This window comes from Sphingomonas tabacisoli, assembly GCF_042678385.1.
GTDB classification, from domain to species: domain Bacteria; phylum Pseudomonadota; class Alphaproteobacteria; order Sphingomonadales; family Sphingomonadaceae; genus Sphingomonas_B; species Sphingomonas_B tabacisoli.
Map to the genome: position 1 here is coordinate 979,624 of NZ_JBHUDY010000001.1, position 226,152 is coordinate 1,205,775.

Consider the following 226,152-nt stretch of genomic DNA (forward strand, 5'->3'; position numbering starts at 1 on the left):
CCCGTCGCAGACGGCGCCGATGGTGGGCGCCAGCGGCGCAATCTCCGCGACGTTCGGCGCCTATGCGGTGTTCTTCGGCCGCGACCGCACCAAGGGCATTGGCCCGCTCTCCGGCTATGCGGTGCGTATCCTCTGGCTCGCCTCGGCCTGGATCTTCGTCCAGTCGCTGATCGGCTTGGCGGCGTTCGGCGGCGGCAACGTCGCCATCTTCGCGCACATCGGCGGCTTCATCATCGGCCTGGCGCTGGCGCGACCTATGCTGCTTTGGCGGTACCGGAAGGCTTAGAGCTGCCCTTGGGGATAGCTGCCTCTTGAGAGAGGTTTGAGGCGGGCAGCTGCACAGGGTGAGGGATCGCGTGGATTTGAAAAAGACAAATCCCCCCGCCGCTCGCGCTCACGCGCGAGTCGCACACTCCCAATGGAGAGGGGTAAGCCCCCCATCTGGCCGCGCCTAGCGATCGAACTCCAGCACGTCGGTGGGCGCGCCCGGCAGTCTCAGCATCTTGCGCCTCATCGTCAGGTGCTTTCCGTCGGCCGAGACCATCGCCGTGGTCTCCGTCGACGGCTTGCCGTGGAGCTGCGCCTTCGACCTGATCTCGCGGCCGCTCACTGCCGTCAGCGAGATATGATCCGCGTTCGGGTTCCCAACCATCGGGTACCATTTGCCGTCATAGGCTGCGGAGTAGCTAAAATTCATCGCCTTGCCCGACGAGTCCTTGGAGCTGGACTTCATCGTCACCTTGTTGCCGGCAATGTCGAAGGTTCGCGTTTCGCTTTGCTCCTTCGCCGACGAAGCGAATTTCGATTTCGCCGCGTTCAGGTGCCAGGTGCCGTTCCACAGCTTGGCGTCCGGCGCAGCCGCGCTCGCGCTCTGCGGGAAGAGGATCGCGAGACCTGCCAACGCAAACGCAAGATTTGCCCGTCCGTTCATGGCCTTCCTCCATTTCCAGGATCACAGGCCGCCGCCCCCGACTCGAGCGGTGACGGGCGAATATACTCGTGGTGGAGACCGCGATAAACGTGGACGGCTGCCAAGCTCAGCCGGCGGCCAAGGGGTGGGTCATATTCCGACTCAGGTCCCGCCTTGGCGTGAATGGCGAAATTGGGAGCGAACGGCCGCTCAGGCGCCGGGCAGCTCGGGTTCGAGCAGGCGGTGGAGGTGGACGACGACGTATTTCATCTCGGCGTCGTCGACGGTGCGCTGGGCGGCGCTGCGCCAGGCGGTTTCGGCGCTTTTATAGTCGGGGAAGATGCCGACGATATCGATGTTCTTCAGGTCGACGAAGTCGAGGCCGCGCGGATCCTTCACGCGGCCGCCGAATACCAGGTGCATCAAGCTCATGGCCGCGCGCTAGCGAGTGTGCGGAGCAGGGGCAAGGATTCGCTCCACTCGACCGTTCAGGCTGAGCCTGCCGAAGCCCTGCTTTCCCTTTCGGCGCGAAAGAAAGAACAGGCCTTCGACAAGCTCAGGCTGGACGGTATGTGTCCCTAACCGAACTACGCGTCCTGCTTGCCGGTGACCGTCGACGCCGCGGCGCTGCCCGCGGCCGAGCCCGCCGCACTGACCGCGCCCAGCGCCTTGTCGACGATCGCTTCCATCGGCGACTTGTTCTCGGTGAGGATGCCGAGTTCCTGCTTGCCGGCCTCGCGGGCGGCCTTGGCGGCTTCGGCGGCGGCCTGACCGATCTTGCTTCCTACGGGGCCGAGAATCTCGGTCTCGCGCTCGGTGCGCGGGATCAGTGCGCCGGCCACCGCGCCGATCGCAACGCCCGCAGCGATCGCCGCCAGCGGCGCGCCGTCGACGGCGGTGCCAAGCCGATCCCCAACGCCGCCACGGCCATAGCTCTGGGTGTTTTCAGTCGTGCGCGCCATCGTCATGCTCCTTGTTCTGCCGGGGACCTGGTTTTGGCCCGGATGGGTTCGGTCGGAAGCGGGGCAGGGCCGCGCTCCGCTTCATAGGGTTGCAGCGCCGGTTCGGCTTCCTCGCCGCGCCTGAACAGCGCATTCAGCCCGCGCGCGAGCGGCTTGCGGAACAGATAGACGAGGATCGGCACGGTGACTGCGGCGACCGTGGAGGGATGGGTCGCGGCATTCACCACGCCTTCCTTCGCGGCTTCCTTGACCCCGTCGGCCTTTTCCTTCGCCTTTTCCTTGACGTCCTGCGCGATCGTCTTGGGGCTGAGGCGATGCTGCAGCTCGTGCAGCGTGGTCATGAACCGCTCGCGCGCGGCGGTCGCTTCGGCTTCCTTCGCCGTGAGGTCGATCTTCCTCACCGCCGCGCCTCGGCGATCTGCTTGTAGGCGAGATAGCCGAGGCCGCCCGAGATCGCGAAGGTGACGAGGACGACGATCAGCGTCGCCGCGAGCGGGCCGAGTAGCGTCGTCAAGGCGAGGATCAGCCCGACGAGCAGCGCGGTGACGGCCGACAACGCGAGGACGACGGCCGCGCCGCCGTAGATCGCCGCCATCTTCACCGGCTCCGCCTTGTCGGCGGCCTTGGCCTTGTACAGCTCGACCTCGGCGCGCGCGTAGCGTTTGCCGTCATCGACGAGCTGGCTGAACAATTGCCCGATCGGCACGTCCCCGTTCATGCCGTGCTCCTTCAGAAGCCGGCGTTCGACGTGCCGGGATTGCTGGTACCGGTGGTGCCCGTCGAGCCGGTCGACCCAGTGCTGCCGGTCGGGCCTGTCGATCCGGTGCCGCCGGTCGTGCCCGTGCTGCTGCCCGAGGCGCCACGCATGTTCGTGTCCTCATAGCCGGCGCCTGCCTTGGCAAGCCGGGCGAGCACGAAGCCGAGGCCCACCGCCGCGCCGATCGCGACCGCCGGGCTCTTGCGCACGAAGCTGCGCACGTCCTCGACCAGCTCGTCCACGTCCTTGCCGCGAAGCTGGTCCGCAAAGCTCGACACGCTTTCGGCCGCGGAGAAGCCGTAGCGGCCATATTGCGGCCCGACCTTCTCCTCGATCGTGCGCGCCGTGTCCTCCAGGAACTTGGCCGCTTCGTCGAGGGCGCCGGTCGCCTTGGTCACACCCTGGCCGGCATAGTCGCGCGCCTTGTCGCTCGCCTGGCTCTTGAAGCTTTCGAACTGGCTGCGGAATTTGTCGGCAGTCGTGTTGCCGCCGCCGGACGTGCCGCCGCTGCTCGCGTCGCCCTGCCGGGTTTCGCCGTCATTGGCCTGGCTCACATCGGTCATCGCGCATCCCTTTCCGAAAGACTTCAACGTTCGCGACCAGAACAATCGCTCCGGCAACGAGGTTCCACTGTTTCGAGGCCGCCGATTGCCTTCCGGCACACCCGCCGATAGGGGCGGCTCCGATCCCGGAACGATGTAGGAAGACCGTTACATGACCGCAATCATCGACATCCACGCCAGGCAAATTCTCGACAGCCGCGGCAACCCGACGGTGGAGGTCGATGTGAGCCTGGAGGACGGCAGCTTCGGCCGCGCGGCGGTGCCGTCGGGCGCCTCGACCGGCGCGTTCGAGGCGGTCGAGAAACGCGACGGCGACAAGGACCGCTGGCTCGGCAAGGGCGTGGAGCAGGCGGTGCGCGCAGTGAACGGCGAGATCGCGGAGAATATTCTCGGCCTCGATGCCGAGGACCAGGCCGATATCGACGCGCAGATGATCGCGCTCGACGGCACCGAGAACAAGTCGCGGCTGGGCGCGAATGCCATCCTGGGCGTCAGCCTTGCGATCGCGAAGGCGGCGGCGGAAGCGAGCGGGCTGCCGCTCTATCGCTATGTGGGCGGCGTCTCGGCGCATTTGCTGCCGGTGCCGATGATGAACATCGTCAACGGCGGCGCGCATGCCGACAACCCCATCGACTTCCAGGAATTCATGGTGATGCCGGTCGGCGCGGAGAGCCTGGCCGAAGCGGTGCGCTGGGGCTCCGAGATTTTCCATACGCTCAAGAAGAACCTGCACGACAAGGGGCTGGCGACGGCGGTGGGCGACGAAGGCGGCTTTGCGCCCAATCTCGCCTCGCCCGCGGATGCGCTCGACTTCATCATGCGCTCGGTCGAGCAGGCCGGGTACAAGCCCGGCGAGGACGTTGTGCTCGCGCTCGATTGCGCCGCGACGGAGTTCTACAAGGGCGGACAGTATGTGCTGGAAGGCGAGGGGCGGTCATTGTCCCCGGCTGAGATGGTTGACTATCTCGTGGAACTAAGCGGCCGCTACCCGATCCGCTCGTTCGAGGACGGCATGGCCGAGGACGATTATGAAGGATGGAAGTTGTTGACCGAACGGTTGGGCAAGACGGTGCAGCTCGTCGGCGACGACCTATTCGTGACGAATCCGAAACGACTTTCCGACGGCATCAGCCAGGGTCTCGCCAATTCATTGCTGGTCAAGGTCAACCAGATCGGCACCTTGAGCGAGACCTTGGAGGCGGTGTCGATGGCGCAGCGGGCCGGGTACACCGCTGTCATGTCGCACCGTTCGGGCGAAACCGAGGACGCCACCATCGCCGACCTCGCGGTTGCGACAAATTGTGGGCAGATCAAGACGGGCAGCCTTGCCCGTTCGGATCGGCTCGCCAAGTACAACCAGCTCATTCGCATCGAAGAGCAGCTCGGTCCCCAGGCTAAATTTGGGTGTAAGGCGATTTTTCGCGGATAAGCGGTTGATCCCGTGACTCCGCTGTGATTCAACAGGGTTAATGGCGAAGCGGCGGACAGTCTGGGATTTGGTCAAACGGGCGGCGGGACCGGCGGTCGCGCTGCTCGTGATCGGCTTTTTTGGCGGCTACGCGCTTGCCGGCCCCAACGGCGTGATCGCGTGGGGCGATTATCGCCACCAGCTCCAGCAGCGGCAGGGCGAACTGGCCAAGCTCGAGGCCAAGAAGCGGGTGGTCGCGAACCATGTCGCGCTGCTCGATCCGCGCAAGGCCAATCCCGACCTTGCCGACGAGCTGATCCGCGAGCGGCTGGGCTATGCCCATCCCGACGAGATCATCATTCCGATGGACCAGGCCGACCCCGCCAGATAGGATCGTCCCCCTCATCGACAGGGGGGGTGAGGCCCATGACTCTCGACAACGCCAGACCGGTTGCGTTCGTGAACGTTCGCGACCGCGACGAAGGCCGCGCTTTCTACGAAGGCACGCTCGGCCTTCGCCACAAGAGCCGCGACGATTTCGGCGATTTCTATGAATTAGGTGCGGGCCTGCTGCGGATGACGCCGATGCCCGACTTTCAGGCGCACCCGCATCCGGTGCTCGGCTGGGACGTGCCCGACATCGCTGCCGCCGTGCTGGCGCTCAAGGAGAAGGGCATCGCCTTTTCCATCTACGAGGGCATGGGGCAGGACGAGCTCGGCATCTGGACCGCGCCCGACGGCGTTTCGAAAGTCGCCTGGTTCAACGATCCGTTCGGCAATCTGCTCAGTCTTTCGCAGACCTGATCCAGCGCGGTTGCGAACGGCTTCGTCCCGCGCCTATAGGCTGGCGCAATTCTCACTCAAAAGGGGGATAATCCCTTGGCTAGAGCCGCAAAGCCGATCGCGCCGGAGAGCGCACCGCCCGCCACGCCCAATCGCGAACGGCCGCCCGAGCCGCAGCGGTACAAGGCGTCGAAGGACGAGATGCTGGAGCTCTACAGGCAGATGCTCCTCATCCGCCGCTTCGAGGAAAAGGCGGGGCAGCTTTACGGCCTCGGCCTGATCGGCGGCTTCTGCCATCTCTATATCGGCCAGGAAGCGGTCGCGGTCGGCCTGCAATCGGCGCTGAAGCCGGGCCTCGACAGCGTCATCACCGGCTATCGCGATCATGGCCATATGCTCGCCTATGGTATCGACCCCAAGGTGATCATGGCCGAGCTGACCGGGCGCGAGGCTGGCATCAGCCGCGGCAAGGGCGGATCGATGCATATGTTCTCGGTCGACCATCGCTTTTACGGCGGCCACGGGATCGTCGGCGCGCAGGTGAGCCTCGGCACGGGCCTCGCCTTCAAGCACAAATATGCCGAGGATGGCGGGCTGTGCATGGCCTATTTCGGCGACGGCGCCGCGAACCAGGGCCAGGTCTATGAGAGCTTCAACATGGCGGAGCTCTGGAAGCTGCCGATCATCTTCGTGATCGAGAACAACCAATATGCGATGGGCACCAGCGTCAACCGCTCCTCAGCGGAAGACCAGCTTTATCGCCGCGGCGAGAGCTTCCGCATCCCCGGCATCCAGGTCGACGGCATGGACGTGCTGGCCTGCCGCGGCGCCGGCGAGACGGCGGCCAAATGGGTGCGCGCCGGCAAGGGACCCGTCATCCTCGAGATGAAGACCTACCGCTATCGCGGCCACTCGATGTCCGACCCGGCCAAGTATCGCAGCCGCGAGGAAGTCCAGTCGGTCCGCGAAAAGTCCGACCCGATCGACCACGCCGGCAAGGAGCTGGAGGCGATGGGCGTCAGCGAGGCGCAGCTCAAGGACATCGACAAGGACATCCGGCGGATCGTGGGCGAAGCGGCGGACTTCGCCGAAACCTCGCCCGAGCCGGCCGCGAACGAACTCTACACCGACGTGCTGGTGGAAACCTACTGATGGCGATCGAACTGAAAATGCCCGCGCTTTCCCCGACGATGGAGGAAGGCACGCTCGCCAAATGGCTGGTGAAAGTCGGCGACGAGGTGAAGTCCGGCGACATCCTCGCCGAGATCGAGACCGACAAGGCGACGATGGAGTTCGAGGCGGTCGACGAAGGCAAGATCGCGGAGATCGTCGTCCCCGAAGGCACCGACAATGTGAAGGTCGGAACCGTGATCGCGCGGATCGCGGGAGAAGGTGAGGTCAGCAGCCCCTCTCCCGCCAATGCGGGAGAGGGACAGGCGGGCGCAGCCCGCCAGGGTGAGGGCAGTCCCTCACCCTCCCAATCGCCCGATGGCGATCGGGCCCCTCCCTCTCCCGGAACGGGAGAGGGGGTAACGAAGCCGGCCGACCAGCAGACCGAGCCAACGCCCGAGCCCAAGCAGGTCGAAACCGGCGCGCGCAAGCTGTTCGAGGCGGCGACGCATGACGCGACCGTGCGCGAGTCCGAGGTTCCGGAGGGCACCGAGATGGTCCGCCAGACCGTCCGCGAGGCGCTGCGCGACGCGATGGCCGAGGAAATGCGCAAGGACGGCCGCGTCTTCGTGATGGGCGAGGAAGTCGCCGAATATCAGGGTGCGTACAAAGTGACGCAGGGCCTGCTCGACGAGTTCGGGCCGAAGCGCGTCATCGACACGCCCATCACCGAATATGGCTTTGCGGGCGTCGGCACCGGCGCGGCGATGGGCGGCCTGCGCCCGATCATCGAGTTCATGACGTTCAACTTCGCGATGCAGGCGATCGACCACGTCATCAACTCGGCCGCAAAGACCAACTATATGTCGGGCGGCCAGATGCGGTGCCCGATCGTGTTCCGCGGCCCCAACGGCGCAGCCTCGCGCGTCGCGGCGCAGCATTCGCAAAACTATGGGCCTTGGTACGCCAGCGTGCCGGGCCTGGTCGTGATCGCGCCTTATGACGCGGCCGACGCCAAGGGGCTGATGAAGGCGGCGATCCGCAGCGAAGACCCGGTCGTGTTCCTTGAAAACGAGCTGCTCTACGGCCGCAGCTTCGACGTGCCGAAGCTGGACGATTTCGTGCTGCCGATCGGCAAGGCGCGGATCATGCGGCCGGGCAACGACGTGACTCTGGTCAGCTATTCGATCGGCGTCGGCGTCGCGCTGGAAGCGGCGGAGCAGCTTGCCGGCGAGGGCATCGACGCCGAAGTGATCGACCTGCGCACGCTCCGCCCGCTCGACAAGCCGGCGGTGCTGAAGAGCCTTGCCAAGACCAATCGCATCGTCGTCGTCGAGGAAGGCTGGCCGACTTGCTCGATCGCATCCGAGATCGCCGCATTCGTGATGGAGGAAGGCTTCGACGACCTGGACGCGCCGGTGCTGCGCGTGGCGAACGAGGACGTGCCGCTTCCCTATGCCGCGAACCTTGAGAAAGCGGCGCTGATCGACGTGGCGCGGGTCGTCACGGCCGTGAAGAAGGTCTGCTATCGCTGACATCCCGCTTCCGGTCGATCCGGAGCGCGCGCTGTCGCTCGCCTACGCGCCTGCGCCGGCGAGAGCTGCGCTGTCGGCGCTGTGGCGGCTGGACGAGCAGCTCGGCGCGAGCATCGTGCGCACCGAAACGCCGGCCGTCGCGCAGATGCGGCTGGTCTGGTGGCATGACGCGCTGAAGACGCTGTGCACCGACCGGCCGGTCGATCCGATCCTTGTCACGCTTGCGGAGGCGCCCGGGATCGATCCGGAGGCGTTGCTGCCGCTGATCGATGGCTGGGAAGTCCTGCTCGAGCCGCTGCCGCTGTCGGAGGAGGCGCTCGCGACCTATGCCGGCGCGCGGGGCGGGACGCTGTTCGGGGTGGTGGCGACATTGCTTGGCGGTGATGCGGATGCATCGGAGCAGGCTGGGCGGGGCTGGGCCCTGGCCGATCTTGCTTTCCGGATCAGCGACCGCGTGACTGCGGAACGGGCACTCGCGCTGGCCGGGAGCGCGAGCCACGGACGCCTGCCCAAGCCTCTGGCAATCCTCGCCGCGCTGGCGCGTCGGGATGTGCGGCGCGGCCTCAATCGCCCGCGTCGGCAGGGTTCGCCGATGCGCGTCGCACGCGCAATGGTGGCGGGGTTGACGGGGCTCTGACCGCGCCTAAGCTCGCGGAAGAACAGGGGAGTTTCGATATGTGGCGGTTTCTTGCCGGCGTCGCGTCGGCGCTGTTGCTGTGCGGCGCGGGAATGGTGTGGTGGTCGAGCGGCAAGCACAGCTCGCCCCTGCTGTCCGCGATCGCGCCGCCGCTCGCCAGCGCGACCGAAGCGCCCGCCGAAGCTGCGACGCCTCCCGAGGCCGACGAACGCACCCGCGAGCAGAAGCGCTTCGACCGCTACGACAAGGACAAGAACGAGCTGATCTCAAACGACGAGTATTTCGCCAGCCGCCACAAGGCGTTCGCGAAGCTGGATGCGAATGGCGACGGGCGCCTCAGCTTCGAGGAATGGGCGAAAAAGACCATCGACAAATTCGGGGCCGCCGATGCGGACAAGTCGAAGACGCTGACCCGCGCCGAGTTCGCCACGACGAAGGTGGTGCGGAAGAGCCGGCCCAAACCGAACTGCCCGCCGCAGGCGCCGGCGAAGGAAGAGGATGAGGGCTAGAAAACTCCGTTCGTTTCGAGCGAAGTCGAGAAACGGTCAGGCTCGGAGCTCGCGCTTCTCGACTGCGCTCGAAGCAAACGGTTTTCTTCGATCCACCCTTCCAAATCCCTTTTCGCCCGTCCGGTCAGCGCCAGCTTCCGTTCGGCCTTTTTGGGCGCGCCTTCGACGGGCGGGAAAAGGCCGAAATTGACGTTCATCGGCTGATAGCTGTCCGCCTCCGCGCCGCCCGTGATGTGCCCGAGCAGCGCACCTAAGGCAGTCGTCCCAGGCGGCGGGGCAAGCGTCTGACCCGCCAGCTCTGCCGCCGCAAACCGCCCGGCCAGCAGCCCGATCGCGGCGCTTTCGACATAGCCTTCGCAGCCGGTGATCTGGCCGGCGAAGCGGATATGCCGCGCCGATTTCAGCCGCAGCGTGCCGTCCAGCAACTCGGGGGAGCGAATGAAGGTGTTGCGGTGCAGCCCGCCCAGCCGCGCGAAATCCGCATTTTGCAGCCCCGGAATGGTGCGGAACAGCCGCACCTGCTCGGCGTGCTTCAGCTTGGTCTGGAAGCCGACGATGTTCCAGAGCGTGCCCAGCGCATTGTCCTGGCGGAGCTGCACGACGGCGTAGGCGCCTTTGCCGGTGCGCGGGTTGCGCAGGCCGAACGGCTTCATCGGGCCGTGACGCAAGGTTTCCGGCCCGCGCGACGCCATCACTTCGATCGGCATGCAGCCTTCGAAATAGGGGGTGTTGCGCTCCCACTCCTTGAACTCGGTCTTGTCGCCGTCGATCAGCCCCTGGACGAAGGCCTGATACTGCTCCTTGTCGAGCGGGCAGTTGATGTAGTCGTGGCTGTCGCCCTTGTCCCATCTGGACTGGAACCAGGCGACGTCCATATCGATCGACTCGCGGTGCACGATCGGCGCGATCGCGTCGAAAAAGGCGAGGCTGTCGAGGCCTGTTGCCGCGCCGATCGAGCCGGCGAGTTGCGCCGCCGTCAGTGGACCCGTGGCGACGATGACCGGCTCCGACGCGGGCAAGGCATCCACCCGTTCGCGCACGATCTCGATATTCGGATGCCCGGCCAGCGCGGCCGTCACGCCGTCCGAAAAGCCGTCGCGGTCGACCGCCAGCGCCGATCCGGCCGGCACCCGGTGCCGGTCGCCTTCCCGCATGATCAACGAGCCGAGCGCCCGCATTTCGGCATGCAGCAGGCCGACCGCATTGTTGTCGGCATCGTCCGAGCGGAAGCTGTTCGAGCAGACCAGCTCCGCCAGCCCGTCGGTCTGATGCGCCGGCGTGCCCTCGACGCCGCGCATCTCCGACAGCCGCACGCGGAACCCCGCTTCGGCGAGCTGCCACGCCGCTTCGGAGCCCGCGAGCCCGCCGCCGATGATCCAGATGTCGTGTGTTGCCATGATCGGCCGGCGGATTAGGAGTGTCGCAAAGGGGAGGCAAGGTGAACGCGATCTTCGTGGCGGCACTGCTGGCGGGCCTCAGCTACTGGCTGGGCTCGAGACTGGCGCTCGACCCGGTGTTGCTCGCGGCGTGGAAAAGCGCCGGCGTCGCGCTGCTGGCCTTCTGGGCGGCCTCTCGCGCACGGAATACCGACGGATGGCTGCTTGCCGCGGTAATGGCGCTGGGAGCGACTGGCGATGTGCTGATCGAGCTCGCGGGCTTGCAGGCCGGGGCTGCCGCGTTTCTCGCCGGCCATATCGTCGCGATCACGCTCTACCTCCGCAACCGCGATGCCGAGCGTGGCTGGCGGCCGCTGTTTGCGATTCCGATGGTAATCGCCGTAGCAGCGTTGTTGCCGGCCGACCCGGCGGCGATGCCGCCCGTTGCGCTCTACAGCCTCGGCCTCGCGACGATGGCGGCCTGTGCCGCGATGAGCCGCTTTAATATAGCCGCGATCGGCGCCTGGCTGTTCGTGGCGTCGGATTTGCTGATCTTCGCGCGGCTCGGGCCGCTGGCCGGTTCGATCATTCCCGATCTGCTGGTCTGGCCGCTCTATTTCGGCGGTCAGGCAATGATCGCCTGGGACGTCAGCCGGCGAGCCTCCGCACCAGCGCCGCAACCGCGAGCAGAACCGGCAGCAGCACGATCGCCCAGATAAGGACGTTGCACACGCGCACCAGCGCCGGCGACTCGTCGAATCGCGCATCGTCCTCGGCTGTCAGCGGTGCGCGGCGCAGCGAGTCTTCGGCTTCCAGCCTGGCGAGATGGCGTCGGGCGCGGTCGAGCTCGCGCTGAAAGGCTGACGGTCCGGGCGGCTGCACGTCGGCGTCGTTCGCGGCCCGTGGATGCGGCCCCGGATTGGCGGCAGGCACGTTCGCCAAGGCAATCCTCCTTCCCCTGTTCTATATGGATCGTGACATAGCAAAGTTACGCGGAAAAGGGGATTCGAGATGCGCGTGTTCACAATCGGTTACGAGGGCGCGACCGTCGACGAGTTTCTGGCCGCCCTGCGTAGCGCCGGCGTCGAGCAGGTCGCGGACGTGCGGGCTATCGCGGCGTCGCGGCGGCCGGGCTTTGCCAAGACGTCTCTCGCCGCCAATCTGCGCGAGGCCGGGATCGGCTACCGCCACCTGCGCGCGCTAGGAACGCCGAAGCCGGGACGCGATGCCGCGAAGAAAGGCGACCGGGCGACGCTGGAGCGCGTCTATGCGGGCCAGCTCGAACTGCCTGAGGCGCAGGCGGAGGCCGAGGCTTTGAAGGAAATGGTGCGGGAGCGCCCTACGGCCTTGCTCTGTTTCGAGCGCGATCCGGCGATGTGCCATCGCTCGTTGCTGATCGCCGCCGCCATGCCGGATGCGGAAGTGACCGATCTTTTCGCCTAGGAAAACCTGCAAAAACAGCAGACGAGCACTGCCCGGTATAGTTAATGTCCCGTTGCCGGACATTTTGAAATACTAGGGTTAACACGTTCGTAGGAAAGAGATTCTTCGATTATATGTCCCCCTGCATCACATTTTGTGTGTTGAAGGGGTGAGACATGAAAACATCTGTTGCTTTCCTTACCGGGCTGTTCGCGATCGCCGCGGTTCCGGCGTCCGCAGCCACCACTGTTTCGTTCAACGGCGGCGCGGGTGACCTGCCCGCCGGCGTGACGGTCTTCCAGGATTTCGAGTCCTTCGCCGCCGGCTCGCCCGGCGCGGCGATCGGCCCGAACGCTTTCGTCTATGACGGCAGCGTCGGCGGCGAGTCGGCTCGCCCGGCCTATGGCAGCACCGGCAATTTCGGCACCGTGTTGACGGGCGGCAGCTACACCGTGGACTTCGGCGCGACCAACGCCTTCGCGTTCGTGCTAGGCTCGCTCGACACCTACAACACGCTGACGCTGAAGTATGAGGACGGCAGCAGCCAGGCCTATATCGGCGGCCAGATCATCAACGATCTGTCGTTCCCCAGCGGTGACCAGATCAGCGGCGAGACCAATGGCGTCGTCACGTATCGCGTCGTCGACGGCCCGCGTCTGGTTGGCGCGACGTTCACCTCGTCGCAGAACTCTTTCGAGTTCGACAACCTTGCGACGGCGGCGGTTCCCGAGCCGGCGACCTGGGCAATGATGCTCGGCGGCTTCGGCCTGATCGGCGCGGTCTCGCGCCGCCGGGCGCGGGCGACTGTCGCCTACGCCTAAGCTTCACCAGAGGGGGTGAGGGAGCGCCGCCGGCCCTGAACCGGCGGCGCTTTCTATTTGGCTTCGTTCCGTTCGCCGGCGTTCTCGACCAGCTCGCGCCAAAGCAGGATCAGCGCGGCCATCACCGCAGGGCCGATGAACAGGCCGAGCAGGCCGATCGTCTCGACGCCGCCCAGGATGCCGATCAGCACCCACAGGAAGGGGAGCCGCGTCGCGCCGCCGATCAGCACCGGCCGCACGAAATGGTCGGCAACGAAGACGACCACGGCAGCCACGACGACCACGGCCGTGGCGGCGGCCACCGCATCGTGGCTTAGCAGCATCAGCGCGACGGCGCCGATGGGCAGCACGACCGCGAAGGGGATCATCGCCGCGACCGCCGTCAGCGCCGCGAGCAGCACCGGGTGCGGCACGCCCGCAAACACATAGGCGATGCCGATCAGCACGCCTTCGCCGATGCCGACCAGCACCAGCCCGTCGATCGTGCCGCGCACCGATTTGACCATCTGCTCGCCTATGCGCTCGCCGGCCGGGCCGAACAGGCGTTGGCTGGCGTAACGCGCCTGGGCTGCGATCTCGTCCTGGTGGCGCAGCATGAAAAAGAAGGCGAGCAGCGTGAACAGGAACACGATGATCTTTTTGAGCGCGATGCTGCCGATCGCACGGGACTGCGCGATCACGTCCGGATCGCTCAGATGCCCGAACTGACGCCGCGCCGCTTCGGCAGTGCCGAGATTGCCGGCCCACCACTCGTCGATCCATTGGTGCGAGAAGGGCAGGCTGGCGATCCAGCTTGGCTCTGGAATGCCATATGCCTTCGCTGACGCGAGCCATAATGCCAGTTCGCCCGCCTCCCGCGCCGCGCGCAGGATGCCGAGCAAGAGCGGCACGATCACCGCCAGGCCAAGCGCAAGCGTGAACAGCAGCGGGAGCCAAAGGCGCTTGCCGGACGGCCAGCGCTCCTCCGCGCGGTAGTAAACGGGCGCGATCGCGATCGCGAGCACGATCGCCCAGAGCAAAGCCGGCAGGAACGGATGCGCGACCCATAGGCCAAGCAGGGCCAGCGCGACGACGAGCGACACGCGCAGCGTTCGCTGAAGCGCTGGCGAGCCTTCGATCATGCCGCCCGGTTGGCGACCAGATCGTCGACCACGCCGGGATCGGCCAGGGTGCTGGTATCGCCCAGATTGGAGATGTCGCCTTCCGCGATCTTGCGGAGGATGCGGCGCATGATCTTGCCCGACCGCGTCTTGGGCAGGCCGGGCGCGAACTGGATGACGTCGGGGCTGGCGATCGGGCCGATCTCGGTCCGCACCCAGGCGACCAGATCCTTGCGGAGCGCGTCGCTCGGCTCCTCGCCGGAATTCAGCGTCACATAGGCATAGATCCCCTGACCCTTGATGTCGTGGGGCATGCCGACGACCGCGGCTTCGGCGACCTTCGCATGCAGCACCAGCGCGCTTTCGACTTCGGCCGTGCCCATGCGGTGGCCGGAGACGTTCAGCACGTCGTCGACCCGGCCGGTGATCCAGTAATAGCCGTCCTCGTCGCGCCGGGCGCCGTCGCCGGTGAAGTATTTGCCGGGATAGGTGGTGAAATAGGTCTGGAAGAACCGGCCGTGATCGCCCCACACGGTGCGCATCTGGCCCGGCCAGCTCTTGGCGATGACGAGATTGCCCTCGGCCGCGCCCGTCAGCACCTCGCCTTCGGCATCGACGATCTGGGGGTCGACGCCCGGCAGCGGCCTGGTCGCGGAGCCCGGTTTCAGGTCGGTCGCGCCGGGCAGGGGGGCGATCAGCGCGCCGCCGGTTTCGGTCTGCCACCAGGTGTCCACGATCGGGCAACGGCCGCCGCCGACCACGTCGTGATACCAGCGCCACGCCTCCGGGTTGATCGGCTCGCCGACGGTGCCGAGCAGCTTTAGCGAGCCGCGGCTGGTGCGTTTCACATACTCGTCGCCCTCCCGCATCAGCGCGCGGAGCGCGGTCGGCGCGGTATAGAGGATCTCGATGCCGTGCCGGTCGATCACTTCCCAGATGCGGCTGGGCGTCGGCCAGTTCGGCACGCCCTCGAACATGACCGTGGTCGCGCCGTTGGCCAGTGGGCCGTAGAGAATATAGCTGTGGCCGGTCACCCAGCCGATATCGGCCGCGCACCAATAGATCGTGCCGGGCTTGTAATCGAACACCAGCTCATGGGTCAGGCTGACCCAGACGAGATAGCCGCCGGTGGTGTGCAGCACACCCTTGGGTTTCCCCGTCGAGCCCGAGGTATAGAGGATGAACAGCGGGTCCTCGGCGCCCATCGGCTCGGGCGGGCAATCGGCTTCGACGTCGCGCGCCGCCTCGTGATACCAGACGTCGCGGCCGTCCTGCATCGCGACGTCGCCGCCGGTCGCGCGGACGACGATCACTTTCTGCAGGCTGCTGGCATGGGCCGCCGAAGCATCGACATTGGCCTTCAATGGCACGCGTTTGCCGCCGCGCCGGCCTTCGTCGGCGGTGACGATGATCTTCGAATCGCAATCCTGGATGCGGCCCGCCAGCGCTTCCGGCGAGAAGCCGCCGAACACGACCGAATGGATGGCCCCGATCCGCGCGCAGGCGAGGATCGCGAATGCCGCCTCGGGGATCATCGGCATGTAGATGGTGACGCGGTCGCCTTTCTGGACGCCCTGGGCTTTCAGCACATTGGCGAAGCGGCAGACCTCGGCGTGGAGCTGGCGATAGGTAAAGCGCCGCGCTTCTTCGCCGGGTTCGTCCGGCTCCCACAGGATCGCGACCTGGTCGGGCCGGGTCTTCAGATGGCGGTCGATGCAGTTGGCGGATGCATTCAGCCGGCCGTCGACGAACCAGGTGATCCGGAAATCCTCTTCGCGGAACGACCAGTCGCCGGCGATCTCGGGCCGCTTGATCCAGTCGAGTCGGCGCGCCTGCTCCAGCCAGAAGCTGCCCGGATCGGCGAGCGAACGGCCGTAAAGCTGTGTGTATTTCTCGGCGTTCACCCGGGCGCGTTTCGCCCAGTCCTGCGGCACCGGATACAGATCGGCCATGCACTCCCCCTAAGAGCGTTTACCATTCTCTTTCGCGGTGCAGGGCGTGGAAGGCAAGGGGCGGCGGTGCGGCCGCCGCCCCGATATACTTATTCTGCAGGTGCTGCCGCGCCAGTGGGCATCGCGGCCGTGGCCGTGCCCGTGAACCAGCGGGCGAGAACCAGGCCGGCGGCGATGAACATGACCGCGTCGAACGTCGCGACCCACAGCCCATATTTCCAACTGAAGCCCATCCAGACCGGATCGCCCAGGTGCATGAACAGGGATGCGGCAATGCCGAACCACAGCACGGCGCGGCTCTTGCGGGCGAAATCGCCGCCGATCGCCTTCACGGCCAGCCCGATCAGAAAGGCCGTCACCAGCATATGGATGAATCCAGCAACCATCGATTGCGTCACGCTCGGCGAATCCCCGGCGGCGACGAAATTCACCACCGCACTCGGGCCGGCCATCCAGGCGGTCTCGTCCGCCGGGATCATGTAGGTGCCGCTATGGACCAGGCCTCCCCCCAGGGCCGATTGCAACGCCGATTGCGCGTTCGCGTCGAGCGCGTCGAACGCCAGCCCGCTGAAGACGCCGAAGAACAAGAAACCCAACGCATACATCACGACGGCGGCAGCCACGCTGCCAAGTGCCAATGACCGCATCTGGTCCTCCCCTGTCGCCGGCGCGGACCGATGCCGCGCCTTCCCCGCGACAGGCCTTTATACCCGGAAATCCGCCTGCACTCCAAATCAGCCGATGCTGTAGGGCACGACGTCGCGGCGGTCGGGGGCGATGCGGATCGCGCGGTCGGCGGGCGGGAAGGCGCGCTGGTCGCAATCGGGGCGCGGGCAGAGACGGCACGACACGCCGATCGGCGTCGCCCGCGCGCGCTCCACGTCCAGCCCGTCGGCATAGATGAAGTCGCGCGCATGGGCCGCCTCGCACCCCAAGGCGACGGCATAGCGGCGCGGGCTGCGGTCGTAGCGGCCCGACGGCTTCACCAGCCCCTTGGCCATCGAGACGTAACGGACGCCGTCGGGCGTCTCGGCGAGCTGGACGAGCACCCGGTCCGGGATCGCCGCCGCGTCGTGCACCACCCAGAGCGGGCAGGCGCCGCCGAAGCGCGCGAACTGCAGCCGGGTGGCCGAATGACGCTTGGTGATGTTGCCGGCCATGTCGACCCGGCAGAAGAAGAAGGGGATGCCGCGCGCGCCCGGCCGTTGCAGCGTCGAGAGCCGGTGGCAAGCCTGCTCGAAACTGACGCCGAAGTGGCGGGAGAGCCGGTCGATGTCGTGCCGGACCGCCCGTGCCGCGCTGCGGAACCGCTCATAGGGCATCAGCAGCGCGCCCGCCGCATAATTGGTGAGGCCGAGTGCGAGCAGCCGCCGCGCCTCGACGGAGCGCAGCGTGGCATTGTCCGCGATCGCCGCGATCTCGCCCCCCATTTCCAGCGCGACGAGCTGCCAGCCGAGCTGGAAACGCCGGCTTTCGGGCGGCAGCGCGGGGCCCAGCATCAGCACGCGCCGCGCCGCGTCGAAGCGGCGGATCGCCGCGGCCTCGATGTCCGCCAGTTCCTCGACGGCCACGCCGTGCCGGGCCGCCAGCCGCTCGGCCAGCGCGTCCGCCGATCCGCCGACCAGCTCGCCCGAAAGCTCCTCCGCACGCCGGTCGAGCAGATCGATATAGTTGCCCGCCTGGTGGAACCAGTCGCGGATCTCGTCCCAGGGCAGGCGTCCACCCTGGTCCGCGCCGGTGTCGATCGTCTCGTCGAGGATCTGCAGCCGCTCCTCGGCGGCGCGATAGGCGGCGTGGAGCGCGACCAGCCGGTCGGCAAGCTCCGGCTGCTGCTCCGCCAGCCGCGCGACCGCCTGCGCGTCCAGTCGGGCTTCCCCGAACAGCGGGTCGTCGAGCACCGCGCGCGTGGCGGCGAAGCGCCGCGCGCCATCGTCGGCATGCAGGCCTTCCAGGTCGAGCGGGAATTGCCGCCCCAACGCCGCCAGCACCGAGGACGTCAGCGGCCGGTCGTCATTCTCGAGCTGCGAGAGATAGGAGACGGACACTCCCAGCCGCCCCGCCATCGCGCCTTGCCCCAGCCCTTGCCGCAGGCGCAGGGCGCGGAGGCGCTGGCCGGCATAAAGTCTTCGCCCCATTGTGATCTCCGATCATTTGCAAACTCGGTCTTTGCAACTTCGCAACTCCACATTTGCGCAGACCCGCGAAGCCTGCAACAGGGCAACCATGCAGACCATTCTCGATGAACTCGAAAAGCGCCGGGCCGCGGCGCGGCTGGGCGGCGGACAGAAGCGCATCGACGCGCAGCATGCGAAGGGAAAGCTCACCGCCCGCGAGCGACTCGAAGTGCTGCTCGACGAAGGCTCGTTCGAAGAGCTCGATCTCTATGTCGAGCACAACTGCGTCGATTTCGGCATGCAGGATCAGGTGATCCCCGGCGACGGCGTCGTCACCGGATCGGGCACGGTCAACGGCCGCCTCGTCTTCGTGTTCAGCCAGGATTTCACCGTGTTTGGCGGCTCGCTGTCAGAGCGGCACGCGCAGAAAATCTGCAAGATCATGGATATGGCGCTGAAGGTCGGCGCGCCGGTGATCGGCCTCAACGACAGCGGCGGCGCCCGCATCCAGGAAGGCGTCGCCTCGCTCGGCGGCTATGCCGAGGTGTTCCAGCGCAACGTGCTCGCCTCGGGCGTGGTGCCGCAGCTCAGCCTGATCATGGGCCCCTGCGCGGGCGGCGCGGTCTATTCGCCGGCGATGACCGACTTCATCTTCATGGTGAAGGACTCGTCCTACATGTTCGTGACCGGCCCGGACGTGGTGAAGACCGTCACCAACGAGGTCGTGACGCAGGAGGAACTGGGCGGCGCGATCACCCACACCACCAAATCGGGCGTGGCAGACGTCGCGTTCGAGAACGACATCGACGCGCTGCTGGCCGCGCGCGACTTCATCGACTTCCTGCCGCTTTCCAACCGAGAGGATGTGCCGGAGCGGCCAACCACCGATCCTTGGGACCGTGCCGACGAGAGCCTCGACCTGCTGATCCCGGCCAGCGCCAACCAGCCTTACGACATGCACGAGCTGATCCGGAAAGTGCTCGACGAAGGCGACTTCTTCGAGCTGCAGCCGGCGCACGCGGGCAACATCATCATCGGCTTCGGCCGCATCGAGGGGCGCACCGTCGGCATCGTCGCCAACCAGCCGATGGTGCTGGCCGGCGTGCTCGACATCAACTCGGCGAAAAAGGCCGGCCGCTTCGTGCGTTTCTGCGACGCGTTCGACATTCCGATCGTGACCTTCGTCGACGTGCCGGGTTTCCTCCCCGGCGTCGCGCAGGAGCATAACGGCATCATCAAGCACGGCGCGAAATTGCTCTTCGCCTATGCCGAGGCGACCGTGCCCAAGATCACCGTCATCACCCGCAAGGCCTATGGCGGCGCCTATGACGTCATGGCCAGCAAGCATTTGCGCGGAGATTTGAACTACGCCTGGCCCACCGCCGAAATCGCCGTGATGGGCGCGAAGGGCGCGGTCGAGATCATCTTCCGTGGCAAGACACCCGAGGAAATCGCCGAACGCACCCGCGAATACGAAGCCCGCTTCGCCAACCCGTTCGTGGCGGCGAGCAAGGGCTTCATCGACGAAGTCATCATGCCGCACTCGACGCGCCGGCGGATCGCACTGGGGCTAAGGAAGCTGCGCAACAAGCAGCTCGAAAACCCGTGGAAGAAACATGACAATATCCCGCTCTAAGCCTTTTCCCCTCCCGCTCGCGGGAGGGGTAAGGGGAGGGCCTGAGCTGACGAAAATGGTGCTTGCAGGAAAGGCCCTCCCCCGGCCCCTCCCGCAGGCGGGAGGGGAGAAATGAAACTCGGCCGTCTGAACCATGTGGGTGTCGCCACCCCTTCGATCGAAAACTCGATCGCCTTCTACCGCGATGTGATGGGGGCGGAGGTGATCCGTGCGCCGTTCGACCTGCCGGCGCAAGGCGTGAAAGTGTGCTTCGTCGACACGCCGAACAGCCAGATCGAGCTGATCGAGCCCCTGGGCGAAAGCTCGCCGATCCACGGCTTTCTCGCCAAGAACCCGGCGGGCGGGCAGCACCATGTCTGCTATGAAGTGCCCGACATCCACGCCGCCAAGGCCTGGTTCGAGGGCAAGGGCTGCAAGGTGCTCGGCGAGCCGCGCATCGGCGCGCACGGTACGCTTATCTTCTTCGTGCACCCGAAGGACATGGGCGGCGTGCTGACCGAGATCATGGAGACGCCGAAGGAGGGGCAGCACTGATGTCGGGTTTCGAATCCATCCGCACCCGCCGAGAGGGCGATGTTCTCGTCGTTACCCTGAACCGTCCGGAGCGGCTGAACGCCGCACCGCCGGCGATGTTCGACGAAATCCGCGACGCGATCTCCAGCCTCGACGGCGCCCGCGCCGTGCTGATCGCGGGCGAGGGCAGGGCGTTCTGCTCGGGCGCGGATCTCGCATCAAACGCGCTCGCGCCCGGCGCCGATCCAGGCCAAGCCACCTATGAGGCGCTGACCAAACATTACAGCCCCGGGATGCTGGCAGTCGCCGAACTCGACGTGCCGGTCGTCTCCGCCGTGCGCGGGGCGGCCGCCGGTATCGGCTGTTCCCTCGCGCTCGCCGCCGATTTCACGGTGGCGAGCGAGACCGCCTATTTCCTGCAGGCCTTCGTCAATATCGGGCTGGTGCCGGACGGCGGCGCGAGCTGGATGCTGCCGCGCCTGATCGGCCGCGCCCGCGCCGCCGAAATGATGATGCTGGGCGAGCGGGTTCCTGCGGCCAAGGCGTTCGACTGGGGCATGGTCCACAAGGTCGTCGCCGACGATGTGCTCGACGCCGAAGCGCTGGAGCTGGCGCAGCGCCTCGCTGCCGGACCCACCCGCGCGCTCGGTGCCATGCGGCGCAATCTCCACGCGGCGCTGGACGGCTCCTATGTCGACGCACTCCAACGCGAAGCCGACGCTCAGCGCGACATGCGCGGTACGGAGGATTCGGCCGAAGGCGGTCTGGCGTTCCTGGAAAAGCGCAAGCCTGCGTTCAAGGGCCGGTGATCGGGTGATTTATGACTGACAAACCAACCCTCTCCGACTGGTCCGCGCTCGCCGCGAAGGAAGTGAAGGGCCGCGACCTGACTTGGCACACCCCGGAAGGGATCAACGTCAAGCCGCTCTACACGGCCGAGGATGTCGCGGGGTGGGAGCCGGGCCTTCCAGGCTTCGCGCCGTTCACCCGCGGCGTGCGCGCGTCGATGTACGCCGGCCGCCCCTGGACGATCCGCCAATATGCGGGCTTCTCCACCGCCGAGGAATCGAACGCCTTTTATCGCCGCAACCTCGCCGCCGGGCAGAAGGGCCTGTCGGTCGCCTTCGACCTCGCCACGCACCGCGGCTATGACAGCGACCATCCGCGTGTCGTCGGCGACGTCGGCAAGGCGGGAGTGGCGATCGACACGATCGACGACATGAAGATCCTGTTCGACGGCATCCCGCTCGATCAGATGTCGGTTTCGATGACGATGAACGGCGCGGTGATCCCGATCCTCGCCTTCTTCATCGTCGCGGGGGAAGAGCAGGGCGTCGACCGCAAGCTGCTCGACGGAACCATTCAGAACGACATTCTGAAGGAGTTCATGGTCCGCAACACTTACATCTACCCGCCCGAGCCGAGCATGCGGATCATCTCCGACATCTTCGGCTACACCTCGCGGGAGATGCCGAAGTTCAACTCGATCTCGATCTCCGGCTATCACATGCAGGAAGCTGGGGCGACGCAGGTTCAGGAACTGGCCTTCACCATCGCCGACGGCGCCGAATATGTGCGCTACGGCGTCGCCTCCGGCCTGGACATCGACAAGTTCGCCGGCCGCCTGAGCTTCTTCTTCGCGATCGGCATGAACTTTTTCATGGAAGTCGCGAAGCTGCGCGCCGCCCGCGTGCTGTGGTACCGGGTGATGACCAAGCTGGGCGCGCGCGACGAGCGCTCGAAGATGTTGCGCACGCATTGCCAGACCAGCGGCGTGTCGCTGACCGAGCAGGACCCGTACAACAACGTCATCCGCACAACGATCGAGGCGATGGCGGCGATGCTGGGCGGCACCCAGTCGCTGCACACCAACGCACTCGACGAAGCGATCGCGCTGCCCACCGACTTCTCCGCCCGGATCGCGCGCAACACGCAGATCGTGATCCAGGAAGAAACGGGGATGACGAAAGTCGTCGATCCGCTGGGCGGCTCCTATTATGTCGAGGCGCTGACGAAGCAGCTTGTCGATGCCGCGCAGGAAATCATCGACCGGGTCGAGGCGGAAGGCGGCATGGCCAAGGCGGTCGCCGCCGGCTGGCCCAAGGCGATGATCGAGGAAGCCGCCGCCGCGCGCCAGGCGCGGGTCGATCGCGGCGAGGACGTGATCGTAGGGGTGAACAAATACCGGCTCGCCAACGAAGATCTGCTGGAAACGCTGGAAGTCGACAACACCAAGGTGCGCGAGGCGCAGATCGCCCGGATCGAGCGGGTGAAGGCCGGGCGCGACGAAGCGAAATGCCAGGCCGCGCTCGACGCGCTTCGCAAGGGCGCCGCAGGCCCGGCGACGATCGAGAACAACCTGCTCGCACTCGCCGTCGAATGCGCCCGCGCCCGCGCGACACTGGGCGAGATCAGTGCGGCGATGGAGGAAAGCTTCGATCGCTACGGCACTGTGCCGACGCCGGTTAAAGGCGTCTATGCGGCGCCCTATAAGGACGACAGCCGCTGGGATCAGGTGGTGAACGGCGTCAAGGCCGTCGAGCGCCGGCTGGGGCGCAAGCCGAAACTGCTGGTCGCGAAGATGGGACAGGACGGGCACGACCGCGGCGCCAACGTCATCGCGTCCGCATTCGGCGACATGGGCTTCGACATCGTTTCCGGCCCGCTGTTCCAGACGCCCGAGGAGACGGTGGTGCTGGCGCTCGAAAGCGGCGTCGACGTGGTCGGCGCCTCCAGCCTCGCGGCCGGGCACAAGACCTTGATCCCCGAGCTGATCCAGCGGCTGCGCGACAAGGGCCGCAGCGACGTCAAGGTGATCGCCGGCGGCGTCATCCCGCCGCAGGATTACGAATTCCTCCGCAACGCCGGCGTGCAGGGGATTTACGGCCCCGGCTCCAATGTCGTCGAGTGCGCCGCCGACGTGCTGCGGCTGTTGGGGCACAACATGCCGCCGGAGAACTTGGCGGAGGCCGCGGAATGAGTGACGTGGTGACGGAAAATACAAACCCCTCCCCTTCAGGGGAGGGGCAAGGGGTGGGGGCGCGCGTCTGCGCGCCCAAAGGACTCATTGCCAAGTCACAGCCCCACCCCAACCCAGCATCAGGTGAACCGTCCCCCGGACGGTTCAGGTCAGTCCGGGGGACTGACCGACCTGATGCTCCTGAAGGGGAGGGGCTTGTCAGGACGGACTGGACCCGCGAGGAAATCCGCGCCCTTTTCGCGCTCCCGTTCACCGACCTCCTGTTCCGCGCCGCGACCGTCCACCGCCAGCACCACGCGCCGGACCAGATCCAGCTCTGCACTTTGCTGTCGATCAAGACCGGCGGCTGCCCGGAGGATTGCGGCTATTGCTCCCAGTCCGCGCATGCCGAGAGCGGCGTGAAGGCGACCAAGCTGATGGACGTGCGCTCCGTCCTGCAGATGGCGGCGCAGGCGAAAGATGCGGGCTCGCAGCGTTTCTGCATGGGCGCGGCCTGGCGCAACCCTAAGGACAAGGACATGCCCGCCATCGTCGAGATGGTGAAGGGCGTGCGCGACATGGGCCTCGAGACCTGCATGACGCTCGGCATGCTGACGCCCTCCCAGGCGCAGACGCTCGCCGATGCGGGTCTCGATTACTACAACCACAATATCGACAGCAGCCCGGAATATTATGAGCGGGCGATCACCACCCGCACCATGGCGGACCGTCTCGATACGCTCGCGCATGTGCGGGGCGCCGGGATCAATGTCTGCTCGGGCGGCATCGTCGGTATGGGCGAGACCCGCGAGGACCGGGTCGGCTTCATTCACACGCTGGCGACGCTGGAGCGGCATCCGGAAAGCGTGCCGGTCAACGCGCTGGTGCCGGTGAAGGGCACGGTGCTGGGCGACATGCTGGCCGACACGCCGCTCGCCAAGATCGACGACATCGAGTTCGTCCGCACCGTCGCCGTCGCGCGCATCACCATGCCGATGAGCATGGTGCGGCTGAGCGCGGGCCGCGAGAGCATGTCGGAAGCGACGCAAGCGCTCTGCTTCCTCGCCGGCGCGAACAGCATCTTCACCGGCGATAAATTGCTGACCGCCCCGAATGCTGGCGACGACAAGGATGCCGCCCTGCTCGCCAAACTCGGCCTAGCGCCGCTGGAAGGGGGAGAGCCGATGCGGGTGGCTGCTGAGTGAGGAAACATGCGGGGCTCGTCCTGGCGATATTCAGCGCCTTCTGGATCGGCTGGATTGCACTCGAACTGCTGGGCAGTGTGATGGGCGACTGCGACTACGCCGGTAATGCCGATTGCAAAGCGATGAAGGACTATGCCCCAGCACTGATCTTCTGGAGAGGGCTGGCCGTCGAGTTGGCCGCTTCGGTCATCTATCTCACGATACGGAAACGCTAATGTTCAAGAAAATCCTGATCGCCAATCGCGGCGAGATTGCGTGCCGGGTGATCCGGACAGCCAAGAAAATGGGCATCCAGACGGTCGCGGTCTATTCTGACGCCGATGCGCGCGCGCCTCATGTGATGATGGCGGACGAGGCCGTGCGGCTGGGGCCGCCGGCAGCCTCGGAAAGCTATCTGAAAGCCGACCTGATCCTGCTCGCCTGCAAGGAAACCGGCGCGGAGGCGGTGCATCCGGGCTATGGCTTCCTGTCGGAGCGGACCAGCTTCGCGCAGTTGCTGGCGGACAACGGCATCGCCTTCATCGGGCCGCCGCCGAACGCCATCGCGGCGATGGGCGACAAGATCGAGTCGAAGAAGCTTGCGAGCGCAGCCGGCGTCAACGTTGTCCCCGGCTATCTGGGCGAGATCGCCGACACCGACGAGGCGGTGCGGATCGCGTCGGACATCGGCTATCCGGTAATGATGAAGGCGTCGGCCGGCGGCGGCGGCAAGGGCATGCGCCTTGCCTGGTCCGAACAGGACGTGCGCGAAGGTTTCGAGGCGACCAAGCGCGAAGGCCTCGCCAGCTTCGGCGACGACCGCGTGTTCATCGAGAAGTTCATCGAAAGCCCGCGCCACATCGAAATCCAGGTGCTGGGCGACCAGCATGGCAACATCGTCTATCTCAACGAGCGCGAATGCTCGGTGCAGCGCCGCCACCAGAAGGTAGTCGAGGAAGCGCCGTCGCCCTTCGTCACGCCCGAAATGCGCAAGGCGATGGGCGAGCAGGCGGTCGCGCTGGCCCGCGCTGTCGGCTACTACAGCGCCGGCACCGTCGAGCTGATCGTCTCCGGCGCCGACACGACCGGCAAGAGCTTCTACTTCCTTGAGATGAACACGCGCCTGCAGGTCGAGCATCCGGTGACGGAAGCGATCACCGGGCTCGATCTCGTCGAGCAGATGATCCGCATTGCCGCGGGCGAGCCGCTGGGTTTCTCTCAGGCCGAGGTGAAGCTGAACGGCTGGGCGATTGAGAACCGGGTGTATGCGGAGGATCCGTATCGGGGTTTTTTGCCGAGCACCGGGCGGCTGGTGCGGTATCGCCCGCCGGTCATTGCGAGGAGCGAAGCGACGAAGCAATCCAGCGGCTCCGACTCTGGATTGCTTCGCTCCGCTCGCAATGACGAGCCCTACACCCGCGTCGACGATGGCGTGCGCGAGGGTGGCGAAGTCTCGATGTTCTACGACCCGATGATCGCCAAGCTGATCACCTGGGCGCCGACGCGTGAGGAAGCGATCGACGAACAGATCGCCGCGCTCGACCGGTTCGAGATCGATGGCCCCGGCCACAATATCGATTTCCTGTCCGCACTGATGCAGCACCCGCGCTTCCGCTCGGGCGCGCTGACCACCGGCTTCATTGCCGAGGAATATCCGGAAGGATTTACCGGCGCGCCCGCGTCGGACGCGCTTACGGAAGGCCTGGCTGCGATCGCCGCGATGGTCGGGCTCGAGGCCGCGGTGCATGGCGGCGCGATCAACGGGCAGTTGAACGGCGCCCCGGAAGTCGCCGCGGAGCGCGTCGTCCGCATCGGCGGGCGGGACCGGCACGTCAGCTTCGATGAGGACGATGACGGCCTGATCGCTACGATCGACGGCGAGACGACGATCCATCTCGGCGGTGAATGGGAGCCGGGGCAGGCGCTGTTCGAAGGCACGCTGGACGGCCAGCCGATCGCAGTTCGCGTCGCACGCCAAGGCCGCAAGTGGAAGCTCACCACGCGCGGCGCCTCGCATGTCGTCGATGTGTGGCCACCGCACGTTGCCGCGCTCGCGCGACACATGATCGAGAAGGTGCCGCCCGACCTCTCGAAGTTCCTCCTCTGCCCGATGCCGGGCCTGCTCGTCTCGCTGAACGTTGGCGAGGGCGACAAGGTCGAGGCCGGTCAGCCGCTAGCGGTGGTCGAGGCGATGAAAATGGAAAACATCCTCCGCGCCGAAAAATCCGGCACGGTGAAGCGCGTCGACGCCAAGCCGGGTGACAGCCTTGCGGTGGACGCCGTCATTCTGGAAATGGAATAGCCTTTCCGTCACCCCGGCCTTGAGCCGGGGTCCCGCTTTTCCTGAGGGAACAAGCGGGATGCCGGATCAAGTCCGGCATGACGGGGGAGAGGTTAGGCCACAGGCTCCTGCCGCTCCGCGAGCTTCCTTTCCCACGCCAGCGCATCGGCGATGATGGTGTCGAGATTATCGCGCTTCGGCCGCCAGGGCAGGGTGGAGAGGATGCGGCTGTTGTCGGCGACCAGGATCGGCGGATCGCCGGCGCGGCGCGGCTCGATGCGGCGCTCGATCGTCATGTTGGTGACGCGGTCGACGGCGTCGAGCACTTCCAGCACGGTCGATCCGGTGCCGTAGCCGACGTTCATCGTATAGTTGGTGCCGGGATTGGCGATCAGCGCCTCCAGCGTGTCGACATGCGCGGCCGCCAAGTCGCTGACATGGATATAGTCGCGCATGCCGGTGCCGTCGCGCGTGTCGTAATCGGTGCCGAACACGGCGACATGACCGCGCTTGCCCGTCGCCGCTTCCACCGCGACCTTGATCAGATGCGTCGCGCCTTCGGTGGACTGGCCCGATCGTCCCTGCGGGTCGGCGCCGGCGACGTTGAAGTAACGCAGCACGCCGTAGCTGAACGGGTGCGCGGCGGCGACATCGGCCAGCATCAGCTCCGTCATCAGCTTGGACTTGCCGTAGGGGTTGATCGGCTGGAGCGGAAAGTCCTCGCGGATCGGCCAGCGCTCCACGATTCCGTAGAGCGTCGCGGTCGAGGAAAAGATGAAGTTCGGCACGCCGCAAGCCACCGCACTCTCGATCAGCGAGCGCGAGGCGGCGGTGTTGTTCTTGTAATATTTCAGCGGGTTCTCGACCGACTCCGGCACGATGATCGAACCGGCGAAATGCATGATCGCGTGGATATCCTGCTGGCGCAGCGTATCGCGCACGAGCTCGTCGTCGTCGATCGCGCCCTGCACGAACGTCGCGCGGGGATCGACCGCCCAGCGAAAGCCGGTGGTCAGATTGTCGATGACGACAACCGGATAGCCGGCGTCGAGCAGGGCAAGCACGGCATGGCTGCCGATGTAACCGGCGCCGCCGGTCACGAGTATTGTCGGTTTGTTCATGGGTCCCCTTAGGTCGTGCGGTTGACGCAATAAAGCCCGCGCCACATTGCGGGTTCCCGCGCGTTAGGAGATCCGATGACTCGCCTGTTCCACATCAGCGACGTGCATTTCGGGTGCGAGGACCCAGAGGCGCTGGAATGGGTGAAGGAACGGATCGAGGCCGAGAAGCCCGACGCCGTTGCGCTGACCGGCGACCTGACGATGCGGGCGAGGCATCGCGAGTTTCGCGCCGCATGTTCGTGGATCCAATCGCTAGCGGTGCCGGTGACGGTCGAGGTCGGCAATCACGATCTGCCTTATTTCAACCTGATCGAGCGGTTCGTCGCACCGTATCATCGTATTCGCGGGATCGAGCGGCTCGTCGAACGCGAGTTGAACCTGGCCGGAATCGCGATCGTGCCGCTGAAGACGACGGCGCGGGCGCAGTGGCGGCTGAACTGGTCGCTCGGCTATGTCGGCCACCGCGCGCTGGCCCGGACGCTGCAAGGGATTGCGGACCTGCCCGAACGCAAGGTCGTGCTGGTCACTGCGCACCACCCGCTGGTCGAGGCGAACACCCGCGGCAAGGCGCTGACGAGGGGCGGGGAGAGGGCCTTGGCGGCTCTGGCGGGGGCTGGCGTGACGGCCGTGCTCAGCGGCCACGTCCATGACCCGTTCGACCTGATCAAGGAAACGGCGAACGGACCGATCCGGATGATCGGCGCGGGCACGCTATCGCTGCGCATCCGTTCGACACCGCCGAGCTTCAACGAGATCACGATCGCGGACGGCGCGGTGCAGGTGAAGGTCCGCACCTTCGGGGAGAATATCCCGACGCCGGCAATGCAGATCGACGCGGTTCCGCAGAATGCGCAGCCGCGGCCAGGCGAACCGGTCGCGCCTGTGGCGGTAAATGCACCTCTCCCATAGGGAGGTCGAGTCAGCGCTTGCGCTGACCGGGTGAGGGGATCGTGCGCTTCCGGAGAGTTTCGATCCCCTCACCCCGCTCGCGCCGCAAGCGCGAGTCGCCCTCTCCCTATAGGAGAGGGAACTACGCCGCCTCCAGACAACGCATGGCTGTTGGCTCTTCGCATTGGCCGTCCGCGTCGGCGTAGAGCAGGCAATCGACCTCGCACCCACGGGCGACCGCGTGGCGCTTCACCACCTTGCCTGTCGGCCGAAAGCCGAGCTTGCGCAGCACGCGGCCTGATGCGCGGTTGTCGGCGAAATGGCCGGAATGGATGCGCTCGATCCGGAGCGACTCGCGGGCGGCGCGAAGCAGCGCGCTCGCCGCCTCCGTCGCAAAGCCCAAGCCCCAATAGGGCTGCGCCAGCCAATAGCCGATCTCGTGCCCTTCCTCGTCCGGGGACAACGCGACAGCGCCGATCAGCCGCGGCACGCGGGCCGTGCGCGCGAAGATCAGGCAGTTGGGCGCGTGTGCGTCCTTCGCCATGCCGAGATACGCCTCGGCATGCTCCTGCGTGTAGGGCCAGGGAATGCGCGCGGTGTTGCGGGCGACCGGCTCCGTGATAGCGCGGGCCAGCGCCGGCGCATCTTCGATCCAGCCCGGCCGCAACAGCAGCCTGTCGGTACGCACGAACATCTCCGCTCTCCTTTCCGTGCGCCCTGACGGAGTTACGTTACCGCAGGGCGACATGATGCAAGGGAGATGTGAAAAAGGGAGACTGGGGGCTACCCGTCTCCCTCTTAACCTACCGTGGCAGGTCTTCGGGTCGCCCCCAGGGCGACCCGTAAATACGGTCGCCCGTTATTCGGCCGCCTCTGCCATAATCGCATCGACCGACACGTATTTGCGGCCAAGCTTGCCCTCATGGAATCGCACGCGGCCGTCCGCGGTCGCAAAGAGGGTGTGGTCCTTGCCGCAGCCTACATTGCGGCCGGCATAGGTCTTGGTGCCGCGTTGGCGCACGATGATGTTGCCGGCGATCACTTCTTCGCCGCCGAATTTCTTCACGCCGAGGCGACGGCCTGCGGAATCGCGGCCGTTGCGCGAGGAGCCGCCTGCTTTTTTATGCGCCATGACTAATTACTCCCAATCTCTTCTTGCGGCTCAGGCGGCGGCTTCGGCCGGCGCGGCTTCCGGCGTTTCCGCCTTGGCCTTCTTCGCGGTCTTCTTCGGCTGCTCGCCGCCGATCGACAGGATCTTCAGGATCGTGTGCTGCTGGCGATGGCCGTTCTTGCGGCGATAATTGTGGCGGCGACGCTTCTTGAAGACGATGACCTTCTCGCCCTTCGCCTGCGCGACGATCTCGGCCGCGACCGTCAGGCCGGCGGTGGCTTTCAGCTCGCTGCCTTCGCCCGCGAGAAGCACGTCGCCCAGGGTCACCTTAGCTCCGGCTTCACCGTCGAGCTTCTCGACGACGATCTTGTCTCCTGCGGCAACGCGATACTGCTTGCCGCCCGTGCGCACGACTGCGAACATGGCCCTCATCAATCCATCAAAGCTGATCGCCGCGCGAGAACAATCCCCGCACGGGAAGTGGCGCAGCTAAGTGAGACGGGCGCGCTTGTCAACCGCAAGCGCCCTCAGCCGCGCCATTTCCGCATCGCGTCTTTATAGGAGGTGCGCGCCCGTTCGGCTGCGCCAGAGAGTCGGTCGCGCTCCTTGCGCTGGCGCGTTTCTAGCGCCTGCCGCTCCTTGGCAAGCGCCGCCTCGCGCCTGGCGAGTTCGTCCAGCTGCTGCCGATGCTGCGCCTCCAGGTCGGTCAGCGCCTCTTCGGCCTTGTCCAATGTTGCGCGGCTGGGACGCTGCTTCGGTGGTGCCGCTCGCGACGGCGGCGCCTTCGCTTTCGGCTTGTCGCGGGGGAGGGCAGCGAGCTGCTCCTCGGCCGTTCCGCGCAGCTTGCGGATGACTTCGCCGGGACGGGCGAGGGGCTCTGCCGTAAGCGTGGGATCCTCAACCAGCTCCGCGACGCCGCGCGCGAACAGGTTGGCGTCGCTGCCCCAGGCGGCAAGCGCGGCCTTCTGGCTCGGCGCGGCGACATAGGCGTCATGGAAGCCGATCGGCGTTCGATACACTTTCAGTTTCTGCGCGCGTGGCATGGCGAGGCAACGCGCAAACCGGCGTGCCGCTCCAGTGTTGCGGCGCGGCAACAGGATTGCAGAATCGTGACACACTTTGAGCCGGACGCTTTCAACTCGTGCCGGAGTGGGACAGTCTGGTGGCAGGGAACAAGTTGGGGAAAGCGTATGAAACACATTGTTAGCAAGGCGTTGCTTGCCGCAAGCCTGTCGCCGCTCGCGCTCGCCGCCCAGCCGGTCTTCGCGCAAGGCGTCGTCACCGCAGCCGACGACAGCGCGCCGGCGGATGCCGATTCGACGATCATCGTCACCGGCACCCGGCGCGCCGACCGCACCGTCGCCGACAGCCCGGTGCCGGTCGACGTCATCACAGCGGAGAGCCTGACGACGTCCGGCTACACCGAGACGAACCGGCTGCTGAACGAGCAGATTCCGAGCTTCAACTTCCCGCAGCCCTCGATCACCGACGGCACCGACGTGGTCCGCCCGGCGACTTTGCGCGGCCTGAACCCCGATCAGACTCTCGTGCTGCTGAACGGCAAGCGCCGCCACACCTCGGCGCTCTTGAACATCAACGGCTCGGTCGGGCGCGGCACCGCAGCGGTGGACATCAACCTGATCCCGTCGATTGCCCTCGGCCGGGTCGAGGTGCTGCGCGACGGTGCGGCGGCCCAATATGGCTCCGACGCGATCGCCGGCGTCATCAACTTCCAGCTGCGCGATGCGCCCGAAGGCGGCCGCATCACCGCGACCTATGGCGAGTACAACACCAATGTCCGCGGCATCCGCGAGGTGACCAGCGTGCTGACCGGCCCCGGCGGCACGCCTCTCACCAATCCCGACGGCACGCTGCAAGTGGCGCGCGGGGGGCAGGACCGGCACGTGGTCGACGGCCGCACGCTGACGATCGCCGGCACGGTCGGCCTGCCGATCGGCGATGAAGGCGGGCATCTCAACCTGTCGGCCGAATATCAGATGCGCGATCCGACCAACCGCACCGGCCCGGACATTCGCCGCCAGTACAATCTGATCAACGGCGCGCTCGATCCGCGCGAGCTGACCTTCAACCGCATCAGCCATCGCTATGGTGATGCGAAGACGGACGATCTGAAGCTCTTCATGAACTTCGGCGCGCCGATCACCGACGCGGTCGAGCTCTACGGCTATCTGACCTACGGCTATCGTGACGGCGAGAGCGCCGGCTTCTACCGCCTCGCAAGCGACGCGCGGAACGTTCCCGCGATCTATCCGAACGGTTTCCTGCCGCTGATCAACACGGACCTGAACGACTTCGAAGGCGTGCTGGGCATCAAGGGCGAAGTGGCCGGCTGGCGTTACGACCTGTCGGGCAGCTATGGCCGCAACGCGTTCGACTTCTTCATCACCAACACGCTCAATCGCTCGTTCGGCGCTGCGTCGCAGCTCGCTTTCGATTCGGGCGGCCTGCGTTACACCCAGGCGATGGGCAATCTCGACGTCAGCCGCGACATCACGGTCGGCTGGCTGAAAGACCTGACGCTCGCGGGCGGTCTCGAATATCGCCGCGAGACGTTCAAGATTCGCCCCGGCGAGCCGGCCAGCTACGGTAACGGACCCGCAGGCGGCGCGCCAGGCGCGCAGGTCTTCCCGGGCTTCAATCCGATCATTGGCGGCCAGCGCGTCGACCAGCAGCGCTCGCGGCATAACTTCTCGGCCTATGCCGAACTCGACGCCGACGTGAACGACCGCATCAACGTGCAGGGCGCGGTGCGCTACGAGAATTACTCGGACTTCGGATCGAGCTTCAACGGCAAGGTCGCAGGACGGTTCGAGTTTATTGACGGTGTCGCTGTGCGCGGCGCTTTCTCCACCGGCTTCCGCGCCCCCTCGCTGCAGCAGCAATTCTACGCCGCGCAGGCGACCAACAACGTCAACGGCGTGCTGCTCGATACGGTGACGCTGCCGGTCGACAACCCGGTTGCGATCGCGCTGGGGGCGACGCCCCTGAAGCCCGAAAAGTCGCTGTCCTATTCGGCCGGCCTCGTCTTCACCGCGGTGCCACGGCTGAACGTCACGGTCGATCTGTATCAGGTCGACATCGACGACCGCATCGTCGTGACCGACAACCTGACCGCGAGCCGCGATGCCGCCGGCAACCCGAGTGGCGCCAATCCCGGCTTCACGATCGCGCAGATCCTGAACAATGCGGGCTTCCGCACGGTCAGCGCCGCGCGCTTCTTCGTGAACGGCCTCGATTCGCGCACCCGCGGCATCGATGCCGTCGCGACCTATCGCTTCGACCTGGGCGATTGGGGCAGGCTCAGCGCCACGGCCGGGTTCAACTACAACAAGACCACGATCCGCCGCGTGCTCGCAGCGCCGGGACCGCTCGCCAATGTGCCCGGCCTGATCCTGTTCGGACGGCAGGAGCAGGGGCGGCTCGTCCGCGGCCAGCCGCGCACCAAGATCAACCTCGGCCTCGATTACGACTATGACCGTTTGGGCCTGACCTTCCGCGCCAACCGCTACGGCAAGGTCGAAGGCACGGGCGGTGAAATCGGTCCGGCGGGCAGCCTCGTCTTCAACGACAACTTCCTGAAGGCGCAGTGGGTGGCCGACGCCGAGGCGCGCTTCACCTTTGCCCAGCGTTTCGAGATCGCGGTCGGCGCGAACAACGTGTTCGACAGCTACCCGACGCCGGTGCCGACCGGCCAGGCAGGGACGAGCGCGACCAACGGTGCGGCGGTGTTCTTCCCGACCACCAACTATGTCGCGCCCTTCTCGAACTTCTCGCCGAACGGCTTCAACGGGCGCTTCATCTACGCCCGCGCGTCGGTGAAGTTCTGATGGTCGGGCCGGGCGGAGTTCGCTCCGCCCGGCTCCTCGTCAGCCGGCGTAACGCGCAGCGGTCTCGCGGATCAGGGCGATCATGTTCGGGATGCCCTGCGTGCGGTTGGAGCTGAGCTGGTTCTTCAGGTCGAACGGCGCGAGCGCCCCTTCGATGTCGGCGGCCAGGATTTCGGCCGGCGTGCGGTCCTGCACCGTCAGCAGCACAAGCGCGACGATCCCCTTGGTGATGTGCGCGTCGCTGTCGGCAAGGAAGTGCAGCCGTCCGTCGGCCTCGCGCATCGGATAGACCCAGACCTGCGCCGAGCAGCCGCGCACCTTGGTGGCGTCGGTCTTCAGCGCATCCGGCATCGGCTCGAGTGCGCGGCCTAAATCGATCAGCAGCCGATAACGATCATCGGCGTCGAGCAGTTCGTAATCGGAGAAAATGTCGGAAAGATTGGACATGGGAGGCGGATAGTCTCTGCCCTCCCGTTCGTCACCCCGGACTTGATCCGGGGTCCCGCTTCTCTTCATTTCCGTTAACCGGCGGAGGGAAGCGGGATGCCGGATCAAGTCCGGCATGACGGGGATGAGTTACAGATCGACGCCCGCGGCGATTGCTTCGAGCTTGCGGATGCGTTCCTTCAGGTCCGCGATCTCGATCCGCGAGCTCATCGACGGGGCAGGGGCGGCATGATCGGTCGTGCGGGCCTGCAGCTCCAGCCGCTTCAGCTCCAGCCAGCCGCGCCAGCCGCGCAAGGCGCCGGCGGTGAGCAGGCCGATGCCCGCAAGCCCCACCAGACCCATTTCAAGATAGACGCTCGGTTCCATCTTCGTGTCTCCTCAAGCCGTCCCGCTCAGCTATCGCGGGACCGCAAGGCTTCGATTTCACGTTCAAGGGCGCGGGGGCCGGCATCATCCGTCGCCAGCCGTTCCAGCACCGCGATCCGCTCCTTCAGGGTGCGGACCTCCTCGCGGAGCCGCCGGGATTCGGCATCGTCGGCAACGCCCAGGGCCGCATCGCGCCGGCGCCGGCGTCCACCGCCGAACATCGTTTGCAGGACGCGCCCGATCGTGACGACGATCACGATCCCCAGCACCATTTCGAACGGGTTCATGTCATTCTTCTCCCGGAATCTCGTGTCAGTTCAGCGGCTGGTCGCGAAGGCGGTCGATTTCGCCGGCGATATCCGAGCCGCGATCGGTGGCGATCCGCTCAAGCACCCGGACCCGCTGCTCCAACCGCTCGGTATGCGCCGCATATTGGGCGGCCTTTTCGGCGGTGAGGCCGGCCTGGGCTTCGAGCTGCTTCTCCTTATAGTCGAAGAAGCGCTTGGCCATCCCGGCGATGATGAAGGCCACCATGAAGAAGAAGCCCAGCATCATCGAAAAAGCGCCCATGCCCATAGTTACAGCTCCCCAGTCTTGCCTGGCCGCCACCCTCCCGCGGCGGCCAAGCGATTTCGATGAAAGTGTCGTCGGCTTCGATCAGCGCAGCGAGTCGATCTCGTCGGCCAGGCGGCGGTTGCGGCTGGTGTAGAAAAGCTCGACATCGGCAAGGCGGCGGTCGATGTCGCGCAAGCGCCCGCGGACTTCGCGAGTGGTGCGCGCCGGCGACCGGCGGACGCCTTGCCAGAACTGCTCTTCGTCCTTGTCGCTGTAGAGGCCATAGGGTTTCGGCTTGGCGATCCAGGCCGCGGCCCAGTAGGCGAGCAGCGTCCAGGGAAAGGCCCCGGCGAGGGTGATGGCGACCAGCCCGATGCGGACCAGCGTCACGTCCCACCCCATGTAGTCGGCGAGACCCGAACAAACCCCGAGCCACTTCTTGTTCTGCTTGTCGAGGTAGAAGCGGGTGCGGCTTGCGCTCATGGCTTAGTTCTCCCTGATCTGGCGAATATCGGCCCTGGGCAGCTCCGGCGCGGGGCGGCGGGTTTCCAGTTCCGGATGATCGGCGGCGATGATCCGCTCGATCGAATGCAGGCGGTCGTCGAGGCGACGGGCGGTTTCGTAGAGCTCGTCGAGCAGGTTCTCGTCCTCGCGGCTGATGCTCCCCGACTTCTTCCACTGCGTGATGTAGTGGAGGATGATCCAGGGCAGCCCGATGAACAGAATGCCGCAGACGAGCACGGGCACAACGATGTCATCCATGCCTTAACCCTCCCGGTTGGCGAGGCGCGCTTTCAGCGCCTCCAGCTCGGCATCGACCTTATCGCTGGAACGCAGTTCGGAGAACTGGTCCTCGAGCGTCTTGGGCTCGCCCATCGCGGCGGCGTCGGCGCGGCCCTCGGCAAGGTCGACGCGGCGTTCCAGCACTTCGAAGCGGCTGAACGCATCCTCGACCCGCGCGCCGGCATAGGCCTCCCGCAGCTTCATGCGGTTGTGCGCGCTTTCCATGCGGGCGACGATCGCGTTCTGGCGGGCGCGGGCTTCGCGCAGCTTCTGCTGCAGCTTTGCGATGTCGGCCTCGGAGGCCTGAAGGGCGTCGTCGAGCACTTCGATCTCGGCTTTCAACTGCTCGGCCATGTCGGCGGCTTTCTGGCGCTCGATCAGCGCAGCCTTGGCGAGGTCCTCGCGGTCCTTGCTCAGCGCCAGCTCGGCCTTCTCGGTCCAGTTCGACTGGAGGTTTTCGAGCTTGGCGATGTGGCGGCGCATCTCCTTCTGGTCGGCGATCGTGCGCGCGGCGGAGGCGCGGACTTCGACCAGGGTCTCTTCCATCTCCAGGATGATCATGCGGATCATCTTCGCCGGGTCTTCGGCACGATCGAGAAGGTCGGTCATGTTGGCGGCGATGATGTCTCGGGTTCTGGAAAAAATGCCCATCGGGGAAACTCCTGGAGGAAAGGGGATGCCGGGGCGGGCAAGGGGGGAACCCGCCCCGGCCTGAGTCGTCAGGCGCGAACGCTGCTGGCGACCAAGGGACGAACCTCCACCGCGCCTGCCGGGCCGACCGCGCTCAGCACGCAAGTGGCGCTGAACAGGACGGTGCAGACCAGAACGGAGAAGGTCTTTTTGGCTTCGAAGTTAAACATGGCGTGCTCCTCATGGACTTATTCGTGGAAGTAATCGCCGCCTTGCCAGCGGCTTCGTCCTATCTTTTGCAGGGGGTGTGCCAAGTTCGAAAAATGGCAGAAAACTGCGGTTTTTAGGTCTGAAAGGCCGGCGTGGAAACAAGCGCCTTGCCAAGGCTTGGGAAAATCCGCCATGTTCTGGCGATGGAGCGGGAAAGCGTTTTCATCGGCCAGTCGCTGGCCTTTCTGGACTCGGTGGAACGGGCCAGCCGCGCGGCGGCGCTGAACCGCCCCGTGCTGGTGATCGGCGAGCGCGGGACCGGCAAGGAACTGGTCGCCGAACGCCTGCATCGCCTGTCCCCGCGCTGGGACGGCCCCTTAATCGTGATGAACTGCGCGGCGCTGCCCGAGACGCTGATCGAGGCGGAGCTGTTCGGCCACGAAGCCGGCGCCTTCACTGGCGCCACGCGCGCGCGGGCCGGGCGGTTCGAAGAAGCGGACGGCGGAACCCTGTTCCTGGACGAGCTGGGCACGCTTTCGGCGGCGGCGCAGGAGCGGTTGCTGCGCGCGGTCGAATATGGCGAAGTGACCCGTATCGGCGCGTCGCGGCCAGTGAATGTCGACGTCCGCATCGTCGCCGCGACCAACGAGAACCTGCCGGCCCTGGTCGAGCAGAACCGCTTCCGCGCCGACCTGCTGGACCGGCTGAGCTTCGAAGTCATCACGCTCCCGCCCCTTCGCGCGCGCGAAGGAGACGTGCCGGTGCTGGCCGAACATTTCGGACGTCGCATGGCGGCGGAGCTGGGCTGGGAACGCTGGCCGGGCTTTTCGAAAGCGGCGATGGAGACGCTGACCGGCTATGACTGGCCCGGCAATGTGCGCGAGCTGCGCAACGTGATCGAGCGCGCGGTCTATCGCTGGGAGAACGAGGCCCACGCGATCGAGTCGATCGAGTTCGATCCGTTCGCTTCGCCCTGGAAGCCGAAAGGCGAGGCGGCGCGGTCGCTGACGCCCGCCACCGCGTCGGCGCAGCCCGTTCCTGCCGTCGCCGCGAACGACGAACTGGAATGCGCCGACTTCAAGGCTGCCTGCGACGAATATGAGAAGAAGCTGCTGATCGCGGCGCTTAAACGCTGCCGCTTCAACCAGCGCGTGACCGCCAAGGCGTTGGCGCTCACCTACGACCAATTGCGCCATGCGCTGAGGCGCCACGATTTGCTGCAAGCCGGCGGTTCGTGATATTCTTCGGCCCTCTACAGTGGAGGGTCGAATGCGCTTCTCCTCTTGTCTGGCGGCCGGCGCCTTGCTGGTTCCCGGCGCCGCCTCCGCATCCAGCATGGTGATCGGCACGGGCCTTGCACGCATGTGCTATGAAGCGGCCGATACCGACCGGGCAACGGCCGCCACGCTGGACGTCTGCACCCGCGCGCTGACCGATGAGCCGCTGATGCTGGACGATCAGGTCGCCACCTTCGTCAATCGCGGCATCATCCGGACGCGGCTCAACGACTGGAACGGCGCGCTGGCCGATTACAACCAGGCGATCAAGCTGAACCCCGCCACCGCCGAAGCCTATCTGAACAAGGGCTCTCTGGTCCTGAGGCAGATGCACGACTGGCAACAGGCGCGCAGCCTGTTCGACGCGGCGCTGCAGCACCGGACCAGCCATCCGGAGATCGCCTATTACGGTCGCGCCGTTTCAAGCGAGCTGGCCGGCGACTATGCGGGCGCGATGGCCGATTATCAGAAGGCAAGCGAACTGGCGCCGAACTGGGAGCAGCCGAAGAAGGAGCTGGCGCGCTTCTCCGTGCGGAAACGCGGCTGATCGAAGCTTTTCGTCGGCCTGATCAAGAAAGTTTCGCAGCCGGCATCGTCTCCATGCGTTAGGGGCACCGACACCCGTAACGTTGGAGAACCGCCATGGCGTTCGAACTGCCCTCGCTGCCCTATGACACGTCCGCCTTTGGGGAGATCCTTTCGGCCGAGACGTTCGATTTCCATTGGGGCAAGCATCACCGCGCCTATGTGAACAAGACCAACGAACTGGCGCCGAAGGCGGGGCTGGAGGATCGCAAGCTTTCCGAAGTGATCCGCGCCGCGCGGCAGTCGGACAACAAGGGCCTGTTCAACAACTCGGCCCAGCTTTGGAACCACAGCTTCTACTGGCAGTGCCTAAGCCCAGAGCGGCAGCAGCCGACCGGCACGCTGAAGCAGAAGATCGAGGACGCGTTCGGATCGACCGAGGCGCTGATCGACGCGCTCAAGACCGAGTCGGTCAACCACTTCGCCAGCGGCTGGGGCTGGCTGGTGCTGGACGGCGACCGGCTGAAGATCACGTCGCTGCACGACGGGGATTCGCCCGTCGCGTATGACGGCATGAAGCCGCTGCTGACCATCGATGTGTGGGAGCACGCCTATTACATCGACTATCGCAACGAGCGGCCGAAATATGTCGAGGCGCTGCTGAACCGGGCGATCAACTGGGATTTCGTCGCGCAGAACCTGGACGGGCGCGGCGTGGAGCGTGCGGATCAGGAGCCTGTTGGGGCGGTGGTGGCTTAACGAGGGCAAGCCCCTCCCCTTCAGGGGAGGGGTAAGGGGTGGGGATCGGCCGATAGGCCGAGCAAAACTCCGAAGCTGCTCGAAAGCGACTGCCCCACCCCAACCCCTCCCCTGAAGGGGAGGGGCTTAGGTTAGCCCTCCGGCGGGAGGGGAGCTTCTTTTCCGTCCTGCAGGCCGTGCTTCATCAGCATCGGGATGTTCGCGACCGCGAACAGGAGCGTGAGGGGCACCGCGCCCCAGAGCTTGAAGCCGACCCAGAAATCCCAGGTCTGGGTGCGCCAGACGGCTTCGTTCAGCAGCGCCATGAAGGTGAAGAAGCCGACCCAGTTGATGGTGAGCTTGCGCCAGCCGGTCTCGTTCAGGCCGGGATAGGCGGTTTCCAGCAGCATCTTGAGCAGCGGCTTGCCCGTGGCGAGGCCATAGGCGAGGATCACGGCGAACATCGCGTAGACGATCGTCGGCTTCACCTTGATGAACGTGTCGTCGCGGAACCAGATCGTCAGGCTGCCGAAGAACAGCACCAGCGCGCCCGAAATCCACAGCATCGGCGAGATGCGGCCGGCCTTCACCCGGCTGAGGATCATCGCGATGACGGTCGCGATCATGAACGCGGTCGTGGCCATCACGACCTTCACCAGCTTCGGCCCGTGCGCGAGCGCGTTGACGATGAAGAAGGTGGCGAGCGGCCCGAAATCGATCGCCATGCGCAGGCCGGGCGAGAGTTCGCGGGGTTTCTTGTTCAACTCAACCAAGGATATGCTCCTGAAACACCGTTCGGGCTGAGCCTGTCGAAGCCCTGTTCTGTTCGCAGATGCCGTAAAGAAAAACAGGGCTTCGACAAGCTCAGCCCGAACGGAGTGGGGGGCGCAGGCCGCATCTAGTCCGCAATGCCCGTAATCATCCCCGCAACCTCACCGGCATCGAAAGGGCGCAGGTCGTCCATGCCTTCGCCGACGCCGATTGCGTGGATGGGCATGCCGAATTTCTCCGCCGCCGCGACCAGCACGCCGCCGCGGGCGGTGCCGTCGAGCTTGGTCATGACGAGGCCGGTGACGCCGGCGACTTCCTTGAACACCTCGATCTGGCTGAGCGCGTTCTGGCCGGTGGTGGCGTCGAGCACCAGCACCACGTCGTGCGGCGCTTCGGGGTTCAGGCGGCCGAGCACGCGGCGGATTTTCGCCAGCTCGTCCATCAGCTCGCGCTTGTTCTGGAGGCGGCCGGCGGTGTCGACGATCAGCACGTCGATGCCGGTGGCGGTCGCCTGCTTGACCGCATCCCAGACGATCCCGGCGGCGTCGCCGCCTTCGGGGCCGGCCATGATCGGCACGCCGATGCGATCCGCCCAGATGCGGAGCTGTTCGATCGCGGCGGCGCGGAACGTGTCGCCGGCGGCGAGCATCACGCCGTAATCCTGTTCGAGGAACAGCCGCGCGAGCTTGGCGATGGTCGTGGTCTTGCCCGAGCCGTTGACGCCGATGACGAGGATGACCTGCGGACGCGGAAAGGCGTCGACTTCCAGCGGCTCGGCGACGGGGGCGAGCACTTTGGTGATTTCCTCGGCGACGACCTGCTTCACGCCGGCCTCGTCGAGGCCGCGCTCGAACCGGCCTTCGGCGAGGCGCTCGCGGATGCGGCCGGCAGTGGCGGGGCCGAGATCGGAAGCGATCAGCGCGTCCTCGATCTCGTCCAGCGTCTCGCGGTCGAGCGCCGTTTTCGTGAACAGGCCGGTGAGGTTTTCGGACAGCTTGTCCGAGGTGCGCCGGAAGCCGCCCAGCAGTTTTTCGTGCCAGCGCGCGTCGCTCATGCGGGGATTCCGATCAGGGTGTCGTTGTGGCGGGAGAGGATTTGGAGGGGGGTGACATAGCCCCTCCCCTTCAGGAGCATCAGGCCGGTCAGTCCCCCGGACTGACCTGAACCATCCGGGGGATGGTTCACCTGATGCTGGGTTGGGGTGGGGCTGTCCGGCAGGCTCGGAGCAAGTGACTGCCCCACCCCCGTCCCCTCCCCTGAAGGGGAGGGGCTTAGCAGTTCCACTTTCGCGAAATTCTCGGCGTGGCCGGTGCGGCCGTCGAGTTCGATCAGCACCTGCTGCCGCGTCCCGACCAGCCCGTCCAGCCACCGCTCCTGCCGCGCTGCACCGGCCTCGCGTAGCCGTTTGGCGCGGGCGCGGATGACCTCTTTTTCGAGCTGCGGCATGCGGGCGGCGGGGGTGCCGGTGCGGGGCGAATAGGGGAAGATGTGGGCGAACACCACGTCGCATTCGTCCAGGATTTTCAGGCTGCCCGCGAACATCGCCTCGGTTTCCGTGGGGAAGCCGGCTATCAGGTCGGCGCCGATCGCGATCTCCGGGCGGCGGGCCTTGATGCGCTCGACGAGGCGGATGGCGTCGGCGCGGAGGTGGCGGCGCTTCATCCGTTTCAGGATCATGTCGTCGCCGGCTTGGAGCGACAAATGGAGGTGCGGCATCAGCCGTGGCTCGCCGGTGATGAGCGCGAACAGGCGGTCGTCGATCTCGATCGGGTCGAGCGAGGAGAGGCGCAGGCGGGGGAGCGCGGGGACGGCCTTCAGGATGCGCTCGACAAGCAGGCCGAGGCTGTCGCCGGCGAGGTCGCCATAGGATGTGAGGTCGACGCCGGTGAGGACGACTTCCTGCGTGCCTTCATCGACGAGGCGGGCGATGCGGTCGATCACGGCGCCGGCGGGCGTCGAGCGGCTGGGGCCGCGGCCATAGGGGATGATGCAGAAAGTGCAGCGATGGTCGCAGCCGTTTTGGACTTCGACGAAGGCGCGGGCGTGGGTGGGCGCTGGCTCGGTTTCCCGGCGAAGGCCGGGATCCAGCGTGCGTGGGCCCCGGCCTTCGCCGGGGAACGCGTGGGCGTCCAGCTTTCGCAGATTGCTCACCACCCGGCTCACTTCGGGCATGGCGGCGAAGGCGTCGCGGTCGATTTCGGCCGCGCAGCCGGTGACGACGATACGGGCGTCGGGGCGGTCGCGGTGGGCGCGGCGGATGGCGCGGCGGGTCTGGCGGACGGCTTCCTCGGTGACGGCGCAGCTGTTGACGACGATCAGGTCGTCGTCGGGCAGCATCTGCGCGATGGCCTCGCTCTCGGCGATGTTGAGGCGGCAGCCGAGCGTGATGACTTCGCTCATCCGAAGGCCTCGAGCTCGGCCTCGCCGGTGAAGACATGGGTGGCGGGTCCGGTCATGCGGATCGTCTCGCCCGGCGCCCATTCGATGCGCAGGTCGCCGCCGGGGAGCGAGACGGTGACGGGCGAGATCACCAGCCCGCGCCGGATCGCGGCGACCGCGGTCGCGCAGGCGCCGGTGCCGCAAGCCTGGGTGAGGCCGGCGCCGCGCTCCCAGACGCGGAGCTTCAGCGCGGAAGGACCGGTCACTTGGGCGACGTTCACGTTCACGCGTTCGGGGAAGAGCGGATCGTGCTCAATCACCGGGCCGACGCGTTCGAGGTCGATGGCGGCGAGGTCCGGCACGAAGAAGATGACGTGCGGGTTGCCGACGTTGACCGCCGCGCCGTGCTCGAGCGTCTCCCAGCCGACCGGGAGCGATGCCGTGTCGAGGGCGTAGGCGAGGGGGATCGCGTCCCAGTCGAAGCGGGGGGCGCCGATGTCGATGCTAACACCCGCATCGCCCGCCGCCGCTTCGATCAGGCCGCCGGCGGTGTCGATGGTGCGGGCGTTCGTCAGCTGGGCGACGCAGCGCAGCGCATTGCCGCATTGCTCGACCTCGCCGCCGTCGGCGTTGAAGATGCGCATGCCGAGGTCGGCGGTGTCGGACGGCTCGAGCAGGATGAGCTGGTCGCAGCCGACGCCGGTGCGGCGGTCGGCGATCGCGCGGGCGCGGGGGGGCGTGATCTCCAGGGCAAGCGCGCGCGCGTCGATCACGACGAAGTCGTTGCCGAGGCCGTGCATCTTGTGGAAGGCGAAGCGCATCGGGCGCGACTTAGGGGCCGCGCCCGGTCAAGTCCATGTCTGCGGGCGGCTTAGCTCGCCTTGCGCAGTTCCCGGATGCGTTCGCCGGCGGGGGCGGCGAGGCGGCGGACGGGGAGCAGGTTGCGCTCGGCAAGGAGCGCGCGGACCTGGCCGACGTCCATCGGCTTGCCGAAATGCCAACCCTGGCCCTGGAAGCAGCCGAGCGTCTTCAGCTTCGCCTCGATCTCCGGCGTCTCGACGCCTTCGGCGGTGACCGGCAGGCCGAGGCTGTCGCTAAGGCGCGTGATCGCGTTCACGATCGCGGTGCTTTCGGCGTTGCTGCCCATCGAGGTTACGAAGCTGCGGTCGATCTTCACCCGGTCGAACGGCAGCGCGCGCAGGTTCGACAGCGACGAATAGCCGGTGCCGAAATCGTCGAGCGCGAGGCGGATGCCTTGGTTCTTGAGGCTGCCGACCACCGACTGGGCGACGCCGATATTCTCGATCAGCGCGCTTTCGGTGATCTCGATCTCGAGCCGGTTGGCGGGGAAGCCGCTTTCGACCAGCAGCTTGACGATCTTGTGCGCGAACCACGGGTCCTTGAGCTGGCTCGGCGCGATGTTGACCGAGAGCGTCAGCGAGGCGTCCCAATTCTTCGCTTCCTCGAAGGCCTGGCGCATCACGGACATCGACAGGTCCGCGATCATGCCGGTTTCCTCGGCGATCGGGATGAAGATGTCGGGCGGGATCACGCCGCGGGTCGGGTGCTCCCAGCGGGCGAGCATCTCAAAGCCGAGCAGCTTGCCGGTCGCGAGATCGATCTGCTGCTCGTAATAGGGCACGAACTGGCCGAGCGGGATGCCGTCGCGCATGCCGCTTTCGATCGAGTTGCGCATGTTGAGCTCGCGCTCCATCGACTCGTCGAACCAGTGGTAACGGCCGCGGCCCGCATTCTTCGATGCGAACATCGCGATATCGGCGCGGCGGAGCATATGCTCGATCGTCTCGCAGCCGGGCTCGGCCTTGGCGATGCCGATCGACGCGCCGGTGTGGATCGAGGCGCCGGCGACATCGAGCCGCTGGTTGAGGTCCTTGATCAGCTTCTCGGCGATCGCGTCGACCGTGTCCTGCCGGGCCGCCTCGTAGCTGAACAGAATGCCGAACTCGTCGGCGCCAAGCCGCGCGGTAAGCGCTCCTTCGGGCGCCGACGCTTCGACCAGCCCGGCGACGAGCTGCAGCGTCGCGTCGCCGATCGCGTGGCCGTTGACGTCGTTGACCGTCTTGAAGTGATCGAGGTCGAGCAGCAGCAGCACAGCCTTGCGGCCACGCTTCGCAGTCTTGCGGAGATAGGCGACCGCCTCGCTGAGCAGCGTGTGGCGGTTGCGCAGGCCGGTCAGCGCGTCCTTGAGCGTCAGGAAAGCGGCGCGTTCCTCTGCCGCCTTGCGCAGACCGCTTTCGCTGCGCAGGTCGACATAGCGGCGCCAGGCGAACAGAACGAGCGCCACGTTCAGGATCGCGGAGACGGCGAGGAGCTGGTTCGCTTCCCCGCCATACAGCAGCGCCTGGATGTTGGCGGACAGGGCGGGGCCTGCCGTCATCGTCATGAGTGCCGCCGCGGCGATCGTGATCCCGCCCAGCACCAGATCGCGCTTTGCTCTGCCGTCCATGGAGTCCTGCCCTGATATCATCAGGCCTGACTGGCAGCTTGGAATGGAGGATCGGTTAAACCGTTGGCTTAGCGAAACCTTACTCGCCCAATTGTTTGGGAGGTGCCGGCCGGTCGGTGCGGCGGATGACGAGATTTCGAATCTCCGTCATGTCCTCCATCGCAAAGCGTACGCCCTCGCGGCCGAGGCCGGAGTCTTTCACGCCGCCATAGGGCATGTTGTCGACGCGGTAGCTTGGAACGTCGTTAACGACGACGCCGCCGACATCGAGATGGTCCCAGGCGTCGAGCACCTGGAAGATGTCGCGGGTGAAGATGCCGGCCTGCAGCCCGAACTTCGAGTCGTTGACGATCGCGAGCGCTTCGTCCCAGGTCTTGAAGCGTTCGAAAAAGGCGACCGGGCCGAACGCTTCCTCGCGGTTGAGCTTGGTGTTGGTGCCGACATCCTCGAGCAGCGTCGCCTCGAGCATCGCGCCTTCGCGCTTGCCGCCACAAAGCAGTTTCGCGCCGCCGGAGACGGCTTCCTGAATCCAGCGGTCGAGCCGTTCGGCTTCCTTCACGTCGATCATCGGGCCGACAAAGGTGTTGCGGTCGTGCGGGTCGCCGGCGATCAAAGTCTTCGTCTTGGCGACGAGCTTGTCGCGGAAGGCATCATAGACATCGTCGTGGACGACGATGCGCTGCACGCCGATGCAGCTCTGGCCGGACTGGTAGAAGGCGCCGAACACGGTGCGCTCGACGGCGTCGTCGAGATCGGCGTCGCGGTCGATCACCACGGCCGCGTTGCCGCCGAGTTCCAGCACGACTTTCTTCTTGCCCGCCTTTGCCTTCAGGTCCCAGCCGACGCCGGGCGATCCTGTGAAGCTCAGCAGTTTCAGCCGATCGTCCTCGGTGAACATGTCGGCGCCGTCGCGGTGGGCGGGCAGGATCGAGAAGGCGCCCTTGGGCAGGTTCGTTTCCGCCAGCACTTCGCCCATGATGATCGCGCCCAACGGCGTGCGGCTGGCCGGCTTCATCACGAACGGGCAGCCTACCGCGATCGCGGGCGCGATCTTGTGCGCGGCGAGGTTCAGCGGGAAGTTGAAGGGCGAAATGAAGGAGCAGGGGCCGATCGGCACCCGCTTCCAGATGCCCTGATAGCCCTTGGCGCGGGGGCTGATGTCGAGCGGCTGGACTTCGCCCGTCATCCGCACCGATTCCTCGGCGGCGATGCGGAAAGTGTCGATCAGGCGGGTGACTTCGCCCTCGGCGTCCTTGATCGGCTTGCCCGCCTCGACGCACAGTGCATAGGCGAGCTCGTCGAACCGCTCCTTGAAGCGCGCGACGCAGTGATCGAGCACCGCCTGCCGCTCATAGGCCGCCATTCGCGCCATCGGCTCGGCGGCCTTCACCGCGGCGGCGATGCCGGCCTCGATCTGCTCCGGGCGCGCCATTGCCACGCGGAAGGCGACCTTGCCGGTGTATTTGTCCGTCACCTCGAGGTCGGCGTTGCCGGACCAGGCCTGGTTGGCGATGTAGAGCGGGTAGGTGTCGCGGAGTTTGGTCATAGGTTCGTCCTAAGCCCCTCCCCTTTAGGGGAGGGGTTGGGGTGGGGCAGTCGCCACCCGGTTCGGGGTGGGAGCGCTTGGAGAGTCGCTAACGTTACCTGCAGCACACCATCCATGTTCTGCATTACGTCAGTGTTCGTGAACCTGATCGTCTGAAACCCCTGTTGCACCATGAACCCATCACGTCGTGCGTCATAGGGCTGATCGTGCGTGTCACCGTCGATCTCGACGATCAACCCACGCGACGGACAGAAAAAGTCGACGATGAAGAAGCCGATCACCTGCTGACGACGGAACTTGAAGCAGCCGAGGCGAGAGTTGGACACATGGCGCCAGAACCGCTTCTCCGGCTCTGTCGGATTGCGTCGCATCTCTGAGGCGCGGTGCTGGAGTTCGTCTGGTGTCGGCATGGGTTGATACTGCCCCACCCCAACCCCTCCCCTGAAGGGGAGGGGCTTGAGATCACAACGCCTTGCTGAGCTGTTTGATGTCGTTGTTCAGGATCTTGTCGTTTTCGGAATAGTCGACCGGGCAGTCGATCAGGTGGACGCCGGGTGTGTCGAGGCATTCCTTGAGGAGGCCCGGGAGCATTTCGGCCGAGGTAACGCGGTGGCCCTTGGCGCCGTAGCTTTCCGCATACTTCACGAAATCCGGGTTGCCGTAGGTCAGGCCCCAATCCTTGAAGCCCATGTTCGCCTGTTTCCAGCGGATCATGCCGTAGCTGTTGTCGTTGAGGATCAGCACCGTGATGTTGAGGCCCAGACGAACCGCGGTCTCCATTTCCTGGCTGTTCATCATGAACCCGCCGTCGCCGCAGATCGCCATCACCTTGCGATCGGGATAGACCATTGCCGAGGCCATCGCGGAAGGCAGGCCGGCGCCCATCGTCGCCAGCGCATTGTCGAGCAGCACCGTGTTCTGCTGGCGCGCCGGGTAATTGCGGGCGAACCAGATTTTGTAGACGCCGTTATCGAGGCAGATGATGCCGTCGGCCGGCATTGCCTTGCGGATTTCGCGCACCAGGCACGGTGGGAAGATCGGGAAGCGGCCTTCGCCGCTGAGCGATTCGGTGTGCTCCACCTCGGCCTTGCGGAAGCGGAGCATGTCTTCGAAATTCCACCGGCCCGACGGCACGATGTCCTCGTGAATCTGCCAGATGGCATTGCCGATGTCGCCGATCACCTCGATCTGAGGGAAATAGACGGGATCGACTTCGGCCGAGCGAGTCGAGATGTGGATCACCTCGGCGCCGCCACGCTTCATGAAGAAAGGCGGCTTTTCGATCACGTCGTGGCCGATATTGACGATCACGTCCGCCGCTTCGATCGCGCGGTGGACGAAGTCGCCCGCCGACAGCGCCGCGCAGCCGACGAATTTCGGATGCGTCTCGTCGATCACGCCCTTGCCGAGCTGGGTGGTGACGAAGGGAATGCCGGTCTTTTCGACCAGCTTCAGCAGCATGCGGCCCGTTACCTTGCGGTTCGCGCCGGCGCCGATGACGAGGATCGGAGCCTTGGCGTCCTCCAGCTTCTTGACCGCGGCGCGGATCGCTTTCTCCTCGGCAAGCGGGCGGCGCACATAGCTCGGCTTCAGCGGGGTGGAGTCGGTCTGCTCGTCGGCGACGTCCTCAGGGAATTCGAGGTGGGTGGCGCCGGGCTTTTCTTCCTCGGCGAGGCGAATGGCCTCGCGGATGCGGCTGGGGATGTTGTCGGCGCTGGCGAGCTGATGCGTGAACTTCGTGATCGGCCGCATCATGTCGACGACGTCGAGGATCTGGAAGCGGCCCTGCTTCGACTTCTTGATCGGCTTTTGGCCCGTCACCATCAGGATCGGCATGCCGCCAAGCTGCGCATAGGCGGCGGCGGTGACGAAGTTGGTGGCGCCGGGCCCCAGCGTCGCCATGCACACGCCGGTCTTGCCGGTGTGGCGGCCATAGGTGGCGGCCATGAAGCCGGCGCCTTGCTCATGGCGAGTGAGGATCAGCTTGATCTTGGAGGAGCGCGACAGGCTGTCGAGCATGTCGAGATTTTCTTCGCCGGGCACGCCGAAGATATACTCGACGCCCTCTTCCTCCAGGCACTGGATGAAGAGGTCGGATGCCTTGGTCATGATGTCCCCCGTTTGCCGGATGCTTTTGCCATGCGTCCCGCGCGGGCGGTTCCGGCTTTGCCGATTCCCGTTCCGCGCGGATGGCTTATCGTTTCGGGGTGAGCGGCGCTAGCCTTTGCGGGCGGACTGGAGCTGCGACAGGGTGATGCCGGGCGTGAGCTGCTCGACATCGGTTTTCAAGTGGAGGAGCTTGACGCCTTTCTGCTCCAGCGCGCGGACGAGGGCGGGGGTGAAGGCTTCGGTGGTCTCGACCGTCTCCGCCCAGGCGCCGAACGCGCGCGCGAAGGCGGCGAAGTCCGGGTTGAGGAGTTTGGTACCCGAGACGCGGCCGGGATATTCGCGTTCCTGGTGCATGCGGATCGTGCCGTACCAGCCATTGTCGACGACGATGACGAGCAGGTCGCAGCCGTGCGCGACGGCGGTGGCGAGCTCCTGCCCGTTCATCAGAAAATCGCCGTCGCCGGCGACCGCGACGACCTTTTGCTCCGGGCGGCGGAGGGCGGCGGCGACGGCGGCGGGTACGCCATAGCCCATCGCGCCCGCCGTGGGCGCGAGCTGGGTGCCATAACCTTCGTAGCGCCAGTAACGGTGCCACCAGCCGGAGAAATTGCCGGCGCCGTTGCAGATGATCGTGTCGGCGGGCATCGCCTCGCGCATCGCAAGCACGCACTGGCCGAGGTCGAGCGTGGCGCCGTCGCGGGGCTTGGGCGTGGACCATTCGAGCCATTCGGCGTGGGCTTCGGCGCCGGCTGAGAACGCCCGGGGGGGCTCTGGAAGGTTTTCGGCGAAGCTTTGCATGTCCGAACAGATCGCCAGATCGGCCTTGTACACGCTATTCAGCTCGTTGGGGTCCGGGTGCACGTGGATCAACAGCTGGCCAGGATGATCCGGCGTAATCAGCGAGTAGCCATCGGTCGTTGCTTCTCCGAGGCGACAACCGACGACGATCAGCGGGTTCGCGGATCGGATCCGCTCAACAAGCTTTGGATTCGGTCCGTAGCCCAGGTTTCCAGCCCATACCGGCGAACTATTTGGGATGGAGTCCTGTCTCCGGAACGCAGCAGCGACGGGAATACCGGCGCGCTTAGCCCAACCGGCGAACAGCTCGCTCGCTTTTGGATTCCAGTCTGCGCCTCCGATCAAGGCAAGCGGACGACCGCCTTGCCCCATATTGATCGGAATCATCTGCATCGCCTCCCATTCAGGCTCTTGGGGAGGGCGCTTCACCGGGTTCCGATCCACTGCCTCGACTTCGTCGAGCAGCATATCCTCCGGCAGCACCACAACGACCGGGCCCGGTCGTCCCGACACCGCCGTCGCATAGGCGCGGGCGGTGTATTCGGGGATGCGGCGGGCGTCGTCTATGCGCAGGACCTTCTTCGCCAGCGGTGCGAACATCTGGCCGAAATCGACTTCCTGGAACGCCTCGCGGTCGCGGTCGCCGCGGGCGACGTCGCCGACGAACAGGATCATCGGCAGCGAATCCTGCATCGCGACGTGGACGCCGATCGAGGCGTTGGTCGCGCCGGGCCCGCGGGTCACGAAGGCGATGCCGGGGCGGTTGGTGAGCTTGCCATCCGCGCAGGCCATGAAGCCGACGCCGCCTTCCTGCCGGCAGACCACCACCTCGATCTCGGGCGTGTCGTGCAGCGCGTCCAATACGGCGAGGAAGCTTTCGCCCGGCACGGTGAAGATGCGGTCGCAGCCCTGGGCCACGAGATTGTCGACCAGGATGCGGCCGCCGGTTCGTTTCGCTGTCATGCGCCCGACCTAAGGGCAGCAAATAGAGCCGTCCATCCCGAGCGAAGTCGAGGGACGCACTCGATTCTGCGCACACAAGAAAGTGCGTGTCTCGACTTCGCTCGACATGGACGGCTTTGGGTGTTGACCAGCTAAGCCTGGTGGATTGCCTTGACGACCATGTAGCTGTCGAGGCCCTCGGGACCGCCTTCGCTGCCGAAGCCGGAATCCTTGACGCCGCCGAACGGGGTGTCCGCGCCGGAGATGTTGAACGTGTTCAAACCCACCATGCCGGCTTCGATCAGGTCGCCGAGCCGGTTCGCGCGGCGGCCATTCTCGGTGAAGGCGAAGGCGGCGAGGCCGTAGGGGAGGCGGTTGGCCTGCTCGATCGCTTCCTCTTCGGTCGCGAAGGGGCGGGCGACGGCGACGGGGCCGAACGGCTCCTCGTTCATGATGCGGGCTTCGAGCGGCACGTCGGCGAGGAGCGTGGGCTTGTAGAAGAAGCCGTCGCCGAACCGCTCGCCGCCGGCCGCCAGGGTCGCGCCCTTCGCGACGGCGTCGTCGACCAGGGCCGAGATCGCGTCGGGGCGGCGGCGGTTGGCGAGCGGCCCCATCTTTGTCGTCGGCTCGAGGCCGTTGCCGACCGGATAGGCGGCCGTGCGCTCGGCGAAGGTCTTGATGAAGCGATCGTAGATACCCTGCTGCACGTAGAAGCGCGTGGGGGAGACGCAGACCTGGCCGGCGTTCCGGAATTTCTGCGGCACGACCATGTCGAGCGTGCGGTCGAGGTCGCAATCGTCGAAGATCAGCACCGGCGCGTGACCGCCCAGCTCCATCGTGACGCGCTTCAGGCCGTCGGCGGCGAGCTTCATCAGATGGCGGCCGACCGGCACCGAGCCGGTGAAGCTGACCTTGCGGATCACCGGCGAGGCGAGGAGGTGGCGGCTGACCGTGTCCGGCACGCCGAAGACGAGCTGGGCGACGTCGGCGGGGAGGCCGGCGTCCGCGAGCGCCTGCACGATCGCGGAGGTGCTGCCCGGCGTTTCTTCCGGCGGTTTGGCGATCACCGAGCAGCCGGCGGCGAGTGCGGCGGCGAGCTTCTTCGCCATCAGATAGACCGGGAAATTCCAGGGCGTGAACGAAGCGACCGGGCCGACCGGCTGCTTGATGACGATCGAGCGCTGGCCCGTCGGACGGACGAGCACGCGGCCATAGGCGCGCTTCGCTTCCTCGGCATAATAATCGAAGAGCTGCGCGGCGCCGGCGACTTCGCCGCGCGCTTCGCCGAGCGGCTTGCCCTGTTCCATCGTCAGCAGCGTCGCGATGCGGTCGGTGCGCTGGCGGATCAGGTCGGCAGCCTTGTGCAGGATGGCGGCGCGCGCCTCGACATCGGTCGCTTTCCACGTCTTGAAGCCGCGATCGGCGGCGGCGAGCGCTTCGTCGAGATCGGCTGCGGTCGCGAGCGGGACTTCGGCGACGGTGGCGCCTGTTGCGGGGTTGAACACCGGCTGGGCATCGCGGCCCTCGCTGGCGTGCCAAGCGCCGTTCACGAACAGCTTCAGATCGGCATCATAGGTTGCGGTGGCCATCGTCTCGAACTCCGTTGAGTCCCGCCCCATAGCCGGTTCGGGCTGAGCTTGTCGAAGCCCTCCCTTTCCCTTTAGCGTGATCGAAAGAACAAGGGAGGGCTTCGGCCGGGTCCCACGAAAGTAATACTTTCGTGGGTGCCCGACTTGCTCAGCCCAAACCGGGAGAGAGAAACGGTGCCAGAATTGAAAGAGATCGCCAGCGGGCTGCGCTTTCCCGAAGGACCGGTGGCCATGCCGGATGGCAGCGTGATCGTGGTCGAGATCGAGGCGGGGCGGATTACGCGGTGCTGGGGCAAGGGGAAGACGGAGACGGTCGCGACGCCGGGCGGGGGGCCGAATGGGCTGGCGCTGGGGCCGGACGGGATGCTGTATCTCTGCAACAATGGCGGCTTCGAATATCTGGAAACGCAGGGGCTGCTGATCCCGCACGGTGCGGCCAAGAGCTGGAGCGGCGGGTCGATCCAGCGCATCGATCCGGACCGAGGCACGGTCGAGACGCTCTATACCCATGCGGGCGAGGTGCAGCTTCGGGGACCGAACGACATCGTGTTCGACGATGCCGGCGGCTTCTGGTTCACCGATCACGGCAAGACCTTCCAGCGGTCGCGCGACGTGGTCGGCATTTTCTACGCCAGGGCCGACGGCAGCCATATCGAGGAAGCCGCCTTTCCGATGGAGAATCCGAACGGCATCGGCCTCTCGCCCGACGGCAAGCGGCTGTATGTCGCCGAAACCTATACGGCGAAGCTCTGGTATTTCGACGTGACGGCGCCGGGCAAGCTCGACCGGGGCGAGAGCCTGACCGGAACCGGCGCACATTTCGTCTATGGCGCGGGCGGCTATAGCTGGTTCGACAGCCTGGGCGTCGAGGCGAGCGGCAATGTGTGCGTGGCGACGATCGGCAATGGCGGCATTTCGGTCGTCGCGCCGGATGGCAGACTGGTCGAGTTCGTCGAAACCGGCGATCCGTTCACGACCAACATCTGCTGGGGCGGGGCGGACCTGCGCACCGCCTATATCACGCTGTCCGGCACCGGGCGGCTGGTCAGCACGGAATGGGCGCGGCCGGGTCTGGCGCTGCATAATCTGAACCGCTGAATCACGTTCCGTTCAGCCTTTTGGCGCTAGTTTCGGCCTTCACGCGTTGAACGCGTCAAGGGTCGCTTATGTACGCACAGCAGGGCTGGACCAGAGAAAAAGCGACGTCGGTTTTCGGCGTGGCCGTCGTGCATGTGCTGATCGGCTATGCACTGCTGACCGGCTTGCGGCTCGATTTGCCGCGGCGGGTGAGCGACGAGCTGAAGACGATCAACATCCTGCCGCTTCCCGAGCCGCCCAAGCCGAAGACCCAGATCGAGCACAAGGTGAAGTCCGCGCGGCCCGAAGGGGAAGCGTCTCCGCCGAACCTGCGCGCCGAGCCGACGCAAATCGTGCTGCCGCCGCCGCCGATCAAAGTGCCGACGCCCAACCCGCTGCCGGTCGCGCCGATCTCCGGCGTGGGCAATGCCCCCTCTGCCGGATCGGCCGACATTCCAGGGCCGGGCTATGGCGCCGGGGGGTGGGGCAACGGCCGCGGATCGGGCGGCGAAGGGGACGGCGATGGCGGCGGCGGATGGGTCGCGCCGCGCCAGATCAAGGGCAAGATCAGGGATTCCGACTATCCGCGCGCGGCCGGCGAGGAAGGCGTGGGCGGCACCGTCGGCGTCAAATACGAAGTCGAGGCGGACGGCCATGTTTCGCACTGCGACGTGACGCGGTCGAGCGGCGTTCGCGTGCTGGACGACACGACCTGCCGCCTGATCGTCGAGCGGTTCCGCTTCAAGCCGTCGCGCGACCCGGACGGACGGCCGGTCGCCGCAACGATCGTGCAGAACCACACCTGGTCTATTCGAGAGGTTCCGCCGGACGAGCGGGATGACGGCGGGCGCTAGTCTCGTGAGCTGTCAGGGACTGCGCGGGACTTCCCAATAAGGCGGGTCGCCGAAGCTCTTACGCAGACTGTCCGCGAGTGCGCGGATTTTGGCGGAGGCGCTGTGGTCGCGCGGATAGGCGAGGAACAGCTCGGCGCCTTCGGCTTCCGCCCCGACGTCGATCTGGACGAGCCGGCCCTGATCCAGTTCGGAATGGACGAAGAAGCTCGGCAGCAGAGCGATCCCGAGACCCGCGACCGCGGCATCGCGCATTACCAGCCCATTGTTGACCCTGAGTGCGGCGCGGGGGCGGATCGCGGTCCAGCCGCCCGAGACCTGAAAGCGCCAATCGACGTCGCGGTTCGAATAGAGAATCGCGGAATGGCCTTCCAGCTCGGCGAGGGAGCCGGGCGTTCCCCGTTCGGCGAGATAGGCAGGAGACGCGACGAGCAGCCGTCGGCTCGTCGCGAGACGACGCGCGATCAGGCGCGTGTCACCGACGGCGCCGTGCCGGAGCACTGCATCATATCCGTCCGCCGCGGCGTCGACGAAGCGGTCGTCCAGCTCCAGCGTGAGGTCCACGTCGGGATGCGCGGCGAGGAACGTGCAAAGCGCAGGCGCAAGATGCAGGATGCCGAAGCCGACCGGGGCGGACAGCCGGAGCGGACCGGCAAGCGTTCCGCTGCGCTCGGCAAGCTCGGCTGAGGCTTCGCTGGCTTCGCGGAGGATGCGCTGCGCGCGAGGCAGGAATGTCTGGCCGTTCATCGTCAACGAGAGCTTGCGCGTCGTGCGCTGGATAAGGCGCGTGCCGAGAAAGCGTTCGAGCTCCGCGAGCCGTTCGCTGACCACGGACTTGGCGAGGCCCAGCCGGCGTGACGCCGCGCTGATCGATCCCGCCTCGGCGGTGTGGATGAATGCCTCGACCCCTTCGAGCTTCATCATCGTTCGGCATTCCCGAAAGCCGGTTTCGGATTTCGCCGGCCAGTGCGAACGATGCCGCAGGTGCATCTCCCGGTCCACAGCAATCTTCAACGCAAGGGAGTTTCGAGATGGGCGATTTCACCGGAAAGAATGTCCTGGTCCTTGGCGGCAGCCGGGGAATCGGCGCGGCGCTGGTGCGCCGTTTCGCGAGCGGGGGCGGCACGGTCGGCTTTACCTATGCCGGCTCCAAGGATGCGGCGGATGCGCTGGCCGCCGAAACGGGAGCGGAAGCGATCCGCGCCGATAGCGCCGACCGCGACCAACTCGTGGCGACGGTCGGCGGCCGTGGCGCGCTGGACATCATCGTCATCAATGCCGGGACCTTGGTGCTGGGCGATCCGCTTACCTTGGACGCTGATGCGGTCGACCGGATGATCGACGTCAATGTCCGCGCGCCGTATCACGCCGCAGTCGAGGCGGCGCGGCGGATGAACGAGGGCGGCCGCATCATCGTGATCGGTTCGGTCAATGGCGACCGGATGCCATTCGCTGGGGGCGCCGCCTATGCACTGACCAAGTCGGCGATGCAGGGCATGGTGCGGGGACTGGCGCGGGACTTCGGCGGCCGCGGCATCACCGTCAACAGCATCCAGCCGGGGCCGACCGACAGCGACATGAACCCGGCAGACGGCCCGATGGCCGAGCAGATGCACAGCTTCATGGCGATCAAGCGCCACGCCAAGGCCAGCGAGATCGCGGAGCTGGCCGGCTATATCGCCGGCCCGCACGGTTCGATGATCACCGGATCGATGCAGACGATCGACGGCGGCTTCGGCGCCTGAGCTTCGTGTAAGATGCCGCGAGCTTTGCCTGTGCAATGCTATTGGGAATGGCAGTAGAAGGAGCCATTCAGGATGGGGCGGGACAGGAAAGTCGGATGAGCAAGGTTCTTGTCGAGCGCCGCGATCATGTGACGGTGGTGACGATCAACCGCCCCGAGCGGCGCAATGCGGTGGATGCCGAGACGGCCAGCCTGCTTCGCGCTGCGTTCCAAGCGTTCGATGCCGATGACGAGGTGCGTGTGGCGGTGCTGACGGGGGCAGGCGGCACGTTCTGCGCGGGCTATGATCTCCATAGCGTTGCGGCCGCGCCTCCGCCCTACGATGCCGCCGGGCCGGGGCCGATGGGGCCGACCCGGATGCTGCTCTCCAAGCCCGTCGTCGCGGCGGTGGAGGGCCATGCCGTCGCCGGCGGGTTGGAGCTGGCGCTGTGGTGCGACCTCCGGGTCGCTGCGGCGAGCGCTGTTTTCGGCGTGTTCTGCCGGCGATGGGGCGTTCCGCTGATCGACGGCGGCACCGTCAGGCTGCCACGGATCGTGGGGCAGGCGCGCGCGCTCGACATGATCCTGACCGGGCGGCCGGTGGACGCCGAAGAAGCGCTGGCGATGGGGCTTGCGAACCGGGTCGCGCCGGCGGGCGAGGCATTGAACGAAGCGCTGAGGCTTGCCGAGACGATCGCGTCATTCCCACAGATGTGCATGCGCGCGGACCGGCTTTCCGCCTATCGGCAATGGGACAGCGATATCGGCGATGCGCTTCGTGCGGAGGCTGTGGGCGGCGAAGCGCCGCTGCGGGCCGAAGGATTGGCAGGCGCGTCGCGCTTTGCGGACGGGGCAGGGCGCGCGGGGCGGTTCGAAGGCTAGGCTATCAGCCTTTCAATGCCTTGTAGGCGGTCTGCGTTGCGGCGAGCAAAGTAGCCGACGGCGTTTTCGCGCAAGCTTTCCTCACGCTGTCCCAAATGTCGTCGTTCGATTTGCCGGTGCCCACACCGTGGCCGGACTGGACGTTGAGGCCCGTCCAGAAGCCGAGGATCCAGCTCTGGGCCTGCATGACCGAGTCCGGCTTGAATGCCGCTTCGCACTTCACGCTGCCGAAACCGAAGGTCGGAATCATCGGCGGGTGATGCGCAACTGCGGTGAGCAACAAGAAATACAGCATGGAAACGCTCCGCAACTCGGGAGCAGTCTAGCGGCGCATCGCTAACGAGGTCTGTCGCGCCGCCTCCGTTCGGCCCGCTTGCAATGCGGGCTGTCGCTATCCGGTGGAGCTTCCGCCCAGCGCGCGGACCAGCGCGACGGCGGTGCGGACGCGCAGGGTCTGGACGGCGATTTCGGCGCGCTGGGCGTCGAGCGCTGCAGTCTGGGCCGTGACCACGTCCAGGTAATCGGACGCGCCTTCGCGGTAGCGGGTGAAGGCGAGGTCGCTGGTCCGGCGCGCGGCCGCGGCGGCATCGCGCTGGTCGCGGGCCTGGGCGGCGAGCAGGCGCGCGGCGGCGAGCTGGTCTTCGGTCTCGCGGAACGCGGTGAGCACGGCTTCGCGGTAATTGGCCGCCGCCTCGTCATATTCTGCGCGAGAGATGCGGACGCGCGCGCGCCGGCGGCCGCCGTCGAACAAGTCGAGCGCGGCGGTGAGCGGGCCGAGCGCCCAGAAGCTTGCGGGGGAACTGAGCAGCGATCCCTGCGCGGCTTCGAAGCCGGCCGTTCCGCCCAGGGTCAGGCTTGGGAAGAAGGCGGCGCGGGCGACGCCGATGCGGGCATTGGCGGCAGCGATGCGGCGCTCCGCGGCGGCGACGTCAGGGCGGCGCTGCACGAGGCTGGCGGGCGTGTCGATGGGCATCGGTGGCGGCGCGCCGATTCCGGCATCGCTTGGCGGAAGCGACAGCTCCGACGGAAGCAGGCCGACCAGCGCCGCGATCTCATGCTCTGTCGCGGCACGACGATTGGCGACGTCCGAAATCTGTGCGCGCGCGTCGGACAACTGGGTTTGCGCGCGGCTGACGTCGAGCCCCGACGCGGCGCCCCCGTCATGACGCGCCTGTGTGAGTTCCAGCGCGCGACCGAACGCCTCGACCGTCTTGCGCAGCAGCGCCGCTTCCGCATCGAGCCCGCGCAGGCGGAAATAGGCGTCGGCGACGGATGCCTGGAGGCTGAGCCGCACCGATTGAAGGTCTGCCGCACTGGCTTCGGCGCTGGCATCCGCGGCGCGGACCGAATTGCGCACGCGACCCCACAAGTCGATTTCGTAGGCGAGGGAGCCGCCGATCGTCGCGTCGGTGTAGGTGGCCGAGCGCGTCGCGCCGGGGCGCCGGCCGGACGTGCGTTCGCGCACGGCATCGCCGGAGACGCCGACGGTCGGATAGAGATCGGCGGATGCTTCGCCGGCTGACGCGCGGGCGGCGTCGTAGCGCGCGACCGCCGCGGCGAGCGTCGGGCTCGCGCTTTCGATCCGGGCCTCGAGGCCGTCGAGCATCGGATCGCCGAACATGGTCCACCAAGCGCCGCGCGGTGCAGCATCGAGCGGCGTCGCCGTGGTCCAGCCGGCCGGTATTTCCTTGTAGGCGGCGGGGGCTGCGGTGACCGGCGGCGCATAATCGGGCGCGAGTGAGCAGCCCGTGAGCATCAGCGCCGGCAGCAGGCAGAGACTAGCGCTGCGCATGCCCCGCCTCTGTGCGGACCTGGTCGCCGGTCTCGATGGCATCCGGGGGCGTGTCGGCGATTCGTTCGCTGCCGCTGAGGCCGGAGACGATCTCGACTTCCTTGCCCTGATCGCGGCCGAGCTTCACCGGCACCAGGCGGACGCGGCCGTTGCGGTCGACGGTGACGACCGTGGGTCCGCCCTCGCGGAACAGGATCGCGCTGCCCGGCAGGTGAAGCGTGCCGGCCCCCGCGGGGACTGCGAAACTGACCTGGGCATAAGCGCCTGGCTTCAGCGCCAGATCACCATTGTCCGCCTGCAGCTCGACGAGCACGGTGCCGGATTGCGGATCGACTGCGCCTGCCGTCCGCACCAGCGCGGCGTCGAAGCTGCGGCCGGGATATTCGGGAACGCTGAGCTTTGCGTGCTGCCCCGGATGGACCTGCGCCGAAAAGCTTTGCGGCACGCGCACATAGACGCGGATGCGGTGAATGTCCGACACGGTGAAGAGCGGCTGCGAGGCAGCGCTGCCGGACGTGACGAGCGCGCCGATCTGCGCCGAGCGGCTGGTGACGACGCCCGCAAATGGGGCCGTCAGCCGCTCGAAGCCCTGCACGGCCGTCAGCCGGCGGACATTGGCGAGCTGGGCGTTCGCGACCGCGGACTTGGCCGCGAAGTCGCCGGCCTTCTCGTCAAACTCCTGGCGGGAGACGGCGTCCTTCTTCAGCAACGTGTCCCACCGGTCGGCGGTGGTGCGGGCGAGCCGCTGGTTGGCGATCGCGGTCTGGTAATCGGCGCGGGCCTGGGCAAGTTGCTGGTCCACGTCCGGCGCATCGAGGATCGCAAGGACCTGGCCCGCGCGGACGGTATCGCCGATATCGACCAGCCAGCGCCGGACATAGCCGTTGGTGCGCGCAAAAATGGCCGCGCTGTTGAAGGCCTGGATGTTGCCGGGAAGAACCAGATCGGCGTCGCCCTGGCCGCGCTTCGGCTGGACGATCGCAACGGTCGGGATCGACTGGTCCCGAGCGACCTGGGCAAGCTGATGATCGGCGTTGCTGCGCGTGGCGATACCGATCGCGACGATGCCGATCGCAGCGACGCCCGCGATCACGCCGGCACGCTTCAGGCGCGGCGTTTCGATGGATTCAGGCATGGGAGAGTTCAAGCTCCTGGGGCGGCCCCGCCACGCGCCCACGGCGATGGACGAAGCTGAAGACGGTGGGAACGAAGAAGAGCGTGGCGATCGTCGCGCAGACCAGGCCGCCGATCACGGCACGGCCGAGCGGCGCGTTCTGCTCGCCGCCCTCGCCGAAGCCCAGGGCCATCGGCATCATGCCGATGATCATCGCAAGCGCGGTCATCAGCACCGGGCGGAAGCGGACCATGCCGGCTTCGAGCGCTGCCCTGGATGCGTCGCCCAGCTCCGTCAGCCGTTCGCGGGCGAAGCTGACGACCAGGATCGAGTTCGCGGTCGCGACGCCCATGCACATGATCGCGCCGGTGAGTGCCGGGACCGAAAGCGTGGTGCCAGTCGTGAACAGCGTCCACACGATCCCGGCGAGCGCGGCCGGCAAGGCCGTGATGATGACGAACGGGTCGAGCCAGCTCTGAAAGTTCACGACGATCAGCAGATAGATCAGCAGGATCGCGCCGATCAGGCCGAAGCCGAGGCCGGAAAAGGCGGTTTTCATCGTCGCGAATTGGCCGCGGATCGTCACCGTCACGCCTTTGGGTTGCTGCTTTTCCAGCGCCTTGATCGCGCGCTGCACGTCGCCCGCGACTGCGCCGAGGTCGCGGCCCTGCGGCGCCGCATAAATGTCGACCACTGGCTGCACGTCATAATGGCTGACGACCGGCAGCGTGTTGGTACGGCTGACCGCGGCGATACCGCCCAGCGTCTGTGCGGTGGTGCCGTTCGGGCCCGAGATCGGAATCCCCTGCAACTCGGGGAGCGAACCCACCCGATATTCGGGCGCCTGCGCGACGACCGGATAGGAGACGCCGTTTTCGGGATTGAGGTAGAAGACGGGCGCCGTCGTCGACGTGCCGGCGAGCGACGTCGCCAGGCTGGTCGTCACGTCGCGTTCTGTGAGGCCATATTGGCCGATCCGCGAGCGATCGATATCGACGTTGAGCTGCGGGTAGCGCGCGGTCTGGTGGATGCGGACGTCCGCCAGACCCGGGACGGTGCGCAGACGGCGCAGCAGCCTTTCGGCATAGGCGGCATTCTCGTCCGCCTTCCGCCCGCTAATCTGCACGTCGATCGGCGCGGGCGCGCCGAAGTTCAGGATCTGGCTGGTGATGTCGGCCGGCAGGAACGAGAAGGTCGTGCCGGGAAAGCTGCGCGGCAGCTCGCGCCGCAAGGCCGCGACATAGCCCGGCGTCGGCCTGTGATGCTCGTTCAGCGCGATCAGAATGTCGCCATCCTGCGGGCCGATCGTGCCGGAGTTGTTGTAGGTCGTGTTGATGGAGCTGACCGGCAGGCCGATATTGTCGGCGACGGAGCGCAGTTCGCCCGGCGGAATGATCTCGCGGATGCGCCGCTGGATGCGGTCGAACTGGGCGGCAGTGTCCTCGATCCGCGATCCGACGGGCGCGCGGACATGGAGCAGGATCTGGCCCGAGTCTACGTCCGGGAAGAAATTGCTGCCCAGGAACGGCGTCAACAGGAACGAGGCGAGCACGATGCCCAGAAAGCCGATCATGAACGGCTTGCGGCGCTCGAGCGCCCGGGTCAGCAGCGCGCCATAGGATGCGCGCACGCGCTCGAACCGACGCTCGAAGCCGCGCTGGAAACGGATCAGCGGATTGCGCGAGCCGGGGCTGCCGGCCTCGTGAACGTCCTCGCCCGCGTGGTGCGGCTTCAGCAGGTACATGGCCATGGTCGGCACCAGCGTTCGCGACAGGACGAAGGACGCGATCATCGCGAACACGACCGCCATGGCGAGCGGCACGAACAGATAACCGGCGACGCCCGGCAGGAAAAACATCGGCACGAACACGATGCAGATGCAGAGCAGCGACACGAAAGCCGGCGTGACGATCTGCGCGGCGCCGTCCAGGATCGCCTGGATCACGCCCTTGCCCTGTTCCAGATGCCAGTTGATGTTCTCGATGGTGACGGTTGCGTCATCGACGAGAATGCCGACGGCGAGCGCCAGGCCGCCCAACGTCATCACGTTCAAGGTCTGCCCCGTCGCGGCAAGCCCCGCGATCGCCGCAAACACGGCGAGCGGGATCGACAGTGCGATGATCACCGTCGAACGCCACGAACCCAGGAAAAGCAGGATCATCAGCGACGTCAGCGCCGCCGCGATCACGCCTTCGCGGACGACTCCGCTCACCGCCGCGCGCACGAACAGGGACTGGTCGCCGATCGGCTCGATCTTCAGGCTCGGCGGAAGGCCTTCCAGAATCTTCGGAATCCGGTCCTTTACGCCTTGCACGATGGCGAGCGTGGAGGTGGCGCCGTTCTTCAGCACGGTGACCAGAACCGAACGCGCGCCGTTCACGTGCACGATATTGGTCTGCGGCGCGCTGCCGTCCCGGACATGGGCGACGTCGCGCATGTAGATGGTCGCGCCGTTCACGACCTTCACCGGCAAGTCGTTCAGCTCGTCGATCGAGTTCGGCGCGTTGTTGAGCTTGATGCTGTATTGGAAGTCGCCGATCTTGGCGAAGCCGGCCGGGTTGATCTGGTTCTGCGCCGCGATCGCGTTGCCGATATCGGTGGCGGACAATCCCTTGGACTGAAGCGCCACGGGATCGATGTCGATCTGCACCTGGCGCGAGCGGCCGCCCGAGGGGTAGGGGATCGCAGCCCCCGGGACCGTGATAAGCTGGATGCGCGCCTGGTTCTGCGCGATGTCGAAAAGCTGCTGCTCGGACAGGCCACTGCCCGACATCGCAAGCTGGATGATCGGAACGGTCGAGGCGCTGTAGTTCAGGATCAGGGGCGGCGTGACGCCGGGCGGCATCTGCCGCAGCACGGTCTGCGAGACGGAGGTGACCTGCGCGGTCGCGGTGCGGATATCGGCGCCGGGCTGGAAGAACACTTTCACCACGCCGATGCCCTGCAGCGACTGGCTTTCGATATGCTCGACGTCGTTGACGGTCGTGGACAGCGTGCGCTCGAACGGCGTGATGATGCGGCCCGACATTTCCGACGGTGGCAGGCCAGCATATTGCCAGGCGGCGGCGATCACCGGCACACGGATGTTGGGGAAGATATCGACCGGAGTCCGAATGGCCGCGAGCACGCCGACAATCGCGATCAGCATTGCCATCACGATGAAGGTCAAAGGGCGCCGCAAGGCTACGCCGACGATACCGATCATTCACGACTCCGGCCGAACCCGTCCGCCCCAACGAACCGTCCGCTCAGTAAGTGCAACCGAAGCCGGGCACCCCCGCCCGAGTCTTTGATCGCCGGCGCTCTTGCCGCCGCCCTCCGCCAAATTCAATACCGAACCGAATAGAAATACTGGGGGAGCTCGGCGCGTCCGGCCTATTTGAGCTGGCTGTCCTTGCTGCCGCGGCGGTTGATGCCGGTGGCGACGATGCGGCCGTCGCGTTCCGACTGGCATGGCACGCAGGTGCGGACGCCGGGCAGCGCCAGGCGGCGGCGCTCCGGGATTTCCTCGCCGCACTCCTCGCAATGCATGGCACTTTCGCCGGCGGGCATGCGCGCGCGTGCGGCAAGCACCGCATCGGTCACGGTATCGTCGATCTGATCCTGCACCGCGCCATCGCGCGTCCATCCGCCGGCCATGCGGTTTATATGGTGATCGGCGCATATGGTTCCAATTGGCGAAGGCAGCTATGCGGTTCCGGATGAGCAACGACCGTACGATCACCCAGAACCCGGATATCCGCTTTCTCGGCCGGCTGCTCGGCAATGTGATCCGGCATTATGGGGGCGACGCGATCTATCGGCGGACGGAGTATATCCGCTCGGCATCGGTCGACCGGCACCGGGGGCTGGCGGATGCGGAATCGATCGATCCGGGGCTGGATGCGCTGAGCCTGGACGACACGCTGTCGTTCGTGCGTGGGTTCATGCTGTTTTCGATGCTCGCGAACCTGGCCGAGGACCGGCAGGGCGTGGCGGCGGAACCGGGCGCCGATGTCGCGCATGTCGTCGAGCGGCTGCGCGCCGAGGGGATTGGCGACGAGGCCATAACGGCGCTGCTGAAGGACGCGCTGATCGCGCCGGTGCTGACCGCGCACCCGACCGAAGTGCGGCGCAAGAGTATGATCGATCACCGCAACCGCATCGCCGAGCTGATGCGGCTTCGTGACACGGGCGCGACGGAGACGCCCGACGGCGACATGGTCGATCTCGCCATCGAGCGGCAGATCGCGCTGCTGTGGCAGACCCGGGCGCTGCGGCGCGAGCGGCTGTACGTCGCCGACGAAGTCGAGACGGCGCGCGCCTATTTTCAGGATGTTTTCCTGCCGGTGCTGCCGGCGCTTTATGTGCGTTGGGAACGCGCGCTGGGCCACCGTCCGCCGAGCTTTCTGCGGCCGGGCTCATGGATCGGCGGCGATCGCGACGGCAATCCGTTCGTCACGGCCGACTCGCTCAAGCTGGCGCTGTCGCGCGGGGCGGAGACGGCGATCGCGCATTATCTCGACCAGCTTCACGCGCTCGGCGCAGAGCTGTCGGTGTCTTCGACCCTAGCGGAGGTCGATCCCGCGGTGCTTCGTCTCGCGGAGGCGAGCCATGACGACTCCGCGGCCCGGGCGGACGAGCCCTATCGGCGCGCCATTTCCGGCATCTATGCGCGGCTGAGCGGCACCTACGAGGCGCTGACCGGACGTCCGCCGCCGCGGCCGACGCGGATCGCGGCCGAGCCCTATCCGACGCCGGAAGCGCTGGTCGAGGATCTGCGCGTGCTTGGCCGCTCGGTGTCCGGGGCGGGCGGCCCGCTGGCGGGGCCGGGACCGCTCAGCCGGCTGATCCGGGCGGTCGAGACGTTCGGCTTCCATCTCGCGACGCTCGACATGCGGCAGAACAGTGCGGTGCATGAGCGCGTCGTCGCCGAGCTGTTGGCGAAGGCGGGCGTCGAGGCCGATTATATCGCGCTCGACGAAGCGGCGAAGGTCGCGCTGCTGGCCCAGGAGCTCGAAACGCCGCGGCTGCTTGCGAGCCCCTTCGCCGGCTATTCGGACGAGACGCAGAGCGAGCTTGCGATCGTGCGCGCGGCGGCGGAGGCGCATGCACGTTACGGCGCGGCGGCGATCACCACCTACATCGTCTCGATGTGCAAGTCGGTGTCGGACCTGCTCGAAATCCATGTGCTGCTGAAGGAAGCGGGGCTGTACCGGCCGGGCGAACGGCCGGCCGTGATGGCGGTGCCGCTGTTCGAGACCATTGCCGACCTGGAGGCGGCGCCCGGCATCATGCGCGACTGGTTCGCGCTGCCCGGCACGGTCGAATGGGCGCAGGCGCGCGGCCGGCAGGAAGTGATGCTCGGCTATTCGGATTCGAACAAGGATGGCGGGTATCTGACGTCGGTCTGGTCGCTGCACCGGGGCAGCGAGGCGCTGCGCGACGTGTTCGCCGAAAAGGGCGTCGCGATGCAGTTGTTCCACGGCCGCGGCGGCGCGGTCGGGCGGGGCGGCGGCTCATCCTTCGCAGCGATCCAAGGCCAGCCCAAGGGCACCGTCCAGGGCCGCATCCGTATTACCGAGCAAGGCGAAGTGATCGCGGCGAAATACGGCACGCCGGAAAGCGCGGCCGCCAATCTGGAAGCGATCGCGGCGGCGACTCTGCTCGCCAGCCTGGAGCCGGCGAGCCTGTCGAACGTCGATCGCGAACGGTTCGAAGGCGCGATGGCGGAACTCTCACGCAGCGCGTTCGGCGCGTATCGGGCCCTTGTCTATGAGACGGAGGGCTTTCGCACCTTCTTCCGGCAGATGACGCCGATCGCGGAGATCGCGACCTTGAAGATCGGTTCGCGCCCGGCCAGCCGCACCAAGTCCGACGCGATCGAGGATCTGCGCGCGATTCCCTGGGTATTCAGCTGGGCACAGGCGCGGGTGATGCTGCCGGGTTGGTATGGCGCGGGCGACGCGCTTGCCGGGTTCGGGGACAAGGGCCTGCTCAAGGAAATGGCCGAGGCATGGCCGTTCTTCGCGCCGACGCTTGCCAATCTGGAGATGGTGCTCGCCAAGTCCGACATGGGAATCGCCGCGCGCTATGCGGCGCTGGTCGAGGATCGCTCGCGGGCCGACGCGATCTTCGGCCGTATCCGCGACGGCTGGCACCGCACCTATGATGTGCTGCTGGACGTGACCGGCCAGAGCAGGCTGCTCGAAAAGACGCCGGCGCTGGATACATCCATCCGGCTGCGGCTGCCCTATATCGAGCCGCTGAACCTGCTGCAGATCGAACTGCTGAAGCGGCACCGCGCGGGCGAAGACGACGCCCGGATTGCCGAGGGCATCCAGCTTTCGATCAACGCGATCGCGACGGCGCTGCGCAACAGCGGATGATCAGCGCCGAAACGAAAGAGAAGTGCGGCGAAACGTTTAAATCACGTTTGTCATCGCGCTTGCCGCTTCGCGCCGCATTTGTGACGTTGCCAAGGGCGCAACACACGAAGGGGGCTTTGATGTTGTTGATTGCAATAGCTTTGCTGCAGGCTGCCGCGCCTGTACAGTCCGGCACGACACCTGAGCCGGCTGCGACGCCGGCGGCAGCGCAGGACGCGACGGACGCCGCACCGGAAGAGCCGAAGATGAAGCGGGTTTGCCACAAGGAAATGGACCCCCGCGTGCCCACGCTCGCGGGAATGCAGACGGTTTGCAAATACGTCCCGGCCGATAAGGTTAAGACGAAGAAATAGTGCCGGATGGCCAAGCCTGCCCCGGCATGGCAGGCTGAATCGATGACCGATCCGATCCTTGCCGCGCGCGATGGCGCCATCCTGACCGTCACGCTGAACCTGCCCGACAAGCGCAATCCGATTTCCGATCCGGCCGTCATCGACGCGCTTGAGCGGGTGCTGGGCGAGGCGGATTCGGACATTGGCGTGCGCGCGGTGATCCTGACCGGCGCGGGGTCGGCATTTTCGTCAGGCGGAGATCTGAAGGCGATGCGTGCAGGCAAGGGGCTCCGCGCGTCGCTGCCGGCACAGACGCGCCGCAATTACCGCGAAGGAATCCAGCGGCTGCCGCTGCTGTTTCAAGCACTGGAAGTGCCGGTGATCGCAGGTCCGTTGACGGCCGCAATTACCGCGAAGGAATCCAGCGGCTGCCGCTGCTGTTTCAAGCACTGGAAGTGCCGGTGATCGCGGCCGTCAACGGACCTGCGATCGGCGCCGGGCTCGATCTTGCCTGCATGTGCGACGTCCGGATTGCGACGGACAATGCGGTGTTTGCCGAGAGTTTCGTCAAGGTCGGGATCGTGCCGGGCGACGGCGGGGCCTGGCTGCTGCCGCGGATCGTCGGCTTTTCGAAAGCGACGGAACTGGCGCTGACGGGGGAGACGATCGGAGCCGAAGAAGCGCTGCGCATTGGGCTGGTGTCGCGGGTGGTGCCGGGGCCGGACTTGCTCCGCGCTGCGCGCGAAGTCGCCGATAAGATCGCCGCCAACCCGCCGCACGCGGTGCGCATGACCAAGCGTCTGCTGCGCGAAGGACAGACGGCAACGCTCGCCAATATCCTGGAGATGAGCGCGGCGATGCAGTCGCTTGCGCATGCGACGAGGGACAATGACGAAGCGATGGACGCGTTCCTGGAGAAGCGCGCGCCGCGCTTTACGGGCGGCTGACTGGTAATGCACCGATATGAGACAGAGCGTCTCCCGAGAGCGCATTAACCAACTCCTGTGTCCTGCGTCACTTGCCGCAAGAGAAGTGCGAGCGATAATATAGCAGCATTATCGTGATCGGCTTGTGAAACAGGAATAGTGGCAAGCACGACAGAGAGCTGGGGGGTTCTCGGTGCAAAAACTGTATTTAGGCGTAAGCTTGGCATTGGCGTTCGCATCCACGGATGCGCGTGCTGGCTTGCAGACGATTTCCTTCATCGATCTTGCCACCGCCGATCCGTCGGGTGGAGAGAGCGCGCTTTATCGTTTCAGCTTCACCAGCGAGACCGATAAGTTCGTGTTCGGCCGCGTGTATTTCAGCCTGAAGAACGACATTCGCTTCGGCTGCGGGGTGTATGCGGGCGCGCAGTGCACTTTGTCCGTCGCTGGGCAGACGCTGCGTCTGATCGGCCTTGCCAATGGCATTCAGGGCAGCTTTTCCTGGTCCGAAGACCCGCGGATCGACAATCGGCCGACGGAGATCAGCTTCGGCGTTCCCGGATCGCCCGAGGTCGTGGAACGCTACCAGGGCTATATCTCGGTTCCCGAACCGGCGAGCTGGGCGATGATGCTCGCAGGCCTCGGTTTGCTTGGGGCGAGCACCCGCGCTCAGAGATCGAGGCGGCGCGCCGTCAGTAATTGATCATCACCCGCCGGGCCAGGGCAGGGGAAATCTCGCTCACCACCCGCAGCATCTTCGTCGCACCGATATAGGCTTCCGTCTGCCCCGTCTCGATCGCCTTGACGATGTCGGCGGCGCAATCGGCGGCCGGCATTTTCTTGTGCGTGTTCTGCGCGGTCATTTGCGTTTCGACGACGGGCGGCAGCGCCTCTATCACGGTGATGTTCGTTGCCTTTAGCTGATGTCGCAGCGCCTGGGTAAAGCTGCGGAGCCCTGCCTTGGTCGCGCAATAGACGGCGCCATCGGCGCGCGGCGCGATGGCGAGACCCGAGGTTACGTTGACGATCGTAGCTTCCGGACGCTGGCGCAGCGTCGGTAGGAAACCGGCGATCAGATGCATGGGCGCGTTCAGGTTCAGGAAGATGGCGCGGTCGGTTTGATCGAGGTCGAAGCCGTCGAGCAGGGCCGACGGTCCGCCCATGCCGGCATTGTTGACGAGGATGTCGATCGGGACGCCGCTCAGTTCCTCGACGAGCGTGTCGCAGCCGGCCTTGGTGGAAAGATCGGCTTCGATCGCCTGGAAGCCCTGGTCCCGCGCCGAGGCGAGCCGGCCGGTGTTGCGGCCGCACACCGCCACGATCGCGCCGCGTTCCTTCAACTGGCGCGCGATCTCGTAGCCGATCCCGTCGGTGCCGCCGGTGACCAGCGCCGTCTTGCCCGCGATGCGCATCTGCCCCTCCATTGTCGTTGCCGGTCTGTCCGGCAGTGCCTAACTGTGACAGCCCATGTCCCGTCCGCAAAGCCCTGACCGTTTCAATGAGGAGACCGCCACCTATTCGGTGCGCGGCGCCGACGCGCCCGATCTGGAAAAAGGCGTGGCAGCGATCCGCAACGTGCTGAAGACGCTGCCGGTGCGGCCGGGCGTGTACCGGATGCAGGATGCGCGCGGCGACGTGCTGTATGTCGGCAAGGCGCGGGCGCTGCGGAACCGAGTGACCAACTACACGCAGGTCACGCGACTCTCGCGTCGGCTGCAGCGGATGGTCGCGCAGACCCGGTCGATGACGATCGTCACGACCAACAATGAAGCCGAGGCGCTGCTGCTGGAGGCGCAGCTCATCAAGCGCTATCGGCCGCCATACAACGTGCTGCTGCGCGACGACAAAAGCTTCCCGTACATCCTGCTGCGCGCCGACCACGACTTTCCGCGCGTCCAGAAGCATCGCGGGGCGCAAAAGATCAAAGGCAATTACTATGGACCGTTCGCCAGCGCCGGGTCGGTGACGCGGACGCTGAATGCGCTGCAGAAACTGTTCCTGCTGCGGTCGTGCTCGGACAGCTTCTTCGCGAACCGCTCGCGGCCGTGCCTGCTGTATCAGATCAAACGCTGCTCGGCGCCATGCGTGGGGCGGATCGACGCGGCCGGCTATGCCGAGCTGGTCGGCGACGCCAAGGCGTTCCTCGCCGGCAAATCGACGCAGGTGCAGGCGAAGCTGGGCGCCGCGATGCAGGCGGCTGCGGAGAATATGGATTTCGAGCTGGCCGCCGTCTTCCGCGATCGGCTGAAGGCGCTGACCTTTATCCAGGGCAGCCAGGCGATCAATGCGGAAGGCGTGGGCGACGCCGATGTGTTCGCGCTGGCCTGCAAGGCCGGCACGATGTGCATCCAGGGCTTCTTCATCCGCGGCGGCCAGAATTGGGGCCATCGCAGCTTCTTTCCGACCCACACCGAGGATTTGAGCGAAGAGGAAGTGCTCGCGAGCTTCCTGATGCAATTCTACGAGGAAGTGCCGCCGCCGCGGTCGATCCTGCTCGACCGGCCGCTGACCGAGGGCGAACTGATCGCCGAGGCGCTGTGCGAACAAGCCAAGGGCAAGGTCAGCATCACCAACGCCCATCGCGGCGACCGGCGGCGTCTGATCGAGCAGGCCAAGCGCAATGCCGAGGAAGCGCTGGATCGGCGTTTGGCCGAGAGCACGACACAGGCGAGAATTTTGCGCGAGCTCGCCGATCTGTTCGAGCTGGACGGGCCGCCCGACCGTATCGAGGTGTTCGACAACTCGCACATCATGGGCACCAATGCGCTGGGCGCGATGGTGGTCGCGGGGCCGGAAGGCTTCCGCAAGAACAGCTACCGCAAGTTCAACATCAAGCGGCCGGAGACGGCGCCCGGCGACGACTTCGCGATGATGCGCGAGGTGTTCGAGCGGCGCTTCGGGCGCGCGAAGAGCGAGGACCCGGACCGCGAGGGCGGCGACTGGCCCGACCTGGTGCTGATCGACGGCGGGCGCGGGCAGCTCAATGCCGCAATGAACACGCTGGAGGAAATCGGCGTCGAGGATGTCGCGCTGGTCGGCGTCGCCAAGGGACCGCATCACGGTCGTGAGGGGCGCGAGGTGTTCCACCTGATGGATGGGCGTGAGGTGACGCTGCCGCCCAATTCGCCGGTGCTGTTCTACCTTCAGCGGCTTCGCGACGAGGCGCACCGCTTCGCGATCGGCGCGCACCGTCAGAAACGGGCCAAGGCGATCGGCGTCAGCTCGCTTGACGAAGTGCCGGGCATCGGGCCGGCGCGGAAAAAGGCGCTGCTGATGCATTTCGGCACGGCAAAGGCGGTGCGGTCGGCGAGTTTGGAAGATCTGGCCAAGGCGCCGGGCGTGTCGCGGTCGGTGGCGCAGCAGGTGTATGACTTTTACCATGCGCGGTGACGTGCGTGCCTCGACTTCGCTCGGCATGGACGGGACTTTGATTCGACAACCTTCTCCACCGTCCATCCCGAGCGAAGTCGAGGGACGCACCTTTTTTCCACTATGCTGATCACCACGCCAGCGATCGTCGTCGCTGTCCGCGCGCATGGTGAGCATGGCGCGATCGTGCGGGCGTTGACGCCGAATGACGGGCTGCAGGCGGGCTATGTGCGTGGCGGGCGGTCGCGGCGGCTGCGGCCGGTGCTGGTGCCGGGCAATCTGGTGGAGATCGAGTTTCGGGCGCGGGTCGAGGAACAGCTTGCCGCCGCGACGGTGGAACTGACGCACAGCCGGGCGCCTCTGCTGTCCGAGCCGCTGCCGGCAGCGGCGATCGAGTGGGTGACGGCGCTGGTTGCGTCGGCGCTGCCCGAGGGGCTGTCCGTTCCCGCACTCTATGAGGGGCTATCGGGCGTTCTCGATGCGATCGAGCATGCGCCGAGCGCGCGGGGCTGGGCGCTTGCGCTGGCCCGGTTCGAGCGGCTGTTGCTGATCGAGCTCGGCGCCGGCGATGCGCCGAAGGAGGAAGCTTCGGTTCGCGAGATGCTCAGGGAAAACGGCAAGGCCCTGGATCACCGCATTTTCGCGGACCGCCGCGGCGATGTGCTCGCGGCGCGGGAGAGGCTGGTGGAGAGATTGTCAAAACTGGATTCGTCACCCCGGGCTTGACCCGGGGTCCCGCTTCTTTGCACTGCGGCCAAGCAAAGCGGGATCCCGGCTCAAGGCCGGGATGACGAGGGGAATCGGATGCTCATTGCTGTGTTGCCGGGAGACGGGATCGGGCCCGAGGTTGTCGCCGAAGCCGTTCGCGTGCTTGAAGCGCTCGGCCTCGGGCTGCGGTTCGAGGAAGCGCCGGTTGGCGGGGCAGCCTATAAGACCAAAGGCCATCCGCTGCCGCCGGAGACGCTCGCGCTCGCTCGGCGCGCCGACGCGATTCTTTTCGGCGCGGTCGGCGACCCTGACTGCGATGCGCTGGAGCGGTCGCTGCGGCCGGAGCAGGCGATCCTGGGGCTGCGGAAGGAGCTTGGCCTGTTCGCGAACCTGCGTCCGGCCAAGGCCTTTGCCGAACTGGTCGACGAATCGGCGCTGAAGCCGGAGATCGCGCGCAGCATCGACCTGATGATCGTCCGCGAGCTGACCGGCGACGTCTATTTCGGCACGCCGCGCGGCCGCCGCACCACCGATGCGGGGCTGCGCGAAGGCTATGACACGATGCGCTACGACGAGGGCGAAGTGGCGCGGATCGCGCGCACCGGCTTCGAGACCGCGCAGCGCCGCCGCAAGCGGCTGTGCTCGATCGACAAGATGAACGTGCTGGAGACGTCTCAGCTCTGGCGCGACGTGGTCATCGAGGTCTCCGCCGACTATCCCGATGTCGAGCTGACTCACATGCTGGTCGACAATGCCGCGATGCAGCTGGTCCGCAATCCCGGGGCGTTCGATACGATCGTCACCGGCAATCTGTTCGGCGACATCCTGTCCGACCAGGCATCGATGTGCGTCGGCTCGATCGGGCTGCTGCCCTCGGCGGCGCTCGATGCGAACGGCAAGGGGCTGTACGAGCCGATCCACGGTTCAGCGCCGGATATCGCCGGGCAGGGCAAGGCCAATCCGCTCGCGACGATCCTGTCGGCGGCGATGATGCTGCGTTATTCGCTTGGGAACGCCGAAGCGGCGGATCGGATCGAGGCTGCCGTGGCGCGGACGCTGGCGGAGGGCGCGCGGACCGCCGATCTGGGTGGATCGCTCTCCACGCGCGAGATCGGCGACCGGGTCCTCGCTTGCCTGTGAAGCCGCTCGAACTCGCTGTCGTCATTCCGACGTTCAACGAAAGCGGGAATATCGGCGAGCTTGTGCGGCGGCTCGATGCCGCGCTGAAGGGCCGCGAGTGGGAAGCGGTGTTCGTCGACGATGCGAGCCCCGACGGCACGGCGCAGATGCTGCGCGAGATTGCAGTGAAGGACCGCCGCATTCGCGTGATCGAGCGGATCGATCGGCGCGGACTCTCTTCGGCCTGTATCGAGGGGATGATGGCGACGGGCGCGCCGCTGATCGCGGTGATGGACGCCGATCTGCAGCACGATCCGGCAGTGCTGATCCGGCTGGAGAACGCCTTGAAGGCGGACCCCGAACTCGACCTCGCGATCGCGTCGCGTTTCGTCGAGGGCGGTGGAACGGGCGACTGGGAGAGCGAGCGGGTTGCCAAGTCGGAGACGGCGAGCCGTATCGCGCAACTGGTGCTGAAGGCCGAGCTGACCGATCCGCTCAGCGGCTTTTTCATGATCCGGGCGAAGCGGTTCCGTGAGCTGGCGCCGCGGCTGTCCGGCATCGGCTTCAAGATCCTGCTCGACCTGCTCACCACTGCGCGGCGGCCGCTGCGTTTCGCCGAGGTTCCGCTGCAGTTCCACCGGCGCGAGGTCGGCGAATCGAAGCTGGATCATGTCGTCGCGATGGAGTTCCTCGTCGCGCTCTACGACCGCATGTTCGGCCGCATCATTCCGACGCGGTTCGCAATGTTCGCGCTGATCGGGGTGATCGGCGTTGCCGTGCATCTGAGCCTGTTGTGGCTCTTTTTCGGACTGCTCGGCGCCGAGTTCGTGGTGGGACAGATCACCGCAACGATGGGCGCGATGACGTTCAACTTCTTTCTGAACAACGCGCTCACCTATCGCGACCGGCGGCTGCACGGCACCCGGGCGTTGCTCCGCGGCTGGCTGAGCTTTTGCGCGGTGTGCTCGATCGGCGCTGTCGCCAATATCGGCATTGCCGCCTTCTTGTTCGAGGAGCGCTACGCCTATGCGACGGCGTCGGCGCTGGCCGGCGTGCTGGTTGCGGCGGTGTGGAATTATGCGCTGTCGAGCCGCTTCACCTGGGGCCGGTATTAGGGTCTGCCTTCCGCTCCCGCATCGGCGTGACGGGGCGTATTTTGGTCTGTGGGTAGGAGCGAGGAGGAAGCGATGATTATACATCGTGACCGACCGAGCGACGCCCTCCACAGGCCAAAAGACGCCCCGCCGCTTTAGCGGTCGCCCGGAGAGGCGCGCTGATGAGCAGGTGAAACTGTCCCCCGGACAGTTTCAGCCATGTCCGGGGGACATGGCGGCCTGCCTCATCGTCGCTTGCTTGCGCGTAGCTTCTGCTACGCGACTGCGCCGCGCTCCTCGCCAGCGCGCCTCTCCGGGCGATCACGCTCGATGTGGGAGTGGAAGGCAGACCCTTAGGGCCAGGTCGAAAGCCACATCCAATGCTCGAACGCGCGGTCGCTCCAGAGCGGCGCGGCGGAGAGGATCGGGTAGAAATAGGCGAACACGCCAAAGCTCAGCACCATGAACGCGGCCGGAAGCCACCGTTCCTTCGTCCGGTAGCCGTGGTGGAAAGCGGCGGCGAGCAGGAGCGGCAGCACGAGGCTTGGGAAGTAATAGTAATAGTAGAAGCCGATCTTTTTCGGGATGGCGATCCAGATGCCCATCGCGAAGAGATAGAGGCCGGCGAGGAGCAGCAGCGGCCGGCTGCGATCCTTGAGCCCGTCCCACAGGCACGCGGCGAGCGCGACGAGGCCGCCCCACATCACCGCCGGATTGCCGACCAGCAGCACACCGCGCTGAACGCCCTCGACCCGCTCATAGAGATACCAGATCGGCCGCGTGATCAGCGGCCATTGCCAAGGGCTGCTTTGATAGGTGTGATGGGCGAGCGGGCGAGTTTGCAGCTCATACATATGGAGCTGCCAGTCGATGAGCTGGTCGAGCTTGAGGGGGGTGGTCGTGTAGAACAGCGCCGGCGCGAAAGTCGCGAAATAGGCGATCACGGCTGACACGCTGAAAATGATCGCGGCGCGCAGTCGTTCGCCGCGCCATCCGATCAGCACGGCGAGCCCCAGCGGCAACGCGAAGGGTAACGCGCTCCATTTGCAGCCTGTCGCCAGGCCGATGCAGATGCCGGCACCGATCAGCCAAGGCCGCGCGCCGAGGCGACCATAGCCCCACACGAGCAGTGCAATCGCGTCAAACAGGAACGCGCCGGCGAATACGTCCAATGTGGCGATCCGCGCCTGGATGAACAGCATCTGGTTCAACAGCGCGAGTAGCGCCGCCGTCGCGGCGGTGCGGACATCGCCGAACAGGCGCAGCGCGATCGCGTAGACGGCGAGGACGGTCCCCGTCCCGGCGACGCTGCTCAGCACGCGCCAGCCCGCCGAGTTGTCCCCGAAAATCGCGGTCGACAGCCCGATCAGCCATTTGGCGAGGAGCGGATGCTCCTCGTTCGCCGGCTTGATCATGCCGAACACGTCGTGTCCCGCCGGCACGTAATAGATCTCGTCGAACATCAATTTGTGCGGCTGGCCGATCCGCACCGCGAGCAGCAGCTCGGCGACCGCGGCGAGCAGGAGCGCCATCTGGAGGGGGCTAAAGCGCTCCAGCCATGCCACCAAAGATTTCATCTTGCCCCCACGCGGTTGACGCTTTGCCCCCCTAGCTTGCAAAGCGCGCGTGTGAAGAGGCGCACAGGACAAAATCGGGAGATCACCGCGAAGTGGCGGCCGGCCACGCTTGCAGTGCGTGGCGGCACGGCGCGGTCGGAATGGGGAGAGACGTCGGAAGCGCTCTTCCTGACCTCCGGCTATGCCTACGACTGCGCGGGCGACGCCGCGGCGCGGTTCGCGGGCGAGCAGCAGGGCATGACCTATAGCCGGCTGCAGAACCCCACCGTCGAGATGCTGGAACAGCGGATTGCGCTGCTGGAAGGCGCGGAAGCGGCGCGCTGCATGGCAAGCGGCATGGCGGCGATGACGGCGGCATTGCTTTGCCAGCTCTCGGCCGGCGATCACCTGGTCGGCGCGCGGACGATGTTCGGATCGTGCCGCTGGCTGACCGACAATCTGCTGCCGCGCTTCGGCATCGAAACCACGATCGTCGACGGATCGGACACCGCGGGCTGGGAAGCGGCGGTGCGGCCGAACACCAGGGTCTTCTTCTTCGAAACGCCGGCCAATCCGACGCTGGAAGTGGTGGACCTGGAAGCAGTCTGCAGCATCGCGAAGGCGCATGGCATCACCACGGTCGCCGACAATGCGTTCGCGACGTCGGCCTTGCAGAAGCCGATGACGTTCGGCGCGGACGTCGTCGCCTATTCGGCGACCAAGCTGATGGACGGGCAAGGGCGCGTGCTCGCGGGCGCGGTCTGCGGGACGGAGCAGTTCATCAACGACGTGCTGCTGCCGTTCACGCGCAACACGGGACCGACTCTGTCGCCGTTCAATGCCTGGGTGGTGCTGAAAGGCCTGGAGACGCTCGACCTGCGCGTTCAGCGGCAGAGCGACAATGCGCTCGCCGTGGCGCGTTTCCTCGAAGGGCGCGCGCCGCGGGTGCTGTATCCGGCGCTGCCGAGCCACCCGCAGCATAACCTGGCGATGCGGCAGATGGAGCGGGGCGGGACGATCCTGTCCTTCTTCGTGCGCGACCGGGCGCAGGCGCATCGCGTGCTCGACGCGCTGGAGCTGATCGACATCTCCAACAATATCGGCGATTCTCGCTCGCTGATGACGCACCCTTCGTCCACCACCCATAGCGGCCTCTCGGCGGAGGTGCGCGAGTCGATGGGGATCACCGAAGGCATGCTGCGACTGAACGTGGGTCTCGAGGACCCGGCCGACCTGATCGACGATCTCGACCGCGCGCTCGGCGCGGCGGGGCTGTGAAGGCGTTCTTCCCCCATGCCCAGACCACGCGCGGCGTGACCGTGCGCGTGTCGGTCAGTTACCTGCCCGAGCAGTCGGAGCCGGACAAAGGCCGCTGGTTCTGGGCCTATCACATTCGCCTCGAAAATGAGGGTCGGATGGCGGTGCAATTGCTCACGCGCCACTGGATCATCACCGACGGGCGCGGGGCGCGGCACGAAGTGCAGGGCGAAGGCGTGGTCGGCGAGCAGCCGGTGATCGCGCCCGGCGAATCCTATGATTATGTGTCCGGCTGCCCGCTTGCGACGCCGACGGGGCAGATGCGAGGCAGTTACCGGATGATCGGCGAGGACGGATCGCTGTTCGACATCGCCATTCCCCGTTTCCCCTTGGTCGCGCCGGCGGTGCAGGCATGAAGCGCACGCATCTGCCGCTGAACGGCCTGCGCGTGCTCGATGCGGCGGCCCGGCATCTCTCTTTCACGCGCGCCGCCGACGAGCTGGCGGTGACGCCGGCGGCGGTGGGCCAGCAGATCCGCGCGCTGGAGGACACGCTGGGCGTCGTGCTGTTTCGCCGCACGGCCCGTGGGCTCGAGCTGACGCCCGAGGCTGAGGGCGGGCTGGAAGCGCTCCGCCACGGTTTCCTCTGTTTCGAGGACGCCGTGCGGGCGATGCAGGCGGGCCAATCCTCCAAGGTGCTGACGATCGCCGCGCCGCGCGACCTGACCGCGCGCTGGCTGGCCGGGCGATTGGCCGACATCGCGGCCGCCGATCCGGAGCTGCGCTTCCACCTGATCGCGGCCGACGAAGCGATCGACTTCACCGAAGCCAATCTCGATGTGGCGATCCGCCTGATGGTCGACAAAGGCGAGCACGAGGGCGTGCGGATCGGCGGCACAGAATTTTGCCGGGTGGCTGGTGCAGCCGGCGATACGGAACGCTGGATCGCGTGGCCCGGCCATGCCGCGCCAGATCCGATTATACGCGTCTCTGATGCCGGACTCGCCATAGACGCCGCCGTGCGCGGGCTTGGCAGGGCGCTCGTGCCGGAACTTCTGGTGCGCAACGATCTCGAATCCGGCGCCTTGCAGAGTTTGGGCGAGAGCGTCGATCAAGGGCTAGGCTACTGGCTGATCGCGCCGACGCCGCAATGGAGGCAGGCCAAGGTCAAGCGTCTGGTGGAACAGCTCCTGGGCTGAGCGCCGAATGTTTCATTTTGGAACGCGCATCCCGTCCATTAATACTTTCAATCGACCCCTGATTTGGGTTATGTTCCCCCGTCGAAGAAGCCCTTCAAGGGACGTCGTCCAAGTCGCGTAGGCGTGGCGATCGTTGAGAGGGGGTTTCCATGAAGAAATACGCTTTCCTAGCGGCTGCTGTCTTCGCGGCGTTCCCTGCGCAGGCTGCGCAAGTCTTTCCCGGCAACGGGATCGGGGGGCCGGGAGCGACAATCGACTTGTTCGATGCGACGACCCGGGGCACTCTGCTTGCCTATTCCGAAACCAGCGGATCGGCGTTGACCTTTGCTACCAAGTTCCGGTCGGCCGTCTATCGGAACACCGATGGCAGGCTGGACTTTTACTATCAGGTCGAGCGCACCGGGGCCGGCAGCGCCGGAGACAATGCGATCCAATCCTTCACCGCAGCGAATTTCGGCAGCTTTGACGTATTCGCCTTCCGTGACGGTTCGGATTTCGACGGCGCGGGCGGATTCCTGCCCGCTGGCAATCCGGGGACCTTTACGTCCTCGGCCAACCGCTCGTTCGACGGCAATGTGATGGGTGTGAATTTCGGTCCGAACAACCTGGTCGGCACCGAAAACAGCACGACCTACATTTTCCGGACCAATGCGTTCGCCTTCACGGCCGGCACGTTCGGCGTGATCGACGGTTCGACCATCCAGGGTCCGACCTTCGCGCCAAGGGTGCCCGAACCGGCAACCTGGGCGATGATGTTGGCGGGCTTTGGCGCGATGGGAATCGCCATGCGCCGCAGCGGAAAGGTGAAGGCCGTTCTCGCCTAGCGTCTATTCGCTATCCTGCGGACGACATCTTCCGGGGGGCTGGACGGCGTCGCAGACCGGGTATGGATATCTGGTTGACAGCGACGCCGCCTTGGCGCTGCCAGGCGGCCTAGCCTTATCGAGTGGCTCTCGGCTCCCAGAGCGTTTCATTTTGGGAACGTTTACCCCTGATTAACTGCTTTGCGGCGCGCGGAACATCGTTTATTACGGTGGCGCATTAGAAGCCTCGCCAAGAGGACCGACTCGACGTCGCCGAGTTGCTTCGCGACCTAATGTTAGGGGGTTTGTATGAAAAAATTGGCTTTTGCGGTTAGCGCTATACTCGCGACCTCGCCGGCTTTCGCGGCGCAGGTTCTGCCGGGCGATGGCATCGGCGGAAATCCCGGCGCGGCCATTGACAACACGTTCGATGTTTCCACTCGCGGCACGCTGCTCGCATCGAGCTCGGTCTCGGGTACCGCGTTGACCTTCGCGGGTACGTTCAACTCCGCGGTGTATCGCAATACGGATGGCAACATCGACTTTTACTTCCAAGTCGTTCGCACCGGCGCCGGCTCGGCCGGCAACAATGCGATCCAGTCGTTCACCGTCCAGAATTTCGGCGGCTACGACATTTTCGCGTTCCGTGACGGCTCGTTCAATCAGGCCGGTTTTCTGGCGCCGAACAATCCGGGCACCTTCACGTCGGTTGCTACCCGCAGCTTTGACGGCAATGTGGCCGGTGTGAACTTCGGTTCGAACAACCTGGTCGGCACGGAAAACAGCACGACCTACATCCTTCGCACCAACGCGCGCGGCTTCACGGCCGGCACGTTCGGCGTGATCGACGGTTCGACGCTGCAGGGCGTGACTTTCGCCCCCGCGGTTCCCGAACCGGCGACCTGGGCGATGATGGTCGGCGGTTTCGGCATGCTGGGCTTCTCGGTCCGCCGCAGCCGTCGCGCCAAGACGGTTCTCGCCTGAACTCAGGCTCAGAGCTAAAGGGGAAGGGCGGCTTCGGCCGCCCTTTTTCCTTTGGGGGCTCGCACGGACCGAGTCTTTCCGCCGACGAGTTGCGGTGCTGCCCCTTGCCCCGCGCCACGCGCTCCGCCAGAGGAGCGGCATGACCTCAGCGATCGACTTCGCCAGCCTGCTCTGCTCCCGCCTGTGCCATGACCTGCTGAGCCCGGTCGGCGCGCTCAACAACGGCCTGGAACTGCTCGCCGACGAGCATGACCCGGAGATGCGGGCGCGCTGCCTCGACCTGCTGAACGAAAGCGCGCGCGCCTCTGCCAACAAGCTGAAATTCTTCCGACTGGCGTTCGGCGCGGCGGGCGGCTTCGGCGACGAAGTCGACGCGCGCGAGGCGAAAGTTGCGATCGAAGGCATGTTCGGCGAAGGCGGGCGGGTCGAGATCGGCTGGATGGTCGAGCCGGCGACGCTCAGCAAGACCGCGATCAAGGTGCTCTTGAACCTGGCGCTGATCGCCGGCGATGCGCTGGTGCGCGGCGGACGGCTGGACATTGGCGCCGAAAAGACGGCGAACGGAACCGAGATGGTCGTGCGTGCCGAAGGGCCGCGGCTGGTGCTCGATCCCGAGCTGCGCCAGGCGCTGGAAGGCAAGACCGCCGAATCCGAGGTGACGCCCCGCGCGGCCGCCGCGTGGCTGGTCAGCGAGCTGGTGCGTCAGGCGAACGGCCAGGTGCAGGTCTCCGCGCCCGAAGAACCGTTCGTGATGTTCGGCGCGCTACTGAGGGGCTGACGCGACGAACAATTGGGCCATTCGTCCAAACCCGTCCATGCCGAGCGAAGTCGAGGCACGCACTTTTTGACGGACAGCCAGTGACGCCAGTGCGTCCCTCAACTTCGCTCGGGATGGACGATTGGGGGTAAGCGCCAAGTGCGATCCTACGGCTTGCGCCGGATCGGCACCGGCACATTGCAGATGTCGGCGCCGCCCGCGGGCACGATGAAGAAGGCGTCCTTCCGGTTTGCCCGCGCATTGGCATAGGCCGCGAAACTGCCGCTTTCGGTCGAAAGATATTGGAGGTGCGGCCGCTCCGTTTCCGGAAGCTCCGAGGCCAGCCGGATCGAAACGATCGGCACGCGCTGCTCAGGCTTTTCGTAGAAGCCGAGACTACCGGTTCCGCGCGGCAGGCTGGAGAGATTCTCGATTCCCTCCACCACGCGTCCGACGACGGCAATGTTGCGGTCGAGATGCCGCGGCGCATGGCCGATCACGGTGTAGAGTTCGGCGCCGTTGCCGGCATCCGGCGAGAGATTCCGGCCGACGCCGATCATGCCGTAGCAGTGAGTTGGCCAAGCCTGTTCAGCGCCGGCAGCCAACTGCCAGCCTTTCCAATGAAGCGTATGCCCCCCAGCAACGTAAGGGTCGGTCTGTTTTGGCCCTTCGTCGAGACCGGACATCGTCGATAGATCAACGACGCTCGTCCTTAGGCTGCGATCGAGTCTCCAATCGCTGACATAGCCCTTCTCAGACGTCGAGAGCAGCCCCGCCGGCAACGGCTTCTTCTCGGTCGCGTCGCCCCATTGGACGACGTAATTGTCCTGCACGCGGTTGACGCTGGTGCCGTCCCACCAATGCGCTTTTGCCAGCGTGCGGATGTTCGCGATCCAGGGTTGGGAGAAAGGCGGGGCCATGAGCTGGATCGTAACGCGCCGGGGTTGGCCATCGCGGTCGGGCGCGAGCTGCATGACCAGCAGGTCGTCGGGCTTGATATCCACCCAATCGCTGGCCGGCGCCGCGGCGACGATCTCGCCGGGCGACTTGGGCGTGACTGCGGGAGAATGGGCGGCGGTCTGGAGCAGCAGAGCGAAGATCAGCATGGAGACAGACATTGCACGCCGATATCCAAGAGGATAGGGGGCTGCACTTCCAGTGCATGCGGAGCGGTGGCCGAGTGGTCGAAGGCGCTCGCCTGGAAAGTGAGTATACGGCAAAACCGTATCGAGGGTTCGAATCCCTCCCGCTCCGCCACTTCAGGGTCGCCCGAATTCGGCTCCCCTCCGGGCCGCCTTAGGCGTGGCTGGCGCTTGTCACCCTGATCGGGGCGCGGCCGATCTTGCGGGCCAGTTCTGCTGGGTTCGGCAAGTGCAGGCGTCGGCCTCTCCACTCCAGATCGTTGGCGCGGCGCATCGTCTGCACGACGCGATTGACGTGAACCGAGGTCAGCCCAAGCGCATCGGCCAGCAATTCCTGAGTCAGGGGCAAGTCGAAGCCGGTCTCGTCGGCTAGGCCGCAAAGGCTGAGCCGCTCGTGCAACTCCAGCAATAAGTCGCCGATCCGCTCCTGCGCGTTCATGCGGCCGAGCCGCGCGATCTGGCTGAGCAGGCGCGCTTCCTCCAGCGCCTCGCTGATCGCGTAGGCGTCGGCGAGCTGGGGAAATTTCCCGGCCGAGGGCGCGGCGCAAGACGTCAGCGCCGTCACTGCGACCACCGTTGAAACCGCGAGCGGCTCGGGCTGGCGGCACATGCCGACGAGATCGCCGGGCAACAGGAAGCTGAGAAGCTGCCGCCGCCCGTCGGCGAGCAGGCGAACCCGCGCCGCCCATCCGCTGACGATCATCCGGGGCTCCGCGATCTTCCGCCCTTCGCTCAGGAGTTCGCGGCGTGCCGGCGTCTGGCTGCTGCGATCGATGGCCGCGACCACAGCCATCAATTCCTCGCCGCTGAGCGGCGCGAGCCGGGACAGGCGCAGGGCGGCGGGAGGCAGGCTGTTGCTGGCTTGCTGGACCCTAATCATGCTTCGGCCTCCACACCTACAAGCTGTTCCACGCACGCGAGCACGGCGCGCATGGAGAAGGGCTTCGCGACGCGCGGGGCGTCCCGATAGGCATCCGGCAACGCCCAACCGTCATAGCCCGTGAGAAAAACATAAGGGACCGATTGCTCGCCCAGCCTGTCGGCGATCGGATAGGACGTGGTGCCCTCAAGATTTACATCGAGGATCGCAGCGTCGATCGGTGCGCCTCCGAGGAGCGACAGGCCTTTGCCGATATTGCCGGCGGGGCCGACCACGGTCGCGTCCTCCTTTTCGAGCGCGCGCTTCAGGTCGGAGGCGATGAAATACTCGTCCTCCACCACCAGAATGGTCTTGCCGGCGAGCCGGCCGGTCGGGGTCACGCTTCCTTCCATATCGGCACCGCCAGTTCGTCCTGCCCAGGCATGGGCAGGGAGATGGTGCAGCGAACGCCGCCGCCCCGGAATTCCAGCTTGGTCTCGGCCCCTAGCCGATACGGCAATGCCTCTTCGATCAACTCGCTACCGAACCCTCGTCGAGTCGGCTTGACCGCAACCGCGGACACACCCTGTTCCGTCCATATAAGATCGAGTCGTTCAGATTCCCCATAACTCATGTTAGCGGTCCAGCGAATATCGAGCTTTCCCGTAGAATTCCTCAATGCCCCGTATTTCAAGGCGTTGGTCGTGAGTTCGTGGATCGCCAGACCGATCGATTCTGCCTCTTTCGAGGTCAGAGCGACGTCGGGACCACCTATCGTCAGATGGGGCCCGTCGCTCACTCCGACGCTCAAAAGTTCGTCGCGGATGAGGTTCTCGAGGTCGATCAGACCGCCAACGTTTTGCGTCACGACCACCTGCGTTCGGGCGAGGCTGTCCAGCCGTCCTTTGAAGTGATCCGCGACGTCCTCGAGCGTTCCGCCGGCTTCGATCGTGCGGTCGAAGACGGATCGCACGACAGTGAGGATATTGCGCACCCTGTGCTGCAGCTCGGCGACCAGAAACTGCAGCCGGTGCCTGCTCTCCCGCAGTGCCGCTTCGGCGTTTGCACGTTCGACAGCCGCCCAGGTTCGTTCGGCGGTTTCCTCGATCAGACCGATGGCGTCGCTCCAGTCACGTGGCTTGGTGTCGGCGACGATGACGGCTGCGATCAGGTTGCCTTTCTTGACGATCGGCACGGCCGCGATCGAACGCATCCCGATCTTTCCCCAGCGCGCGCGCGCCTTCGCGCTGAACAGCGGGGAATCCGAGATGTCTTCGATCGCGAGGGCGTGACCGGCCTGCAGGCGATCGAGGACGGCCGTGGATTCCACCGGATAGGTGCCGACGATGCCCGGCACGCCGGCGCGCACATGGCTCGCGCGGACCGTCATCAGCTGTTGCGGCGTGCGTGTAAGCTCGCCGTAATAGGTCCAGGCCGCATCCAGGCTGTCGCCGAGGATTCGCGCGGCCTCTCCCTCGATCTCGGTCGCGCCTTCCAGCGGACGCAACGTGTCGCTCAGTCTCAGCAGGAACGCCCGTTGCTCCTCGATCTGCAGGGCCGCCTCGCGATGGGCCGCTGCAAGGTGCCCCGCCGTCGTCTCGAACAGAGTGACGAGCACGCCGGCAACGTCGCGGCCCTCGCGAAGCGGGCTGTAGGTAAGCGTGAACCACGCATTCTCGATCGGGCCGTGGCGCGCGATCGGGAACAGCTTGTCCTCGAACGTCAGCGTCTCGCCGGCCCCGACGCGATCGTAGATCGGCGCATTGATGTCCCAGACTTCGGGCCAGCATTCGCGCGTCGGCTGACCAAGGCCGGCCGGATGCTTGTCGGCCATGATGACGGCATAGCCGTCATTGTAGATCTGGATGAGATCGCGGCCCCACAGCACGATCATCGGAAAGCCGTGATCGAGCATCAGGTCGACGGTGCTGCGCAGTTCCGGCGGCCACGATTCGATGGGGCCGATGGGCGTGGCCGACCAATCATGGTCGCGGATGCGCCGCGCCATTTCGCTTTCACCTGCCGGCCAGTCGCTCGCCATCGGGCCTCAACCTACATCCAAGCGGTTTGGTCCGCTTGCTCTCGATCCCTATGGAGCGCCTTCACACGGATCAAAGCAACAACTCTGCGACGACAGGTTGGACGAAATCGGGCTGCCGTCCCGATTTCTTACGGCATTGACAGTTTGGCGGCTTTTCTTTCGCGCAAAACTGGTCCCTAATCAGGGCGGTGGGGGAGATGGCGATTGGCGACGGTTCGGGGATGACCAAATACGCCGCGTTCATAAGCTATAGCCACTCCGACCAGGCGACTGTCCGCTGGCTGCATCGCGCATTGGAGACCTATCGGCTGCCGCGGGCGCTGATCGGCACCGATTCGCCATTCGGGCCGGTGCCGCGCCGCCTGCCGCCAATCTTTCGCGACCGTGACGAGCTGCCGGCCAGCGGCGACCTGGGCGAGCATCTTCGCGCGGCGCTGGCCGATTCCCGTTTCCAGATCGTGGTGTGCAGCCCGAAGGCGGCCAAGTCGAAATGGGTCAACGAAGAAATCCTGACCTTCAAGCGGCTGCACGGCGAATCGCGCACCCTGGCGCTGATCGCTTCGGGCGAGCCTTACGAAGGCGGGGACAAGGAGTGCTTCCCGGAGGCGCTGCGTTTCCATCTCGGCCCCGACGGCAATCTCTCCGACAGCCCCGCCGAGCCGATTGCCGCCGACATCCGTCCGGGCAAGGACGGCAAGCGGCTTGCGCTGCTCAAGCTCATCGCGGGCATCACGGGGCTGCGGCTGGACCAGCTTGCACGGCGCGATGCGGCGCGTCGGCAGCGGCGGATGATCTGGGTCACCGCCGCCTCGATGGTGATCGCGCTGACCACGATCGGCCTCGCCATCTATGCGGAGAGCCAGCGGCGGGTGGCGGTGCAGCAGCAGCTTCTCGCCAATCGAAGCCTCGACTTCCTGATCGGCACGTTCGCGATCGCGAATCCAGCGACCGATAACCCGCGCACGATCACGGCACTGACCATCCTGAACCGCGCCAGCCGCCGCGCCGGCGTCGAGCTGCGCGCCGAGCCGCAGGTGAGCGCCCGGCTGCTGCGCGCGACGGGCGAAATCTATTTCAATCTCGGTTTGGCTCGCGAAGCCGAGCGCGACCTGCAATCCGCGCTGATGCGCCTGCCCAAGGAAGGGGAGGAGCGGGCGCGCGTGCTGCTGAAGCTCGCGACGGTCGAGAACAAGCGCGGCGACCTCGCGGCGGCTAAGCGGACGATCGACCAGGCGGCTGCGTCCTATTCTAAAAGCGCCTCCTATGCGGCGGAACTCGATGCCGAGGTCCTCGAGCAGCGGGGCATGGCCGAGATTCTGGCCGGACGTTACGCGGATTCGGCGCGGCTGCTCGGCCAGGCGGCGCAGCGCTATAGCGAGCTGCCAGGCGATTACCGCGAGGCGCTGGGACGCGTCTGGATGAACGAGGCGCACTCCCTTGTCCGGCTCAAGCGGTTCGAGGAGGCGGACAAACTGTTCGCCCGCGCCGAGGCGAGCTACACGGCCGCGTTCGGCACCAATCACGTGCGCACCGCGACCGCCTTCCAGAACCGCGCGCTCGCCGATTTCGAGCGCGGCCAGCCCGCTTTGGCGGCGAACCGCATCAAGCAGGCCATTGCGATCTACGACCGCGTGCTGGAAGGCGATCATCCGACGATCGGCGCGGCGCTGATCCTGCAGGGGCGGATCAGGACCGCGCAAGGCGATGTGCCCGGCGCCTTGGCCGCGTTCGATCGGGCACGGGCGCTCTACGTCAGAGCTTATGGGCCGACCAACGCCGCCGTCGGGGACGTCGATTTCTATGCAGCCGAGGCCGAGGAGAAGCGGGGTGCGACAGACGCGGCATTAGCGCGACTGGCGCGGACCAAAGCGATCTACGATGCGAATTACGGAGCGATCGATCCCGATCAGGTCGAGTTGCTGCTGGCGCGATCGCGGGTGCTGGCGGCGGCCGGCCGGGCCGACGACGCCAAGCGGGACTGCGATGCCGCCTCGACGATCCAGCGGAAGCTCGATCCGCCTGGGCCAGCGCTGACGTTCGCGACGGGCGCCTGTGCCCCGGTTCGGGACGCTCGATCCGTCGCATCCACCCTTTAGCAGCGGTCGAAAAAGGGTTAATAAGGCCTCACTGCTGTAAGGGGGAATTCAGTATGCGCACCACCGCGTCCGGTGAGCCGTCTGCCGCTTGCCTCATCCGCACATCCTGCACGCCTGTTCTTCTTGCTCTTCCGCTGATGTGGGCGGCACCTTCCGCTGCCGCGATCGTCACGGAAGTGTCGATCCAGAACACTTATAGCTTCGCGAATGCGAACAAGTCGGTGCCCGTGACGACGGGCGGATCCACCGAAACCTTCTACGAAGGCGCCACGGATCCGGGCCAGGCCGAACTTGGGGTCAATTACACGGCCACTGCGGACAAGGGCGGCTTCTTTTTCCTGCACGACAATTATTGCGTCGGTGCGTGCCAGACCTCAAGCAGCACGGTGATCACCTTCACCGTCACGAACACCGGCGACGGCCCGGTCGATCTGCGGTTCGACTCGCAGATTACGCCGGGGCACATCGCCGAAATCCTTGCTGACGGCAGCCAGCGCGGATCGTTCAACTTCAGAGTGACCCGGAATGTCGTCGGTGCGGAACCTTCGACGCTCTACAGCGCGAACGGCGGCGTCAATTCCGACGGCATCTTCCTGAACACCGGCGGCCTGACGTTCAACAATCTCATTCAGCAGTCCGACCCGGACGGCCGCTGGAAAGTGTTCGACTGGAGCACGACCAATCTGAGCGTGCCCATCGGCCAATTGGCAGGAGGACAGACAGTCGAAGTGTCGTATATCGCAACCTACAACACCACGTCGGACGCCACCTGCACCGACATTTTTGCCTGCCCCGGCCTGCAAGTGGTGTTCGGGGACCCCCGCAACGACGGCGGCGTGACCAACCTCGCTGGCCGCGGGGACGTGGCATTGGACGACAACGCCATCTATCCGGTGATCGGCCGGAACTATGATCCGCATTTCGTCGCCGCGCAGGTCGTGACGTCCGACACGCCGCTCCCGAACGATCCGCCGGGCCTGCCGAAGACCAATTACGGCCCGCTGTTCGACCCGCGCGTGCTCGGCGTCCCCGAGCCTGCGACCTGGGCGATGATGATCGGCGGCTTCGGCATGATCGGCAGCATGGCGCGCCGCAGGAAGGTCCGGCCGGCAGCAATCTGCTGATCGTTCCGCGACTGGCCGGAGGCGCTCAGACGGAGCCGTTGGAGCGCCTTCGCAACGCGTAAAGCGGATACTGCCCGAAACCCTTGGGCAGATCGATCTTGCCGACATAGGTCGCGCTGAATTTGTCCGATGCGGTGTTGGCCAGAACGGCGGCGAGCGGTTCGCTTGCGTAGATGCTGCCGGGGGGCGTCAGCGGCTCGACGCGGGCAGCGCGCGAAATCTCGGTGCCGTAAAAGGCTTCCCGCCCGGCGATCGGATCGCTGCCGTGATAGACCGGGCCGAAATGCATGCTCACGCGCATCTGCGTGGGGCGATCCAGCCCAAGCTCGGTCGGCGCGACGTCTAGCAAGGCCGACTGAAGTGCCAGCCCCGCATCGGCCGCCGCCTCCGCGGTCTTGAACACCGCGAACACGGCGTCGCCCCAGCTATTCGTGAAGTCCAGCGCGGCGCGGTGATCGTCGAGCACCGAGCCGACCGTGGCCATCACGCGCGACCAGAACAGCGGCAGCTTGCCTTCCTTGATCCGCGTGTATCCCGGGAAATCGGCAAAAAGAAACGCCTTGAGGCACCGATTGCCCGGCTCTGGCTCGCTTGCTTCCTGTTTGACCGATCGGTCCAGATCGTCGGCTGGAATGGTCACGGTCATTCCGCCGGTCGAGCGCCATTCACGGACGTCGTGCCCGGTGCCGGCCGGAGCATCGTCATGCATCTTGCCGTCCCAGATCACGAGCTGGATGGCGTGCGTCCCCAAATGCATCGCGCGCAGCCGCGCCATGCCCATGGCCACGGTCGATCCATATCCGAACTGAGCGGGATCGTGCACATATTGCGCAAGAGTGGCGAAGCTGATCCCGGCGGCCTGCTCGCGGACGGCATGATAGCGTTTGAGCCATTGATCGCCAGCAGGCGCCACGGAACTGGCGATGAAATCGTCCTCGCGAAACGGGAAGACGAGGTTCAACGTGCTGCCGCGCGCGAGCAGGCGCTCGGCGATCAGGATGTCGGCGCCGGCGGCGAGGGCGCCATAGCCGAAGCCGACGCTCAACTCGTCGAGGCGCCGGTCGATCTCGGCCGCGATCGCTCCTTCCCTGATCGGGTCGGTCTTGAAGATGTGGCCCGAAAAGAACACGACCGCCGGCGGGATCAGCCGGCTGATGATCGGCCGCATCCGGTCTTCCGCGGCTTGATGCCTCGCCAGCAGCTCGAACTGCCTCAGCGTTGTCGAGCGCGCGCCGAAATTCGCGCCGGGCAGGTTCAACGCCAGCTCGATCGCCTTTGCGGCCTCGGCCTCCTGGCCCAAAATGGCGAGCGCTTCCGCGCGCGTCGCGGCGCCGTAATAGTCGCTGGGCATTGCGACCGACGGCGCCCTCAGCGCGATCTGCGCGAAATACTCGGCCTGCTCGCGGTCGCCGGCCAAGAGGTTCAGCGTCGCCGCGTTGATCGCGGGGAACGGATCGCGCGTACGCCGGTGCGCTTCCGCATAAGCGTCTGCCGCCTGTTTGAGCTCCTCGGCCGCGCCGCCATGCTGGAGCGCCCGATCCTTCAACAATCGCGCGCCCAGGGAGCGGCTGTCGACATCTTCCGCCGCCGCCAGGCCGCTTTGCTCGTACAGCCGCATCGCCTGCTCGGTTTCGCCCATGCGGGCCATCGCCAATGCCGCGAGGTAGGCGAGCTCGAGCGAGCTCGACAGCCCGCTGTTCTGCCGCGACAGGTCATAGGCAGACAGGAGATCGCCGCGCTCGATAGCGGCCTGAGCCCGTTCGATCAGCGAGGCCTGTGCCCAATCGTTCACTTTGGCCTGTCTCTCCTACGCCACCGGAACCTGCATCATGGCGGAATGGCCGCGCAGGTAAAGCCCGAAGCCACAACAATATAGGTCTGCAGTTCACCTTTCGTTCGATCTGATTTACAGCCGATACATGGCTGATGAGACCGAACGATGACCAGGCGCACCGGCAGTGCCGATCTGCCGCTGCATGGCGGGCGCGTGCCGCAATGGCTGGGGCAGCGCATGTCGCGGCTGGGTGCGGTCGTCACCGAGGCGATCGTGCTCGAATATGGGCGCGACGAGTTCCTGCGCCGCATGGCCCATCCGTTCTGGTTCCAGTCGTTCGGGGCGGTGATGGGGATGGACTGGCACTCGTCCGGCATCACGACGAGCGTGCTGGGCGCGCTGAAGCGTGGTCTCGGGCCGCGTGCGTTGGAACTCGGCATCCATGTCTGTGGCGGCCGAGGAAAGCATTCGCGGGCGACGCCGTCCGAGTTGATGACGGTCGGCGAGCGGACAGGGCTGGACGGAAGCGCGCTGGCGCGGACCAGTCGGTTGGTCGCGAAAGTCGACAGCGCCGCGGTGCAGGACGGGTTCGATCTCTATCTGCACGGCTTCATCGTCGCCGATGATGGCCAGTGGGTGGTCGTTCAGCAGGGGATGAGCGATGCGCGGAAACAGGCGCGCCGCTATCACTGGCTGTCCGAAGGGCTGCAGGACTTCCTGGATTCTCCGCACGCCGCCATCGAAGGGCGCGAGCAGGGGACGATCGTCAATCTCGCCGACCGTCGCGCCGCATCGTCGCGGCAGGGCCAGCTCGATTTGCTTGCCAGCGAGGGGCCCGACCGCATTGTGGCGCGGATCGCGGGCGAACGTGAGCCGCCTGCACAGCCGTCGCTTCCGCATCTGAGCCTGCCTGATCGGCATGACGTCCGGCCAGCCGATATCGTCGAGCGCCGGCTGCACGCCACGCTCGCCGCTGCGGCGGATCAGGGGCCGAAGGATTTCGCCGAGCTGCTGCTCGTGCCAGGCGTCGGCGCGCGGACGGTGCGCGCGCTGGCGATGGTTGCCGAGGTCGTGCATGGCGCGCCGTGCCGGTTCAGCGATCCGGCGCGCTTTTCGCTCGCGCATGGCGGCAAGGACCGCCATCCTTATCCGGTGCCGACCAAAGTCTATGACCACACCATCGCCGTCATGAAATCCGCCGTGCACAAAGCGAAGCTCGGCCGTGAGGAAGAGCTGGCCGCGATCCGCCGGCTCGACCAGCAGGCGCGGCGATTGGAGGGACGCGTGGGCGGCCCGTCGGTCGAGGCTGTGCTGGCTGAGGAGCGGATGCGGTCGAACGAATATGGCGGGCGCAGCGTATTTGGGTGGGAGCCGCCGGCTGCCGGGCAGGCCAGCGCATGAGCGCCGCCGGTCCCAGCACGCGCCGCGTGCTCCTCGCCAGCCTCGTCGGCACGTCGGTCGAGTTCTACGACTTTTACATCTACGCGACCGCCACCAGCCTGGTGTTCGGACCGCTCTTCTTTCCCGCGAGCTCGCCGTCGGCGCAGTTGCTCGTGGCCTATGCGAGCTTCGGCCTGGCTTTTCTGGCGCGGCCGGTGGGCGGCATGATCTTCGGCCATTTCGGCGACCGCATCGGGCGCAAGTCGACCTTGGTCGCATCGCTGCTGCTGATGGGCCTGTCGACCGCGTTCATTGCGCTGCTGCCGGCCTATCAGTCGATCGGCTGGTGGGCGCCGTTGTTGCTCTGCCTGTTGCGGCTGGGGCAGGGGATTGGCCTGGGCGGCGAATGGAGCGGCGCGGCACTCCTGGCCGTCGAGAATGCGCCTGAAGGGTGGCGCGGGCGCTTCGGGTCGGTGCCGCAGCTCGGCGCGCCGATCGGCTTCATCGCCGCCAACGGTTTCTTCCTGTTGCTTGGTGTCTGGCTGCCGCCGGATCAGTTCGCGCGATGGGGCTGGCGGCTGCCGTTCCTGGCCAGCGTCAGCCTCGTCGCGCTGGGCCTGTGGGTGCGGCTGCGGCTGACCGAGACGCCGGATTTTCGGCAGGCGATCGAGGAGGCGCCGCCACCGGCGGTGCCGCTCGGCGAAGTGCTGCGCGCGCATCTTGCGGCGACCGTCGCAGGCACCTTCGGCGTCGTCGCCTGTTTCGCGCTTTACTATATCGCGACGGCCTTTGCGCTCGGCTACGGCACCACGGCCCTCGGCTATGCGCGCCAGCCATTCCTCGGCGCCCAGTTGATCGCGATTCTCTTCATGGCCGCCGGCATTGGGCTGTCCGGCTGGGCATCCGATCGATTCAAGCCCGCCGCGGTGCTGCTCTTCGGATGCGCGATGACGGTGTTTGCCGGCATGCTGCTGGCGCCGCTGCTCGGCAGCGGCGTGCTGGACAAGGCGTTCGCCTTCCTGAGCCTCGCCCTGTTCGCGATGGGCTTTGTCTATGGCCCGTTGGGCGCATGGCTTACCGGGCTCTTTCCCGCCCGGGTGCGCTACACGGCGACGTCGCTGGCGTTCAACGTCGGCGGGATCATCGGCGGAGGTCTCACGCCCGCGATCGCGCAGTTGCTCGCGCAGCGCGGCGGACTGTCTCTCGTCGGATTTTACCTTGTCGCGGCGGCGGTGTTGAGCGCGGTCGGCATCGTCAGCGCCGGCATTGCCCGCTCCTCCCGCGAGGAGTATGCTCGCTCTTCCTGATCCTCGGGATGGGGAGTGCGCAATGGCCATCGCTCAATCGGCCGGTTCAGTCGCCGCGCCGTCGTCGTACGAAGTCCGCAAAATCAGTAGCGCAGACGTTCGAGAGTCCCTCGCGCAAGGCTGGGACGATTTCCTGGAACACCGCGGCGATCTGATATTCGTCGGTATCCTCTATCCGCTGATCGGCCTGTTCGCGGCCGTGGTCGCGTTCCAGGGGCCATGGCTGCCCTTGTTCGTGCCGGTGGCGGCGGGCGTCAGCTTGCTCGGGCCGGTCGCGGCGATCGGCTTCTACGAGCTCGCCCGGCGACGGGAAGCGGGACTGGAATCGGACTGGTCGCACTTCTTCGACGTGGCGAAGCGGCCGGCCTGGGAGTCGATCCTGGGTGTGGCAGCCTTGCTGGTCATCATCTTCGCTTTGTGGGTGGTCGCCGCCGGCGCGCTCTACACGGTGCTGATCGGTCCCGCGCCGACATCGGTTCGCGGCTTCCTGTGGACCGTGTTCACGACGCCGCAGGGCTGGGCGCTGATCGTCGTCGGGAATCTGATCGGGCTATGCTTCGCGGCCCTGGTGCTGACGATCAGCGTGGTCTCGATGCCGTTCCTGGTCGATCACGACGTCGATGCCCGCACCGCGATCGAGACATCGGTGAAGGCCGTCATGGCCAACAAGGGCGTCATGATCATGTGGGGCCTGATCGTCGCGACACTGCTGGTGATCGGATCGATCCCGGCGTTCCTGGGGCTGGCCGTCGTGCTGCCGGTGCTGGGCTACGCGACTTGGCATCTTTACATGCACTTGGTCGTTCATTGAGAAATCCGACCTAGGGCGCCGCCGCGATCTTGGTCGCCGGCGGCGCTTCCGTTGCTGCGGGCTGAGGCGCGGGGAAGGGCGGCTTGCTCGCCCCGTTCGACGCCAGGAAGGCGATGACCTGGGCGCGCTCGCGGGGATTGCGGATGCCGCTGAACGTCATCTTGGTGCCGGGGACCGCGCGGCCGGGGCTGGTCAGGAAATGGTCGAGCTCCTGGTAGGTCCATTGCCCGCCAACCCCTTTCAGCGCCGGCGAATAGGCGAAGCCGGGATGCGAGCCGACCGGCCGCCCGACCACGCCCCAGAGATTGGGACCGATGCGGTTGGGGCCGTTCTGGCTCAAGTCGTGACAGGCCATACAGACCTGGGCGGTCCTTCGGCCTTTTTCCGGATCGGCGGAGGCTAGGAGGGTGCCGAGATCGACCGGGGCTTCGCGCGCCACTTCGGGTTCGGTGGAGACCGGGACCACCGCTTTGTCTATTTCGTGGATATATCCGATCAGTTCGGCCTGTTCCATTTTGCTGCCGCCGACGGGCCAATCGCGCTGGACGGAGGCGAGGTCGACGGGGGGTATGCCGGCCACTGCATAGCCGCGGGCTTTCGGGTAATCGGGGGCCATGACGCGGGCGGAGAACCAGCCGGCGCCGCCCATGACAGCGCAGGCCAGACCGATGCCGGCGGCGATCTTGGTTCCTTCCCACCGGTCCATGTCAGCCGCCCCCGCCCAGGAAGATGACGCGCGTCCAGAAAGTGTAGTCGGATTCGATCCACATCAGCAGGATCAGCGTGCCGAGCGCGAGCGGCGGCACCAGGATCGCATAGACGAGTGCGATCCGCTCCCACGCCATGTGCATGAAGATGGAGACGATCAATCCGGCCTTCAGCAGCATGAAAGTGATGATCAGCACCCAGCGCAGCACGCCCTGCACATGGAAGTAATCGACCGAATAGGAGAGGGCGCTCAGCACGAACAGATAACCCCAGACCTGCAGATAGACCTTGATCGGATGCTGCTGCCCGACGTCGTGGACGGCGGCGGGAGGCGGAGCGGCGTGTTCGATATGCGCGGGTGCGTGGTTCATGCCGGCCTCACCACAGGTAGAAGAAAGCGAAGATGAAGACCCAGACGAGGTCGACGAAGTGCCAGTAGAGGCCGGCGATCTCGACCGCGCTATAGTCGCCGCGCCGGTCGTAATGGCCGCGCCAGACCTTCGACGCCACGATCAGCAGCATGATCACGCCGATCGAGACGTGCAGGCCGTGGAAGCCGGTGATCATGAAGAAGCAGGAGCCGAATTGCGCCGCGCCCATCGGATTGCCCCAGGGCCGCACGCCTTCGGTGAAGATCAGCTTCGTCCACTCGAACGCCTGCATGCTGACGAACGTCGCGCCGAACAGGGCGGTTGCGACCATCAGTAAAGCGGTCGCCTTGCGGTTGCCCCGATAGCCATAGTTCACCGCCATCGCCATCGTGCCGGACGAGCTGATCAGCACGAAAGTCATGATCGCGATCAGGATCAGCGGGATGGGCTGGCCGCCGATCTCCAGCGCGAAGACTTCGCTCGGGTTCGGCCAGGGCGCAGTCACCGACGAGCGCATCGTCATGTAGGACACGAGGAAGCTCGAGAAGATGAAGGTGTCGGAGAGGAGGAAGATCCACATCATGGCCTTCCCCCAATGGACGTGGCGGAAGACTTCCTGATCGGCGCCCCAATCGCCCGCGAGCTCGCGCAGGCTTTCGGGAACGCCGCCCGGCTCTGCCTCTACGATCGTCGTGCGTTGGTCCATTGCGATCCCTCGAAAGCTTCAGGTCGACACGAACAGCCCCATCATCAGCGCCCAGACGAGCAACAGGAAATGCCAGTAGCGGGCGCAAAGCTGGACGGAGCGGGCGACCGCGGCGGGCGGCTCGCCGGCAAAGACGTGACGCGCGGTCAGCCCCCAGGCGGCGAGGCCACCCAGGATGTGCAGGCCGTGCAGCGCGGAGATCAGGTAGAAGAAGGCAAGCGCCGGATTGCCGAGGATCGTCTGCGGGAAGGGGAACGTGAAGAGCGGGTCGCCGACCTTGCACAGCCCCGCGCTGAACAGCAGCACATAGCCCCAGTCGCTGAGCTTGCGCCAAAGGATGAACTGACCGGCGAGAAAAGCGAAACCGAGCAGCCCGCCGGCGATCATGCCGCGGCGCATCGCAGGCGCGTCGCCGTGGCGCGCGGCGATGTCCGCGATCAGGAACGCGAAGCTGCTGGCGACCAGGATGCCGGTGTTGATCCAGAGCAAGGGCGGCTCGCGGAGCGTGCGCCAGTCATTGCCTTGCGAGCCCTCCGGCACGCCGTGGCCCATCCGCATCAGATAGGCCATCGTCGCCAGCGCGAAGATCATGGTGACGACGACCAGGAACAGGCCGAGACCGATGCCGCGATCCCAGGGACCGGGCCGCTCGTCGCCCGAAGCTGCGCTCGGGACGCCGGGCGTCAGCCAGGGCTTTTCGGTCAGGGCGGCGAACACGCTCATGTGGGCGCCATGCTGCCGGCTGCTCCCGGCGGCTCGTTCTGCGCGATGAAGTCGCGCGGCGCGCCGGGCACACTGTAGTCATAAGCCCAGCGATAGACGGTCGGCAGCCGCGGCCCCCAATTGCCGTGGGTCGGCGGATTATCAGGCGTCTGCCATTCCAGGCTCGCTCCGCCCCAAGGATTGGGGTCGGCCTTGGGCCCGCGGAAATAGCTCCAGATCATGTTGTAGAAGAACAGGAACTGCGCCGCGAACACCATGCCGGCGGCTATGGTGATGCCCATGTTGGCGTAGTGGACGGATGGCGGAATGAATGCCGTCTCGCCCAGCGCATAATAGCGGCGTGGGACGCCCAGGATGCCGATATAGTGCATCGGCAGGAAGATCGCGTAGGCGCCGAGGAACGTGATCCAGAAATGGGCGCGGGCGAGGCCTTCGTTCCACATCCGCCCGGTGATCTTCGGGTACCAGTGATAGATCGCGCCGAAGATGACGAGGATCGGCGACACCCCCATCACCATGTGGAAATGACCGACGACGAAGAAGGTGTCGCTGAGAGGCACGTCGACGCTGACATTGCCCAGGAACAGGCCGCTGAGGCCGCCGTGGATGAAGGTGAACAGGAAGGCGATCGCGAACAGCATCGGAACGCGCAGATGGATGTCGCCGCGCCAGAGCGTCAGCAGCCAGTTATAGACCTTGATCGCGGTCGGGATCGCGATGATCAGCGTCGAGGTCGCAAAGAAGAACCCGAAATAGGGGTTCATGCCCGACACATACATATGATGCGCCCAGACGAAGAAGCTCAGCGCGCCGATGATGACGATCGCCCAGACCATCATACGATAACCGAAGATGTTCTTGCGGGCGTGGACCGAGATGAGGTCGGAGACGATGCCGAACGCCGGCAGCGCGACGATGTAAACCTCCGGATGGCCGAAGAACCAGAACAGGTGCTGGTAGAGGATCGGCGAGCCGCCGACATGCTGGGTCGGTTTTCCCATCGAGACGATCTGCGGCACGAAGAAGCTGGTGCCCGCGACTGCGTCCAGGATCGTCATCACGGCCGCCACGAACAGCGCCGGGAAAGCGAGCAGCCCCATGATCGAGGCGGTGAAGATGCCCCAAACCGAGCAGGGCATCCGCATCAGCGTCATGCCCTTGGTGCGCGCCTGGAGGACGGTGGTGACGTAATTGAGGCCGCCCATCGTGAAAGCGACGATGAAGATGGCGAGCGACACCATCATCAGGATGATGCCCCAGTTGGAGCCTGGCGTGCCGCCGGTGATCGTCTGCGGCGGATAGAGCGTCCAGCCGCCGCCGGTCGGTCCGCCGGGCACGAAAATGCTCGACAGGAGCACGATGACCGAAAGCAGGTAGAACCAGTAGCTGAGCATATTGACGAACGGGAACACCATGTCCCGCGCACCCACCATCAGCGGGATCAGGTAATTGCCGAAGCCGCCGAGCAGCAGCGCCGTTAGCAGATACACGACCATGATCATGCCGTGCAGCGTGACGAACTGCAGGTAATTCTCCGGCTGGATGAAGTGGAAGCGGCCGGGAAAGCCCAGTTGCAGCCGCATCAGGAACGACAGCACCAGCGCGATGATGCCGACGCCGATCGCGGTGCCCGCATATTGGAGCGCGATGACCTTGTGGTCCTGGCTCCAGACATATTTGCCGACCCATGTCTTCGGATGATGCAGCGGTCTGAGATCGTCTGCGATCGTCGCCATCAGCGCGTCACTCCTTTGACCGGTGCGGCGCTCGCGAGCTGCTTCGCGCCCCCGCCCGAATCCGCCATGATCTGGCCGAACGTCGATTGCTCGCCGAGCCATTTGCGGTAGCTCGCTTCATCCTCGACCACGACGGTGCCGCGCATCTGGCTATGGCCGGTGCCGCACAGCTCTGCGCACAGGATGTCGAAATTGCCTTTCTGCGTCGGCGTCAGCCAGAAATAGGTGACGATGCCCGGCACCAGGTCCATCTTCGCGCGGAACTCCGGCACGTAGAAATCGTGCAGCACGTCCTTCGAGCGCAGCACCATCTTGACCGGCTTGCCCACGACAAGGTGCAGCTCCGAGGATTCGACGACCACGTCGTCGCGGCCATAGGGGTCCTTGGGATTGAGGCCGAAGGCGTTGTCGGCCGTGATCCGCGCCGGCTCGGCGGTGCCGAGCACGCCGTCGCGGCCGGGCAGGCGGAAGCTCCAGCGCCATTGCTCGCCATTCGCCTCCACCACCGCGGCGTCGGCGGGGACGGTCACATACTGGTTCCAGGCGAGCAGGCCGGGCGCGAGCATCCCGGCGATGCCGATCGCGGTCCAGAAGGTCAGCCGCTTTTCGAGGCGCGCATTTTCGGGCTCGTAATGGGCCTTGTTCCCCGGGCGGTGCCGGTAGCGCCAGATCGTCATCGCCATGAACAGATTGAGCGCGACGAAAGCGACCGCGCAGATCCACATGGTGACGATCAGCGCCGTGTCGATCGAATGCCAATTCGACGCAAGCGGGGTCATCCACCACGGGCTCAGCCAGTGGAACAGCAACGATCCAACGACCAGTGCCGCAATTATTACGGCCACGACCATGCTCTTCGCCCCCTGCGAGAAACGCAGACCGGAAGAGCCTGACCTGGTTCAACCGAACTGCACGGGAACCAAAGCAACTATGGGCAACATATCACGATTGTTGGCGGAGGGAAGCCGGGCCGCAAACAGGCGTTTACCGGACAGGCTTGAGCGCTGCCTGGTCGTCTTTGCCGACGGCCGTCAGGCTGTCTGGCGGCTGCCCATGCTCGACCCAGGCGACAAGCGCGGCGCGAACGTCGTAACGCGGGTCCGGGCTGCGCGCCGGGGCATCTGCCGACTGTCCGAAGTCGACGGGCCCGACGCCACCCTGGCAATGCCCCATGCCCGGGATCATGAAGAGACGATAATAATCCGGCGCAGGCTGCGCACGGTGGAAAAAATCAAGCGCCAGTCGCGGCGCGATCAACGAATCCGCCCAGCCGAAATAGGAGATGATCTTGCCGCCCTTCGCGCGGAAGCGGCGGAAATCCGGAGCGACATCGAGCGTGCCGGACCAGCGCTGCGCGGCCTGTCGCGCAGATGCCGCGTCGAAATCAGCGAGCGTCCAGCGCGGGCTGTCTTGCAGCAGATATCGAAACGCCTGCTCGGCGAATGCGATTTGTCCTGCACCGGCGCCCAGGATCCATCGCGCCCAGCCGTCGGGCTGTGCGGCGGATGTGGGCTCATAGCCAGCGTCGATGATCGTCCGAACCGCGGTGATTTCGCTTGGCGCAAGCCCCGCAGTCTCCGGCCGAAAGGAGCACAGGCGCGGATCGGTCGCGACGCCTTTTCGCACTGTGCCGGGCGCGCAGGAGGCGAGGGCCGCCTGCTGGATCGCGGGGAGCTTCGGGATCAGGCTCTGCGCGCCCAGCCCGGCCAGCGCGTGCTGCAGGCTGGCGAAGCGGTAGAGCTGCTCGGTCCACGGATTGGCGGGCGAGCCGGCGAGGATGCCGTCCCAATCGTCCGGGTAACTCTGCGCCGCCGTCAGCGCCTGCCGGCCGCCGTTGGAGCAGCCGACGAAATAGCGCCAGCGCGCGGGCCGCCCATAATAAGCGCGGATCAGGCGGTACGCGGCGTCGGAGGTGGCCTTGATCGAGGTGAAGCCATAGTCGCGGACGGCCTGCGGATTGCCCGCTGCCCAGGCCGCGCTCATGCGGTCGCCCTGGTGTCCGCTGTCGGTCATCGCCGCTGCATTGCCGCGCTGTGCCTCGACCGCGATCGTCTCCGGGAACAGGGTGCCGGCAAAGCCGCCGGTGCCGAGCTGGACATAGCGGCCGGTCCACCCGCTTTCCGGCAGGCGAAGCTCGAAACCGACCCGCGCGCCGGGCAGCGGATACGCGAAGCCGGTGACGCGGCATGTGCCTGCTTCGCTCTCAGCGGAAACGATCTCGAGTGTCGGTGAGCTTTGCGCGCTCAGCGCGGCGCAGCGATCACCGACGCTGGCCGCGGCCAGCGCGACGACGCTAAGCATCGACCCGCGACGCGAACGGTGCGAGGCCGTCCTGCGGCTCGGCCGTCAGGTTCATGACGTGCGTGAAAGACGTTCCGTCCGCGCGGCTCACCTGCTGCCGCAACACGCCGCCGCTCTTGCCGAGCTCAGGATAGGCGCAGCCGGTCACGGGATCGCGCAGCAGCTCGGCGAACAGCGCGCCGCGCTCGGACGAAAGCTCGTCGAGCTTGTCGCTGGTCATCAGCACGCCGCCGGCATAGGCGGCGAAGCGGGCGAGCGTCTCGATCTGCGCGTCGCTCAGCTCATGGAAGCGGCTGCGCAGCAGCACGCAATCGGGGTCCGCCTGCCACAGGATATTGTGGCCGTGATTGCGGGTGACCTGGTCGCGGAGCAGGCTTTCCGCCGAATATTCGCCTTTCCAGGTGACGCCGATGTCGCGCCCGATCCTCACCGCATCGACATAGCCGACCGACGCCCAGAGCGGGCAGCCGCAGCCGAGCCAGAGCGCGTCGCCGATCTCTTCGCGGATCAGCGCCGCCATCTTCCGCCAGATCGCGATGCGGCTGAGGCCCGGCTGGTGCCACACCGCGCGGTCCGGCCCGTGCTCGCTGCCGAACAGCATGAAGTCTGTCTTGAAATAGCCTGCGCCCCAGTCCTGCGCCCAGGTCCGGAACACGCGGCGAATATAGGCTTCGGCATCCGGGTGCGTGATGTCGAGGATGTAATATTCCTCGCTGCGCTTGTGCCACCGGAACTCGCCATAGAATGTCATCTGGGCGAGCGGCTCGCCGGTCTCGCGCTCCCGCACGACCCAGTCGGGATGATCGCGGAACAGCTTGCTCCTGTTGCCGACCATGAACGGCGCGATCCACAGCCCGGGCGTGAAGCCCGCGGCGCGAATGTCGGCGAGCAGCGGCTGCATCCCGCGCGGGAATTGGGGCTTCACGTCCAGCCAGTCGCCCATTTCAGGGGTGAAGCCGTCGTCGATCAGGAAGATGTCGAGTGGGACTTGCTCGCGGTCGCGGAATGTTCGCGCGGCTTCGAGGTGTTCGAGGATGTTCTCCTCGCTGATCGCGGCGTAGAGATTGTACCAACTGCACCAGCCGGTGATCCGCCGCTCCGGCACGCGGGGCCGCAGCGGGCTTTCGGCGGCGACGATCCGCGCCCAATCTCGCAGCGACTCCTCGACCGCGTCGCCGGCGAACAGGACGAGCGGTTCGAGCGTGACCGTGCCGTCGTGCGGCACCCGGTCCCAGAGCGTCTCAATGTCGATCGTCGGCTGCTCCGCCGTGCCGCCGAAGCGGAAGCGGCTCTGGAAGCGGTCGTGGCGGGTGAAGCCGAGCACCACCGCGCCGTCGCCGTCCTTCGGCAGCAGCGCCGTTGCCGCATAGCCGAGCGTCGGGGCTTTCAGCGGCGGACCGTCGCCCGCCGGCGTGCCGGGCTCGACGAAGAAGCTGCCGTCCCAGCTCTGATAGCCGTGGCGGAGATAGCGGCCGACGCTATGCACGTCGGTGAAGCGGATGCCGATGCTGTCGATCTGGCGCGCAGGGTCGAGGCCCGTCGCGCGCACCAGCAGCCGCAGCCGCTCGCCGTCCCGCTCGATGCCAAAAGCGAACTGCGACGTCGCCGGCTCGCCGTCGATCAGCGGGACGATGCCGCCGAGCCGGACGCCTCTGGCCTCGAAGGCCTGCCCGTCAAATCGCATCGGCGGTCCTCAGCTCGCGCCCTTCGTCGGCCGAGCGCACGGCGGCCAGCGCCAGCTTCAGCGTCGCCACCCCCTCCGCAAGCGGCACGCGCGGCGGCCGCTTGTCGCGGATCGCGTCGGCGAGATCGGCCAGTTGGGCGACGAACGGGTCGGTGTCGCCAGCCCAGATGCTTTCTTCCACGTCGGGCGCGGTGCGGGTGAACGCGGCATTGTTCCAGTCGGTGAAGTGCGCCGTCGCCTTCTCAGCGAACAGCGACCAGCGTTTGTCCCATTTGCCCGGCACGGCGATGTTGCTGGCGTTGAGCGTCGCGATCCGCCCGTCGTTCCAGCCGAACACGATCGCGGACACGTCCTCGACATCGTAACCGGGCACGTCGCGGTGGAAGAGGTTCGCCTTGCGCGCATAGACGGTGTCCGGCTCGCCGACGAACACCCGCACCAGGTCGATGATGTGGATGAGCTGTTCGAGGATCTGCCCACCGGACTTGGCGCGCTCGCGCCACCAGGGCGCATGCAGCGCGTTGCAGTGATAGCTGCCGGTCATGAGGCCGACCGGCCCGGTTTCCGCCACTTGCCAGCGCCGAACCGCATCGCCGTGCCGATACATGAAGCCGACCGCCGCCGTTACGCCGGAGGCAGCGCGCACCATTGCGTCGCCGGCTGCCAAATCGAGCGCGATGGGCTTCTCGACCAGCAGGTGCACGCCGGCTTGCGCGGCTCGCTTCGCTTCGCCGCCGCGCGAGAAAGGGGGGGCGGTGTCGATCATCAGATCGATGCCGGCATCGAGCATCGCGTCGAGATCGGTAAAGGGTCGTCCGCCATGCTGCGCAGTGAATGCGCCAACGCGCCCGGCATCGCGCCCGCAGACCGCGACCAGCTCCATCGTCTCCGGCAGCTTGGCGACGGAGGCCGCATGCCGCGCCGCGATGCCGCCATTACCGAGAATGCCGACCCGGAGCTTCGTCACGCGCCGAACTCCAGCACCGCCTGCAGCAATCCGGGCTCACCTCGATCGAGCCGTTCGAACAAGGCCGGCGCGTCCTCGAACGGCGCGGTATGGGTGATCAGCGGCAGCAGGTTCAGCACGCCGCGGTGCTGCAGCTCGACCGCCGTTCGCCACAGTCGCGGCTTGGACCAGCGATGGCTCGCTTCCGGCGCGACGCCCGAAATCTGCGAGCAGATGAGCTGCACGCGGTTGTGGTGGAATTCCTCACCCAGCCGCACACCCGCCAGCTCGCCCTGGAAAAAGCCCATCGCCACCACGCGGGAAGCATAGGCGACGGCGCGGATCGCCTCGCCGAGCGCCGGCGGCGCGCCGGAGACTTCGATGCAGCTATCGGCGCCGCGCCCGCCGGTCATCTCCTTGATCGCATCGGCCGCGCCTTTCGCTTCGATTGCGTGCGCCGCGCCCATCTTCAGCGCCAGCTCGCGCCGGAGCGGATCGGGATCGACGGCGATCACCTGCGCGCCGGACCGCGTTGCGGCCTGCGCGACAATCTGCCCCGGCACGCCGAGGCCGAACACCGCGACCAAATCGCCGATGCGGATGTTCGCATCGTGCACGCCGTTCAGCGCGACCGCACCGATGTGCGAGAAAATGCCGATGCGCGGGTCGGCGCCTTTGGGCATCCGCCGCTCGCGCGCATAGTCCGCGGTCGCGACGAAATGCGTGCGATGGTTCCACGTTCCGAACACGCGCGCGCCGACGGGCAGGTCCGGCACGCGGCTTTCGACGATCTCGCCGACTTCCTCATAGCCCAGGTTGCGCACCGGATAGGGCCAGCTTGGGCTCTCGGCGGGCTGGAACAGCCGCGTCCGCTCGTCGAACCGGCGGTGCATGAACGGGTTGGTGCCGCGATATTGCGACAGCTCCGTACCCGCGCTGATGCCGGAATGGAGCGTGCGGATCAGCACCTCGTTCGCGCCGGGCGAGGGCGTTTCGGACTCCTCGAACGCCAGCTCGCGCGGCGCGTTCAACACCAGCGCTTTCATGCGATCACCGTTGCGTTGGCGGCTACCGCGCGGCGGGTAGAGCCCCGCGTCGCCAGCAGGATCAGCACTGCCAGGGCATAGAGCGCGGCGAGCGAGCCCAGACCAGCCGCCATCCCGAATGTGTCGGAGGCCTTGGCCACGAACAGCGGCGCGATGCCGGCGCCGATAAAGCCGAAGGTCGTCATCATGCCCACTGCCGTCGCGCGGGCGTGTGGCGGCACCACGTCCTGCATCGCGGCATAAATGCAGCCGTCGAACAAGCCCTTGCCGAGCGTCGTCGCGATCAGCACCAAGCCGACCGCCGCGCCCGATTTCGCCCACGCCATCGGCGCCAGCATCGCGGCCGCAATCGCGAGCCCGATCGCCAGCGTGTAGAAGCGCCCGATCGGCGTCCTTTTGGCCAGTGTGTCGGCGAGCAGCCCACCCAGCGGCACCGCGATGAAGCCGGCGACGTTGATGCTGGCCGAGCCGTAGAAAGCGGAGGCCGCGAGGTTCTCGCCGAGCATGTCGTGGACGAAGGTCGGCGCCCACACCGTCACGCCATTGGCAACGCCGTTTGCGAGGAAAAACACCGCAAACAGCATCAGGGCGGGCTTGATCCGGAAGACGATGCGAAACGGCTCTTCATCGGTGCGCTCTTCGGCGGCGGTGTGGCGGATCGGCGCGTCCTTCAGCAGCCGGACGATGAACAGGCACCAGAGCAGCCCGGCGCCCGCGAAGATCAGGAACGGCATGCGCCAGCCGAAATGGTCGGCGATAATTCCCGCCAGAACCGAGCCGAGCCCGGCGCCTGCGAACACCGCGGTCTGGTGCAGCGACAGTGCGCGGCTGCGCATTTCCGGCTTGTGCCAGTCGCCGATCAGCGCGGTTGCGGTCGGATAGTAGGTGGACTCGCCGACCGCCACGACGGCGCGCAGCGCCAGCAGCATCATGAAGCCGGTCGAGAGCGGCACGATCCCGGTAGCGATGCTCCAGAAGGCGAGGCCCCAGATCACGATGCGCGTCCGCCGCGCGCTGTCGCCCAGCCGGCCGGAAAACAGCGCGGCGCCGGCATAGAACCAGAAGAACACGGCGGGCACGAGGGCGAGCTGCGTGGCGGTCAGGCCGAATTCGCTTCGGATCGACGGCATGACGGCGACGATCACCGACCGGTCGGCGGCGTTCAGGAACGAGACGACCCAAAGCAGGGCGATCAGGATCCACGGATAATGGCGCGAGGCGGTGATCGCGTTCATGGCTGCCCCTCGATCAAAACGGCGCGGAAATCGTTGACGTTGGTGCCGGTCGGCCCCGTCATCACCAGATCGCCCAGCGCCTTGAAGAACAGGTACGCGTTGTTTTCCGCCAAGTGCTTCGCCGGATCGAGCCCCAGCGCACGGGCGCGGGCGAGCGTGTCCGGGCCGACCACGGCGCCGGCAGCGTCCTCGGTGCCGTCGATGCCGTCCGTATCGCAAGCGAGCGCCCAGATGCCGGGGGCGCCGTCGAGCGCGATCGCGAGGCCGAGGGCATATTCCATGTTCCGGCCGCCGCGCCCTTTGGGGTTCACGACCGTCACAGTGGTCTCGCCGCCGGACAGAATCAGCCGCTTCTTGCCGTCGCCCGCCAGCCGGCGGGCAAGCGCGGCGTGGCTTGCCCCCAAGTGCCGCGCCTCGGCCTGCAATTGGTCGCCAAGCGATGAGACGGTGAAGCCCAGCTCCGTGCCGCGCGTGGCGACGGCGGAGAGTGCGTCGCGGGCGCGCGCGATCACGCGGATGTCTCCGCCGGCAAGGCCCAGGCTGTCGGCGGCTGGCGTCTCGTTGGCTGGGTCGGCAAGCGCGCGCGTGACCGATTTCGGAGCGTCGATCCGGTATTTGGCGATGATGTCGCGGGCCATTTGCAGGCTGGTCAGATCGGGCACCGTCGGTCCCGAGGAGACGAAGGACGGATCGTCGCCAGGCACGTCGGAAATGATCCAGGTCGTCACTTGCGCCGCCCCGGCGGCGACCGCCAGGCGCCCGCCCTTGATCCGTGACAGATGCTTGCGGACGCAGTTGATCTCGGAAATCGTGGCGCCGGAGCGGAGCAGCAGCTTGGTCGTCGCTTGCTTGTCAGCCAGGCTCAGTCCCTCGACGGGCGCCGCCAGCAGCGCGGAGCCGCCGCCCGACAGCAGCAGCAGCAGATGGTCGCCGGCGTGGAGCGAATGGGCGATCTCCAGCGCGCGCTCGGCGCCGCGCAGGCTGTTTTCGTCGGGATAGGGATGGCCGGCCTCGATCAGCTCGATGCCGGGCCAGTCCAGCCCCTCGGGCGCATGACCATAGCGAGTGACGATCAGCCCATCGACGGGCTTGCGGGCGCGCATGCGGGCGACGCGCATCATGTCGGCCGCGGCCTTGCCGACCGCCACCACCACCAGCCGGCCGTGCGCCGGCTCGGGAAGGATGCGCGGCATTGCCGACTCCGCGGAGACCGACTGCACCGCGCAATCGAACAGCGCGTGCAGCGTGGTCAGCGCCGTGTCGTTGCTCTGCACGATCGTGTCGCCAGTGGTTGCGATGAGTGCCTCCATCCTCCCGGCGGCTCTGCGGGCCGCTCGCTCATGAAGCTGAACGGGACGGCGCGTTCGGGAAAGGGTCGATTTGTGGAACGGGTTGTTGCAGATTGTGGAACCTAGTGAATGTCCCACGATAATGTTGGCCGCAGCTTCTCGACAAGGAAGTCGATCAGCGTCCGTACCCGCACGGGCACGGCCTTGGGATCGGCGAACAGCGCGAAGAAGGTCATGTCGGATGTGCTCCAGCCAGGCAGCACCTCGACCAGTCTTCCTTCCGCAAGGTCGTGCTTGCACAGGAAGGCGGGCAGATTGGCGATGCCCAGGCCCGACAGCGTCGCGTCGCGCAGGAACATCAGGTCGTTGCAGACGAGCTTGGCGGTGAACTCGACCGAAACTTCCTCGGCGTCGCGGTGGAAAGTCCAGCTATGGCGGCGGTCGACAGTCCCACTCGCGAGCAGATCGAAGCGCGGCAGCTCGACATGGTTTTGCGGCGGCCCCTTGCGCTCGACATATTCGGGCGAGGCGAAGGCGCCGCATCCGGTCGTGCCCAGCTTGATCGCGACCAGACCGGAATCGGCGAGCGGACCGACCGCGAGCGCCACGTCGAAGCCGCTCCGGAGCAGCCCGACCGCATCGTCGGTCAGCACGCTGACCAGCCGCACATCGGGATAGAGGTCGAGAAACTCCGGCAGCACCGGACAGACCAGTTCCTGGCCCAGCACATAGGGGATGGCGATCCTGACCACGCCTTGCGGATGCCGCGCCCGGCTCTGCAGCGCCCGCTCACCGTCGCGCAGCACGCCGATCGAGCGCAGGCAATGTTCGAAGAACAGGGCGCCGTCCTCGGTCACCGTCACGGCGCGCGTGCTGCGGTGGAGGAGCTGCACGCCCAGATGATCCTCCAGCCGGCTCATCCGGCGGCTGACGGTCGATTTCGGCAGACCGAGCACACGGCCGGCCTTGGTCAGGCTTTCCGTTTCCACCACTTTGGTGAAGACCATCAGATCCCCGAGATCGAGCACAAGTATTTCCCCGCAAATCGGGTGGAGTGTTCCACCCGCGACAACAGATTGTTGCTGCATCACGGGCTTTCGTTCAAGCGCCGGAAGCATGACCCTTATGTGACAAGGACGGCTGACATCAGGTTGGACCGTCCAGCGGCGCGGGGGCGCCGTGTCTGGGAGGATGAAGATGAACGGCAATACTCGGCTGATCCGCGCGGCGCTGCTGGCGTCGGCGACCCTTCTCGCAACCGCTGCCTGGGCGCAGGATTCGCAGACTCCTCCTGCCGGCCCGAACGCGCCTGCGGCCGGTCCGCAAACCGCTGGAGCGGCCGACGAATCCGACATCGTCGTCACCGGCACCAGCGTCGCGCGCGCCGCGTTCGACACGCCGCTTGCGGTCGAGACGCTCGACGAAGGCACGCTCGCTCGCACCCAGGCCGCAGGCAACGCCGACATCCTGAACACGATCCCGACCATCAAGGCGGACGGCGGCGGCGGCGAAGTCGCGGCCAACGTGTTCGTGCGCGGCCTGCCGTCGGGCGGCCAATACCAATTCACGCCGCTCGAATATGACGGCATTCCGGTGATGAGCACTTTCGGGCTCAACTCCTCGGCGTTCGACGTCTATTGCCGCAACGATCTCGGGATCGAGCGGTTGGAGTTCGTGCGCGGCGGCGTGTCGAACCTGTTTGGGCCCGGCTCGGTGGCAGGCCTGATCAACTTCATCTCGAAGACCGGCACCGACACGCTGGGCGGCGTCGCCCAGTTCGAGGTGGCCGAGCGCGACCGCTACAAGGGCGATGTCGCGATCAGCGGACCACTGGGCGGCAACACCTATTTCGCGCTGTCCGGCTATTACCGCTACGACGAAGGCACGATCCGGACCGGCCTGAAGACCAAGGGCTATCAGCTCCGCGGCAATCTGAAGCAGGAGTTCAGCGACGGCTCCGGCTCGGTCACGCTTTATGGTCAGTGGATCGACGACAAGGTCCAGTTCTTCCTGCCGATCCCCCTGGATGGCACGACCCGCAAGCGGATCCCGGGCAATGACGGCAAGATCGTCAACTCGGTGCAGAACGATTTCGACCCCAATGTGCTCGGCTTCAACCTGCCCGGCGGCGGCCGCTTCGTCAGCGACATCAACGACGGCGTGAAGACCCGCGGCGGCCAGATCGCGCTCGCCTTCGACAAGAAGTTCGGCGACGATTGGGGCATCAACGGCCGCGTCAAATACTCGCAGTACAAGCACAAATTCGGCCTGTGGTCGGACGGCGACGGCATCATCAACGTGCCCGAGACCCAGGCGAGCTTCCTGGCGAACCGGCAGACCAGCGCGATCTTTCCCGAGCTGAAGGGCATCACGACCGCGAACGCCCGCTTCACCTTCGCGGACGGTTCGGTGGTGCCGGCCAACTTCTTGCTGTTCGCCAACCGCTTCACCGACCGCAACCGGCCGATGCACGACGTGACGGCGGAGCTGAACCTCACCAAGACGGTGACGACCGGCGCGCTGGAACATCACTTCACATTGGGCGGCTTCTATGCCGACGCCACGGCGAAGGACATCGACCTCACCACCACCTATTTGGCCGAGTTCAACAATCAGCCGCAGCTCGTCAATCTGGTCGTGACCAACCCGACCACCGGCGTGCAGACCGTCATTTCGCGCAACGGCCTGCTGCGCGGCGGCCTTTCCTACACCAACAATCGGCACGAGGTTGAGCGCACGGCCGGCTATTTCGCCGACCAGATCGAGGCCGATAACTTCTCGTTCGATATCGGCGGCCGCGTCGAGCATCTAAGCGGCGACATCAAGCGCGAGATCGCCGCGAACTTCGTCACCGACACGACCGCCGGCCTGTCGAACGCGATCAAGACCGTGAACTATGGCAGCGGCAACTATCTGACCGGCAAGGTCAAGACGACCGAATGGGCGCTGGCCGCCGGCGCGCTCTACAAGGTGACGCCGACGCTGAACCTGTATCTGAACGCCTCGCGCGGCTTCTTCTTCCCCGAAATCCGCGCCGTCACCTTCAGCCCCGCCGGCAAGCATGCGAGCTACAGCGCCGAGATCATCAAGCAGATCGAAGGCGGCCTGAAGTTCAACAGCGGCCGCTTCCAGGGCACGGTTGCGGGCTTCTACACCAAGCTCGACAATCGCCGGCAGATCCTATTCATCAACGACGGGCAGGGCGGTTTCACCGAGGCGGTGAACCTGGTCGCGACGCGCTCCTACGGCGTCGAGGCGACGGCGAATGTCGAGGTGATCCCGAACCTTCACCTGCAGGGCAACTTCACGCTGCAGAACGCCAAATATACGCAGTTCCAGTCGCTGGTGAACAACGTGCCGACGCCCAATCCGGCGATCATCGGCAACAAGCTCGAGCGCCAGCCCGACTTCCTCTACAATGCGGGCCTCTATTACGACGACGGCGCGCTCGATGCCTCGATCTTCACCAACTATACCGGCGACAATTTCGTCGCTTCGAATAACGCGATCAAGCTGCAGGGCTTCAACATCGTCAACCTCGACGCCGGTTATAAGATCAAGGTCGGCGGGCGGAACACGGTGCGGGTCGGCATCAACGTGTTCAACCTGTTCGACGAAGATGCCGTGACCGAAGGTTCGCCGCGCCAGGACAACAACCAGGTTGCCGGCGGCCAGTATTTCGTCGGCCGTCCAGTGCTGCCGCGCCGGATCACCGGCCGCGTGACGTTCAGCTTCTAAGTCCCCCCTGGGCGCGGGGGACTTCCCTTGGTCCCCCGCGCCATTTCTTTGCCCGATTGAGCCCCTGATGGACCTCGATTCCCGCGCCAAAGCGATCCTCACCGCCAATGATCGCGGCGGCTACACCGTCCCCAACGGCCGCGTTTATCCCTTCCAGTGGAACTGGGACTCGGCCTTCGTCGCCCTGGGTTTCGACGCCTTCGACCGCGAGCGCGCCTGGACCGAGGTCGAGACGCTGTTCAAGGCGCAATGGGACGACGGTTTCCTGCCGCACATCGTCTTTTGGAAAGACGATCCCGGCTATTTTCCGGGCCCCAGCGTCTGGGCGACCGGCCATGACCCGGTCACGTCCGGCATTACCCAGCCGCCGGTCGCGGCCACGGTGGTTCGCAAGCTCTGGGAAAGCGCCCATGCCGCCGGGCAGGGCGACGCCTTCCGCGCGCGCCTCGAAGCGTTGTTTCCCAAGCTCCTCGCCTGGCACCGCTGGTTCCGCGACGTGCGCGATCCTGACAAGCGCGGCGTCGTCGTCGCGATGCACCCCTGGGAGACCGGCCGCGACAATTCCCCGGAATGGGATGCGCCCGGCGAGCCGATCGACGTCTCCAACGTGGGCGATTATGTCCGCCGCGACACCAGCCATCTCGACGCGAAGATGCGCCCCACCAAGCTCGAGTACGACCGTTACCTTGCGCTCGTGCAATGGGGCCGGGCGCGCGGCTGGGATCACGCCGAAATCGCCCGCACCAATCCCTTCCAGGTGGCGGACGTCGGCATGTCGATGATCCTGCTGCGCGCCAATCGCGACCTGCTCTGGCTGGCGGAGGAGCTGGGCCGGGACGCCGACGCCGCCGAGATCGACGCGATCATCGCCACCGCCGAGGCCGGCATCGACTGGCTGTGGGACGAGGACAGGCATTGCTGGTGCTCGCGCGACCGCTTGACGGGCAAGCACTCGGGTTTCGTCACCAGCGCTTCGTTCCTGAGCTTCTATGCGGGCCTGCACGATCCGGCGAAGGACGCCGGCATGCTCACCCATTTCGAGCGGATCGGCGCCCGCGTGCCCTGTCTGATGCCCAGCCTAGATCCCGACGATCCCGGTTTCCAGATGATCCGCTACTGGCGCGGGCCGGTCTGGGCCGTCGTCAACTACATGATCGGCACCGGCCTCACCGAATGCGGCTACGATGCGCAAGGCGAGCGGGTCCGGCGCAACACGGCCGAGCTGATGGAGAAGAACGGCTTCTACGAAGCGTACAGCCCGATCGACGGTACCGGCAGCGGCGGCGACGATTTCTCCTGGACTGCCGCGATCTGGCTCGCCTGGGCGCGAAGCCGATGACAATGATCGCGGCGCTGCTGCTCGGCGCGGCCGGGCAAGCCGCCGCTCCATGCGATCCGCGCCAGTTCGGCGCGGTGGGGGATGGAAAGACCCTGGCGACTGCATCGATCCAGCGCGCCATCGACGCCTGCGCCAGCCGCGGCGGCGGCGTTGTTCTGCTTGCGGGCGGCACTTTCCTGAGCGGCACGCTGGTGTTGAAGGATAACGTGACGCTCCGGATCGCCCCCGGAGCGACTCTGCTGGCATCTTCGCGGATCGAGGATTTCACGCCCTATCCGGCGGAAGACGTGCCAAAGATCGCGATCGACGGCTCCACCCAGAACAAGGGGAACGGCCCCTATCACCTGATCCACGCGGACAACGCCCGCGCGATCGCGATCGACGGCGGCGGCACGATCCGCGGCAACGGCTATGGCTATTGGGATGCAGATCCCGACAAGGTCTATGTGTCGCGCCGCCCGCGGCCGAGCCCGCTGATCGAGTTCGTCGCCAGCCGCGACATCCGGATCGAGAACATCACCATCCGCGACGCACCGGGCTGGACGATCCATCCGCTCGATTCGGAAGATATCGTCATTCGTCGCGTCGGGATCTTCAACGACGGACATGGCCCGAACACCGACGCGATCGATGTGGATTCCAGTCGCAACGTGATCGTCGCCGACAGCCAAATCGAGGCGGGCGACGACTGCGTGGTGCTGAAGACCACCGGCCGCCGCGGTGCGCCGGTCGGCCCGACCGAAAACGTTGTCGTCACCGGCATCCGGTGCTCGTCCGACGATCAGGGCATCAAGATCGGCACCGAAAGCCTGGGCGATTTCCGCAACATCCGCGTGACGGACTCGCTGATCTACCATGCGCCTTCGATCTATCGGTCGCCGACCGCAGCCGTGTCGATGTCGATGGTGGACGGCGCGACGTTCGAGAACGTCGTGGTTTCCAATATCGTGATCCGCGATGCGGCGACGCCGCTCTTCCTACGGCTCGGCAATCGCGGCCGCGGCCAGGCGAGCCCGACGCCCGGTACGCTTCGCAACGTCGTGTTTTCGAACATCGTCGCGACCGGCGGCTCGCTCGCTTCCTCGATCACCGGGCTGCCTGGCCATCCCATACGTAGCGTGACCCTCCGCAACATCGATATCGCGATGAAAGGCGGCGGCGAAGCGACGGCGATCCGGGTGCCCGAGGCCGAGCGCGATTATCCGCACGCGCCGATGTTCGGCCCGCTTCCCGCCCATAGCCTCTATATCCGTCATGTCGCAGGCCTCACGCTGCGGAACGTCAGGCTCCGCACCGAGCGGCCGGACGGACGGCCCGCCATTATCCTCGATGACGTAAGCGGTCTCGACGCCGATCGGGCGTCCGCGCGTTCGCTCCCCAAAGACCAGCAAGGAAAGCCCCGTGACCCGTCCCGGCCTTAGTCCCGAACAGCGCATCTTCTACGACGACAATGGCTATATCCTGCTCAAATCCTTTCTGAGCGCCGGAGAAGCCGCGGCGTTGCGCGCCGAAGTCCATGCGATCGCGGCGCGGCAAGGCCCGACCAACGCGACCTGGAGCAGCGTCGCGGGGCAAGGCACCGCGCTCGAACATTCGCACGACGTGCAGTTCCGCTCCGCCGCCTTCACGCGGCTGCTGGTGGACGAGCGGCTGACCGCCGCGTTCACCAGCCTGATCGGGCCCAACGTGCAGCTTCACCACAACAAGATGTTCATCAAGCCGCCGGAGCGCGGCTCGCCGTTCCCGATGCACCAGGACTGGGGCTATTTCCCGCACAAGGGAAACTCGATGACAGCGGCGATCCTGCACCTGGATGCGGCGCCCGACGAGAAGGGCTGCGTCCGCGTCTATCCGGGGTCGCACAAGCTGGGGCCATTAAAGGCGTTCGGGCAGGATCACCATGTCGATCCCGACGAATTCCCGCTCTCGGCCGCGGTGCCGGTCGAGGCGGACGCGGGCGACCTGCTCATCTTCAACTATCTGCTGGTCCACGGATCGGGCCTGAACGTGTCGAATGAGCCGCGGACGACCTGGCTGGTCCAGGTCCGCGACCCCGAGGACGAGCCGACCTCCGAACAGCACCAGTCCCGGGGGCAGGGCATGATGCTCGCCGGCATCGATCCGCGCGGCAAATCCTTCCAGTTTGCCTGGGAGAGTGCAGCCTCGTCGAGCTGACCCGGTCACGCGTTGCCAAGTTATTGATTTATGGTGAGCCCTGCTGGATTCGAACCAGCGACCTACTGATTAAAAGTCAGTTGCTCTACCGACTGAGCTAAGGGCCCCAAGGCGGTGCTGCCTAGGCGCGCGGGCGGCGGCGGTCAACCGCGTGGAGAAGCTGGCGGATGCTGCGACCGGTCAATGGGTCGCGGAGCGTCGGGGCGATCTCCGCCAGCGGGCCGAGCACGAAGCGGCGGTTGCGGAACTCCGGGTGCGGGATGGTGAGGCCCGCGCCGGACCAGCTTCCGCCCGACCACCAGATGATGTCGAGGTCGAGCACGCGGGCGCCCCAGCGGCGGCCAGCGCGGCGGCCGAAGCGGCGTTCGAGCTGTTTGAGGTGCGCGAGCAGGGCGGGGGGATCGAAGTCGCTCGTCAGCAGGACAGCGGCGTTGGCGAAGCTGCGGCCGGCCGGCCCCAAGGCTGCGGTGCGGTGGATGCGCGAGCGCGCGTCGACAGTGCCGAGCGCCGCCAGCGCGGCGACTGCCGCCCGAACTACGCCGTCAGGGCTGCCGTGGCGGTGATGGGGGCGGTTGGAGCCGATTGCGATGACATAGCTTGAGCCGGGCACAGGATCGTGCCTATCCGCGGCCATGGCCTTCGTCAGCCCCATTCCGGAGACTGAGCCACCGCTCGACTGTCCACGATGCCCCCGGCTGGTGGCGTTTCGCGAGGCGCTGCGGGTCGAACATCCGGACTGGTGGAACGCGCCCGTGCCGGCGTTCGGCGATCGCGAGGCGTGGCTCGCGATCGTCGGCCTCGCGCCTGGCAAGCACGGCGCCAACCGCACGGGACGGCCGTTTACCGGGGACTATGCCGGCGACCTGCTGTTCGAGACGCTCACGAAATTCGGGTTGGCGGAAGGTGAGTATCGCGCCGATCCGGACGACGGCCTGACCTTGCGTGGCGTTATCATCTGCAACTCGGTCAAATGCCTGCCGCCCGAGAACAAGCCGCTGCCGCAGGAGATCGCGAACTGCCGGCCGTTCCTCGCGGCGCAGATCGACACTCTGGCGAACGCGCGGGTGTTCGTGGCGCTGGGGCAGATCGCGCACCAGTCGGCGGTGCGGACGCTGCGCGGCAAGCTGTCGGAGTGCAAATTCGGCCATCTGGCCGAGCATGGGTTCGCGGGCGGCGAAGTGCTCATCGATAGCTATCACTGCTCGCGCTACAACCAGAACACCGGCCGGCTGACACGCGAGATGTTCGAAGCGGTGTTCGCGCGGGCGTTGGAACTGCGCCCATAAGTTCACAATGTTCCAGGGGTGAGACGCCTTTTTCGTGAACTTATCTGGGATTCGCAATGGATAAGAACGGCTTAGGAGAAATATTCCTATGCGGGCCAACGGTGCACCGTAGATATCGACGATGGGAAAGAGCGAGCCGGCACAATGGCACGGCGCGTCCGTTGTAGGACAGGATTTTCCGATTTCGTCGTTTGCGCTACACTGCCAAGCCCAGAGGAGGTTCGCCCATGAGCCTGATCCTTGCCCCATTATCGGCCGCCGCGCTGGCCCAGGCGCCGGGGCCGTTGCCGATCTGCGGGCAGGCGAAACCCACGCCCGCCGAGGCATCCGAAAACGCGAAGCTGAAGCGCCTCGACAAACTGCCGCAGGCGGAAGCCTATCTGACCGTCATGCGCACCGAGAATGGCTGCATTCGCCCGGCGAAAGTGCGCGAGGAACGGGCGAGGGTAAGATAATCCAATCTGGGTTATTTTCGGCTAGACATTCGACTCCGTAACGTTCTACTTTTGATCCGCTGAAGCCCTAATGAATCTCTTTTGCAGTAACTAGCACACCACCGAGATGACCCGAAGAGGCGCGCGGTAGGACGCTCGAACGGAAGGAGACTGACAAAGGCGACAGCACGCAAAGACGAAAAGGAGCAGTCCTATGGAACAGCTTCTTTTCGACGTGCACCAGTGCCCCGACTCCTCGTGGCGCTGGCATGGCTGCGAACTCGGACGGAAGGATCGAATGATCGTTTCTAGGAGGGCGTGGCCGACTAGAGAGGAAGCTTCACGCGCTTTGCGAAGGCTTCTTCAGCTAATCGGCCTTCAGCCGCGTCGTTAAAGGAGGGCGAGAGGATTACATCATCCTCTCGCTTTCCTGACGCTCTACCGATCCTCGACCAGCCGGCCATAAAGCTCCGGCCGGCGATCACGGAAGAAGCCGAAGGCGGCGCGGTGGCGTTTGACCTGGTCGAGATCGAGCGTGGCGGTGAGGACGCCGGTCTCGGTCGCGCCGAACTCCGCCAGCATGTCGCCGCGCTCGTCGCAGATGAAGCTGTGGCCGTAGAAACGCTGGCCATCCTCGGTGCCGATGCGATTGGCGGCGACGACGGGCACGACGTTGGACACGGCATGGCCGATCATCGCGCGACGCCAGAGCCGGCTGGTGTCGAGGTCGGGATCGTGCGGTTCGGAGCCGATCGCGGTCGGGTAGAACAGGATTTCCGCGCCCATCAGCATCATCGCGCGCGCGGTTTCCGGATACCATTGGTCCCAGCACACGCCGACGCCGAGCGTGGCCCCGGGCGTCTTCCAGGTCTTGAAGCCGGTATTGCCGGGGCGGAAGTAGAATTTCTCCTCGTATCCCGGTCCGTCGGGGATGTGGCTCTTGCGGTAGAGGCCCATGATCGCGCCCTTGTCGTCGATCATCGCGAGGCTGTTGTAATGGTGCGGGCCGTCGGCTTCGAAGAAGCTGGTCGGGATATAGACGTTCAGTTCGGCCGCGAGCTTCTGCATCGCGACGACCGACGGGTGGGTTTCGGTGGCGCGGGCGTTCGAGAACAGGCCCTCGTCCTCGACGCGGCAGAAATAGGGGCCCTCGAACAGCTCCGGCGGCAGGATGACCTTGGCGCCTTTCGCCGCCGCCTCGCGGACCAGCTCGGAGACGTGCGCGATGTTCTCGGCCTCAGGGCCGGGCAGGGCGAGTTGCAGGGCGGCGACGGTGATTTCGTTCATCTTGTCTTCCTTCGTCATCCTGAACTCGTTTCAGGATAAGCGGGTCGCTTATGGAGCGGTGGAAAGCTTGTCCCGAAACAAGTTCGGGATGACGGTTATAATGATGGAACCTGTTGGCTGATGCAGTGAAAGCTGCCGCCGCCGGTCAAGATATGATTGGCGCGGAAGCCGACAACCCTGCGCGTGGGGAACAGCGCCTGGATCGCGGCGACGGCGGCATGGTCATTGGGCGCGCCGTAGAGCGGCACCACCACCGCGGCGTTGCCGATGTAGAAGTTCATATAGCTGGCTGGGATGATCTCCCCGTCGCGCAGCACGCGGCCGGGCGAAGGGACGGGGACGACCTCAAGGGCGAAGCCGCGGGCGCGGGCCTGGGCGTCGCGGTAAATTGCGGCGTTGGGGTCATCGTTTCCTGCAGGCTCGGGGATGGCGATGCGGTTCTTGCCGACGAAGCGGGCGAGATTGTCGACATGGCCGTCGGTATGATCGCCCAGCAGGCCGTCGCCGAGCCAGAGGATGCGGTCGAGTCCGAGGTCGCCGCGCAGCCGCGCTTCGATCTCGGCTTTGCTGAGATCGGGATTGCGGTTCGGGTTGAGCAGGCATTGCTCAGTGGTCACGACAAGACCCGTGCCGTCGACGTCGATCGCGCCGCCTTCCAGCACATATTTGCAGCGCCGCGCCTCGCCGAAGCCGCCGGTTTCGGACAGGCGGAGGGCGAGATCGTCGTCGCCTTCCAGCCGGTACTTCTCGCCCCAGCCGTTGAAGACGAATGCGCGGGCGGCGCGGGTGCGGCCGTCGGAGACGATGATCGGGCCGGTGTCGCGCAGCCAGATGTCGCCGAATGGCGCGACGATCATGTCGATGCCGGGCGCGGCGAGCGTGCGCGCGGTTTCGGCGGCTTCGTCATCGGCGGCGACAAGCTGCACGCGCTCGCCCGCGCCATCGGCATGGACGGCGTTCGCGAAGGCGGCGACTTCGGCCTGCGCCGGCGCGAGATCGTCTTCCCACAGATTGGCGTGGCTCGGGAAACCGATCCAGACGCTGTCGTGCGGCGCCCATTCGGGCGGCTGCCGCTCAATGCCTGATTCGGCATTCACCATTGAAATTGCCTCCAAAACCGTGCGGCCCTCTTGCATTCGGGCGGGCGAGGCGCTGCTATAGGGAGGAGAGTTCTAGGGGGAAAGAATGAAGCTTGCCCGTTCGGTTACGCTGGCGCTGTTCGCCGGCGCGTCTTCCATCGCAGTTGCGCAACAGGTCCCGCCGGAAAAGGCGTTTGGGCAGCTTGAAAGCGTGCGTGACATGAGCCTCTCCCCCGACGGCTCGAAGGTCGCTTTCGTTTCGCCCGCCGATGGCCTCAGGACCATTCTCTATACTGTCGATTTGGCGTCAGGAACGCCCCAGGCTGCGCTGGCTGCGGACGGCAAGCCTTCCCGGATCAGCTGGTGCAGTTGGGTGTCGACGCAGCGACTGCTCTGCAGCATCTACGCGGCCCAGAAAGCGTCGGGATACAGGGTCAGCCTTCGCAAGCTCGTTGCCGTCGATGCCGACGGCAAGAACCAGAAGATGATCACGGAGCGGCAAAGCGACGCGGCGCTTTATGTAGCAGCCGACGGAGGGGGCGTTATCGATTGGCTTCCCGATCAGGACGGGGCGGTTCTGATCGCGCGTGAGTTCGTGCCCGAAGCCAAGGTCGGCAGCCTCATCGAAAAGCGCGCGGAGGGGCTTGGCGTAGAGCGTGTCGATACGCGCACCGGCAAGCGCGAATTGGTTGAGTCCGCCAGATTGGACGCGTCTGAATATATAACGGACGGTCACGGCAACGTGCGGATCATGGGGGTCCAGAAGAAGACAGCCGAAGGCTATTCCAAGAGCACGACGGTCTATTATTACCGCGTGCCGGGGTCGCGGGACTGGAAGCCGCTGTCGAGCTACGATTTTCTCAGCCGGGACGGGTTCAACCCCGTCACCGTCGATCGCGACAAGAACGTCGCTTACGGTTTCAAGAAGCTTAGCGGCCGACTTGCGCTCTATACAATGTCGCTCGACGGCAGCCTTGCAGAGACGCTCGTGCTATCGAATCCCGAGGTGGATGTGGACGATTTGCTCCGGATCGGCCGGGATCGTCATGTCGTCGGTGCAAGCTATGCAACCGATCACCGTGTTCCGGTCTATTTCGACACCGCCGTGAAGCCGATCGCTGCGACGCTTGCAAAGGCGCTGCCAAACTTGCCGCAATCCGAAGTGATCGATTCGAGTCTGGATGGCACCAAACTGGTCGTCCATTTGGGCTCCGACAACGATCCCGGTCAGTACTTCCTGTACGATCGCGGGGCGAAGCGGCTGGCCAAGCTCATGTCCGACCGGCCGTTTCTGGACAATGTGAAGCTGGCGACGGTGAAGCCGGTGAGCTTCCGGGCGTCCGACGGGACAATGGTTCCGGGTTATCTGACTCTGCCGCCGGCTTCGGACGGCAAGAAAATCCCGGCGATCGTGATGCCGCATGGCGGCCCCGAAGCGCGCGACGAGTGGAGCTTCGACTGGCTTGCACAATATTATGCCAATCGTGGCTTCGCCGTTCTGCAGCCGAACTTCCGCGGGTCCACCGGCTATGGCGATGCCTGGTTCCAGAAGAATGGCTACAAATCGTGGCGTTTGGCGATCGGCGACGTGGTGGATGCGGGGCGCTGGCTGGTGGAGCAGGGCATTGCCGATCCGGCGAAGCTGGCGATCGTCGGATGGTCGTATGGGGGCTACGCCGCGCTGCAATCCAATGTGGTCGCGCCCGACCTCTACAAAGCTGTGGTAGCCATCGCGCCGGTGACCGACTTCGCCACGAAGGTGGGCGCATCGCGCGACTATTCGAACTTCGCCATCGAACAGGAGCGGTTCGGTTCAGGGGCGCACTTTGAAGAGGGATCGCCCGCCCAGAATGCCGGCGCGTTCAAGGCTCCCGTCCTGATGTTTCATGGCGATCAGGATTTCAACGTGGACCTGCAGCAATCGCAAATGATGGATTCGCGTCTCGCGGCGGCAGGCAAGGCTCACGAGCTCGTCGTTTTTCCCGGCCTCGACCACCAGCTCGCCGATTCCGACGCGCGCTCGCAGATGCTCGGCAAGAGCGACGCGTTCTTGCGGACGACGCTTGGCATCAAATAAAAAAGGGCGGCCGTTTCGGGCCGCCCTTTCGTTTCATCGGTGCGAGCCGCTTAGAAGCGGAAGCCGATCGTGCCGACGACCTGATTGCGGGAAAAGCCGCCTTCGTAGTTCGAGTAGCGATACTCGGCGCCGAGATAAGCCTTGCTGCCCAGCGCATATTGCAGGCCGAGCCCGCCGCGGATGCCATCCGCATTGGCCGACCCGCTGGACGTGGTGCCGCCCGCCGTAATGGAGCCCTTCACGCGGGCATTGGTGTAGCCGGCCTTGGCATAGACGTTCAGCTTGTCCGAAACCGCGGCCGTAACGCGGCCGCCGACATAGAGGTCGCGGCCGATTGCCAGCCGGTAGCGGCCCGTGCCGTCGGTCACGTCGACATCGGTCGTGGCGTCGGTGGCTTCGGCATCGATGCCGAACGACGCGCGGCTGCCGATCCCGAAATCATAGCCGACCCCCAGACCGTAGACGAGGCCGCTGCGGGTCAGGCTGCCCACGCCGGAAACGGAAATGTGCGAGCTGTCCCAGCCCACAACGGCTTCGGCGCGGGGACCGGTGACTCCGGCGAATGCAGGCGCGGAAACGGCGGCCGCGACGGCCGCGGCCAGGACGGTAATCTTACGCATGTTTGAGATGCCCCTTATGCTCTCTTGTTTATGGGTGTGTCTTTCGACACGCGGGGCACTGACTCATCTTGATCCGTATATCAAAGGTTTAGTCGACGAAAACGGCGTTTCTCACGACAATGTTGCCGCGTTGCAACAAGGGTTGTGGCGAATTGCACACAAAAAAGGGCGGGAAAACCCGCCCTTCCTTGCATCGGTGAAGCTCAGCATCAACGCGAATAGAACTCGACCACGAGGTTCGGTTCCATCTTCACCGGGTACGGCACTTCGTCGAGCGTCGGCACGCGGGTGAAGGTCGCCTTGGCGGCGCCGTCGGCGGCGACATAGTCGGGAATGTCGCGCTCGGCGAGGCTCTGCGCTTCCAGCACCAGCGCCATTTCCTGCGCCTTGTTGCCAAGCGTCACTTCGTCGCCGACATAGCAGCGGCGCGACGCGATGTTGCACTTGACGCCGTTGACGCGAACGTGGCCGTGGCTGACGAGCTGGCGGGCGGCCCAGATCGTCGGCGCGAACTTGGCGCGATAGACGATCATGTCGAGGCGGCGCTCGAGCAAGCCGATCAGGTTCTGCGAAGTGTCGCCCTTCATGCGCGACGCCTCTTCATAGGCCTTTTTGAACTGCTTTTCGGTAACGTCGCCGTAATAGCCCTTCAGCTTCTGCTTGGCGCGGAGCTGCAGGCCGAAGTCGGACATCTTGCCCTTGCGGCGCTGGCCGTGCTGGCCGGGACCGTATTCGCGCTTGTTCACCGGGGACTTCGGGCGGCCCCAGATGTTCTCGCCCATCCGGCGGTCGAGCTTGTGCTTGGCGCTATGGCGCTTCGACATTTTGGTTCCTTCAATTGCTATAACGTTGTTTCCGGTCTCGCCTGCTTGTCTCGCGAGGAGAGGCAGGGCCACCGCTTCACCGGAGTGCGGGGCCAATTGCGAAGGGCGGGCGCCTAGCCGAGCAGGCGCGCGGCGTCAAGGATAAGCGGCCAACCCGGGGTCAGTTACCGCCGGGTCGTGCTCGATTCTCGTCAACCATCCTTTGCGCCGCGTCCTGGCTGTCGACCGCGCGCGCATCCCATTGCGCCTTGGTGAGGCAAATCTTTCTGCTGGCGATCAGAGAGCCGACCGGTGTTTCCCGGCGGCAGATCATCTTATCCTTGTCGGCGCCCGGCTGGCTGGTCGTGGTCGAGGGAGTGTCCGCCAGCGCCGGAGCACCCGCTAGCAATGCGATCAGGAGGAAAGTGCGCATAAGACCCTCAATTGCTGGGCGTGGGGTTCTTCGCCATATTGTCCCAAACCTGATGGCGCGCCTCTTCGTTCCCGCGGGTGGCGCGCTCTTCCCACTCGGTTTTGGTCAGACAGATCTTGCGGCTTGCGATCAGCGATCCGATCGGCACCTCGCGCTTGCAGACCACCGGATTGTCCGAGCCGCCGGCGGTGCCGACCTTGGGCTTGCCATCGGACGCGAACGCCGGCGCCGCGAGGACCAGAGCGAGAAGAGCGATCGAACGCATAGAACCCCTGTCGAGCTTGTGTTGCGGCCGCTAAGGTAACGCGAAAACCGACTTGCGAAAAGGACTTCCGGTTGCTCGACCCCTACGATTGCCTGACGATGAAGGATGTGCGCGAAGGCGTGGATGCGGTGGACGAGGCGCTGGTGCGCCTGCTCGCGCGCCGGTTCGGCTATATGGACGCGGCGGCGCGCATCAAGCCGGAGCGCGGGCATGTCCGCGACGAGGCCCGGAAGGCGCAGGTGATCGCCAATGTCAGCCTTCATGCGGCCGCTCAGGGCCTGCCCGAGGACCGGATAGCGCGGCTGTGGGATTGCCTCGTCGAAGAGTCGATCGCTTACGAGTTCGAGGCATTCGACGGCCTAGCGGCGGCCGAGCGCGCTCAGCACGCCTCTTAGGGTGCGGACTTCCAGGCTATTCCAGCCGGGCTTGGTCAGGACGCCGCGCAACGTTCGTTTGGTGGCGGGGATGCGCTCGGGTGGAGCGAAATAGCCCGTCGGCTCCAGCAGGGTTTCGAAATGAGCGATCAGCCCTTCAAGCTCTTCCTGGGGAGCGGGGGGCAGCGCCTCGGTCGCGGGCGGCTGGACCAGATCGGCGCCCTTCGACCATTCATAGGCGAGCAGGATCACCGCCTGGGCCAGGTTCAGCGAACCGAACTCAGGGTTGATCGGCACGGTGACGATCGCGCGGGCGAGCGCGACATCCTCGGTATCCAGCCCCGATCGTTCGGCGCCGAACAGGATCGCCGTGCGCCCCGGCGCGGAACGAATGTCCCGTGCTGCCGCTTCGGGGGTAAGCACCGGCTTGGTCACGCCGCGCTTGCGCACAGTGGTCGCGAACACATGGGCGCAATCGGCGACGGCTTCGGCGGAGGTGTCGAACACCTGCGCGTTTTCCAGAACGACGTCTGCCCCCGAGGCGGCGGGGCCAGCGGAGGGGTTCGGCCAACCGTCGCGCGGGGCGACGAGCCGCATCTCGGTCAGCCCGAAATTGAGCATGGCCCGCGCCGCCTTGCCGATATTTTCTCCGAGCTGCGGGCGGACGAGGACGATGACGGGGGGGGTCAACTTTCCCCCGCCTCCGCCACGGTGCCGGCGAATTCGCGGAAGTCGCGGGCTTCGGCGAAGTCCTTATAGACGCTCGCGAAGCGGATATAGGCGACGCTGTCGAGGCCGCGCAGGCCTTCCATCACCAGCTCGCCGATCTGCTTGGATGCAACTTCGCTTTCGCCGCTGGTTTCGAGCTGGCGCTGGATGCCGCTGATCAGGCGCTCGATGCGGATCGGGTCGATCGGGCGCTTGCGGCAGGCGATGGCGATCGAGCGGGCGAGCTTGTCGCGGTCGAACGGCTCTCGCCGGTCCTCGCTCTTCACGACCGTCAGGTCGCGGAGCTGGATGCGCTCGAACGTCGTGAAGCGGGCGCCGCAGTCCTCGCACTGGCGCCGACGCCGGATCGCGGCGCCGTCGTCCGTCGGGCGGCTGTCCTTGACCTGGCTGTCTTCGTGTCCGCAATAAGGGCAGCGCAATTCAGCCCTGCCGCTTGTGGATACGGTACCAGGCGATGGCCGCTCCGACCAGGCCGCCGGTGAACCAAGTGAGGACGGGAAGGGGCATGCCAACGACCGCACCGATTGCGGCGCCGGTCAGCAGTTCCTTGGCATCGGGCGACATGCTGCCGTCAGGCCGTCGTTGCAGATCCATGGCTCAGAGCTCCGGATAGATGGGGAAACGCTCGCACAGCGCGCGGACCCGCTCGCGGACATTCGCCTCGATCTGGGCGTCGCCCTGCTCGCCATTCTTGCGGAGCCCTTCCAGCACGTCGGCGATCAGGTCGCCGATCTCGCGGAACTCGGCGGGGCCGAAGCCGCGTGTGGTGCCGGCGGGCGAGCCGACGCGGATGCCGCTCGTCTTGACCGGCGGCAGCGGATCGAACGGGATGCCGTTCTTGTTGCAGGTGATGGCCGCGCGCTCCAACGCCTCGTCTGCGTCCTTGCCGGTGACGCCGAGGGGACGAAGGTCGACGAGCGCCAGGTGCGTGTCGGTGCCGCCGGCGACGAGGTCTGCGCCGCGCTCCTTCAAGCGGCTGGCAAGCACCTTCGCATTGTCGACGACCGCGCGGATGTAGCTGCGATAATCGGGCCGCAGCGCTTCGCCGAATGCGACCGCCTTGGCGGCGATCACGTGCATCAGAGGTCCGCCCTGGAGGCCGGGGAACACCGCCGAGTTGATCTTCTTCGCGATATCCTCGTGGTTGGTGAAGACCGCGCCGCCGCGCGGGCCGCGCAGCGTCTTGTGCGTCGTCGTGGTGACGACATGCGCGTGCTCGAACGGAGAGGGGTGGAGGCCCCCCGCGACGATGCCGGCGAAATGCGCCATGTCGACCATGAAATAGGCGCCGACCTCGTCCGCGATCGAACGGAAAGTCGTGAAATCAATGGTGCGCGGATAGGCCGAGCCGCCGGCGATGATGAGCTTAGGCTGATGTTGCTTGGCCAGATCGCGGACCTGGTCGAAGTCGATCAGGTGATCGTCGGGGCGCACGCCGTATTGGATGGCGTTGAACCACTTGCCCGACATCGCGGCCTTGGCGCCGTGGGTCAGGTGGCCGCCGGCATCGAGGCTCATGCCGAGGATGGTGTCGCCCGGCTTGGTCAGCGCCAGCATCACCGCGCCATTAGCCTGCGCGCCGGAATGCGGCTGGACGTTAGCGAAGCCGCAATTGAACAGCTTCTTGGCACGCTCGATCGCCAGCGTCTCGACTTCGTCGGACGGCGCGCAGCCCTGGTAGTAGCGCTTGCCCGGATACCCTTCCGCATATTTGTTCGTGAACACCGAGCCCAACGCCTGCAGCACCGCCTTGGAGACGATGTTCTCCGACGCGATCAGCTCGATCTGATAGCGCTCGCGCTCGATCTCGTGGCGGAGGCCGGCGAAGACCTCGGCGTCGGCGTCGGCGAGGTCGCGCGTGAAGAAGCCTTCGAACTGCTGCTCGTGCAGCGATGCGGGGTTGGTGCTCATGCGGGTTCCTTCACGGGATTGGTGAGCTTCTCGACGCGGCGCTCGTGTCGGCCGCCGAGGAACGCGGTGGCAAGGAAAGTCTCGATGCAGGCCTTGGCCATCTCAATGCCGATAAGGCGCGCGCCCAGCGCGATCACATTGGCGTCGTTATGCGAGCGAGCGAGGCGTGCCGAGAGAGGCTCCGAAACCAATGCGCAGCGGCAGGCGGGGTTGCGGTTGACTGCGATCGCGATCCCGATGCCGGAGCCGCAGAGCGCAATGCCCTTCTCGGCGTCGCCGCTCTCGACGGCGGCAGCGAGACGGTAGCCGAAATCGGGATAGTCGACCGACGCTTCGGTAGCGGTGCCAAGGTCCAGTACGTCATGGCCCAGCTCTATCAGCCAGTCGCGCAAGCTAGTCTTCAGGTCCACGGCGGCATGGTCCGAGGCGATGGCGATGCGTGACATTGCAGGTTTGGCCCTTCGGGAATCGTTGCGCGGTCTTTAGGGATGTGGTGATTGTTTTGCCACTAGCCAGACATGATGATCCACAGAACCGCTCCTGAAATCCGCACCGAACGCCTTCGCCTCCGCCCTCACCGGCGGGAAGATGCCGGCCATGTCGCGACGCTTTGGCAAGACCCTGTCGTTGTCCACCATTTTGGTGGCCAGCCAGTGCCGGCCGAAGACTGCTGGAACCGCCTGCTCCGTTATGTCGGGCACTGGGCCGTCAACGGCTTCGGCCTGTGGGCCGTGGAGGAACTGGAGAGCGGCCAGTTCATCGGCGATGTGGGGCTGTTCGAGGGGCGGCGCGGACTTGGTGAGCGGTTCGACGGCGCCCCCGAGGCCGGCTGGGTGCTGCTGCCGATCGGACACGGCAAGGGCTATGCCCGCGAGGCGATGAACGCAGCGCTGCGCTGGGGCGAGTCGGAGCATGGCTGGAGCCGCACGGTGTGCATGATCGACCCGGACAACGCGCCCTCGATCCGCACGGCCGAAGGGATCGGCTACGCGCTGTTCGACCGGCAGGCCTATCGCGGCAAGGATCTGCTTTTGCTCGAACGCCTTAGCGGCTGAAACGAAAGACATTCTCCGGCGCGTTAACCAGCTTTCAAAAGAATCCCGTCAGCACCTGTCCCGCAAGGTGAGCTTGGCCGCGCTGGTGCGGCCTGCACCTTTTCGGGGATTGGGTCATGGGGATCATTTCAAAGGCATTCGCCGCGGCGACCGCGACTGCGATGCTGGCCGGTTCGGCCAATGCGGCATGCTGGACGCCGGCTGCCTATCAGGCCGCGCAAGTGCGCGAGCTCGACACGATGCTGATGGTCGAGGCGCTGCGCTGCCGCAAGACGTCGGCGAGTTTCCTCGGCGAATATAACCGCTTCGTCCAGGTCAGCCGTCCGGCGCTGATCCAGGCCAATGCGGAGCTGAAGGCCCATTTCGGCGGCCTCAACGCCTATGACAATTACATGACCACGGTCGCCAACCGCTATGGCGCCGGTACCGACGGCATGGATTGCCAAGACGTTGCGCAAGTCGTTCGCGCCGGTCTCGCGGCAAAGGGATCGATGGACGCGCTGTTCCAGGTTGCCGAACGGGCGAATGTCGAACCGTCGGTCGATGGCGGCCGCTGCCGTGCGGTTTCCAAGCCGTCGGCCGCTGCCATCGCGTCGCGCCGTTAAGCTCCTGTTGCCCCGCCCGGGTCCACCCGGGGTGCATATAAAGATATCTTTATATTTGCTTTGAAGCCGCTCCGGCGCTAAAGGCACGTCATCCCGGCCGTCTGCTTTCCTGCGGACGGCCGGTTTGTCATTCTGCCGGAGATTGCCCGTGGCCACTGTTCTCGACGCCAAAGATTATGTCATCCGCGACTTGAGCCTTGCCGATTTCGGCCGCAAGGAAATCGAGATTGCCGAGACCGAAATGCCGGGGCTGATGGCGCTGCGCGAGGAATATGGCGCGGAGCAGCCGCTGAAGGGTGCGCGCATCACCGGATCGCTGCACATGACGATCCAGACCGCGGTGCTGATCGAGACGCTGAAGTATCTGGGCGCCGAACTTCGCTGGGCATCGTGCAACATCTTCTCGACCCAGGATCACGCTGCCGCTGCCATCGCTGCGGCCGGCGTGCCGGTGTTCGCCGTCAAGGGCGAGACGCTGGAGGAATATTGGGACTACGTCGTCCGTATCTTCGACTGGGGCACGGACACGACCTGCAACATGATCCTAGACGATGGCGGCGACGCGACGATGTTCGCGCTGTGGGGCGCGCGCGCCGAGGCCGGCGAGGAGCTGTTCACGCCGACCAACGAGGAAGAGGAAATCTTCGTCGCGACGCTGAAGCGCTTCCTGGCCGAGCGTCCGGGCTATCTGACCAAGACGGTGCAGAACATCCGCGGCGTTTCGGAAGAGACGACCACGGGCGTCCATCGGCTCTACGACCTCGCCAAGAAGGGCAAGCTTCCATTCCCGGCGATCAACGTCAACGACAGCGTCACCAAGTCGAAGTTCGACAATCTGTATGGCTGCAAGGAATCGCTGGTCGACGCGATCCGCCGCGCGACCGACGTGATGCTGGCCGGCAAGGTCGCCTGCGTCGCCGGCTTCGGCGATGTCGGCAAGGGCTCGGCCGCCTCGCTTCGCAACGGCGGCGCGCGCGTGCTGGTGACCGAAGTCGACCCGATCTGCGCGCTGCAGGCGGCGATGGAAGGCTATGAAGTCGTGACGATGGAAGAGGCGACCAAGCGCGCCGACATCTTCGTGACCGCGACCGGCAACGCCGACGTCATCACGCTCGATCACATGCGCGACATGAAGAACATGGCGATCGTCTGCAACATCGGCCACTTCGACAGCGAGATCCAGATCGGCGCGCTCGCCAACATGAAGTGGACCGAGATCAAGCCGCAGGTCGACGAGGTCGAATTCCCGGACGGCAAGAAGATCATCGTGCTGGCCAAGGGCCGGCTGGTGAACCTCGGTTGCGCGACCGGTCACCCGAGCTTCGTCATGTCGTCGAGCTTCACCAATCAGACGATCGCGCAGATCGAGCTGTGGAAGAATCACGAGCAGTACAAGAACGAAGTCTATGTGTTGCCGAAGCACCTCGACGAGAAAGTCGCGATGCTCCACCTCGAAAAGCTCGGCGTGAAGCTGACCAAGCTCACCAAGAAGCAGGCCGACTATATCGGCGTTTCGACCGAAGGCCCGTTCAAGCCGGACCATTATCGCTACTAACCACGAATGGGGGCGGGGCGGGATGAAACCGGTCCGCCCGTTCGTTGTTCTCCTTGAGAAGCAAAAATTCGAGGAGGAATGAATGTCGTTGCTATTGGGGGTTGCCCTGAGCCTTGCCGCGCCGGTGGTGGGCACGCCCGCCGCGCCTGCGGAGGATTGGTGGTGGGTCGCCGGCGATTCGCGCGACGAGGCGGCAGTGTTCGTCGACGGCGGATCGGTGCACCGGACTGGCAAGGATGCCAGCGTCACGGCGATCCGCGTCGCGCGCGACGGCACGCCGAGCGACTTTAGCTGGCGCGGCCGGTGCGGCGACCATCATGCCGACGATGAGATCGCAGCGGTGGCGCGCTTCGCCTGCGGCACGGACGACGATCACATGAAGGACGCCGCGTTGCTTGGCGGATTGAGTCCCGCCGAGGCAGCGCACGCCATCTTCAGCATACGGAACGTGCGGCCTCAGACCTTTTCGCCGGCTTCAGCGCGGACGGTGAGCTGACCTCAACGACGCTCGTCGAAAACCGGCGCCCGCGTCCCTTGTCCGGTCAGCGTGTTCGCCTCTAGAGCATCGTCCCAGAAAAAAAGTCTGGGGATGCTCAAGCACATGATGATTCGACTAACCGCGCTGGTGGCCGGGCTGCTGGCGACGACTTCTTCTCTTGCGCAGGCGCCGACGCCGCCGCAACCGGTCCAGGACACGCAGGCGCCGGAAAATCAGGTGCTGAATCCGGAGCAGAAAGTGACCGGGCCCGCAAAGCCGACCGGCGCCAATGCTCCGGCCGCCTCGCAAGCGACGAAGCCCGAGAAGTGGAACGTCAATGCGCCGCCGGGCATGGTCACGCGCCAGATTCCGATCAATGTCAGCGAAGGGAGCTGGATGAATGTCGACGTGTCGCCCGACGGGCGATGGGTCGCGTTCGATCTGCTGGGCGACATCTACACGATGCCGATCGCGGGCGGGACGCCGACGCGGATTGCCGACGGCCTCGCCTATGAGCAGCAGCCGCGCTTCTCGCCCGACGGCAAGCGCATCGCCTTCGTCTCGGACCGCGGCGGCGGCGACAATATCTGGGTGATGAATGTCGACGGCTCCGACAAAAGGCAGGTCACGAAGGAAGACTTCCGCCTCCTGAACCAGCCGAGCTGGAGCCCGGACGGCCGCTTCATCGTCGCCAAGAAGCATTTCACGACGGGCCGCTCGCTCGGTACAGGCGAGGTTTGGGTCTATCACGTGTCGGGCGGCGGCGGCGTGCCGCTGGTGAAGCGCGCCAGCGAGCAGCTCCAGAAGGAACTCGGCGAGCCCATCTTCGCGCCGGACGGCAAGAGCGTCTATTACACGCGTAACGTCACGCCGGGCCCGGTGTTTGAGTACGCGCAGAATTCGAACACCGACCTGTTCCACATCGAGCGCTACAATCTGGAAACCGGCGAAGTGACCACCGCCGCGTCCGGCGCGGGCGGGTCGGTGCGGCCGACGCCATCGCCCGACGGCAAGAAGATCGCCTTCGTGCGGCGCGAGCGGACCAAGTCGAAGCTGTACGTCCGCGATCTCGCCTCGGGCGAAGAGCGCAAGATCTACGACAATCTGGATCAGGACGTGCAGGAAACCTGGGCGGTCACCGGCGTCTATCCGAACATGGCGTGGACGCCCGACGGCAAATCGGTGGTGTTCTGGGCAGGCGGCAAGATCCGGCGCGTGAACGCCGACGGATCGGGCGGGGCGGAAATCCCCTTCCACGTACAGGACACGCGCGTGGTGATCGACGCCACGCACCCACAGATCGAGGTCGCACCGGACCGGTTCGCGACCAAGATGCCGCGCTGGGCGCGGGTGTCGCCGGACGGCCGGCAGGTCGTGTTCGAGACGCTCGGCAAGCTTTGGGTCAAGCCGATGGCCGGCGGCGCCGCGCGGCGGCTGACTTCGTCCAAGGACGACAGCTTCGAAATGTATCCGACCTGGTCGCGTGACGGGCGGACGATCGCGTTCGTCGACTGGACCGATCAGGGCCTCGGCCGGATCGAGACCGTCTCCGCAAGCGGCGGCAGCGCAAAGCCAGTCACGACGCAGCCGGGCCATTATGCGCGGCCGCAATTCTCGCCGGACGGCAAGACGATCGTGTTCGAGCGCACCGATGGCGGTTTTCTGACCTCCGAGAAATGGACGAGCGACCCTGGCGTGTACAAGGTCGCGTCATCTGGCGGCGCGCCGGTTCGGGTATCGAAGGACGGCGCGGTGCCGCAGTTCGGCGCGAGCAGCGACCGCGTGTTCATGATCGTGTCGGACAAAGGCAAGCGCCAGCTTATCTCCACCGATCTGAGCGGCGAGAGCAAACGCATCCACGCGACCGGCGAACTGGTCAACGACTATGAAGTCTCGCCAGACGGCCAGTTCTTCGCGTTCCGCCAGAACTACGAAGCGTTCGTGATGCCGCTGATGCCCGGCACGCAGGACGTCTCGACCGACCCCAAGGGCGGGCCTATGCCGGTGACGCGGGTAAGCGCCGAGGGCGCCGACTTCATTCATTGGTCGAGCGGCGGGCGGCAGGTTCACTGGAGTATGGGGCCGACCGTGTTCACCGCCGACACCGCCAACCTGTTCGCCTCGGCGCCGGCTGGCGAAAACGCGCCCAAGTTCCAGCCGCCGCGCACCGGAACCGACCTGTCGATGGACGTCGCGGCCGACAAGCCGACCGGCACCGTCGCGCTGACCGGCGCCCGCATCGTGACGATGGCGAACAAGGATGGCGGAATCGTCGACGACGGCGTTATCCTGATCCACGGCGACCGCATCGTGGCGGTCGGTCCCCGCGCATCGACGCCGATCCCGGCAGGCGCGAAAACGATCGACGTCGCTGGAAAGACGGTCATTCCGGGACTGGTCGATGCGCACGCGCACGGTCCGCAGGGCGAGGACGGGCTGGTCCCGCAGCAGAATTGGTCGGACATCGTGAACCTGGCGATGGGCACGACGACGATCCACGATCCGTCGGCGCGCGCGTCCGAGATTTTTGTGGCGTCCGAGCTGCAAAGGACCGGCAAGCTGCTGGCGCCGCGCATCTTCTCGACCGGCGAGATCATCTACGGCGCCAAGGCGCCCGACGTGTATGCCGAGATTAATTCTTACGAAGACGCGCTGGCAGATGTGCGGCGGCTGAAGGCGCAGGGCGCCCACTCGGTCAAGAACTACAACCAGCCGCGGCGCGAGCAGCGGCAGATGATCGTCCGCGCAGCGCAGGCCGAAGGCATGGAGGTCGTGCCGGAGGGCGGGTCGCTCTACAATCTCGACCTGACCCACATCCAGGACGGCAATTCGACGGTCGAGCACAACGTTCCGCTGAACGTTTTCTACGACGACCTTGTGCAATTCTGGACGCAGACCAAGACCAACTACACGCCGACACTCGTCGTGACCTATGGCGGCCCGGCCGGCGATCCCTATTGGCGCTCGCACACCGATGTGTTCCGCCAGCCCGTGCTGATGCGGCACATTCCGCCCGGCATCCTCGCTTCGCAGAACACGCGCCGCGAGATCGCGCCGGAAGAGGATTATGTCGACGCGGCAAGCGCCCGCGAGGCGAAGAAGCTGGCCGACAAGGGCATCCAGGTCTCGATCGGCGCGCACGGCCAGCAGGCTGGGCTCGGGGCGCATTGGGAAATGTGGTCGTTCGTGCGCGGCGGCTGGTCGCCGATCGAGGCGCTGCGAGCCGGCACGATCATGCCCGCGACGTCACTGGGCTATGCGAAGGATGTGGGCTCGCTCGAAGTCGGCAAGCTCGCCGACCTCGTCGTGCTCGATGCCGATCCGACCAAGGACATCCGCAATACGGAGAAGATCAGCCGCGTGATGCTCGGCGGGCGGATGTACGATCCGATGACGATGAACGAGGTCGACACCGGCAACCGCAAGCGCCCCGCCTATTGGTGGGAAGGGTCGGGCAATGCGACCGCGGGCAAAGCCGGCGCCTCGCATAGCGACGGGGATATCTGAACGCGCGCACTGCCGCTAAGACGACCGCGTGCTTCATCTCTCCGCCACCGCCGCCGCAGTCCTGGGCGCCATCCTTGCCTTGTGGCTGGGTGCGGCGGCATGGGCGCTCGCGACGGGGCTGAAGCTCAGGCGTAGCGCCGGCGAGGCCGAGCAACAACGCGCGCGGCTGGAAGCGCTGATCGCGGGGGCTCCGGCGATCGTCGTGCTGGTGCATCACGATGATTCGATCGAGGCCTCTGCGCGCCTTGCCGACTGGCTGGGGCTCGACAGCGCGCCTGAGCGGCTCGGGGGACTGAGCGCCGGGGGCAGGGGCTTGGCGCCGGGCGAATTCGATGCGCTGCAGGAGGATATCCGGCTTGCCCAAAGCACGGGCAAGGCGATCTCACGCACCGTACGGCCGCAGCAATCGAACCGGACGCTGACGGTTCGGGGCGGTCCCGCGCCGCCCGGCGTGACCAGGCCGGGCGCGGCGATCCTGTTTTTCTTCGACTCGACCGAAACGCGCAGCGAGATGGCAAGGCTCGCGGAGGAAGCGAACAGGCTTGCCAAGGCGTTCGATGCGCTGTCCGGCCTTATCGAGGCCTCGCCGATTCCGATGTGGCATCGCGGGCCGGACCTCAGGCTGACCCTGGTCAACAGCGCCTATGTGCAGGCGGTCGAAGCGGAAAACGCCGCGGACGTGATCGGGCGCGGCGTCGAGCTCGTGGAAGCAGCGCCGGGCCGCAATCCGATCGCAGCGGCCGCCGCCGCGCGCGCCACCGGCAAGCCCAGCTCGCGCGTGCTGCCTGCGACCGTGGGCGGAGAACGGCGGAGCCTGATGCTCGTCGACGTGCCGCTCGGCGACGCCGGCGTCGCCGGTTATGCGATTGACGTCGAGGAGCTGGAGCAGGCGCGCGCCGCCTTCAAGCGCTTCGCCGAGGCCCAGCGTGACCTGCTCGACCGGCTGTCGGCAGGCGTCGCGCAATTCGAGGCCGACCGGTCGCTCAGCTTCTACAACCAGGCCTTCATGCGGCTGTTCGCGATGAAGCCGGAATGGCTGTCGGAAGGGCCCGAGTTCGACCGCGTGCTGGAACGCATGCGCGAGACTGGCCGTCTTCCCGAAGCGCGCGACTTCCGTGCATGGCGCGACGAGCGGCGGAGCTGGTTCACCGCTGCCGATGAGGGGCAGGAAGAAGCCTGGATCCTGCCCGGCGGCGATCACCTTCGCGTCGTGGCCCAGCCGCTGCCCGATGGCGGACTGCTGCTGATCTTCGAGGACCGTACCGAGCAGGTTGCGCTTGCCACCGCGCGCGACACGCTGCTGCGGGTTCGGGCTGCGACCTTCGACAATTTGTTCGAGGCGGTGGGCGTGTTCGCGGCGGACGGCCGGCTGCAGCTCTGGAATCAGAAATTCCGCGAGGTCTGGGATCTCGAGGAGACATTCCTCAGCGCCCACCCCCGCGTCGACCAGCTTGCCGAGGCGGCGGGGCGGCAGCTTGCCAATCCCTCCCGCGCCGCGGTCATTCGCGAGCTGGTCCGGGTGGCGACTCAGGAGCGCAAGCAGCGGAACGGCCGCGTGGCGCTGAAGAGCGGCCGGCATTTCGAGTTCGCCGCGGTGCCGTTGCCCGACGGCAACGCGCTGTTCACGATGCTCGACATTTCCGACAGCCGGCGGATCGAAGCTGCGCTGCGCGAGCGCAACGAAGCGCTGGAGGATGCCGACCGGGTCAAGACCGCGTTCGTTGCCAATATGAGCTACGAGCTGCGCACGCCGCTCACCTCGATCGGCGGGTTCGCGGAGATGCTGGCGGGTGGCTATGCCGGCGAGCTCGCGCCGACCGCCGACGAATATGTGCGCGCCATCCTCGATTCGGTCGCGCGGCTGAGCACGCTGATCGACCATGTGCTCGACCTGACGCAGAGCGAGGCGGGGGCGCTGCCGCTCGAGAAGCGCGCGGTCGATATCCGGCGTATTGCGCGCGAGGCCGCGAAGGGCGTTGGCGACGCGATCGCCGAAAAATCGATCGAGCTGGAAGTCACGCTCGAAAAGTCGATGGGGAACATCCACGGCGATGCGCGGCGGCTGCGGCAGGTGCTCGATAATCTGCTGAACAACGCGGTGCGGTTCACGCCCAAGCGCGGGCGCATCCTGCTGCTGGGCGACGGCGACCCGGACAATGTGCGGCTGGTCATTTCCGACAACGGGCCGGGCATGACGCTTAAGGAGCAGGCGCGCGCGTTCGACCGCTTCAGCCGAAGCTCCGCCGAAGGGGGGCGGGGATCGTCGCTGGGTCTCGGCCTGCCGCTCGCGCGGCAGTTCGTCGAGGCGCATGGCGGCTCGCTCAGCCTGTTGTCCGAACCGGGGCAGGGGACCGCCGTCACTGTCGAATTGCCGCGCAAATGATCCTTGCCGACGAAGCGGCGACGCTGGCGCTAGGGGCAAAGCTCGCTGCGCAGGCAGGCGCAGGGGATGTGATTACGCTGTCGGGCGACCTTGGCGCGGGCAAGACGACGCTCGCGCGCGGGGTGCTGGCGGCGCTGGGTCTCGAAGGCGAGGCGCCGAGCCCGACCTTTGCGATCGTGCAGACTTACGCGCTGCCGGAAACGCGGATGCCGGTCGCGCATATCGATCTCTACCGGGTCGAGGATGCTGGCGAAGCCGAGGAACTGGGGCTCGACGATTTGCGCTTCGATCATCTGCTGCTCGTGGAGTGGCCGGAGCGGCTCGGCGCGCAGATGTGGCAGGACGCCTTGCGGCTGCGCATCGAAGCGGCGGGGGAAGGCGGGCGGCGCTTGACAGCCGAAGTCCCGCCGTCATGGGAGGGGCGATGGCCCCCAGCATGACCCCGCCCGACGCGGCCCCCGATTTCCTGAAGCGCGCCGGCTGGACGAATTTCGAGATTCTGCCGCTTGCCGGCGATGCGTCCTTCCGCCGCTATTTCCGCGTGGTGACGCCGGATCGGCGCGCGGTGCTGATGGACGCGCCTGCGCCGCACGAGGACCCGCGGCCGTTCCTGACCGTCGCCGAGCATTTGGTCGGGCTCGGCTTTTCGGCGCCTCGCACGCTGGCCGTTGATCTGGAGCAGGGATTAGTGCTGCTCGAGGATTTCGGCGACGCGCGGATGCGCGAAGTGCTCGATGCCGCGCCGGAAGCGGAGCTGCGCATCTATTCGGATGCGGTCGATCTGCTCGTCCAGCTCCACAAGCATCGCGCCGCCGCCATCCCGCCGTACAGCGAGTCGGAATATCTGCGCGAGGCGTGCCTGCTCACCGAATGGTTTGCGCCCGCGGTTGGGCTGGACGTGGATGCCGAAGGGTATCGCGCGGCCTGGACCGAGGCGCTTGGGCCCTTGCTGCACGACCACTCGGTAACCGTGCTGCGCGACTATCACGCCGAAAACATTATGCTGATCGATGGCCGCGATGGCGTCGACAGCCTGGGGCTGCTCGATTTCCAGGACGCACTGGCGGGGCATCCGGCCTATGACCTCGTCTCGCTGCTGCAGGACGCGCGGCGTGACGTGCCGGAGGCGATCGAGGCCGACATGCTCGCCCGCTATATCGAGGAGGCGAAGCCCGACGCCGGCTTTACAGACGCCTATTGGCTGCTTGGCGCGCAGCGCAACGCGAAGATCGTCGGCATCTTTACGCGGCTGTGGAAGCGCGACGGCAAGCCGCGGTATTTGTCATACCTGCCGCGGGTCTGGGGCTATCTGGAGCGCGATCTTGCGCAGCCGGCGTTGGCGCCCGTCAAAGCCTGGTTCGACGCGAACATTCCCGCCGACCAGCGCGGTTCGGCCACGATCGCGTGAGCCGTTATAAGAAACCGCTCGCGCTTAGGCCGCAGCCGGTCGCGCCGGCGCCCGCTACGGCGATGGTGCTTGCGGCAGGGCTCGGCAAACGCATGCGGCCTCTGACCGCCACGCGTCCCAAGCCGCTGGTCGAAGTCGCAGGCAAGGCGCTGCTCGATCACGCGATCGACAGGCTGAAGGCAGCGGGGGTCAAGAAGGCAGTCGTCAACGCCCATTACCTTGCTGACGCGCTCGAAGCGCATCTGAGGAGGCGTATCCAAGGTATTGACGTTGTTGTCTCGGACGAGCGCGCGCAACTGCTGGAGACAGGCGGTGGGCTGGTCAAGGCGCTGCCGCTGATCGACGCCGATCCATTCTTGGTCGTCAACAGCGACAATCTGTGGGTCGACGGGCCGGCGGACTCGATCCGCGCGCTCGCGGCCCGCTGGGATGATGAGCGAATGGATGCGCTGCTGCTGCTCGTGCCGCTCGCCCGGGCCAATTGCCATCGCGGCAAGGGCGACTTCCATATGGACGGGGCGGGCCGGCTCAGCCGCCGCAAGCCGGGACGGGTGGCGCCGTTCGTGTTCACCGGCGTGCAGATCCTGTCCAAGCGGTTGTTCGAGGGCGCGAAGGCCGAGCCCTTCTCGCTCAACATCCTGTGGGATCGCGCGATCGAGCAGGGCCGCGCCTTCGGGCTGGTCCACAACGGCCTGTGGTTCGATGTCGGCACGCCGCCGGCGGTCAAGCGCACCGAGGCGATGCTGGCGAGCGAGTAGCGCCAAAGCGGAACAAAAGGTGCTCGACTTGGGGGCGCCGCCCGCTAGTGTCGCCGGGTGAGCCGTCCGTCCGTTTACACCATCCCGCCGCACCGCAGCTTTGCCGACGCGCTCGCCGCCGGGTTGATGGCGCGCGAGGGGCGCGACCGGATGACGCTCGCGCGCGGGCTGATCCTGCTGCCGAACAATCGTGCCGTACGCGCGGTGCAAGATGCGTTCGTCCGTCGTGCAGATGGTGGGCTGCTGCTGCCGCGGCTGGTGACGATCGGCGATCCCGAGCTGGACGAGCGGCTGGGCGCGTTCCTCGACCCGATCGACGACGGCGAGCCGATCGCGCCGGCCGTCGATCCGCTGCAGCGCCAGCTCATCCTCGCCCGGCTGATCGAGCAGGGCGGCGGCGCGACTGGCGGCGAAGCGATGCGGCTGGCGTCAGAGCTGGCGCGCACGCTCGATCAGCTTCACGTCGAGAGCGTCGCTCCACGGCGACTGCGCGATATCGATGTCGGCGAGTTGACTGAGCATTGGGCGCGCTCGCTGAAGCTGTTCGAATTGGTGTTGGACCGCTGGCCGAAGGATCTGGAGCGGCTGGGACGGATCGACCTCAGCGACCGGCGCAACCGGCTGCTGGCGCGCCTCTCCCGGCGCTGGCGCGAGACGCCGCCGCCGGGCTTCGTCGTGGCGGCAGGTATTTCGACCGCAGCGCCGGCCGTGGCCGGCCTGCTGCGCACGATTGCTTTCATGACCAACGGCCGGGTCGTGTTCGATGCGCTCGATATCGCCATGCCCGAGGAGCAGTGGCAGGCGCTCGGCCCGCACAAGCCCGATGCGGAGACCGGCTTCGCTGAGCGGCCGGTCGAGACGCATCCGCAATATCATCTGAAGCTGCTGCTGGAGCGGATGGGCATCGGCCGCGGCGAGGTGGAGCGTTGGCGCTGGGGCGGCGGCCATGCCGCGCGCGCGGGGCGCAGCCGGCTGATCTCCAACGCGCTCGCGCCGGCGCGCTTCACGACGGAGTGGACTAACCTGCCGCGCAAGGACCGGGACCGGTCCGGCGTCGAATTGCTCGAAGTCGCGACGCCGGCCGAGGAAGCGCAGGCGATCGCGCTGGCGCTGCGCGAGGCGCTGGAGACGCCGGGGCGCACCGCGGCGCTGGTCACGCCCGACCGCGGGCTGGCGCAACGCGTCTCGACGCACCTGAGGCGCTGGGGCATCGACGCCGACGATTCGGCCGGCGTGGCGCTGTCGGTGACGCCGCCCGGTACCTTGCTTCTGGCGATCGTCGAGGCCGCCGCCGAACGCTTCGCGCCGGTGCCGCTGCTCGCGCTGTTGAAGCACCCGCTGGTGCAGGCGGGCGAGGGGCGCGCGGAATGGCTGGATCAGGTGCGGCGCCTCGACCGCGAGCTGCGTGGCCCGCGCCCCGCGCCGGGCCTCGCGCATTTGCCGGAGACGGTCTGCGCCGAACGGGTGCGAACGCTGCTGGGGCCGCTAGAAGAAAGCTTCTCCATCGTACGGACGTTTGCGGAACTGCTCGCGGCGGTGCGCGAAGCGGCGGAACGGCTCGGCGGTGACGAAGTTTGGGCCAAGCCCGCCGGGCGCGCCGCCGCCGAACTGTTGGCCGGGCTGGAAGAGCATGGCGGCGACGGTCCTGCGCGGATCGATCCGGATGCGCTCGGCGCGGTGCTGACCGAGCTGATGAACAGTGTCGCGGCGCGGCCGCCGCAGGGCGGGCACCCGCGCATCTTTATCTGGGGCTTGATCGAGGCGCGGCTGCAGCAGGCCGATCTGACTATTCTCGGCGGCCTGAACGAAGGCACCTGGCCGGCGCTGCCGTCGCCCGATCCCTGGCTTGCCCCGCGCATCCGCGCCGAGCTCGGCTTGCCGGGGCTGGAGACGCGGATCGGCCTCGCCGCACACAGCTTCGCGGGCGCACTCGGGGCGCCGCAAGTGCTGATCACCCGCGCCCGCCGCGACGCGCGGGGGCCGGCGGTAGCATCGCGCTTCTGGCTGCGGCTGGAGGCCCTGACCGGCGGTCTGCCGCGCGCGGATCGGCTGAAGCATTGGGCGCAGGCGCTCGACGGTGTGGACCGACCTACGCCCGCTTCTCGCCCCGCTCCTGCGCCTCCGGTCGAATCGCGTCCGAAACGGCTCTCCGTCACCGATCTCGACCGGCTGAAGGCGGACCCCTTTGCCTTCTACGCAAAGGCGATGCTGGGCCTTTACCCGATAGACATGGTGGACGCCGACGCGACTGCTGCGTGGCGCGGCACGGCCGTCCATCTGGTGCTCCAGCAATGGGCTGAGCAGGACGATTGCGACCCGGCAAAGCTCCGACCGCGCGCTGAAGCAATGCTTGCCGATCCCGCTGCGCACCCGCTTATGCGGGCGCTTTGGCAGCCGCGCTTGATGGAAGCGATCGACTGGATTGCGGCAGAGATGGCCGCGCGCAAGGCCGAGGGCCACAAGGTCGTCGCGGTGGAGAAGAAGGGCGAGCTTGAAATTTTCGGTGTGACGCTGAAAGGCATTGCCGACCGCATTGATCGGCTGCCTGGCGGCGGCCTGACGATCGTTGACTATAAGACGGGCAGTGCGCCTTCCCACAAGCAAGTCGAGCTTGGGTACGCTCAGCAGCTTGGGCTGATCGGGCTAATGACCGAACGCGGCGCGTTCGAAGGCGTCTCGGGCGCAGCAGCAGCTTTCGAATATTGGTCTCTAGCCCGTAACAAGGACGACGGTTTCGGCAAGATCGTCTCGCCTGTCGATCCGGCGGGGAAGGGCGGCCGCATCTTCACAGATCAATTTGTGGCTCGGGCAGCGAGTAATCTGCAGGGCGCGGTCGAGACCTGGCTGACCGGCTCCGAACCGCTCACCGCCAAGCTGCATCCGGAGCACGCGCCTTATGGCGATTACGACCAGCTGATGCGGCTGGAGGAATGGTACGGGCGGGAGCAGGGGGCGTGAAGCCGCTTCCCCCGCTCCAGCCTGAGCAGCGCGAGGCCTCCGATCCGCGCGCGCAGGTGTGGCTGTCGGCCTCGGCCGGGACCGGCAAGACGCAAGTGCTCGTCGCGCGGGTGCTGCGGCTGCTACTGCGGCCCGGCGCCGATCCGTCCGCGATCCTGTGCCTGACCTTCACCAAGGCCGGCGCGGCGGAAATGGCGAACCGTCTGAGCGAGCGGCTCGCGCATTGGGTGCGCCTCGCTGGACCGGAGCTTGCCGGCGAGCTGAAGGCGCTCGGTGAGGATTTCAGCCCGGATATGCAGGAGCGCGCCCGCGGCCTGTTCGCGCGGGTGCTCGACGCGCGCGGCGGCGGCTTGCGGATTCAGACCATCCACAGCTTCGCGCAGGCGCTGCTGGCGTCCTTTCCGCTGGAGGCAGGGCTGACGCCCGGCATGCGCCCGCTGGAGGGCCGCGAGGAAGCAGCGCTCGCCCGGCGCGTGCTCGCCGATCTGGTAACGCAGGCGGAGCGCGAAGGGCGGCACGGGCTGATCGCCGATCTTCAGGCGCTCAGCCGCCGGCTGGGGGAGGACGGCGCGGAGGCGTTCCTGCGGGATTGCGCGCGCGCGCCGGATGCGATGGCGCAGTTGCCGTCCGGCATTGCACCCTTCGTTCGTCGTGCGCTCGAGATTCCGGTGGAAGACATCGAGGCGCACATCGCAGACCAGTGCGGCGACGCACTGTTCGATCTCGCGAGCCTGGAGCAGGTCGCCGCGGCCAATCGCGACTGGGGCACGAAGGGCGGGATCGGGCGGGCCGAGACGATTGGGCGATGGCGGGCGCTGTCTCCAGGCGAACGCGCCAATGCGCTGGAGGAACTGCACAGCGTCTGGGCGACGGCCAAGGGCGATCCGCGCTCGACCAAGCCGGGGCAGGCGCCGCAAGTCGACGGCTATGCCGAGCTGGCGTCGCGCCTGCACGGCCGCTGCAAGGACCTGATTGAGCTCCGCGTCCGCGCGCGACTCGCCGACCTGTTCGCGGCAGCACTGGAAGTGGGCCGCGAATATGCCCGCGCCTATGCCGAGGCGAAGCGCGCGGCCGGCGTGGTCGATTTCGACGATCTGATCCGCGCCACCGTGCGCCTGCTCGGCGAGCCGGGCATGGGCGAATGGATTCGCTTCAAGCTCGATCAGGCGACCGACCACATTCTGGTCGACGAGGCGCAGGATACAAACGTCAATCAATGGGCGATCGTCGGCAAGCTGGCCGAAGAATTCTATGCAGGTTTCGGCCGCAAGGAACTGAAACTTCGAACGATCTTCTCGGTCGGCGATTTCAAGCAGGCGATATTCGGCTTCCAGGGCACCGACCCCAATCTGTTCAACGGCGCGCGCGAATGGTTCCGCGAGCGGATCGAGCGGGTTCCCGATTGGCGCCTGAGAGACCTGTCGCTCGACCGCTCTTTCCGCTCGACGCCCCCGGTGCTCGAGGCGGTGGATGCGACGATTGCCGAGCTGCCCGAGGGCGCACTTGGGGCAGGCGTCCGGATCGAGCCGCACCGCAGCGCCGTTCCGGGACCGGGGCTCGTTACGCTTTGGAAGCCGATTTCGGCCGAGCAGGCGGAAGATGACGAGGGCGAGGAAAGCTGGGTCGGCGACGCGCAACGCGATTTTGCCACGAAGCTCGCCAAGCAGATCAAGGGTTGGCTCGATGCGCCGCTGATGCTGCGGAACGGGCCGATCCGGCCGCAGGACATCATGGTGCTGGTCAGAAAGCGCGGTGATCTCGCTTCGCTGATCGTCGCGCGGTTGTACGCCGAAGGCGTGCCGGTTGCCGGGCTCGACCGGCTGCGGCTGAACGCGCCGCTCGCCGTGCGGGACCTTTTGGCCGCGGCGCGGTTCGCGCTGCAGCCGGAAGACGACCTCAACCTCGCCAGCCTGCTGGTCTCGCCGCTGATCGGCTGGACGCAGGAGGAACTGCTCGCGAACGCCATCCCGCGGGAGGGCCGACTGTGGCGGCATCTGCGGCAGCGTGGTCACGCTACGGTGCCGATGCTGACCGACATCCTCAACGCTGCCGATTTCACGACGCCGTATCGTTTCTTCGAAGGGCTGTTGTCCGGCCCGCTCGACGGGCGGCGTAAATTGCTGGGGCGGTTGGGCGAGGAAGCGCGCGATCCGGTCGAGGAATTGCTGTCCGCCGCACTGGCGTTCGAGCGGCAGGCGACGCCCTCGCTGCAGCGCTTCCTCGACTGGTTCGATCGGGGCGAAGTGGACGTGGTGCGCGATCCGTCGCAGCCGCTCGACGCGGTGCGGGTGATGACCGCGCACGGCGCCAAGGGACTGCAGGCACCCGTCGTGATCCTAGCCGATGCGACGACCGATCCCGACGCGAACCGCCGCAACCGGCTCGACTGGCGCGTCGAGTGGCTCGACGAACCATTGCCGATGTTCCGCCCGCGCAAGGACGAACTGGCGGGATCGCTTGCCGACGATCTTGCCGAGGCGGAGCGCAAGGACCGCGAGGAGCATTGGCGGCTGCTCTACGTCGCGATGACGCGGGCCGAGGAGCGGCTTTATGTCGGGGGCGCCCTCGGGCCGCGTGCGAAAGGCGTGCCGCCAGAGCATAGCTGGTATGGGGCGGTTGGACGCGGGTTGAACGCTCTGGGCGTAGAGCCGGATGAGGATGGACGCGTCGAATGGGCGGGGAGCGCGCCTCAGCCTCCCGCACCTGTCAGGGGCGCCGACGCCAAGCCTGCCTCGACGCCTGGATCATTGCCGGATTGGGCGCGCCGGCCAGCGCCCGTTGAAGCGCGTCCGCCGCGACCGCTCGCGCCGTCATCGATCGGGATCGACGAGGCGGCCGATCCGCCGCCCGGCCCGGCGCTGCGCGCGGCGGCCGAGCGCGGACGCCTGCTGCATGCGCTGTTCGAGCGCCTGCCGGCTATTCCGGCGCAGCGACGGATGGAGTCGGCTGACCGCTGGCTCGCGACAGCGGCCGGGGTTGCGGATGCGCACGTCCGAGCCACGCTGACCGAAACTGTTTGCGCGATCATTGCGGATCCGCGCTTCGCCGACGTGTTCGCGACTGATGCGCTTGCCGAGGCGCCGCTCGCCGCGGTTGTTGAGGGGCAGGTGATTGCAGGAAAGGTCGATCGGCTGCATGTGTCGAACGAACGTGTCCTGGTCGTGGACTTCAAGACTAATCGCCGTGCCCCTGCCACCTTAGCGGATGCGCCCGAATCGCATCTGAAGCAAATGGCGGCCTATGCGGCGGCGCTGGCGCAGGTTTTTCCGGACCGGCCGGTCGAGGCCGCTTTGCTTTATACCGCGGGTCCGACGCTGCTCGCGCTCGATGCCGATACGCTGCGGCGGTTCAAGCCCGGCTTTGTGGAGGCGTAACAAAGTTTGCGGATCCGGGCCGTTGAGCGTTCCGCTGCGCGACCCTAAGTAATGGGCCAAGACAAGGAGTTTGAACGCATGGCCACCAAGAAGATCACCGACGCGAGCTTCCAGACCGATGTCCTCCAGGCCGACGGTCCGGTGCTAGTCGATTTCTGGGCGGAATGGTGCGGGCCGTGCAAGCAGATCGGCCCGGCGCTCGAGGAAATCTCCGACGAGTTGGGCGACCGCGTGACAATCGCGAAGCTGAACATCGACGATCATCCCGACGCGCCGGTCCGCTACGGCGTGCGCGGCATTCCGACCATGATCCTGTTCAAGGGCGGCGTGCCTGCGGCCACGAAGGTCGGCGCCGCGCCCAAGAGCCACATCAAGGGCTGGCTGGAAGGCGAGCTCTGACGCTTTTCCCCGGCGGGTGAGGGCAGAGAGCAGGTAAACCGGCTCTTAACCCGCCCGGCTCCATAGCGGGCTCACTCTTGGTGAGTGGGCCCTGATGGACGATTTACTGGCGGAATTTCTGGCGGAGACGCGCGAGACGCTCGACGCATTGTCGGGCGAGATTATCGCGTGGGAGGCCGATCCGGGCGATCGCTCCCGGCTCGATGCGATTTTCCGCTTCGTTCATACGGTCAAAGGAAGCTGCGGCTTCCTCGATCTGCCGCGTCTCGAGCGGCTGAGCCATGCCGCCGAGGATGTGCTGGCCGAGCTGCGCGCCGGCACTCGCACAGCGGACGCCTCGCTGGTCAGCGCCGTGCTCGCGATTATCGATCGTATCGGCGAACTGAACGAAGCGCTCGAGAGCGGCACGGCCCTGCCGGATGGCGACGATGGCCTACTGATCGCCGCGCTTTCCGCCGAAGCGCCTGTCTGCCCGGTCACGGGCGCGCCGACGCAAGTCACCCAATCCTCGAATAAGGCCCCGGCCCGCAGCATCCGCGTGCCGCTGGAATTGCTCGACCGCATGATGAGCGGCGTGTCGGACATGGTGCTGGCCCGCAACGAACTCGCGCGCCGGCTGCGCGAGGTGGGCGCCGAGCAGGAAGTCGGCGGCGCGTTCGAGCGGCTCTCTACCTGCCTTGCCGATATGCGCGATTCGATCACGCGCACCCGGATGCAGCGGATCGAGAAGTTGTTTTCCGCGTTGCCCCGCATGGTCCGCGACACCTCGGCTGAACTGGGCAAGGCAGTTGAGCTGGATATCGACGGCAGCGACGTCGAGCTCGATCGCGAGATGATCGAACTGATGCGCGATCCGCTGACCCACATGGTCCGCAACTCGATCGATCACGGCATCGAGCCGGCCGACGTCCGCCGCAAGCGCGGCAAGCCTGAGTCCGGGCGGCTGTCGATCAGCGCGCGCCAGTCGGGGAACCAGATCGTCATCGAAATTGCCGACGACGGGCAGGGGATCGACGAGGCGCGCGTCGTCGCCAAGGCGATTGCAAGCGGCGTCATCACTCAGGAACTCGCGAACGCGCTGCCGCCTGCCGCGCGCGCGGCGCTGATCTTTTCGCCGGGCGTGTCGACCGCCCAGGAAGTGACCTCCATTTCCGGCCGCGGCGTGGGCATGGACGTGGTGAAGTCCAACATCGAGCGGATCGGCGGCTCGATCGAGCTCGACAACCGGCCGGGCATCGGGCTGCGCACGATCATCCGCGTGCCGCTCACCCTGACGATCATCGCTTCGCTGACGGTGTCGGCGGGCGAGCAGAGCTTTGCCATTCCGCGCGCCGCAATCGAGGAAATCGTGCATGTGTCGAGCGCGTCGATCCGCGTCGATATGCTCGGCGACGCCAGCGTCGCGACGATCCGCGGCCGCACCTTGCCGCTCGTTCATCTGGAGCAAGTGCTCGGGCTCGGCCCCGTAGAGGAAACCGCCGGGCGCACGATCATCGTGGTCGGCGCCGGCACCGGTCTTTCCTACGCCTTGTGCGTCGGCGCCGTGCACGATCACGAAGAGCTAGTCATCAAGCCGGCCTCGCCTGCGGTGATGGGCGCCGGCGTCTATGGCGGCATGTCGCTGCCGGACAGCGGCGTGCCGATGCTGATGCTCGACGCGGCCGGAGTCGCGGCGCGGGCCGGGATCAAGCCCGAAGAGAGCGATCCTCTCAAGCTGCTCGCGCAAGATTCGGCGGAAGAGGTGGAGCGCCACTTCGTCTCGACGTTGCTGTTCCGCGACCTGGCCGGGCGGCGGCTGGGTGTCAGGCTCGGCGTGGTCGAGCGGCTCGAAGATGTGCCGGCTGACCGCATCGCCGTCACGGCCGGGCAAGTGCGTGTGGCAATCGAGGGGCGATTGCTGCCGCTCGCCGGCGCTGACGCGGAGGCAACATCTGGTCTCGCCACCGTCAAGCTGCTGCGGCTGAGCGACGGTGTTTCGGAGCTGGCCTATCTCATCGACGACGTCATCGACATCGTGCAGCTTCCGCCCGGCTTCCAGTCGGCGGCGTCGGAAGGGCCGATCGCGGGCGTCGCGCTCGTCGATGGCGAACAGGTCGAGCTGATCGACGTGTTCTGGCTGTTTGCGCAGGCGGGCGCTGCCCCGACGAAGGAAGAGCGGCCGCTTTGCCTGCTCGCCGATCCTGAAGATCGCTGGTCGCGCGAAATCCTGCGGCCGCTGCTCGAAGCGGCTGGCTACCGCGTCGGCTTCAGCGGAGAAGCGTCCGAACAGCCGGATGTCGTCATCGCCAGCTCGACCAGCGAGGAAAGTGGCCCAGCGCCAGTGATTCGGCTCCGTCCCGATATGGCCGGCGCGAACGACGGCAGCATCTACCGCTACGACCGGATGGGCCTGCTGGCGGCGATCGAAAACCAGGTTGCGAGGCGGAGGGCGTGATGGAGAATCTGTATCTGATCGCAGCCATTGCGGGGCAGCCCGTCGCCATCAGCGCTTCGCTTGTGGATTCGGTCGTCGATCTTGGGCCGATTGCGCCCGTTCCGCTCTCGCCGCCGCATGTCGCGGGCCTCGCCGCGCTGCGCAGCAAGGTGCTGACGGTCATCTGCTGCGAATGTTCGCTTGGCCTGACCCAGACCCCGAGCCTGACTCGCCGCGCAGTCGTGGTCGATATCGACGGCCATCACTACGGTCTGCTGGTCGGATCGATCGAGGATGCGCGGGTGATCGACGAGGCGCCGCAGCCGATCCGGGCGCGGCTGGAGCCGGGATGGGCGAGGGTTGCGCTCGGCATGCTGGAATATGACGGGGAGTCGCTGCTGTTGATCGATCCGGAACGGATCGTCGCAGGTTCCGACGAAGCGTTGGCAGCGTAGCGCTATCTTTAACCCGACGCTTACTCTCTCCGGCCTAGGACAGCGCAAGACAGAACAAAGGTCGAGTAATAACAATGAAAACCTGCCTCGTGGTCGATGATTCGAAGGTCATCCGGAAAGTGGCGCGTCATATCCTGGAGACGCTCGACTTCGAGGTGGCGGAAGCCGGCGACGGCCGGGATGCGCTCACTCACTGCGAGGCGTCGCCGCCCGATGTGGTTTTGCTCGACTGGAACATGCCGGTGATGACGGGCATGGAGTTCCTGAAGGCATTGTCGGCGTCCAATCTGCCGAAGCGCCCGAAGATCGTGTTCTGCACCACCGAAAACGGCATCGGCCACATCAAGGCGGCGATCGAGGCCGGCGCCGACGAATATGTGATGAAGCCCTTCGATCGCGACACCATCGCGAGCAAGCTTCAGATCGTCGGCCTCGCCTGAGCCGAAGCCGCCGGCGATGCCGCACAGCGCCTTGATGAGCGCCCGGCAGGCTGCCGCTGCGGCAAAGCCTATCCGCCTGCTGATCGTCGACGATTCGGCGGTCGCGCGGGCCGTGTTCACCCGAATGGTGGGGGACCGCCCCGAGTTCCAGCTAGCCGCCACGGTACCCAGTGCCGAAGCGGCGCTCGCGTTCCTTGCGCGCAATCGCGTCGATATCATTCTTCTCGACATCGAGCTGCCCGGGCAGGATGGGCTCAGCGCCATGCCGGCGCTGATCGCGGCAAGCCGCGGCGCGCGGGTGTTGATCGTTTCGTCTTCCGCCGAGCAGGGCGCGGCCGCGTCGATCCAGGCGATGACGCTGGGTGCGGCCGACACGCTCGCCAAGCCCGGCGCGGGCGCGTTCGGCGGCCGGTTTGCCGAAATCCTTGCGGAGAAATTGGTCCGGATCGGCCACGCGCCGGAAGCGGGAGCGGCTGGCAGGCAGACGCCGGAACCGATGCCTCATGTCCGGCTGCGTGCGCTTTGCCGCGGCCGCGTTGCCTGCGTGGCGATCGGAGCCTCGACAGGCGGCTTGCACGCGCTTTCCGAGCTGCTGCGTGCGCTACCGTCACGCTTTGCCGCGCCGATCCTGATCACGCAGCATTTGCCGCCGTCCTTCATGAGCATTTTCGCGATGCAGGTGCAGGAAATGTCCGGTCGGCCAACCGAGGTCGCCCGGGCAGGCACGCCGCTCGTGCGCGGCCATGTATTGGTTGCGCCCGGCGAAGGCCATTTGTCGGTCGAGATGAGCGGCGGCATGCCACGCGTCCGCATTACGGCCGAGCGCGTGGAAAGCGGTTGTCTCCCGTCGGTCGATCCCATGCTCGCGAGTGTCGCCGAAACTTTCGGTGAAGCCGCCGTCGGCATCGTGCTGAGCGGGATGGGCCGCGACGGTCTGCGCGGCGCGGAAAGGTTGGCGGAAGGCGGCAGCGACGTCTTCGTGCAGGATCGCGAAAGCTCGGTCGTCTGGGGGATGCCGGGCGTGGTCGCGCAGGCCGGGCTTGCGAGCGCCATGCTGCCGCCGGCCCACATCGCCGACCTGCTCATCAAGCGCGATCGGGCAGGCGCATGAGCATCGGCAGAGACGCGCTCGGCTATCTCGCCGATCTGCTGGAGGCGCGAACTGGTCAACAGATCGGGCCCAATCGGTTGTGGCGAATCGATACCGTTCTCAAATCGCTGATCCGCGAACGCGGCATCGCCAATCTGGATGCACTTGTCGCCGAGCTGCAGTCGGCGCGCGATTCCAGCCTTGGCTCCGAGGTCGTCGAGGCGCTGCTCAATAACGAGACTTTCTTCTTTCGCGATGCGCAGGCTTTCGAGCTGATCCGCAACGGGGCTCTGGAGACCTTGCGTCAGGCGCGCGCGGCGCAACGCCGGCTACGCATTTGGTGTGCCGGCTGCTCCACCGGGCAGGAAGCCTATTCGCTCGCGATCATGTTCGCCGAAAGCCGCGCCAAATGGGATGGCTGGACGATCGACATCACAGCGACCGACGTATCCGAAGCCGCGATCCAGAAGGCGCGCGGCGGATTTTACAGCCAGTTCGAGATTCAGCGTGGCTTGCCGGTCTCATCGATGCTGCGCTGGTTCGACCAGGTTGGCAACGATTGGCGCGTGAAGCGGGAGCTCGCGCGCTATCTTCGCTTCCGCCGCCACAACCTGCTGATGGCCCAGACGGGAACGTTCGATCTGATTCTGTGCCGCAACGTGCTGCTCTATTTCAACGCGGAGCGCCGCCGCGAAGCCTTTGATCGGCTGGCGTCCAGCCTTGCGCCCGACGGTTATCTGATGCTCGGTGCCGGCGAGACGGTGATCGGACAAACCGACGCTTTCGTTTCGGCGCCTGAGTTGCGGGGGCTTTACCGCAAGGCCGCTCGCGCAAAACTGAAGGCGGCTTGAAGCGCGCGCCGGCGCCGCTAGAGCCGCTTGCGTGACCCAGCTTCAGCCCCGGCTCGGACCGCGCGACCTGATCGTCGCGGCGGTGATGAACCTGATGTGGGGGCTCAACATCATTGCCGTCAAAATGGCCGTCACGGAAGTCCAGCCGTTCACCGCCGCGTTTCTGCGTCAGGCGATCGTGCTGGCGGTCTGCATCGGCTGGCTGAGGATCGTGCCCGGCAAGATGCGCGCGCTGTTGGGCCTGGGGCTGCTGACCGGCGGGCTGTTCTTCCTGGTCATCAACCTTTCGTTGGTCGTCGCGACCAATGTCAGCGCGTTGGCGATCGCCGGACAGCTCGGGGTGCCGTTCTCGATGCTGCTGGCGGTGCTGGTGCTGAAGGAGCGCATTCGGGTCTATCGGATCGTCGGCGTTGCGCTCTCGCTGCTCGGCGTCGGCATTTTGGTGTTCGATCCCGCCGTTCAGCACGAGCTGGCAGGCATCGCCCTGACGGCGCTGTCGAGCGCGATATGGGCTTTCTCGTCGCTGATTCAGCGGAGCCTGAAGGGCGTGCCGGTGTTGACCATCTATGGCTGGATCGGCTTGGTCGGAACCCTGGTGCTGGCGCCCGCGGCGCTGGTCTTCGAGCCGCAGGGCTTTGCCGCCCTGCCGCACATCCCCTTGAAGAGTTTTGGCTGGGTGGCGTTTTCCGCGATCGGCTCCACGCTGATCGGACACGGATCGATGTCCTGGCTTTTGCAGCGCCATCCAGTCGCATCGGTTACGCCGCTGACGCTCGCGTCGCCGGTGCTGTCGGTCGCGTTCGCGTCCTGGTTCTTCGCCACGCCCTTGACGTGGATCATGATTTTGGGCGGTGTGATCGCGCTCACCGGGGTCGCGATCATCACGATCCGCTCCGCCAGGGCAGGGGAGAGCCGCGCTTGAGAGAGATCATCGACGCGCCGTCGCCGAACTTCGACGAGCGTAGCAGCCCCATCTCCATGATCGTGCTGCATTATACGGGCATGCAGGACGCCGCTTCGGCGATCGAGCGGCTGCGTGACCCGGAAGCGAAGGTTTCCTCCCACTATGTCGTGACCGAGGACGGGCAGGTGCTCCGCCTGGTGCCGGAGGAAAAGCGAGCCTGGCACGCCGGTCGCTCCCATTGGCGCGGCATCACCGACGTCAATTCGGCCAGCATCGGCATCGAGATCGTCAATCCGGGCCACGAGTTCGGATACCGGCCATTCCCCGAAGAGCAGATCGATGCGCTGATCCCGCTCGTCCACGGCATCAAGGAGCAGTACGGCATCACGCGTGGCAATGTCGTCGGCCACTCCGACGTGGCACCGGCGCGCAAGCAAGACCCGGGCGAGCTATTCCCCTGGTATCGGCTGGCGAAGCTGCGTCTCGCATTGCCGCGGCCGACCAAAAATCTAATGGACCCCGGCTGGAGCGACGCCGGTTTCCTGCTCGCGCTCGAGCGCTTCGGCTATGAAGTCACCGATCCGCTGGCCGCGACCGTGGCGTTCCAGCGGCGATTCCGCCCCGAACTGATCGACGGGACGATCGACGGCGAGTGCCGGGCCATTCTCCTCGCCCTGCTGCTGCCGAAGCCGCAGGGCGAGGACTAGGCCTGATCAGAACGCGACGTATTCGAGTCCAAGCGCTTCCGCGACGGCCTTGTGGCGGATCTCGCCGCGCATCACGTTGAGGCCGTTGGCGAGGTGCTGGTCGGCGCGCATCGCGGCTTCCGCCCCCAGGTTCGCGAGCTTCAGCGCGAAGGGCAGCGTGGCGTTGTTGAGCGCGAAGGCCGAGGTGCGGGCGACCGCGCCCGGCATGTTGGCCACGCAGTAGTGGATCACGCCGTCGACCTCGAAGACCGGGTCTTGATGGGTTGTCGCGTGGCTGGTTTCGAAGCAGCCGCCCTGATCGATCGCGATGTCGACCATCACCGATCCGCGCTTCATCGTCTTGACCATCTCGCGGGTGACGAGCTTCGGTGCCGCCGCACCGGGCACCAGCACCGCGCCGATCACCAAATGGGCGTTGCGGACCGCCGCCGCCACCGCCGCTTTCGAAGCGAACGCCGTCTTGATCTGGTTCGAGAAGAACATGTCGAGTTCGGCGAGGCGAGCGTTGTTGATGTCGTAGATCGTCACGTCGGCGCGCATGCCGACCGCCATCTGCGCCGCGTTCACGCCCGAGACGCCGCCGCCCAGGATCGCGACCTTGGCCGGCGCCACGCCCGGCACGCCGCCGAGCAGCACGCCGCGGCCGCCTTGTTCCTTTTCGAGATAGTGGGCGCCGACCTGGACCGACATGCGGCCGGCGACTTCCGACATCGGCTTCAGGAGCGGCAGCGAGCCGTCGCGGGCGGTCACCGTCTCATAGGCGATGCAGGTGGCGCCGGACTTGATCAGGCCCGCAGCCTGCTCGGGATCGGGCGCGAGGTGGAGATAGGTGAAGAGCAGGTGGCGCGGCTCGAGCAGGGCGATCTCCTGGGCCTGCGGCTCCTTGACCTTCACGATCATGTCGCTCTGCGCGAAGACCTCGGCGGCGGTGGGGACGATGCGGGCGCCGGCCTCGACATAGTCCTGGTCGGAGAAGTCGATGCCGTCGCCGGCCTTGGTCTCAACCACCACTTCATGGCCCGCGGCGACCAGCTCGGCGACCGAGGGCGGAGTGAGGCCGACGCGATATTCGTGGTTCTTGATTTCCTTCGGAACGCCGACGCGCATGTTGCCCTCCTCGTTGCAATAAGATCGGCGCCTCATACCCCGAATCGGCTATGCGAATCTGTGCAAAGAGTGTTGCTCGAAAGGCAAAGCCGTGCATAGATTCGCGGCAATGGATAAAATCGACCGAAAAATCCTGAAAATTCTCGCGACCGACGCCCGCGCGGCGGTGAGCCATGTCGCCGAGAATGTCGGCCTGTCCCAATCGGCCTGCACGCGCCGCATCCAGGCGCTGGAGGCGTCGGGACAGATCACCGGCTATGGCGCGCGGCTGGGGCACAAGACGCTGGGCTTCCACGTGACGGCCTTGGTCGACATCACGCTGTCGACCCAGGTCGAGGAAGACCTTGCCCGGTTCGAGCGCGCGGTCTCCGAGATCGACGGCGTGGTCGAATGCGCGCTGATCTCCGGCGCGCACGACTACCGGCTGAAGATCGTCGCCAAGGACCTGGACGATTACGAGCGGCTGCACCGCGAGCATCTGGGCCGCTTGCCGGGCGTGACCACGATCAGTTCGAGCTTCGTGCTCCGCTCGGTGCCGACCCGGAGCGAGGCCGACGCATTGTTCGGCGCGGGCTGAAGGGCCATATTGCGGGGCCTCCGGGCGCGTGCTAGGCGCGCGCGCCGCGTTCGTGGGGGCCAAGGACGCTTTTGTTCGTTATGCACATGATGCCAGTTTTCAACGATCCATTGCTGCCGTGAGCACCGGCATTTCAGATGCGGCGACCATCACGGGCGCCGTACCGGAAAGCACGTCGGTCGAGCAGCACGGCCACGGGCATGACGGATTCCTGAAGCTGGCGATCGGCGCGGTCGGCATCGTCTTCGGCGATATCGGCACCAGTCCGATCTATGCATTCCGCGAGACCTTCGCGGGCCATCATCCGCTGACGCCCGACCGCTTTCACATCTTCGGCGTGCTGAGCCTCGTCTTCTGGTCGATGATGCTGATGGTGACGCTGAAATACGTCGCCGTCATCATGCGCGCCGACAACAAGGGCGAAGGCGGCAGCCTCGCGTTGCTGGCGCTGATCAATCGCAGCACGCCGGGCAAGCGCTGGAGCACCTCGATCGTGCTGCTGGGCGTGTTCGCGACGGCGCTGTTCTACGGCGACAGCATGATCACGCCCGCGATGTCGGTGCTGTCGGCCGTCGAGGGACTGACGGTGGTCGAGGCGCGGTTCGAGCCGCTCGTGGTGCCGCTCGCGGTCGGCATCCTCGTTTTCCTGTTCTTCATCCAGTCGCGCGGGACGGCGGCGGTCGGGCGTTTGTTCGGGCCCGTTATGCTCGTCTATTTCACGGTCATCGCGGCGCTTGGGCTGTCCCACATCATCCGCGACCCCTCCGTGCTGTTCGCGCTCAATCCCTGGCACGCGATCCACTTCTTCGTCAGCGATCACGTTCGCGCGTTCCTCGCGCTCGGCTCGGTCGTGCTCGCGGTGACGGGCGCCGAGGCGCTGTATGCGGACATGGGCCATTTCGGGCGCAAGCCGATCGGCGGGTCCTGGCTGGTTTTTGTGCTGCCCGCGCTGATGCTCAATTATCTGGGGCAGGGCGCGATGGTGCTGGCGCTGCCGCCAGGCGAAGCGCTGCGGACGATCGAGAATCCGTTCTTCCTGCTGGCCCCGGAAGCGCTGCGGCTGCCGCTGGTGATCTTGGCGACCTTCGCGACGATCATCGCCAGCCAGGCGGTGATTTCGGGCGCCTTTTCGGTGACACAGCAGGCGATCCAGCTTGGCTTCATCCCGAGGCTTCGGATCACGCACACCAGCGCCTCGACCGCGGGCCAGATCTACATCCCCGTCATCAACTGGGCGCTGATGACGATGGTCATCCTGCTGGTCCTGTTCTTCCGGTCCTCGTCGAACCTTGCGGCGGCCTATGGCATCGCTGTCACGGGCGCGATGGCGATCGACTCGTGCCTGATCGCGGTGGTGCTGTTCACGCTGTGGAAGTGGAACAAGGTGGCCGCCGGGGCCTTGCTCGCTATCTTCTTCACCGTCGATTTCGCCTATCTGGCGTCGAACCTGACCAAGGTGCCGCAAGGCGGCTGGTTCCCGCTGCTGATCGGCCTGATCGCCTTCACCTTGCTGACAACGTGGGACAAGGGACGGCGGCTGATGATCGAGCGGCTGCGGGAAGCGGCGATGCCGGTCTCCATCTTCATCGAGTCCGCCGCGACCTCGGCGACGCGCGTGCCGGGCACGGCGGTGTTCATGACGTCGACGCCGGACGGCGTGCCGCACGCGCTGCTGCATAATCTGAAGCACAACAAGGTGCTGCACGAGCGGGTGATCCTGCTGACCGTGAAGATCGCGGACGTGCCCTATGTCGAGCAGCAGACGCGCTGTTTGCTCGAGCCGCTCGGCCATGGCTTCCACCGGCTGGTGATCAAATACGGCTTCATGCAGGAGCCGGACGTGCCGGCAGCGCTGAAGCAAGTCACCGGTTGCGGCGAAGAGTTCAAGATGATGGACACCAGCTTCTTCCTGGCGCGCCAGACGCTGCTCGCCTCGGCGCGGCCGGGGATGGCGATCTGGCGGGAGAAGCTGTTCGCGTGGATGCTGCGCAATGCGGAAAGCGCGATGGAATTCTTCAAGCTGCCGACGAACAGAGTCGTCGAGCTGGGGAGCCAGGTGGAGATTTAATCTAACCCCCTCCCCATTGGGGAGAGGGTCGACTCGCGCTTGCGAGCGCGAGCGGGGAGAGGGGACCGTGGTACAGCGCCCGGGCCCCTCTCCCGCTCGGCCCCGCAGGGCCGAGTCGCCCTCTCCCCGGAGGGAGAGGGTTTGGTCAGGCCAAAATCTTCCTTGCCCGTTCGACGAACTCTTTGCGGGCCTCGTCGGTCATTTCGGGGCGGGGCGGAATCTGGACGCCGCGCTTCACCGCGTCGCGCCCGCCGATCCCGTCGGCCCAGGCCTTTAGATGCGGGTGGTTGTCAAGGGTGAGGCCCGGCCATTCATAGGCACGCACCCAGGGCCAGCAGGCGATGTCGGCGATGCTGTATTCGTCTCCGCCCAAATAGGGCGAGTCCGCGAGCCGTCCGTCCATGACGCCGAACAGGCGGTAGCTTTCCCGCTCGTAGCGATCGATCGCGGACGGGATATGTTCGGGGAAATAGCGCTTGAAGACGTTGAGCTGCCCCATCATCGGGCCGAGGCCGCCCATCTGCCACATCAGCCACTGGATGACGGTGCTGCGGCCTTTCGGGTCGCTGGGCAGAAATTTGCCTGCCTTGTCCGCCAGCCAGATCAGGATCGCGCCCGATTCAAACACCGGGAAGCCGTCGTCGACGATCGCCGGAATGCGGCCGTTCGGATTGATCGCGAGGAACTCCGGGCTCTTCTGCTGCTGCGCCGACATGTCGATGAAATGCGGCGTGTATTCCAGCCCGCACTCCTCCAGCATGATCGAGACTTTGTAGCCGTTGGGCGTGGCGGCAGTGTAGAAGTCGATCATCCGGCAGTCTCCCGAGGAAAGCTTGTCCGCACCGATCATCGTCACGGCCATGCTTGGCGCAAGCGATTTCGCCTGGGCAGATAGGTTGCGCCGCGCGCATTTCCCACCCGACCGCAACCTGGTGCCGGCTCACATCACTTTGTTTCACCATCTGCCGCCGGGGGTCGCGGACGAGCTGAAGGATCAGCTCAAGGCCGAAACGCGGGCGAAGGCGCCGGGCGCGCGGCTGGCGGGGCTCAGGCATCTTGGACGCGGCGTTGCCTATGAGGTGCACAGCCCGGACCTGGAAGACATTCGGGAACGGCTCGCCGACCATTTCGCGGGGCTGCTCATTCCGCAGGACCAGGCGCCGTGGCGGCCGCACATCACGGTCCAGAACAAGGTTGAGCCGAAGGTGGCGAAGGCACTGCTTGACGAGCTGCAGACGGGGTTTGCGGTCCGGCCGCTGCAGATCGTGGGGCTGGCCAGCTGGTGGTATCGCGGCGGGCCGTGGGAGCGGATGGGGGAGCATCGGTTCCGTTAAGCCCCTCCCCTTCAGGGGAGGGGTTGGGGTGGGAAAGTGCCGTTTCGCAATAAATTCGGAGTTTTGCTCGGCCTGTCGGCCGAACACCCACCCCAACCCCTCCCTTAAAAGGGAGGGGCTTAGGTCAGCAGCTCCTTCAGCGGTTTCGACGCATCCGAGAGAAGCGACGGGTCGATTTCCGCACCGACTTCGACCAGCTTGCGGCCTTGGACATAGTCCTTGGTCGCGTTGACGCAGTCGAGAGCGGTGACGCGTCCCTGCTTCAGGTAAATGACCGAGAAGCTGCGGGTCTCGGGATCGCCGCGCAGCACGGTGTCGTCATGGCCGACCGACAGGCCGACGGTCTGCAGGCGAAGATCGTACTGGTTGGACCAGAACCAGGGCACGGCGTGATAGGCGACGTCCTCGCCGATGATGGTCTTGGCGACCAAAGTCGCCTGATCGTTCGCGTTCTGCACCGATTCGAGCCGCATGCGCGCGCCGCCGGCGAACGGGTTCTCGTGCGCGGCGCAATCGCCGATCGCGAAGATGTCGGGCAGGCTGGTCCGGCACTGCGCATCCACGTTGACGCCATTGCCGCCCTCGGCGCCGGCGGTCAGCAGCGGCTCGACTTCGGGAATGATGCCGATGCCGACGATTGCGAGGTCGGCGGCGACCATCTCGCCATCGGCGAGGCGGACGCCGGCGAGCTTGTTGCCGTCAGCGTCCAGCTCGAACGCCTCGACCTGGGCGCCGAGCCGGAGGTCGACGCCGTGCGCGCGGTGCTCGGCCTCGTAGAAGCGCGAGAGGCGTTCGCCGGCGACGCGGGCGAGGACGCGGGGCAGTGCTTCGAACAGGCTGACGCGCTTGCCGAGCTTCGAGAGCACGGCTGCCGCTTCCAGCCCGATATAGCCGCCGCCGACCACGGCAACGCGCTCGACGCGATCGAGCTTTGCCATGATGCCGTCGACGTCGGCGCGGTTGCGGACGAAATGCACGTCGACGCAGTGCGCGCCGGGGCAGGGAAGCGGACGCGGGCGACCGCCGGTCGCCCAGATCAGCTTCCCATAGCCGATCCGCTCGCCGGCGTCGGTGCCGACTTCGTGGAGTTCCGGATCGACGGTCAGCACGCGCTGGCCGGGCAGCAATGTCACGTTACGCTCGGTCCAGAATTTCTCCGGGCGGATCAGGATGCGCTCGAAGCCCTTTTCGCCGGCCAGATAGTCCTTGGAAAGCGGCGGCCGCTCATAGGGAAGCTCCGGCTCTTCGCCGAGAAGGGCGATCGAGCCCTCGAAATGCGCCTGACGAAGCGCGATCGCGGCCTGTGCGCCGCCATGTCCTGCCCCCACGATCAACACATCGTATCGAGTCATTCCGCCTCCCTCTCGCGGGGCGGATAAGCCGGGAAGCGTCGAGGATTGCAAGAGGCATCGGACCTTGTTGACCCCTGCCGAGGCCTTACCTATAGGGCCGCACCTGCCTGGGGCGGAGTAGCTCAGTTGGTTAGAGCAGCGGAATCATAATCCGCGTGTCGGGGGTTCAAGTCCCTCCTCCGCTACCATTCCTCACATGCCCGCCAGCGACTTGAGCGCGGTTGCGTCCGCGATCGCGTCGGCGTGGATGTCGTTGTTGAAATAGGCCCAGGCGCGGCGGCCTTGCGCTTCCTGTTCGCGGAGCCATTGGGCCCAGCCGGAGAGCGTTTCCTCTGAATAGCGGCCCCAATATTTGCCGGTGCTGCCGTGGAAGCGGACATAGGCGGCGCGGCCGGTGGCGGCGCGATGCGGAGCCTGGCCGGGCATGTCGTGCGAGCAGAAGCCGACACCGGCTGCATCGAGCAGCTCCAGCACTCCGTCGGCGAGCCAGCTTGGCTCCCTGAATTCGAAGACGTGCGTGAGATCGGGCGGGAGCAGGGCGATAAAGCTCGTCAGCCGCTCGCGATTGAAGCGCAGGTTCGGTGGGAGCTGATAGAGGATGGGGCCAAGCGCAGGCGCGAGGTGGCGGGCGCGACCCAGGAACCGCGCCATGCTTTCGTCGCAGTCCTTCAGCTTGCGCATATGGGTGATGAAGCGCGGCGCCTTGATCGCGTAGCAAAAGCCGGGCGGCGCCTGGTCGCGCCATTTCGCGAAGGTGGGCGCTTCGGGCAGCCGGTAGAAGGTGGCGTTGACCTCGACCGTGTCAAAGTGGCGGGCATAGTGTTCGAACCAGCGCTTGACGGGCAGGCCCTCCGGGTAGAAGGCCCCGCGCCAATGCCGGTAGTTCCAGCCCGAGCAACCGATACGGATCACTCAATGCACAACGAATCGTTCGCCGAACTGTTCGCGCGGGATGAAGAGCGCGGACCGTGCCAGCTTTACCTGATCTCGCCGCTGGATGTGGGCGGGGACTTTCCGGAGCGGCTGAAGCGGGCGCTCGACGCCGGCCCGGTCGCGGCGTTCCAGTTCCGCGTGAAGGGTGTCGACCAGCACAAGGCGGCGGTGCTGGCCGAGCCGCTGCTGGCGATCTGCCGCGAGCGGGACGTCGCTTTCATCGTCAACGATTCGATCGCGCTCGCCAAGCGGCTGGGCGCCGACGGCGTGCATCTGGGGCAGGACGACGGCGATCCGCGCGACGCCCGGCGCGAGTTGGGTCCGGGCGCGCAGATCGGCGTTACCGCGCACGACAGCAAGCATTTGGCGATGGAAGCAGGCGAGGCGGGGGCCGACTATGTCGCCTTCGGCAGCTTCTATCCGACGACGACCAAGGACGTGCGGCACTTTCCGGACCCGTCGATCCTTGGCTGGTGGTCCACGATCTTCGAGATACCGTGCGTCGCCATCGGCGGCATCACGCCCGAGAATGCGCAACCGCTGATCGACGCGGGCGCGGATTTCCTGGCGGTGAGCGGGGCGGTGTGGAACGCACCGGAAGGCGAAGCCGAAGCGGTGAGGCGGTTCGTGGCGCTGCTGGGCTAGCGCATCTACGCCGCGCGGGGCGGGTGGTGCGGATCGTTCGAATAGAGGTAGCGCGCTTCGAATTGCTCGAGGCTTGGACAGCCGGTCGGACGGCTGCCGTGAGCTTCGCCGGAAGCGGCAGAGGGCATCCAGCCGAACTGGCCCGCGGCCGGTGGCACCGGCACGGTTCGGCTACGGATCGGCTTTACGACATCTGACACGCGACGCGCTCCCTGACGCGGCAGATACGTGCGCCTTGACGCTACGTATTGCATGAATGCGACGAAAGTGCCGGGCGGATCGACCAAGCCGTTCATTTCTGGCCCGGAAAGAATTTCGCGCGGTTGCGTTGGGCCTGCTGTGAGCAGGAGTAACATAGGCGTGAAACAAATCTTGGCAGTGGCCGCGCTGGCGGCGTCGGCAACGGTCTTCGCTCAGGGCGCCTCGCCCGCGGGGATCGACCTGACGGTGATGCAGGCGCAGGTCGCGCTCGACAAGGCCGGCTTTTCGCCCGGCGTGATCGACGGCAAGTCGGGCGCTTCGCTGCGCCGTGCGCTGAGCGGCTTTCAGAAGGCGCGCGGCCTGAGCGTCAGCGGCAAGATCGACGATGCGACCCTGAAGGCGCTGGGCGCAGGCGATCCTGCTTCGGCCGTAACAACGGTCCAGATCGCGCCGGAGGACATCGCCGGCCCGTTCACCAATCCGATCCCGAAGGAACCGGCGGACCAGGCCAAGCTGCAATGCCTCTGCTACCGCACGCCGTTGGAGAAGCTCGCCGAGCATTACCACACAACCCCGGCGACGCTGATGGCGCTGAATAGCCCTGACACCCCGCTGAAGGCGGGCCAGTCGATCAAGGTGCCGGCGGTGGTGCCGGGTTCACGCGATTATGCCGGCGTGAAGGACGAAGGCTGGCGGCGCACGCTGGCCGACCTCGGCGTCAATGCGCAGCAGCCGCAGGGCGACAAGGTCGTGGTCGACAAGTCCGACGGCGTGCTCCGCGTCTTTTCCGGCGACAAGGTCGTTGCCCAATTCCCGGTGACGATGGGATCGCAGCACGATCCGCTGCCGATCGGAAGCTGGAAGATCAAAGGCTTCTCGTACAACCCGAAGTTCCATTATAACCCCGACCTATTCTGGGATGCGAAGCCGGGCGACGAAAAGGCGACGCTGCCGGCCGGGCCGAATGGGCCGGTGGGCGTGATCTGGATGGACCTGAGCAAGGAGCATTACGGCATCCACGGCACGCCCGAGCCGCAGACGATCGGCCGCACCGAAAGTCATGGCTGCATCCGCATGACGAACTGGGACGCGGCAAGGTTGTCGCTGATCGTGAAGCCGGGCACGCCGGCCATCTTCCAGGAGTAGCCGCTTGAACCGGTTCGGCTGGCTGCTGCTGCTGATCTTCATTCTGGGCGCCATCGCCTTTGCGACGATGATGACCGGATCGCCTGAAAAACCGGCCGCGCAGGCGCCGGCACCCGCGGCCACGCCGACGGCGACGCCAACCGTGGCGATCCGCAGCATCAGCGGGCTCGTCATTCCGGTCGCGGGCGTTCGGCCCGAGCAGTTGACCGACACCTGGGGACAGAGCCGCGGCGGCGGGCAGCGCGAGCATCACGCGATCGACATCATGGCGGCACGCGGCACGCCGGTCGTCGCCGCGGCGCCTGGGCGAGTGGAGAAGATCTTCGAGAGCAGGAACGGCGGCCACACCGTCTATGTGCGGAGCCCTGATGGCGCGATCGTCTATTATTATGCCCATCTTGACGCATATCGGCCGGGGCTTGCCGAGGGGCAGCAGGTGAAGAGCGGCGACGTGATCGCGGCTGTCGGCTCGACAGGCGACGCCAGCCCCGAAGCGCCGCATCTCCATTTCGAGATCAAGCGGATGGGGGCGGGCGAGGGCTGGTGGCAGGGACAGGAGGTCAATCCCTACCCGCTGCTTGCCGGACAAGCTGCCGCCCGCTAAGGCGCGCCCCACTTTCCAGTCTTTCTCAAGAGTAGAACCATGAAGATCAGCGGCGTGGACATCCGTCCCGGCAACATCATCGAATATGAAGGCGGCCTGTGGCGCGCGGTGAAAATCCAGCATACCCAGCCGGGCAAGGGCGGCGCCTATATGCAGGTCGAGATGAAGAACCTCATCGACGGCCGGAAGACCAACGTCCGCTTCCGCTCCGCCGAGACGGTCGAGCGCGTGCGGCTGGACACCAAGGATTTCCAGTTCCTGTTCCGCGACGGCGACCAGCTGACCTTCATGGACAAGGATACCTACGACCAGATCACTTTGCCCACCGACATGCTGGGCGACGAAGTTGCGTTCCTGCAGGACGGCATGGATGTCGTTCTGGAACTGCACGAAGATCGGCCGATCTCCGTCCAGCTGCCCGACCAGATCGAAGCGACGATCGTCGAGGCCGATGCGGTGGTGAAGGGGCAGACCGCTTCGTCCAGCTACAAGCCGGCCGTGCTCGACAACGGCGTCCGCGTCATGGTGCCGCCGCACATCGCGAGCGGAACCCGGATTGTGGTCGACGTGTATGAGAAGACCTACGTGAAGCGGGCGGATTGATGCGGTTCCCCTCCCGCTTGCGGGAGGGGTTAGGGGTGGGCCTGAACTGACCCGCTCCGAAACATAACGATCCCACCCCCGGCCCCTCCCGCAAGCGGGAGGGGAGGAGAAATAGATGCCATCCCATTCCGGTCTCCTCACCGTCATGGAGCGCGCCGCGCGCAAGGCGGGGCAGCGCTTGCGGCGCGACTTCAACGAGGTTTCGCACCTGCAGGTCTCGCGCAAGGGGCCGGCGGACTTCGTGTCCAAGGCCGACCAGCAGGCCGAGCGGACATTGTATGACGAGCTGAAAAAGGCGCGGCCCGACTGGGGCTTTCTGCTGGAAGAAGCCGGCGAGATCGAAGGCGATCCGTCGAAGCCGCGCTGGATCGTCGACCCGTTGGACGGCACCAGCAATTTCCTGCACGGAATTCCCCATTTTGCGATCTCGATCGCGGTGCAGGAGCCGTCGGGCGAGATCACCAGCGGCATCGTCTATCAGCCGCTGACCGACGAAAGCTTTTGGGCGGAAAAGGGCAGGGGCGCCTGGCTGCAGGACCAGCGGCTGCGCGTCTCGTCGCGGCGCGACCTGGCGGACTCGCTGATCGCTACCGGCATCCCGTTCAAGGGGCATGGCGACATGGGCCAGTGGGGCCGCATCTTCAGTGCGGTCGCGCCCGAAGTCGCGGGCATTCGCCGCTTTGGTTCGGCCGCGCTCGACCTCGCCTGGGTGGCGGCCGGGCGTTACGACGGCTTCTGGGAATCCGGGCTGAAGCCCTGGGACGCGGCAGCGGGTATCCTGCTCGTGCGCGAGGCCGGCGGCTTCGTCACCGATTTCCGCGGCGGCGACCGCGCGATGGAGCGAAGCGAGTTCCTCGCCGCCAACGACGCGCTCCATTCGCGCCTGCACAAATTGGTCGCCGGCGCGCTGCGCTGAATGCTGTTTTTCCCGTCATTCCCGCGAAAGCGGGAACCCAGCTTTCTTGTGGCCCTTCGGGCGGCTGGATCCCCGCTTTCGCGGGGATGACGAAATAACGGGCGCATGGCCCGAGGCAGTTGCGCCTTGCAGCGTCGCGGCCTAGATGCGCGCCCAAGTCTGTCTCGGAGTTTCCCCAATGGCGTCGGTCGCCGCCGGCTATCTGCCGATCCTGTTGTTCCTGGGCGTCGCCGTGCTCCTGTCGAGCGCGTTCGTTTTCCTGCCGATGATCGCATCGCGCTTCACCGGATCGCACCAGCCTTATCCGGAAAAGCTCAGCGAATATGAGTGCGGTTTCCCGGCGTTCGAGGACAGCCGCAGCCAGTTCGACGTGCGCTTCTACCTCGTCGCGATCCTGTTCATCGTGTTCGACCTGGAAGCGGCGTTCCTGTGGCCCTGGGCCGTCTCGCTGTTCAAGGTGGGCTGGGCGAGCTGGATCGCGATGATGGTGTTCCTGGGCGAACTGGTGCTCGGCTATATCTATGCGTGGAAGAAGGGAGCGCTGGAATGGGAGTGATGCTCAGCCCGGCCGAGAACGTCTTCCCGCCCGAGGGCAAGCTTCCCGACCAGAATTATTTCAATGATCTCAACTCCGAGCTGACCGACAAGGGCTTCCTCGTCACCTCGACGGAAGACCTGTTCCAATGGGCGCGGACGGGGTCGCTGTGGTGGATGACGTTCGGCCTTGCCTGCTGCGCGGTCGAGATGATCCACGTCAACATGCCGCGTTACGACCTTGAGCGGTTCGGCGTGGCGCCGCGCGCCAGCCCGCGCCAGTCGGACGTGATGATCGTCGCCGGCACGCTCTGCAACAAGATGGCCCCGGCGCTGCGCCGCGTGTACGACCAGATGTCGGAGCCGCGCTATGTGATCTCGATGGGATCGTGCGCGAACGGCGGCGGCTATTATCATTACAGCTATTCGGTGGTGCGCGGCTGCGACCGCATCGTGCCGGTCGACATCTACGTCCCCGGCTGCCCGCCGACCGCGGAAGCGCTGCTGTACGGGATCATGCAACTGCAGCGGAAAATCCGCCGCGAAGGGACGATCGAGCGGTGAGTGCATTCTCCAAAGCCGTTCGCCCTGAGCTTGTCGAAGGGCTGCTTTTCGTTCTTCCGGACATGAAAGAAGGGCAGGGCTTCGACAGGCTCAGCCCGAACGGAGTTTTTTGTGCTTAGCCCGGCACCGAAAGTCGCCTCGAACGACGGCGTGATCGCGGCGATCCGGCCGACGCTGGGCGCGGCCGTGATCGAGGCCGTCGAGCGCGTCTATGAAGTGACGTTCACGGTCGAGCGCGCCGCGATCGTCGACGTGCTCCGCACGTTGCGAGACCAGTTCGGCTATCAGCAGCTGATGGAGATCGCCGGCGTCGACTATCCGTCGCGGCCGGAGCGGTTCGAGGTGGTCTACCACCTGCTGTCGCTGACCAAGAACCACCGCGTCCGCGTCAAGGTCTCGACCGACGAGGACACGCCGGTGCCGAGCGTGACCGGGCTGTGGCCGGTCGCCGGCTGGCTGGAGCGCGAAGTGTACGACATGTACGGCGTGCTGTTCGACGGCAATCCGGACCTGCGGCGCATCCTGACCGATTATGGCTTTCGTGGCCATCCGCAGCGCAAGGACTTTCCGCTGACCGGCTATGTCGAGATGCGCTATTCCGAAGAGCATAAGCGCGTGATCTACGAGCCGGTGAAGCTGGCGCAGGATTTCCGCGCGTTCGACTTCACTTCGCCCTGGGAAGGTGCGGACTATGTGCTGCCGGGAGACGAGAAGGCTTCGCCCGAGGCTAAAGGCGCGCCGACGCCGCTCACCGCCGACCAGATCGCCAAGGCCGGCACGGTCAATGTGACCGACAAGCCGCCGGTCGAGCAGGCGAAGACGACGGAAAGCCCGGCCCAGACCGGCGCCGGCCAGCCGCATCCGGGCAACAAGCCGGAGGAAAAGCCGCTGCAGGCGAGCGGCGCTCCTGCCGAGCCGCCGGCCGAGGCCGGCAAGCCGGAGACGGGCGAGCCGGTGCCACCCAAGACGGCGCGCAAGCCGCGCAAGAAGCCGGAGCCGAAGAATGGCTGACGCAATCGACCTGATCGATGCGCGCGAGCCCGCGCAGCCGGACACCGCCGGCGACATCGACATCCAGAATTACACGATCAACTTCGGTCCGCAGCACCCGGCCGCGCACGGCGTGCTGCGCATGGTGCTGGAGCTGGACGGTGAGATCATCGAGCGGGTGGACCCCCATGTCGGCCTGCTCCACCGCGGCACTGAAAAGCTGATCGAGAACAAGACCTATCTGCAGGCGCTGCCGTATTTCGACCGGCTGGATTACGCCTCGCCGATGAGCCAGGAGCACTCCTACGTGCTCGCGGTCGAGAAGCTGCTCGACCTGGAAGTGCCGCTCAGGGCCCAGTATCTGCGCGTGCTGTTCGCCGAGCTGACCCGGATCAAGAACCACACGCTGAACCTCGGCTCCCACGTCATGGACGTCGGCGCGATGACGCCGAACCTGTGGCTGTTCGAGCTGCGCGAAGACATCATGCAGTTCTACGAGCGGGCGTCTGGCGCGCGGATGCACGCGGCCTGGTTCCGGCCCGGCGGCGTCCATCAGGACGTGCCGCTGAAGCTGCTCGCCGATATCGGCGACTGGGTCGACAACCGGCTGCCGCGGCTGTTCGAGGACGCGATCAGCCTGGTCGCCGACAATCGCATCTTCAAGCAGCGCAACGTCGATATCGCGATCGTGTCGAAGGAAGACGCGGTGGCCTGGGGCTTTTCCGGCCCGATGATCCGCGGCTCGGGCATCCCCTGGGATCTGCGCAAGTCGCAGCCCTATGACGCCTATGCGCGGATGGATTTCGAGGTGCCTGTGGGCACCCGCGGCGACTGCTACGACCGGTTCATGGTGCGGGTGGAGGAAGTCCGCCAGTCGGCGCGGATCATCCGCCAGTGCCTGAACGAGATGCCGGACGGGCCGATCGCCAGCTTCGACCGCAAGGTGGTGCCGCCTAAGCGCGGCGAGATGAAGCGATCGATGGAAGCGCTGATCCATCACTTCAAGCTGTACACCGAAGGCTTCCACGTGCCGGAAGGCGAGGTCTATGTCGCGACCGAAAGCCCCAAGGGCGAGTTCGGCGTGTACCTGGTCAGCGACGGCACCAACAAGCCGTGGCGCTGCAAGATCCGCCCGACCGCGTTCAGCCACCTCCAGGCGATGGACTTCATGTGCAAAGGCCACATGCTGGCCGACGTGACCGCGATCCTTGGCGCGATCGACATCGTGTTCGGGGAGTGTGACCGGTGAGGTTGATCAGGATCGCGAGGATCACGATTCTCGTCAGCTTGGCGGTGTGGATCGGGTGTATAGCTGTTCCGCTGATTGCGTCATGGCTTGGTGACACCGATGGCGTGATGTTTTGGGCGGGTGTTCCCGTAGCCTTCTTGGCTGTGGTCGGTCTTGCGGCAGGAGCCGCTCTCCACATCGTCGCGCGGTCAATGCTTTTTGTCAGGCGCCGCAACAACGAGCATCTGAATGGCTGACGCAGTTCAAATTCCCGATGAGGCCGAGACGCGCGCGCGTTGGGGCGCGTTCGCGTGGAACGAGGCGAACGCCGCGACCGCGAAGGACGTGATCGCGCGCTATCCGGCCGGGCGGCAGCAATCGGCGGTGATGCCGTTGCTGGACCTCGCCCAGCGGCAGGTGGGCGCCGAGACGAACACGCAAGGCTGGCTGCCGATTCCGGTGATCGAGTTCGTCGCGGCCCAGCTCGATATGCCGTTCATCCGGGCGTACGAAGTCGCGACCTTCTACACCATGTACAACCTAGCGCCGGTCGGCCGCTATCATGTGCAGGTGTGTGGGACGACGCCGTGCATGCTGCGCGGCTCCGACGATGTGATGCGGGCTTGCAAGGATCGCGGCATGAAGAAGGGCGCGACGACAGCCGACGGGCTGTTCACGCTCTCCGAAGTCGAGTGCCTGGGCGTGTGCGCCAATGCGCCGATGGTCCAGATCAACGACGATAATTACGAAGACCTGGATTACGACCGCACGCTTGCCGTGATCGACGCGCTCGCCAGGGGCGAGACGCCGAAGCCGGGCTCGACCATCGGCCGCCAGACCAGCGCGCCGGAAGGCGGCCCGACCACGCTGACGGCGATGGTGGGTGAGAACCATGATTATCGTTCGGAGTGGGCGGCGTGAGCGGGTTACGAGAAATCCTCCCCGGGACGGGGAGGGGGACCATGCGCAGCATGGTGGAGGGGGCCCTCCACCTGCACCGGTCCCGCGGCCCCCTCCACCACGCGCTGACGCGCGCGGTCCCCCTCCCCGTGCCGGGGAGGATTTAAGATGCTCGCTGACAAGGACCGCATTTTCACGAACCTGTACGGCTTTCAGTCGTGGCACATCGATGCCGCGATCAAGCGCGGGGATTGGGACAATACCAAGGACCTGATGGCGCGCGGGCAGGACGCGATCATCGAGGAAGTGAAGGCCTCGGGCCTGCGCGGGCGCGGCGGCGCCGGCTTCCCGACCGGCATGAAGTGGAGCTTCATGCCCAAGGAACCGAAGCCGGGCAAACCGAACTTCCTCGTCATCAACGCCGACGAATCCGAGCCCGGCTCCTGTAAGGACCGCGAGATCATCCGCCACGACCCGCACAAGCTGGTCGAAGGCGCGCTGATCGCCGGCTTCGCGATGCGCGCGCGGGCGGCGTACATCTACATTCGCGGCGAATATATCCGCGAGGCGGAGACGCTCTTCGCGGCGGTGGCCGAAGCCTATGACAAGGGCTTTCTCGGCAAGAACGCCTGCGGTTCGGGCTATGACTTCGACGTGTTCGTCCACCGCGGCGCCGGAGCCTATATCTGCGGCGAAGAGACGGCGATGCTGGAGAGCCTGGAAGGCAACAAAGGCCAGCCGCGCCTGAAGCCGCCGTTCCCGGCCGGGGCCGGGCTGTATGGCTGCCCGACCACCGTCAACAACGTCGAATCGATCGCGGTCGTGCCGACGATACTGCGGCGCGGCGCGGCCTGGTTCGCGGCGATCGGCCGGCCGAAGAACGAAGGCACCAAGCTTTTCCAGATCAGCGGCCATGTGGAACGCCCATGCGTGGTCGAGGAAGCGATGAGCATCCCGTTCCGCGAGCTGATCGAGAAGCATTGCGGCGGCATCCGCGGCGGCTGGGACAATCTGCTGGCGGTGATCCCGGGCGGCTCCTCGGTGCCTTTGGTGCCCGCCGCACAGATCATCGACTGCCCGATGGACTTCGACGCGCTGAAGGATCTGAAATCGGGCCTCGGCACCGCGGCGATCATCGTCATGGACAAGTCCACCGACGTGGTCCGCGCGATTTCGCGCCTCAGCTATTTCTACAAGCACGAAAGCTGCGGCCAATGCACGCCGTGCCGCGAAGGCACCGGCTGGATGTGGCGCGTGATGGAGCGCCTGCGCGAAGGCAATGCCGAGATCGAAGAGATCGACATGCTGGAGGAAGTGACCAAGCAGGTCGAAGGCCACACGATCTGCGCCCTGGGCGACGCCGCCGCATGGCCGATTCAGGGCCTTATCAGGCACTTCCGTCCGGAAATCGAACGCCGTATCATCGAGCGGCGCGGGGAGGGCTTCGCGCAAGCAGCGGAATAGGCTGGCGAAAGGCTCTGGAAGGGTGTCCGCTCTAAGCGGAGGCCATGATCCGGCGCCTCACCATCTTGATGATCGAAACCGCCATGCTCGTTTCCGGGGCCGTGGCGTTGATCTATTCGATACGGCTTGCCGTGTCGCAAGTGCTTCCGGTCGGGTGGTTCTGGGGCGGAGCGGTGGCGATCTTCTTCGCTCCTGTTGCCCTGGCTGGCGCGCTGAGGCTGCTCGACCCTAAAACTGCGCGCTGAACCGGCATAATCGCCCCTCTTTTCAACCGCCTCGACGCGGCGCATGATGCGCGTCCGTTGTCAGGGAGGATCGAATGGGGAAGCTTTTGGTCGCTGCGGGTGTTCTTTCCGCGGTCGCGTTCGCTGCACCCGCGCTCGCCAGTAGCGAAAGCCCGGCGCAGGCGGGCGTGCAGCTCGGCAAGTGCATCGTGAAGAGCGATCGCGGGTCGGCGATCTCGATGTTGAAGACGCTGCCCCTGACCGGTGGCGAGGTCGACTGGTCTTCAGTGTCGCTGGGCGCGGCCGCATCCTGCCGCGACGGGAATACGCCGCCGGTCAGCGTGACCGCGCTCCGCGGCGGCATCGCGCAGGAGCTCTTCAAGCGCGATTTCGTCGAATATGGCGTGCAGCCGCACCGCGCGATCCCCGATCTCGCCCGGTTCGACTTGCCGGTCGAGAAGAACACGATGGGCGTCGAGGACCCGACCAAGACCTTGTTCCTGACCGCCGATTGCGTCGCACGGTCGAATCCGCAGGGCACGGAGAAGCTGATCAAGGCCGAGCCCGGATCGGACCAGGAAATGAAGATTTTCGAGAGCCTGTCGCCGTGGCTGTCGGCCTGCCAGGGCGCGAACAAGATGGCCTATGGCCGCACCGATCTGCGCAGCGCGATCGTTCAGGCGGCGTATCATGTCTCCCAGCGCTATTGGGCGGGCGAGATGACCTATGCGGGGCCTGCGTACCGGCCGGAAGGGGTGCGCCCTTAATCCGTTTGCTTCGAGCGAAGTCGAGAAGCGGAGCTTGGCGTTACGCAGGTTTCTCGACTTCGCTCGAAACGAACGGTGAATGCGGTGTTGCCCCCGCCATAACCCCCGTCTAGAGGCTCCGCCCGGAGCTTCTGTTCGTTATGCCTAAACTCACTGTCGACGGGATCGAGGTCGAAGTCCCCCAGGGTGCGACTGTCCTTCAGGCCTGCGAAGCCGCGGGCAAGGAAATCCCGCGTTTTTGCTATCACGAGCGGCTGGCGATCGCCGGCAATTGCCGCATGTGCCTGGTTGAGGTGAAGCCCGGGCCGCCCAAGCCGCAGGCGAGCTGCGCGCTGCCCGCCGCCGACAATCAGGACGTCCGCACCGACAGCCTGATGGTCAAGAAAGCGCGCGAAGGGGTGATGGAGTTCCTGCTCATCAATCACCCGCTCGATTGCCCGATCTGCGATCAGGGCGGCGAGTGCGACCTGCAGGACCAGGCGATGGCCTATGGCCGCGGGCACAGCCGGTTCGACGAGAACAAGCGCGCCGTCACCGACAAATATATGGGCCCGATCATCAAGACATCGATGAATCGGTGCATCCAATGCACGCGCTGCGTGCGCTTTGCCGAGCAGGTCGCGGGCGTCGAGGAAATCGGCGCGATCGGCCGCGGCGAGAACATGCAGATCACGACCTATCTGGAAAAGACGCTGACCAGCGAGCTTTCGGGGAACGTCGCTGACCTGTGCCCGGTGGGCGCGCTGCTGCAAAAGCCCTACAGCTTCGAGGCGCGGCCGTGGGAGCTGAAGAAGACGCCCTCGATCGACGTGCATGATGCGGTGGGCTCGAACGTCCGCCTCGACAGCCGCGGCCGGCAGGTGATGCGCGTGCTGCCGCGGATCAACGAGGACGTGAACGAGGAGTGGCTGTCGGACAAATCGCGTCATGCGATCGACGGCATGGTCCGCAGGCGTCTCGACCGGGTGTTCGTGCGCCGCGACGGCAAGCTCGTGCCTGCGACCTGGAACGAGGCGTTCGCGGAGATCGCGCAGCACGCGGGCGGCAAGATGGCGGCGATTGCCGGCGATCTGGTCGATTGCGAGACGATGTACGCAGCCAAGGCGCTGCTGCGCTCGTTCGGATCGGAGCTGCTGGAAGGGCGGCAGACCGGCATGGACTATGACGTGTCCAGCCTCGCCGCGGTCAATTTCAACACGACGATCGCGGGCATCGAGGATGCCGATGCGATCCTGCTGGTCGGATCGAACGTCCGGGTCGAAGCGCCGTTGGTCAACACGCGCATCCGCAAGGCGGTGCGGCGCGGGGCGAAGGTGTTTGCGATCGGGCCGGAGACGGACCTGACCTACAAGGTCGAATGGCTGGGCAACGATCTTGGGCTGCTCGGGAAGCTGCCAGAGGCTGTGGCCGAGGCGTTCGGCGCGGCGAAGCGGCCAGCGGTGATCGTGGGCGGCGGCGGGCTGAAGGCGGGGGCGCTTGGCGCGGCGCTGGCGCTGGTCGAGCCGCTGAACCTGGTGCGTGAGGGCTGGAACGGCTTCAACGTGCTGCATCTGGCGGCGAGCCGGATGGGATCGCTGATGCTCGGCTATGGCCAGAAGGGCGGGATCGCCGACGTGGTCGCGGCCAAGCCGAAGCTGACCTTCTTCTTGGGCGCCGACGAAGTCGATTTCTCGCAGTTCGCCAAGAGCTTCAAGGTCTATATCGGCCATCATGGCGACAAGGGCGCGCACGCTGCGGACGTGATCCTGCCGGCGGCGTCCTATGTCGAAAAGAGCGGCACCTATGTGAGCACCGAAGGCCGCGTGCAGGTCGCCCAGCAGGCGGTGTTCGCGCCGGGCGAAGCGCGCGAGGACTGGAAGATTTTCCGCGCGCTCTCCGATGTGCTGGGCAAGCCGCTGCCGTTCGACACGTTCGAGGGGCTGCGTGCCGCGATGATTGCAGAAGTGCCGGCGCTCGGCCGTGACGGCGAGTTGGCCGGCTATGAATGGGCTATTCCGTCGCTCGCGGCCGACGCCTCGGGTCCCGTCGGCTATCCGGTCGGCGATTTCTACATGACCAACGCCATCTGCCGCGCGAGCCCGACAATGCAGCGCTGCTCCGCCGAGATCGTCCACGGGCAAGAGTTCGCGGAGGCGGCGGAGTGAGTGCACAGCTTGAAATCCTCCCCGGAACGGGGAGGTGGCAGCCCGAAGGGCTGACGGAGGGGGCCCAGTCGTCCGCTCCATCCCAAGCGACGGGCCCCCTCCACCACGCGCTGCGCGCGCGGTCCCCCTCCCCGTCCCGGGGAGGATTTTATGACTGACTTCTTCGCTTCCTATCTCGGCTATGAAGGCGGCTGGTTCGTCGCGACGCTGATCGGCATCCTGCTGATCGCGCTGCCGCTGATGCTGGCCGTCGCGATGATCATCTACGCCGACCGCAAGATCTGGGCCGCGATGGCGCTCAGGCGCGGGCCCAACGTGGTCGGTCCGTTCGGCCTGTTGCAGAGCTTTGCCGACGGCCTGAAGGTGTTCCTGCAGGAGACGATTATCCCGTCGGCGGCCAATCGCGGACTGTTCCTGCTGGCGCCGATCATTACCTTCACGGTCGCGCTGGTCGCGTGGGCGGTGATCCCCTTCGGGCCGACCGCGGTGCTGGCGAACATCAATGTCGGCCTGCTCTACATCCTCGCGATCTCCTCGCTCGGCGTTTACGGGGTGATCATCGCGGGCTGGTCGTCCAACTCCAAATATCCCTTCTATTCGGCGCTGCGTGCGGCAGCGCAGATGGTCTCCTACGAAGTCTCGATCGGCTTCGTGCTGATCTCGGTCGTGCTGTGGGCGGGGACGTTCAACCTGCAGGGCATCATCGCCGCGCAGAAAGGGCTGTACGGCTTCGTCAACGGCTTCGGCTTCAACCCGCTGCTGTTCCCGATGTGGGTGGTGTTCCTGATCTCCTCGATGGCCGAGACGGCGCGCACGCCGTTCGACCTGACCGAAGCGGAATCGGAGCTCGTCGCCGGCTACCAGACCGAATATTCGTCGATGGCCTTCGCGCTGTTCTGGCTCGGCGAATACGCGAACGTGCTGCTGATGTGCGCCCTGAACGCGGTGCTGTTCTGGGGCGGCTGGCTGCCGCCGATCGACTGGGCGCCGCTCTACGCCGTGCCGGGCATCCTCTGGCTGTTCGCCAAGATCCTGTTTTTCTTCTTCGTGTTCAGCTGGGTGAAGGCGACGGTGCCGCGCTATCGCTACGACCAGCTCATGCGGCTCGGCTGGAAAGTCTTTCTGCCGCTGTCGCTGTTCTGGATTTTCATCGTGTCGGGATTCCTGATGCTCACCCGTTACGGAGCCGGCGCATGAGCCTCGCCCATTACATCAAGACCTTCACGCTTTGGGAATTCCTGAAGGCGCATGCCTTGACCTTGAAGTATTTCTTCAAGCCCAAGGCGACGATCAATTACCCCTATGAGCGCACGCCGCTCTCGCCTCGTTTCCGCGGCGAGCATGCGCTGCGCCGCTATCCGAACGGCGAAGAGCGCTGCATCGCGTGCAAGCTGTGCGAGGCGGTGTGCCCGGCGCTGGCGATCACGATCGAATCGGAACCGCGCGAGGACGGCAGCCGCCGCACCACGCGCTACGATATCGACATGGTAAAGTGCATCTATTGCGGGCTGTGCCAGGAAGCCTGCCCGGTGGATGCGATCGTCGAGGGGCCGAACCTGGAGTTCGCGACCGAGACGCGCGAGGAGCTGATCTACACCAAGGAAAAGCTGCTCGCGAACGGCGACCGTTGGGAGCGGAGCATTGCCGGCAACCTTGCCGCCGATGCCCCCTATCGGTAAGCGGCGCGCCATGCTCGATTCAGCCGGAAAAATCCTCCCCGGAACGGGGAGGGGGACCGCGCCGCGAAGCGGCGTGGTGGAGGGGGCCCCCTCCGTCAGCCCTTCGGGCTGCCACCTCCCCGTGCCGGGGAGGATTTGAACTTGATCCAGGCCTTCGCTTTTTACCTGTTCGCGGGCGCGATGATCATCGCCGCCGGGCTGACGATCACCGCGCGCAATCCGGTGCATTCGGTGCTGTGGCTGATCCTCGCCTTCTTCAACGCGGCGGGGCTGATGCTGCTGGTCGGCGCCGAGTTCATCGCGATGCTGCTGGTCATCGTCTATGTCGGCGCCGTCGCGGTGCTGTTCCTGTTCGTGGTGATGATGCTCGACATCGACTTCGCCGAACTGCGCGCCGGCTTCACTCGCTATCTGGGCGTCGGATCGGTGCTGGCGGTCGCGCTGATTGCCGAGTTCGTGATCGCCTATACAGCGCGCGAGGCCGGGCTGATCGCGCTCGACAGGCGGATCGCGCCGACGCCGGACAATATCTCCAACGTGCAGGCGATCGGCGAGCTGCTCTACACCCGCTATCTCTACATCTTCGAGGCGGCGGGGCTGGTGCTGCTGGTCGCCATGATCGGCGCGATCGTGCTGACCCACCGCCAGCGCAAGGACCAGCGCGCGCAGAACGTCTCCCGCCAGGTCGCGCGCCGGCCGCAGGACGCGACGCGGAACGTCAACCAGCCGGTCGGCGTGGGGGTCGAGCTGTGATGCGCATGCACTTCGTCATGCTGAACTTGTTTCAGCACAAGGCTTCCAACGATCCGCCGCGGACAGCCCTTGTCCCGAAACAAGTTCGGGATGACGTGGCATGATCGGCCTCCAGCACTATCTGATCGTGTCCGCGATCCTGTTCGTGATGGGGGTGCTCGGCATCTTCCTCAATAGGAAGAACATCATCGTCATTCTGATGGCGATCGAGCTGATCCTGCTTTCGGTGAACCTGAACCTGGTGGCGTTCAGCGCCTATCTGCATGATCTGGTCGGCCAGGTGTTCGCGATGTTCGTGCTGACCGTGGCGGCCGGCGAGGCGGCGATCGGGCTCGCCATTCTGGTTATCTATTTCCGCAACCGCGGCACCATCGCGGTGGACGATGTCGACAGGTTGAGGGGATGATCCAGGCCATCGTATTCCTGCCGCTGCTGGCCGCGATCGTAGCCGGGCTCGGCAACCGGGCGTTCGGCAACACCATCGCCAAGTCGATCACGACGGGCGCGCTGTTCGTGTCGTGCGCCTTGAGCTGGCCGATCTTCCTTGGCTTCCTGTCCGGCAGCGAGACCGCGCACGTCGTGCCGGTGCTGCAATGGATCAAGTCGGATGCGTTCGACGTCCATTGGGCGCTGCGCGTCGACACGCTGACCGCGGTGATGCTGGTCGTGGTGACGTCCGTTTCCGCGCTCGTTCACCTGTATAGCTGGGGCTATATGGCGGAGGACGACAGCCAGCCGCGCTTCTTCGCGTACCTATCGCTGTTCACCTTCGCGATGCTGATGCTGGTGACGGCGGACAATCTGGTCCAGATGTTCTTCGGCTGGGAAGGCGTCGGCCTCGCATCGTACCTGCTGATCGGCTTCTGGTACTACAAGCCCTCGGCCAACGCAGCGGCGATCAAGGCGTTCGTCGTCAACCGCGTCGGCGATTTCGGCTTCATGCTCGGCATCTTCGGCACCTTCCTGGTGTTCGGCACCGTCTCGATCCCGGAAATTCTCGCAGCCGCGCCCAGCATGGCCGGCTCCACCGTCGGTTTCCTCGGCAACCGCGTCGACACGATGACCTTGCTCTGTCTGCTGCTGTTCGTCGGCGCGTGCGGCAAGTCGGCGCAGCTTGGCCTCCACACCTGGTTGCCGGATGCGATGGAGGGCCCGACGCCGGTCTCCGCGTTGATCCACGCCGCGACGATGGTGACCGCGGGCGTGTTCATGGTCTGCCGCATGTCGCCGATGTTCGAGACCAGCCACACCGCGATGACGGTGGTGACGCTGGTGGGCGCGGCGACGGCGCTGTTCGCGGCGACCGTGGGCACGACCCAAACCGACATCAAGCGCGTGATCGCCTATTCGACCTGCTCGCAGCTCGGCTATATGTTCTTCGCGGCGGGCGTCGGCGCGTACGGCGCGGCGATGTTCCACCTGTTCACGCACGCCTTCTTCAAGGCGCTGCTGTTCCTCGGCGCCGGTTCGGTGATCCACGCGATGCACCATGAGCAGGACATGCGCTTCTACGGGGGCCTCAGGAAAGCGATCCCGATCACCTTCGCGGTGATGATGATCGGCACGCTCGCGATCACGGGCGTTGGCGTGGCCGGGCTGTTCGGGTTCGCCGGCTTCTATTCGAAGGACGCGATCATTGAGTCCGCCTTCGCGTCGCACACCGACGCGGGCGGGATCGCCTTCGCCGTCGGCGTGTTCGCGGCGCTGCTGACCAGCTTCTATTCGTGGCGGCTGGTGTTCCTGACCTTCTTCGGCGAGCCGCGCTGGGCCGCGTCCGAGCATATCCAGCATGCGGTGCATGACGCGCACGATCATCATCATAACGAGCCGGATCAGGAAACGGCCGGCGCGACGCCTTCGGCGCATGATGCCGGCGCGCACGACGTGCCGCATGGTACTGGTGGCTATCACCCGCACGAAAGCCCGCTGTCGATGCTGGTGCCGCTGGTGCTGCTCGCGACCGGCGCGCTGCTCGCCGGCTTCCTGTTCGACGAGGCATTCCTGTCGCCCGAGCACGGTCTTGCCTTCTGGAAAGGCAGCCTGTTCTTCGACGAGCATCTGATGCACGCGCGGCACGGCGTGCCCGAGTGGGTGAAATACTCGGCGACCGCGGCCTGGATCGTCGGCCTGGTCATCGCCTGGTACGCCTATCTGAAGGACACGACCGTGCCGGCGCGGTTCACGGCGACCTTCCGCGGGCTCTACGCCTTCCTGCTCAACAAATGGTATTTCGACGAATTGTATAACCTGATCTTCGTCCGCCCGGCCTTCGCGATCGGCCGCTTCTTCTGGAAGCGCGGCGACGAAGGCACGATCGACCGGTTCGGCCCGAACGGCGTCGCGGCTTTGGTCGCCGGCACCAGCCGGGTCAGCTCGCGGCTCCAGTCCGGCTATGTCTATACCTACGCGTTCGTGATGCTGATCGGCCTTGCGGGTGCCGCCACTTGGGCGATTGCGGGGTGAGCGGGATGAGGGGGATGAGCTTGCACCACCAACCGTCCATGCCGAGCGAAGTCGAGGCACGCACTTTCTGTTCGGCTGCCATCGAGGCAGTGCGTCCCTCGACTTCGCTCGGGATGGACGGGACTTTGGCGGGACTGAGCCAATGAACCAGCTCGGCTTTCCCATCCTGACGCTGATGCTCGCCGTGCCGATGGCGGCGGCGATCGCGTGCCTTTACGTGAAGGACGAAGCCGCGCGCTGGCTGGCGCTGGCGGCGACGCTGGTCGACTTCGCGCTCGGCATCCTGCTCTGGGTGAGCTTCGACGCCCGCGCCGGGGCGCCGCAATGGCAGTTCGTCGAGAATGTGCCGGTGTTCGGCCGCTTCGCCTGGGCGCTGGGCATCGACGGTATCGCCATGCTGCTGATCGAACTCTCCGTGTTCCTGATGCCGATCTGCATCCTGGCGAGTTGGACCTCGATCACCAAGCGCGTGCCCGAGTACATGGCGGCGTTCCTGCTGACCGAAGTGCTGATGATCGGCACCTTCGCGGCGCAGGACCTGTTCCTGTTCTACATCTTCTTCGAAGCCGGCCTGATCCCGATGTACCTGATCATCGGCATCTGGGGCGGCGCGAACCGCATCTACGCGAGTTACAAATTCTTCCTCTACACGCTGCTCGGATCGGTGCTGATGCTGATCGCGATGCTGTGGATGTCGAATTACGCCGGCACCACCGACATCCCGACGCTGATGAACACCGACTTCCCGGTGGAAGCCCAGACATGGCTGTGGCTCGCCTTCTTCGCCAGCTTTGCCGTCAAAGTGCCGATGTGGCCGGTGCACACCTGGCTGCCCGACGCGCACGTGCAGGCGCCGACCGCCGGCTCGGTGATCCTGGCCGGCGTGCTGCTGAAGCTCGGCGGCTACGGCTTCATCCGCTTCTCGCTGCCGATGTTCCCCGAGGCGTCGTCGACGCTGATCTGGGTGATCCTGGCGCTGTCGGGCATCGCGGTCGTCTACACGTCGCTCGTCGCGCTGGTGCAGAACGACATGAAGAAGCTGATCGCCTATTCGTCGGTCGCGCACATGGCGATCGTGACGATTGGGCTGTTCGCCTTCAATCGTCAGGGCCTTGAAGGCTCGATGATGGTGATGCTCTCGCACGGCCTGGTCTCGGGCGCGCTCTTCCTGTGCGTCGGCGTGATCTATGACCGGCTGCACACTCGCGAGATCGCGCGCTACGGTGGCCTTTCGAACAACATGCCGCGCTATGCGCTGCTGTTCATGCTGTTTACGATGGCGTCGGTCGGCCTGCCGGGGACGAGTGGTTTCGTCGGCGAGTTCCTGTCGCTGATGGGCGCGTGGCAGGTGAGCACGGTGGCGACCGCGGTCTGCACCACCGGCATCATCCTGGGTGCGGCCTATATGCTTTACCTCTACTGGCGCGTGGCGTTCGGCACGTCGCGCAACGAGGATGCGGCGGCGATGCCGGACCTCGACATGCGCGAGATCATCAGTCTCGGCGCGATCGCGGCGGTGGTGCTGTGGATGGGCGTGTATCCCGAGAGCTTCCTGGCGCCGATGCGCAACGACATCGGCGCGCTGGTCGCCCGCGTCGATCGCGCGAAGCCGAGCTTCGACCCGCAGTTTGCGGTCGGCAAACCCCAAGCACATCTGCCGGTCGAGGCGGCGGCGCACTGATGGATTACGCACAGAATCTTCTCGTCGCACTGCCGGAGGAAATCCTTGGGGCTGGCGCGATCGTGCTGATGATGGTCGCGGCCTATGCCGGCGACCGCGCGACGCGGGCCATCGGCTGGGCGGCGGTGCTGCTGCTGGTCGCGGCGCTGGTCGCGTCGCTGTTTCCGGCGGGCGGGGCGTTCGACGGGCTTTATGTGGCCGACGCCTTCTCCGCCTTCGCCAAGGCGCTGGTCTATGGCGGCGCGGCGGTGGCGGTGATCCTGGCGCCCGATTTCTTCGAGCGCAATCGCGGTTCGCTGCGCGCCGAATATCCGGTGCTGATCCTGCTCTCGGGCGCGGGCATGGGCATGATGGTCTCCGCGACGGACCTGCTGACGCTGTATGTCGGCCTCGAGCTGCAGAGCCTCGCCGCCTATGTGCTGGCGAGCTTCATGCGCAAGGACGCGCGCTCGGCCGAAGCGGGGCTCAAGTATTTCGTGCTCGGCGCGCTGGCGAGCGGCATCCTGCTTTACGGCATAGCGCTGCTTTACGGCTTTACGGGCACGACGCAGTTTGCGGGCATCGCCACGGCTATTGGCGGCGGGCCGCTCTCGACCGGGCTGCTGTTCGGCATCGTCTTCGCGATGGCGGGCGTCGCCTTCAAGATCAGCGCAGTGCCGTTCCATATGTGGACGCCGGACGTGTACGAAGGCGCGCCGACGCCGGTGACGGCCTTCTTCGCCTCGGCGCCCAAGGTGGCGGCGATGGCGCTGATGGTGCGCCTGACCGTCGAGGCGATGGGCCCGGCCTATGAGGCATGGCGGCAGATTGTGATCTTCTCGGCGCTCGCCTCGATCGTGCTCGGCGCGGTCGCGGCGATCGGCCAGACCAATATCAAGCGGCTGCTCGCCTATTCCTCGATCAACAATGTCGGCTTCGCGCTGATCGGCCTGGCCGCGGTCCAGCCCGGCCGGCCCGAAGGCGTGGCCTCGGTGATGACCTATATGGCGATCTACATCGTCATGACGCTCGGCTCGTTCCTCGTCGTCCTCCAGATGCGCGACGCTGAGGGCAACAATGTCGAGACGATCGCCAGCCTGTCCGGCCTGTCGCGGACCAGCCCCGGCCTCGCCGCGGCGCTGGCGATCTTCATGTTCTCGCTGGCGGGCATCCCGCCGCTGCTCGGCTTCTGGTCGAAGTTCGTCGTGTTCGATGCGGCGGTGAAGGCCGGGCTGTGGCCGCTCGCCGCGATCGGCATCGCTGCCTCGGTGATCGGCGCCTATTATTACCTGCGCGTCGTCAAGACGATGTACTTCGACGAGGCTGGCCCGGCCTATCACCGGATGGACAGCAAGCTGGAAGGCGGGCTGATCGCATTGTCCGCGCTCGCCATGTCGCCGGTCGGCTATTTCCTGATCCCCAAGCTGGGTGAGTTCAGCGCCAGCGCGGCGCAGGCGCTGTTCTGATCGAGCTGCGCACGGTCGCGTCGACCGCGTCCACCAATGCTGACATGCTGGCGCTCGCCTCGCAGGGCGCGGGCGAGGGCCTTTGGCTGCGGGCCGTCGAGCAGACGGCCGGGCGCGGGCGGCTCGGGCGGGCCTGGGTGTCGCCGCCGGGCAATCTCTATGCGAGCACGATCGTGCGGCTGCGCCTTGGCGACCCGGGTCCGGCGACGCTGGCGCTAGTCGCTTCGGTCGCGCTGGATGAGACGCTCCGGGCTTATGGCGCGGAGCCGTGGATCAAATGGCCGAACGATCTCTATATCGGTGACGCCAAGCTGACCGGCATATTGCTGGAACGGAGCGGCGACGCGGTGGTGGTCGGCATCGGGGTCAACCTCGCGCACCATCCGGAAGGGCTGGATCGGGCCGTCACGAGCCTGGCGGGACGCGGGCTGGGCGCACCCGATCCGGAGCTGTTCCTGCGCGATCTGGCCGACGCCTTTGCGCGCTGGCTTGGCGTGTGGCGGGGCGGGCTGGAGCCGGTGCGCCGGCGCTGGCTGGAGCGGGCGCACCCGGTCGGCACGGCGCTGTCGGTGCGGCTGCCCGAGCAAGCGCCGATCGAGGGATTGTTCGACGGGCTGGATTCCGAAGGCGCGCTGCGCTTGCGCTTGGCCTCGGGCGCGGTGCAAGTGATCCACGCCGGCGACGTTTTTCTGATCTGAAGGGAGGACCCGCGATGCTGCTCGCGGTCGATGCAGGGAACACCAATGTCGTCTTCGCGCTGGTCGACGGGGGCGACATTCGCGCGCGCTGGCGGATCGCGACGGACCCGCGGCGGACGGGCGACGAATATGCGGTGTGGCTGACGGCCTTGCTCGGGCTTGAAGGGCTCGACCGCAAGGCGGTGGATAAAGTCATCATCTCAACGGTCGTCCCACGCGCGCTGCACAATCTGGAAGTGCTCTCGACCAAATATTTCGGCGTGGACCCGCTGATTGCCGGCCGCGACCCGGTCGGCTGGGGCATGGACCTGGACGTCGACGAGCCGCAGAATCTCGGTGCCGACCGCGCCGTGAACGCGATCGCTGCGCACGCGCTGCACCCGGGCGATCTGGTGATCGTCGACTTCGGCACCGCCTCGACGTTCGACTGGGTGGATTATCGCGGCGCCTACAAGGGCGGGATCATCGCGCCGGGCATCAACCTGTCGCTGGACGCGCTGGTCAACGCAGCCGCCAAGCTGCCACGCATCGCGATCGAGGCGCCGGCGACCGATTCGGTCATCGGCCGCAACACGGTCGATCAGATGAACATCGGCATCTATTGGGGCTATGTCGCGATGATCGAGGGACTGGTCGCGCGGATGAAAACGGAAATCGGCCGCCCCGCCAAGGTGATCGCGACCGGCGGCCTTGCGGTGCTGTTCGAGCAGCACACCAACGTCTTCGACGCGATCGAGCCCGACCTGACCTTGCGTGGGCTGGCGATGCTGGCGGAGCGTGTAAAAGGCTGAGCCAGTCCCTACATTGTCGTCATCCCCGCGAAAGCGGGGACCCAGCTTTCTTCGTGCGAATTGGCATCCCTGCTGGGTTCCCGCTTTCGCGGGAATGACGAAAAAGAAAGAACAACAAAGATTTGACCCCCAAGAAAGAACTCCTTTTCCTTGCGCTCGGCGGCTCCGGCGAGATCGGCATGAACGTCAATCTCTATGGCTGTGAGGGCAAATGGGTGATGGTCGATTGCGGCATCACTTTTGCCGACCCGGCCTATCCCGGCGTCGACCTGATCCTGCCGGACTTGAGCTTCATCGAGGAGCGCGCCGACGATCTGCTCGGCATCGTGCTGACGCATGGGCATGAGGACCATATCGGTGCGCTGCCCTATCTCGCCGCCGACCTCGGCGTGCCGCTCTACGCGACGCCGTTCACCGCCGGACTGATCCGCGGCAAGCTGGATGAGGAAGGCGTTTCCGATCAGATCAAGCTGCATGTGATCGACCGCGAGCACGGCCAGTTCCACCTCGGGCCGTTCGGCTTCGAATATGTGCCGCTTGCGCACTCGATCCCTGAGGGCAATGCCCTGATCATCGAGACGCCCTATGGCCGCGTCTTCCACACCGGCGATTGGAAGCTGGACGAGGAGCCGCTGCTGGGCACGCCCTCGACCGCCGCAGAGCTGGAAGAGATCGGCGACAAGGGCGTGCTCGCGCTGGTCTGCGATTCGACCAACGTGTTCAATGAGGAAGCATCGGGCTCCGAAGCGGCGGTGCGCGAGGGGCTGGACGGCGTGATCGCAGAGGCGACCGGGCGCGTGCTCGTCACCACCTTCGCTTCGAATGCGGCGCGGCTGCAGACACTGGGACAGGTCGCGCGCGACACCGGGCGGCAGATCTGCGTCGCCGGCCGTTCGCTCGATCGTATTCTGAAGGTCGCGCGCAGCGTCGGCTATCTGCGCGATTTTCCCGAGCCGATCGACTTCGATGCCGCGATGGCGCTGCCGCCGCGCGAAGTGCTGATCGTCGCGACGGGCGGGCAGGGCGAGGCGCGGGCGGCGCTGGGCCGTATCGCCTTCGACCAGCATCCGATCAAGCTGGACGCTGGTGATCTGGTCGTTTTTTCGTCGAAGCAGATTCCGGGCAACGAAATCGCGATCGGCCGCATCCAGAATGCGCTCGCGGCCAAGAACATCCGCATGATCACCGACCGCCAGGCGCATGTGCATGTGTCCGGCCATCCGGGGCGGCCGGAGCTTGCGCTGATGTACAAATGGATCCGGCCGGAAATCATTCTGCCGGTGCATGGCGAGCGGCGGCATATGGCCGAACAGGCGCGCTTCGCCGAATCGCTTGGCGTCCCGCGGTCAGTCGTTCAGGAGAACGGCACGATGCTGCGGCTCGCGCCCAATGGGCCCGCTGTGCTCGGCCAGGAGCGGGCAGGGCGGCTGATCGTCGATGGCGACGTGATCCTGCCGGCCGACGGCTCGACAATCAACGAGCGCCGGCGGATCGCTGCGTTCGGCCAAATGTCGGTCGCGGTCGCGCTCGACGCTTCCGGCCGGGTCAAGGACAGCGCGGTGCGGCTCCAGGGCGTTCCTGTCGAGGAAGACAAGGACGATTTCGTTGCCGAAGCCTGCGACGCGGCCGAGGATGCGGCGCGAAAAGGGGGCAAGGACGAGGATAAATTGCGCGAGGCGATCCGGCTTGCGGTGCGGCGCAAGGCGGTCGAATGGACCGGCAAGAAGCCGGTTGTGGATGTGATGATCCTCAGGGTCTAGTTCCCCTCCCGCTTGCGGGAGGGGTTAGGGGTGGGCAAGCCCCCTCCGCATCGGATATCTGATCATTCCCACCCCCGACCCCTCCCGCAAGCGGGAGGGGAGGAGTTTCAAATGCGCTGGACGTCGATTCTCGCCATTTACATTCTGTTCTGGTCGCTCTCCGTGTTCATCTCCTTGCCGTTCGGGGTGAGGACGCACGAGGAAGCGGGCGCCGAGCTCGTGCGCGGACAGGCGGAGAGTGCGCCGCACAGCTATGACTGGCGGAAATGGGCGATCCGGACGACCGTGATCGCGACGATCCTTTTCGGGCTCTACTACGCCAATTACGTCTATGGTTGGGTCACGCCCGCCGACTTCGATTACACCGGCACCGAATAAGCTGGCGACTAGGTCCGAAGCCGCTCGATCGCCTGGGCGAGTGCCACGTAGAGCTTGCCCATATCCGACGAGAGCAGGGTAACGGCGATCTGCTGGCCGTCGCGCGACGCGAGGACGTTGCGCAGCATCGCCTCGAAATCATGGATGTAGCGGCCAACCTGTTCGCGGAACTCCGGGTCGCTCTCGTAATATTGGTGGATTGCGCGGCTCTCGCCGGCTTCGAGGAGCCGCACCGCGCGGCGCGTGAACACACCGCGGTCGCCCTTCAGATAGGCCGCCCAGGCGCTGTCGGTCACTTCGTTCGACAGGATCTTGGCGACGTCGATCGCGGTCGAGTTCAGCGCTTCCATCAGCAGCGACGCGCGGCGCGCGAAGCTGTCGCGATTGGCTTCCTCGGTTCGTTCGCGGGCGGTTTCGACGCGGGCCTCAAGCGCTTCGGTCCCTCTGGAAACCTGATCGACCTGCTGCTGGAGCAATTGCGCGGCGGCGTTGGCGGCGGCGACGGCGCGCTCGGCGGCTTCGGCGACAGCGACGACCTGTTTCTCGACGCGCGCGGCGACGACGTCCTCCAGCGCCTTGTCGGCGGCGTGGCCGATCGATGCGGCTGCCTGGGGCACGATCCGGTCGAACGTCTCTCTAGCGCGTTCGGCCGCCTGGGCGGCGGCGTCGCGGACGCGGAGCATGACGTCGATCAGTTGCGGGCCGGAGCCTTCGGCGACGGATGACAGTTGCGCATGCGCCGAATCGACCGCGGCGCTGAGCTCGGTCGCACTGCGCTTGCCGGACTGGAGCTGACGGTCGGCCGCCTGGCCGAACAGCTCGATCGCTTCGCGCTGCTGCTGGAGCAATTTCTCGGTCTCGGCGAGGCGGTCGAGCGCGGCGGTGGCGCCGGCTTCCACCTCGCTGACGCCCGGGCGCATGGCCTCGATCTTCTCGCGCGTCGCCGAGGCATAGCCGTCGAGGCGGGCAAGGGCGGCGGGCAGGGTTTCGTCGATCTCGCGAGCGCTGGCGTCGAGCGCGGTCAGCAGTGACTCGCTGCGCGCGATGAAGCTGTCCGCTGCCTCGCCGGCACCGGCGAGCGAGGCGGAAAGGTGGTCGGCATGTTCGGCGAGCGAGGCGACGGCCTTGGAGAGCTGCTCGGTGCGCGTGCCGCCATGCTGGTCGAGGCGCTCCAGCCGTGTCTCGACATCGGCGACGCCGGCGGAGAGCCGTTCCAGCAGCGCCGAACCGGTCGTGTCGTGCTTGGCGATCGAGCGGCCGACCGCGTCGATCTCGGCACCGATCGCCTCGATGCGGCTGGAAAGCGAATTCATGACCTCGCCGCCGCTCTTGTCGAGCGCGGCGCGGGACTGGTCGACCAGCGCCAGCATCGCCGAGCCTTGCGCTTCGACACTGCGGCGCGCTTCCTCCAGCGCCTCGGCGGCGCGGGCAAGCGCCGTCTGCACCGCTTCGGACATCTGCTGTGCGCTCGAATCGAGCTGCGCGCGTGCGGTTTCCGTCGTGCTGCCGATGCGGATCAGGTGCTCGGCGAGCTGTTGCGCGGCGCCGCTCGCAATCTCCTCCGCCTCGCGCCCACGCTCCTTCAGGCTCGCAAGCTGCGCCTCCAGCGTTCCGACCTGGCCGAATGCGGATTCACCCGCATTGACCAGCGCGGCGGCAATGCCGTCGGTCTGCTCGTGCGCCTTGGGCAGATTGGCGAGCAGGGTAGTCAGCTCGCCGCTGGCCTTTGAGGCCGATTGCGCAAGCGTATCCGCGTGCCGGTCGAGCGCTTCGCCATCCTGGCGGAAGCTCGACGAGATGCCGGCCAGCCGCGCCGCGGCTTCCTCGCCGATCTGGGTGAGCTGCAGCGTCTGGTCGGCGAGCGCCTCGCGATTGGCCTGCACCCGCGCGGTGAGCTCGGCGACCTTCGCTTCGAGCCGCACCGATTCGGCGCGCATGCCCTGAGATGTCGACAGGAAGCGCTGCGCTTCCCGGCGGCTGGTGCGCATCGCGAGCAGGCCGATGACGCCAAGCACCGCAAGAGGCGCGCTGGAGGCGCCGATGATCATCGCGAGATTGGCGAGCGCGTCGGCCCGCACGGCGATCGTCCAGGTGACGAAGCCGATCCAGGCCAGCGCCAGCAGGATCAGCAGGGCAGGGCCGATCCAGCCCAGGCCGCTCCGCGGCGGCGCAACTTCCTCCTCGAAGCCGCTCTCGACCGGGGCCGGCTCCTCCGCGATCGGTTCGTCTTCCTGCTCCGGCCTGAGGCCGATTATCCGCGCCCTGCTCATGGGGAGAGCATACCAGCTTTCGCGGGGGAAAGAACAAGGCCGAAGTTACCCGCTCTTAAGCTTTTCGGGGATAAACCGTGCACCATGTCGTTCGAACAGGCTCTCAGCACTTCGCTCGCCGCTGCGGTCGGCGATGATCAGGCGCTCGTCGCGGAACTGCGCGGCGCATTTCTGGACAGCGCGACCCGTCATCTCGACGCGATGCGCGTCGCTGCCAACGATGCCGATTGGCGCGAGGCGGGGCTACGGCTGAAGGGCCTCGCCGCGAGTTTCGGCGCAACGACGCTGATGGAACAGGCCGACCGCGCGGCGCTTTCGCGCCGCGGCGATACGGCTGCGATCCAGGGCGTCGAAAGCGGACTCGCCGTTCTCAGCCTCTGATCCGGCTTTTGCGCGCGGCATTTAGCGCCTAACGAAGCCCCGAATGCGGGGCCTGCCATGCTGACCGGGTTTATCGTTGCCGGCGAAGAAGTCGCGGACGGCACGAGCTTGCGCGCCGAACTGGCGGTCGCGGGACAGACGGTTTTCGAGCATCAGGCGCGGCTGCTGGCCGAGGCGGGGGCGGAGCGCGTCGTCGCGGTCTCCGAGCAATTGCCGCAAGGGCTCGCGGCTGCGTTGAGCCGGTTGCGGCGCGATGGGCTGGCGATCGAGATCGTGCGGACGGTCGGCGACGCCGCGCAGCGTATCCGGCCCGAGGATCGGCTGTTGGTGCTGGGCGATGGCGTGATGACCGACGTCGCGGCGCTGGAGCGCCTGCTCGCCGTGCCGGCACCTGCCATTCTTACGTTGCCGGACGCGCCGGAAACACGCGCCTGGGAGCTGATCGACGCGGCTTCTCGTTGGGCGGGCGTGCTGCTCCTTGACGGCGAACTGGTCCGACGCACCGCGCGAATGCTGGGCGACTGGGACCTGCAATCGACGCTGCTCCGCAATGCCGTGCAGGCGGGGGCGGAGCGCGTCGATGCGCGGGCGGTCGAGCCGCTGCTGGCGCAAGTGAGCGACGAATCAAGCGCCGCTGCGACCGAACAGGCGATCAGCCGCGGCGCGATGCGGCGCTCGACCGGCTGGCTGCAGCGGTTCGTGTTCGAGCCGCTCTCCGACCTGATCGCGCCGCATGCGATGAAGGCGATGATCGACCCGGCATGGCTTCGCGCGGGGTCGTCGGGGCTGCTGATCGCCGCCGCGCTCGTTTTCCTGGGCGGCTGGCGCTGGCCGGCGCTGGTGCTGGCGCTGCTCTCGGGGCCGGTCGGGACGCTCGGCCGGCACCTGGGCGCGCTGACAATGCGGCTGCGGCAGGACCGTCAGTTCTGGACCAAGGTGTGCCAGGGCGCGGCCAGCGCCGCGCTGCTGGCGCTCGGCTGGAATCTGCGCGAGGCGGGATGGGGGCCGATGGCGCTTGCGGCGGCGACGATCGGCATCATGGTTGCGCTCAACGAACATGAGCGCTGGATCGGCCGTCCGCCGCGCCGGCCACCCTGGCTGGCCGAGCCGGACACGCTGATCTGGCTGCTGCTGCCCTTCGGGCTCCTGGGCTGGTGGTCTGCGGGGCTGGCCGCACAGGCGGCGCTTGCGCTGGCCTCCCTGCTCAAGGTGCAGCGGTTGACGGCGCGTCAGGCCTGAGCACGTCGGCCCGGGCCTCGCCCAATTCCTCTTCCCCTGCAAACAATCGGTCGAGCCGCCGCGTGAGGTTCTCGCGAAACCGCTCCAGAGGCACCGATTTCGGCGCGGTGAGCAGGATTTGCTGCTTGATCGCGCATTTGATTCGATCGAGTGCCTCCTCGTTCAGCACCCCCGCGCGGTGGAGCTCGATGGCCATCTGAATGAAGCCAACCGTCGTCGCCTGCGCACGCAAACCGATCAGGTCGATCGTGTCGTGCAGCCTTTTGTCCTCGGCATAGCCCATCGTCGCTCCCCTCGGCTTTGCCCCGGAGGATATAACGCCTGGAGGGGCGCGCAAGCCTCAGAGGATAATGCGAAAACGCGCGCCGCCCAGCGGGCTGGCTTCGATCCCGATCGTGCCGTCATGCGCAAGCACGATCTGGCGCGCGAGACTGAGGCCCACGCCGGTGCCCTTGGCCTTGGTCGTAAAGAAGGGGAGGAAGACCTCGCTTCGCTTCGACTCGGGGATGCCGGGCCCGTTGTCGTCCACCAGAATCGTCGCGCCGCCGCCGCGCGCCGCTTCGAACTGAACCCCGACTCGGGGTTCGGAGGTATGCGACTCGGCCGCTTCGGCGCCGTTTCGCAGCAGGTTGATGAGAACCTGGGCCAGCAGATCGGGATCGGCGTCGAGCATCATCGATTCAGGCTCGACGGCGATTTCGAAGCCCAGCCGGGTCGCGGGCCAGTCCGCCTGGAACAGCCGCTTCAGCTCGTCGGCAAAGGGCGCGGCCACGAACACCTGCCGGTTGACCTGCGGCGTGCGGCTGATCTGCCGATAGCTTTCGACGAAGTGCATTACGCCATCGGCGCGACGGGCGAGGGTTTCGACCGCGGCGCGGGCATCGCCGATCGCGGGGTCGGCTCCCGTATCGGCACCGGCCATCAGGTCCGCCGCCGTGCGCGCGAGCGACGTCACGGGCGTCATGGAGTTCATGATTTCGTGCGTCAGCACGCGGACGAGGTCGCTCTGGGTCGCGATCTCGACCGCATTCAACGCTTCCTGGATGGGCTGGACGGTGATGACGCGGTGCGCTCCGCCGAGCCGATGGACCGCGGCGGCGCGGAGCAGCACGCGCTGGGTCTGGCCGCTGTCCAACGTCATCAGCACGAGCTGGCGGCGGCCGGGCTGAAGGCTGCGCAGGCATTGCGCGAAGCCTTCGCCGAATTGCGCGTAATCACTGACGCGCACGCCTTCCAGGGCCCCGAACATGCGCCGCGCGGTCTTGCCGACCGGCTCGACCCGCTCCTCGGGATCGATCAGCAGCAAGGCGATCGGCAGGTCGTCGACGATCGCCTGGTAGAAGCGGCTTTCGTCGGACAGGCGGGCGCGTTCTTCGCGCAACGCTCTTATGCCCGAATCGAGCGCTTCACCGAGCGCTTCGAAGCCGGAGCCCGCCTCGGGCCGCGAAAAGCTTGCGGACATGTCGCTGAAGCGGATCGCTTCGATGAAGCGGGCGACTTCGACATTGGTGCGTTGGATGTAATTCCATAAGCCTACGGCGGCTGCGACGACCAGGGCCGCGGCAATGATGCGCGCCGCGCCGAGATTGGGGTTTGCGAGCGACGCCGCGAATGCCGCCAGCATCGCCAGCAGCAGCAGCATGCGCCAGGCCAGCCCCAGCGCGAAGCGGCTCTTAAAGCCCATGCTTCTCCATGCGGCGATAGAGCGAGGCGCGGGTGAGCCCGAGTTCGTTCGCGGCGAGCGAGATGTTGTAGCTGTGTTTCTGCAGCGCCCGCTCGATCATCTGACGCTCGGCGCGCTCCAGATTGAGGTCGCTGGCTTCCGGCGCGGCCGTCACGACGGGAATGTGGTGCGCCCGGCGGATCGAGAAGTCGTCGACCGTCAACGGTCCGCCATCGGACAGGATCACCGCGCGTTCGGCGGCGTGGCGCAGCGCACGGACGTTGCCTGGCCAGTCATAGTCGGTGAGCGCCGCCAGCACGTCGCGGTCGAGCGGCGGCACCGGCTTGTCGTACTTGCGGGCGTAGGTCCCGAGATAATGTTCGAGTAGGAGAGGGATGTCCTCGCGGCGCTGGCGGAGCGGCGGCAGCTCGATCTCGACCGTGTTCAGCCGGAACAACAAGTCGGGTCGGAAACGGCCTTCGTCGGACAGCGCGGCCGGCGCGAGGTTGGTCGCCGCGATGACGCGCACGTCGATCGGCACCGGCTTGTTTGCGCCGACCGGCGTCACGCGCCGCTGTTCGAGCGCCGTCAGAAGCTTGGGTTGTAAATGCAGGGGCAGGTTGCCGATTTCGTCGAGGAATAGCGTGCCCCCGTCCGCAGCCTGAAGACGTCCGACCCGATCGGCGCGGGCGTCGGTGAAGGCGCCTTTCACATGGCCGAACAGTTCGGAATCGAACAGCGTCTCGGCGACCGCGCCCAGGTCGACCGACAGCATCACGCGTTCGGCGCGGCGCGAGCGGCGATGCAGTTCGCGCGCGACCAGTTCCTTGCCGGTGCCGTTCTCACCCAGGATGAGCACGTTGGCGTCGGTGGGCGCGGCGCGTTCGATCAACTGCATCACCCGCTTCATCGCGGGCGAGGAGCCGAGTAGCGGCGTTTCACCGGCGGGCGACGCTATGGCTACCGCCTTTTGCCGCTCGGTCGTGACGGCCTTGCGCGATTGCCTCAGCGCCGCCGCGGTGCGGACGGTCGCGAGCAGCCGCTCGTTCGACCAGGGTTTGGACACGAAATCGGTTGCGCCACGCTTCATCGCTTCCACGGCGATTTGTACTCCACCATGCGCGGTGATCATCACGACCACTGCTTCCGGATCACGTTCGAGAAATCTTGCCAAGGCCTCGAAACCCTCGGCGGCGTTGGTCGCCCCGCGCGCGAAATTGGCGTCGAGCAGGATGACGTCGGGGTTGCGGTTTGCGGTTTTCGCCAGCGCCTCGTCGGGCTGCTCGGCGACGATCACTTCGCTGAACAGGTCCCGCAGCAGCAGCCGCGCGGCGAGCAGAATGTCGGGGTCGTCGTCGACCACCAACGCGAGATCGAATTGCTTGGCGCTCACCCCGTCCGGCTCCGCACAGTCCGTGTTCGAATCCGAACATAGCGCAACGGGGTGTATGATGCACCTAAAACAGTAGGGGTCGCCGAAAAAATTCCGAAATGGCGGAAAACTGCGGTTTGGCGCGATTTGGCACGGCCTTCGCTTAAGAGCTCCATGCCGGACGGCTCGTCCGGGAGGAACAGTTTCAGGAGCCGAGCCATGATCAAGATTCGCCTGTCCTTCGCGTTCGCGGCGACGATCGCCGCGGCTTTGACTACATTTGTAACCGTCGCGCCGCAACCGGCCAGCGCAGAGACGTTGGCCTGCACCTATTCCGAAGTGCCGGTGCTCGCTTGAGCATCCTGTCCGCGAACGGACAGTCTTGTCCGGTTTCGGACAGGGCTGCCCGCGCGCAGCGGCCGATCTTCTCTCGACTACAACTGTTTTCGTGATTGGCACGATGATTGCTGAACTGCTTGCTGGAGACCTGAATGAGCGTCGTTCGAATGAATTCTGAGGCCCCGAACCCTCGCGAGCCGGTGAGCGGCGGCGCGATGGACAAGGTCGTCGAACGGCGCGGGCTTTCGAACAAGGTGAAGGCGGGCATCGCCGCCGGCGCACTCGGCCTCGCGGCGATCGGCTTCTATGCCTATGCGCCCAGCGGCAATTCGCAGACCGTCGCTGCCGATCGCGTGACGATTTCGACGGTGCAGCGCGGCACGTTCGACGACTTCCTGCCGCTGCGCGCGCGCGTGACGCCGCTCCTCACCATCTATCTCGATTCGGTCGAGGGCGGGCGGATCGAAGAGAAGCTCGTCGAGGACGGCGCGACGGTTCAAAAAGGCCAGCTCCTCGCGGTTCTGTCCAATCCCGAGCTCCAGCTTTCGGTGCTTGCCCGTCAGACCGACGTGTCGCGCGAGCTGAACTCGATGCGCAGCCAGGAGCTGGCGCTCGCCCAGACGCGGCTTGCCGACGAGCGCGGCATGTACGAAGCCAAGGCGGCGCTGGACAAGGCCGAGCGCCAGCATGCGCGCGAAGCCGCCCTTGCGGCGCGGGGCTTCATCGCACGCAAGCAGTTCGACGACACCACCGCCGATCTCGAATATCAGCGCGGGCGATACGCGGTCCAGCAGCGGACCCGGTCGACCGACGAGCGGCTGCAGACCAGCCAGCTCGCCCAGCTTCGCCAGTCGGCCGCGTCGATGAATTCCAGCCTCGACGTCGCGCGGTTGAACCTCGAGTCACTGAAGCTGCGCGCGCCGGTGTCCGGCCAGCTCTCCGGGTTCGAGATCATGGTCGGCCAGTCGGTCAATCGCGGTGAGCGTATCGGGCAGATCGACAGCCCCGGCGCGAACAAGCTGATCGCCGGCGTCGACGAATTCTATCTCGGCCGCGTTCAGGTCGGGCAGAAGGCCGTGATCGACCAGGGCGGCAAGACCTATCAGTTGAAGGTCACCAAGATCTATCCGCAGGTCAGGAACGGCCAGTTCGAGGTCGACCTGCAGTTCCAGGGCGGCGAGCCGCAAGGGCTGCAGCGCGGCCAGACGCTGCAGGCCAAGCTGACGCTCGGCGATCCGACGCCGGCGATGCTGATCCCGAACGGCAGCTTCTACAACGACACCGGCGGCGCCTGGGTGTTCGTGGTGACGCCGGACGGCGGCAAGGCCGTGAAGCGCAACGTGCGCCTCGGCCGGCGCAACGCCGATTTCATCGAAGTGCTCGACGGGCTGCAGCCCGGGGAGAAAGTCCTGACGTCCCCATACACCGGTTTCGCCGACAAGGACCGGCTCGACCTCCAGCAGAAGTGAAAGGAAGCCACATGCTGAGCATGCGCGAACTGTCGCGAGTTTACCGCACCGACACCGTCGAGACGACCGCGCTCGACCGCATCGATCTCGACATCGCCGATGGCGAGTTCGTAGCGATCATGGGGCCTTCGGGCTGCGGCAAATCCACCCTGCTGAACGTGATCGGCATGCTCGATAGCCCGTCGAGCGGCTCCTACGTGTTCAACGGCGGCGAAGTGGCGGGGCTGCCTGAGGCCAAGCTCGCCGACATCCGCAAGAAGCACATCGGCTTCATCTTCCAGAGCTTTAACCTGATCGACGAGCTCTCAGTGCGAGAGAATGTCGAGCTGGCGCTTCTCTATCACGAAATCCCGTCGTCCGAGCGCAAGCAGCGCGTCGAGGCGGTGATGGACAAGGTCGGCATCGCCCACCGCGCCAAGCACCGGCCGAGCCAGCTTTCGGGCGGTCAGCAGCAGCGCGTCGCCGTCGCCCGCGCGGTGGTCGGCGAGCCCAAGCTGATCCTTGCCGACGAGCCGACCGGCAACCTCGACACTCAGCATGGCGAGGAAGTGATGCGGATGCTCCAGAAGCTGAACGCGGAAGGCTCGACCATCGTGATGGTCACCCACTCGCCGGCGCACGCCGACTATGCTGGCCGCGTCGTCAACATGCTGGACGGCAAGGTCCTCGTCGAACGCCGCCGCGCGGCCTGAAGCCAAGGAGCGGGGAGAAGAGGGGGAAGGACGATGTGGCGCAGCAACCTGATCGCGGGCCTCCGGGCATTGCAGAAGAACCGGACCTATGCGTTCATCAACATCTTCGGGCTCGCGATCGGGCTCGCGGCGTGCATCGTCCTTCTCCTTTACGTCCGCTATGAGCTCACGTTCGATCAGTGGCTGCGGGACGCGGACCGCACCTATCAGGTCCAGTTGATCCACACCGATCCGGAAACCGGCGTGCGCACGATCCAGCAGGCGTCCGAAGGCGCGGCCGCCGCGCCGCTCGCCAAGGATTTCCCGCAGATCGAGGCAGCCGTGCGGGCGGACGGCAGCCGTCCGGTCCTGCTGCGCGATGGCGAGCCGGTCTTCGCCGACTGGCTGGAGGCCGACCCGGCCTTCTTCCAGGTGATTTCCGTGCCGTTCCTGCGCGGCGACCCGCGTCATGCGCTCGATCAGGCGAACAGCCTTGTCATGAGCCGCACCGAAGCGATCAAGCAGTTCGGCACCGACGACGTGCTGGGCCGCACCGTCACCCGCATCAAGCGCGGCGAGAAGGTCGAGCTGCGCGTCACCGGCGTGTTCGCCGACCTGCCGCGCCACAGCCATATGAACTTCGGCATGGTGACGCGCATCGACCCGGAGGATGCCGCGAGCTGCTCCTGGGGCTGCGTGAACGGCTTCGTCTACGCAAAGCTCCGGCCCGGCGCCTCGGTCGAGGCGATCAACGCGGCCTTGCCGGCCTGGGAAAAGCGCAACATCCCGACGCGCAATGTCGGTGGCGCGATCGTCAGCGAAGGCGACGAGTTCGACTGGCGGCTGGTCAATGTCCGCGACGTGCATCTGTCGGGCGCCACGGGCGACGACCCGCTGCGCCCCGATAATGACCGTACCACAGTCGCCACGTTCGGCATCGTCGCGCTGCTGATCCTCGGCATCGCAGTCGCCAACTTCGTCAATCTCGCGACCGCGCGCGCCGGGCAGCGGGCGCGGGAAGTGGCGCTGCGCAAGCTGGTCGGCGCCGCGCGCCGCCAGCTCGTCGCGCAGTTCCTCGGCGAATCGTTGCTGATCTCGGGCCTCGCCATGCTGGTCGCGCTGGCGCTGGCGGAGCTGAGCCTGCCCTATATCGCTGCCTATCTCGGCACCGACATGCACCTCGTTTATCTGGGGTCTGACGGGATCGACTTGCCGATCGTCGGTCTCTGGCTGCTGGTCGGGCTGCTCGGCGGGCTCTATCCGGCCTTCTACCTTACCCGTTTCCAGCCGGGCGCGATCCTGCGTTCCAACCGCTCGGCCGCGGAGCCGCCCGGAACCGGCCGGCTGCGGACGCTGCTGGTGATTGCGCAATTCGCGGTCTCGATCGGGCTGATCGTCTGCACTTTGGTCGTCTACGGCCAGATCCGCTTCGCGCGCACGGTCGATGCCGGTTTCCGCCGCGACGGGCTGATCCAGGTCGCCAATCTCGACCGCGCCGTGGTCGTGCCGATCGTCGACACGCTGATCCGCGAGGCTGCGCGCCTGCCGGGCGTGCGTTCGGTTGGAGCAACGACGATCTATCCCGCCACAAGCAACACGCAGAATGCGGACTTCCAGATCCCCGGCCGCGCCAAGCCGATCACGATCGGCTGGTACAGCGCCTCGCCCGAGTTCTTCGAAACTGCCGGAATTCGCCTGCTGGCCGGTCGTTTGCCGTCACGCGCAAACGAAATAGACGCGACGCCTCTGCCGATCGATCCCGAGCAGCGGAAGCTGGCAGCGCAGGCCTATACGGAACGGGGCGCGAACATCGTGGTCAACCGGCTCGCGGCTCGGCGGCTTGGCTTTGCCGATCCGCAGGCTGCAATCGGCCAGACCGTTCGCGCCAACGCCATGTCGTCGAAAAACGGGCTGATGCCGGTCACCATCATCGGCGTGGTCGAAGACAGCCGTTTCCGGTCGCTGCGGGAGCAAGCCGAGCCCGTCGCCTACAAGAATGACGGCTTCTTCTCTCGGCTGATCGTCCATTACGAGGCCGCCAGGCCCGAGGCGGTGCGCCAGGGTCTGGCGCGACTTTGGAAGCGACTGGTCCCGACCGTGCCGTTCGAAGCCGATTATGCCGATGCCAAGCTGGCCGAAATGTACCGCGTCGATCAGGCGCGGGGATGGAGCTTCGCCGGTTTCGCGGGGCTCGCCGTCGCCGTCGCCTGTCTCGGCCTGTTCGGGCTTGCCGCCTTCACCGCCGAGCGGCGAACCAAGGAAATCGGCATCCGCAAGGTGTTCGGCGCCGGCGTCATGGACATCGTACGGCTGCTCGTCTGGCAGTTCACCAAGCCGGTCGTGATCGCCAACCTGATCGCCTGGCCGGTCGCCTGGTGGCTGATGCGGGACTGGCTGAACCAGTTCGACGCCCGCATCGCGCTGACTCCGGGGCCGTTCCTGATGGCCGGCCTGATCGCCTTCGCCATCGCGATCGGCACAGTCGCCGGCCACGCGATCCGTATCGCGCGTACCAATCCCATCCACGCCCTTCGCTACGAGTAGGACCCTCGATATGTGGCGCAATTACCTGACGGTCGGCCTCCGGTCCCTGATGAAGAACCGGACCTATGCGTTCATCAACATCCTGGGGCTCGCGATCGGCATGGCCGCGTGCCTGATGATCCTGCTCTTCGTGCGATACGAGCTGAGCTATGACAATTGGCTGCCCAAGGCGGCGAACGTCTATCAGGTGCAGACCTGGTTCAAGAACCCGGACACGGGCGAGGACAGCTATGGTCAGATGACGACCTACACGTCGCAAGTCGCGCTTCGGAAGGATTTCCCGCAGATCGTCAGCTCGGTTTACGTGCTGTCGTCGGAGCCGGTGTTCTACAAGGACGGGCAGGCGACCTCGACCGAGAATTACCGCTATGTCGACGGCGACCTGCTCGACACGATTCCGCTGCCGCTGGTCGCCGGCAGCAAGGACGCCCTGAAGCAGGTCGGCGGCGCGATCCTCAGCGAAAGCGAGGCCGTGAAGCGGTTCGGCACGACCAATGTGGTCGGCAAGACCTTCACCGTCATCTCAAAGGGCAAGATGCGCGATTTCCGCGTGACCGGCGTGTTCAAGGACATTCCAAAGAACAGCTCCTTCGCTGCCAGCGCGATCGCTCGCATCGACTTCCAGAGCTTCTTTGCGACCGAGCCCGATTTCCTGACCTGCTGGGGCTGCAATTCCGGCTGGGTGTATGTCCGCACCAAGAACGGCACCGACATCAACACGATCCAGTCGCAGATGAAGGCCTGGGAAAAGCGCAACATCCCCGACCAGAATGTCGGCGAGGCCCGCTTCAACGCCGGCGATTACGGCGACTGGCACCTGATCAACATGCGCGACGTGCATCTGGGCAAGGCGCAGGACGCGTCGATGACGCCGGGCAATGACAAGACGTCGATCATCACCTTTGCGGTGATCGCGCTGCTGATCCTCGGCATGGCGGTGGTGAACTTCACCAACCTGTCGACCGCCCGGGCCAGCCAGCGGGCACGCGAAGTGGCGCTGCGCAAGGTGCTGGGAGCGACCCGTCAGCAGTTGATCGTGCAGTTCATCGGGGAATCGGTGATCGTCACGTTCCTGTCGATGGTTATCGCGCTCGCGATCGTCGAGCTGGCGATGCCGGCCTTCTCGGCCTTCCTGGATGCGGACATGCGCGTCAGCTATTTCGGGCAGGGCGGGATCATGCTGCCAGTGCTGCTGCTCGTCGCAGTGGTCGGCATCCTGGGCGGGCTCTATCCGGCCTTTTTCATCTCGCGCTTCCAGCCCGCCTCGGTGCTGCGCGCGAACAAGTCCTCGGCGGAAACGCCCGGCTCGGGCCGGCTCCGCCAGGTGCTGGTCGTCGGCCAGTTCGCCGTCTCGATCGGGCTGATCATCTGCACCGGCGTAATCTACGCGCAGACCGTCTACGCCCGCACGGTCGATCCCGGCTACAAGCGCGACCATATCATCCAGGTCGGCGAGCTCAGCCGCTATCAACTGCTCGACAAGGGCGAGATGATCGCCGAGCGCGCGCGCCGCGTGCCGGGCGTGGAGGCGGTGGGCCGCACGTCGATCGGCATCGCGACCGATAACAACAACAACACCGGCGTCATGCTTCCGGGCAAGAAGGATCCGGTCAATATCGGCTTCTACCAGGTCGATACCGGCTTCCTCGACGCGATGGGGCTGAGGCTGCTGGCTGGCCGCTGGTTCGATGACAAGCGGCCGCTGGACGACGCCAGCCTGCCGTTCCCGCCGGACGACAATGCGCAGCGCAACCTGGCGCAGCGCGGTGCCAACATCGTGATCAACGAGCTGGCGGCGCAGCGGCTCGGCTACAAGCATCCAGCCGACGTCGTCGGCAAGACCTTCCGAGCGGCGATCGTGAAGGACGAGTTCGGACTGGTGCCGGTCACGGTGGTCGGCGTCGTGAAAGACAGCCGCTTCCGCTCGATCAAGCAGCCGCTCGACCCGATCATGTTCATCAACCAGCGCGCAGGTGGGGGCGGCCAGACGCACATGATCGTCCGCTTCAAGGGCGATCCGGAAGCCGTGCGCCGCGGGCTCGAGCAGATGTGGCGCGGCATCACCACGGAAGTGCCGTTCAACGCCAAGTATAGCGACGACATCATCGGCAAGCTCTACAAGGCCGAGGATGCGCGGGCGCAGACCTTCGCCGCCTTCGCGCTGCTGTCCGTGGTCGTCGGCTGCCTGGGCCTGTTCGGGCTGGCCGCCTTCACCGCGGACCGCCGCACCAAGGAAATCGGCATCCGCAAGGTGATGGGTGCGCGCACCCGCGACATCGTGCGGCTGCTGGTGTGGCAGTTCACCCGGCCGGTCATCATCGCCAACCTGATCGCCTGGCCGGTCGCCTGGTGGGTGATGCGAGACTGGCTGAACAAGTTCGACGATCGCATCGCACTTGGGCCGACGCCGTTCCTGGCGGCCGGCCTGCTCGCGCTCGTCATCGCCGTCGGCACGATCGCGGCGCATGCGGTCAAGATCGCCAGCGCCAACCCGATCCGCGCCCTGCGCTACGAATAGAAGAAGAGGAAAGCAGCCCCATGTGGCGGAACTATCTGACAGTCGGCCTCCGGTCCCTGATGAAGAACCGGGCCTATGCGCTGATCAACATCCTGGGCCTCGCGATCGGCATGGCCGCGTGCCTGATGATCCTGCTGTTCGTGCGCTACGAGCTGAGCTTCGACCGGTGGCTGCCGAATTCGGAGAACATCTACCAGCTCCAGACCTGGTATCATGACCACCAGACAGGCGAGGATCAGAACCTGCAGATGGCCGCTTATGCCGCCGGTTCAGCCTTGAAGAAGGATTATCCGCAGGTCGAGCGCATGGTTTATGTGTCGGCGGGCGGCTTTACAGTCATTCGGAATGGCGAGGCGATCGCGGTCGACAATGGATCGCTCGTTAGTGGCCCGTTCTTCGACATCTTCCAGTTCCCGCTGGTGAAGGGCGATCCGCGCACGGCGCTGAAGGACGTGGGCTCGGTCGCGCTGTCGGAAAGCCAGGCGCAGAAACTATTCGGCAGCGAGGATCCGATCGGGAAAACGCTGACCGTCATGCTGCGCGGCAAGCCGGTCGATCACCGCGTGACGGCGGTGTTCAAGGACCTGCCGAAGAACAGCCATATGAAGTTCAACATGGTCGCCCGCTACGATCCGGTCACCTATTGGGCGGAGCAGACCGAATTCCTGACCCAATGGGGATGGCAGTCCGGCTGGTGGTACGCCGCGCTCAAGCCCGGCAGCGATCCCAAGGTGATCGCGGCCGACGAAAAGGCCTGGGAAAAGCGCAACATCCCCGACGAGACGTTCGGCGACCGCAAATATAACCAGGGTGACGATTCCGACTATCACCTGGTCAACGTCCGCGACGTCCATCTCGGCAAGGCGCAGAACGGCGCTTCGACGCCGGGTAACGACCGCCGCACGATTCTGACCTTCGGCGTGATCGCGCTGCTGATCCTCGGCATGGCGTGCGTGAACTTCACCAACCTGTCCACGGCGCGGGCCAGCCAGCGGGCGCGGGAAGTCGCGCTTCGCAAGGTGCTGGGCGCGGCGCGTCCGCAGCTCATCGTTCAGTTTGTCGGGGAATCGATCATCGTCGCGACGATCGCGATGATGGTCGCGCTGGCGCTGGTCGAGCTGCTCGCGCCCGGCTTCTCGCGCTTCCTCGATGCCGATCTCGACCTGCATTATTTCGGGCGCGACGGTATCCTGCTGCCGGTGTTCGCACTGGTGCTGCTCGTCGGCCTGCTCGGCGGCCTGTATCCGGCGTTCTTCCTGTCGCGCTTCCAGCCTTCGGCGGTGCTGAAGGCCAACCGGTCGGCGGCAGAGACGCCGGGCTCCGGGCGGCTGCGCAACATCCTCGTCGTCGGCCAGTTCGCGGTCTCGATCGGCCTGATCATCTGCACGGCGATCGTCTATACCCAGACCGTCTACGCCCGCACGACCGATCCGGGCTATCAGCGCGAGGGGCTACTGCAGCTCACTGGCGCGGCGCGGCGCCAAATCGTGCCGCTCAGCGACACGCTTGTGGCCGAAATCTCCCGCGTGAATGGCGTGAAATCGGTCGGCCGCTCGTCGATCGGCATTGCGACCACGAACAGCTCGAACACCGGCATTTCGGTGCCGGGCAAGGCCGAGGCGGTCACGCTCGGCACCTACTCGGTCGATACCAAATTCTTCGACACCATGGGCATCAAGCTGATCGCGGGACGCAGCTTCGACACCGCGCGCCCGATGGACGATGCGACGCTGCCGTTCCCGGAGGACAAGGCTGCGGAGCAGGCGTTCGTTGCCCGCGGCGCTAACGTAGTGATCAACGAGCTGGGCGCGAAGCGGCTCGGCTTCCGCAACCCCGCCGATGCGGTCGGCAAGCAGTTCAAGGGCGGCGGCTTCGGCACGCCCGACGAGCTGGGGCTGGTGCCGATCAACATCATCGGCGTGGTGCAGGACAGCCGCTTCCGCTCGATCCGCGAGCCGCTGGAGCCGATCATGTTCCGCTACGCGAAGAACAACCTCGACGCCATCCTGGTCCGCTACAGCTCCGCCAACCCGGACAAGGTGCGCAGCGACGTCGAGCAGGTGTGGAAACGCATCGTCAGCGACGCGCCGTTCGACGCCAAGTTCAGCGAGGACATCATCGAGAAGCTCTACAAGGCGGAAGACGCGCGGGCGAAGACCTTTGCCGGTTTCGCGGTGCTCGCGGTCATCGTCGGATGCCTCGGCCTGTTCGGCCTCGCCACCTTTACTGCCGAGCGCCGGACCAAGGAGATCGGCATCCGCAAGGTGATGGGCGCGCGCAGCCGCGACATCGTCCGGCTGCTGGTGTGGCAGTTCACCCGTCCGGTGATCATCGCCAACCTGATCGCCTGGCCGATCGCCTGGTACGTGATGCGCGACTGGCTGAACACGTTCGACGACCGCATCGCGCTTGGGCCGACGCCGTTCCTCGCCGCCGGCTTGCTGGCGCTGCTGATCGCGATCGGCACGATCGCCGTGCACGCGATCCGTGTCGCCAGCGCCAACCCGATCCGGGCGCTCAGATACGAGTAGGCCAACTGCTCCGCCCCGGTATTGCAAGCGCCGGGGCGGAGTCTTTCCTCAGGCTTGGTGAGATCGGTCCGCGACCCAGCGCTCAAGCGCTTCGGCCGGGATTATTTCGTCAAAGGCAAGGCCGAACTCATTGCCTTGCGTCCACCGGATCTCGCTTCTGAGCGGCGGCAGGTCGGGAAGCATCAGGACGGCCGGGCCCGGCTTCTTCAGCGATTGAGATGTCTCGAACCGCGCGCCGCCGGATGAGATGTCCCGCGCCCGTCCATAGTAGAAGCGGGCGTTGACGCGCAGCGTCGCCCGGCAGTCGATCTCGAGGCGGGGGCTGCTGCGGCGCTCCTCCCGCGCTTCCTCAACCCATTGTTGCGCCAGCAAGCGGTCGACATCGACGGTCTTCTTGAACGCGATTCCGATGCTCCAATCACGCGTCCAGAGGATTGATCCCTCGATCAACTCCCCCGGAACGAGTTCCACCCGGACATCCTCGCCGGGAAGTCGCGGGTGGAAAATCGAGGCCATCAGGCCGCCGGTGGAAATGTTGCGAACGACGCATGGTTCTCGGGCGGTGGCCGTGTGCAGCACGGCCGGCCGTCGAACCAGAGAGTAACGCGGGTGCGCCCGGCGATTCAGGTGAAACGAGGATCGCTCGGGAGCACGCTGCTGGTTCATGCCGCGCGGGAGGTGCGCCGGCGCACGGGCACTTTGAGCTCGACCGCCTCTTCCGCGACCGCCGGGCTATCGGAATGTTCGGCGCGCTCCGGCCGGCCGACGAGGAAGCCCTGGATCAGCGTGCAACCAAGATCGCGGACCAGCTTGCGCTCCGCCTCGGTTTCGACGCCCTCGGCCGTCGTCGTCATGCCCAGGCCCTTCGCCATCGAGATGATCGCCTGGATGATCGCCAGGCTTTCCTGACAGCCGTTGGCGGCGGCCTTTACGAAGCTGCGGTCGATCTTGATCTTCGAGAATTCGGCGCGCTGCAGATAGCCGAGCGACGAATAGCCTGTGCCGAAATCGTCGAGCGCCAGGCCGACGCCCAGAGACTTGAGCGCTTCCAGCGTCTTGCCCGTCGCCGGTCCCTCGCGAAGATAGACCGACTCCGTGACCTCGAACTCCAGCCGCTCCGGCGCCAGCCCGGTATGAGCGAGAGCGCTCAGCACATTCGCCAGCAGGCCGTCGGCCTCGACCTGCAGGGCCGAGAGATTCACCGCCAGCTTCACATGCTCGGGCCAGCGGGCAGCCTCGGCACAGGCCGTGCGCAGCACCCATTCGCCGATGCCGCGGATCAGGCCGGCATCCTCGGCGACTGGAATAAACCGCTCGGGCGACACTTCGCCGCGAGTCGGGTGATTCCAGCGGAGCAGCGCCTCGAACGCCACCACTTCGTTGCGTTCGGCGTCGACGATCGGCTGATAGGCGATGCTGAACTGCTTTTCGGTCAGGGCCACGCGGAGGTCCGCTTCCATGCGGCGGCGCTCGTCGGCTTCGTCCAGCATGGCGGGAACGAAATGCGTGTATTTGCCGCGTCCTTGATGCTTCGAGCAGTATAGCGCGAGGTCGGCATTGCGGGTCAGCAGGTCGACCGTGGTCGCTTCGCTTTCCGCGGTCGCGATGCCGATGGAAGCGCCGATCGTCGCGGTCGCGCCGACGACAGGATAAGGCGCGGAGAGCGCTTCGACGACGCTTCCGGCGATCTCTTCCAGTTTCGCCGGCTCCACATCCTGGACGATCGCCGCGAACTCGTCGCCGCCCAGGCGGCCGGCAAAGGCGCCTTCCGGAAGCACTTCGTGCAGGCGGTTGCCGACTTCGAGCAGCAAGGCGTCGCCGGCCTCGTGGCCAAGCGTGTCGTTGACCGACTTGAAACGGTCCAGGTCGATCAGCATCAGCGCGCAACTGCGCTTCGGCTGCACGCTGAGCGCGTCGTGCAGCAGCTCGCGGATGAAGCGGCGGTTCGGCAGCCCGGTCAGCGCGTCGTGGCGGGCGGCGTGATTGAGCTTCACGTTCGCTTCGGCAACCCGATTGCGGCTGCGGCGGATCGCGCGATAGGCGAAGAAGCCGATCGTGAAGATGGTCAGCGCCGTCAGCAGGCCGATGGAGCCGATCATGGTCAGCTGCTGGACCCGCTGCCGCGACGCTGCCAGGTCCGCTTCGCGCGTGAGACGTTCGGCTTTCAACTTCGCGATCCGCGTTTCCTGATTGGCGGCGTCGAAGCGGGCGGCCATCAGCGCCGAACTCGTCGTGGCCGCGACCTCGCGCGCTTCGTCGTCGAGCCGCTTCAGCGCCGCCAGATGGCGGAACGCCAGCGGCGCATCGCCGGCGCGGATATAGATCTGCCGCGCCGTGTCGTGGAAATCGCGATAGGGCGCGGTGGAGTGCTCGAGTTCAACGCCGGCAAAGGTCTTTTCGATCAGCGCGCGAGCGCCGCCGAGATCCCCGCGGGCCAGCGCGATCTGCGCGCGCACGCCCCAAAGATACGGCTCCCAGCCGACGGCTGCGCGCTGCGAAATCCGCAGGCCCAGACGCGCCGTGCTCTCTGCCTGGTCGAGCTTGCCCTCCAGCATCTGCGCCGAGGCGAGGTTTGAAAGAATGCGCGCCTGAAGCAGATCGCTTTCGCTGGCCTTCGCTGCGGTCAGGGCGAGCTGGAACTCCGCCTCGGCATCCTTGTAGCGGCCGAGTTCCTTGAAGGCATTGCCGCGGTTGTTGTGCGCGGTGAGCGCCAGCACCGGATCGGCAGAATGCACTTCATTGGCTTGCTGATAATAGCGCAGCGAGCGTTCATAATCGCGCGCGTCGAGATAGAGCGAGCCTAGGTTCTGCAGAACGATGGCTTGGCTGCGCGTGTCCCCCAGCGAGCGGTAGATGTCATATGCGGAGAGGAAATCGGTCAGCGCCGGCTGAACCGAGCCCATCAGCACTTCGATCGCGGCACGCGCCTTCAACAGATCGCCATTGAGCTTGGTGCGCGGCGCAAGCCGGGTGACGGTCGCCAGGCCCTGGTCGGCAAGCTTGCGCCCCTCGGCGGGTTTGTTGACCCGCATGAGCGCTTCGCTTTGCAGCCATTCGCCGGTAGCCACGGCGATCGCGCGCTCGGAATGATGCGATATGCCGTTGCTGAGCTCGGTGGCGGCGCGGGCATGGGCGAGGGCCGCTTCGGGATCGCCCATCATCGCGGCCTTGGCGGAGGCGACTTCGCTATCGAAGCTGCGGGCGCGCCCGGCGGTCTCCGCGAATGCTGCGCCCGTGGGGCCCATCGCGAGCAGAGTGGTGCCAAGCAACGCAATCGTGAACGCCTTGAACTTCATGACACATTCCCCTCGCATCCGCGCTCTGCGCCGACGCTTTGTGTGATTGCCCGTTCTCGTCGTTGTCTTCGGAGGCGACCCGCGTTCACTAGAAGTGGACGTTTAGACGGCCTCCAACTGCGAATTGGTTAACATTCTGGTCTGATTGAAGGTCGGCGCGGCCGAACAGGCCGATCTCGGCCCGGTCGCCCGGCAGCGGTGCTGCATAGAGCAGCTCGGCGGCATAGGGCCTGTTCTGGCCGCCGACGCCGAAGCGCTGATCGACCACGCCCAGCTCGCCGGTCTCGCGGTTGACGACGCCGACCGAGCGGTAGCTGAGCTTGCCGGATTCGATGTGCAGCGGCTGGACCAGCGAGACGCGCAGCGCGTCGCCATGGCCGAGAAGGCCGGTCTTGGTCGCCGAGAAAGCGAAGGCGGAACTGAGGATCCCGCCCGAGCCGGTGCTGAAGCCCTGACTCGACGCTCCGGCGTGCGTGCGGCCGGCCGTGCCCGAGGCGGCGAGCGTGAAGCCGCCGCCCACTTCCAGCGTTGCAGACATCGTCGCCGTGTCGGTGATCGCGCCGTTGCCGAGATCGCTCTGCAAACGCGACTGCACGCCGAGCAGGCCGTTATGCTCATGCACCCGTGCCAGCGATGCGCTGAGCGTCAGCCCGGCGCTCGCCTGATGCGTGATACGGATGTTGAGGCCGTCCGCCAAGAACGGGTCGACACCGCGATAGGCCTGCCGCTCGGCATCGGTCAGCGCGGCCGAGCGTCCATGCACTAGCCGTTGCTGGGTGAAGCCGACCGACAATGTCGTCGAGTCGCTCAGCTTTGCGTCGGCGGCCGCGAACGCGCCGCCCGAAGCAAGGCCGAGCACAGGATTGACGCCGCCTTGCGTATCGTGATCGGTGGCGAGGCCGAAGCCGCTTTGGCCATTCAGCGCGAGCGAGCCGTCGCCGAAGCCGACCGAAAAGCCGAAGCCCCCGGACGGATTGGCGATGCGCATCGCCGTGTGCGGCATCTCCGGGCGCAGCGAACCGAAATAGGTCGCGCGCGGGCCGGTCGTCGATGCCGTCACTTGCAGCGTCGGCGTGTCGATCATCCGAACGGCGGTGAAATCGGAGAAGGACGCGGTCTTGCCGCTGACCCAATCCTTGAGCCGGCCTTCGACGAAGCGCTGGAAATATTCCGAAGCGCCGGTGAGCGTGCCGACCTTGCCGACCAGCAGGCTGGAGACCGGCACCGAGAAGTCGCGGAAGGTCTCGCCGATCGGCTCGTAAAGGTTGAAATACACGCCGTCCGCTTCCCAGGTCGTATCGATGCCGGCAGCGCGGAGGTCGGGGGCCGCTTTCGGCGTCATGACGCCTTTGCGCACCTCGAAGAACTGCAGCTTGTTGAAATCGAGCGGCGACTGCGAGGCCTGGACGTCGAGCAGACCATGGCCATAGACCGGATCCACGCCCGGCGCGCCCAGGTCCTTTGCCGAATTCAGCAGGATGTCGACCGTTTCCTTCGGATGCTGAGCCAGCCAGGGCCAGCGGTCATGCAGCAGCGTGATCGCGCCGGAAACCAGCGGGGCGGCAAAGGAAGTGCCGTTGCGGCGAACGAAGCCGCCCTGGCCATCGGGGACGAGCATGAGCTCGCCCGGCGCGACCATGAAGCGGTTCATGAGCTTTTCGCGGCAGGCGCCGGTGCCATCGGTCAGGCAGGTGTCGCCCGGCGTGTTCGAGAAGGTGGAGATGTTGCCGTTGATGTCGGTCGATCCGACGAGGATCAGGTTCGGGTCGCGCGACCAGTCCCAGCGCATGCTGCCCGTCTGAACGACGCCGTCATTGCCCGCGGCCATCACGAACACGCGGCCTTGCGTCGCCTGGTAGACCGCGGGATCGAAGAAGATCTTCCGCCAGTCGGGATGCAGCACATAGCCGGGCTGGCCGAGCGACATGTTGATGACGCTCGCATTGCGCGACGCCAGCGACAGAATGCCCTGCCGCACCGCGCTCCACGATGCCGTGTTGGTGGCGTCGAAGGGGTTGTACGCGATGACCGTCGCGTTGGGCGCGATGCCCATCACACCCTTGCCGTCGTGCGCGGCGACCATCAGGCTGGCGACGCCGACGCCGTGGCCGTTCACCAGCGAGTTGTAGCCGCCCGAATAGGCGACGTTGTCGGCTATGTCGGGGTCGCTCGTCGCGGTGCCGTCGAGCAGTCCGATGATGGCGCGCGTTCCGGAACCCTGTTGCTGGGTGATCGCCGGCGTCCAGTTCACTTCGCGCATCCAGTGGTCGACGCGGTCCGTGCCCGAATAGGCCATCAGCCCGTCGTACCAGTCCAGGAAGAACTGAGAGCGCTTGGTGCTCGACATGGAGGTCAGCGTGAGCGGACGGTTCGGATCGATGCCGTATTTGGCGTAGAGCGGCTTCAGGAAAGCATCCTGGAAGCTCTTGCCGGTCGTGGCCGTCACCGACGGGCCCCAGAAGGTCTGCGCATCCGCGACCATCTTGTTGAACTGCGTCTGGAGCTGCACCGTGGTCAGCAGACCGGTCCACAGCGACTCCTTGCCCTGCCATTGGGCGCCGAATTGCTCCCAATAATGGCCGATGTCGCTCAGCGCCGGGGAGGTCGCGGTAGCAGCGCCGATGTTGCTGTAGAACGGATTCAGGTCGCCCCAGAAAGGCGTCAGGTTTCCGTAGAACGGATTGAGGCTGCCCCAGAACGGCGAGATGTTGCCGTAGAAGGGTGTGAGGGTTCCATAGAACGGGCTGATCGCGCCGTAGAACGGATCGAGCGTGCCGTAGAGCGGCTTGGTCGGGGTCTCCAGACCGGTGATCGGCTCGATCACCCAGTCATCGGCAAAGCTCGGTGAGGACGTTGCCAGAGCGGCGAGAGCGGCGCTGCGCAACAAGGTCCGAAGGCGTCCAGTCATTGGATTTCCCCCAATCATTGCAGAACGGGGTGCCACCCAAGGTCTTAACAAAGAATATTCGGCGATGGTTAAACGCCGTTAAACCACAGTATAGATGTAGGAAAAGGCGATAGTCTCCCCGGCGCTAAGAAGGAGAGGGTGCGTAACGCAGCTGATGGTTAATTGGTAAACGGAGCCAAGAGCCCTACCAAGATTGCTCTTTTACTGCGCCGCAATGGCATATTCCGCGCTTCGTTGAGTCGAAGCCCCAGCGCATTTCGCTGGTGCGGACGGCGGGACTCGAACCCGCACGCCCATTGGGCAGAAGATTTTAAGTCTCCAGCGTCTACCGATTCCGCCACGTCCGCATTGCGATGCCTGATCGGGGCGGGGAGGGGCAGGGTCAAGACCGCGGTTGCGCTAAGGGCGTCCGAACCGCTACCTGGAACAGCATGGACCCGATCATCCGCATCGCCGGGCTGAGCAAGACTTACGATTCCGGCCATCAGGCGCTGAAGTCGGTCGATCTGGAAATCGGGCGCGGCGAGATTTTCGCGCTGCTCGGCCCCAACGGCGCGGGCAAGACCACCCTGATCGGCATCGTCTGCGGTATCGTCCGGCCGACCGAAGGCAAGGTGACGGTCGACGGGCACGACATCATCTCCGGCTTTCGCCAGACGCGCGGCGCGATCGGCCTCGTGCCCCAGGAGCTGACCACGGACGCGTTCGAGACGGTGTGGGACACGGTCAGCTTCAGCCGCGGCCTGTTCGGCAAGCCACGTAATCCGGCCTTGATCGAAAGCCTGCTGAAGCAGCTTTCGCTGTGGGACAAGCGGGCGACCAAGATCAAGGAACTGTCCGGTGGCATGAAGCGGCGGGTGATGATCGCCAAGGCGCTCAGCCACGAACCGCGCATCTTGTTCCTCGACGAACCCAGCGCCGGCGTGGACGTCGAGCTCAGGCGCGGCATGTGGGACATGGTTCGCCAGCTCCGCGACCAGGGCGTCACCATCATCCTGACGACCCACTATATCGAGGAAGCGCAGGAAATGGCCGACCGGGTCGGCGTCATCAGCCATGGCGAGTTGATCCTTGTCGAGGAGACGCAGGCGCTGATGGCGAAGCTCGGCAAGCGCGAGCTGACCTTGAAGCTGGCCGAGCCGATGACGGCGATCCCGCCCGAGCTTGCCGAATGGCCGCTCGAGCTGCGCGACGACGGCAACGCACTGCTCTACGCGTTCGACGCCAACGCGGAACGCACCGGCATCGCCTCGCTGATCAAGCGGCTGACCGACCTCGGCATCGGCTTCAAGGATCTGGCGACGCGCGAAAGCTCGCTCGAGGACATCTTCGTCAGCCTCGTCCATCAGGAGAAGGCGGCATGAACTGGCGCGGCGTGCTCGCCATCTACAAATTCGAAATGCACCGCTTCGCGCGGACATTGTGGACCGGGCTTGCGGTGCCCGTCATCACCACATCACTTTATTTCATCGTGTTCGGATCGGCGATCGGCTCGCGAATGAGCCAGGTGGGCGGCGTGCCCTATGGCGGATTCATCGTGCCGGGGCTGATGATGCTGTCGCTGTTCACCGAGAGCATCTTCAACGCCTCCTTCGGCATCCACATGCCCCGCTTCACCGGCACGATCTACGAAATCCTCTCGGCGCCCTTGAGCGCGTTCGAGACGGTGCTGGGCTATGTCGGCGCGGCAATGACCAAGGCAGTGACGGTCGCGCTCGTCATCCTGATCACCGCCAATCTGTTCGTGCCCGTGCACATCGATCATCCGCTGGTGATGATCGCTTTCCTGCTGGTGATCGCGGCGACCTTCTGCCTGTTCGGCTTCATCATCGGCATCTGGGCGACAGGCTTCGAGAAGCTGCAGGTCATCCCCCTGCTCGTCATCACGCCGATGACCTTCCTCGGCGGCGCCTTCTATTCGATCGACATGCTCGCCGAGCCGTGGCGCACGGTGACCCTGTTCAACCCGATCGTTTATCTGATCAGCGCCTTCCGCTGGAGCTTCTACAGCACCTCGGACGTCGCGGTCGGCCTGAGCTTCGGGATCACGCTCGCGATCTTCCTCGTCTGCCTGGCCGTCGTCGCCTGGATTTTCCGTACCGGCTACCGGCTGAAGACCTAGGATACGCGCTTGGCGGAGATGATCGGCACGCGCTTCATCATCATCTGACCCTTCAGCGCGCCCGATCCGCGGCCGACCCAGGTGGGCGCGGCGAGGATTTTCTTCACGACGCCCATGCCGCTTATGACGCGGCCGAACGCGGCATAGCCGGGATAATTTCCGCGGGCGTCGAGCGAAGGCTGGGCGCCCACGCAGATGAAGAAGTCGCCCATCGCCGTGCCCGGCGCATTGCGCGCCATCGAGAGCGTGCCGTCCACATGCTTGAGGCCGGTCTTGCTGGTCGGCTCATGGTCGATCGAGAAAAAGGCGCGGCGCATGTCGTGGTCGATGCCGCCCTGGATCAGCCCGAACTGCGGCGCCGATGGCGAGCGCGCCGCCCTATAGAACGTCGTCCCGTCAAGCTTCCCCGCATCGACATAGCGAAGGAAGTTCTTGGACGAGATCGGCGCCGCCCGCTCGTTCACCTCGACCAGGATCGTGCCGAGCGACGTCTTGATCGCCACCCTCGGGGCGGCGAGCGCCGGCGTGGCGAGAAGGGCAAGGAGGAGAGAAAAGAAAGCCCGCAGCATAGATTCCACAATCCTGTCATTCCCGCGAAAGCGGGAATCCCCCTTTCTTTTCGCTGAACTCGCAACCGAAAGAAGGTGGATTCCCGCTTTCGCGGGAATGACGACAGAGGTCATTCCTCCTCGCCCGCAGCCAGGTCCTCGCCGACGGTCGCGCCCGGCTCGGGTGAGATTTCGCCGGTGCCTTCGACGTCAACCTCGTCCTCGCTTTCGTCGATCTTCGCGGCGGCGACGACGTGCTCGTCGTCGGCGACGTGGAAGAGGCGGACGCCCTGGGTGTTACGGCCGATGACGCGGATGTCGCCGACGGTCGTGCGGATCAGCTTGGCCTGGTCGGTCACCAGAATGATCTGCTCGCCATTCTTCGCCGGGAAGCTGGCGACGACGGGGCCGTTGCGGTCCGACATCACGATGTTGGTGATGCCCTGGCCACCGCGGTTCGTGCGGCGATATTCATAGGCCGAGCTGCGCTTGCCGAAGCCGTTGGCCGTGACGGTCAGGATGAACTGCTCCTTCTCGCGCATTTCCTCGAAACGCGCCGGGTCGAGCGAGGGTTCGCCTTCCTTCTCAGATTTCCAGGGGGCGAAGCGGAGATACTCTTCCTTTTCCTCCTGAGTCGTGCCGGCGCGCTTCAGGATCGACAGCGAGATGACTTCGTCGCCGCCGACCAGAGTGACGCCGCGCACGCCGGTCGCGGTGCGGCTTTGGAACTCGCGCACGGCAGTCGCCGGGAAACGGATCGCCTTGCCGCCGCGCGTGGCGAGCAGCACGTCGTCCTCTTCGGTCAGCAGTTCGACGCCGATCAGCCGGTCGGTGGCGTCGCCATCCTCATCCTCGCCGAAGCGCATCGCGATCTTGCCGGCGGTCGGGATGTTCCTGAACGCGTCCATCGAGTTGCGGCGGACAGTGCCGTGCGCTGTCGCGAACAAGATGTGGAGATCGCTCCAGCTCTCCTCGTCTTCGGGCAGCGGGAGGACCGTCGTGATCGTCTCGCCTTCCGAAAGCGGCAGCAGGTTGATCATCGGCCGGCCGCGCGTCGCCGGTCCGCCTTCGGGCAGGCGCCAGACTTTCTTGCGATAGACGCGGCCCAGGTTCGAAAAGAACAGCACCGGCGAGTGGGTCGAGGTCACGAACAGCTCGGTGATCGCGTCCTCGTCCTTGGTCGCCATGCCGGCGCGGCCCTTGCCACCGCGCTTCTGGGCGCGGAACGAGTCGAGCGGGGTGCGCTTGATATAGCCGCCGAGCGTCACGGTCACGACCATGTCCTCCCGCTCGATCAGGTCCTCGTCCTCGATACCGTCGGCGGCGGGGGCGATCTCCGTCTTCCGCGGCGTGTCGAACTCGGCGACGATCGCTTCGAACTCGCCGCGCATGACCGCATACAGCTTGGCGCGGTCGCCGAGGATTTCGAGCAGCGCGCCGATCGAGGTCGCCAGCTCTTTCAGCTCGTCGCCGATCTCGTCGCGGCCGAGCGCGGTGAGGCGGTGCAGGCGCAGGTCGAGGATGGCGCGAACCTGCGCGTCGGACAGGCGGTAGCTGTCGCCCTCCACCTCATGCTCGATCGCCTCGACCAGCCGGATATAGGGCGCGATCTCGGCAATCGGCCAGTCCCGGTTGAGCAGCGCCGCGCGCGCTTCGGCGGGACTTGCGGATGCGCGGATGATCCGCACCACTTCGTCCAGATTGGTGACCGCGATGACGAGGCCGAGCAAGATGTGCGCCCGCTCGCGCGCCTTCGCCAGCTCGTATTTCGAGCGGCGGGTGATGACCTCTTCGCGGAACTTGACGAAGCTCTCGATGATGTCGCGCAGGTTGAGCAGCTCCGGCCGCCCGCCGCGGATCGCGAGCATGTTGGCCGGGAAGCTCTGCTGCGCCGGCGTGTGCCGCCACAGCTGGTTCAGCACGACATCGGCCTGCGCGTTTCGGCCCAAGTCCATCACGATGCGCACGCCGAGCCGGTTCGATTCGTCCCGAATTTCGGAGACGCCCTCGATGCGCTTGTCCTTCACCGCTTCGGCGATGCGCTCGACAAGCGCGTTCTTGCCCTGCTGATACGGGATTTCGGTGAGCACGATCGAGCGGCGGTCGCCGCGCCCTTCCTCGATCGTGTGGCGCGAGCGGACGATGATCGAGCCGCGGCCGCTGGTATAGGCGTTGCGCGCGCCGCCCTGGCCCAGGATGATCGCGCCGGTCGGGAAGTCCGGCCCCGGCACATATTGCATCAGTTCTTCGGCGGTCAGCGCGCCATTGTCGATGAAGGCGAGGCAGGCGCGGATGACTTCGCCCAGATTGTGCGGCGGAATATTGGTCGCCATGCCGACCGCGATGCCGCCGCCGCCATTGACGAGCAGGTTCGGGAAGCGCGCCGGCAGCACCTGCGGCTCGCGCTCGGACGCGTCGTAATTGGGCTGGAAGTCGACCGTGTCCTTGTCGAGGTCGTCGAGCAGGGCGTTGGCGACCTTGGCCAGCCGCGCCTCGGTATAGCGCATCGCCGCCGGCTCGTCCGGGTCCATCGATCCGAAATTGCCCTGGCCGTCGATCAGCATCACGCGCATCGACCAGTCTTGCGCCATGCGCGCGAGCGTCAGGTAGATCGCGGCGTCGCCGTGCGGGTGATATTTACCCATCACGTCGCCGACGATGCGGCTGCATTTGCGATAGGGACGGCCGGCGACATAGCCCGCTTCCTGGCAGGCATAAAGGATGCGGCGATGCACGGGTTTCAGGCCGTCGCGCACATCGGGAAGCGCGCGCGCGACGATAACGGACATCGCATAGTCGAGATAACTCGACTTCATTTCATCGACGATGTTGACGGGTTCGATGTCGCTGGACGGGGCAGTGGGCGGCGGCAGAGTGGCCAAGTTGGACTATCCGTTGCTGTGCTGATTGGACGCCTGGGGCGCCTGAACGGATAAGGCCCTAGCCCGTGTCAGATCGGAACGCCACCCCGCGCTCGCGCCTGCGCGCGCGAGGCGGCGCACCGGGAGAGATGTCAGCCTTTGCCCTTGCAGGCGGTCTTGTTCTTGTTGCCGGCCTTCGTGCAATCATAGGTGATCTTCTTGCCGGTCTTGGTGGTGTGGACGGCCGTCGTCTTGGTGACAGTCGTGTGGGTCATCGGCTTGGCGGGAGCCATTGCGGGTTTCGCTGCGGGGGCAGCCGTCGGCGCCGCCGTTGCACCCGATGCAAGTCCCAGGAGAGCGACGGTAGTCATTATTGCCTTGAACATCCCAACCTCCTTTTCCCGACTCCCGCTGTGGGAACCGGGCAAAAAAAACGTAGCTGGCGCCAAAACGCGTGTCATGGCGCGTCCGTAAGCTTGGCGTCAGATCGGCGGAGATCGCGATGAAATGCCGCCGATGCGGGTTCAACCGCCGTTCAGTGGCCAAACGGCAGGGAACCGTGCGACGCCAACCGCTTGTTTGCGGATGGGGCGAGGTTTAGGGGAAATTTCATTCCCACAGAGTCCCTCAAGAGGAGAGTGAAGCACATGAAGGTTTCTAAACTGGCGCTGGGGCTGGCGCTGGTCGCCGGCCTCGGCATCGCAGGCCCGTCGCTGGCCAAGGAAAAGCCTGCCGCTGCCGCACAGGCCGGCGGTTGGTCGCCGCAGCTCGGCAAGAACTTCCGCAATGCCGCCGCGCCGCTGCAGAAGGCGATCCAGGCGAAGGACTATGCGACGGCTCAGTCGCTCTTGCCTGCCGCCGAAGCCGCTGCTCAGGCGCCGGACGAAAAGTTCGTGCTCGGCCAGTTCAAGCTGCAAATCGCAACCGGCGCCAACGATCAGGCCGGCCAGCAAAAGGCCGTCGATGAGATGATCGCGTCGGGCGCCGGCCCCGCCGACATGAAGGGGCAGTTGCTCTTTTATCAGGGCCAATTCGCGTACAAGGCAAATAACTATCCGGTCGCGATCCAGGCGCTCTCGGCTGCGAAGCAAGCGGGTTATGCGCCCAAGGATGCGAACGGTGCGCCGACGCAGGACCTGAACCTGCTGCTGGCCGAATCCTATTTCAAGGCAAACCAGGTGCCGCAGGGCCTCGCCGCGGTGGACAGCGCGATCCAGGCCGAAAAGGCCGCGGGCCGCAAGCCGCCGCAGGAATGGTACGGTCGCGCAGCCTCGATGGCCTATAAGGCCAAGTTGATGCCGGAGGTCGCCAAATGGACCCGGGCCCAGGTCGTCGATTACCCGACGGCCGAGAATTGGCGCAGCGCGCTCGTCATCTATGGCGATGCCAACCATTTCGACGATCAGACCCAGCTCGACCTGATGCGCCTGCAGCGCTTCGCCGGCGCCCTGTCGGGCGAGCGCGATTATTACGAATATGCGCTTCTGGCCGACAAGGTGGGCCTGCCGGGCGAAGCCAAGGGCGTCGTCGACGAAGGCAAGACCAAGGGCGCGTACAACGCCAGCAGCAAGGCGATCAACGAGATCGGTGCTGCCGTCGGCGCCAAGGTCGCGGGCGACAAGGCGTCGCTCGCAGCGGCCGAAAAGAATGCGGCCTCGGCCGCGACGGGTCGTGCGGCGCTCGGCACTGCCGACGCCTATTTCGGCTATGGCGACTATGCGAAGGCCGCGACGCTCTACAAGCTCGCCATCCAGAAGGGCGGAGTGGACGCCAACACCGCCAATCTTCGCCTCGGCATGGCGCTCGCCAAGGCGGGCCAGGCTGCCGAAGCGAAGCAGGCTTTCGCGCAGGTCACTTCGGGCCCGCGCGCTGAGCTGGCGAAGTTCTGGACGCTGTGGGTCGATCAGGGCGCCAAGGCGTCCTGATCACTCATAATCCGATGTTGGAGCAGCCCCGGCGATCGGTACGCCGGGGCTGTCTTTCGATGTGCGGATGGTAAGCGAGGTCTTCACGCTCGCCACATTGGGCGCGGTCGTCAGCGCCGACGTCAGGAAGCGCTGGAACGACTGAAGGTCCGGCGCGACGATCTTCAGGATGAAGTCGATCTCGCCGTTCAGCATATGGCATTCCCGAACCTCGGGGAGCTTGGCGATATGGTCCTCGAACGCGCGCAGATCCGTCTCCGCCTGGCTCTTGAGGCTCACCATCGCAAAGACGGTGATGCCATAGCCGAGCGCGACGGGATCGAGCAGCGCGTGATAGCCCTTGATCACGCCGCCTTGCTCCAGGCTGCGGACCCGGCGGAGGCACGGCGGCGCCGTCAGCCCGACTCGCGCGGCCAGGTCGACGTTGGTCATGCGTCCGTCATCCTGAAGGGCGGACAGGATTTCCAGATCGACCGCGTCCAGCGTCGGGGAGGGCATGCGCAATACCTCGAGAGTCAATTGATGGACGGTTATAAGATAATTGCGGACCACCGCAATTGTCTCACTTTGTGACGGCCATATTTCGGGCCTGTCGGGCGGGCCGGGACAGCGCTATCCCTTTGTTTTGGGGAAGGGAGTGCGGGGTGCGATTCGACGACAGGCTTGCGACGGCACTCGGTCAGCCGGCGGATGTTCCCGCCGCGCGCCAGGCCGTTTGGCGCCAGCTCGTCGACCTGCTCGCCCAGTCCGGGACCGAATCGTCGCCGCTGACCGAGCAGGCGTATGACCGCCTGCGGGAGTGGCGTTACGACATTTCTCCGATCGCGCGGCAGAACGCCGCCATGTCGCTCGCGGGGCAGTCGGTTGCGCCGGACATGGTCGCCTTCTTCGCCGAGGACGCCACGGCGGTCTACGCGCCGTTGCTGGCAGGGGTCGAATTGCCGGGCAAGGTCTGGCGCAAGCTGATTCCGCAAATGTCGCCGGTGGCGCGGGCGCTGCTTCGACATCGCCGCGATCTGCCCAATGGGGCGCTTCGCGCGCTGGAAGCGTTCGGGCAGGCCGATCTGGTGATCGAAGGGCCGTCCACGCCGTCCGCTGAAAGCCAGCGCGAGGTCGCGCCCGAGCTGGAAGCCGAGATCGCGCCGGCCTATTCGGGCCCGGATATTCGCGAACTCCGGGAACGGATCGACGCCTTCCGGGAGAAGCAGCTCCATGCCGAACTGATCGAAAAGACGGAGTTCAGCTTCGAAACCGGCGCCGATGGCGTGATTCGCTGGTGCGATGCGGCGGCGCGGGGCGCCATCGTCGGCCTGTCGATCGCCGATGCCGTGCCGGGCGATGCCCAAGGCGTGGACGGGCAGGCGGCAGGGGCGTTTCGCCGCCGTGCGCCGTTCCGGGACGGACGTCTGACGGTCGCTGAGGCGGGTCCTTCGGGCGGCGCCTGGCAGCTTTCGGGCGTGCCGAGCTTCGATCCGGCGACGGGGCGTTTCACGGGTTATCGCGGCACTGCAAGGCGCCCGCGGATCGGCGAGCGCGCGGAGCAGTCGGGCATTCTCGGGTCCACGATTGCGGGCGATGCGCTGCGGCAGCTTGCGCACGAAGTTCGCACGCCCCTCAATGCGATCGGCGGGTTCGCGGAAATGATTGAGCGGCAGATGCTCGGTCCGGCGCCGCACCCCTATCGCCAGCGGGCCGCAGCGATCCTGGGCGAGACGCGGCGGCTGGAGAGCGTGCTGGAGGATCTGAACGAAGCGGTGCAGCTCGACGGCGGCGCAGCGCGGCCTGCGCCTGAAGAAGTCGACTGCGCACTGTTACTCGCGCGGACGGCCGCGGCGCTTGAGCCATTGGGTTCCGCAAAGGGCGTATCGATGGCGCTGTCGATCGCGCCCGGATGCGATCCCGCGCTGATCGATGCGGCCTCCTTGGAGCGGATCGCCAACCGCCTGCTCAGCGCCTCGCTTGGCCTGGCGCGGCCCGACGAACGGATTTCGGTCGAACTGCATGGCGGGGAGGGCGAAACGTCCATTGCCATCGGCCGGCCGGCGCTGCTTGCCAACTACGATGAAGCTGCGCTGTTCGAGGCCACCGAAATTGCGGGCGAGGACGACGCCACTGTGCCGTTGCTCGGGCTGGGCTTCACGCTGCGCATGGTGCGTAGTGTTGCGGAGCGCTGTGGCGGCAGGCTGGTGATCGAGCCGGGGCGCTTTCGCGTCTCCTTGCCGGCAGCGCGCCGCGTGCCTTTGGAGCAGCCGCACGAGGTTCGTCAGCCGGAGCGGCGCGGACCGCTTGCCTAGCTCGGTCCGGCTCAGCTATCGCGGCGCGACCGGAGCGGGCCTGTAGCTCAACGGTAGAGCCGGCCGCTCATAACGGCTAGGTTGGGGGTTCGAATCCCTCCGGGCCCACTCCCGGTTTCCCTCAGGGGTAACATATGGTATCCATAACCCCTTCGTTCAGAAGGGTTTACTGGCCAGTGTTCACTCATAGCTTCTCATAGCTTTTCACGACTTCTCGTGAAATCTGGGGGTATCGGTGGGGGTATCGAGTCCCGATTTGGGGGTATCGAGATGCTCACAATCGCAGACGTGAAGAACGCCCAGCCGGGCTCCCGCAACTACAAGCTGGCCGATTCGAAGGGTCTCTTCCTTCTTGTCACCACCACCGGCGCGAAATCGTGGCGATTCAAATATCGGTTCGGCGCCAAGGAGCGCCTGATGACGCTGGGTCTGTACCCGGACCTTGGCCTGGCCGCGGCTCGGGTCGCCCATGAGGACGCCCGCCGCCTGCTTCGCGAGGGCAAGGATCCCGTGCTGGAAGATCAGCGTCGCAAGCAGGCGCAGATCGACGCATCGCAAGCCACATTCAAAAAGCTCGGCAACGAGTGGCTCGAGGAACAGGATCCGCTGTGGTCACGAGCGAACGCGGTGCGCGTGCGCCACCGTCTCGAGCGCGACCTATTTCCGATGTTTGGACACCGCCCGATCGGGGAAATAGACGGGGCGATGATTTTGCGCGCGCTTCGTAAGATTGAAGCGCGCGGTTCGATTGAAACCGCCAAGCGTGTGCGCGGATACATAATGGCGATCTTCAGGCGCGCCAAGGGAGAGCGTCTCGTCTCCGCCGCCACCATGATGGAGATCGATGAGATAAAGGATGCGCTCAAGCCCGCGCCGAGAGGCGGAAGGCATCCGTCGCTAACGACTTTGCCCGAGTTGCTCGACCTACAGCGCTGCGTCGATCGCTCGACCGCAAATGTGCTGACTAAGCTGGCCTCGCGCCTGCTCGCCCTGACGTTGGTGCGGATCGGCGTCCTGCGGACAGCACGATGGTCGGAGTTTTATGGGATCGATTGGGAAAATCCAGACGTCGTGCCGGAAAAGGCGATCTGGAAAATCTCCGCCGAGCGGATGAAGCTTATTGTCGAGGACAAGTTGAATCCGGCCTTCGGCCATGACGTTCCACTACCGATGCAGGCTGTGGAGGTCTTGCATGTGGTTAGGATGCTCACCGGCACCTGCGAATACCTCTTCCCGCAAGAGTCATCCTGGCGCGAGCCGATGAGCGATGGCGCAGTGAGTGGCTTGTACAAGCGGATGGCAGGGGGCCGCTTCAAGAAACGTATGGTCCCCCATGGCTGGCGCTCGGCCTTTTCCACCATCATGAACGAACGGGCTGCGGAGCTCGAGCGGGATGGCGACCGCATGCTCATTGACATGATCTTGTCGCATGTGCCGCCAGGTGTGTCTGCTTCCGAGTGGGCCTATAATCGGGCGCGTTATCTTAGGCCGCGCGCCGGGCTTCACCAGGTTTGGGCCGATCTCATTACGGATGGCTTGCCCCCGGCGCAGATGCTAATCAATCAAACTCGGCGGAGCGATACGGAAGCTGCAGGTGGTTCGCAAGCGCGCGAGCCGCTGCCTAGATCGCCGATTGCAGGGACTGAAGTGGCCCAGGATCGGCACCGCGCCAGTGTGCCGAGGTCAGAGCGCCTTTGGGCGGTGAATGATCGGTAAGGTCAATACTGCCAACCAACCTGACAAACTTCGTCAGGACAGCCTTTGTCGATAGTCCATTGGGTTGGCGACAAACTCTTCGATATCGCTTTCATACCAAGCCACCGATCGAACGCCGATTTGCAGGCGCTTTGGAAAAGTGCCTGCTGATTCGCGTCGATATACGGTCGCCACCGAAAGTCCGGTTCGCGCCAGCACCGATTTTATTCTGATCAAGCGATCTTTTCGGCGATCCGGCGTCGCAGGTTCACCGTCTTTGCTCCGTTGATTTGCAACGTTCTTCGCCTGGTCCGTGGCATCCATCAAAAGACAACTCCATTGCCCGATGCTCAGGCCTCTCACCTTGCTGCTTCCAAAGCCGCAGAATCTCTCGTGGTTCAGTCAGAATGACTTCATTTCGAAGTGGCAGAAAAGGGCGAAGGAACCGGCTCTGCCGCTAGGGGCAGCATGGTACCGATATCCGCCCCCACCACGAGCCATTGGCGCGCCGAAGGAAATGTGGCTCGAGCCTGATTGAGGTCGTCTCATTCATGCAGTCACCGCGAACGTGCATCAACCGACACTAGAAACGGCGATCGTGTCAGGAGAGACCGTGAGCGGGTTTACGATGTGAGAGGAAGGCCGAGCCGATAAATTCGGTTCGCGTTGCGGCCCCAGAGATTATGCTTCTCGATGTCCGTTAAGTTCTCGATCGAAACGGCCAGCGCACCCAGCGTATCGTCGAAGCTGCCAAAGAGCTTGTCGGTTGGAAAGTCGCTCGCGATCATGCAGCGATCGCATCCGAAGGCATCGATCACTTCATGCACATAAGGACGGATGAGATCGAGCGTCGGCGGGCGGTGGACGAAGCCGAAGCCCGAAATTTTTGCCGCCCCACCCGGAAGTGCGGCCAGCCGCTTCATGCCGGCCGACCAGAGCGCGCGACCATCGAGATCGGTATCGACGGGCATGCCAGAATGATTGATTATAACCTGTATGTCGGGTTGGCGCGCGATCAGCTCGGCGAGCGCCGCGAACTGGTTCGCATAGGCCTGAAGGTCGAACGACAGGCCATAGAAAACTACGCTCCGTATGATATTGACACGGGTCTGCGAACGCAAGACGTTCGCGAGCAAGCTTTGGAAAGGTATTTCTATGCGCGTGATTTTTTCTGCAGTCGCGATGTTCGCCCTCGCGGTGCCGGCTGCTGCCAATGCTCAGGCCGCCGCTGCTCCGGCCGCTGTTGCCGCCACGACGAAGGCACATTATACGATTCAGGAGACTGACCTCGGCACAATGCTCGACGACCCCGCGGCCAAGGCGATCTTGGCCAAGTCTATCCCGAATGTTGTCAACAATCCTCAGGTCGAGATGGGGCGCTCATTGACGCTCGCCCAGCTTCAACAATATGCTGGGGATTCGCTGACCGACGAGGCGCTGAAGACGATTCAGGCTTCGCTGGACGCCGCCGCTCCTAAGTAATGACGAGTGCGCGCGGCAGTACTGACTGCCGCGCGTTCGTCTCAGTCAAACTCGATTGGACCGTTACGCCCTCTGGCGCTACCTCCATGGTGATGCGTCCACGCGGCGTCAGGTTGCCGGTCACGCTCGGGCTGCCCTCGCGCTTCGCAGTTGATCGATTTGTGATCCGCGGGGCATTTGAACGATCCAATTTCCGCCGCGTCGGCCTGGGTGACCGACTGCAGGTGGGACAGCTGTCCTGCGCGGAGTGACCCCGTGTGCGCGAAGCGAGCCGCTTCCGTCGAGCGTTTGATCAAGCACAAGTGTTCAAGGGCCTGGGTGCGGTTTCGCGGCTCGTGAGCACATGTTGCCCTCCTTGATTGGCGGGGGCTAGGCCGCGATGGCAGGAAGCTTTCGAGTGACTCGGTCAACAAACTGGACGATGCGGCGCAGTGCCCGTCGCGATTCCCGCAACATGGCGAACAGCGGCCAGTCGTGCAGCATATCGTGCCAGACTTCGCACTCGCACTCGCCGCCTTGAGTACGGATCTTGGCGGCGACCCTGAGAGAGTCGTCGAGCAGAACTTCGGTGCTCCCGACCTGGAGGAGTGTCGGAGGCAGCCGGGAAAGGTCCGCGAACAGGGGCGAGGCCAGCGGATGGTCATGTGGCACGCCGCCAAGGTATAGTTCGCCCATGAAGTTGCCATCGTCATTGGGGAGCGTGGGGTCGATCCAATCATTGTCGCGCCGCGACTGACCGCTATAGGTCAAATCCGTGACCGGCGAGATGAGCACGATCGCGGCAGGTGTCTCGACTCCGCAATCACGCATCCGGACGACGGTGGAAAGAGCGAGCCCGCCGCCTGCCGAATCGCCAGTGATGATCGACTTTGGCGCCGTCCCTTCGGCCAGCAGCCACTCATAGGCCGCACAGCAATCGTCCAGTCCTGCGGGAAAAGCGTGTTCAGGCGCGACCCGGCAATCGACCAGCATGCCCCGAGCATTGAGCCGCCGCGCAAGCCGCCCCTCGAGCAGCCTGTGAGCCTAAGAGCGCTGTCCTTAAGAAGGTTGCCTGCTCAGCAAGTGGCGAGATGGCCGTTCCCGGTGTCGTCAAGGAACTCAAGAAAGAGCACCTGGAAGTCCCGGACGCTCTTACTGAGAAAAGGGCCTTGGGACTCAGTCGGCCCCGGTCAGTTCAAGCCGGCCGACGGGTCGCTCGTCAGGGTCGAGGATGCCGCGCACTTCCATCGTTCCGCCGCGGCCGTAGCCGTGCCAGATGCGATAGCCGAGGAGCGACAGCATCTCTTCCGACATCTGTCGCCGCAGCTGGGGCTGAACGCTCGCCATGAAATTCTCCATGGTTCGCAACTGCGGCGCCGAAAAGGTGCAATGGAGCGCGTAGCGCGCCTCGGAGCCGCGATGCTCGCCCCCCGAATGCCAAAGCCGCGCATCGTAGATCAGGACCGATCCCGCAGGACCTTCCGCCGGGATGGACGGGTAGGGGTGGGGGACGTCGCCGGGCGGGTTCACGCCGGCTCGGTGGCTTTTCGGAACAATTCTGGTGGCACCGTTCTCCTCGGTGAAATCGGTAAGCATCCAGATCGTCTGGACAAGATAGCAAGGATTGATCCGTTCGTCGGGATCGTCATTGGTCAACTGGTCGGTGACATTCCGATCCATATTACCCGGCAGAACTTTCAGATTCTCACTGCGCCTGGGCGGATTCGGCAGATACCATTGATCATGATGCAGACCCATGAGCGGGCAGCCGGGATTGAGGATGGTCGCGAGGTAAGAGGCAAGGTGATGATGGTCGCCTATTGCCGAGCGCACGATCTCGCGGGTGATTGGGTTGGTGAGCATCGGCCAGAATTCCGAGCCCTTGTTGAGAAGGCCGGCGATCCATTGCTCCTTGCCGGCGCTGCTATGGTGCTTTTCCGCCCAATTTGCGCCTTCCAGCAGCTTCTTGTTCTGTTCAGTGCTTATGGGAGTGGTGATCGTGCCTATACCCAGCGCCCTTTCGGCGGCCGCCTGCTCGTGGAGACGTGTCCTGATCGCGTCGACTTCGTCCGGCGAGAGAACGTCGTGTATAATGACATAGCCATATTCGCTCAGCCGGCGCTTCGCTTCTGCCAAGTCGTCCCCTTTTTTCATCGGCTTGGGCAGATCTTGGGGGGACCAGCTGGTGATACTCATCGTTCGCTCCATGCGGTGGGCCGCTTTCGGTCTGACGGCTCATTCTAGGCGGCTGCTCCGAGGCGTTCGCCTGTCCAAAAGATCAGTCCGGATAATAGCTCGAAGGTCGCGCAGACCGGAGTCATCATGCGCCGGCCCGCTCGACTTGAGTAGCCGTGAGCTCGAAGAGCTCGGGCAGAACAGCCACGCGCTCGCCCGCCTGTGCCGACGATGCCGTGCCGCGAATCAGACGGCCTTTGATGCCGTGGAAGATCGCGGCCAGGCGAAAGAAGTTGAAAGCAATGTAATAGTCGTATCCGGGCATCTCCGCGCGTCCTCTCCGCCGACAATAGGCCGCGAGATAATCCTCTTCGCTGGGAATGCCCAACGCCGAGAGATGGGCGCCGCAGAGTCCGGCGACGATGTGCGGCGGCATGCGGTACATCATCGCGTGATAGGCGAAATCGGCTCCCGGATGGCCCAGCGTCGACAACTCCCAGTCGAGCACGGCGATCAGGCGGGGCTGTTCCGCGTCGAACATCATGTTGTCTATCCGGAAGTCGCCGTGGATCAGGCTCGTCTCGTCGTCGGGCGGGATATTCGCGGTAAGCCATTCGATAGCCCGGTCCATGCGCGGATCACGTCCGGCTTCGACATCTTCGAAATACTGCGTGGACCAACGTCCGATCTGACGCTGGAAGTAATTACCCGGGCGTCCGTAATCGCCCAGACCCGCCGCCACAGGGTCGATCCGGTGCAGGCGTGCGATCGTGCAGTTCATCTGGTCGAATATCTGACGGCGGTCGTGTCGCGAAACGGCCCGAACCGATGCGTCCCAGAAAACGCGACCTTCTACCCAGTCCATGACATAGAACCAGGAACCAATCACCTCACTGTCAGTGCAAAGAGCGTGGACTTTAGGTACCGGGAAGCCGCTGTCATGCAGGGCCGACATGACGCGCGCCTCGCGATCTACAGCATGCGCGCCTTTCAGCAACGGTCCCGGCGGCTTGCGGCGCAGGACATAGTTCCGGCGCGGCGTACTTATCTTGAAAGTCGGATTGGACTGGCCGCCTGAAAACTGCGCCAGCTGCATCGGTCCTTGAAAGTCGGGGATGTGTTCGCGCATCCAACGCGCCAACGCTTGTTCATCTATCGAGTAGCCCTCGCGGACCCGAGTCGTGGACGCGTCGCCTGCAATCGACACGTTCATGATTGCTGGTCGTGCAGGAACTCACGCTTCACTTTCTTAGCCAGAGACCATTTGTGGACCTCGGTCGGGCCGTCATAGATGCGGAACGCGCGAATTTCCCTGAAAACACGCTCCACGATCGTGTCGCCAGATACGCCGGTGCCGCCCATGATCTGAACGCAGCGATCGGCGGTGCGCATCAGCGCTTCGGAAACGGCCACCTTCGCCATAGAGCTTTCGGCCACCCCGAGCGAACCACCGTCGAGGACGCCCGCGCACCAATCGATCATCAACTCGGCCGCCTTGAGGTCGATCACGTTCTCGGCAAGCATGAAACCGACGCCTTCGTGATCCACCAGGAGCTTGCCGAACGCTTCACGCCGACACGCATATGCGGTCGCGATCTCGTGACAGCGGGTGACGCTGCCGAGCCAGCGCATGCAGTGCGACAGTCGGGCGGGGGAGAGGCGTACCTGTGCGTACTGGAAACCTTGGCCGCTCGCGCCGAGCATCTGATCACCCGGAACGATGAGATTCTCGATCCGCACGATCGAGTGACCGCCCGGCATCGTGTTGTCGATCGTATCGAGCACGCGCTCGATGCGGATGGCGGGGTTTGGCAAGTCGACCAGAAACATGCAGGCGCCGTCTTCGGATTTCGCCATTACGATGCCGACTCTCGCCCCTTCAGCGCCGGTGATGAAGGCCTTGCGGCCCTCAATGACCCAGTTGTCGCCGTCGCGGCGGCATATCGTCTTCATCATAGACGGGTCCGATCCGGCGCCGCCGTCCTCGGCGGGCTCAGTCATGAAGAAGGCGGAACGCGCTTCGCCCGAAACCAGGGGCTGGAGGAACCGCGCCTTGTGTTCGGGAGAGCCGACCTTGCCCAGAAGGTACATGTTGCCTTCGTCGGGTGCCATCGTATTGAGCGCGATTGGGCCCAGCGGCGACAGGCCGGACGCACGCAGCACAATCGCCGTCTCCCGTTGATTAAGGTGCGAACCGTCCGCCAAGATGTGCGGCGTCATCAGATCGGCTTGGCGCGCCCGGTCGCGCATTTCGCGGACCATATCGTCGCTGGGACCATGGCGGCCCAGCCGTGGATCGTGCTCGTAAGGTGCGATCTCGTCGCGCACGAAACGCTCGACGCGGGCGGCAAGGAAGTTGGCCCGAGTGAAGTCGGTCATAGCGTACTCAAGAGATGGCCGCCGTCCACAACCAGGACCGAGCCGGTCATATATGCGGAACCTGGCCCTGCCAGCAGCAGCAGCGGAGCGTCAAGATCGCTAAGCTCTCCGAACCGGCGTTGCGGCACACGCCGGACCATGGCCTGGCCCGCCTGGCTTTCGAGGAAATCGACATTGAGATCGGTGGCGAAATAGCCCGGCGCGATGGCATTCACCCGAACGCCGTAGCGGGCAAGCTCAAGCGCCAGATTCTTAGTTAGTTGGATCACCGCTGCTTTGGAGGTCGCATAGGGCGTCACCAGGCTCGCTTGGCGCAGGCCGAGGATTGAAGCGATGTTGACGATGCTCCCACCGCGGCCGTGCGCGCACATCGCCTTGGCTGCAGCCTGTGCAACGAAGAACGCGCCCTTGAGGTTGGTATCAAGGACGGCATCCCAATCCTCTTCGGTCTGTTCGAGCGCGGGCTTGTCCCTGACCAGCCCGGCGTTGTTCACCAAAATGTCCAGTTGCGCAAAGTGCGGCGCCGCCGCGGCGATGCTCGCGGCATCGTTTACGTCGAGTTGAACGAAGTCGGCCTGGTGCCCCCGATCATGGAGCGACTCGACTTGCTCCCTCAGCGCGCCTTCGCGCCTTGCCGCCAGCACGACCTTGGCGCCGGAGCGCGCAAGTACCCCGGCGAAGTGTAACCCCAGTCCCGACGAGGCGCCGGTGACGAGCGCGACTTTCCCGGAGAGATCGAACGGAGCGGTCATCTCAATACGCTTCCATGAATCTCTGCCGGGCATCGGCGGCGGTGCCGAAAAGACGGCTGAGCACCATCAGCCGCTTATGGCCTTGGGCGACGCCAAGCTCCTCGGTGATTCCGATTCCGCCGTGAAACTGCACACACTCGTGCGCCAAGTGCATCGCGGCTTGATCGATGCAGGCCTGCGCCGCGAAGATTGCTCGCGCCCGCTCGGCTGAAACGACGAGAGCGGCCTTGTACAGCAGCGATCGGCATTGCTCGAGCTCGGTATAAAGCCTCGCCATGCGATGCTGAATGGTCTGGAACGTGCCGATCGCGCGACCGAATTGTTGGCGAGTCTTCACATAGGCGAGCGTGTCGGCGAACATTCTATCCATGACGCCGAGGGCCTCGGCCGCGGTCGCAAATCGAGCCCGTTGCAGGCAATCGTCGATTTTATGGGGTGTGAGATCGAGCGGCTCCGTCCGCACTTGCCGGCAATCAATCGCGACCGCGATCGACCCGTCGGCGATCCGATACGACGTGACTTCCAGCCCCGCGGCATCTGCGGCGGCGCGGTGGATTGCATTGCCGCTCTCGATAAGAAAGCCGTCCACACCGTCGCCGTCCAAGACAAAATCCGCGCGGCCGGATAGCAGCCCGTCAGCGCCGACAGCGAATTCGCCAGTGGCATAAGCTAGGCGGGATCTTCCGGCGACAACGGTGTCAAGCCCTTCCGCCCCCGGGCTGCGGCCTAGAAGGTCGATAGTCAACCAGGCCGAAAGGATCGGTTCGACCACCTGACCGCGGCCGATTTCTATCGCTACGATCATCAGATCGGGCCAATCGAGCCCTGCTCCACCCTGGTCACTTGGAAGTGACAGGCCGAGGAGCCCAAGCTCGCACAGCGCATCCCAGTTTGCCGCACTGAACCCGGCTGCTTCCTTCCGGAAGGAGCGGCGCCTTTCGACGTCATAGCGATCTTCGACGAAGCGACGAACCATGTCGCTCAGCATCGTCTGCTCTTCGCTGAAATCGAAGTTCATGATGCCGGAATAGCGCTACGGCGGTTCGCCGCCTCCTAGCGCAAGAGTTAGTGGCTTGGCGGCGGGGCGTGGTTCAGTGTTCGCTCAATGACCAATCGCTCCTTCATCGCGTCCGGCCTGCTTGAATGCGCGGGGCCCGCCGGTTCGCCTCGACTGCTTGCCGGACGGCATCGAGACACCGGGCGGCTGGTCTTCCCGCTACCGGACGACAGCGCCTATGATGCTGTTGCCCTCGCGGATCGGGGGACGCTCTGGTCCTATACGGTTCAACGGTTCAGGCCGAAGTCGCCGCCTTACGCCGGAACCGAAGCGTTCGAGCCTTACGCGGTCGGCTATGTCGAGCTTGCCGGCCAGCTCATTGCTGAAACACGCTTGACGGGAATCCCCTTCGAGGACCTTAAGATCGGCATGCCGCTGCGCCTCGTCACGGAAGAATTCCACCGCGCGGGCGAGGCGGAGCCGGCGATCACCTATGCATTCACGACCGACGTGGAGATTAGAGCGTGAGCGACGTTTTCATCGTCGGGGCTGGTATCCATCCTTTTGGACGCACCCAGGGCCGCAGCGGGCTGCAACAGGGCGTCTTTGCGGTCCGCCAAGCGCTGGCCAGCGCCGGTCTGGCTTGGGAAGACATTCAATTCGCCTTCGGTGGGTCGGACGCAGCCGGCAATGCCGACACCATGGTGTCGGAATTGGGCCCCACAGGCCTCCAGTTTATCAACGTGGCGAATGGCTGCGCGACCGGCGGGTCGGCGCTGTTCGGCGCGTATAGCGCGATCCGCTCGGGCGAGTTCGACCTGGGCCTAGCTGTGGGCTTCGACAAGCACCCGCGCGGCGCCTTCAACCCGGATCCGGAGGATTGGGGCCTGCCGCGCTGGTATGGCGAGACCGGCCTCATGCTGACCACGCAGTTCTTCGCGATGAAGATCCAGCGCTACATGGCGCTGTACGGCATCAGCGCGGATAGCCTTGCGCGAGTGGCGGAAAAGGCGTTCGAAAACGGTGCGCTCGCCGATCATGCGTGGCGCCGCACGCCGGTCGACCGGGAGACCATCGCCAACTCCCAGATGATCAGCGACCCCTTGACCAAATACATGTTTTGCTCACCGGGCGAAGGTGGGGTCGCGCTGATTTTGGCCAGCGAGAAGCGTGCCCGGGAGATCGGCGGACTGAGTGTCCGCGTTCGCGCCGCGGCTGTGCGGTCCCGCCCACGAACGTCGCTCGAAGTCTTCGCGCCGATGGTCGAAATCGGCGAGATCGGTTCGGCCACGCAAATTGCGTCGCGTGCCGCTTTCGACATGGCTGGAGTCGGCCCCGAGGACATAGATATCGCGCAGCTTCAAGACACCGAATCGGGAGCCGAAATCATGCACATGGCCGAAAACGGCTTTTGCGCCGACGGCGATCAGGAACAGTGGTTGCGCGAAGGGCGAACGCGCCTGAGGGGATCGCTGCCCGTCAACACGGACGGCGGCTGCCTCGCCTGCGGAGAACCGATCGGTGCTTCGGGGCTGCGCCAGGTCTATGAAAACGTTATGCAACTGAGCAGAAAGGCCGGCGCGCGGCAGGTCTCGGGGAGTCCGCGTCTCGCCTACAGCCATGTGTACGGGGCGCCCGGCGTCTCCGGCGTGACAATCATGGAAGCCTGATCTCCATGGACATGCGCCTGTCATCAGAGGAGGCCGCGTTCTACGAAGAGGTGAGGGCGTTTCTCGAAGCGGCGCTGACGCCGGAGATGCGCCGCCGGGCTGCCCTGACTTCCACGGTCTTCGCCGAGCCCGACCTGGCGCTCGAATGGCAGCGGGTGCTCGAAGCCAAAGGCTGGCTGACATATCATTGGCCAAGAGAGGCCGGTGGAACCGGCTGGTCTCCGATCCAGCGCTACCTCTTCGAAAAGGCGTGCGCGGATGCAGGGGCGCCGGCACTGCCCGGGATGGGGCTGAAGCTCGTTGGGCCGGTGATCTACACCTTCGGGACGCCCGATCAGAAAGCGCGGTATCTCACACCATTGCGCACCGGAGAACATTTCTGGGCGCAAGGTTTTTCAGAGCCGGGTGCCGGCTCCGATCTCGCCAGCCTGAGCACCCGAGCAACTCGGCAAGGAAACGAGTGGACCATCAACGGCGTCAAACTGTGGACAACCCAGGCGCAATTCGCAACTCACCTATTCTGTCTTGCCCGAACCGCTCCTCACGCAAAGCCACAAGCGGGGATCAGCTTCTTCTTGATCGATATGGACCAGCCTGGCGTTCGGGTGCGGCCAATCCTGAGCGCTTCGGGCGACCATGAGATCAACGAGGTATTCCTCGACGACGTGCGAGTTCCGGATGCCGATCTGGTCGGCGAGCCCGGGCAGGGGTGGACGATCGCGAAATTTCTACTGCAGAACGAGCGCGGGGGGGGCACTTACGGGCCGTCCCTTGTCGCCGCGATCCGGCAAGCAGCCACTGCTATAAAACACTTGCCCCAGGCACGCGATCCGCTCTTTCGCGACAGACTTGCCCGCATCGCCATTCGTGCGGAGGCTCTCGAGACTACCGAACTCCGCATTCTCAGCGTTCTCGATCGAGGGGGAGAGCCTGACGGACTCAGTCTCGCCACAAAGCTACTGGCATCCGAGATTCGGCAGGACCTCGAACAACTCAATTTCGATGCCTATGGGCTCTTGGGCCTGCAATCGCCCGCCCAGCGTCCATTCTACAGCGATTCAGCACCTTCGCCCATCGGTAGCCGCGAAGCTCAAAGCGCAGCGGCGCGCTACCTCAACAGCCGTGCCTGGTCGATCTTCGGCGGCACGAGCGAAGTTCAGCTTGGCCTGATCGCGAGGGGCGCCCTCGACCTCTGACACCGCGTTCGGCATAGTAGCAGGAAGCGTTGCATGCCTTTCAGGACAGCGGTGAACGCGAGCGATTTTGAGCGCATACCGTTCCATTCCGCACGACGAACTCGTACCCGGCCACGGTCGTGCCGCTTGCGGGTAGCGGCACGTTCGCTTCCGAAATTTATGATCATAAACTTGCAGGTCGTTGTAGCGCGTGTTATCCAAGGGAAAATTGGACTC

214 protein-coding genes, 5 tRNA genes and 1 pseudogene (1 of these 220 only partly in view) are annotated in these 226,152 nt (G+C 65.8%); 121 read left to right on the top strand and 99 right to left on the bottom strand.

Annotation, left to right across the window (positions count from 1 at the left end):
* Positions 1–286 carry the final stretch of a rhomboid family intramembrane serine protease gene (locus ACFSCW_RS05315; RefSeq protein ID WP_380887631.1) on the top strand. The gene continues 344 nt to the left of window position 1, outside the view, so only the last 286 of its 630 coding nucleotides appear in the window; its start codon lies off the left edge, out of view; the stop codon is at positions 284–286.
* Between the two features lie 165 nt (positions 287–451).
* Here ACFSCW_RS05315 and ACFSCW_RS05320 read toward each other — a convergent pair whose 3' ends face one another.
* The 6 genes from ACFSCW_RS05320 to ACFSCW_RS05345 form a co-directional block, all read right to left on the bottom strand.
* Positions 452–931 (bottom strand): hypothetical protein, encoded by a 480-nt coding sequence (locus ACFSCW_RS05320; RefSeq protein WP_380887633.1) that lies wholly within the window; start codon positions 929–931, stop codon positions 452–454.
* A 189-nt stretch (positions 932–1,120) separates the two neighbouring features.
* A complete protein-coding gene (locus ACFSCW_RS05325) occupies positions 1,121–1,342 on the bottom strand; it encodes a DUF4170 domain-containing protein (protein ID WP_380887635.1) in 222 nt (73 codons plus the stop codon).
* 155 nt (positions 1,343–1,497) lie between these two features.
* Positions 1,498–1,872 carry a hypothetical protein gene (locus ACFSCW_RS05330; RefSeq protein WP_380887637.1) on the bottom strand — a complete coding sequence of 125 codons (375 nt, stop codon included), beginning with the start codon at positions 1,870–1,872 and terminating at the stop codon, positions 1,498–1,500.
* A gap of 2 nt (positions 1,873–1,874) precedes the next feature.
* Positions 1,875–2,273, bottom strand: a complete 399-nt coding sequence (locus ACFSCW_RS05335; protein WP_380887639.1) for a DUF3618 domain-containing protein — start codon at positions 2,271–2,273, stop codon at positions 1,875–1,877.
* Positions 2,270–2,590 carry a phage holin family protein gene (locus ACFSCW_RS05340; protein WP_380887641.1) on the bottom strand — a complete coding sequence of 107 codons (321 nt, stop codon included), beginning with the start codon at positions 2,588–2,590 and terminating at the stop codon, positions 2,270–2,272. The genes ACFSCW_RS05335 and ACFSCW_RS05340 overlap by 4 nt, the downstream gene beginning before the upstream one ends.
* A gap of 11 nt (positions 2,591–2,601) precedes the next feature.
* Entirely contained in the window at positions 2,602–3,192 is a 591-nt protein-coding gene (locus ACFSCW_RS05345) for a hypothetical protein (RefSeq protein WP_380887643.1), read from the bottom strand.
* A 151-nt stretch (positions 3,193–3,343) separates the two neighbouring features.
* On the opposite strand from ACFSCW_RS05345, the gene eno reads away from it, so the two are divergent.
* From eno to ACFSCW_RS05380, 7 genes are all read left to right on the top strand, one after another.
* Positions 3,344–4,621 carry a phosphopyruvate hydratase gene (eno, locus tag ACFSCW_RS05350; protein WP_380887645.1) on the top strand — a complete coding sequence of 426 codons (1,278 nt, stop codon included), beginning with the start codon at positions 3,344–3,346 and terminating at the stop codon, positions 4,619–4,621.
* A 40-nt stretch (positions 4,622–4,661) separates the two neighbouring features.
* On the top strand, positions 4,662–4,991 hold the full coding sequence (locus tag ACFSCW_RS05355) for an FtsB family cell division protein (protein WP_380887647.1): 330 nt from the start codon (positions 4,662–4,664) through the stop codon (positions 4,989–4,991).
* A 35-nt stretch (positions 4,992–5,026) separates the two neighbouring features.
* The gene (locus ACFSCW_RS05360) at positions 5,027–5,404 is read left to right on the top strand and encodes a VOC family protein (RefSeq protein ID WP_380887649.1); all 378 of its coding nucleotides are present in this window, start codon (positions 5,027–5,029) and stop codon (positions 5,402–5,404) included.
* Between the two features lie 75 nt (positions 5,405–5,479).
* On the top strand, positions 5,480–6,535 hold the full coding sequence (gene pdhA, locus ACFSCW_RS05365) for a pyruvate dehydrogenase (acetyl-transferring) E1 component subunit alpha (RefSeq protein ID WP_380887651.1): 1,056 nt from the start codon (positions 5,480–5,482) through the stop codon (positions 6,533–6,535).
* The gene (locus ACFSCW_RS05370; RefSeq protein WP_380887653.1) at positions 6,535–8,028 is read left to right on the top strand and encodes a pyruvate dehydrogenase complex E1 component subunit beta; all 1,494 of its coding nucleotides are present in this window, start codon (positions 6,535–6,537) and stop codon (positions 8,026–8,028) included. Before pdhA ends, ACFSCW_RS05370 begins: the two co-directional genes overlap by 1 nt.
* A gap of 1 nt (position 8,029) precedes the next feature.
* Positions 8,030–8,665 carry a squalene/phytoene synthase family protein gene (locus tag ACFSCW_RS05375; protein WP_380890017.1) on the top strand — a complete coding sequence of 212 codons (636 nt, stop codon included), beginning with the start codon at positions 8,030–8,032 and terminating at the stop codon, positions 8,663–8,665.
* Positions 8,666–8,703: 38 nt separating this feature from the next.
* Positions 8,704–9,174, top strand: coding sequence for an EF-hand domain-containing protein (locus ACFSCW_RS05380; protein WP_380887655.1), 471 nt, complete (start codon positions 8,704–8,706; stop codon positions 9,172–9,174).
* Here ACFSCW_RS05380 and trmFO read toward each other — a convergent pair.
* Positions 9,171–10,571, bottom strand: coding sequence for a methylenetetrahydrofolate--tRNA-(uracil(54)-C(5))-methyltransferase (FADH(2)-oxidizing) TrmFO (gene trmFO, locus ACFSCW_RS05385; protein ID WP_380887657.1), 1,401 nt, complete (start codon positions 10,569–10,571; stop codon positions 9,171–9,173). The two genes, ACFSCW_RS05380 and trmFO, sit on opposite strands and share 4 nt — an antisense overlap.
* A gap of 41 nt (positions 10,572–10,612) precedes the next feature.
* Here trmFO and ACFSCW_RS05390 point away from each other — a divergent pair, with 41 nt between their 5' ends.
* Entirely contained in the window at positions 10,613–11,269 is a 657-nt protein-coding gene (locus tag ACFSCW_RS05390; RefSeq protein ID WP_380887659.1) for a lysoplasmalogenase family protein, read from the top strand.
* Here the strand turns inward: ACFSCW_RS05390 and ACFSCW_RS05395 are convergent.
* The gene (locus tag ACFSCW_RS05395) at positions 11,199–11,492 is read right to left on the bottom strand and encodes a hypothetical protein (RefSeq protein ID WP_380887661.1); all 294 of its coding nucleotides are present in this window, start codon (positions 11,490–11,492) and stop codon (positions 11,199–11,201) included. The two genes, ACFSCW_RS05390 and ACFSCW_RS05395, sit on opposite strands and share 71 nt — an antisense overlap.
* Positions 11,493–11,561: 69 nt before the next feature.
* Between ACFSCW_RS05395 and ACFSCW_RS05400 the strand changes: the two genes are divergently transcribed.
* Together ACFSCW_RS05400 and ACFSCW_RS05405 are read left to right on the top strand one after the other, a co-directional pair.
* The gene (locus ACFSCW_RS05400) at positions 11,562–11,993 is read left to right on the top strand and encodes a DUF488 domain-containing protein (protein ID WP_380887663.1); all 432 of its coding nucleotides are present in this window, start codon (positions 11,562–11,564) and stop codon (positions 11,991–11,993) included.
* A gap of 155 nt (positions 11,994–12,148) precedes the next feature.
* Positions 12,149–12,793: a PEPxxWA-CTERM sorting domain-containing protein gene (locus ACFSCW_RS05405; RefSeq protein WP_380887665.1), complete on the top strand. Its 645-nt coding sequence runs from the start codon at positions 12,149–12,151 to the stop codon at positions 12,791–12,793.
* Between the two features lie 53 nt (positions 12,794–12,846).
* Here ACFSCW_RS05405 and ACFSCW_RS05410 read toward each other — a convergent pair whose 3' ends face one another.
* The 4 genes from ACFSCW_RS05410 to ACFSCW_RS05425 all read right to left on the bottom strand — a co-directional run bounded on the left by ACFSCW_RS05410 (position 12,847) and on the right by ACFSCW_RS05425 (position 17,980).
* Positions 12,847–13,914 (bottom strand): AI-2E family transporter, encoded by a 1,068-nt coding sequence (locus tag ACFSCW_RS05410; RefSeq protein ID WP_380887667.1) that lies wholly within the window; start codon positions 13,912–13,914, stop codon positions 12,847–12,849.
* Positions 13,911–15,845 (bottom strand): acetate--CoA ligase, encoded by a 1,935-nt coding sequence (gene acs, locus ACFSCW_RS05415; RefSeq protein WP_380887669.1) that lies wholly within the window; start codon positions 15,843–15,845, stop codon positions 13,911–13,913. The genes ACFSCW_RS05410 and acs overlap by 4 nt, the downstream gene beginning before the upstream one ends.
* A gap of 89 nt (positions 15,846–15,934) precedes the next feature.
* Positions 15,935–16,492, bottom strand: coding sequence for a hypothetical protein (locus tag ACFSCW_RS05420; protein WP_380887671.1), 558 nt, complete (start codon positions 16,490–16,492; stop codon positions 15,935–15,937).
* Between the two features lie 87 nt (positions 16,493–16,579).
* Positions 16,580–17,980, bottom strand: a complete 1,401-nt coding sequence (locus ACFSCW_RS05425) for a helix-turn-helix domain-containing protein (RefSeq protein WP_380887673.1) — start codon at positions 17,978–17,980, stop codon at positions 16,580–16,582.
* A gap of 88 nt (positions 17,981–18,068) precedes the next feature.
* On the opposite strand from ACFSCW_RS05425, the gene ACFSCW_RS05430 reads away from it, so the two are divergent.
* The 7 genes from ACFSCW_RS05430 (at position 18,069) to ACFSCW_RS05460 (ending at position 26,553) form a co-directional block, all read left to right on the top strand.
* Positions 18,069–19,595: an acyl-CoA carboxylase subunit beta gene (locus ACFSCW_RS05430; protein ID WP_380887675.1), complete on the top strand. Its 1,527-nt coding sequence runs from the start codon at positions 18,069–18,071 to the stop codon at positions 19,593–19,595.
* Positions 19,596–19,706: 111 nt separating this feature from the next.
* Positions 19,707–20,129, top strand: a complete 423-nt coding sequence (gene mce / locus ACFSCW_RS05435; protein ID WP_380887677.1) for a methylmalonyl-CoA epimerase — start codon at positions 19,707–19,709, stop codon at positions 20,127–20,129.
* A complete protein-coding gene (locus ACFSCW_RS05440) occupies positions 20,129–20,917 on the top strand; it encodes an enoyl-CoA hydratase-related protein (RefSeq protein ID WP_380887679.1) in 789 nt (262 codons plus the stop codon). Before mce ends, ACFSCW_RS05440 begins: the two co-directional genes overlap by 1 nt.
* A gap of 11 nt (positions 20,918–20,928) precedes the next feature.
* Positions 20,929–23,088, top strand: coding sequence for a methylmalonyl-CoA mutase (scpA, locus tag ACFSCW_RS05445; RefSeq protein WP_380887681.1), 2,160 nt, complete (start codon positions 20,929–20,931; stop codon positions 23,086–23,088).
* Between the two features lie 53 nt (positions 23,089–23,141).
* Complete coding sequence (gene bioB, locus ACFSCW_RS05450; protein WP_380887683.1) at positions 23,142–24,272, top strand: biotin synthase BioB; 1,131 nt, start codon at positions 23,142–23,144, stop codon at positions 24,270–24,272.
* Positions 24,269–24,487 (top strand): hypothetical protein, encoded by a 219-nt coding sequence (locus ACFSCW_RS05455; protein WP_380887685.1) that lies wholly within the window; start codon positions 24,269–24,271, stop codon positions 24,485–24,487. Before bioB ends, ACFSCW_RS05455 begins: the two co-directional genes overlap by 4 nt.
* Positions 24,487–26,553 carry an ATP-binding protein gene (locus tag ACFSCW_RS05460; RefSeq protein ID WP_380887687.1) on the top strand — a complete coding sequence of 689 codons (2,067 nt, stop codon included), beginning with the start codon at positions 24,487–24,489 and terminating at the stop codon, positions 26,551–26,553. The genes ACFSCW_RS05455 and ACFSCW_RS05460 overlap by 1 nt, the downstream gene beginning before the upstream one ends.
* Positions 26,554–26,645: 92 nt before the next feature.
* On the opposite strand, the gene galE is transcribed toward ACFSCW_RS05460, so the two are convergent.
* Positions 26,646–27,653, bottom strand: coding sequence for a UDP-glucose 4-epimerase GalE (gene galE, locus ACFSCW_RS05465; RefSeq protein ID WP_380887689.1), 1,008 nt, complete (start codon positions 27,651–27,653; stop codon positions 26,646–26,648).
* 75 nt (positions 27,654–27,728) lie between these two features.
* Between galE and ACFSCW_RS05470 the strand changes: the two genes are divergently transcribed.
* Positions 27,729–28,562 carry a metallophosphoesterase family protein gene (locus ACFSCW_RS05470; protein ID WP_380887691.1) on the top strand — a complete coding sequence of 278 codons (834 nt, stop codon included), beginning with the start codon at positions 27,729–27,731 and terminating at the stop codon, positions 28,560–28,562.
* A 121-nt stretch (positions 28,563–28,683) separates the two neighbouring features.
* On the opposite strand, the gene ACFSCW_RS05475 is transcribed toward ACFSCW_RS05470, so the two are convergent.
* From ACFSCW_RS05475 to ACFSCW_RS05490, 4 genes are all read right to left on the bottom strand, one after another.
* A complete protein-coding gene (locus ACFSCW_RS05475) occupies positions 28,684–29,235 on the bottom strand; it encodes a GNAT family N-acetyltransferase (RefSeq protein ID WP_380887694.1) in 552 nt (183 codons plus the stop codon).
* 165 nt (positions 29,236–29,400) lie between these two features.
* On the bottom strand, positions 29,401–29,673 hold the full coding sequence (gene rpmA / locus ACFSCW_RS05480) for a 50S ribosomal protein L27 (protein ID WP_380887696.1): 273 nt from the start codon (positions 29,671–29,673) through the stop codon (positions 29,401–29,403).
* A 30-nt stretch (positions 29,674–29,703) separates the two neighbouring features.
* Positions 29,704–30,075 carry a 50S ribosomal protein L21 gene (rplU, locus tag ACFSCW_RS05485; RefSeq protein WP_380890018.1) on the bottom strand — a complete coding sequence of 124 codons (372 nt, stop codon included), beginning with the start codon at positions 30,073–30,075 and terminating at the stop codon, positions 29,704–29,706.
* A 104-nt stretch (positions 30,076–30,179) separates the two neighbouring features.
* Positions 30,180–30,695: a hypothetical protein gene (locus tag ACFSCW_RS05490; protein ID WP_380887698.1), complete on the bottom strand. Its 516-nt coding sequence runs from the start codon at positions 30,693–30,695 to the stop codon at positions 30,180–30,182.
* A 147-nt stretch (positions 30,696–30,842) separates the two neighbouring features.
* Between ACFSCW_RS05490 and ACFSCW_RS05495 the strand changes: the two genes are divergently transcribed.
* The gene (locus ACFSCW_RS05495; RefSeq protein ID WP_380887700.1) at positions 30,843–33,500 is read left to right on the top strand and encodes a TonB-dependent receptor plug domain-containing protein; all 2,658 of its coding nucleotides are present in this window, start codon (positions 30,843–30,845) and stop codon (positions 33,498–33,500) included.
* Positions 33,501–33,539: 39 nt separating this feature from the next.
* Here the strand turns inward: ACFSCW_RS05495 and ACFSCW_RS05500 are convergent, their stop codons facing one another.
* The 8 genes from ACFSCW_RS05500 to ACFSCW_RS05535 form a co-directional block, all read right to left on the bottom strand.
* Complete coding sequence (locus ACFSCW_RS05500; protein ID WP_380887702.1) at positions 33,540–33,947, bottom strand: SufE family protein; 408 nt, start codon at positions 33,945–33,947, stop codon at positions 33,540–33,542.
* Between the two features lie 129 nt (positions 33,948–34,076).
* A complete protein-coding gene (locus ACFSCW_RS05505) occupies positions 34,077–34,289 on the bottom strand; it encodes a hypothetical protein (RefSeq protein WP_380890020.1) in 213 nt (70 codons plus the stop codon).
* A 50-nt stretch (positions 34,290–34,339) separates the two neighbouring features.
* A complete protein-coding gene (locus ACFSCW_RS05510) occupies positions 34,340–34,600 on the bottom strand; it encodes a hypothetical protein (RefSeq protein ID WP_380887704.1) in 261 nt (86 codons plus the stop codon).
* Between the two features lie 25 nt (positions 34,601–34,625).
* On the bottom strand, positions 34,626–34,823 hold the full coding sequence (locus ACFSCW_RS05515; RefSeq protein ID WP_380890022.1) for a hypothetical protein: 198 nt from the start codon (positions 34,821–34,823) through the stop codon (positions 34,626–34,628).
* Between the two features lie 147 nt (positions 34,824–34,970).
* Positions 34,971–35,351 carry an envelope stress response membrane protein PspC gene (gene pspC, locus ACFSCW_RS05520; protein WP_380887706.1) on the bottom strand — a complete coding sequence of 127 codons (381 nt, stop codon included), beginning with the start codon at positions 35,349–35,351 and terminating at the stop codon, positions 34,971–34,973.
* A gap of 3 nt (positions 35,352–35,354) precedes the next feature.
* Positions 35,355–35,630, bottom strand: coding sequence for an envelope stress response membrane protein PspB (pspB, locus tag ACFSCW_RS05525; RefSeq protein ID WP_380887708.1), 276 nt, complete (start codon positions 35,628–35,630; stop codon positions 35,355–35,357).
* 3 nt (positions 35,631–35,633) lie between these two features.
* Positions 35,634–36,302: a phage shock protein PspA gene (gene pspA, locus ACFSCW_RS05530; protein ID WP_380887710.1), complete on the bottom strand. Its 669-nt coding sequence runs from the start codon at positions 36,300–36,302 to the stop codon at positions 35,634–35,636.
* Between the two features lie 68 nt (positions 36,303–36,370).
* On the bottom strand, positions 36,371–36,511 hold the full coding sequence (locus tag ACFSCW_RS05535; protein WP_380887712.1) for a hypothetical protein: 141 nt from the start codon (positions 36,509–36,511) through the stop codon (positions 36,371–36,373).
* Between the two features lie 183 nt (positions 36,512–36,694).
* Between ACFSCW_RS05535 and pspF the strand changes: the two genes are divergently transcribed.
* The 3 genes from pspF to ACFSCW_RS05550 all read left to right on the top strand — a co-directional run bounded on the left by pspF (position 36,695) and on the right by ACFSCW_RS05550 (position 39,052).
* A complete protein-coding gene (gene pspF, locus ACFSCW_RS05540; RefSeq protein ID WP_380887714.1) occupies positions 36,695–37,729 on the top strand; it encodes a phage shock protein operon transcriptional activator in 1,035 nt (344 codons plus the stop codon).
* Between the two features lie 31 nt (positions 37,730–37,760).
* Positions 37,761–38,315, top strand: coding sequence for a tetratricopeptide repeat protein (locus ACFSCW_RS05545; protein ID WP_380887716.1), 555 nt, complete (start codon positions 37,761–37,763; stop codon positions 38,313–38,315).
* A 95-nt stretch (positions 38,316–38,410) separates the two neighbouring features.
* Complete coding sequence (locus ACFSCW_RS05550; RefSeq protein ID WP_380887718.1) at positions 38,411–39,052, top strand: superoxide dismutase; 642 nt, start codon at positions 38,411–38,413, stop codon at positions 39,050–39,052.
* A 131-nt stretch (positions 39,053–39,183) separates the two neighbouring features.
* Here the strand turns inward: ACFSCW_RS05550 and ACFSCW_RS05555 are convergent, their stop codons facing one another.
* The 10 genes from ACFSCW_RS05555 to ACFSCW_RS05600 all read right to left on the bottom strand — a co-directional run bounded on the left by ACFSCW_RS05555 (position 39,184) and on the right by ACFSCW_RS05600 (position 51,632).
* The gene (locus ACFSCW_RS05555) at positions 39,184–39,804 is read right to left on the bottom strand and encodes a septation protein A (RefSeq protein WP_380887720.1); all 621 of its coding nucleotides are present in this window, start codon (positions 39,802–39,804) and stop codon (positions 39,184–39,186) included.
* 125 nt (positions 39,805–39,929) lie between these two features.
* On the bottom strand, positions 39,930–40,856 hold the full coding sequence (ftsY, locus tag ACFSCW_RS05560; RefSeq protein WP_380887722.1) for a signal recognition particle-docking protein FtsY: 927 nt from the start codon (positions 40,854–40,856) through the stop codon (positions 39,930–39,932).
* Positions 40,853–42,202, bottom strand: a complete 1,350-nt coding sequence (gene mtaB, locus ACFSCW_RS05565; RefSeq protein ID WP_380887724.1) for a tRNA (N(6)-L-threonylcarbamoyladenosine(37)-C(2))-methylthiotransferase MtaB — start codon at positions 42,200–42,202, stop codon at positions 40,853–40,855. Before mtaB ends, ftsY begins: the two co-directional genes overlap by 4 nt.
* The gene (dapF, locus tag ACFSCW_RS05570; RefSeq protein WP_380887726.1) at positions 42,199–43,002 is read right to left on the bottom strand and encodes a diaminopimelate epimerase; all 804 of its coding nucleotides are present in this window, start codon (positions 43,000–43,002) and stop codon (positions 42,199–42,201) included. Before dapF ends, mtaB begins: the two co-directional genes overlap by 4 nt.
* A 50-nt stretch (positions 43,003–43,052) precedes the next feature.
* Complete coding sequence (locus tag ACFSCW_RS05575; RefSeq protein ID WP_380887728.1) at positions 43,053–44,648, bottom strand: putative bifunctional diguanylate cyclase/phosphodiesterase; 1,596 nt, start codon at positions 44,646–44,648, stop codon at positions 43,053–43,055.
* A gap of 79 nt (positions 44,649–44,727) precedes the next feature.
* Positions 44,728–46,194, bottom strand: a complete 1,467-nt coding sequence (locus ACFSCW_RS05580) for an aldehyde dehydrogenase family protein (RefSeq protein WP_380887730.1) — start codon at positions 46,192–46,194, stop codon at positions 44,728–44,730.
* On the bottom strand, positions 46,191–46,604 hold the full coding sequence (locus tag ACFSCW_RS05585) for an endonuclease domain-containing protein (protein ID WP_380890023.1): 414 nt from the start codon (positions 46,602–46,604) through the stop codon (positions 46,191–46,193). The genes ACFSCW_RS05580 and ACFSCW_RS05585 overlap by 4 nt, the downstream gene beginning before the upstream one ends.
* A 52-nt stretch (positions 46,605–46,656) precedes the next feature.
* Positions 46,657–48,303 (bottom strand): acetolactate synthase large subunit, encoded by a 1,647-nt coding sequence (locus tag ACFSCW_RS05590; RefSeq protein ID WP_380887732.1) that lies wholly within the window; start codon positions 48,301–48,303, stop codon positions 46,657–46,659.
* 108 nt (positions 48,304–48,411) lie between these two features.
* Positions 48,412–50,064 carry a thiamine pyrophosphate-binding protein gene (locus tag ACFSCW_RS05595; RefSeq protein ID WP_380887734.1) on the bottom strand — a complete coding sequence of 551 codons (1,653 nt, stop codon included), beginning with the start codon at positions 50,062–50,064 and terminating at the stop codon, positions 48,412–48,414.
* Positions 50,065–50,195: 131 nt separating this feature from the next.
* Positions 50,196–51,632: an NAD-dependent succinate-semialdehyde dehydrogenase gene (locus tag ACFSCW_RS05600; protein WP_380887736.1), complete on the bottom strand. Its 1,437-nt coding sequence runs from the start codon at positions 51,630–51,632 to the stop codon at positions 50,196–50,198.
* A gap of 174 nt (positions 51,633–51,806) precedes the next feature.
* Between ACFSCW_RS05600 and ACFSCW_RS05605 the strand changes: the two genes are divergently transcribed.
* Both ACFSCW_RS05605 and ACFSCW_RS05610 read left to right on the top strand, forming a co-directional pair.
* Positions 51,807–52,730, top strand: coding sequence for an SMP-30/gluconolactonase/LRE family protein (locus tag ACFSCW_RS05605; protein ID WP_380887738.1), 924 nt, complete (start codon positions 51,807–51,809; stop codon positions 52,728–52,730).
* 68 nt (positions 52,731–52,798) lie between these two features.
* On the top strand, positions 52,799–53,563 hold the full coding sequence (locus ACFSCW_RS05610; RefSeq protein ID WP_380887740.1) for an energy transducer TonB: 765 nt from the start codon (positions 52,799–52,801) through the stop codon (positions 53,561–53,563).
* A gap of 12 nt (positions 53,564–53,575) precedes the next feature.
* Here the strand turns inward: ACFSCW_RS05610 and ACFSCW_RS05615 are convergent, their stop codons facing one another.
* Complete coding sequence (locus tag ACFSCW_RS05615) at positions 53,576–54,484, bottom strand: LysR family transcriptional regulator (protein ID WP_380887742.1); 909 nt, start codon at positions 54,482–54,484, stop codon at positions 53,576–53,578.
* Between the two features lie 107 nt (positions 54,485–54,591).
* On the opposite strand from ACFSCW_RS05615, the gene bdcA reads away from it, so the two are divergent.
* Together bdcA and ACFSCW_RS05625 are read left to right on the top strand one after the other, a co-directional pair.
* Positions 54,592–55,305 (top strand): SDR family oxidoreductase, encoded by a 714-nt coding sequence (gene bdcA, locus ACFSCW_RS05620; protein ID WP_380887744.1) that lies wholly within the window; start codon positions 54,592–54,594, stop codon positions 55,303–55,305.
* Positions 55,306–55,400: 95 nt separating this feature from the next.
* Positions 55,401–56,165: a crotonase/enoyl-CoA hydratase family protein gene (locus tag ACFSCW_RS05625; RefSeq protein WP_380887746.1), complete on the top strand. Its 765-nt coding sequence runs from the start codon at positions 55,401–55,403 to the stop codon at positions 56,163–56,165.
* 4 nt (positions 56,166–56,169) lie between these two features.
* On the opposite strand, the gene ACFSCW_RS05630 is transcribed toward ACFSCW_RS05625, so the two are convergent.
* The 5 genes from ACFSCW_RS05630 to ACFSCW_RS05650 form a co-directional block, all read right to left on the bottom strand.
* Positions 56,170–56,460 (bottom strand): hypothetical protein, encoded by a 291-nt coding sequence (locus ACFSCW_RS05630; RefSeq protein WP_380887748.1) that lies wholly within the window; start codon positions 56,458–56,460, stop codon positions 56,170–56,172.
* Positions 56,461–56,556: 96 nt separating this feature from the next.
* The gene (locus tag ACFSCW_RS05635) at positions 56,557–57,957 is read right to left on the bottom strand and encodes an efflux transporter outer membrane subunit (RefSeq protein ID WP_380887750.1); all 1,401 of its coding nucleotides are present in this window, start codon (positions 57,955–57,957) and stop codon (positions 56,557–56,559) included.
* Positions 57,944–59,092 carry an efflux RND transporter periplasmic adaptor subunit gene (locus tag ACFSCW_RS05640; protein ID WP_380887752.1) on the bottom strand — a complete coding sequence of 383 codons (1,149 nt, stop codon included), beginning with the start codon at positions 59,090–59,092 and terminating at the stop codon, positions 57,944–57,946. The genes ACFSCW_RS05635 and ACFSCW_RS05640 overlap by 14 nt, the downstream gene beginning before the upstream one ends.
* Positions 59,085–62,276, bottom strand: a complete 3,192-nt coding sequence (locus ACFSCW_RS05645) for an efflux RND transporter permease subunit (protein WP_380887754.1) — start codon at positions 62,274–62,276, stop codon at positions 59,085–59,087. Before ACFSCW_RS05645 ends, ACFSCW_RS05640 begins: the two co-directional genes overlap by 8 nt.
* Before the next feature lie 170 nt (positions 62,277–62,446).
* Positions 62,447–62,710, bottom strand: coding sequence for a DksA/TraR family C4-type zinc finger protein (locus ACFSCW_RS05650; RefSeq protein ID WP_380887756.1), 264 nt, complete (start codon positions 62,708–62,710; stop codon positions 62,447–62,449).
* A gap of 62 nt (positions 62,711–62,772) precedes the next feature.
* Between ACFSCW_RS05650 and ppc the strand changes: the two genes are divergently transcribed.
* The 4 genes and pseudogenes from ppc (at position 62,773) to ACFSCW_RS05670 (ending at position 67,400) form a co-directional block, all read left to right on the top strand.
* Entirely contained in the window at positions 62,773–65,439 is a 2,667-nt protein-coding gene (gene ppc / locus ACFSCW_RS05655; RefSeq protein ID WP_380887758.1) for a phosphoenolpyruvate carboxylase, read from the top strand.
* On the top strand, positions 65,436–65,792 hold the full coding sequence (locus tag ACFSCW_RS05660; protein ID WP_380887760.1) for a hypothetical protein: 357 nt from the start codon (positions 65,436–65,438) through the stop codon (positions 65,790–65,792). The genes ppc and ACFSCW_RS05660 overlap by 4 nt, the downstream gene beginning before the upstream one ends.
* Before the next feature lie 42 nt (positions 65,793–65,834).
* Positions 65,835–66,718 (top strand): annotated as a pseudogene (locus ACFSCW_RS05665) (enoyl-CoA hydratase-related protein).
* A gap of 238 nt (positions 66,719–66,956) precedes the next feature.
* Positions 66,957–67,400 carry a PEPxxWA-CTERM sorting domain-containing protein gene (locus tag ACFSCW_RS05670; RefSeq protein ID WP_380887762.1) on the top strand — a complete coding sequence of 148 codons (444 nt, stop codon included), beginning with the start codon at positions 66,957–66,959 and terminating at the stop codon, positions 67,398–67,400.
* Here ACFSCW_RS05670 and ACFSCW_RS05675 read toward each other — a convergent pair.
* Positions 67,390–68,109 carry an SDR family oxidoreductase gene (locus ACFSCW_RS05675; RefSeq protein ID WP_380887764.1) on the bottom strand — a complete coding sequence of 240 codons (720 nt, stop codon included), beginning with the start codon at positions 68,107–68,109 and terminating at the stop codon, positions 67,390–67,392. The two genes, ACFSCW_RS05670 and ACFSCW_RS05675, sit on opposite strands and share 11 nt — an antisense overlap.
* A gap of 55 nt (positions 68,110–68,164) precedes the next feature.
* Between ACFSCW_RS05675 and uvrC the strand changes: the two genes are divergently transcribed.
* The 4 genes from uvrC to ACFSCW_RS05695 all read left to right on the top strand — a co-directional run bounded on the left by uvrC (position 68,165) and on the right by ACFSCW_RS05695 (position 73,008).
* Positions 68,165–70,087 (top strand): excinuclease ABC subunit UvrC, encoded by a 1,923-nt coding sequence (gene uvrC, locus ACFSCW_RS05680; RefSeq protein WP_380887766.1) that lies wholly within the window; start codon positions 68,165–68,167, stop codon positions 70,085–70,087.
* A 102-nt stretch (positions 70,088–70,189) separates the two neighbouring features.
* Positions 70,190–70,792 carry a DNA repair protein RecO gene (recO, locus tag ACFSCW_RS05685; protein ID WP_380887767.1) on the top strand — a complete coding sequence of 201 codons (603 nt, stop codon included), beginning with the start codon at positions 70,190–70,192 and terminating at the stop codon, positions 70,790–70,792.
* Between the two features lie 78 nt (positions 70,793–70,870).
* Complete coding sequence (leuB, locus tag ACFSCW_RS05690) at positions 70,871–71,914, top strand: 3-isopropylmalate dehydrogenase (protein WP_380887769.1); 1,044 nt, start codon at positions 70,871–70,873, stop codon at positions 71,912–71,914.
* Entirely contained in the window at positions 71,911–73,008 is a 1,098-nt protein-coding gene (locus tag ACFSCW_RS05695; protein ID WP_380887771.1) for a glycosyltransferase, read from the top strand. The genes leuB and ACFSCW_RS05695 overlap by 4 nt, the downstream gene beginning before the upstream one ends.
* 332 nt (positions 73,009–73,340) lie before the next feature.
* Here ACFSCW_RS05695 and ACFSCW_RS05700 read toward each other — a convergent pair whose 3' ends face one another.
* On the bottom strand, positions 73,341–74,564 hold the full coding sequence (locus tag ACFSCW_RS05700; RefSeq protein ID WP_380887773.1) for a glycosyltransferase family 39 protein: 1,224 nt from the start codon (positions 74,562–74,564) through the stop codon (positions 73,341–73,343).
* A gap of 51 nt (positions 74,565–74,615) precedes the next feature.
* Here ACFSCW_RS05700 and metZ point away from each other — a divergent pair, with 51 nt between their 5' ends.
* The 6 genes from metZ (at position 74,616) to ACFSCW_RS05730 (ending at position 79,563) form a co-directional block, all read left to right on the top strand.
* Positions 74,616–75,821: an O-succinylhomoserine sulfhydrylase gene (metZ, locus tag ACFSCW_RS05705; protein ID WP_380887775.1), complete on the top strand. Its 1,206-nt coding sequence runs from the start codon at positions 74,616–74,618 to the stop codon at positions 75,819–75,821.
* The gene (gene apaG / locus ACFSCW_RS05710) at positions 75,818–76,216 is read left to right on the top strand and encodes a Co2+/Mg2+ efflux protein ApaG (protein ID WP_380887777.1); all 399 of its coding nucleotides are present in this window, start codon (positions 75,818–75,820) and stop codon (positions 76,214–76,216) included. Before metZ ends, apaG begins: the two co-directional genes overlap by 4 nt.
* A complete protein-coding gene (locus tag ACFSCW_RS05715) occupies positions 76,213–76,998 on the top strand; it encodes a LysR family transcriptional regulator (protein WP_380887779.1) in 786 nt (261 codons plus the stop codon). The genes apaG and ACFSCW_RS05715 overlap by 4 nt, the downstream gene beginning before the upstream one ends.
* A gap of 149 nt (positions 76,999–77,147) precedes the next feature.
* The gene (locus tag ACFSCW_RS05720; protein ID WP_380887781.1) at positions 77,148–77,822 is read left to right on the top strand and encodes a PEPxxWA-CTERM sorting domain-containing protein; all 675 of its coding nucleotides are present in this window, start codon (positions 77,148–77,150) and stop codon (positions 77,820–77,822) included.
* Between the two features lie 288 nt (positions 77,823–78,110).
* The gene (locus ACFSCW_RS05725) at positions 78,111–78,785 is read left to right on the top strand and encodes a PEPxxWA-CTERM sorting domain-containing protein (RefSeq protein WP_380887783.1); all 675 of its coding nucleotides are present in this window, start codon (positions 78,111–78,113) and stop codon (positions 78,783–78,785) included.
* A gap of 139 nt (positions 78,786–78,924) precedes the next feature.
* Positions 78,925–79,563, top strand: a complete 639-nt coding sequence (locus ACFSCW_RS05730) for a histidine phosphotransferase family protein (protein ID WP_380887785.1) — start codon at positions 78,925–78,927, stop codon at positions 79,561–79,563.
* 146 nt (positions 79,564–79,709) lie between these two features.
* On the opposite strand, the gene ACFSCW_RS05735 is transcribed toward ACFSCW_RS05730, so the two are convergent.
* A complete protein-coding gene (locus tag ACFSCW_RS05735; RefSeq protein ID WP_380887787.1) occupies positions 79,710–80,648 on the bottom strand; it encodes a peptidylprolyl isomerase in 939 nt (312 codons plus the stop codon).
* A 60-nt stretch (positions 80,649–80,708) separates the two neighbouring features.
* Between ACFSCW_RS05735 and ACFSCW_RS05740 the strand changes: the two genes are divergently transcribed.
* Positions 80,709–80,799 (top strand) — tRNA-Ser (locus ACFSCW_RS05740).
* A gap of 39 nt (positions 80,800–80,838) precedes the next feature.
* Here the strand turns inward: ACFSCW_RS05740 and ACFSCW_RS05745 are convergent.
* The 3 genes from ACFSCW_RS05745 to ACFSCW_RS05755 are packed head-to-tail and all read right to left on the bottom strand — an operon-like array spanning position 80,839 to position 83,584.
* A complete protein-coding gene (locus ACFSCW_RS05745) occupies positions 80,839–81,564 on the bottom strand; it encodes a Crp/Fnr family transcriptional regulator (RefSeq protein WP_380887789.1) in 726 nt (241 codons plus the stop codon).
* Positions 81,561–81,944, bottom strand: a complete 384-nt coding sequence (locus tag ACFSCW_RS05750; RefSeq protein WP_380887791.1) for a response regulator — start codon at positions 81,942–81,944, stop codon at positions 81,561–81,563. Before ACFSCW_RS05750 ends, ACFSCW_RS05745 begins: the two co-directional genes overlap by 4 nt.
* Complete coding sequence (locus tag ACFSCW_RS05755) at positions 81,941–83,584, bottom strand: sensor histidine kinase (protein ID WP_380887793.1); 1,644 nt, start codon at positions 83,582–83,584, stop codon at positions 81,941–81,943. Before ACFSCW_RS05755 ends, ACFSCW_RS05750 begins: the two co-directional genes overlap by 4 nt.
* 197 nt (positions 83,585–83,781) lie before the next feature.
* Between ACFSCW_RS05755 and ACFSCW_RS05760 the strand changes: the two genes are divergently transcribed.
* Together ACFSCW_RS05760 and ACFSCW_RS05765 are read left to right on the top strand one after the other, a co-directional pair.
* Complete coding sequence (locus ACFSCW_RS05760) at positions 83,782–85,680, top strand: tetratricopeptide repeat protein (protein ID WP_380887795.1); 1,899 nt, start codon at positions 83,782–83,784, stop codon at positions 85,678–85,680.
* 137 nt (positions 85,681–85,817) lie between these two features.
* Positions 85,818–86,804: a PEPxxWA-CTERM sorting domain-containing protein gene (locus tag ACFSCW_RS05765; RefSeq protein ID WP_380887797.1), complete on the top strand. Its 987-nt coding sequence runs from the start codon at positions 85,818–85,820 to the stop codon at positions 86,802–86,804.
* Positions 86,805–86,829: 25 nt separating this feature from the next.
* Here the strand turns inward: ACFSCW_RS05765 and ACFSCW_RS05770 are convergent, their stop codons facing one another.
* Positions 86,830–88,596, bottom strand: a complete 1,767-nt coding sequence (locus ACFSCW_RS05770) for a tetratricopeptide repeat-containing protein (protein WP_380887799.1) — start codon at positions 88,594–88,596, stop codon at positions 86,830–86,832.
* Between the two features lie 147 nt (positions 88,597–88,743).
* Here ACFSCW_RS05770 and ACFSCW_RS05775 point away from each other — a divergent pair, with 147 nt between their 5' ends.
* The 3 genes from ACFSCW_RS05775 to ACFSCW_RS05785 are packed head-to-tail and all read left to right on the top strand — an operon-like array spanning position 88,744 to position 92,076.
* Entirely contained in the window at positions 88,744–89,979 is a 1,236-nt protein-coding gene (locus ACFSCW_RS05775; protein ID WP_380887801.1) for a DUF763 domain-containing protein, read from the top strand.
* Complete coding sequence (locus ACFSCW_RS05780; RefSeq protein WP_380887803.1) at positions 89,976–91,265, top strand: MFS transporter; 1,290 nt, start codon at positions 89,976–89,978, stop codon at positions 91,263–91,265. The genes ACFSCW_RS05775 and ACFSCW_RS05780 overlap by 4 nt, the downstream gene beginning before the upstream one ends.
* A gap of 22 nt (positions 91,266–91,287) precedes the next feature.
* Positions 91,288–92,076 (top strand): DUF2189 domain-containing protein, encoded by a 789-nt coding sequence (locus tag ACFSCW_RS05785; RefSeq protein ID WP_380887805.1) that lies wholly within the window; start codon positions 91,288–91,290, stop codon positions 92,074–92,076.
* A 10-nt stretch (positions 92,077–92,086) separates the two neighbouring features.
* Here ACFSCW_RS05785 and ACFSCW_RS05790 read toward each other — a convergent pair whose 3' ends face one another.
* The 13 genes from ACFSCW_RS05790 to ACFSCW_RS05850 form a co-directional block, all read right to left on the bottom strand.
* The gene (locus ACFSCW_RS05790; protein WP_380887807.1) at positions 92,087–92,782 is read right to left on the bottom strand and encodes a c-type cytochrome; all 696 of its coding nucleotides are present in this window, start codon (positions 92,780–92,782) and stop codon (positions 92,087–92,089) included.
* A gap of 1 nt (position 92,783) precedes the next feature.
* Entirely contained in the window at positions 92,784–93,155 is a 372-nt protein-coding gene (locus ACFSCW_RS05795) for a cytochrome C oxidase subunit IV family protein (protein ID WP_380887809.1), read from the bottom strand.
* A gap of 7 nt (positions 93,156–93,162) precedes the next feature.
* Positions 93,163–93,861, bottom strand: a complete 699-nt coding sequence (locus ACFSCW_RS05800) for a heme-copper oxidase subunit III family protein (protein WP_380887811.1) — start codon at positions 93,859–93,861, stop codon at positions 93,163–93,165.
* 18 nt (positions 93,862–93,879) lie between these two features.
* Positions 93,880–94,584 carry a cytochrome c oxidase subunit 3 gene (locus ACFSCW_RS05805; RefSeq protein ID WP_380887813.1) on the bottom strand — a complete coding sequence of 235 codons (705 nt, stop codon included), beginning with the start codon at positions 94,582–94,584 and terminating at the stop codon, positions 93,880–93,882.
* Positions 94,581–96,320 (bottom strand): cytochrome c oxidase subunit I, encoded by a 1,740-nt coding sequence (locus ACFSCW_RS05810; protein ID WP_380887815.1) that lies wholly within the window; start codon positions 96,318–96,320, stop codon positions 94,581–94,583. The genes ACFSCW_RS05805 and ACFSCW_RS05810 overlap by 4 nt, the downstream gene beginning before the upstream one ends.
* Positions 96,320–97,171 carry a cytochrome c oxidase subunit II gene (locus ACFSCW_RS05815; RefSeq protein WP_380887817.1) on the bottom strand — a complete coding sequence of 284 codons (852 nt, stop codon included), beginning with the start codon at positions 97,169–97,171 and terminating at the stop codon, positions 96,320–96,322. Before ACFSCW_RS05815 ends, ACFSCW_RS05810 begins: the two co-directional genes overlap by 1 nt.
* A gap of 133 nt (positions 97,172–97,304) precedes the next feature.
* Positions 97,305–98,621 (bottom strand): tannase/feruloyl esterase family alpha/beta hydrolase, encoded by a 1,317-nt coding sequence (locus ACFSCW_RS05820; protein ID WP_380887819.1) that lies wholly within the window; start codon positions 98,619–98,621, stop codon positions 97,305–97,307.
* Complete coding sequence (locus ACFSCW_RS05825) at positions 98,614–100,305, bottom strand: glycoside hydrolase family 36 protein (RefSeq protein ID WP_380887821.1); 1,692 nt, start codon at positions 100,303–100,305, stop codon at positions 98,614–98,616. The genes ACFSCW_RS05820 and ACFSCW_RS05825 overlap by 8 nt, the downstream gene beginning before the upstream one ends.
* Positions 100,295–101,272: a Gfo/Idh/MocA family protein gene (locus tag ACFSCW_RS05830; RefSeq protein WP_380887823.1), complete on the bottom strand. Its 978-nt coding sequence runs from the start codon at positions 101,270–101,272 to the stop codon at positions 100,295–100,297. Before ACFSCW_RS05830 ends, ACFSCW_RS05825 begins: the two co-directional genes overlap by 11 nt.
* On the bottom strand, positions 101,269–102,297 hold the full coding sequence (locus tag ACFSCW_RS05835) for a zinc-binding dehydrogenase (RefSeq protein WP_380887825.1): 1,029 nt from the start codon (positions 102,295–102,297) through the stop codon (positions 101,269–101,271). Before ACFSCW_RS05835 ends, ACFSCW_RS05830 begins: the two co-directional genes overlap by 4 nt.
* Positions 102,294–103,532, bottom strand: coding sequence for an MFS transporter (locus ACFSCW_RS05840; RefSeq protein WP_380887827.1), 1,239 nt, complete (start codon positions 103,530–103,532; stop codon positions 102,294–102,296). The genes ACFSCW_RS05835 and ACFSCW_RS05840 overlap by 4 nt, the downstream gene beginning before the upstream one ends.
* Entirely contained in the window at positions 103,529–104,842 is a 1,314-nt protein-coding gene (locus ACFSCW_RS05845) for a glycerate kinase type-2 family protein (protein WP_380887829.1), read from the bottom strand. Before ACFSCW_RS05845 ends, ACFSCW_RS05840 begins: the two co-directional genes overlap by 4 nt.
* Positions 104,843–104,943: 101 nt before the next feature.
* Positions 104,944–105,849, bottom strand: coding sequence for a LysR family transcriptional regulator (locus tag ACFSCW_RS05850; RefSeq protein ID WP_380887831.1), 906 nt, complete (start codon positions 105,847–105,849; stop codon positions 104,944–104,946).
* A gap of 169 nt (positions 105,850–106,018) precedes the next feature.
* On the opposite strand from ACFSCW_RS05850, the gene ACFSCW_RS05855 reads away from it, so the two are divergent.
* The 4 genes from ACFSCW_RS05855 to ACFSCW_RS05870 all read left to right on the top strand — a co-directional run bounded on the left by ACFSCW_RS05855 (position 106,019) and on the right by ACFSCW_RS05870 (position 112,073).
* Positions 106,019–108,559: a TonB-dependent receptor gene (locus ACFSCW_RS05855; RefSeq protein ID WP_380887833.1), complete on the top strand. Its 2,541-nt coding sequence runs from the start codon at positions 106,019–106,021 to the stop codon at positions 108,557–108,559.
* A 67-nt stretch (positions 108,560–108,626) separates the two neighbouring features.
* Positions 108,627–109,898: an MGH1-like glycoside hydrolase domain-containing protein gene (locus tag ACFSCW_RS05860; protein ID WP_380887835.1), complete on the top strand. Its 1,272-nt coding sequence runs from the start codon at positions 108,627–108,629 to the stop codon at positions 109,896–109,898.
* Positions 109,895–111,319: a glycoside hydrolase family 28 protein gene (locus ACFSCW_RS05865; RefSeq protein ID WP_380887837.1), complete on the top strand. Its 1,425-nt coding sequence runs from the start codon at positions 109,895–109,897 to the stop codon at positions 111,317–111,319. Before ACFSCW_RS05860 ends, ACFSCW_RS05865 begins: the two co-directional genes overlap by 4 nt.
* Positions 111,300–112,073: a phytanoyl-CoA dioxygenase family protein gene (locus tag ACFSCW_RS05870; RefSeq protein ID WP_380887839.1), complete on the top strand. Its 774-nt coding sequence runs from the start codon at positions 111,300–111,302 to the stop codon at positions 112,071–112,073. The genes ACFSCW_RS05865 and ACFSCW_RS05870 overlap by 20 nt, the downstream gene beginning before the upstream one ends.
* 31 nt (positions 112,074–112,104) lie before the next feature.
* Here ACFSCW_RS05870 and ACFSCW_RS05875 read toward each other — a convergent pair.
* Positions 112,105–112,180: transfer RNA gene (locus ACFSCW_RS05875), tRNA-Lys, on the bottom strand.
* A 14-nt stretch (positions 112,181–112,194) separates the two neighbouring features.
* Positions 112,195–112,707, bottom strand: coding sequence for a 2-amino-4-hydroxy-6-hydroxymethyldihydropteridine diphosphokinase (gene folK / locus ACFSCW_RS05880; protein ID WP_380887841.1), 513 nt, complete (start codon positions 112,705–112,707; stop codon positions 112,195–112,197).
* On the opposite strand from folK, the gene ACFSCW_RS05885 reads away from it, so the two are divergent.
* The gene (locus ACFSCW_RS05885) at positions 112,706–113,359 is read left to right on the top strand and encodes a uracil-DNA glycosylase (protein ID WP_380887843.1); all 654 of its coding nucleotides are present in this window, start codon (positions 112,706–112,708) and stop codon (positions 113,357–113,359) included. The genes folK and ACFSCW_RS05885 overlap by 2 nt on opposite strands.
* Before the next feature lie 227 nt (positions 113,360–113,586).
* Positions 113,587–113,814, top strand: coding sequence for a hypothetical protein (locus ACFSCW_RS05890; protein ID WP_380887845.1), 228 nt, complete (start codon positions 113,587–113,589; stop codon positions 113,812–113,814).
* Between the two features lie 417 nt (positions 113,815–114,231).
* On the opposite strand, the gene aguB is transcribed toward ACFSCW_RS05890, so the two are convergent.
* A complete protein-coding gene (aguB, locus tag ACFSCW_RS05895; RefSeq protein ID WP_380887847.1) occupies positions 114,232–115,080 on the bottom strand; it encodes an N-carbamoylputrescine amidase in 849 nt (282 codons plus the stop codon).
* A gap of 95 nt (positions 115,081–115,175) precedes the next feature.
* On the bottom strand, positions 115,176–116,180 hold the full coding sequence (locus tag ACFSCW_RS05900) for an agmatine deiminase family protein (RefSeq protein WP_380887849.1): 1,005 nt from the start codon (positions 116,178–116,180) through the stop codon (positions 115,176–115,178).
* 85 nt (positions 116,181–116,265) lie between these two features.
* Here ACFSCW_RS05900 and ACFSCW_RS05905 point away from each other — a divergent pair, with 85 nt between their 5' ends.
* The gene (locus ACFSCW_RS05905; RefSeq protein ID WP_380887851.1) at positions 116,266–118,236 is read left to right on the top strand and encodes a S9 family peptidase; all 1,971 of its coding nucleotides are present in this window, start codon (positions 116,266–116,268) and stop codon (positions 118,234–118,236) included.
* A gap of 50 nt (positions 118,237–118,286) precedes the next feature.
* Here ACFSCW_RS05905 and ACFSCW_RS05910 read toward each other — a convergent pair whose 3' ends face one another.
* From ACFSCW_RS05910 to ACFSCW_RS05925, 4 genes are all read right to left on the bottom strand, one after another.
* The gene (locus tag ACFSCW_RS05910) at positions 118,287–118,856 is read right to left on the bottom strand and encodes an outer membrane protein (RefSeq protein WP_380887853.1); all 570 of its coding nucleotides are present in this window, start codon (positions 118,854–118,856) and stop codon (positions 118,287–118,289) included.
* 209 nt (positions 118,857–119,065) lie between these two features.
* Complete coding sequence (rpsD, locus tag ACFSCW_RS05915; protein ID WP_380887855.1) at positions 119,066–119,680, bottom strand: 30S ribosomal protein S4; 615 nt, start codon at positions 119,678–119,680, stop codon at positions 119,066–119,068.
* Positions 119,681–119,840: 160 nt separating this feature from the next.
* Positions 119,841–120,092: a hypothetical protein gene (locus ACFSCW_RS05920; protein ID WP_380887857.1), complete on the bottom strand. Its 252-nt coding sequence runs from the start codon at positions 120,090–120,092 to the stop codon at positions 119,841–119,843.
* Positions 120,093–120,099: 7 nt separating this feature from the next.
* Positions 120,100–120,357 carry a hypothetical protein gene (locus ACFSCW_RS05925; protein ID WP_380887859.1) on the bottom strand — a complete coding sequence of 86 codons (258 nt, stop codon included), beginning with the start codon at positions 120,355–120,357 and terminating at the stop codon, positions 120,100–120,102.
* Positions 120,358–120,455: 98 nt separating this feature from the next.
* Here ACFSCW_RS05925 and ACFSCW_RS05930 point away from each other — a divergent pair, with 98 nt between their 5' ends.
* The gene (locus ACFSCW_RS05930) at positions 120,456–120,752 is read left to right on the top strand and encodes a chorismate mutase (protein WP_380890025.1); all 297 of its coding nucleotides are present in this window, start codon (positions 120,456–120,458) and stop codon (positions 120,750–120,752) included.
* On the opposite strand, the gene ACFSCW_RS05935 is transcribed toward ACFSCW_RS05930, so the two are convergent.
* Genes ACFSCW_RS05935 through rpiB form a run of 5 tightly spaced genes read right to left on the bottom strand, consistent with a single transcriptional unit; the run spans position 120,717 to position 123,817 of the window.
* Complete coding sequence (locus ACFSCW_RS05935) at positions 120,717–121,421, bottom strand: RNA methyltransferase (RefSeq protein WP_380887860.1); 705 nt, start codon at positions 121,419–121,421, stop codon at positions 120,717–120,719. The genes ACFSCW_RS05930 and ACFSCW_RS05935 overlap by 36 nt on opposite strands.
* Complete coding sequence (nrdR, locus tag ACFSCW_RS05940) at positions 121,418–121,879, bottom strand: transcriptional regulator NrdR (RefSeq protein ID WP_380887862.1); 462 nt, start codon at positions 121,877–121,879, stop codon at positions 121,418–121,420. Before nrdR ends, ACFSCW_RS05935 begins: the two co-directional genes overlap by 4 nt.
* A gap of 1 nt (position 121,880) precedes the next feature.
* Positions 121,881–122,054: a hypothetical protein gene (locus ACFSCW_RS05945; protein WP_380887864.1), complete on the bottom strand. Its 174-nt coding sequence runs from the start codon at positions 122,052–122,054 to the stop codon at positions 121,881–121,883.
* A 3-nt stretch (positions 122,055–122,057) separates the two neighbouring features.
* Positions 122,058–123,371, bottom strand: a complete 1,314-nt coding sequence (gene glyA / locus ACFSCW_RS05950) for a serine hydroxymethyltransferase (RefSeq protein WP_380887866.1) — start codon at positions 123,369–123,371, stop codon at positions 122,058–122,060.
* Positions 123,368–123,817 (bottom strand): ribose 5-phosphate isomerase B, encoded by a 450-nt coding sequence (gene rpiB / locus ACFSCW_RS05955; protein ID WP_380887868.1) that lies wholly within the window; start codon positions 123,815–123,817, stop codon positions 123,368–123,370. Before rpiB ends, glyA begins: the two co-directional genes overlap by 4 nt.
* A 75-nt stretch (positions 123,818–123,892) precedes the next feature.
* Here rpiB and ACFSCW_RS05960 point away from each other — a divergent pair, with 75 nt between their 5' ends.
* The 19 genes from ACFSCW_RS05960 (at position 123,893) to ACFSCW_RS06050 (ending at position 148,711) form a co-directional block, all read left to right on the top strand.
* Positions 123,893–124,426 (top strand): GNAT family N-acetyltransferase, encoded by a 534-nt coding sequence (locus tag ACFSCW_RS05960; protein WP_380887870.1) that lies wholly within the window; start codon positions 123,893–123,895, stop codon positions 124,424–124,426.
* A gap of 116 nt (positions 124,427–124,542) precedes the next feature.
* Positions 124,543–125,031 (top strand): hypothetical protein, encoded by a 489-nt coding sequence (locus ACFSCW_RS05965; RefSeq protein WP_380887872.1) that lies wholly within the window; start codon positions 124,543–124,545, stop codon positions 125,029–125,031.
* A 148-nt stretch (positions 125,032–125,179) separates the two neighbouring features.
* Positions 125,180–126,586, top strand: coding sequence for an adenosylhomocysteinase (gene ahcY, locus ACFSCW_RS05970; RefSeq protein ID WP_380887874.1), 1,407 nt, complete (start codon positions 125,180–125,182; stop codon positions 126,584–126,586).
* Positions 126,587–126,668: 82 nt separating this feature from the next.
* Positions 126,669–127,082 carry a hypothetical protein gene (locus ACFSCW_RS05975; RefSeq protein WP_380887876.1) on the top strand — a complete coding sequence of 138 codons (414 nt, stop codon included), beginning with the start codon at positions 126,669–126,671 and terminating at the stop codon, positions 127,080–127,082.
* Positions 127,083–127,187: 105 nt separating this feature from the next.
* Positions 127,188–130,571, top strand: a complete 3,384-nt coding sequence (locus ACFSCW_RS05980; RefSeq protein ID WP_380887877.1) for an amidohydrolase family protein — start codon at positions 127,188–127,190, stop codon at positions 130,569–130,571.
* A gap of 28 nt (positions 130,572–130,599) precedes the next feature.
* On the top strand, positions 130,600–132,954 hold the full coding sequence (locus tag ACFSCW_RS05985; protein WP_380887879.1) for a sensor histidine kinase: 2,355 nt from the start codon (positions 130,600–130,602) through the stop codon (positions 132,952–132,954).
* Positions 132,951–133,394, top strand: coding sequence for a tRNA (adenosine(37)-N6)-threonylcarbamoyltransferase complex ATPase subunit type 1 TsaE (gene tsaE, locus ACFSCW_RS05990; RefSeq protein ID WP_380887881.1), 444 nt, complete (start codon positions 132,951–132,953; stop codon positions 133,392–133,394). Before ACFSCW_RS05985 ends, tsaE begins: the two co-directional genes overlap by 4 nt.
* Positions 133,379–134,362 carry an aminoglycoside phosphotransferase family protein gene (locus tag ACFSCW_RS05995; RefSeq protein ID WP_380887883.1) on the top strand — a complete coding sequence of 328 codons (984 nt, stop codon included), beginning with the start codon at positions 133,379–133,381 and terminating at the stop codon, positions 134,360–134,362. Before tsaE ends, ACFSCW_RS05995 begins: the two co-directional genes overlap by 16 nt.
* Positions 134,359–135,120 (top strand): nucleotidyltransferase family protein, encoded by a 762-nt coding sequence (locus ACFSCW_RS06000; RefSeq protein WP_380887885.1) that lies wholly within the window; start codon positions 134,359–134,361, stop codon positions 135,118–135,120. Before ACFSCW_RS05995 ends, ACFSCW_RS06000 begins: the two co-directional genes overlap by 4 nt.
* 57 nt (positions 135,121–135,177) lie before the next feature.
* The gene (locus ACFSCW_RS06005) at positions 135,178–138,078 is read left to right on the top strand and encodes a PD-(D/E)XK nuclease family protein (RefSeq protein WP_380887887.1); all 2,901 of its coding nucleotides are present in this window, start codon (positions 135,178–135,180) and stop codon (positions 138,076–138,078) included.
* Positions 138,051–141,452: a double-strand break repair helicase AddA gene (gene addA / locus ACFSCW_RS06010; RefSeq protein ID WP_380887889.1), complete on the top strand. Its 3,402-nt coding sequence runs from the start codon at positions 138,051–138,053 to the stop codon at positions 141,450–141,452. The genes ACFSCW_RS06005 and addA overlap by 28 nt, the downstream gene beginning before the upstream one ends.
* A 78-nt stretch (positions 141,453–141,530) precedes the next feature.
* Positions 141,531–141,851 carry a thioredoxin gene (gene trxA, locus ACFSCW_RS06015; protein WP_380887891.1) on the top strand — a complete coding sequence of 107 codons (321 nt, stop codon included), beginning with the start codon at positions 141,531–141,533 and terminating at the stop codon, positions 141,849–141,851.
* Positions 141,852–141,945: 94 nt separating this feature from the next.
* Positions 141,946–144,285 carry a chemotaxis protein CheA gene (locus ACFSCW_RS06020; protein WP_380887893.1) on the top strand — a complete coding sequence of 780 codons (2,340 nt, stop codon included), beginning with the start codon at positions 141,946–141,948 and terminating at the stop codon, positions 144,283–144,285.
* Entirely contained in the window at positions 144,285–144,719 is a 435-nt protein-coding gene (locus tag ACFSCW_RS06025) for a chemotaxis protein CheW (protein WP_380887895.1), read from the top strand. Before ACFSCW_RS06020 ends, ACFSCW_RS06025 begins: the two co-directional genes overlap by 1 nt.
* A 74-nt stretch (positions 144,720–144,793) precedes the next feature.
* A complete protein-coding gene (locus tag ACFSCW_RS06030) occupies positions 144,794–145,159 on the top strand; it encodes a response regulator (RefSeq protein ID WP_380887897.1) in 366 nt (121 codons plus the stop codon).
* A 16-nt stretch (positions 145,160–145,175) separates the two neighbouring features.
* Entirely contained in the window at positions 145,176–146,270 is a 1,095-nt protein-coding gene (gene cheB / locus ACFSCW_RS06035; RefSeq protein ID WP_380887899.1) for a chemotaxis-specific protein-glutamate methyltransferase CheB, read from the top strand.
* Positions 146,267–147,100, top strand: a complete 834-nt coding sequence (locus ACFSCW_RS06040) for a CheR family methyltransferase (protein WP_380887901.1) — start codon at positions 146,267–146,269, stop codon at positions 147,098–147,100. The genes cheB and ACFSCW_RS06040 overlap by 4 nt, the downstream gene beginning before the upstream one ends.
* 31 nt (positions 147,101–147,131) lie before the next feature.
* The gene (locus ACFSCW_RS06045) at positions 147,132–148,022 is read left to right on the top strand and encodes a DMT family transporter (protein WP_380887903.1); all 891 of its coding nucleotides are present in this window, start codon (positions 147,132–147,134) and stop codon (positions 148,020–148,022) included.
* 56 nt (positions 148,023–148,078) lie between these two features.
* Entirely contained in the window at positions 148,079–148,711 is a 633-nt protein-coding gene (locus ACFSCW_RS06050) for an N-acetylmuramoyl-L-alanine amidase (RefSeq protein ID WP_465270206.1), read from the top strand.
* A gap of 6 nt (positions 148,712–148,717) precedes the next feature.
* On the opposite strand, the gene ald is transcribed toward ACFSCW_RS06050, so the two are convergent.
* Positions 148,718–149,818, bottom strand: coding sequence for an alanine dehydrogenase (gene ald / locus ACFSCW_RS06055; RefSeq protein WP_380887905.1), 1,101 nt, complete (start codon positions 149,816–149,818; stop codon positions 148,718–148,720).
* Between the two features lie 109 nt (positions 149,819–149,927).
* On the opposite strand from ald, the gene ACFSCW_RS06060 reads away from it, so the two are divergent.
* Both ACFSCW_RS06060 and ACFSCW_RS06065 read left to right on the top strand, forming a co-directional pair.
* Positions 149,928–150,395 (top strand): Lrp/AsnC family transcriptional regulator, encoded by a 468-nt coding sequence (locus tag ACFSCW_RS06060; RefSeq protein ID WP_380887907.1) that lies wholly within the window; start codon positions 149,928–149,930, stop codon positions 150,393–150,395.
* A gap of 130 nt (positions 150,396–150,525) precedes the next feature.
* Positions 150,526–152,463: a potassium transporter Kup gene (locus tag ACFSCW_RS06065; RefSeq protein ID WP_380890029.1), complete on the top strand. Its 1,938-nt coding sequence runs from the start codon at positions 150,526–150,528 to the stop codon at positions 152,461–152,463.
* Between the two features lie 145 nt (positions 152,464–152,608).
* Here ACFSCW_RS06065 and ACFSCW_RS06070 read toward each other — a convergent pair whose 3' ends face one another.
* Positions 152,609–153,325: a glutathione S-transferase family protein gene (locus tag ACFSCW_RS06070; RefSeq protein WP_465270202.1), complete on the bottom strand. Its 717-nt coding sequence runs from the start codon at positions 153,323–153,325 to the stop codon at positions 152,609–152,611.
* On the opposite strand from ACFSCW_RS06070, the gene ACFSCW_RS06075 reads away from it, so the two are divergent.
* Positions 153,324–153,797: a 2'-5' RNA ligase family protein gene (locus tag ACFSCW_RS06075; protein ID WP_380887909.1), complete on the top strand. Its 474-nt coding sequence runs from the start codon at positions 153,324–153,326 to the stop codon at positions 153,795–153,797. The two genes, ACFSCW_RS06070 and ACFSCW_RS06075, sit on opposite strands and share 2 nt — an antisense overlap.
* 119 nt (positions 153,798–153,916) lie before the next feature.
* On the opposite strand, the gene ACFSCW_RS06080 is transcribed toward ACFSCW_RS06075, so the two are convergent.
* Positions 153,917–155,149: an NAD(P)/FAD-dependent oxidoreductase gene (locus tag ACFSCW_RS06080; RefSeq protein ID WP_380887911.1), complete on the bottom strand. Its 1,233-nt coding sequence runs from the start codon at positions 155,147–155,149 to the stop codon at positions 153,917–153,919.
* A gap of 111 nt (positions 155,150–155,260) precedes the next feature.
* Between ACFSCW_RS06080 and ACFSCW_RS06085 the strand changes: the two genes are divergently transcribed.
* A tRNA-Met gene (locus tag ACFSCW_RS06085) sits at positions 155,261–155,337 on the top strand.
* 4 nt (positions 155,338–155,341) lie between these two features.
* Here the strand turns inward: ACFSCW_RS06085 and ACFSCW_RS06090 are convergent.
* Positions 155,342–156,061, bottom strand: coding sequence for a DUF72 domain-containing protein (locus tag ACFSCW_RS06090; RefSeq protein WP_380887913.1), 720 nt, complete (start codon positions 156,059–156,061; stop codon positions 155,342–155,344).
* 3 nt (positions 156,062–156,064) lie between these two features.
* Between ACFSCW_RS06090 and thiE the strand changes: the two genes are divergently transcribed.
* A complete protein-coding gene (gene thiE / locus ACFSCW_RS06095; RefSeq protein ID WP_380887915.1) occupies positions 156,065–156,727 on the top strand; it encodes a thiamine phosphate synthase in 663 nt (220 codons plus the stop codon).
* 5 nt (positions 156,728–156,732) lie between these two features.
* Here the strand turns inward: thiE and ACFSCW_RS06100 are convergent, their stop codons facing one another.
* A complete protein-coding gene (locus ACFSCW_RS06100; protein WP_380887917.1) occupies positions 156,733–156,927 on the bottom strand; it encodes a hypothetical protein in 195 nt (64 codons plus the stop codon).
* Between the two features lie 160 nt (positions 156,928–157,087).
* On the opposite strand from ACFSCW_RS06100, the gene ACFSCW_RS06105 reads away from it, so the two are divergent.
* The 24 genes from ACFSCW_RS06105 (at position 157,088) to ACFSCW_RS06220 (ending at position 180,660) form a co-directional block, all read left to right on the top strand.
* On the top strand, positions 157,088–158,074 hold the full coding sequence (locus ACFSCW_RS06105; RefSeq protein WP_380887919.1) for a L,D-transpeptidase family protein: 987 nt from the start codon (positions 157,088–157,090) through the stop codon (positions 158,072–158,074).
* 4 nt (positions 158,075–158,078) lie between these two features.
* The gene (locus tag ACFSCW_RS06110) at positions 158,079–158,678 is read left to right on the top strand and encodes a M23 family metallopeptidase (protein WP_380887921.1); all 600 of its coding nucleotides are present in this window, start codon (positions 158,079–158,081) and stop codon (positions 158,676–158,678) included.
* 39 nt (positions 158,679–158,717) lie between these two features.
* A complete protein-coding gene (gene efp / locus ACFSCW_RS06115) occupies positions 158,718–159,281 on the top strand; it encodes an elongation factor P (RefSeq protein WP_380887923.1) in 564 nt (187 codons plus the stop codon).
* Between the two features lie 115 nt (positions 159,282–159,396).
* Positions 159,397–160,197 (top strand): inositol monophosphatase family protein, encoded by an 801-nt coding sequence (locus tag ACFSCW_RS06120; protein WP_380887925.1) that lies wholly within the window; start codon positions 159,397–159,399, stop codon positions 160,195–160,197.
* Between the two features lie 178 nt (positions 160,198–160,375).
* Positions 160,376–160,753: an NADH-quinone oxidoreductase subunit A gene (ndhC, locus tag ACFSCW_RS06125; RefSeq protein ID WP_380887927.1), complete on the top strand. Its 378-nt coding sequence runs from the start codon at positions 160,376–160,378 to the stop codon at positions 160,751–160,753.
* Positions 160,744–161,295: a NuoB/complex I 20 kDa subunit family protein gene (locus ACFSCW_RS06130; RefSeq protein WP_380887929.1), complete on the top strand. Its 552-nt coding sequence runs from the start codon at positions 160,744–160,746 to the stop codon at positions 161,293–161,295. The genes ndhC and ACFSCW_RS06130 overlap by 10 nt, the downstream gene beginning before the upstream one ends.
* 111 nt (positions 161,296–161,406) lie before the next feature.
* On the top strand, positions 161,407–162,306 hold the full coding sequence (locus ACFSCW_RS06135; RefSeq protein WP_380887931.1) for an NADH-quinone oxidoreductase subunit C: 900 nt from the start codon (positions 161,407–161,409) through the stop codon (positions 162,304–162,306).
* Entirely contained in the window at positions 162,299–163,534 is a 1,236-nt protein-coding gene (locus ACFSCW_RS06140) for an NADH-quinone oxidoreductase subunit D (protein ID WP_380887933.1), read from the top strand. Before ACFSCW_RS06135 ends, ACFSCW_RS06140 begins: the two co-directional genes overlap by 8 nt.
* 228 nt (positions 163,535–163,762) lie before the next feature.
* A complete protein-coding gene (locus ACFSCW_RS06145; RefSeq protein WP_380887935.1) occupies positions 163,763–164,434 on the top strand; it encodes a complex I 24 kDa subunit family protein in 672 nt (223 codons plus the stop codon).
* A 147-nt stretch (positions 164,435–164,581) separates the two neighbouring features.
* Entirely contained in the window at positions 164,582–165,877 is a 1,296-nt protein-coding gene (gene nuoF, locus ACFSCW_RS06150; protein ID WP_380887937.1) for an NADH-quinone oxidoreductase subunit NuoF, read from the top strand.
* A 44-nt stretch (positions 165,878–165,921) separates the two neighbouring features.
* On the top strand, positions 165,922–166,122 hold the full coding sequence (locus ACFSCW_RS06155; protein WP_380887939.1) for a hypothetical protein: 201 nt from the start codon (positions 165,922–165,924) through the stop codon (positions 166,120–166,122).
* Between the two features lie 74 nt (positions 166,123–166,196).
* On the top strand, positions 166,197–166,868 hold the full coding sequence (locus ACFSCW_RS06160; protein WP_380887941.1) for a hypothetical protein: 672 nt from the start codon (positions 166,197–166,199) through the stop codon (positions 166,866–166,868).
* A gap of 140 nt (positions 166,869–167,008) precedes the next feature.
* The gene (gene nuoG, locus ACFSCW_RS06165) at positions 167,009–169,012 is read left to right on the top strand and encodes an NADH-quinone oxidoreductase subunit NuoG (protein ID WP_380887943.1); all 2,004 of its coding nucleotides are present in this window, start codon (positions 167,009–167,011) and stop codon (positions 169,010–169,012) included.
* Positions 169,013–169,162: 150 nt separating this feature from the next.
* Entirely contained in the window at positions 169,163–170,209 is a 1,047-nt protein-coding gene (nuoH, locus tag ACFSCW_RS06170) for an NADH-quinone oxidoreductase subunit NuoH (RefSeq protein WP_380887945.1), read from the top strand.
* Positions 170,206–170,691 (top strand): NADH-quinone oxidoreductase subunit NuoI, encoded by a 486-nt coding sequence (nuoI, locus tag ACFSCW_RS06175; RefSeq protein WP_380887947.1) that lies wholly within the window; start codon positions 170,206–170,208, stop codon positions 170,689–170,691. Before nuoH ends, nuoI begins: the two co-directional genes overlap by 4 nt.
* A 141-nt stretch (positions 170,692–170,832) precedes the next feature.
* Positions 170,833–171,444 (top strand): NADH-quinone oxidoreductase subunit J, encoded by a 612-nt coding sequence (locus ACFSCW_RS06180; RefSeq protein ID WP_380887949.1) that lies wholly within the window; start codon positions 170,833–170,835, stop codon positions 171,442–171,444.
* Positions 171,445–171,544: 100 nt separating this feature from the next.
* The gene (nuoK, locus tag ACFSCW_RS06185) at positions 171,545–171,850 is read left to right on the top strand and encodes an NADH-quinone oxidoreductase subunit NuoK (RefSeq protein WP_380887951.1); all 306 of its coding nucleotides are present in this window, start codon (positions 171,545–171,547) and stop codon (positions 171,848–171,850) included.
* The gene (gene nuoL / locus ACFSCW_RS06190) at positions 171,847–173,907 is read left to right on the top strand and encodes an NADH-quinone oxidoreductase subunit L (protein ID WP_380887953.1); all 2,061 of its coding nucleotides are present in this window, start codon (positions 171,847–171,849) and stop codon (positions 173,905–173,907) included. Before nuoK ends, nuoL begins: the two co-directional genes overlap by 4 nt.
* Before the next feature lie 142 nt (positions 173,908–174,049).
* Positions 174,050–175,588, top strand: a complete 1,539-nt coding sequence (locus ACFSCW_RS06195) for an NADH-quinone oxidoreductase subunit M (protein WP_380887955.1) — start codon at positions 174,050–174,052, stop codon at positions 175,586–175,588.
* The gene (gene nuoN / locus ACFSCW_RS06200) at positions 175,588–177,033 is read left to right on the top strand and encodes an NADH-quinone oxidoreductase subunit NuoN (protein WP_380887957.1); all 1,446 of its coding nucleotides are present in this window, start codon (positions 175,588–175,590) and stop codon (positions 177,031–177,033) included. Before ACFSCW_RS06195 ends, nuoN begins: the two co-directional genes overlap by 1 nt.
* Complete coding sequence (locus ACFSCW_RS06205; RefSeq protein WP_380890035.1) at positions 177,033–177,731, top strand: biotin--[acetyl-CoA-carboxylase] ligase; 699 nt, start codon at positions 177,033–177,035, stop codon at positions 177,729–177,731. The genes nuoN and ACFSCW_RS06205 overlap by 1 nt, the downstream gene beginning before the upstream one ends.
* 14 nt (positions 177,732–177,745) lie before the next feature.
* Positions 177,746–178,522, top strand: a complete 777-nt coding sequence (locus tag ACFSCW_RS06210) for a type III pantothenate kinase (protein WP_380887959.1) — start codon at positions 177,746–177,748, stop codon at positions 178,520–178,522.
* 122 nt (positions 178,523–178,644) lie between these two features.
* Complete coding sequence (locus ACFSCW_RS06215; RefSeq protein WP_380887961.1) at positions 178,645–180,282, top strand: ribonuclease J; 1,638 nt, start codon at positions 178,645–178,647, stop codon at positions 180,280–180,282.
* A gap of 111 nt (positions 180,283–180,393) precedes the next feature.
* A complete protein-coding gene (locus tag ACFSCW_RS06220; protein WP_380887963.1) occupies positions 180,394–180,660 on the top strand; it encodes a DUF1467 family protein in 267 nt (88 codons plus the stop codon).
* An 8-nt stretch (positions 180,661–180,668) separates the two neighbouring features.
* On the opposite strand, the gene ACFSCW_RS06225 is transcribed toward ACFSCW_RS06220, so the two are convergent.
* Positions 180,669–182,930: a coiled-coil domain-containing protein gene (locus ACFSCW_RS06225; RefSeq protein ID WP_380887965.1), complete on the bottom strand. Its 2,262-nt coding sequence runs from the start codon at positions 182,928–182,930 to the stop codon at positions 180,669–180,671.
* A gap of 84 nt (positions 182,931–183,014) precedes the next feature.
* Here ACFSCW_RS06225 and ACFSCW_RS06230 point away from each other — a divergent pair, with 84 nt between their 5' ends.
* Positions 183,015–183,311 (top strand): Hpt domain-containing protein, encoded by a 297-nt coding sequence (locus ACFSCW_RS06230; protein WP_380887967.1) that lies wholly within the window; start codon positions 183,015–183,017, stop codon positions 183,309–183,311.
* Between the two features lie 57 nt (positions 183,312–183,368).
* Entirely contained in the window at positions 183,369–184,550 is a 1,182-nt protein-coding gene (locus ACFSCW_RS06235) for a hypothetical protein (protein ID WP_380887969.1), read from the top strand.
* Here the strand turns inward: ACFSCW_RS06235 and ACFSCW_RS06240 are convergent.
* Genes ACFSCW_RS06240 through ACFSCW_RS06250 form a run of 3 tightly spaced genes read right to left on the bottom strand, consistent with a single transcriptional unit; the run spans position 184,516 to position 187,606 of the window.
* Positions 184,516–184,833: a hypothetical protein gene (locus tag ACFSCW_RS06240; RefSeq protein WP_380887970.1), complete on the bottom strand. Its 318-nt coding sequence runs from the start codon at positions 184,831–184,833 to the stop codon at positions 184,516–184,518. The genes ACFSCW_RS06235 and ACFSCW_RS06240 overlap by 35 nt on opposite strands.
* 57 nt (positions 184,834–184,890) lie before the next feature.
* Positions 184,891–186,234, bottom strand: coding sequence for a sensor histidine kinase (locus ACFSCW_RS06245; RefSeq protein ID WP_380887972.1), 1,344 nt, complete (start codon positions 186,232–186,234; stop codon positions 184,891–184,893).
* Positions 186,224–187,606 (bottom strand): sigma-54-dependent transcriptional regulator, encoded by a 1,383-nt coding sequence (locus tag ACFSCW_RS06250; protein WP_380887974.1) that lies wholly within the window; start codon positions 187,604–187,606, stop codon positions 186,224–186,226. The genes ACFSCW_RS06245 and ACFSCW_RS06250 overlap by 11 nt, the downstream gene beginning before the upstream one ends.
* 198 nt (positions 187,607–187,804) lie before the next feature.
* Between ACFSCW_RS06250 and ACFSCW_RS06255 the strand changes: the two genes are divergently transcribed.
* From ACFSCW_RS06255 to ACFSCW_RS06280, 6 genes are all read left to right on the top strand, one after another.
* A complete protein-coding gene (locus ACFSCW_RS06255) occupies positions 187,805–187,942 on the top strand; it encodes a hypothetical protein (RefSeq protein WP_380887976.1) in 138 nt (45 codons plus the stop codon).
* Positions 187,943–188,091: 149 nt separating this feature from the next.
* A complete protein-coding gene (locus tag ACFSCW_RS06260) occupies positions 188,092–189,393 on the top strand; it encodes an efflux RND transporter periplasmic adaptor subunit (protein WP_380887978.1) in 1,302 nt (433 codons plus the stop codon).
* An 11-nt stretch (positions 189,394–189,404) separates the two neighbouring features.
* Positions 189,405–190,085: an ABC transporter ATP-binding protein gene (locus tag ACFSCW_RS06265; RefSeq protein WP_380887980.1), complete on the top strand. Its 681-nt coding sequence runs from the start codon at positions 189,405–189,407 to the stop codon at positions 190,083–190,085.
* A gap of 33 nt (positions 190,086–190,118) precedes the next feature.
* Positions 190,119–192,608 (top strand): ABC transporter permease, encoded by a 2,490-nt coding sequence (locus ACFSCW_RS06270; RefSeq protein WP_380887982.1) that lies wholly within the window; start codon positions 190,119–190,121, stop codon positions 192,606–192,608.
* A 10-nt stretch (positions 192,609–192,618) separates the two neighbouring features.
* Complete coding sequence (locus tag ACFSCW_RS06275) at positions 192,619–195,126, top strand: ABC transporter permease (RefSeq protein ID WP_380887984.1); 2,508 nt, start codon at positions 192,619–192,621, stop codon at positions 195,124–195,126.
* A 59-nt stretch (positions 195,127–195,185) separates the two neighbouring features.
* On the top strand, positions 195,186–197,657 hold the full coding sequence (locus tag ACFSCW_RS06280; protein ID WP_380887986.1) for an ABC transporter permease: 2,472 nt from the start codon (positions 195,186–195,188) through the stop codon (positions 197,655–197,657).
* Between the two features lie 48 nt (positions 197,658–197,705).
* Here ACFSCW_RS06280 and ACFSCW_RS06285 read toward each other — a convergent pair whose 3' ends face one another.
* From ACFSCW_RS06285 to ACFSCW_RS06300, 4 genes are all read right to left on the bottom strand, one after another.
* Positions 197,706–198,323: a PilZ domain-containing protein gene (locus ACFSCW_RS06285; protein WP_380887988.1), complete on the bottom strand. Its 618-nt coding sequence runs from the start codon at positions 198,321–198,323 to the stop codon at positions 197,706–197,708.
* A complete protein-coding gene (locus ACFSCW_RS06290) occupies positions 198,320–200,953 on the bottom strand; it encodes an EAL domain-containing protein (protein WP_380887990.1) in 2,634 nt (877 codons plus the stop codon). The genes ACFSCW_RS06285 and ACFSCW_RS06290 overlap by 4 nt, the downstream gene beginning before the upstream one ends.
* 88 nt (positions 200,954–201,041) lie before the next feature.
* Complete coding sequence (locus tag ACFSCW_RS06295) at positions 201,042–203,861, bottom strand: S8 family peptidase (RefSeq protein WP_380887992.1); 2,820 nt, start codon at positions 203,859–203,861, stop codon at positions 201,042–201,044.
* A 261-nt stretch (positions 203,862–204,122) separates the two neighbouring features.
* Positions 204,123–204,208, bottom strand: a tRNA-Leu gene (locus ACFSCW_RS06300).
* 84 nt (positions 204,209–204,292) lie between these two features.
* On the opposite strand from ACFSCW_RS06300, the gene ACFSCW_RS06305 reads away from it, so the two are divergent.
* Positions 204,293–205,225 (top strand): ABC transporter ATP-binding protein, encoded by a 933-nt coding sequence (locus ACFSCW_RS06305; protein ID WP_380887994.1) that lies wholly within the window; start codon positions 204,293–204,295, stop codon positions 205,223–205,225.
* A complete protein-coding gene (locus tag ACFSCW_RS06310; protein WP_380887996.1) occupies positions 205,222–205,983 on the top strand; it encodes an ABC transporter permease in 762 nt (253 codons plus the stop codon). Before ACFSCW_RS06305 ends, ACFSCW_RS06310 begins: the two co-directional genes overlap by 4 nt.
* Here the strand turns inward: ACFSCW_RS06310 and ACFSCW_RS06315 are convergent.
* The 3 genes from ACFSCW_RS06315 to ACFSCW_RS06325 all read right to left on the bottom strand — a co-directional run bounded on the left by ACFSCW_RS06315 (position 205,980) and on the right by ACFSCW_RS06325 (position 209,778).
* Entirely contained in the window at positions 205,980–206,552 is a 573-nt protein-coding gene (locus ACFSCW_RS06315) for a peptidylprolyl isomerase (RefSeq protein ID WP_380887998.1), read from the bottom strand. The two genes, ACFSCW_RS06310 and ACFSCW_RS06315, sit on opposite strands and share 4 nt — an antisense overlap.
* Positions 206,553–206,662: 110 nt before the next feature.
* On the bottom strand, positions 206,663–209,413 hold the full coding sequence (gene gyrA / locus ACFSCW_RS06320; protein ID WP_380888000.1) for a DNA gyrase subunit A: 2,751 nt from the start codon (positions 209,411–209,413) through the stop codon (positions 206,663–206,665).
* A gap of 131 nt (positions 209,414–209,544) precedes the next feature.
* A complete protein-coding gene (locus tag ACFSCW_RS06325) occupies positions 209,545–209,778 on the bottom strand; it encodes a hypothetical protein (protein ID WP_380888002.1) in 234 nt (77 codons plus the stop codon).
* Between the two features lie 261 nt (positions 209,779–210,039).
* On the opposite strand from ACFSCW_RS06325, the gene ACFSCW_RS06330 reads away from it, so the two are divergent.
* Complete coding sequence (locus ACFSCW_RS06330) at positions 210,040–211,317, top strand: tetratricopeptide repeat protein (protein ID WP_380888004.1); 1,278 nt, start codon at positions 210,040–210,042, stop codon at positions 211,315–211,317.
* Here ACFSCW_RS06330 and ACFSCW_RS06335 read toward each other — a convergent pair whose 3' ends face one another.
* A complete protein-coding gene (locus ACFSCW_RS06335) occupies positions 211,318–211,815 on the bottom strand; it encodes an Lrp/AsnC family transcriptional regulator (RefSeq protein WP_380890037.1) in 498 nt (165 codons plus the stop codon).
* 146 nt (positions 211,816–211,961) lie between these two features.
* Here ACFSCW_RS06335 and ACFSCW_RS06340 point away from each other — a divergent pair, with 146 nt between their 5' ends.
* The 3 genes from ACFSCW_RS06340 (at position 211,962) to ACFSCW_RS06350 (ending at position 215,327) form a co-directional block, all read left to right on the top strand.
* The gene (locus ACFSCW_RS06340; RefSeq protein WP_380888006.1) at positions 211,962–213,611 is read left to right on the top strand and encodes a histidine kinase dimerization/phospho-acceptor domain-containing protein; all 1,650 of its coding nucleotides are present in this window, start codon (positions 211,962–211,964) and stop codon (positions 213,609–213,611) included.
* 36 nt (positions 213,612–213,647) lie between these two features.
* A tRNA-Ile gene (locus ACFSCW_RS06345) sits at positions 213,648–213,719 on the top strand.
* 162 nt (positions 213,720–213,881) lie between these two features.
* Positions 213,882–215,327, top strand: a complete 1,446-nt coding sequence (locus tag ACFSCW_RS06350; RefSeq protein WP_380888008.1) for a tyrosine-type recombinase/integrase — start codon at positions 213,882–213,884, stop codon at positions 215,325–215,327.
* 33 nt (positions 215,328–215,360) lie between these two features.
* Here the strand turns inward: ACFSCW_RS06350 and ACFSCW_RS06355 are convergent, their stop codons facing one another.
* Together ACFSCW_RS06355 and ACFSCW_RS06360 are read right to left on the bottom strand one after the other, a co-directional pair.
* Positions 215,361–215,630, bottom strand: coding sequence for a helix-turn-helix transcriptional regulator (locus ACFSCW_RS06355; protein ID WP_380888010.1), 270 nt, complete (start codon positions 215,628–215,630; stop codon positions 215,361–215,363).
* A 299-nt stretch (positions 215,631–215,929) separates the two neighbouring features.
* Positions 215,930–216,442, bottom strand: a complete 513-nt coding sequence (locus ACFSCW_RS06360; RefSeq protein ID WP_380888012.1) for an amidohydrolase family protein — start codon at positions 216,440–216,442, stop codon at positions 215,930–215,932.
* A gap of 19 nt (positions 216,443–216,461) precedes the next feature.
* Here ACFSCW_RS06360 and ACFSCW_RS06365 point away from each other — a divergent pair, with 19 nt between their 5' ends.
* Positions 216,462–216,788 carry a hypothetical protein gene (locus tag ACFSCW_RS06365; protein WP_380888014.1) on the top strand — a complete coding sequence of 109 codons (327 nt, stop codon included), beginning with the start codon at positions 216,462–216,464 and terminating at the stop codon, positions 216,786–216,788.
* A 369-nt stretch (positions 216,789–217,157) separates the two neighbouring features.
* On the opposite strand, the gene ACFSCW_RS06370 is transcribed toward ACFSCW_RS06365, so the two are convergent.
* The 6 genes from ACFSCW_RS06370 to ACFSCW_RS06395 form a co-directional block, all read right to left on the bottom strand.
* Complete coding sequence (locus ACFSCW_RS06370) at positions 217,158–217,802, bottom strand: alpha/beta hydrolase (RefSeq protein ID WP_380890038.1); 645 nt, start codon at positions 217,800–217,802, stop codon at positions 217,158–217,160.
* A gap of 141 nt (positions 217,803–217,943) precedes the next feature.
* The gene (locus tag ACFSCW_RS06375) at positions 217,944–218,963 is read right to left on the bottom strand and encodes a phytanoyl-CoA dioxygenase family protein (protein ID WP_380888016.1); all 1,020 of its coding nucleotides are present in this window, start codon (positions 218,961–218,963) and stop codon (positions 217,944–217,946) included.
* 124 nt (positions 218,964–219,087) lie between these two features.
* Positions 219,088–220,155 (bottom strand): phosphotransferase family protein, encoded by a 1,068-nt coding sequence (locus ACFSCW_RS06380; RefSeq protein ID WP_380888018.1) that lies wholly within the window; start codon positions 220,153–220,155, stop codon positions 219,088–219,090.
* The gene (locus ACFSCW_RS06385) at positions 220,152–221,321 is read right to left on the bottom strand and encodes an acyl-CoA dehydrogenase family protein (protein ID WP_380888020.1); all 1,170 of its coding nucleotides are present in this window, start codon (positions 221,319–221,321) and stop codon (positions 220,152–220,154) included. The genes ACFSCW_RS06380 and ACFSCW_RS06385 overlap by 4 nt, the downstream gene beginning before the upstream one ends.
* The gene (locus ACFSCW_RS06390; protein ID WP_380888021.1) at positions 221,318–222,073 is read right to left on the bottom strand and encodes an SDR family NAD(P)-dependent oxidoreductase; all 756 of its coding nucleotides are present in this window, start codon (positions 222,071–222,073) and stop codon (positions 221,318–221,320) included. The genes ACFSCW_RS06385 and ACFSCW_RS06390 overlap by 4 nt, the downstream gene beginning before the upstream one ends.
* Position 222,074: 1 nt before the next feature.
* Positions 222,075–223,091, bottom strand: coding sequence for an acyl-CoA dehydrogenase family protein (locus ACFSCW_RS06395; RefSeq protein ID WP_380888022.1), 1,017 nt, complete (start codon positions 223,089–223,091; stop codon positions 222,075–222,077).
* A gap of 87 nt (positions 223,092–223,178) precedes the next feature.
* Between ACFSCW_RS06395 and ACFSCW_RS06400 the strand changes: the two genes are divergently transcribed.
* The 3 genes from ACFSCW_RS06400 to ACFSCW_RS06410 are packed head-to-tail and all read left to right on the top strand — an operon-like array spanning position 223,179 to position 225,936.
* Positions 223,179–223,598: a Zn-ribbon domain-containing OB-fold protein gene (locus ACFSCW_RS06400; RefSeq protein WP_380888023.1), complete on the top strand. Its 420-nt coding sequence runs from the start codon at positions 223,179–223,181 to the stop codon at positions 223,596–223,598.
* The gene (locus ACFSCW_RS06405; protein ID WP_380888024.1) at positions 223,595–224,740 is read left to right on the top strand and encodes a thiolase family protein; all 1,146 of its coding nucleotides are present in this window, start codon (positions 223,595–223,597) and stop codon (positions 224,738–224,740) included. The genes ACFSCW_RS06400 and ACFSCW_RS06405 overlap by 4 nt, the downstream gene beginning before the upstream one ends.
* 5 nt (positions 224,741–224,745) lie before the next feature.
* Positions 224,746–225,936, top strand: a complete 1,191-nt coding sequence (locus tag ACFSCW_RS06410; RefSeq protein WP_380888025.1) for an acyl-CoA dehydrogenase family protein — start codon at positions 224,746–224,748, stop codon at positions 225,934–225,936.
* The last annotated feature ends 216 nt before the right edge of the window (positions 225,937–226,152 follow it).

Coding starts and splice junctions, on each gene's coding strand:
- ACFSCW_RS05635 (WP_380887750.1), bottom strand. CDS start 57,957: ATGCGCAGCGCTAGTCTCTGCCTGCTGCCGGCGCTGATGCTCACGGGC.
- ACFSCW_RS05320 (WP_380887633.1), bottom strand. CDS start 931: ATGAACGGACGGGCAAATCTTGCGTTTGCGTTGGCAGGTCTCGCGATC.
- ACFSCW_RS06330 (WP_380888004.1), top strand. CDS start 210,040: ATGAAGGTTTCTAAACTGGCGCTGGGGCTGGCGCTGGTCGCCGGCCTC.
- ACFSCW_RS05410 (WP_380887667.1), bottom strand. CDS start 13,914: ATGATCGAAGGCTCGCCAGCGCTTCAGCGAACGCTGCGCGTGTCGCTC.
- rpsD (WP_380887855.1), bottom strand. CDS start 119,680: ATGTCGAAGCGCCATAGCGCCAAGCACAAGCTCGACCGCCGGATGGGC.
- ACFSCW_RS05815 (WP_380887817.1), bottom strand. CDS start 97,171: ATGGTCGTGGCCGTAATAATTGCGGCACTGGTCGTTGGATCGTTGCTG.
- ACFSCW_RS05945 (WP_380887864.1), bottom strand. CDS start 122,054: ATGGATCTGCAACGACGGCCTGACGGCAGCATGTCGCCCGATGCCAAG.
- ACFSCW_RS05855 (WP_380887833.1), top strand. CDS start 106,019: ATGAACGGCAATACTCGGCTGATCCGCGCGGCGCTGCTGGCGTCGGCG.
- ACFSCW_RS06315 (WP_380887998.1), bottom strand. CDS start 206,552: ATGCTGCGGGCTTTCTTTTCTCTCCTCCTTGCCCTTCTCGCCACGCCG.
- ACFSCW_RS06075 (WP_380887909.1), top strand. CDS start 153,324: ATGCTTGGCGCAAGCGATTTCGCCTGGGCAGATAGGTTGCGCCGCGCG.
- ACFSCW_RS06255 (WP_380887976.1), top strand. CDS start 187,805: ATGATCAAGATTCGCCTGTCCTTCGCGTTCGCGGCGACGATCGCCGCG.
- mtaB (WP_380887724.1), bottom strand. CDS start 42,202: ATGAGCGAAGTCATCACGCTCGGCTGCCGCCTCAACATCGCCGAGAGC.
- ACFSCW_RS05725 (WP_380887783.1), top strand. CDS start 78,111: ATGAAAAAATTGGCTTTTGCGGTTAGCGCTATACTCGCGACCTCGCCG.
- ACFSCW_RS06195 (WP_380887955.1), top strand. CDS start 174,050: ATGAACCAGCTCGGCTTTCCCATCCTGACGCTGATGCTCGCCGTGCCG.
- ACFSCW_RS06140 (WP_380887933.1), top strand. CDS start 162,299: ATGGCTGACGCAATCGACCTGATCGATGCGCGCGAGCCCGCGCAGCCG.
- ACFSCW_RS06310 (WP_380887996.1), top strand. CDS start 205,222: ATGAACTGGCGCGGCGTGCTCGCCATCTACAAATTCGAAATGCACCGC.
- ACFSCW_RS06350 (WP_380888008.1), top strand. CDS start 213,882: ATGCTCACAATCGCAGACGTGAAGAACGCCCAGCCGGGCTCCCGCAAC.
- ACFSCW_RS05325 (WP_380887635.1), bottom strand. CDS start 1,342: ATGAGCTTGATGCACCTGGTATTCGGCGGCCGCGTGAAGGATCCGCGC.
- ACFSCW_RS06080 (WP_380887911.1), bottom strand. CDS start 155,149: ATGACTCGATACGATGTGTTGATCGTGGGGGCAGGACATGGCGGCGCA.
- ald (WP_380887905.1), bottom strand. CDS start 149,818: ATGCGCGTCGGCGTTCCGAAGGAAATCAAGAACCACGAATATCGCGTC.
- ACFSCW_RS05440 (WP_380887679.1), top strand. CDS start 20,129: ATGTCGGGTTTCGAATCCATCCGCACCCGCCGAGAGGGCGATGTTCTC.
- ACFSCW_RS05835 (WP_380887825.1), bottom strand. CDS start 102,297: ATGAAAGCGCTGGTGTTGAACGCGCCGCGCGAGCTGGCGTTCGAGGAG.
- ACFSCW_RS06155 (WP_380887939.1), top strand. CDS start 165,922: ATGATCCGGCGCCTCACCATCTTGATGATCGAAACCGCCATGCTCGTT.
- ACFSCW_RS05775 (WP_380887801.1), top strand. CDS start 88,744: ATGACCAGGCGCACCGGCAGTGCCGATCTGCCGCTGCATGGCGGGCGC.
- ACFSCW_RS06070 (WP_465270202.1), bottom strand. CDS start 153,325: ATGGCCGTGACGATGATCGGTGCGGACAAGCTTTCCTCGGGAGACTGC.
- ACFSCW_RS05745 (WP_380887789.1), bottom strand. CDS start 81,564: ATGATTAGGGTCCAGCAAGCCAGCAACAGCCTGCCTCCCGCCGCCCTG.
- ACFSCW_RS05460 (WP_380887687.1), top strand. CDS start 24,487: ATGTTCAAGAAAATCCTGATCGCCAATCGCGGCGAGATTGCGTGCCGG.
- trxA (WP_380887891.1), top strand. CDS start 141,531: ATGGCCACCAAGAAGATCACCGACGCGAGCTTCCAGACCGATGTCCTC.
- eno (WP_380887645.1), top strand. CDS start 3,344: ATGACCGCAATCATCGACATCCACGCCAGGCAAATTCTCGACAGCCGC.
- mce (WP_380887677.1), top strand. CDS start 19,707: ATGAAACTCGGCCGTCTGAACCATGTGGGTGTCGCCACCCCTTCGATC.
- nuoK (WP_380887951.1), top strand. CDS start 171,545: ATGATCGGCCTCCAGCACTATCTGATCGTGTCCGCGATCCTGTTCGTG.
- ACFSCW_RS06355 (WP_380888010.1), bottom strand. CDS start 215,630: ATGGATGCCACGGACCAGGCGAAGAACGTTGCAAATCAACGGAGCAAA.
- ACFSCW_RS05860 (WP_380887835.1), top strand. CDS start 108,627: ATGGACCTCGATTCCCGCGCCAAAGCGATCCTCACCGCCAATGATCGC.
- ACFSCW_RS05900 (WP_380887849.1), bottom strand. CDS start 116,180: ATGGTGAATGCCGAATCAGGCATTGAGCGGCAGCCGCCCGAATGGGCG.
- ACFSCW_RS05380 (WP_380887655.1), top strand. CDS start 8,704: ATGTGGCGGTTTCTTGCCGGCGTCGCGTCGGCGCTGTTGCTGTGCGGC.
- ACFSCW_RS06050 (WP_465270206.1), top strand. CDS start 148,079: ATGATCGTGCTGCATTATACGGGCATGCAGGACGCCGCTTCGGCGATC.
- ACFSCW_RS06375 (WP_380888016.1), bottom strand. CDS start 218,963: ATGAGTATCACCAGCTGGTCCCCCCAAGATCTGCCCAAGCCGATGAAA.
- ACFSCW_RS05430 (WP_380887675.1), top strand. CDS start 18,069: ATGCAGACCATTCTCGATGAACTCGAAAAGCGCCGGGCCGCGGCGCGG.
- ACFSCW_RS06130 (WP_380887929.1), top strand. CDS start 160,744: ATGGGAGTGATGCTCAGCCCGGCCGAGAACGTCTTCCCGCCCGAGGGC.
- ACFSCW_RS05925 (WP_380887859.1), bottom strand. CDS start 120,357: ATGCGTTCGATCGCTCTTCTCGCTCTGGTCCTCGCGGCGCCGGCGTTC.
- ACFSCW_RS05735 (WP_380887787.1), bottom strand. CDS start 80,648: ATGCTGATCTTCGCTCTGCTGCTCCAGACCGCCGCCCATTCTCCCGCA.
- ACFSCW_RS06060 (WP_380887907.1), top strand. CDS start 149,928: ATGGATAAAATCGACCGAAAAATCCTGAAAATTCTCGCGACCGACGCC.
- ACFSCW_RS05330 (WP_380887637.1), bottom strand. CDS start 1,872: ATGGCGCGCACGACTGAAAACACCCAGAGCTATGGCCGTGGCGGCGTT.
- ftsY (WP_380887722.1), bottom strand. CDS start 40,856: ATGAGCGACGCGCGCTGGCACGAAAAACTGCTGGGCGGCTTCCGGCGC.
- ACFSCW_RS05625 (WP_380887746.1), top strand. CDS start 55,401: ATGAGCAAGGTTCTTGTCGAGCGCCGCGATCATGTGACGGTGGTGACG.
- ACFSCW_RS05645 (WP_380887754.1), bottom strand. CDS start 62,276: ATGATCGGTATCGTCGGCGTAGCCTTGCGGCGCCCTTTGACCTTCATC.
- efp (WP_380887923.1), top strand. CDS start 158,718: ATGAAGATCAGCGGCGTGGACATCCGTCCCGGCAACATCATCGAATAT.
- ACFSCW_RS05535 (WP_380887712.1), bottom strand. CDS start 36,511: ATGTTTAACTTCGAAGCCAAAAAGACCTTCTCCGTTCTGGTCTGCACC.
- acs (WP_380887669.1), bottom strand. CDS start 15,845: ATGGCCGATCTGTATCCGGTGCCGCAGGACTGGGCGAAACGCGCCCGG.
- ACFSCW_RS05980 (WP_380887877.1), top strand. CDS start 127,188: ATGATGATTCGACTAACCGCGCTGGTGGCCGGGCTGCTGGCGACGACT.
- ACFSCW_RS05405 (WP_380887665.1), top strand. CDS start 12,149: ATGAAAACATCTGTTGCTTTCCTTACCGGGCTGTTCGCGATCGCCGCG.
- ACFSCW_RS05600 (WP_380887736.1), bottom strand. CDS start 51,632: ATGGCCACCGCAACCTATGATGCCGATCTGAAGCTGTTCGTGAACGGC.
- ACFSCW_RS05800 (WP_380887811.1), bottom strand. CDS start 93,861: ATGGACCAACGCACGACGATCGTAGAGGCAGAGCCGGGCGGCGTTCCC.
- ACFSCW_RS06040 (WP_380887901.1), top strand. CDS start 146,267: ATGAGCATCGGCAGAGACGCGCTCGGCTATCTCGCCGATCTGCTGGAG.
- ACFSCW_RS06145 (WP_380887935.1), top strand. CDS start 163,763: ATGGCTGACGCAGTTCAAATTCCCGATGAGGCCGAGACGCGCGCGCGT.
- ACFSCW_RS05610 (WP_380887740.1), top strand. CDS start 52,799: ATGTACGCACAGCAGGGCTGGACCAGAGAAAAAGCGACGTCGGTTTTC.
- dapF (WP_380887726.1), bottom strand. CDS start 43,002: ATGCGCTTCGCCTTCCACAAGATGCACGGCCTCGGCAACGACTTCGTC.
- ACFSCW_RS06260 (WP_380887978.1), top strand. CDS start 188,092: ATGAATTCTGAGGCCCCGAACCCTCGCGAGCCGGTGAGCGGCGGCGCG.
- ACFSCW_RS05715 (WP_380887779.1), top strand. CDS start 76,213: ATGAAGCGCACGCATCTGCCGCTGAACGGCCTGCGCGTGCTCGATGCG.
- ACFSCW_RS05550 (WP_380887718.1), top strand. CDS start 38,411: ATGGCGTTCGAACTGCCCTCGCTGCCCTATGACACGTCCGCCTTTGGG.
- ACFSCW_RS05345 (WP_380887643.1), bottom strand. CDS start 3,192: ATGACCGATGTGAGCCAGGCCAATGACGGCGAAACCCGGCAGGGCGAC.
- ACFSCW_RS06295 (WP_380887992.1), bottom strand. CDS start 203,861: ATGACTGGACGCCTTCGGACCTTGTTGCGCAGCGCCGCTCTCGCCGCT.
- ACFSCW_RS05780 (WP_380887803.1), top strand. CDS start 89,976: ATGAGCGCCGCCGGTCCCAGCACGCGCCGCGTGCTCCTCGCCAGCCTC.
- ACFSCW_RS05790 (WP_380887807.1), bottom strand. CDS start 92,782: ATGGACCGGTGGGAAGGAACCAAGATCGCCGCCGGCATCGGTCTGGCC.
- ACFSCW_RS06380 (WP_380888018.1), bottom strand. CDS start 220,155: ATGAACGTGTCGATTGCAGGCGACGCGTCCACGACTCGGGTCCGCGAG.
- ACFSCW_RS05885 (WP_380887843.1), top strand. CDS start 112,706: ATGGCCTTCGTCAGCCCCATTCCGGAGACTGAGCCACCGCTCGACTGT.
- ACFSCW_RS05660 (WP_380887760.1), top strand. CDS start 65,436: ATGATCAGCGCCGAAACGAAAGAGAAGTGCGGCGAAACGTTTAAATCA.
- ACFSCW_RS05795 (WP_380887809.1), bottom strand. CDS start 93,155: ATGAACCACGCACCCGCGCATATCGAACACGCCGCTCCGCCTCCCGCC.
- ACFSCW_RS05840 (WP_380887827.1), bottom strand. CDS start 103,532: ATGAACGCGATCACCGCCTCGCGCCATTATCCGTGGATCCTGATCGCC.
- ACFSCW_RS06275 (WP_380887984.1), top strand. CDS start 192,619: ATGTGGCGCAATTACCTGACGGTCGGCCTCCGGTCCCTGATGAAGAAC.
- ppc (WP_380887758.1), top strand. CDS start 62,773: ATGAGCAACGACCGTACGATCACCCAGAACCCGGATATCCGCTTTCTC.
- rpiB (WP_380887868.1), bottom strand. CDS start 123,817: ATGTCACGCATCGCCATCGCCTCGGACCATGCCGCCGTGGACCTGAAG.
- ACFSCW_RS05425 (WP_380887673.1), bottom strand. CDS start 17,980: ATGGGGCGAAGACTTTATGCCGGCCAGCGCCTCCGCGCCCTGCGCCTG.
- ACFSCW_RS06395 (WP_380888022.1), bottom strand. CDS start 223,091: ATGAACTTCGATTTCAGCGAAGAGCAGACGATGCTGAGCGACATGGTT.
- nuoH (WP_380887945.1), top strand. CDS start 169,163: ATGACTGACTTCTTCGCTTCCTATCTCGGCTATGAAGGCGGCTGGTTC.
- ACFSCW_RS05420 (WP_380887671.1), bottom strand. CDS start 16,492: ATGCGGTCATTGGCACTTGGCAGCGTGGCTGCCGCCGTCGTGATGTAT.
- ACFSCW_RS05495 (WP_380887700.1), top strand. CDS start 30,843: ATGAAACACATTGTTAGCAAGGCGTTGCTTGCCGCAAGCCTGTCGCCG.
- scpA (WP_380887681.1), top strand. CDS start 20,929: ATGACTGACAAACCAACCCTCTCCGACTGGTCCGCGCTCGCCGCGAAG.
- ACFSCW_RS06270 (WP_380887982.1), top strand. CDS start 190,119: ATGTGGCGCAGCAACCTGATCGCGGGCCTCCGGGCATTGCAGAAGAAC.
- uvrC (WP_380887766.1), top strand. CDS start 68,165: ATGTCCCGTCCGCAAAGCCCTGACCGTTTCAATGAGGAGACCGCCACC.
- tsaE (WP_380887881.1), top strand. CDS start 132,951: ATGATCCTTGCCGACGAAGCGGCGACGCTGGCGCTAGGGGCAAAGCTC.
- ACFSCW_RS05595 (WP_380887734.1), bottom strand. CDS start 50,064: ATGACAGCGAAACGAACCGGCGGCCGCATCCTGGTCGACAATCTCGTG.
- ACFSCW_RS06235 (WP_380887969.1), top strand. CDS start 183,369: ATGCTGACCGGGTTTATCGTTGCCGGCGAAGAAGTCGCGGACGGCACG.
- trmFO (WP_380887657.1), bottom strand. CDS start 10,571: ATGGCAACACACGACATCTGGATCATCGGCGGCGGGCTCGCGGGCTCC.
- ACFSCW_RS06410 (WP_380888025.1), top strand. CDS start 224,746: ATGGACATGCGCCTGTCATCAGAGGAGGCCGCGTTCTACGAAGAGGTG.
- glyA (WP_380887866.1), bottom strand. CDS start 123,371: ATGAGCACCAACCCCGCATCGCTGCACGAGCAGCAGTTCGAAGGCTTC.
- ACFSCW_RS06335 (WP_380890037.1), bottom strand. CDS start 211,815: ATGCCCTCCCCGACGCTGGACGCGGTCGATCTGGAAATCCTGTCCGCC.
- ACFSCW_RS06025 (WP_380887895.1), top strand. CDS start 144,285: ATGGAGAATCTGTATCTGATCGCAGCCATTGCGGGGCAGCCCGTCGCC.
- pspF (WP_380887714.1), top strand. CDS start 36,695: ATGGAGCGGGAAAGCGTTTTCATCGGCCAGTCGCTGGCCTTTCTGGAC.
- ACFSCW_RS05965 (WP_380887872.1), top strand. CDS start 124,543: ATGGGGATCATTTCAAAGGCATTCGCCGCGGCGACCGCGACTGCGATG.
- ACFSCW_RS05930 (WP_380890025.1), top strand. CDS start 120,456: ATGAAGGATGTGCGCGAAGGCGTGGATGCGGTGGACGAGGCGCTGGTG.
- ACFSCW_RS06030 (WP_380887897.1), top strand. CDS start 144,794: ATGAAAACCTGCCTCGTGGTCGATGATTCGAAGGTCATCCGGAAAGTG.
- ACFSCW_RS05845 (WP_380887829.1), bottom strand. CDS start 104,842: ATGGAGGCACTCATCGCAACCACTGGCGACACGATCGTGCAGAGCAAC.
- pspC (WP_380887706.1), bottom strand. CDS start 35,351: ATGAGCGCAAGCCGCACCCGCTTCTACCTCGACAAGCAGAACAAGAAG.
- ACFSCW_RS05805 (WP_380887813.1), bottom strand. CDS start 94,584: ATGAGCGTGTTCGCCGCCCTGACCGAAAAGCCCTGGCTGACGCCCGGC.
- cheB (WP_380887899.1), top strand. CDS start 145,176: ATGCCGCACAGCGCCTTGATGAGCGCCCGGCAGGCTGCCGCTGCGGCA.
- ACFSCW_RS05490 (WP_380887698.1), bottom strand. CDS start 30,695: ATGCCACGCGCGCAGAAACTGAAAGTGTATCGAACGCCGATCGGCTTC.
- ACFSCW_RS05675 (WP_380887764.1), bottom strand. CDS start 68,109: ATGCGCATCGCGGGCAAGACGGCGCTGGTCACCGGCGGCACCGACGGG.
- ACFSCW_RS05370 (WP_380887653.1), top strand. CDS start 6,535: ATGGCGATCGAACTGAAAATGCCCGCGCTTTCCCCGACGATGGAGGAA.
- ACFSCW_RS06120 (WP_380887925.1), top strand. CDS start 159,397: ATGCCATCCCATTCCGGTCTCCTCACCGTCATGGAGCGCGCCGCGCGC.
- nuoF (WP_380887937.1), top strand. CDS start 164,582: ATGCTCGCTGACAAGGACCGCATTTTCACGAACCTGTACGGCTTTCAG.
- ACFSCW_RS05470 (WP_380887691.1), top strand. CDS start 27,729: ATGACTCGCCTGTTCCACATCAGCGACGTGCATTTCGGGTGCGAGGAC.
- ACFSCW_RS06225 (WP_380887965.1), bottom strand. CDS start 182,930: ATGAGCAGGGCGCGGATAATCGGCCTCAGGCCGGAGCAGGAAGACGAA.
- ACFSCW_RS06160 (WP_380887941.1), top strand. CDS start 166,197: ATGGGGAAGCTTTTGGTCGCTGCGGGTGTTCTTTCCGCGGTCGCGTTC.
- ACFSCW_RS06290 (WP_380887990.1), bottom strand. CDS start 200,953: ATGAAGTTCAAGGCGTTCACGATTGCGTTGCTTGGCACCACTCTGCTC.
- rpmA (WP_380887696.1), bottom strand. CDS start 29,673: ATGGCGCATAAAAAAGCAGGCGGCTCCTCGCGCAACGGCCGCGATTCC.
- ACFSCW_RS05920 (WP_380887857.1), bottom strand. CDS start 120,092: ATGCGCACTTTCCTCCTGATCGCATTGCTAGCGGGTGCTCCGGCGCTG.
- ACFSCW_RS05515 (WP_380890022.1), bottom strand. CDS start 34,823: ATGGCCAAGCGCTTCTTCGACTATAAGGAGAAGCAGCTCGAAGCCCAG.
- galE (WP_380887689.1), bottom strand. CDS start 27,653: ATGAACAAACCGACAATACTCGTGACCGGCGGCGCCGGTTACATCGGC.
- ACFSCW_RS06245 (WP_380887972.1), bottom strand. CDS start 186,234: ATGGGCTTTAAGAGCCGCTTCGCGCTGGGGCTGGCCTGGCGCATGCTG.
- ACFSCW_RS05355 (WP_380887647.1), top strand. CDS start 4,662: ATGGCGAAGCGGCGGACAGTCTGGGATTTGGTCAAACGGGCGGCGGGA.
- pspA (WP_380887710.1), bottom strand. CDS start 36,302: ATGGGCATTTTTTCCAGAACCCGAGACATCATCGCCGCCAACATGACC.
- ACFSCW_RS05865 (WP_380887837.1), top strand. CDS start 109,895: ATGACAATGATCGCGGCGCTGCTGCTCGGCGCGGCCGGGCAAGCCGCC.
- ACFSCW_RS06305 (WP_380887994.1), top strand. CDS start 204,293: ATGGACCCGATCATCCGCATCGCCGGGCTGAGCAAGACTTACGATTCC.
- recO (WP_380887767.1), top strand. CDS start 70,190: ATGCTGATCACCACGCCAGCGATCGTCGTCGCTGTCCGCGCGCATGGT.
- ACFSCW_RS05505 (WP_380890020.1), bottom strand. CDS start 34,289: ATGGGTCTGGTGGGGCTTGCGGGCATCGGCCTGCTCACCGCCGGCGCC.
- ACFSCW_RS05700 (WP_380887773.1), bottom strand. CDS start 74,564: ATGAAATCTTTGGTGGCATGGCTGGAGCGCTTTAGCCCCCTCCAGATG.
- ACFSCW_RS05760 (WP_380887795.1), top strand. CDS start 83,782: ATGGCGATTGGCGACGGTTCGGGGATGACCAAATACGCCGCGTTCATA.
- ACFSCW_RS05580 (WP_380887730.1), bottom strand. CDS start 46,194: ATGACCAAACTCCGCGACACCTACCCGCTCTACATCGCCAACCAGGCC.
- ACFSCW_RS05810 (WP_380887815.1), bottom strand. CDS start 96,320: ATGGCGACGATCGCAGACGATCTCAGACCGCTGCATCATCCGAAGACA.
- ACFSCW_RS06385 (WP_380888020.1), bottom strand. CDS start 221,321: ATGACCGACTTCACTCGGGCCAACTTCCTTGCCGCCCGCGTCGAGCGT.
- ACFSCW_RS05785 (WP_380887805.1), top strand. CDS start 91,288: ATGGCCATCGCTCAATCGGCCGGTTCAGTCGCCGCGCCGTCGTCGTAC.
- ACFSCW_RS06210 (WP_380887959.1), top strand. CDS start 177,746: ATGCTGCTCGCGGTCGATGCAGGGAACACCAATGTCGTCTTCGCGCTG.
- ACFSCW_RS06365 (WP_380888014.1), top strand. CDS start 216,462: ATGCGCGTGATTTTTTCTGCAGTCGCGATGTTCGCCCTCGCGGTGCCG.
- ACFSCW_RS05820 (WP_380887819.1), bottom strand. CDS start 98,621: ATGCTTAGCGTCGTCGCGCTGGCCGCGGCCAGCGTCGGTGATCGCTGC.
- ACFSCW_RS05650 (WP_380887756.1), bottom strand. CDS start 62,710: ATGGCCGGCGGATGGACGCGCGATGGCGCGGTGCAGGATCAGATCGAC.
- ACFSCW_RS05590 (WP_380887732.1), bottom strand. CDS start 48,303: ATGACCAAGGCATCCGACCTCTTCATCCAGTGCCTGGAGGAAGAGGGC.
- ACFSCW_RS05730 (WP_380887785.1), top strand. CDS start 78,925: ATGACCTCAGCGATCGACTTCGCCAGCCTGCTCTGCTCCCGCCTGTGC.
- ACFSCW_RS05765 (WP_380887797.1), top strand. CDS start 85,818: ATGTGGGCGGCACCTTCCGCTGCCGCGATCGTCACGGAAGTGTCGATC.
- leuB (WP_380887769.1), top strand. CDS start 70,871: ATGCTCATTGCTGTGTTGCCGGGAGACGGGATCGGGCCCGAGGTTGTC.
- ACFSCW_RS05960 (WP_380887870.1), top strand. CDS start 123,893: ATGATCCACAGAACCGCTCCTGAAATCCGCACCGAACGCCTTCGCCTC.
- thiE (WP_380887915.1), top strand. CDS start 156,065: ATGCACAACGAATCGTTCGCCGAACTGTTCGCGCGGGATGAAGAGCGC.
- addA (WP_380887889.1), top strand. CDS start 138,051: ATGGTACGGGCGGGAGCAGGGGGCGTGAAGCCGCTTCCCCCGCTCCAG.
- ACFSCW_RS06285 (WP_380887988.1), bottom strand. CDS start 198,323: ATGAACCAGCAGCGTGCTCCCGAGCGATCCTCGTTTCACCTGAATCGC.
- ACFSCW_RS06230 (WP_380887967.1), top strand. CDS start 183,015: ATGTCGTTCGAACAGGCTCTCAGCACTTCGCTCGCCGCTGCGGTCGGC.
- ACFSCW_RS05910 (WP_380887853.1), bottom strand. CDS start 118,856: ATGCGTAAGATTACCGTCCTGGCCGCGGCCGTCGCGGCCGCCGTTTCC.
- ACFSCW_RS06280 (WP_380887986.1), top strand. CDS start 195,186: ATGAAGAACCGGGCCTATGCGCTGATCAACATCCTGGGCCTCGCGATC.
- ACFSCW_RS05975 (WP_380887876.1), top strand. CDS start 126,669: ATGTCGTTGCTATTGGGGGTTGCCCTGAGCCTTGCCGCGCCGGTGGTG.
- nuoG (WP_380887943.1), top strand. CDS start 167,009: ATGCCTAAACTCACTGTCGACGGGATCGAGGTCGAAGTCCCCCAGGGT.
- ACFSCW_RS05630 (WP_380887748.1), bottom strand. CDS start 56,460: ATGCTGTATTTCTTGTTGCTCACCGCAGTTGCGCATCACCCGCCGATG.
- ACFSCW_RS05475 (WP_380887694.1), bottom strand. CDS start 29,235: ATGTTCGTGCGTACCGACAGGCTGCTGTTGCGGCCGGGCTGGATCGAA.
- ACFSCW_RS05585 (WP_380890023.1), bottom strand. CDS start 46,604: ATGCCGACACCAGACGAACTCCAGCACCGCGCCTCAGAGATGCGACGC.
- nuoL (WP_380887953.1), top strand. CDS start 171,847: ATGATCCAGGCCATCGTATTCCTGCCGCTGCTGGCCGCGATCGTAGCC.
- ACFSCW_RS05400 (WP_380887663.1), top strand. CDS start 11,562: ATGCGCGTGTTCACAATCGGTTACGAGGGCGCGACCGTCGACGAGTTT.
- ACFSCW_RS05905 (WP_380887851.1), top strand. CDS start 116,266: ATGAAGCTTGCCCGTTCGGTTACGCTGGCGCTGTTCGCCGGCGCGTCT.
- ACFSCW_RS05995 (WP_380887883.1), top strand. CDS start 133,379: ATGGCCCCCAGCATGACCCCGCCCGACGCGGCCCCCGATTTCCTGAAG.
- nuoI (WP_380887947.1), top strand. CDS start 170,206: ATGAGCCTCGCCCATTACATCAAGACCTTCACGCTTTGGGAATTCCTG.
- ACFSCW_RS05755 (WP_380887793.1), bottom strand. CDS start 83,584: ATGGCGAGCGACTGGCCGGCAGGTGAAAGCGAAATGGCGCGGCGCATC.
- aguB (WP_380887847.1), bottom strand. CDS start 115,080: ATGAACGAAATCACCGTCGCCGCCCTGCAACTCGCCCTGCCCGGCCCT.
- ACFSCW_RS06240 (WP_380887970.1), bottom strand. CDS start 184,833: ATGGGCTATGCCGAGGACAAAAGGCTGCACGACACGATCGACCTGATC.
- ndhC (WP_380887927.1), top strand. CDS start 160,376: ATGGCGTCGGTCGCCGCCGGCTATCTGCCGATCCTGTTGTTCCTGGGC.
- ACFSCW_RS06400 (WP_380888023.1), top strand. CDS start 223,179: ATGACCAATCGCTCCTTCATCGCGTCCGGCCTGCTTGAATGCGCGGGG.
- ACFSCW_RS05500 (WP_380887702.1), bottom strand. CDS start 33,947: ATGTCCAATCTTTCCGACATTTTCTCCGATTACGAACTGCTCGACGCC.
- ACFSCW_RS05825 (WP_380887821.1), bottom strand. CDS start 100,305: ATGCGATTTGACGGGCAGGCCTTCGAGGCCAGAGGCGTCCGGCTCGGC.
- ACFSCW_RS05360 (WP_380887649.1), top strand. CDS start 5,027: ATGACTCTCGACAACGCCAGACCGGTTGCGTTCGTGAACGTTCGCGAC.
- ACFSCW_RS05615 (WP_380887742.1), bottom strand. CDS start 54,484: ATGATGAAGCTCGAAGGGGTCGAGGCATTCATCCACACCGCCGAGGCG.
- rplU (WP_380890018.1), bottom strand. CDS start 30,075: ATGTTCGCAGTCGTGCGCACGGGCGGCAAGCAGTATCGCGTTGCCGCA.
- folK (WP_380887841.1), bottom strand. CDS start 112,707: ATGGCCGCGGATAGGCACGATCCTGTGCCCGGCTCAAGCTATGTCATC.
- ACFSCW_RS06020 (WP_380887893.1), top strand. CDS start 141,946: ATGGACGATTTACTGGCGGAATTTCTGGCGGAGACGCGCGAGACGCTC.
- ACFSCW_RS05720 (WP_380887781.1), top strand. CDS start 77,148: ATGAAGAAATACGCTTTCCTAGCGGCTGCTGTCTTCGCGGCGTTCCCT.
- ACFSCW_RS06325 (WP_380888002.1), bottom strand. CDS start 209,778: ATGTTCAAGGCAATAATGACTACCGTCGCTCTCCTGGGACTTGCATCG.
- ACFSCW_RS05890 (WP_380887845.1), top strand. CDS start 113,587: ATGAGCCTGATCCTTGCCCCATTATCGGCCGCCGCGCTGGCCCAGGCG.
- ACFSCW_RS06390 (WP_380888021.1), bottom strand. CDS start 222,073: ATGACCGCTCCGTTCGATCTCTCCGGGAAAGTCGCGCTCGTCACCGGC.
- ACFSCW_RS05340 (WP_380887641.1), bottom strand. CDS start 2,590: ATGAACGGGGACGTGCCGATCGGGCAATTGTTCAGCCAGCTCGTCGAT.
- ACFSCW_RS05575 (WP_380887728.1), bottom strand. CDS start 44,648: ATGGACGGCAGAGCAAAGCGCGATCTGGTGCTGGGCGGGATCACGATC.
- ACFSCW_RS05545 (WP_380887716.1), top strand. CDS start 37,761: ATGCGCTTCTCCTCTTGTCTGGCGGCCGGCGCCTTGCTGGTTCCCGGC.
- bdcA (WP_380887744.1), top strand. CDS start 54,592: ATGGGCGATTTCACCGGAAAGAATGTCCTGGTCCTTGGCGGCAGCCGG.
- ACFSCW_RS06220 (WP_380887963.1), top strand. CDS start 180,394: ATGCGCTGGACGTCGATTCTCGCCATTTACATTCTGTTCTGGTCGCTC.
- ACFSCW_RS06265 (WP_380887980.1), top strand. CDS start 189,405: ATGCTGAGCATGCGCGAACTGTCGCGAGTTTACCGCACCGACACCGTC.
- pspB (WP_380887708.1), bottom strand. CDS start 35,630: ATGGATGACATCGTTGTGCCCGTGCTCGTCTGCGGCATTCTGTTCATC.
- ACFSCW_RS05640 (WP_380887752.1), bottom strand. CDS start 59,092: ATGCCTGAATCCATCGAAACGCCGCGCCTGAAGCGTGCCGGCGTGATC.
- ACFSCW_RS05510 (WP_380887704.1), bottom strand. CDS start 34,600: ATGAACCCGTTCGAAATGGTGCTGGGGATCGTGATCGTCGTCACGATC.
- nuoN (WP_380887957.1), top strand. CDS start 175,588: ATGGATTACGCACAGAATCTTCTCGTCGCACTGCCGGAGGAAATCCTT.